This is a genomic window from Paracoccus sp. (in: a-proteobacteria) (genome assembly GCF_030538495.1).
In the GTDB taxonomy this organism is placed as follows: Bacteria; Pseudomonadota; Alphaproteobacteria; order Rhodobacterales; family Rhodobacteraceae; genus Paracoccus.
In genome coordinates this window covers 1-227,001 of record NZ_JAUNTW010000003.1, presented here as the reverse complement: position 1 = coordinate 227,001, position 227,001 = coordinate 1, and the positions used below count along the sequence as shown (strand labels likewise).

General features: G+C 63.8%; 216 protein-coding genes, 3 tRNA genes and 1 riboswitch. Of the genes, 125 read left to right on the top strand and 94 right to left on the bottom strand.

All coding sequences use genetic code 11. The features are described 5' to 3' along the window. Positions 1–25: 25 nt before the first annotated feature. On the bottom strand, positions 26–4,363 hold the full coding sequence (locus Q4G20_RS04250) for a YadA-like family protein (protein ID WP_303342114.1): 4,338 nt from the start codon (positions 4,361–4,363) through the stop codon (positions 26–28). Positions 4,364–4,540: 177 nt separating this feature from the next. On the opposite strand from Q4G20_RS04250, the gene Q4G20_RS04245 reads away from it, so the two are divergent. Then, entirely contained in the window at positions 4,541–4,804 is a 264-nt protein-coding gene (locus Q4G20_RS04245; RefSeq protein WP_303342113.1) for a DUF6522 family protein, read from the top strand. Here Q4G20_RS04245 and Q4G20_RS04240 read toward each other — a convergent pair. Genes Q4G20_RS04240 through Q4G20_RS04225 form a run of 4 tightly spaced genes read right to left on the bottom strand, consistent with a single transcriptional unit; the run spans position 4,794 to position 8,109 of the window. Continuing rightward, positions 4,794–5,558, bottom strand: coding sequence for a hypothetical protein (locus Q4G20_RS04240; protein WP_303342112.1), 765 nt, complete (start codon positions 5,556–5,558; stop codon positions 4,794–4,796). The two genes, Q4G20_RS04245 and Q4G20_RS04240, sit on opposite strands and share 11 nt — an antisense overlap. 44 nt (positions 5,559–5,602) lie before the next feature. Then, positions 5,603–6,379 carry a MetQ/NlpA family ABC transporter substrate-binding protein gene (locus Q4G20_RS04235; protein ID WP_303342111.1) on the bottom strand — a complete coding sequence of 259 codons (777 nt, stop codon included), beginning with the start codon at positions 6,377–6,379 and terminating at the stop codon, positions 5,603–5,605. 16 nt (positions 6,380–6,395) lie between these two features. Next, a complete protein-coding gene (locus Q4G20_RS04230) occupies positions 6,396–7,064 on the bottom strand; it encodes a methionine ABC transporter permease (RefSeq protein WP_303342110.1) in 669 nt (222 codons plus the stop codon). Then, on the bottom strand, positions 7,054–8,109 hold the full coding sequence (locus Q4G20_RS04225; protein WP_303342109.1) for a methionine ABC transporter ATP-binding protein: 1,056 nt from the start codon (positions 8,107–8,109) through the stop codon (positions 7,054–7,056). The genes Q4G20_RS04230 and Q4G20_RS04225 overlap by 11 nt, the downstream gene beginning before the upstream one ends. 169 nt (positions 8,110–8,278) lie before the next feature. Next, positions 8,279–8,377: riboswitch (TPP riboswitch) on the top strand. 58 nt (positions 8,378–8,435) lie between these two features. Here Q4G20_RS04225 and thiD point away from each other — a divergent pair. The 11 genes from thiD to Q4G20_RS04170 all read left to right on the top strand — a co-directional run bounded on the left by thiD (position 8,436) and on the right by Q4G20_RS04170 (position 16,674). Next, on the top strand, positions 8,436–9,239 hold the full coding sequence (gene thiD, locus Q4G20_RS04220; RefSeq protein ID WP_303342108.1) for a bifunctional hydroxymethylpyrimidine kinase/phosphomethylpyrimidine kinase: 804 nt from the start codon (positions 8,436–8,438) through the stop codon (positions 9,237–9,239). Next, positions 9,232–10,200, top strand: coding sequence for an FAD-dependent oxidoreductase (locus Q4G20_RS04215; RefSeq protein WP_303342107.1), 969 nt, complete (start codon positions 9,232–9,234; stop codon positions 10,198–10,200). The genes thiD and Q4G20_RS04215 overlap by 8 nt, the downstream gene beginning before the upstream one ends. Beyond that, the gene (gene thiS, locus Q4G20_RS04210; RefSeq protein ID WP_303342106.1) at positions 10,190–10,387 is read left to right on the top strand and encodes a sulfur carrier protein ThiS; all 198 of its coding nucleotides are present in this window, start codon (positions 10,190–10,192) and stop codon (positions 10,385–10,387) included. Before Q4G20_RS04215 ends, thiS begins: the two co-directional genes overlap by 11 nt. A 4-nt stretch (positions 10,388–10,391) precedes the next feature. After that, a complete protein-coding gene (locus tag Q4G20_RS04205; protein ID WP_303342105.1) occupies positions 10,392–11,153 on the top strand; it encodes a thiazole synthase in 762 nt (253 codons plus the stop codon). Then, entirely contained in the window at positions 11,150–11,737 is a 588-nt protein-coding gene (locus Q4G20_RS04200) for a thiamine phosphate synthase (protein WP_303342104.1), read from the top strand. Before Q4G20_RS04205 ends, Q4G20_RS04200 begins: the two co-directional genes overlap by 4 nt. After that, positions 11,716–12,699, top strand: a complete 984-nt coding sequence (locus Q4G20_RS04195) for a HesA/MoeB/ThiF family protein (protein ID WP_303342103.1) — start codon at positions 11,716–11,718, stop codon at positions 12,697–12,699. Before Q4G20_RS04200 ends, Q4G20_RS04195 begins: the two co-directional genes overlap by 22 nt. 11 nt (positions 12,700–12,710) lie before the next feature. Next, positions 12,711–13,643: an ABC transporter substrate-binding protein gene (locus tag Q4G20_RS04190; protein ID WP_303342102.1), complete on the top strand. Its 933-nt coding sequence runs from the start codon at positions 12,711–12,713 to the stop codon at positions 13,641–13,643. Further along, the gene (tenA, locus tag Q4G20_RS04185) at positions 13,640–14,317 is read left to right on the top strand and encodes a thiaminase II (RefSeq protein ID WP_303342101.1); all 678 of its coding nucleotides are present in this window, start codon (positions 13,640–13,642) and stop codon (positions 14,315–14,317) included. The genes Q4G20_RS04190 and tenA overlap by 4 nt, the downstream gene beginning before the upstream one ends. After that, positions 14,314–15,021: an ABC transporter ATP-binding protein gene (locus Q4G20_RS04180; RefSeq protein ID WP_303342100.1), complete on the top strand. Its 708-nt coding sequence runs from the start codon at positions 14,314–14,316 to the stop codon at positions 15,019–15,021. Before tenA ends, Q4G20_RS04180 begins: the two co-directional genes overlap by 4 nt. Further along, on the top strand, positions 15,018–15,752 hold the full coding sequence (locus tag Q4G20_RS04175) for an ABC transporter permease (protein WP_368660774.1): 735 nt from the start codon (positions 15,018–15,020) through the stop codon (positions 15,750–15,752). The genes Q4G20_RS04180 and Q4G20_RS04175 overlap by 4 nt, the downstream gene beginning before the upstream one ends. A 130-nt stretch (positions 15,753–15,882) precedes the next feature. Next, entirely contained in the window at positions 15,883–16,674 is a 792-nt protein-coding gene (locus Q4G20_RS04170; RefSeq protein WP_303342099.1) for an outer membrane protein, read from the top strand. Between the two features lie 30 nt (positions 16,675–16,704). On the opposite strand, the gene Q4G20_RS04165 is transcribed toward Q4G20_RS04170, so the two are convergent. Next, on the bottom strand, positions 16,705–17,196 hold the full coding sequence (locus Q4G20_RS04165; protein ID WP_303342150.1) for an Lrp/AsnC family transcriptional regulator: 492 nt from the start codon (positions 17,194–17,196) through the stop codon (positions 16,705–16,707). Between the two features lie 91 nt (positions 17,197–17,287). Here Q4G20_RS04165 and Q4G20_RS04160 point away from each other — a divergent pair, with 91 nt between their 5' ends. Beyond that, positions 17,288–18,682, top strand: coding sequence for an aminotransferase class V-fold PLP-dependent enzyme (locus Q4G20_RS04160; protein WP_303342098.1), 1,395 nt, complete (start codon positions 17,288–17,290; stop codon positions 18,680–18,682). A gap of 69 nt (positions 18,683–18,751) precedes the next feature. Continuing rightward, entirely contained in the window at positions 18,752–19,348 is a 597-nt protein-coding gene (locus tag Q4G20_RS04155) for a glutathione S-transferase family protein (protein ID WP_303342097.1), read from the top strand. Here the strand turns inward: Q4G20_RS04155 and Q4G20_RS04150 are convergent. From Q4G20_RS04150 to Q4G20_RS04140, 3 genes are all read right to left on the bottom strand, one after another. Beyond that, positions 19,332–20,222, bottom strand: coding sequence for a DMT family transporter (locus tag Q4G20_RS04150; protein WP_303342096.1), 891 nt, complete (start codon positions 20,220–20,222; stop codon positions 19,332–19,334). The two genes, Q4G20_RS04155 and Q4G20_RS04150, sit on opposite strands and share 17 nt — an antisense overlap. Positions 20,223–20,345: 123 nt before the next feature. Beyond that, positions 20,346–22,763, bottom strand: coding sequence for an ATP-dependent helicase HrpB (hrpB, locus tag Q4G20_RS04145; protein WP_303342095.1), 2,418 nt, complete (start codon positions 22,761–22,763; stop codon positions 20,346–20,348). 193 nt (positions 22,764–22,956) lie between these two features. Further along, complete coding sequence (locus tag Q4G20_RS04140; protein WP_303342094.1) at positions 22,957–23,568, bottom strand: SH3 domain-containing protein; 612 nt, start codon at positions 23,566–23,568, stop codon at positions 22,957–22,959. Between the two features lie 97 nt (positions 23,569–23,665). On the opposite strand from Q4G20_RS04140, the gene tsaE reads away from it, so the two are divergent. The 8 genes from tsaE (at position 23,666) to Q4G20_RS04100 (ending at position 37,151) form a co-directional block, all read left to right on the top strand. Continuing rightward, entirely contained in the window at positions 23,666–25,042 is a 1,377-nt protein-coding gene (tsaE, locus tag Q4G20_RS04135; RefSeq protein ID WP_303342093.1) for a tRNA (adenosine(37)-N6)-threonylcarbamoyltransferase complex ATPase subunit type 1 TsaE, read from the top strand. Continuing rightward, positions 25,030–25,701, top strand: coding sequence for a nucleotidyltransferase family protein (locus tag Q4G20_RS04130; protein WP_303342092.1), 672 nt, complete (start codon positions 25,030–25,032; stop codon positions 25,699–25,701). The genes tsaE and Q4G20_RS04130 overlap by 13 nt, the downstream gene beginning before the upstream one ends. Then, positions 25,694–28,639, top strand: coding sequence for a double-strand break repair protein AddB (addB, locus tag Q4G20_RS04125; RefSeq protein ID WP_303342091.1), 2,946 nt, complete (start codon positions 25,694–25,696; stop codon positions 28,637–28,639). The genes Q4G20_RS04130 and addB overlap by 8 nt, the downstream gene beginning before the upstream one ends. Next, the gene (addA, locus tag Q4G20_RS04120) at positions 28,632–31,997 is read left to right on the top strand and encodes a double-strand break repair helicase AddA (protein WP_303342090.1); all 3,366 of its coding nucleotides are present in this window, start codon (positions 28,632–28,634) and stop codon (positions 31,995–31,997) included. The genes addB and addA overlap by 8 nt, the downstream gene beginning before the upstream one ends. A 33-nt stretch (positions 31,998–32,030) precedes the next feature. After that, positions 32,031–32,351, top strand: a complete 321-nt coding sequence (gene trxA / locus Q4G20_RS04115; RefSeq protein ID WP_303342089.1) for a thioredoxin — start codon at positions 32,031–32,033, stop codon at positions 32,349–32,351. A gap of 327 nt (positions 32,352–32,678) precedes the next feature. After that, entirely contained in the window at positions 32,679–34,877 is a 2,199-nt protein-coding gene (locus Q4G20_RS04110; RefSeq protein ID WP_303342149.1) for a primosomal protein N', read from the top strand. A 10-nt stretch (positions 34,878–34,887) separates the two neighbouring features. After that, the gene (locus tag Q4G20_RS04105) at positions 34,888–35,292 is read left to right on the top strand and encodes a DUF6636 domain-containing protein (protein ID WP_303342088.1); all 405 of its coding nucleotides are present in this window, start codon (positions 34,888–34,890) and stop codon (positions 35,290–35,292) included. Between the two features lie 74 nt (positions 35,293–35,366). Then, complete coding sequence (locus Q4G20_RS04100) at positions 35,367–37,151, top strand: ABC transporter transmembrane domain-containing protein (protein ID WP_303342087.1); 1,785 nt, start codon at positions 35,367–35,369, stop codon at positions 37,149–37,151. Here the strand turns inward: Q4G20_RS04100 and Q4G20_RS04095 are convergent. Further along, entirely contained in the window at positions 37,148–38,278 is a 1,131-nt protein-coding gene (locus tag Q4G20_RS04095) for a cytochrome C (protein ID WP_303342086.1), read from the bottom strand. The two genes, Q4G20_RS04100 and Q4G20_RS04095, sit on opposite strands and share 4 nt — an antisense overlap. 120 nt (positions 38,279–38,398) lie before the next feature. On the opposite strand from Q4G20_RS04095, the gene Q4G20_RS04090 reads away from it, so the two are divergent. The 9 genes from Q4G20_RS04090 to Q4G20_RS04050 are packed head-to-tail and all read left to right on the top strand — an operon-like array spanning position 38,399 to position 45,183. After that, entirely contained in the window at positions 38,399–39,649 is a 1,251-nt protein-coding gene (locus tag Q4G20_RS04090; RefSeq protein WP_303342085.1) for a Na(+)-translocating NADH-quinone reductase subunit A, read from the top strand. A gap of 1 nt (position 39,650) precedes the next feature. After that, positions 39,651–40,427, top strand: coding sequence for an RnfABCDGE type electron transport complex subunit D (locus Q4G20_RS04085; RefSeq protein ID WP_303342084.1), 777 nt, complete (start codon positions 39,651–39,653; stop codon positions 40,425–40,427). Beyond that, positions 40,420–41,220 carry an FMN-binding protein gene (locus Q4G20_RS04080; protein ID WP_303342083.1) on the top strand — a complete coding sequence of 267 codons (801 nt, stop codon included), beginning with the start codon at positions 40,420–40,422 and terminating at the stop codon, positions 41,218–41,220. The genes Q4G20_RS04085 and Q4G20_RS04080 overlap by 8 nt, the downstream gene beginning before the upstream one ends. A 1-nt stretch (position 41,221) precedes the next feature. Continuing rightward, complete coding sequence (locus Q4G20_RS04075; protein WP_303342082.1) at positions 41,222–41,878, top strand: NADH:ubiquinone reductase (Na(+)-transporting) subunit D; 657 nt, start codon at positions 41,222–41,224, stop codon at positions 41,876–41,878. Continuing rightward, entirely contained in the window at positions 41,875–42,486 is a 612-nt protein-coding gene (locus Q4G20_RS04070; protein ID WP_303342081.1) for an NADH:ubiquinone reductase (Na(+)-transporting) subunit E, read from the top strand. Before Q4G20_RS04075 ends, Q4G20_RS04070 begins: the two co-directional genes overlap by 4 nt. Beyond that, positions 42,483–43,703, top strand: coding sequence for an NADH:ubiquinone reductase (Na(+)-transporting) subunit F (nqrF, locus tag Q4G20_RS04065; protein WP_303342080.1), 1,221 nt, complete (start codon positions 42,483–42,485; stop codon positions 43,701–43,703). Before Q4G20_RS04070 ends, nqrF begins: the two co-directional genes overlap by 4 nt. Positions 43,704–43,706: 3 nt before the next feature. Beyond that, on the top strand, positions 43,707–44,639 hold the full coding sequence (locus Q4G20_RS04060) for an FAD:protein FMN transferase (protein WP_303342079.1): 933 nt from the start codon (positions 43,707–43,709) through the stop codon (positions 44,637–44,639). Beyond that, positions 44,636–44,800: a hypothetical protein gene (locus tag Q4G20_RS04055; RefSeq protein ID WP_303342078.1), complete on the top strand. Its 165-nt coding sequence runs from the start codon at positions 44,636–44,638 to the stop codon at positions 44,798–44,800. Before Q4G20_RS04060 ends, Q4G20_RS04055 begins: the two co-directional genes overlap by 4 nt. Next, entirely contained in the window at positions 44,797–45,183 is a 387-nt protein-coding gene (locus Q4G20_RS04050) for a CBS domain-containing protein (protein WP_303342077.1), read from the top strand. Before Q4G20_RS04055 ends, Q4G20_RS04050 begins: the two co-directional genes overlap by 4 nt. Here Q4G20_RS04050 and Q4G20_RS04045 read toward each other — a convergent pair. From Q4G20_RS04045 to rimO, 4 genes are read right to left on the bottom strand one after another with little or no spacing between them, the layout of a single operon-like run. After that, a complete protein-coding gene (locus tag Q4G20_RS04045) occupies positions 45,180–46,418 on the bottom strand; it encodes a DUF2254 domain-containing protein (protein ID WP_303342076.1) in 1,239 nt (412 codons plus the stop codon). The two genes, Q4G20_RS04050 and Q4G20_RS04045, sit on opposite strands and share 4 nt — an antisense overlap. Before the next feature lie 56 nt (positions 46,419–46,474). Continuing rightward, positions 46,475–48,130, bottom strand: a complete 1,656-nt coding sequence (gene ettA, locus Q4G20_RS04040; RefSeq protein WP_303342075.1) for an energy-dependent translational throttle protein EttA — start codon at positions 48,128–48,130, stop codon at positions 46,475–46,477. Positions 48,131–48,186: 56 nt separating this feature from the next. Then, a complete protein-coding gene (locus Q4G20_RS04035) occupies positions 48,187–49,050 on the bottom strand; it encodes a sulfotransferase (protein WP_303342074.1) in 864 nt (287 codons plus the stop codon). Next, entirely contained in the window at positions 49,047–50,414 is a 1,368-nt protein-coding gene (gene rimO / locus Q4G20_RS04030) for a 30S ribosomal protein S12 methylthiotransferase RimO (RefSeq protein WP_303342073.1), read from the bottom strand. The genes Q4G20_RS04035 and rimO overlap by 4 nt, the downstream gene beginning before the upstream one ends. A gap of 96 nt (positions 50,415–50,510) precedes the next feature. Between rimO and Q4G20_RS04025 the strand changes: the two genes are divergently transcribed. After that, positions 50,511–50,831 carry a hypothetical protein gene (locus Q4G20_RS04025; RefSeq protein WP_303342072.1) on the top strand — a complete coding sequence of 107 codons (321 nt, stop codon included), beginning with the start codon at positions 50,511–50,513 and terminating at the stop codon, positions 50,829–50,831. Between the two features lie 309 nt (positions 50,832–51,140). On the opposite strand, the gene Q4G20_RS04020 is transcribed toward Q4G20_RS04025, so the two are convergent. Then, entirely contained in the window at positions 51,141–51,788 is a 648-nt protein-coding gene (locus Q4G20_RS04020; RefSeq protein ID WP_303342071.1) for a DsbA family protein, read from the bottom strand. Positions 51,789–51,847: 59 nt separating this feature from the next. Between Q4G20_RS04020 and Q4G20_RS04015 the strand changes: the two genes are divergently transcribed. The 10 genes from Q4G20_RS04015 to Q4G20_RS03970 all read left to right on the top strand — a co-directional run bounded on the left by Q4G20_RS04015 (position 51,848) and on the right by Q4G20_RS03970 (position 62,539). Then, a complete protein-coding gene (locus Q4G20_RS04015; protein ID WP_303342070.1) occupies positions 51,848–52,162 on the top strand; it encodes an HNH endonuclease in 315 nt (104 codons plus the stop codon). A 90-nt stretch (positions 52,163–52,252) separates the two neighbouring features. Further along, on the top strand, positions 52,253–53,839 hold the full coding sequence (locus Q4G20_RS04010; protein ID WP_303342069.1) for an ABC transporter substrate-binding protein: 1,587 nt from the start codon (positions 52,253–52,255) through the stop codon (positions 53,837–53,839). A gap of 132 nt (positions 53,840–53,971) precedes the next feature. Next, a complete protein-coding gene (locus Q4G20_RS04005; protein ID WP_303342068.1) occupies positions 53,972–55,552 on the top strand; it encodes an ABC transporter substrate-binding protein in 1,581 nt (526 codons plus the stop codon). Positions 55,553–55,604: 52 nt separating this feature from the next. Then, positions 55,605–56,588: an ABC transporter permease gene (locus Q4G20_RS04000; RefSeq protein WP_303342067.1), complete on the top strand. Its 984-nt coding sequence runs from the start codon at positions 55,605–55,607 to the stop codon at positions 56,586–56,588. Positions 56,589–56,599: 11 nt separating this feature from the next. Further along, a complete protein-coding gene (locus Q4G20_RS03995) occupies positions 56,600–57,523 on the top strand; it encodes an ABC transporter permease (protein ID WP_303342066.1) in 924 nt (307 codons plus the stop codon). Beyond that, entirely contained in the window at positions 57,523–58,503 is a 981-nt protein-coding gene (locus tag Q4G20_RS03990) for an ABC transporter ATP-binding protein (protein WP_303342065.1), read from the top strand. The genes Q4G20_RS03995 and Q4G20_RS03990 overlap by 1 nt, the downstream gene beginning before the upstream one ends. Continuing rightward, positions 58,496–59,488, top strand: coding sequence for an ABC transporter ATP-binding protein (locus Q4G20_RS03985; protein ID WP_303342064.1), 993 nt, complete (start codon positions 58,496–58,498; stop codon positions 59,486–59,488). Before Q4G20_RS03990 ends, Q4G20_RS03985 begins: the two co-directional genes overlap by 8 nt. A 186-nt stretch (positions 59,489–59,674) precedes the next feature. Further along, positions 59,675–60,154 carry a peptidoglycan-binding protein LysM gene (gene lysM, locus Q4G20_RS03980; protein WP_303342063.1) on the top strand — a complete coding sequence of 160 codons (480 nt, stop codon included), beginning with the start codon at positions 59,675–59,677 and terminating at the stop codon, positions 60,152–60,154. Positions 60,155–60,257: 103 nt separating this feature from the next. Next, complete coding sequence (locus Q4G20_RS03975) at positions 60,258–62,141, top strand: acyl-CoA synthetase (protein WP_303342062.1); 1,884 nt, start codon at positions 60,258–60,260, stop codon at positions 62,139–62,141. Continuing rightward, positions 62,138–62,539: a DUF1801 domain-containing protein gene (locus Q4G20_RS03970; protein ID WP_303342061.1), complete on the top strand. Its 402-nt coding sequence runs from the start codon at positions 62,138–62,140 to the stop codon at positions 62,537–62,539. The genes Q4G20_RS03975 and Q4G20_RS03970 overlap by 4 nt, the downstream gene beginning before the upstream one ends. A 31-nt stretch (positions 62,540–62,570) precedes the next feature. Here the strand turns inward: Q4G20_RS03970 and Q4G20_RS03965 are convergent, their stop codons facing one another. Next, complete coding sequence (locus Q4G20_RS03965) at positions 62,571–62,990, bottom strand: hypothetical protein (protein WP_303342060.1); 420 nt, start codon at positions 62,988–62,990, stop codon at positions 62,571–62,573. Positions 62,991–63,127: 137 nt separating this feature from the next. Here Q4G20_RS03965 and Q4G20_RS03960 point away from each other — a divergent pair, with 137 nt between their 5' ends. Both Q4G20_RS03960 and Q4G20_RS03955 read left to right on the top strand, forming a co-directional pair. After that, a complete protein-coding gene (locus tag Q4G20_RS03960; RefSeq protein WP_303342059.1) occupies positions 63,128–63,886 on the top strand; it encodes a L,D-transpeptidase in 759 nt (252 codons plus the stop codon). Next, the gene (locus Q4G20_RS03955) at positions 63,883–64,503 is read left to right on the top strand and encodes a DsbA family protein (RefSeq protein ID WP_303342058.1); all 621 of its coding nucleotides are present in this window, start codon (positions 63,883–63,885) and stop codon (positions 64,501–64,503) included. Before Q4G20_RS03960 ends, Q4G20_RS03955 begins: the two co-directional genes overlap by 4 nt. On the opposite strand, the gene Q4G20_RS03950 is transcribed toward Q4G20_RS03955, so the two are convergent. The 7 genes from Q4G20_RS03950 to cls all read right to left on the bottom strand — a co-directional run bounded on the left by Q4G20_RS03950 (position 64,504) and on the right by cls (position 71,317). Beyond that, the gene (locus Q4G20_RS03950) at positions 64,504–65,748 is read right to left on the bottom strand and encodes an AI-2E family transporter (protein ID WP_303342057.1); all 1,245 of its coding nucleotides are present in this window, start codon (positions 65,746–65,748) and stop codon (positions 64,504–64,506) included. 108 nt (positions 65,749–65,856) lie between these two features. Then, complete coding sequence (locus Q4G20_RS03945) at positions 65,857–67,083, bottom strand: saccharopine dehydrogenase family protein (protein ID WP_303342056.1); 1,227 nt, start codon at positions 67,081–67,083, stop codon at positions 65,857–65,859. 36 nt (positions 67,084–67,119) lie between these two features. Further along, positions 67,120–68,220, bottom strand: a complete 1,101-nt coding sequence (locus Q4G20_RS03940; RefSeq protein WP_303342055.1) for a carboxynorspermidine decarboxylase — start codon at positions 68,218–68,220, stop codon at positions 67,120–67,122. A 99-nt stretch (positions 68,221–68,319) separates the two neighbouring features. After that, a complete protein-coding gene (locus Q4G20_RS03935) occupies positions 68,320–68,700 on the bottom strand; it encodes a hypothetical protein (protein ID WP_303342054.1) in 381 nt (126 codons plus the stop codon). Between the two features lie 9 nt (positions 68,701–68,709). Then, entirely contained in the window at positions 68,710–69,489 is a 780-nt protein-coding gene (locus Q4G20_RS03930; RefSeq protein ID WP_303342053.1) for a DUF6478 family protein, read from the bottom strand. 75 nt (positions 69,490–69,564) lie between these two features. Further along, the gene (locus Q4G20_RS03925) at positions 69,565–69,852 is read right to left on the bottom strand and encodes a 4a-hydroxytetrahydrobiopterin dehydratase (RefSeq protein WP_303342052.1); all 288 of its coding nucleotides are present in this window, start codon (positions 69,850–69,852) and stop codon (positions 69,565–69,567) included. 10 nt (positions 69,853–69,862) lie between these two features. Next, positions 69,863–71,317 carry a cardiolipin synthase gene (cls, locus tag Q4G20_RS03920; protein ID WP_303342051.1) on the bottom strand — a complete coding sequence of 485 codons (1,455 nt, stop codon included), beginning with the start codon at positions 71,315–71,317 and terminating at the stop codon, positions 69,863–69,865. Between the two features lie 67 nt (positions 71,318–71,384). On the opposite strand from cls, the gene accD reads away from it, so the two are divergent. Further along, positions 71,385–72,317 carry an acetyl-CoA carboxylase, carboxyltransferase subunit beta gene (gene accD / locus Q4G20_RS03915; RefSeq protein WP_303342050.1) on the top strand — a complete coding sequence of 311 codons (933 nt, stop codon included), beginning with the start codon at positions 71,385–71,387 and terminating at the stop codon, positions 72,315–72,317. A gap of 44 nt (positions 72,318–72,361) precedes the next feature. Then, positions 72,362–73,633 (top strand): folylpolyglutamate synthase/dihydrofolate synthase family protein, encoded by a 1,272-nt coding sequence (locus tag Q4G20_RS03910; protein ID WP_303342049.1) that lies wholly within the window; start codon positions 72,362–72,364, stop codon positions 73,631–73,633. Here Q4G20_RS03910 and Q4G20_RS03905 read toward each other — a convergent pair. Further along, positions 73,630–74,310 carry a ceramidase domain-containing protein gene (locus tag Q4G20_RS03905; RefSeq protein ID WP_303342048.1) on the bottom strand — a complete coding sequence of 227 codons (681 nt, stop codon included), beginning with the start codon at positions 74,308–74,310 and terminating at the stop codon, positions 73,630–73,632. The two genes, Q4G20_RS03910 and Q4G20_RS03905, sit on opposite strands and share 4 nt — an antisense overlap. A 675-nt stretch (positions 74,311–74,985) precedes the next feature. Here Q4G20_RS03905 and Q4G20_RS03900 point away from each other — a divergent pair. The 17 genes from Q4G20_RS03900 to Q4G20_RS03820 all read left to right on the top strand — a co-directional run bounded on the left by Q4G20_RS03900 (position 74,986) and on the right by Q4G20_RS03820 (position 94,454). After that, positions 74,986–75,489 (top strand): cell division/cell wall cluster transcriptional repressor MraZ, encoded by a 504-nt coding sequence (locus Q4G20_RS03900; RefSeq protein WP_303342047.1) that lies wholly within the window; start codon positions 74,986–74,988, stop codon positions 75,487–75,489. A 3-nt stretch (positions 75,490–75,492) separates the two neighbouring features. Then, positions 75,493–76,464, top strand: coding sequence for a 16S rRNA (cytosine(1402)-N(4))-methyltransferase RsmH (gene rsmH, locus Q4G20_RS03895; protein WP_303342046.1), 972 nt, complete (start codon positions 75,493–75,495; stop codon positions 76,462–76,464). Then, entirely contained in the window at positions 76,464–76,781 is a 318-nt protein-coding gene (locus tag Q4G20_RS03890; protein ID WP_303342045.1) for a cell division protein FtsL, read from the top strand. Before rsmH ends, Q4G20_RS03890 begins: the two co-directional genes overlap by 1 nt. Then, a complete protein-coding gene (locus Q4G20_RS03885; protein WP_303342044.1) occupies positions 76,778–78,610 on the top strand; it encodes a penicillin-binding protein 2 in 1,833 nt (610 codons plus the stop codon). The genes Q4G20_RS03890 and Q4G20_RS03885 overlap by 4 nt, the downstream gene beginning before the upstream one ends. An 8-nt stretch (positions 78,611–78,618) precedes the next feature. Beyond that, positions 78,619–80,103 carry a UDP-N-acetylmuramoyl-L-alanyl-D-glutamate--2,6-diaminopimelate ligase gene (locus Q4G20_RS03880; RefSeq protein ID WP_303342043.1) on the top strand — a complete coding sequence of 495 codons (1,485 nt, stop codon included), beginning with the start codon at positions 78,619–78,621 and terminating at the stop codon, positions 80,101–80,103. Next, complete coding sequence (gene murF, locus Q4G20_RS03875; protein ID WP_303342042.1) at positions 80,100–81,464, top strand: UDP-N-acetylmuramoyl-tripeptide--D-alanyl-D-alanine ligase; 1,365 nt, start codon at positions 80,100–80,102, stop codon at positions 81,462–81,464. The genes Q4G20_RS03880 and murF overlap by 4 nt, the downstream gene beginning before the upstream one ends. Positions 81,465–81,468: 4 nt before the next feature. Continuing rightward, positions 81,469–82,551, top strand: a complete 1,083-nt coding sequence (mraY, locus tag Q4G20_RS03870; RefSeq protein WP_303342041.1) for a phospho-N-acetylmuramoyl-pentapeptide-transferase — start codon at positions 81,469–81,471, stop codon at positions 82,549–82,551. A gap of 134 nt (positions 82,552–82,685) precedes the next feature. Then, the gene (gene murD, locus Q4G20_RS03865) at positions 82,686–84,089 is read left to right on the top strand and encodes a UDP-N-acetylmuramoyl-L-alanine--D-glutamate ligase (protein WP_303342040.1); all 1,404 of its coding nucleotides are present in this window, start codon (positions 82,686–82,688) and stop codon (positions 84,087–84,089) included. 46 nt (positions 84,090–84,135) lie between these two features. Then, entirely contained in the window at positions 84,136–85,368 is a 1,233-nt protein-coding gene (locus Q4G20_RS03860) for a putative DNA modification/repair radical SAM protein (RefSeq protein WP_303342039.1), read from the top strand. Further along, positions 85,368–86,207, top strand: a complete 840-nt coding sequence (locus Q4G20_RS03855; protein ID WP_303342038.1) for a TIGR03915 family putative DNA repair protein — start codon at positions 85,368–85,370, stop codon at positions 86,205–86,207. The genes Q4G20_RS03860 and Q4G20_RS03855 overlap by 1 nt, the downstream gene beginning before the upstream one ends. 221 nt (positions 86,208–86,428) lie before the next feature. After that, complete coding sequence (gene fabI / locus Q4G20_RS03850) at positions 86,429–87,193, top strand: enoyl-ACP reductase FabI (RefSeq protein ID WP_303342037.1); 765 nt, start codon at positions 86,429–86,431, stop codon at positions 87,191–87,193. A gap of 19 nt (positions 87,194–87,212) precedes the next feature. Then, positions 87,213–89,693, top strand: coding sequence for a DUF3141 domain-containing protein (locus tag Q4G20_RS03845; RefSeq protein ID WP_303342036.1), 2,481 nt, complete (start codon positions 87,213–87,215; stop codon positions 89,691–89,693). Between the two features lie 2 nt (positions 89,694–89,695). Then, positions 89,696–91,081 carry a bifunctional enoyl-CoA hydratase/phosphate acetyltransferase gene (locus tag Q4G20_RS03840; RefSeq protein WP_303342148.1) on the top strand — a complete coding sequence of 462 codons (1,386 nt, stop codon included), beginning with the start codon at positions 89,696–89,698 and terminating at the stop codon, positions 91,079–91,081. After that, positions 91,078–92,247, top strand: a complete 1,170-nt coding sequence (locus Q4G20_RS03835) for an acetate/propionate family kinase (protein WP_303342035.1) — start codon at positions 91,078–91,080, stop codon at positions 92,245–92,247. Before Q4G20_RS03840 ends, Q4G20_RS03835 begins: the two co-directional genes overlap by 4 nt. Before the next feature lie 2 nt (positions 92,248–92,249). Further along, entirely contained in the window at positions 92,250–92,903 is a 654-nt protein-coding gene (locus tag Q4G20_RS03830) for a CoA transferase subunit A (protein WP_303342034.1), read from the top strand. A 12-nt stretch (positions 92,904–92,915) separates the two neighbouring features. Next, positions 92,916–93,596 carry a 3-oxoacid CoA-transferase subunit B gene (locus tag Q4G20_RS03825; protein ID WP_303342033.1) on the top strand — a complete coding sequence of 227 codons (681 nt, stop codon included), beginning with the start codon at positions 92,916–92,918 and terminating at the stop codon, positions 93,594–93,596. A 3-nt stretch (positions 93,597–93,599) separates the two neighbouring features. Further along, positions 93,600–94,454 carry an alpha/beta fold hydrolase gene (locus Q4G20_RS03820; protein ID WP_303342032.1) on the top strand — a complete coding sequence of 285 codons (855 nt, stop codon included), beginning with the start codon at positions 93,600–93,602 and terminating at the stop codon, positions 94,452–94,454. A gap of 73 nt (positions 94,455–94,527) precedes the next feature. Here Q4G20_RS03820 and Q4G20_RS03815 read toward each other — a convergent pair. Beyond that, positions 94,528–94,603 (bottom strand) — tRNA-Tyr (locus Q4G20_RS03815). A 281-nt stretch (positions 94,604–94,884) separates the two neighbouring features. Here Q4G20_RS03815 and phnD point away from each other — a divergent pair. The 4 genes from phnD (at position 94,885) to phnE (Q4G20_RS03795) (ending at position 98,314) form a co-directional block, all read left to right on the top strand. Continuing rightward, entirely contained in the window at positions 94,885–95,838 is a 954-nt protein-coding gene (gene phnD / locus Q4G20_RS03810; RefSeq protein WP_303342147.1) for a phosphate/phosphite/phosphonate ABC transporter substrate-binding protein, read from the top strand. A gap of 63 nt (positions 95,839–95,901) precedes the next feature. Beyond that, positions 95,902–96,726, top strand: coding sequence for a phosphonate ABC transporter ATP-binding protein (gene phnC, locus Q4G20_RS03805; RefSeq protein WP_303342031.1), 825 nt, complete (start codon positions 95,902–95,904; stop codon positions 96,724–96,726). Beyond that, positions 96,723–97,520 (top strand): phosphonate ABC transporter, permease protein PhnE, encoded by a 798-nt coding sequence (gene phnE / locus Q4G20_RS03800; protein ID WP_303342030.1) that lies wholly within the window; start codon positions 96,723–96,725, stop codon positions 97,518–97,520. Before phnC ends, phnE (Q4G20_RS03800) begins: the two co-directional genes overlap by 4 nt. Further along, positions 97,520–98,314 carry a phosphonate ABC transporter, permease protein PhnE gene (gene phnE / locus Q4G20_RS03795; RefSeq protein ID WP_303342029.1) on the top strand — a complete coding sequence of 265 codons (795 nt, stop codon included), beginning with the start codon at positions 97,520–97,522 and terminating at the stop codon, positions 98,312–98,314. Before phnE (Q4G20_RS03800) ends, phnE (Q4G20_RS03795) begins: the two co-directional genes overlap by 1 nt. Here phnE (Q4G20_RS03795) and Q4G20_RS03790 read toward each other — a convergent pair. From Q4G20_RS03790 to Q4G20_RS03775, 4 genes are all read right to left on the bottom strand, one after another. Next, positions 98,311–99,345, bottom strand: coding sequence for a tyrosine-type recombinase/integrase (locus Q4G20_RS03790; protein ID WP_303342028.1), 1,035 nt, complete (start codon positions 99,343–99,345; stop codon positions 98,311–98,313). The genes phnE (Q4G20_RS03795) and Q4G20_RS03790 overlap by 4 nt on opposite strands. A 1,299-nt stretch (positions 99,346–100,644) precedes the next feature. Continuing rightward, positions 100,645–101,427, bottom strand: coding sequence for a 3'(2'),5'-bisphosphate nucleotidase CysQ (locus Q4G20_RS03785; RefSeq protein ID WP_303342027.1), 783 nt, complete (start codon positions 101,425–101,427; stop codon positions 100,645–100,647). Next, positions 101,414–102,760: a TldD/PmbA family protein gene (locus tag Q4G20_RS03780; RefSeq protein WP_303342026.1), complete on the bottom strand. Its 1,347-nt coding sequence runs from the start codon at positions 102,758–102,760 to the stop codon at positions 101,414–101,416. The genes Q4G20_RS03785 and Q4G20_RS03780 overlap by 14 nt, the downstream gene beginning before the upstream one ends. Positions 102,761–102,879: 119 nt before the next feature. Continuing rightward, positions 102,880–104,382, bottom strand: a complete 1,503-nt coding sequence (locus Q4G20_RS03775) for a DUF2125 domain-containing protein (RefSeq protein WP_303342025.1) — start codon at positions 104,380–104,382, stop codon at positions 102,880–102,882. A gap of 75 nt (positions 104,383–104,457) precedes the next feature. On the opposite strand from Q4G20_RS03775, the gene Q4G20_RS03770 reads away from it, so the two are divergent. Next, on the top strand, positions 104,458–105,069 hold the full coding sequence (locus tag Q4G20_RS03770; protein ID WP_303342024.1) for an enoyl-CoA hydratase/isomerase family protein: 612 nt from the start codon (positions 104,458–104,460) through the stop codon (positions 105,067–105,069). On the opposite strand, the gene Q4G20_RS03765 is transcribed toward Q4G20_RS03770, so the two are convergent. Beyond that, positions 105,070–105,564, bottom strand: a complete 495-nt coding sequence (locus tag Q4G20_RS03765; protein ID WP_303342023.1) for a hypothetical protein — start codon at positions 105,562–105,564, stop codon at positions 105,070–105,072. It lies immediately after the preceding gene. Positions 105,565–105,665: 101 nt separating this feature from the next. Between Q4G20_RS03765 and Q4G20_RS03760 the strand changes: the two genes are divergently transcribed. The 4 genes from Q4G20_RS03760 to Q4G20_RS03745 all read left to right on the top strand — a co-directional run bounded on the left by Q4G20_RS03760 (position 105,666) and on the right by Q4G20_RS03745 (position 114,720). Beyond that, on the top strand, positions 105,666–106,595 hold the full coding sequence (locus Q4G20_RS03760) for a glucokinase (RefSeq protein WP_303342022.1): 930 nt from the start codon (positions 105,666–105,668) through the stop codon (positions 106,593–106,595). An 84-nt stretch (positions 106,596–106,679) separates the two neighbouring features. Next, positions 106,680–107,912: a helicase HerA-like domain-containing protein gene (locus tag Q4G20_RS03755; protein ID WP_303342021.1), complete on the top strand. Its 1,233-nt coding sequence runs from the start codon at positions 106,680–106,682 to the stop codon at positions 107,910–107,912. A 188-nt stretch (positions 107,913–108,100) separates the two neighbouring features. Further along, the gene (locus Q4G20_RS03750) at positions 108,101–109,960 is read left to right on the top strand and encodes an autotransporter assembly complex family protein (protein WP_303342020.1); all 1,860 of its coding nucleotides are present in this window, start codon (positions 108,101–108,103) and stop codon (positions 109,958–109,960) included. After that, entirely contained in the window at positions 109,960–114,720 is a 4,761-nt protein-coding gene (locus tag Q4G20_RS03745; protein WP_303342019.1) for a translocation/assembly module TamB domain-containing protein, read from the top strand. Before Q4G20_RS03750 ends, Q4G20_RS03745 begins: the two co-directional genes overlap by 1 nt. A 183-nt stretch (positions 114,721–114,903) precedes the next feature. On the opposite strand, the gene Q4G20_RS03740 is transcribed toward Q4G20_RS03745, so the two are convergent. Together Q4G20_RS03740 and Q4G20_RS03735 are read right to left on the bottom strand one after the other, a co-directional pair. After that, a complete protein-coding gene (locus Q4G20_RS03740) occupies positions 114,904–115,200 on the bottom strand; it encodes an HU family DNA-binding protein (RefSeq protein WP_303342018.1) in 297 nt (98 codons plus the stop codon). Positions 115,201–115,356: 156 nt separating this feature from the next. After that, positions 115,357–116,841 (bottom strand): AMP nucleosidase, encoded by a 1,485-nt coding sequence (locus Q4G20_RS03735; protein ID WP_303342017.1) that lies wholly within the window; start codon positions 116,839–116,841, stop codon positions 115,357–115,359. A gap of 92 nt (positions 116,842–116,933) precedes the next feature. Here Q4G20_RS03735 and Q4G20_RS03730 point away from each other — a divergent pair, with 92 nt between their 5' ends. The 10 genes from Q4G20_RS03730 to Q4G20_RS03685 all read left to right on the top strand — a co-directional run bounded on the left by Q4G20_RS03730 (position 116,934) and on the right by Q4G20_RS03685 (position 124,188). Further along, a complete protein-coding gene (locus tag Q4G20_RS03730; protein ID WP_303342146.1) occupies positions 116,934–117,785 on the top strand; it encodes an SDR family oxidoreductase in 852 nt (283 codons plus the stop codon). Positions 117,786–117,833: 48 nt separating this feature from the next. Next, positions 117,834–119,063, top strand: a complete 1,230-nt coding sequence (locus Q4G20_RS03725) for a UbiH/UbiF/VisC/COQ6 family ubiquinone biosynthesis hydroxylase (RefSeq protein WP_303342016.1) — start codon at positions 117,834–117,836, stop codon at positions 119,061–119,063. Positions 119,064–119,129: 66 nt separating this feature from the next. Then, positions 119,130–119,744 (top strand): ribonuclease D, encoded by a 615-nt coding sequence (locus Q4G20_RS03720; protein ID WP_303342015.1) that lies wholly within the window; start codon positions 119,130–119,132, stop codon positions 119,742–119,744. 147 nt (positions 119,745–119,891) lie between these two features. Continuing rightward, positions 119,892–120,836, top strand: coding sequence for an SIS domain-containing protein (locus Q4G20_RS03715; protein WP_303342014.1), 945 nt, complete (start codon positions 119,892–119,894; stop codon positions 120,834–120,836). Then, positions 120,836–121,402, top strand: coding sequence for a hypothetical protein (locus Q4G20_RS03710; protein ID WP_303342013.1), 567 nt, complete (start codon positions 120,836–120,838; stop codon positions 121,400–121,402). Before Q4G20_RS03715 ends, Q4G20_RS03710 begins: the two co-directional genes overlap by 1 nt. 16 nt (positions 121,403–121,418) lie before the next feature. Further along, a complete protein-coding gene (lptA, locus tag Q4G20_RS03705; protein WP_303342012.1) occupies positions 121,419–121,892 on the top strand; it encodes a lipopolysaccharide transport periplasmic protein LptA in 474 nt (157 codons plus the stop codon). Then, positions 121,892–122,650: an LPS export ABC transporter ATP-binding protein gene (lptB, locus tag Q4G20_RS03700; protein WP_303342011.1), complete on the top strand. Its 759-nt coding sequence runs from the start codon at positions 121,892–121,894 to the stop codon at positions 122,648–122,650. Before lptA ends, lptB begins: the two co-directional genes overlap by 1 nt. A gap of 177 nt (positions 122,651–122,827) precedes the next feature. Then, the gene (gene raiA / locus Q4G20_RS03695; RefSeq protein ID WP_303342010.1) at positions 122,828–123,403 is read left to right on the top strand and encodes a ribosome-associated translation inhibitor RaiA; all 576 of its coding nucleotides are present in this window, start codon (positions 122,828–122,830) and stop codon (positions 123,401–123,403) included. 81 nt (positions 123,404–123,484) lie between these two features. Further along, entirely contained in the window at positions 123,485–123,949 is a 465-nt protein-coding gene (locus Q4G20_RS03690; RefSeq protein ID WP_303342009.1) for a PTS sugar transporter subunit IIA, read from the top strand. Positions 123,950–124,008: 59 nt separating this feature from the next. After that, a complete protein-coding gene (locus Q4G20_RS03685; protein ID WP_303342008.1) occupies positions 124,009–124,188 on the top strand; it encodes a hypothetical protein in 180 nt (59 codons plus the stop codon). A gap of 28 nt (positions 124,189–124,216) precedes the next feature. On the opposite strand, the gene Q4G20_RS03680 is transcribed toward Q4G20_RS03685, so the two are convergent. Next, on the bottom strand, positions 124,217–124,384 hold the full coding sequence (locus Q4G20_RS03680) for a VPLPA-CTERM sorting domain-containing protein (RefSeq protein ID WP_303342007.1): 168 nt from the start codon (positions 124,382–124,384) through the stop codon (positions 124,217–124,219). A 29-nt stretch (positions 124,385–124,413) separates the two neighbouring features. Continuing rightward, the gene (locus Q4G20_RS03675; protein ID WP_303342006.1) at positions 124,414–125,283 is read right to left on the bottom strand and encodes a branched-chain amino acid aminotransferase; all 870 of its coding nucleotides are present in this window, start codon (positions 125,281–125,283) and stop codon (positions 124,414–124,416) included. A gap of 154 nt (positions 125,284–125,437) precedes the next feature. On the opposite strand from Q4G20_RS03675, the gene Q4G20_RS03670 reads away from it, so the two are divergent. The 5 genes from Q4G20_RS03670 to Q4G20_RS03650 are packed head-to-tail and all read left to right on the top strand — an operon-like array spanning position 125,438 to position 132,198. Beyond that, positions 125,438–125,956 carry a MarR family winged helix-turn-helix transcriptional regulator gene (locus tag Q4G20_RS03670; RefSeq protein ID WP_303342005.1) on the top strand — a complete coding sequence of 173 codons (519 nt, stop codon included), beginning with the start codon at positions 125,438–125,440 and terminating at the stop codon, positions 125,954–125,956. Positions 125,957–125,959: 3 nt separating this feature from the next. Further along, complete coding sequence (locus tag Q4G20_RS03665) at positions 125,960–126,661, top strand: response regulator (RefSeq protein WP_303342004.1); 702 nt, start codon at positions 125,960–125,962, stop codon at positions 126,659–126,661. Positions 126,662–126,685: 24 nt separating this feature from the next. Continuing rightward, positions 126,686–127,501: a uracil-DNA glycosylase gene (locus Q4G20_RS03660; RefSeq protein WP_303342003.1), complete on the top strand. Its 816-nt coding sequence runs from the start codon at positions 126,686–126,688 to the stop codon at positions 127,499–127,501. 49 nt (positions 127,502–127,550) lie between these two features. After that, the gene (locus Q4G20_RS03655) at positions 127,551–128,855 is read left to right on the top strand and encodes an efflux RND transporter periplasmic adaptor subunit (protein ID WP_303342002.1); all 1,305 of its coding nucleotides are present in this window, start codon (positions 127,551–127,553) and stop codon (positions 128,853–128,855) included. Next, positions 128,848–132,198 (top strand): efflux RND transporter permease subunit, encoded by a 3,351-nt coding sequence (locus Q4G20_RS03650; protein WP_303342001.1) that lies wholly within the window; start codon positions 128,848–128,850, stop codon positions 132,196–132,198. Before Q4G20_RS03655 ends, Q4G20_RS03650 begins: the two co-directional genes overlap by 8 nt. Here Q4G20_RS03650 and Q4G20_RS03645 read toward each other — a convergent pair. Next, on the bottom strand, positions 132,178–132,936 hold the full coding sequence (locus Q4G20_RS03645; protein WP_303342000.1) for a protein-disulfide reductase DsbD domain-containing protein: 759 nt from the start codon (positions 132,934–132,936) through the stop codon (positions 132,178–132,180). The two genes, Q4G20_RS03650 and Q4G20_RS03645, sit on opposite strands and share 21 nt — an antisense overlap. Positions 132,937–133,039: 103 nt before the next feature. Between Q4G20_RS03645 and Q4G20_RS03640 the strand changes: the two genes are divergently transcribed. The 3 genes from Q4G20_RS03640 to Q4G20_RS03630 all read left to right on the top strand — a co-directional run bounded on the left by Q4G20_RS03640 (position 133,040) and on the right by Q4G20_RS03630 (position 134,963). Further along, positions 133,040–133,606 (top strand): YqgE/AlgH family protein, encoded by a 567-nt coding sequence (locus tag Q4G20_RS03640; protein ID WP_303341999.1) that lies wholly within the window; start codon positions 133,040–133,042, stop codon positions 133,604–133,606. A 112-nt stretch (positions 133,607–133,718) separates the two neighbouring features. Next, complete coding sequence (locus Q4G20_RS03635) at positions 133,719–134,132, top strand: DUF2382 domain-containing protein (RefSeq protein ID WP_303341998.1); 414 nt, start codon at positions 133,719–133,721, stop codon at positions 134,130–134,132. 18 nt (positions 134,133–134,150) lie between these two features. Then, positions 134,151–134,963, top strand: a complete 813-nt coding sequence (locus Q4G20_RS03630) for a YsnF/AvaK domain-containing protein (RefSeq protein ID WP_303341997.1) — start codon at positions 134,151–134,153, stop codon at positions 134,961–134,963. Between the two features lie 53 nt (positions 134,964–135,016). On the opposite strand, the gene Q4G20_RS03625 is transcribed toward Q4G20_RS03630, so the two are convergent. The 4 genes from Q4G20_RS03625 to Q4G20_RS03610 are packed head-to-tail and all read right to left on the bottom strand — an operon-like array spanning position 135,017 to position 138,420. Continuing rightward, on the bottom strand, positions 135,017–135,358 hold the full coding sequence (locus Q4G20_RS03625) for a hypothetical protein (RefSeq protein ID WP_303341996.1): 342 nt from the start codon (positions 135,356–135,358) through the stop codon (positions 135,017–135,019). Continuing rightward, positions 135,355–136,281, bottom strand: a complete 927-nt coding sequence (locus tag Q4G20_RS03620) for a DnaJ C-terminal domain-containing protein (protein ID WP_303341995.1) — start codon at positions 136,279–136,281, stop codon at positions 135,355–135,357. Before Q4G20_RS03620 ends, Q4G20_RS03625 begins: the two co-directional genes overlap by 4 nt. Positions 136,282–136,326: 45 nt before the next feature. Next, positions 136,327–137,385, bottom strand: coding sequence for an aldo/keto reductase (locus Q4G20_RS03615; RefSeq protein WP_303341994.1), 1,059 nt, complete (start codon positions 137,383–137,385; stop codon positions 136,327–136,329). Positions 137,386–137,406: 21 nt separating this feature from the next. Beyond that, positions 137,407–138,420 carry a GDP-mannose 4,6-dehydratase gene (locus Q4G20_RS03610; protein WP_303341993.1) on the bottom strand — a complete coding sequence of 338 codons (1,014 nt, stop codon included), beginning with the start codon at positions 138,418–138,420 and terminating at the stop codon, positions 137,407–137,409. 120 nt (positions 138,421–138,540) lie between these two features. On the opposite strand from Q4G20_RS03610, the gene Q4G20_RS03605 reads away from it, so the two are divergent. From Q4G20_RS03605 to Q4G20_RS03580, 6 genes are read left to right on the top strand one after another with little or no spacing between them, the layout of a single operon-like run. Beyond that, positions 138,541–140,241, top strand: coding sequence for a glycosyltransferase family 39 protein (locus Q4G20_RS03605; RefSeq protein ID WP_303341992.1), 1,701 nt, complete (start codon positions 138,541–138,543; stop codon positions 140,239–140,241). Further along, positions 140,238–141,059, top strand: a complete 822-nt coding sequence (locus Q4G20_RS03600; protein WP_303341991.1) for a phosphatase PAP2 family protein — start codon at positions 140,238–140,240, stop codon at positions 141,057–141,059. The genes Q4G20_RS03605 and Q4G20_RS03600 overlap by 4 nt, the downstream gene beginning before the upstream one ends. Next, entirely contained in the window at positions 141,056–141,781 is a 726-nt protein-coding gene (locus Q4G20_RS03595; RefSeq protein ID WP_303341990.1) for a glycosyltransferase family 2 protein, read from the top strand. The genes Q4G20_RS03600 and Q4G20_RS03595 overlap by 4 nt, the downstream gene beginning before the upstream one ends. A gap of 4 nt (positions 141,782–141,785) precedes the next feature. Beyond that, complete coding sequence (locus Q4G20_RS03590) at positions 141,786–142,085, top strand: lipid-A-disaccharide synthase N-terminal domain-containing protein (RefSeq protein WP_303341989.1); 300 nt, start codon at positions 141,786–141,788, stop codon at positions 142,083–142,085. Beyond that, positions 142,066–143,475 carry a glycosyltransferase family 39 protein gene (locus tag Q4G20_RS03585; protein ID WP_303341988.1) on the top strand — a complete coding sequence of 470 codons (1,410 nt, stop codon included), beginning with the start codon at positions 142,066–142,068 and terminating at the stop codon, positions 143,473–143,475. The genes Q4G20_RS03590 and Q4G20_RS03585 overlap by 20 nt, the downstream gene beginning before the upstream one ends. Continuing rightward, a complete protein-coding gene (locus tag Q4G20_RS03580; RefSeq protein WP_303341987.1) occupies positions 143,472–144,236 on the top strand; it encodes a phosphatase PAP2 family protein in 765 nt (254 codons plus the stop codon). The genes Q4G20_RS03585 and Q4G20_RS03580 overlap by 4 nt, the downstream gene beginning before the upstream one ends. Here Q4G20_RS03580 and Q4G20_RS03575 read toward each other — a convergent pair. Genes Q4G20_RS03575 through Q4G20_RS03560 form a run of 4 tightly spaced genes read right to left on the bottom strand, consistent with a single transcriptional unit; the run spans position 144,127 to position 147,342 of the window. After that, on the bottom strand, positions 144,127–144,882 hold the full coding sequence (locus Q4G20_RS03575) for a glycosyltransferase family 2 protein (RefSeq protein WP_303341986.1): 756 nt from the start codon (positions 144,880–144,882) through the stop codon (positions 144,127–144,129). The genes Q4G20_RS03580 and Q4G20_RS03575 overlap by 110 nt on opposite strands. Further along, positions 144,879–145,451 (bottom strand): DedA family protein, encoded by a 573-nt coding sequence (locus Q4G20_RS03570; RefSeq protein ID WP_303341985.1) that lies wholly within the window; start codon positions 145,449–145,451, stop codon positions 144,879–144,881. Before Q4G20_RS03570 ends, Q4G20_RS03575 begins: the two co-directional genes overlap by 4 nt. Then, positions 145,451–146,521, bottom strand: a complete 1,071-nt coding sequence (locus tag Q4G20_RS03565; RefSeq protein ID WP_303341984.1) for a glycosyltransferase — start codon at positions 146,519–146,521, stop codon at positions 145,451–145,453. Before Q4G20_RS03565 ends, Q4G20_RS03570 begins: the two co-directional genes overlap by 1 nt. Further along, the gene (locus Q4G20_RS03560) at positions 146,518–147,342 is read right to left on the bottom strand and encodes a UDP-2,3-diacylglucosamine diphosphatase (RefSeq protein ID WP_303341983.1); all 825 of its coding nucleotides are present in this window, start codon (positions 147,340–147,342) and stop codon (positions 146,518–146,520) included. Before Q4G20_RS03560 ends, Q4G20_RS03565 begins: the two co-directional genes overlap by 4 nt. 253 nt (positions 147,343–147,595) lie before the next feature. Here Q4G20_RS03560 and Q4G20_RS03555 point away from each other — a divergent pair, with 253 nt between their 5' ends. Continuing rightward, positions 147,596–148,687, top strand: a complete 1,092-nt coding sequence (locus Q4G20_RS03555; RefSeq protein ID WP_303341982.1) for an N-acetylglucosamine-6-phosphate deacetylase — start codon at positions 147,596–147,598, stop codon at positions 148,685–148,687. Between the two features lie 75 nt (positions 148,688–148,762). Here Q4G20_RS03555 and lnt read toward each other — a convergent pair whose 3' ends face one another. Together lnt and Q4G20_RS03545 are read right to left on the bottom strand one after the other, a co-directional pair. Next, entirely contained in the window at positions 148,763–150,283 is a 1,521-nt protein-coding gene (lnt, locus tag Q4G20_RS03550; RefSeq protein WP_303341981.1) for an apolipoprotein N-acyltransferase, read from the bottom strand. Beyond that, entirely contained in the window at positions 150,283–152,385 is a 2,103-nt protein-coding gene (locus tag Q4G20_RS03545) for a DEAD/DEAH box helicase (RefSeq protein ID WP_303341980.1), read from the bottom strand. Before Q4G20_RS03545 ends, lnt begins: the two co-directional genes overlap by 1 nt. A gap of 254 nt (positions 152,386–152,639) precedes the next feature. Between Q4G20_RS03545 and argS the strand changes: the two genes are divergently transcribed. The 7 genes from argS to Q4G20_RS03510 all read left to right on the top strand — a co-directional run bounded on the left by argS (position 152,640) and on the right by Q4G20_RS03510 (position 159,307). Continuing rightward, a complete protein-coding gene (gene argS, locus Q4G20_RS03540) occupies positions 152,640–154,382 on the top strand; it encodes an arginine--tRNA ligase (RefSeq protein WP_303341979.1) in 1,743 nt (580 codons plus the stop codon). A gap of 61 nt (positions 154,383–154,443) precedes the next feature. After that, positions 154,444–155,559: an SPOR domain-containing protein gene (locus tag Q4G20_RS03535; RefSeq protein ID WP_303341978.1), complete on the top strand. Its 1,116-nt coding sequence runs from the start codon at positions 154,444–154,446 to the stop codon at positions 155,557–155,559. Next, complete coding sequence (gene nagZ, locus Q4G20_RS03530; protein ID WP_303341977.1) at positions 155,556–156,539, top strand: beta-N-acetylhexosaminidase; 984 nt, start codon at positions 155,556–155,558, stop codon at positions 156,537–156,539. The genes Q4G20_RS03535 and nagZ overlap by 4 nt, the downstream gene beginning before the upstream one ends. 3 nt (positions 156,540–156,542) lie before the next feature. Continuing rightward, positions 156,543–157,343: a ScpA family protein gene (locus tag Q4G20_RS03525; RefSeq protein ID WP_303341976.1), complete on the top strand. Its 801-nt coding sequence runs from the start codon at positions 156,543–156,545 to the stop codon at positions 157,341–157,343. Next, positions 157,333–157,968, top strand: coding sequence for an SMC-Scp complex subunit ScpB (gene scpB, locus Q4G20_RS03520; RefSeq protein WP_303341975.1), 636 nt, complete (start codon positions 157,333–157,335; stop codon positions 157,966–157,968). Before Q4G20_RS03525 ends, scpB begins: the two co-directional genes overlap by 11 nt. Positions 157,969–157,978: 10 nt before the next feature. Beyond that, on the top strand, positions 157,979–158,170 hold the full coding sequence (locus tag Q4G20_RS03515; RefSeq protein WP_303341974.1) for a hypothetical protein: 192 nt from the start codon (positions 157,979–157,981) through the stop codon (positions 158,168–158,170). 39 nt (positions 158,171–158,209) lie between these two features. Further along, entirely contained in the window at positions 158,210–159,307 is a 1,098-nt protein-coding gene (locus Q4G20_RS03510; RefSeq protein ID WP_303341973.1) for a class I SAM-dependent RNA methyltransferase, read from the top strand. Here Q4G20_RS03510 and Q4G20_RS03505 read toward each other — a convergent pair. From Q4G20_RS03505 to Q4G20_RS03420, 18 genes are all read right to left on the bottom strand, one after another. After that, positions 159,304–160,368, bottom strand: a complete 1,065-nt coding sequence (locus Q4G20_RS03505) for a 2'-deoxycytidine 5'-triphosphate deaminase (protein ID WP_303341972.1) — start codon at positions 160,366–160,368, stop codon at positions 159,304–159,306. The genes Q4G20_RS03510 and Q4G20_RS03505 overlap by 4 nt on opposite strands. 63 nt (positions 160,369–160,431) lie before the next feature. Then, positions 160,432–160,509 (bottom strand) — tRNA-Pro (locus Q4G20_RS03500). Between the two features lie 69 nt (positions 160,510–160,578). Further along, positions 160,579–161,094: a MerR family transcriptional regulator gene (locus tag Q4G20_RS03495; protein ID WP_303341971.1), complete on the bottom strand. Its 516-nt coding sequence runs from the start codon at positions 161,092–161,094 to the stop codon at positions 160,579–160,581. An 8-nt stretch (positions 161,095–161,102) separates the two neighbouring features. Then, on the bottom strand, positions 161,103–161,405 hold the full coding sequence (gene ihfA / locus Q4G20_RS03490; RefSeq protein ID WP_303341970.1) for an integration host factor subunit alpha: 303 nt from the start codon (positions 161,403–161,405) through the stop codon (positions 161,103–161,105). Positions 161,406–161,514: 109 nt separating this feature from the next. Further along, entirely contained in the window at positions 161,515–162,600 is a 1,086-nt protein-coding gene (gene dctP / locus Q4G20_RS03485; RefSeq protein ID WP_303341969.1) for a TRAP transporter substrate-binding protein DctP, read from the bottom strand. 31 nt (positions 162,601–162,631) lie between these two features. Further along, positions 162,632–163,957, bottom strand: a complete 1,326-nt coding sequence (locus tag Q4G20_RS03480) for a TRAP transporter large permease subunit (protein WP_303341968.1) — start codon at positions 163,955–163,957, stop codon at positions 162,632–162,634. Then, complete coding sequence (locus tag Q4G20_RS03475) at positions 163,947–164,465, bottom strand: TRAP transporter small permease subunit (RefSeq protein WP_303341967.1); 519 nt, start codon at positions 164,463–164,465, stop codon at positions 163,947–163,949. The genes Q4G20_RS03480 and Q4G20_RS03475 overlap by 11 nt, the downstream gene beginning before the upstream one ends. A gap of 549 nt (positions 164,466–165,014) precedes the next feature. Continuing rightward, complete coding sequence (rpmE, locus tag Q4G20_RS03470; RefSeq protein WP_303341966.1) at positions 165,015–165,236, bottom strand: 50S ribosomal protein L31; 222 nt, start codon at positions 165,234–165,236, stop codon at positions 165,015–165,017. A gap of 12 nt (positions 165,237–165,248) precedes the next feature. After that, positions 165,249–165,632, bottom strand: coding sequence for a 50S ribosomal protein L19 (gene rplS / locus Q4G20_RS03465; RefSeq protein ID WP_303341965.1), 384 nt, complete (start codon positions 165,630–165,632; stop codon positions 165,249–165,251). Between the two features lie 11 nt (positions 165,633–165,643). Continuing rightward, positions 165,644–166,489: a tRNA (guanosine(37)-N1)-methyltransferase TrmD gene (trmD, locus tag Q4G20_RS03460; RefSeq protein ID WP_303341964.1), complete on the bottom strand. Its 846-nt coding sequence runs from the start codon at positions 166,487–166,489 to the stop codon at positions 165,644–165,646. Further along, the gene (gene rimM, locus Q4G20_RS03455; protein WP_303341963.1) at positions 166,482–166,982 is read right to left on the bottom strand and encodes a ribosome maturation factor RimM; all 501 of its coding nucleotides are present in this window, start codon (positions 166,980–166,982) and stop codon (positions 166,482–166,484) included. Before rimM ends, trmD begins: the two co-directional genes overlap by 8 nt. Next, entirely contained in the window at positions 166,975–167,109 is a 135-nt protein-coding gene (locus Q4G20_RS03450; protein ID WP_303341962.1) for a hypothetical protein, read from the bottom strand. Before Q4G20_RS03450 ends, rimM begins: the two co-directional genes overlap by 8 nt. Positions 167,110–167,168: 59 nt before the next feature. Continuing rightward, entirely contained in the window at positions 167,169–167,531 is a 363-nt protein-coding gene (gene rpsP / locus Q4G20_RS03445) for a 30S ribosomal protein S16 (protein WP_303341961.1), read from the bottom strand. A 39-nt stretch (positions 167,532–167,570) separates the two neighbouring features. Further along, on the bottom strand, positions 167,571–167,867 hold the full coding sequence (locus tag Q4G20_RS03440; protein ID WP_303341960.1) for a chorismate mutase: 297 nt from the start codon (positions 167,865–167,867) through the stop codon (positions 167,571–167,573). Positions 167,868–167,958: 91 nt separating this feature from the next. Continuing rightward, positions 167,959–168,471 carry a GNAT family N-acetyltransferase gene (locus Q4G20_RS03435; RefSeq protein ID WP_303341959.1) on the bottom strand — a complete coding sequence of 171 codons (513 nt, stop codon included), beginning with the start codon at positions 168,469–168,471 and terminating at the stop codon, positions 167,959–167,961. Then, positions 168,468–168,989, bottom strand: a complete 522-nt coding sequence (locus Q4G20_RS03430) for a GNAT family N-acetyltransferase (protein ID WP_303341958.1) — start codon at positions 168,987–168,989, stop codon at positions 168,468–168,470. Before Q4G20_RS03430 ends, Q4G20_RS03435 begins: the two co-directional genes overlap by 4 nt. Further along, positions 168,986–170,482, bottom strand: coding sequence for a signal recognition particle protein (gene ffh, locus Q4G20_RS03425; RefSeq protein WP_303341957.1), 1,497 nt, complete (start codon positions 170,480–170,482; stop codon positions 168,986–168,988). Before ffh ends, Q4G20_RS03430 begins: the two co-directional genes overlap by 4 nt. A 163-nt stretch (positions 170,483–170,645) precedes the next feature. Further along, entirely contained in the window at positions 170,646–171,233 is a 588-nt protein-coding gene (locus Q4G20_RS03420; RefSeq protein ID WP_303341956.1) for an FMN-dependent NADH-azoreductase, read from the bottom strand. A gap of 98 nt (positions 171,234–171,331) precedes the next feature. On the opposite strand from Q4G20_RS03420, the gene Q4G20_RS03415 reads away from it, so the two are divergent. Beyond that, positions 171,332–172,162 (top strand): LysR family transcriptional regulator, encoded by an 831-nt coding sequence (locus Q4G20_RS03415; protein ID WP_368660772.1) that lies wholly within the window; start codon positions 171,332–171,334, stop codon positions 172,160–172,162. 1,248 nt (positions 172,163–173,410) lie between these two features. On the opposite strand, the gene Q4G20_RS03410 is transcribed toward Q4G20_RS03415, so the two are convergent. Further along, positions 173,411–175,567 (bottom strand): ComEC/Rec2 family competence protein, encoded by a 2,157-nt coding sequence (locus Q4G20_RS03410; protein WP_303341955.1) that lies wholly within the window; start codon positions 175,565–175,567, stop codon positions 173,411–173,413. A gap of 109 nt (positions 175,568–175,676) precedes the next feature. Here Q4G20_RS03410 and gltX point away from each other — a divergent pair, with 109 nt between their 5' ends. The 3 genes from gltX to Q4G20_RS03395 are packed head-to-tail and all read left to right on the top strand — an operon-like array spanning position 175,677 to position 179,096. Beyond that, entirely contained in the window at positions 175,677–177,071 is a 1,395-nt protein-coding gene (gene gltX, locus Q4G20_RS03405) for a glutamate--tRNA ligase (protein ID WP_303341954.1), read from the top strand. A gap of 25 nt (positions 177,072–177,096) precedes the next feature. After that, positions 177,097–178,389: a citrate synthase gene (locus Q4G20_RS03400; RefSeq protein WP_303341953.1), complete on the top strand. Its 1,293-nt coding sequence runs from the start codon at positions 177,097–177,099 to the stop codon at positions 178,387–178,389. 59 nt (positions 178,390–178,448) lie between these two features. Next, positions 178,449–179,096, top strand: coding sequence for an SDR family oxidoreductase (locus Q4G20_RS03395; RefSeq protein ID WP_303341952.1), 648 nt, complete (start codon positions 178,449–178,451; stop codon positions 179,094–179,096). Between the two features lie 745 nt (positions 179,097–179,841). On the opposite strand, the gene Q4G20_RS03390 is transcribed toward Q4G20_RS03395, so the two are convergent. The 4 genes from Q4G20_RS03390 to Q4G20_RS03375 all read right to left on the bottom strand — a co-directional run bounded on the left by Q4G20_RS03390 (position 179,842) and on the right by Q4G20_RS03375 (position 182,896). After that, positions 179,842–180,801, bottom strand: a complete 960-nt coding sequence (locus tag Q4G20_RS03390) for a beta-ketoacyl-ACP synthase III (protein ID WP_303341951.1) — start codon at positions 180,799–180,801, stop codon at positions 179,842–179,844. Continuing rightward, positions 180,798–181,904, bottom strand: coding sequence for a phosphate acyltransferase PlsX (gene plsX, locus Q4G20_RS03385; RefSeq protein WP_303341950.1), 1,107 nt, complete (start codon positions 181,902–181,904; stop codon positions 180,798–180,800). Before plsX ends, Q4G20_RS03390 begins: the two co-directional genes overlap by 4 nt. Positions 181,905–181,926: 22 nt before the next feature. Beyond that, positions 181,927–182,133 (bottom strand): 50S ribosomal protein L32, encoded by a 207-nt coding sequence (rpmF, locus tag Q4G20_RS03380; RefSeq protein WP_303341949.1) that lies wholly within the window; start codon positions 182,131–182,133, stop codon positions 181,927–181,929. 241 nt (positions 182,134–182,374) lie between these two features. Further along, positions 182,375–182,896, bottom strand: a complete 522-nt coding sequence (locus Q4G20_RS03375; RefSeq protein ID WP_303341948.1) for a DUF177 domain-containing protein — start codon at positions 182,894–182,896, stop codon at positions 182,375–182,377. Between the two features lie 110 nt (positions 182,897–183,006). Between Q4G20_RS03375 and Q4G20_RS03370 the strand changes: the two genes are divergently transcribed. The 3 genes from Q4G20_RS03370 to Q4G20_RS03360 are packed head-to-tail and all read left to right on the top strand — an operon-like array spanning position 183,007 to position 184,907. Next, a complete protein-coding gene (locus Q4G20_RS03370; protein WP_303341947.1) occupies positions 183,007–183,456 on the top strand; it encodes an outer membrane protein assembly factor BamE in 450 nt (149 codons plus the stop codon). Continuing rightward, complete coding sequence (locus tag Q4G20_RS03365; protein ID WP_303341946.1) at positions 183,453–184,178, top strand: SseB family protein; 726 nt, start codon at positions 183,453–183,455, stop codon at positions 184,176–184,178. The genes Q4G20_RS03370 and Q4G20_RS03365 overlap by 4 nt, the downstream gene beginning before the upstream one ends. A 36-nt stretch (positions 184,179–184,214) precedes the next feature. After that, positions 184,215–184,907 carry a phosphatidylcholine/phosphatidylserine synthase gene (locus tag Q4G20_RS03360; RefSeq protein WP_303341945.1) on the top strand — a complete coding sequence of 231 codons (693 nt, stop codon included), beginning with the start codon at positions 184,215–184,217 and terminating at the stop codon, positions 184,905–184,907. A 45-nt stretch (positions 184,908–184,952) separates the two neighbouring features. On the opposite strand, the gene Q4G20_RS03355 is transcribed toward Q4G20_RS03360, so the two are convergent. Further along, complete coding sequence (locus Q4G20_RS03355) at positions 184,953–186,497, bottom strand: sodium:alanine symporter family protein (protein ID WP_303341944.1); 1,545 nt, start codon at positions 186,495–186,497, stop codon at positions 184,953–184,955. A 23-nt stretch (positions 186,498–186,520) separates the two neighbouring features. Then, positions 186,521–186,955: a universal stress protein gene (locus Q4G20_RS03350; RefSeq protein WP_303341943.1), complete on the bottom strand. Its 435-nt coding sequence runs from the start codon at positions 186,953–186,955 to the stop codon at positions 186,521–186,523. Positions 186,956–187,290: 335 nt separating this feature from the next. On the opposite strand from Q4G20_RS03350, the gene Q4G20_RS03345 reads away from it, so the two are divergent. The 7 genes from Q4G20_RS03345 (at position 187,291) to Q4G20_RS03315 (ending at position 195,477) form a co-directional block, all read left to right on the top strand. Further along, on the top strand, positions 187,291–188,850 hold the full coding sequence (locus tag Q4G20_RS03345) for a 2-isopropylmalate synthase (RefSeq protein WP_303341942.1): 1,560 nt from the start codon (positions 187,291–187,293) through the stop codon (positions 188,848–188,850). A gap of 185 nt (positions 188,851–189,035) precedes the next feature. Then, the gene (locus tag Q4G20_RS03340) at positions 189,036–190,070 is read left to right on the top strand and encodes a rod shape-determining protein (RefSeq protein ID WP_303341941.1); all 1,035 of its coding nucleotides are present in this window, start codon (positions 189,036–189,038) and stop codon (positions 190,068–190,070) included. Positions 190,071–190,076: 6 nt separating this feature from the next. Further along, positions 190,077–190,964, top strand: coding sequence for a rod shape-determining protein MreC (mreC, locus tag Q4G20_RS03335; protein ID WP_303341940.1), 888 nt, complete (start codon positions 190,077–190,079; stop codon positions 190,962–190,964). Then, positions 190,961–191,485 carry a rod shape-determining protein MreD gene (locus Q4G20_RS03330; protein WP_303341939.1) on the top strand — a complete coding sequence of 175 codons (525 nt, stop codon included), beginning with the start codon at positions 190,961–190,963 and terminating at the stop codon, positions 191,483–191,485. The genes mreC and Q4G20_RS03330 overlap by 4 nt, the downstream gene beginning before the upstream one ends. A gap of 10 nt (positions 191,486–191,495) precedes the next feature. Beyond that, complete coding sequence (mrdA, locus tag Q4G20_RS03325) at positions 191,496–193,442, top strand: penicillin-binding protein 2 (protein ID WP_303341938.1); 1,947 nt, start codon at positions 191,496–191,498, stop codon at positions 193,440–193,442. Beyond that, positions 193,442–194,581 (top strand): rod shape-determining protein RodA, encoded by a 1,140-nt coding sequence (rodA, locus tag Q4G20_RS03320; RefSeq protein WP_303341937.1) that lies wholly within the window; start codon positions 193,442–193,444, stop codon positions 194,579–194,581. The genes mrdA and rodA overlap by 1 nt, the downstream gene beginning before the upstream one ends. After that, complete coding sequence (locus Q4G20_RS03315; protein ID WP_303341936.1) at positions 194,578–195,477, top strand: NAD(P)-dependent oxidoreductase; 900 nt, start codon at positions 194,578–194,580, stop codon at positions 195,475–195,477. Before rodA ends, Q4G20_RS03315 begins: the two co-directional genes overlap by 4 nt. Here Q4G20_RS03315 and Q4G20_RS03310 read toward each other — a convergent pair. The 4 genes from Q4G20_RS03310 to folK all read right to left on the bottom strand — a co-directional run bounded on the left by Q4G20_RS03310 (position 195,471) and on the right by folK (position 199,344). Beyond that, on the bottom strand, positions 195,471–196,151 hold the full coding sequence (locus Q4G20_RS03310; RefSeq protein WP_303341935.1) for a DUF2062 domain-containing protein: 681 nt from the start codon (positions 196,149–196,151) through the stop codon (positions 195,471–195,473). The genes Q4G20_RS03315 and Q4G20_RS03310 overlap by 7 nt on opposite strands. Positions 196,152–196,189: 38 nt before the next feature. Continuing rightward, the gene (locus tag Q4G20_RS03305) at positions 196,190–198,304 is read right to left on the bottom strand and encodes a bifunctional (p)ppGpp synthetase/guanosine-3',5'-bis(diphosphate) 3'-pyrophosphohydrolase (RefSeq protein WP_303341934.1); all 2,115 of its coding nucleotides are present in this window, start codon (positions 198,302–198,304) and stop codon (positions 196,190–196,192) included. A gap of 32 nt (positions 198,305–198,336) precedes the next feature. Then, a complete protein-coding gene (rpoZ, locus tag Q4G20_RS03300) occupies positions 198,337–198,690 on the bottom strand; it encodes a DNA-directed RNA polymerase subunit omega (protein ID WP_303341933.1) in 354 nt (117 codons plus the stop codon). Positions 198,691–198,759: 69 nt separating this feature from the next. After that, positions 198,760–199,344: a 2-amino-4-hydroxy-6-hydroxymethyldihydropteridine diphosphokinase gene (folK, locus tag Q4G20_RS03295; RefSeq protein ID WP_303341932.1), complete on the bottom strand. Its 585-nt coding sequence runs from the start codon at positions 199,342–199,344 to the stop codon at positions 198,760–198,762. A 95-nt stretch (positions 199,345–199,439) separates the two neighbouring features. On the opposite strand from folK, the gene Q4G20_RS03290 reads away from it, so the two are divergent. Then, positions 199,440–200,003: an NYN domain-containing protein gene (locus Q4G20_RS03290; RefSeq protein WP_303342144.1), complete on the top strand. Its 564-nt coding sequence runs from the start codon at positions 199,440–199,442 to the stop codon at positions 200,001–200,003. 68 nt (positions 200,004–200,071) lie between these two features. Here the strand turns inward: Q4G20_RS03290 and Q4G20_RS03285 are convergent. The 6 genes from Q4G20_RS03285 to Q4G20_RS03260 form a co-directional block, all read right to left on the bottom strand. Next, positions 200,072–200,143, bottom strand: a tRNA-Leu gene (locus Q4G20_RS03285). A 351-nt stretch (positions 200,144–200,494) separates the two neighbouring features. Then, positions 200,495–201,418 carry an arginase gene (gene rocF / locus Q4G20_RS03280; RefSeq protein ID WP_303341931.1) on the bottom strand — a complete coding sequence of 308 codons (924 nt, stop codon included), beginning with the start codon at positions 201,416–201,418 and terminating at the stop codon, positions 200,495–200,497. A gap of 93 nt (positions 201,419–201,511) precedes the next feature. After that, complete coding sequence (metG, locus tag Q4G20_RS03275) at positions 201,512–203,221, bottom strand: methionine--tRNA ligase (RefSeq protein ID WP_303341930.1); 1,710 nt, start codon at positions 203,219–203,221, stop codon at positions 201,512–201,514. A gap of 101 nt (positions 203,222–203,322) precedes the next feature. Further along, a complete protein-coding gene (locus tag Q4G20_RS03270) occupies positions 203,323–203,661 on the bottom strand; it encodes a carboxymuconolactone decarboxylase family protein (RefSeq protein ID WP_303341929.1) in 339 nt (112 codons plus the stop codon). Continuing rightward, complete coding sequence (locus Q4G20_RS03265) at positions 203,603–204,016, bottom strand: MerR family transcriptional regulator (RefSeq protein ID WP_303341928.1); 414 nt, start codon at positions 204,014–204,016, stop codon at positions 203,603–203,605. Before Q4G20_RS03265 ends, Q4G20_RS03270 begins: the two co-directional genes overlap by 59 nt. A 463-nt stretch (positions 204,017–204,479) precedes the next feature. Beyond that, on the bottom strand, positions 204,480–205,100 hold the full coding sequence (locus Q4G20_RS03260; RefSeq protein WP_303341927.1) for a GcrA family cell cycle regulator: 621 nt from the start codon (positions 205,098–205,100) through the stop codon (positions 204,480–204,482). A 117-nt stretch (positions 205,101–205,217) separates the two neighbouring features. On the opposite strand from Q4G20_RS03260, the gene Q4G20_RS03255 reads away from it, so the two are divergent. Continuing rightward, on the top strand, positions 205,218–206,036 hold the full coding sequence (locus Q4G20_RS03255; RefSeq protein ID WP_303341926.1) for an ABC transporter permease: 819 nt from the start codon (positions 205,218–205,220) through the stop codon (positions 206,034–206,036). Here Q4G20_RS03255 and Q4G20_RS03250 read toward each other — a convergent pair. Further along, on the bottom strand, positions 206,018–206,941 hold the full coding sequence (locus tag Q4G20_RS03250) for a DMT family transporter (RefSeq protein ID WP_303341925.1): 924 nt from the start codon (positions 206,939–206,941) through the stop codon (positions 206,018–206,020). The two genes, Q4G20_RS03255 and Q4G20_RS03250, sit on opposite strands and share 19 nt — an antisense overlap. Positions 206,942–207,057: 116 nt before the next feature. Between Q4G20_RS03250 and Q4G20_RS03245 the strand changes: the two genes are divergently transcribed. Beyond that, entirely contained in the window at positions 207,058–208,227 is a 1,170-nt protein-coding gene (locus Q4G20_RS03245) for an aspartate aminotransferase family protein (protein ID WP_303341924.1), read from the top strand. Positions 208,228–209,200: 973 nt separating this feature from the next. On the opposite strand, the gene gyrB is transcribed toward Q4G20_RS03245, so the two are convergent. From gyrB to rpsT, 5 genes are all read right to left on the bottom strand, one after another. Continuing rightward, positions 209,201–211,636, bottom strand: a complete 2,436-nt coding sequence (gene gyrB, locus Q4G20_RS03240) for a DNA topoisomerase (ATP-hydrolyzing) subunit B (RefSeq protein ID WP_303341923.1) — start codon at positions 211,634–211,636, stop codon at positions 209,201–209,203. Positions 211,637–211,711: 75 nt separating this feature from the next. Further along, on the bottom strand, positions 211,712–212,782 hold the full coding sequence (gene recF / locus Q4G20_RS03235; RefSeq protein ID WP_303341922.1) for a DNA replication/repair protein RecF: 1,071 nt from the start codon (positions 212,780–212,782) through the stop codon (positions 211,712–211,714). Next, on the bottom strand, positions 212,779–213,897 hold the full coding sequence (gene dnaN / locus Q4G20_RS03230) for a DNA polymerase III subunit beta (protein WP_303341921.1): 1,119 nt from the start codon (positions 213,895–213,897) through the stop codon (positions 212,779–212,781). Before dnaN ends, recF begins: the two co-directional genes overlap by 4 nt. A gap of 72 nt (positions 213,898–213,969) precedes the next feature. Then, the gene (gene dnaA, locus Q4G20_RS03225; RefSeq protein WP_303341920.1) at positions 213,970–215,313 is read right to left on the bottom strand and encodes a chromosomal replication initiator protein DnaA; all 1,344 of its coding nucleotides are present in this window, start codon (positions 215,311–215,313) and stop codon (positions 213,970–213,972) included. Positions 215,314–215,825: 512 nt separating this feature from the next. Further along, entirely contained in the window at positions 215,826–216,095 is a 270-nt protein-coding gene (rpsT, locus tag Q4G20_RS03220; protein ID WP_303341919.1) for a 30S ribosomal protein S20, read from the bottom strand. A gap of 209 nt (positions 216,096–216,304) precedes the next feature. On the opposite strand from rpsT, the gene Q4G20_RS03215 reads away from it, so the two are divergent. Continuing rightward, a complete protein-coding gene (locus tag Q4G20_RS03215) occupies positions 216,305–216,994 on the top strand; it encodes a carbonic anhydrase (protein WP_303341918.1) in 690 nt (229 codons plus the stop codon). Positions 216,995–217,024: 30 nt separating this feature from the next. Here the strand turns inward: Q4G20_RS03215 and Q4G20_RS03210 are convergent, their stop codons facing one another. Together Q4G20_RS03210 and mutM are read right to left on the bottom strand one after the other, a co-directional pair. Then, positions 217,025–217,801: an enoyl-CoA hydratase gene (locus Q4G20_RS03210; RefSeq protein WP_303341917.1), complete on the bottom strand. Its 777-nt coding sequence runs from the start codon at positions 217,799–217,801 to the stop codon at positions 217,025–217,027. Positions 217,802–217,869: 68 nt separating this feature from the next. Continuing rightward, the gene (mutM, locus tag Q4G20_RS03205; RefSeq protein ID WP_303341916.1) at positions 217,870–218,715 is read right to left on the bottom strand and encodes a bifunctional DNA-formamidopyrimidine glycosylase/DNA-(apurinic or apyrimidinic site) lyase; all 846 of its coding nucleotides are present in this window, start codon (positions 218,713–218,715) and stop codon (positions 217,870–217,872) included. Positions 218,716–218,791: 76 nt separating this feature from the next. Between mutM and ubiE the strand changes: the two genes are divergently transcribed. The 3 genes from ubiE (at position 218,792) to Q4G20_RS03190 (ending at position 221,752) form a co-directional block, all read left to right on the top strand. Next, entirely contained in the window at positions 218,792–219,538 is a 747-nt protein-coding gene (gene ubiE, locus Q4G20_RS03200; RefSeq protein ID WP_303341915.1) for a bifunctional demethylmenaquinone methyltransferase/2-methoxy-6-polyprenyl-1,4-benzoquinol methylase UbiE, read from the top strand. A gap of 3 nt (positions 219,539–219,541) precedes the next feature. Beyond that, entirely contained in the window at positions 219,542–221,074 is a 1,533-nt protein-coding gene (gene ubiB / locus Q4G20_RS03195; RefSeq protein ID WP_303341914.1) for a 2-polyprenylphenol 6-hydroxylase, read from the top strand. 96 nt (positions 221,075–221,170) lie between these two features. After that, positions 221,171–221,752: a hypothetical protein gene (locus Q4G20_RS03190; protein WP_303341913.1), complete on the top strand. Its 582-nt coding sequence runs from the start codon at positions 221,171–221,173 to the stop codon at positions 221,750–221,752. A 283-nt stretch (positions 221,753–222,035) separates the two neighbouring features. On the opposite strand, the gene Q4G20_RS03185 is transcribed toward Q4G20_RS03190, so the two are convergent. From Q4G20_RS03185 to Q4G20_RS03160, 6 genes are read right to left on the bottom strand one after another with little or no spacing between them, the layout of a single operon-like run. Then, positions 222,036–222,521: a cytochrome c family protein gene (locus Q4G20_RS03185; protein ID WP_303341912.1), complete on the bottom strand. Its 486-nt coding sequence runs from the start codon at positions 222,519–222,521 to the stop codon at positions 222,036–222,038. Between the two features lie 39 nt (positions 222,522–222,560). Further along, a complete protein-coding gene (locus Q4G20_RS03180; protein ID WP_303341911.1) occupies positions 222,561–223,442 on the bottom strand; it encodes an FAD:protein FMN transferase in 882 nt (293 codons plus the stop codon). Then, a complete protein-coding gene (locus Q4G20_RS03175; RefSeq protein WP_303341910.1) occupies positions 223,442–224,008 on the bottom strand; it encodes a nitrous oxide reductase accessory protein NosL in 567 nt (188 codons plus the stop codon). Before Q4G20_RS03175 ends, Q4G20_RS03180 begins: the two co-directional genes overlap by 1 nt. After that, positions 224,005–224,826: an ABC transporter permease gene (locus tag Q4G20_RS03170; protein WP_303341909.1), complete on the bottom strand. Its 822-nt coding sequence runs from the start codon at positions 224,824–224,826 to the stop codon at positions 224,005–224,007. Before Q4G20_RS03170 ends, Q4G20_RS03175 begins: the two co-directional genes overlap by 4 nt. Continuing rightward, positions 224,823–225,719, bottom strand: a complete 897-nt coding sequence (locus tag Q4G20_RS03165; protein WP_303341908.1) for an ABC transporter ATP-binding protein — start codon at positions 225,717–225,719, stop codon at positions 224,823–224,825. Before Q4G20_RS03165 ends, Q4G20_RS03170 begins: the two co-directional genes overlap by 4 nt. Then, the gene (locus tag Q4G20_RS03160; protein ID WP_303342143.1) at positions 225,685–226,995 is read right to left on the bottom strand and encodes a nitrous oxide reductase family maturation protein NosD; all 1,311 of its coding nucleotides are present in this window, start codon (positions 226,993–226,995) and stop codon (positions 225,685–225,687) included. The genes Q4G20_RS03165 and Q4G20_RS03160 overlap by 35 nt, the downstream gene beginning before the upstream one ends. Positions 226,996–227,001 lie beyond the last annotated feature (6 nt).

Below are 227,001 nucleotides of genomic sequence, written 5' to 3'. Positions count from 1 at the left end.
GACAGCCCCGCAAGACGAAACCGGCTCAGCGAAAGCTGTAAGTTGCGCTGATGGCGCCGCCTCGGTCGCGGCCTCCTTGGGTCGTTGTCGCGCCCGCCGAGATCCGCCAGCGGCTGTCGATGCTGGTATAGCTGGCCCCCACGGCCAGGCTGGTCTGGTCATGAAATCGCCCCAGCCCCAGACTGACCGACACCGTGTCGGGGTGGTCGTCAAAGCGCATCATTCCCATGGCCATGGCGGACGCGATGCCGCTGCGCGCTTCGCGTTGATTGGCGGTGATCCGGTCATCCTGACGCGCGATATGTTCGGTCAGCGCATAAAGCTGCGCGCCATTCACCGCATCAGTTGAATCGGGGGCGATCCGTCCCGGCGCGATATTGCGCAGTGACGTGGGGCGGTTGTCGATGGGGTCGCGTCGGATGATGTATCCTGTGCCATCCGCCGACCAGTCACCCGGGATTTGCTTTTGCGTTTCGGACAGGTCGCGGCCAAGATCGGCGACCTGTGCCGCGCTTTTGTCGGAAAAGCCCTGAACGTCGTGAAAGATGATGCGTTCATCCTGTGCGTTCAGGCGGTTGTTCAGGTCGGTGATGGCGGTTGCGCTTGCTTCAAGTTGGGCGGCCATGCGGTTCAGATCGGCGCGCGCCTGCGCCAGTTGGTCCTGCAGCATCGACAGATCGGGATGGGGCGCGGCTGTGATCGGCTGCGTCGGCGCGGTCTGATCCCCATTGGCGTCGATGCGAGTCTGCATCTGGGCGACATCATGTGCGGTCGTTGTTTGACGTTCGGCCAAGCCCGCGACTGCCCCGTTAAGCGTGGTCAGATGGGTGTCGCTGGCGTCCTGACGCGCGGTGACGGCGGCCAGCCCGGTGGTGGTTGCGGCGGTCAGGTCGGTGATCGCCGTTTCGGTCGCGGCGTTCGCGGTTTCCATGGCGGCGATCTTATTGCTTGCCGTCGCCAGATTGTTTTGCAGGCCGGCAATCGCTGTTTCGTTCGCTCCAATCTGATCGGTCGCCGTTGCGACATCCCCGCGCAGTCCGGTGATGGCGGTTGTGTTCGCCGCGATGTTGGTCTTCGCGGTCGTCAGGTCGGTGCGCAGCTCTGTGATCGCGGTTGCGGTCGCGGCTTGTGCGGTTTCCGTCGCTGCGATTTTGGTGTTCGCCGTGGCCAGTTCGTCGCGCAGGTCGACGATCACGGTCTCGGTCGCGGTGATTTTGTTCGTCGCCGTGTTAAGATCATCGCGCAGGTCGGCAATTGCCGTAGTGGTCGCGGTTTGGGCGGTCTCGGTCGCGGTGATTTTCGTGTTCGCCGTGTTCAGGTCGCTGCGCAGGCCCGTGATCGCGTTTGCGTTCGCGGTGATTTTCGCGTTTGCGCTGTTCAGATTGTCGCGCAAGTCACTGATGGCGGTCGTGGCTGTGGTTTGGGCCGCTTCGCTGGCAGTGATCTTGCTGTTCGCCGTGGTTAGGTTGTCGCTTAGGTCAGTGGTGGCCGTCGCGTTCGCCGCGATTTTGTCGTTTGCGGCGGCCAGATCGTCGCGCAGGCCGTTGACGGCGGTCGTGGTTGCGGTTTGGGCGGCTTTGGTTGCCGTAATTTTGTTGTTCGCGGTTGTCAGATCATCCCGCAGGTCCGTGATCGCGGTTGCGGTCGCGGTTTGCGCGTCTTCCACTGCGGTTATGCGGCCTGCCAGCGTGTTGATATGGGCGGAAAAGCGATCGGACAGCCGTTCGACCGCGCTGATGGTCGCGTGCAGCTGTGACCCGTTCACGGCATCGGTCGAGCTGTCCGACAGCTCCCCAGCGGCGACATGTTTGATCTGACGTTCGCCACCCGCGCGACCGATGGACAGGATCTGACCAACGGGCCTGACCGCTGCCGCGAAGTTATAATGACGGGTCGCAATCACATATGATCCGGGGGTGCTTTCCGTCCCTCCGGGATGGGCGGGGGCGGCGGCGGTCGCCGTCGAGCCCGACCCCAGCACGATCGCGCCCGACATGGTGTCGGCAATGGTGATCCCCTCGCCAAAGGCGAAGCTTTTGGTTGCCTGCACCTTGACCCCGTGACCGATGGCGATCGAATCGACGGGCATCGCCTCGGCCGAGGTTCCGATGGCAATGGAATCGTTTCCGCCCTTGCTGCGCATCCCGATCGAAATCGACCGCGTGCGTTCAACCCAGTCGTCGGTGCTGCCGGCCCCGGCATTCTGACCGATGGCGATGTTATAGTCGCCCTTGATATGGCGCCCGGCATAGACGCCCAGCCCCACATTGTTGCTGCCCGCCATGCCGCGGCCCGATTGGCGGCCCAGCGCAATGTTGTTGTCGCCGGTCAGACGGCCGCCTGCTTCAGCGCCAAAGGCGGTGTTATAGGCCCCCGCCACCAGCCGACCCGACAGATGACCCAGCGATGTGTTGTTGCTGCCGGTGACCTGATCGCCCGCCTGATGGCCGATGGCGGTGTTGTTGGCGCCCCGCAGGTTGCCGCCCGCAAGATAGCCAATGGCCGTATTCAGATTGCCGGTTACAATATTGCCGGTTTCAAACCCCAAGGCGATATTGCCGACCCCGGTCACGTCGTGGCCGGTCCGCGTTCCCATGGCAAGGTTCTGATATCCATTGACATTCTGCCCCGTGCGCCAGCCGATGCCGATATTCTGCGATCCCAGTGCATTCGCCCCGGCACCTGTGCCGATGGCCAGATTGGCGCGGCCGTTCAGGTTTGTGCCGGTGCCATCCGTGTTGCGGTAACACCAGCCGAACCAGACGCAGCTGACGCCCAGACGTTCGGCCTCGGCCCGGTCCAGTGCGCCGGTGTGTTGACCCGCGCCTTTGCCGATGGCGATGTGTTCGTTGCCGGTCGCCGACGCCCCCGCCTGATGGCCCAGCGATGTGTTGCTGCTGCCCGAGACCTGATCGCCCGCCCCATGGCCGATGGCGGTGTTGCTGGCACCGCTGGTATTGCCGCCCGCCATATAGCCGATGGCGGTGTTCAGATTTCCGGTCACGTTATAACCGGTCTCAAGCCCAAAGGCGATATTGCCGACGCCCGTCACGCTGTGGCCCGTGCGCGTCCCAATCGCAAGGTTCTGATAGCCCGCGACAGCAAGCCCCGTCTGGTAACCGATGCCGATATTCTGCGATCCGCGCGCGCCGTCCCCAGCCATAGAGCCGATGGCGATATTGTCGTGACCGTTCAAATCCGAGTCGGTGCCGTCTTCGTTCCGGTAACAATAGCCGAACCAGACGCAGGTGATGCCCAGAGCCTCGGCGTCGACCCGCTCCAGTGCCATGGTGTCGTGGCCCGCGCTGTGGCCGATGCCGATGTTCTGGCCGCCGGTGACCTGAGAGCCTGCACCGGGGCCAAGCGCGATGTTGCTATAACCCGTGACGAATGTACCGGCGTCGCTGCCCAGTGCGACGTTGCTGCCGCCCTCGACGTGATTACCGGCCTGTTGGCCCAGTGCGCTGTTGTTGTCGCCGGTGACGTTATGACCCGCCTGCAGGCCCGCGCCAAGGTTGTTTTCCCCTTCGACGTGATTACCGGCCTGTCCGCCAAGCGCAATGTTGTTATAGCCGTCAACCGTGTTGCCGGCTTGCGTGCCCAGGCTGATATTGTGCCCACCTGTCACTGTGGTGCCAGCTTCGCGGCCCATGGTGATGTTGTCGTCGCCCGTGACGGATTGCCCGGCCTGCCAGCCGATGGCGGTGTTAAAGTTGCCCGTTGCTGAGAGCCCGGCCTGATAGCCAATCGCAGTGTTGTCGTCGCCCGTGACGGATTGCCCGGCCTGAAAGCCAAGCGCGTTGTTGCGGATGCCCTTGGCATAGCCCCCTGCAAACTGCCCCAGTGCCATATTGCCGGACCCGGTCACATGCACGCCTGCGCTAAGCCCGAAACCGATATTCTGGAACCCCCGGACATGGCTGCCGGCCTGTTCGCCGATACCGAAATTGCCCGATCCTTTGGCCGACCTGCCCGCACCAGTCCCGAAATGGATGTTTTCGCGGCCATTATGAAACACAGAACCATTGGTGCTTTTGTAACACCACAGAATATTCACGCAGACGATGCCCAATTCTTCGGCCAAGGCGGGGTCGAGCGCGCCGACCCCCTGACCGGTCATGGCCCCGATGGCGATGTTGTTGGCGTCTGTGACGCCCGTGCCTGCGGAATGACCAATAGCGACCTGCCGGGCCGCACCGCTGACGGCGGACCCCGCCCTATACCCCAAAACGACCGAGGACGTCCCCGCCGCATTGCTGTCGTTTCCGTATTTAACGGCGTTTGCGCCATCCTGCGCGGCGGCGGGGGTCAGGGTGGTGGTAAGAATGGCGGCGGCAATTTTCGCCCGGTTGAAATATGCCATGGGAAACCTGAAAAAATAAAATAGCGATTCTGTGTTCCCAATATAAATAGCAGACAAATGCGAAAATTGCATTTTCTAAGAACCTAAACTTTTAATCAAAAACGATAAATTCGGGTGGCGCGCGGCGCTGTCCATGGCGCGGCGGCTGCGCTATAGTTCCGGTCAAAGGGGGCGGATATGGCTCAGATCGAACGCAGCGGTCGTGATTTTGTGGTGGATCCGGGGATTCTGGCGCGGGTCTTTGACCTGACGCCGGATCAGGTGCGCGCAAAAATGCAGGGCGGTGACATTACGTCGCGTTGCGAACAGGGGCAGGGCGATGATGCCGGTCGCTGGCGGCTGACCTTTTATTATGCCGGGCGGGCCTGCCGGGTTGTGGTCGATGATCAGGGCGCGGTGATTACGCAGTCCAGCTTTCCGGTGGGGGCGGCTAGGTCGTAAAAATGCTGCCCCGGTGGTTCGACCAATGCGCGGGGTCGGTCAGGCGCGCATCGTCGTGGGCCGGGCGGTCAATCACTCCGGCCAGATCACGAAAATCAACCGCGACCGCCGGGGTCAGGGCGCGCAGGTCGTGATCGGTGATGAACCGCGTCAGGATGTTCAGAAACCGCGCCTTGTCACGGGGCAGGGCGGCGCGCAGCGTCGGGATGGGGTCATCGGGCTGGCGGATCGCGTAATCCAATGCCGACAGCACGCCGATGCCGGTGACATAGGGGATTTGCGTATCCGCGCGCAGCCGCACCAGTTCGCGCACCAAGGCCGCCAAGGTCTGAACATATGGCGCGTCCGCAGGGGCGAACAGCACGTTGTTTAACAGCACCCGGCCCAGATGCTGACGCGCGGTCGCAATGTCGGGCGTCTGATCGACCGCCGGCACCGCCGCCGTCAGCGGACCTGTCACGTCCAGAACCCGCCGCAGCCGCGCCACATCGCCCAGCATCAGTTCGCTGTCCACATACAGCCCGCCCAGAACCGCAACCGCATGGTATCGGAAAAAATCGCTGGCCATGGCGGGAACGGCGCAATCGTCAAACAGCGCCGCGGTGTCTGCGCCGAAATGGCGGGTCAGGAAATGGCGGGCGTGATCCGCGTCAAACAGGATATGCCGCGCCCCAAATGCCGCGCGCCATCCGTTCTGGCGGTCGCGAATGTCGGGCGGGGGCGCGCCGTCGGGCCAGTATTGGATAACAAACATGCCGCCCCCGCGAATGGGCCGGGACCGCGCCCCGGCCCGGTGTTTTACCAGCTGGTGATCACCGCGCCGTCATATTTGCCGTCGATGAAGGCCTTGATTTCGGGGCTTTGATACGCCTCGACCAGTTGGGCGACCCAGGGTTCATCCTGATTGCCGTTTTTCACGACCAGAATGTTGACATAGGGGTTGTTGGCGTCCTCCATGGCGATCGAATCGTTGCGGGGGCTCAGACCCGCGGCCAGGGCGTAGTTGGTGTTGATGATCGCGACTTCGGCATCGGGCAGAGACCGCGGCAATTGCGCGGCGTCCAGTTCGATGAAGCGCAGGTTTTTGGGGTTCTTCACCACATCCAGCGGGCTGGGGACCAGACCCGTGCCATCGGCCAGTTCGATCAGGCCCAGCGATTCCAGCAGCAACAGCGCGCGTCCGCCATTGGTCGGATCGTTCGGCATCGCCACGCGCGCATCATCGGGCAGGTTGTCCAGCGACGTGATTTTGTCCGAATACATCCCCATCGGCGTGGTGATGGTGGTGCCGATTTCGACCAGATCAAAGCCGCGATCCTTGATCTGGTTTTCCAGATAGGGGCGGTGCTGGAAGCTGTTCACATCCAGATCGCCGTCAGCGGTCGCCTGATTGGGGATCACATAATCGGAAAACTCGATCACGCGGATGTTCAGGCCCTTATCGGCGGCCAGCTTGGCGACCTGTTCCATGATTTCGGCATGTTCGCCGGGGGTCACGCCCACGGTGATGTCGGTGGCGGCAGCCAGCCCCGCGCTTAGGGCCAGTGCCGAAACAAAAGAGGTCAAACGCAGCATTGCGGTTCCTTTCACGTTAACGAGATTTAGCGGCGCGTTTGTCCACCCGCGCGGCGATCCATTCGCCGGCCGATTGGACCAGTTGCACCATGACGATCAAAATAACGACAACGGCCAGCATCACATCGGGCATAAACCGTTGATAGCCATAGCGTATCCCCAGATCGCCCAGACCCTGCCCGCCGACCGCGCCCACCATGGCGGAATAACCGATCAGCGACACAACGGCCAATGTCATGCCCAGCGTGATGGCGGGCAGGGCCTCGCGCAGCAAAACCTTGACGATGATCTGGGCGGGGGTGGCGCCCATGGCGCGCGCGGCCTCGATCAACCCGCTGTCCACTTCGCGGATGGCGTTTTCGATCAGGCGCGCGATGAACGGCGCTGCGGCCAGCGTCAGCGGCACAATCGCGGCATTGGTGCCGATGGATGTGCCGACAATCGCGCGGGTAAAGGGGATGATTGCCACCACCAGAATGATGAACGGGATCGACCGCGTGGCGTTCACCACCAGCCCCAGCACCCGGTTCACCCATGGCGCGGCCAGCAACTCGCCCCGCTGCGATGTGGCCAGAAACACCCCCAGCGGCAGCCCGATCAGCGCGCCCAACACCGATGACAGCGCGACCATATAGACCGTCTGCCAGGTCGCGGTCATCAGCAGCGAAATCAGATTAGCGGACATAGCCCAACACCTCGGTCATGACGCCGTTATCGTTCAGGAACCGGCGCGCGGCATCGGCCTGCGCGGCGTCCACGGCGATCAGCAGATTGCCAAAGGGGTGCGGCCCGACCTGTTCGACCGCGCCCGCCAGAATATTGACCGCCACGCCCATTTGCGCGGTCAGCCGCGCCAGCATCGGGTCGGTCGCGTTTGACCCGGCAAAGGTCGCGCGCAGGATTTCCTGCGCCGCACCAATGCGCCCCGGCACCATGCGCGCGGCGATGAAATCGGGCAAACGGATGCCCGTGACGCCCGACAAAAACGACCGCGTGGTCGGGTGTTCGGGCTGCACAAACACGTCGAACGTCGCGCCCTGTTCCACGATCCGCCCGCCGTCGATCACCGCCACATGGCTGGCAATATCGCGCACAACGGCCATTTCATGCGTGATCAGCAGCACCGTCAGCCCCAGATCGCGGTTAATATCACGCAAGAGCGCCAGCACCGTCTGCGTGGTTTCGGGATCAAGCGCCGAGGTCGCTTCGTCCGACAACAGCACGCGCGGGCGCGTGGCCAAAGCGCGGGCAATGCCGACGCGCTGTTTCTGCCCGCCGGACAATTGCGCGGGGTAACGGTCGGCCAGCCCGTCCAGCCCCACCCGCCCGATCAGGTCGGTGACGCGGGGGGCAATGTCCGCGCGCGGAACGCCCGCGATTTCCAGCGGCAGCGCGATATTGCCGAATACTGTACGCGACGCCAGCAGGTTGAAATGCTGAAAAATCATCCCCACGTCGCGCCGGATCGCGCGCAGGGCGCCGCCGCGCGCCGCGCCGACATCGTGGCCGCCGACGGTGACGCGGCCGGTGGTCGGCACCTCAAGCCCGTTGACCATGCGCAGCAGCGTGGACTTGCCCGCGCCCGACCGCCCGATAATGCCGCAGATCGACCCCGCCGCCACGTCCAGCGTGGCATCGGTCAAGGCGGTTGCGCCACCGGGAAAGGTCTTGCCGACCCGGTCAAAGCTGATCGCGGCACCCGTTTCGGGCGTGGGGGAATGGGTCATCATGATGCGCGGCCCTTGCCCGATTTTGGGCGCAAACACAAGGTCGCGCGGCGGGATTGGATGAAACCCTCTGTCATAGTGGGGTGAAACAGAACAATCCATTCGCCGGGTGCGGCACCGGCAGCATAGGGTTACCACCTTGCGGATGGGGCGGGGCTGTCTTATCTGTGACATATGACCGTTGGGGTGCCGTGACCGGCTGAGAGGCGCAAGCCAACCCATCGAACCTGATCCGGGTCATTCCGGCGGAGGGAACGGCGACAGCGCGAGGCATCCCGCCCGCGCGCGTATCCCCGCACCGGCTGACCCCTAACGCAGACGGGGGGCGCATGACCGCCATTGCTTTGACGATTGCCGGGTCCGATTCCGGCGGGGGCGCGGGTATTCAGGCCGATCTTAAGACCTTTTCGGCGCTTGGGGTCTATGGCGCCAGCGTGATCACCGCCCTGACGGCGCAGAACACCCGCGCGGTGACGATGGTGGAACCCGCCAGCCCCGCGATGATTGCCGCGCAGATGGCGGCGGTTTTTGACGATCTGGCGGTGAGTGCGGTGAAACTGGGGATGCTGGGCGGGCCGGATGCGATCCGCACCGTCGCCGATGGTCTGGCGGGGCGCGCTGTTCCCGTGGTGCTGGACCCGGTGATGATCGCGAAATCGGGCGATGCGCTGTTGCCCGATGACGCGGTATCGACGCTGCGCGACGTGCTGGTGCCGCGCGCCACCCTGCTGACCCCGAACATCCCCGAGGCCGCGCGCCTGCTGGGTGCATCCGACGCGCAGGACGTGCCGCAGATGGCCGAACAGGGCCGCGCGCTGTTGGGTCTGGGCGCGGATGCGGTGCTGATGAAGGGCGGCCATGCCGACGGCCCCACATGCATTGACCTGTTGGTGACGGCGGATGGTGTGACTGAACTGACCGCGCCGCGTCTGGCGACGAAAAACACCCACGGCACCGGCTGCACCCTGTCGGCGGCGATTGCGGCGGGGCTGGCGCGGGGGCTGTCGCTGCCGGATGCCGTGACGCAGGCGCATCGTTATTTGCAGGGCGCGATTGCGGATGCTGACACTCTGACCATCGGGTCGGGCCATGGGCCGGTGCATCATTTCGCCGGGATGTGGCGGCATGACTGACGCAACCATCATCGGCGCGGGCATTGCGGGGCTGTGGGTGGCCCATGCGCTGACCGAACGCGGGCTGTCGGTGCGGCTGATCGACCAAAACGGCGCGCCCGGCCCGCATGGCTGTTCGTGGTGGGCCGGCGGGATGCTGGCCCCGTTCTGCGAAGGCGCAACCGCCGAACCCGTTATCACTCGGTTGGGGCAACAGGCGCTGACGCTGTGGCCGCAGGTGTCGCCGGTGACGGTGGCCGGATCGCTGGTCGTGGCACTGGATCGCGACCGGGCAGAGCTGGACCGGTTCGCGCGCCGCACCTCGGGTCATGAATGGCTGGACGCGGACCACATCGCCGGGTTGGAACCGCAACTGGCCCACAAACGCGCGCTGTTTTTCGCGGACGAAGGCCATGTGAACCCGCGTGAGGCCTTGGCCGATCTGGTGTGCGCCCTGTCCGATGCGGGGGTGCCGATCGAACGCGGCGCGGCCCAGCCCGATGATCTGACCGGCACCGTCATTGACGCGCGCGGCATGGCGTCCGCTGCGCCGGGTCTGCGCGGGGTGCGCGGCGAAATGGTGATCCTGAACGCGCCGGACATTGTGTTGTCGCGTCCCATCCGCCTGCTGCATCCGCGCCATCCGCTGTATATCGTGCCGCGCGGGGATGGGGTCTATATGCTGGGCGCCACCCAAATCGAAAGCGGCGCGCGCGGCCCGATCACCGCGCGGTCGATGCTGGAACTGCTGTCGGCGGCCTATGCTTTGGACCCGCGCTTTGCCGAAGGCGAGGTGATCGAAACCGGCACCGATCTGCGCCCGGCATTCGCCGACAACATCCCGCGCGTGATTGTGCGCGGGCGCGTTTTGCATGTGAACGGGTTGTTCCGGCACGGCTATCTGATGGCCCCCGTTCTGGCGCAGCAGGTCGCCGATTACCTGACCACCCGCAGCAAAGGGGAACTGATCCATGAAGATTGACGTGAACGGAGAGATCCGCGACACATCCGCCGCCACGGTCGCCGACGCTTTGGCCGAATGGGGCTGGGGGGATGCGCGCGTGGCCACGGCGCTGAACGGCGAATTTCTGCCCGCCTCGGCGCGCGCGGATCAGCCCTTGCGTGACGGCGACCGGCTGGAAGTGCTGGCTCCGATGCAGGGGGGCTGACCGGATGCGCGATTTTTATGGGGTCCGTCTGGACAATCCGCTGATGCTGGGGACGGCGCAATATCCGTCGCCCGCGATTTTGGAACAGGCGTTCCGGCAATCGGAGGCCTCGGTCGCCACCGTGTCGCTGCGCCGCGAACAGGGGCAGGGGCAGGCGTTCTGGGACATCATTCGCGGTCTGGGCGTGCATATCCTGCCCAACACCGCCGGGTGCTATACCGCGCGCGAGGCGGTGACGACCGCCCGCATGGCGCGCGAATTGTTCGAAACCAACTGGATCAAGCTTGAGGTGATCGGCCATGCCGACACGCTGCAACCCGACCCCTTCGGGCTGCTGGAGGCGGCGGAAACGCTGGCCGCGGACGGGTTTCAGGTGTTCCCCTATATGACCGAGGATCAGGTTCTGGCGCAGCGTCTGATCGACGCGGGCTGTCGCGTGCTGATGCCGTGGGGCGCGCCCATCGGGTCGGGTCTGGGGATCAACAACCGGTATGGGCTGCGGATGCTGCGCGCGGCGTTTCCCGACATTCCGATGGTGATTGACGCGGGGCTGGGGTTGCCCAGCCACGCCGCCGACGCCATGGAGATGGGCTTTGACGCCGTGTTGCTGAACACCGCCGTTGCGCAGGCGGGCGATCCGGTCGCCATGGCGCGCGCCTTCAGCATGGCGGCGCAGGCGGGGGCCTTGGCCGCGGGGGCCGATCCGATGCAGCCCCGCGATATGGCCGCCCCGTCAACCCCGGTGATTGGAAAGGCATGGCTGTGACATTTCCGCGTTTTTACCCGATTTTCGATCATGCCGACTGGCTGGAGCGCGCGCTGCCGCTGGGCGTCAAGCTGGTGCAGTTGCGGATCAAAGACCGCGACCCGATGGATGACCTGCGCCGGGGTCTGTCGCTGGCCCGTCAGCATGGCGCGATGCTGGTCATCAATGATTACTGGCAAACGGCGATTGATCTGGGTGCCGACTGGATCCATCTGGGGCAAGAGGATCTGGACGATGCCGACATCCCGGCCATTCGCCGCGCGGGGCTGCGTCTGGGGATTTCCACCCATGATCAGGCCGAACTGGATCGCGCGCTGTCTCTGTCACCGGATTACATAGCACTTGGCCCCGTCTGGCCCACGATCCTGAAACAGATGAAGTGGGATCAGCAGGGGCTGGACCGCGTGACCGAATGGAAACGGCTGATCGGTGATATTCCGTTATGCGCGATTGGGGGTGTGACGGTCGAACGCGCGCCCAGTGCCTTTGACGCGGGCGCCGATACCGTCGCGGCGGTGACCGACATCACGCTGAACCCCGACCCTGAATCGCGGATGCGGCAATGGCTGGCGGTGTGCGGATGATGAACCGTTACGCCCGCCAGATGGTGCTGCCCGAAATCGGTGCGCAGGGGCAGGAACGGCTGTCGGATGCGCATGTGCTGATCGTGGGGGCCGGGGGTCTGGGCGTGCCGGCGCTGCACTATCTGGCCGGGGCGGGCGTCGGGCGCATCACGCTGGTTGATGGCGATGTGGTGGACGAAACCAACCTTCATCGCCAACCGCTGTATCGGATGGACCAGACCGGCCGCCCCAAGGCGCAGGCGGCGACTGCCGCGCTGTCGGCGCTGAACCCCGATGTGACGGTGATCCCGCGCGTTGAATGGCTGGATGCGGGCAATGCGCCCGGTCTGGTGGCGGGGGCCGATCTGGCCATGGATTGCGCCGATACCTTCGCGGTCAGCCTGACCCTGTCGGATGCCTGCCGCGACGCGGGCAAACCGTTGATTGCTGGATCGGCCTTGGCGATGTCGGGCTATGCCGCCGGATGCTGTGGCACAGCGCCCAGCCTGCGCGCGATTTTCCCCGACCTGCCGCAGCGCGGCGCGACCTGCGCGACGGCGGGCGTGATGGGGCCGGTCGTGGCGATGATCGGCGCGTTGCAGGCGCAGATGGCGCTGTCGGTGCTGCTGGGGCTGGACCCGTCGCCGCTGGGCCGGTTGCTGTCATTCGACGCGGCGACCTGGCGGATGGGTGGGTTCCGGTTCGACCGCGCGCCTGAACCTGACGCGCCCTTGCCCTTTATCGCGCCGGGGCAGATCGCGCCGGGCGATGTTGTCGTGGACCTGCGCACCGAATCGCCTGCGCCGTTCCGCCCCGATGCGCGGCATCTGCCCGCCGATCAGATCACCCGCCTGAAGGCCGATCCCTCGGCGCGGGTTGTGCTGGCCTGTCGCACGGGGCTGCGCGCCCATAATGCCGGGCAGGCGCTGCAATCCATTCACCCCGGACCGATCGCCCTGATCGCCCTGCCTGATTCCCCCTGAAAGGACATCCGATGAAATACGCATCCTTTGCTGTGGCCGCGCTGCTGGCATTGCCCGCGCAGGCTGATGATAAACTGTCGATCATGCTGGACTGGTTCGTGAACCCCGACCACGCGCCCATCGTTCTGGCGCAGGAACTGGGATACTTCACCGATGCCGGTTTGCAGGTCGAGATGATCGCCCCGTCCGACCCCAACGATCCCCCGCGCATGGCGGCGGCGGGCCGGGTCGATCTGGCGGTCAGTTATCAGCCGCAGCTGCATCTGTCGCGCCATGCGGATTTGCCCATCCGCCGGGTCGGAACGCTGGTCGAAACGCCGCTGACCTGTCTGGTCGTGCTGGCCGACAGCGGCATCGAAAGCCCCGCCGATCTGCGCGGCAAAAAGGTGGGCTTTGCCGTCGCGGGCATCCAAGAGGCGGTTCTGAACGCCATGCTGGCCAACAGCGGTCTGGCCCCCGATGACGTAGAACAGATCAATATCGGCTGGTCCATTTCGCCCGCTCTGATGTCGGGGCAGGTCGATGGCGTCATCGGCGCCTATCGCAATTTCGAACTGAACCAGTTGCGGCTGGAAAATCACGAAGGCCGGTGCCTGTATCCCGAAGCCGAGGGCGTTCCCGTTTACGACGAACTGATCTATGTCGCCAATCCCGACCGCATGGACCGCGACCGGGTGGCGCGGTTTCTGGACGCCACGGCGCGGGCCACGACGTTTATTCTGAACTACCCCGATGAGGCATGGGAACGCTTTTCCGCGACCGCATCAGAACTGCAAACCCCGCTGAACGAAGCCGCGTGGCATGACACCTGGCCGCGTTTCTCGGCGCGTCCGGCGGCTCTGGATCACGGGCGTTATCAGCGGTTCGAAGCGTTTCTGGCCGATCAGGGCGCAACCCCCGGCGGGCTGTCGGTCGCGGATCTGGCCGTGGATGTGAACGAATGACCGCGCCCGATTATGGCCGCGCTTTCGCCCTGTGGCGCGACGCGGCGGGGTCGGATTGGCACGATTACACCGACCACGCCTTTGTGCGTGGTCTGGCCGATGGCACCCTGCCGCGCGCCAATTTCCTGCATTATCTGAAACAGGATTATGTGTTCCTGATCCATTTTTCGCGCGCTTGGGCCTTGGCCGCGGCGAAATCGGAACGGCTGTCGGAAATGCGCGCGGCGTCCGCCACGGTTCACGGGCTGTTGCATGTGGAAATGCCGCTGCATGTGGGCATCTGCGCGGATGCGGGCATTTCCGAACGCGATCTGGAAACAACGCCGGAATCGCCTGCGAACATGGCCTATACCCGGTTTGTGCTGGCATCGGGCTATTCCGGCGATTTTCTGGACCTGCTGGCGGCGCTTGCGCCCTGCGTGCTGGGCTATGGCGAAATTGGCGCGCGGCATCGCGATGCCGGCGGCCCCTATGCCGATTGGACCGCGACCTATGGCGGCGACGATTATCAGAGCCTGTGCCGCGATGTTGGCGCGCTGATCGACGACGCCTTGACCTATCGGCTGGGCGACGGCTGGGCCGACCTGCCCCGCATGGAGCAGTTGGCGCAGACCTTTGCCAAGGCCACCCGGCTGGAGGTCGGTTTTTGGCAGATGGGCATGGACCGCACATGATCCGCCTGACCGGCGATCTGTTGCTGGATGGTGCGGTTCTGACGCGCGATCTGGCCGTGGATTGCCCGGCGGGCGCATGGACCGGGTTTCTGGGGCCGTCCGGCGTGGGGAAATCCACGCTGGCGCGGCTGGTCGCCGGTCTGCCCACCCCCGCGCGCCTGACCGGAGGCGTGCAGTCCGACACCCCGCTGACCGGCCACGTCGCCATGATGGCGCAGGGCGATCAGTTGCTGCCATGGGCCGATGCGATTGGCAATGTCACCATCGGCGCGCGGCTGCGTGGGGAACGGCCCGATACCGACCGCGCGCGCGATCTGCTGGCGCAGGTCGGGCTGGCGGGGATGGAACGCCGCCGCCCCTCGGCCCTGTCCGGGGGGCAGCGTCAGCGGGTCGCACTGGCCCGCACGCTGATGGAAAACCGACCCATTGTGGTGCTGGATGAACCCTTTTCCGCGCTTGATGCGGCGACACGGGCGGCGATGCAGGATCTGGCCGCGCAGATGCTGGCCGGGCGCACCGTGTTGTTTATCACCCATGATCCGCTTGAGGCCGCGCGTCGGGCTGACCGCGCCTGGCTGATCCGCGCATCGGGGGCGGTCAGGCTGGACATGCCCGCCACCCCCATTCCGCGCGCCATCAGCGACGGCGCGGTTCTGTCCACCCAAGCCGCGCTGTTCCACGCGCTGTCGCAGGGGGCCGCATGATGGGGCGCGTCATCCGGGCCGCAGCGGCGGCGGTGTTTGGCATTACGTTGTGGCAGGTGATCGTCTGGGCCACGGGGCTGCCGCCTTTTATTCTGCCCGGACCGGGCCGGGTGGCGCAGGCGATGACGACGAACGCCGCGATGCTGGCCGAACATGCGCGATTCACCGCCGCCAATCTGGCCATGGGGCTGGCCGCCGGGATTGGCCTTGGCGTCCTGACCGCGCTGAATCTGGCGATGTCGCCCATGGCGCGCCTGTTATGGAGACCGGTTCTGGTGTTCGCGCAGGCCGTGCCGGTGTTCGCGCTTGCCCCCGTCATCACGCTGTGGCTGGGATATGGCGCGCCGTCCAAGGTGGTGATGGTGATGCTGGTCATCTATTTCCCCGTGGCGTCGGTGTTTTTCGACGGGCTGATGCGGGTGCCGGCGGGGCTGTCGGATCTGGCCGATAATCTGCGCGCCACGCCGATGCGGCTGCTGCTGCTGATCCAACTGCCGAACGCGCTGCCGTCGCTGGGATCGGGGCTGAGACTGGCCGCGGTTTACGCCCCCTTTGCCGTGGTGATCGGGGAATGGGTCGGATCGTCGCGGGGGCTGGGCTATCTGATGCTGATGGCGAATGGGCGCGGCCAAACCGACCTGATGTTCGCCGCGCTGATCGTGCTGGCCGTCATGGGGCTGTGCCTGTTTGGTCTGGCCAATCTGGCGCAACGCGGGATGGGACGCGATTAACCCTGTTGCAAATCTGTCGCGCCGGACGGTTTTCCGTGCAAGATGGATGAAAATTCATCGAAAATTTATTCCGCTGTGGTTAATGCACCCTCAAAACCCGCGCAGACGCGCCCTAATGAATGAGGTTTCCATGTCCCGGTTTACATCTCTGCTCGGTTCGGTTGTTGCCGCAGGTATCGCTCTGTCCGGTGCCGCTATGGCGGGTGAGCCGGTGATCATTCCGGTCATCGCCCCTGTTGTCGAACCCGTCCCCACGGTTGTGCCGCCGAAAGAAGACAACTGGGCCGGTGCCTATGCCGGTTGGATGATCGCGCGCGCCTGCTGTGGCGAAGACCGCGTCGGTTTCCACACCAACCCCAACGAAATCTACGAAGGTGACGTCAGCACCCTGCGCATTGCTGGCCCGCTGATGGGGGTCCGTCTGGGCTATCGCTGGCAGCGTGATGAATGGGTGTTTGGCCCGGAGCTGGGTTACGAACGGCTGCGGGTGAAAGATGCCGTTACGTATACCGGGTTTTTCGACAACAACGTGACCGGCATGCGCCGGATCGAGGGCAGCGGCTCGAACGATCTGAAAAGCCTGACGGCGCTGCGCTTCAAAACCGGTCGCCTGCTGAACCCCGAAACGCTGGTTTACGGCATTGCCGGCTATGGTTCGGCCAAAATGGACTATAGCGCCGATCTGACGCGCCGCCTGAGTGAAGGTGCCGAAGTCGCCCACTCTGCGACCTATCGCAACTTTAACATGAGCGGGTATATTCTGGGTCTGGGCATCGAACGCAAGCTGTCCAAGAACTTCACCGGCAGCTTTGAATATGAATATGTCAATCTGGGCCGCAAACGCCTGCCGGTGAACGAAGTGCATACCGTCGCCACGCCGAAATATCACGCGGTCAAGCTGGGCGTGAATTACCGCTTCTGACCCATCGGATCGTGACATAGGCCGGGGCGATCAGCCCCGGCTTTTTGCTGCGCGCAGATGCAGCGGGCGGGCGGACAGGATGGTTTCCATCGAAAACACCCCCGTCACCCGTTCCAGATCCATATCCGCAATCAACGCCTGATAGCAGCGGTCATACCCGGCCATCGACGTTGTGACCAATTTCGCCATGTAATCCCATTCCCCGCCAATGCGGTGAAAATCCACGATTTCCGGGATGGATTCGACCCGCGCGCGAAACCGGCGCGACCACGCATCGTCGTGATGGCGGGTGCGGATCATCACAAACACCGTCAGATGCAGCCCCGCCCGGTCCGCGTCGATTACCGCGCGGCTGCCCTGTAACACCCCCGTCTGCGTCAACCGCTGCAACCGCCGCCAACAGGCGTTCTGCGACAGACCCACGGCATCGGCCAATTCGCGCTGCGACAGGTTCCCGTCGCGCTGCAAAGCGGACAGGATCAGGTTGTCGATTTCATCCAATTGCACCGGATCGTCGTTCATTTGACCCAAGATCACCCCAATAGCGACGTTTAATTCAGTCATTCATCACGCCACCCTGTGTCATTCTGTCGCAAAGAACAAGGATGACCCGATGGATATTTTCACCCGCCTGCGCGCCAGCATCACCGACCTGAACAGCCTGCATCACGGCATTATCGGGCAGGACGCGGTGATTGAGGGGCCGTTTGGGCCGCGGCGGATGATCTATGCCGATTATGTCGCCAGCGGGCGGGCGCTGCGGCAGGTGGAAATGGCGGTGATGGACCACATCCTGCCATGGTATGCCAACAGCCATACCGAGGCCAGCCATTGCGGCGCCACCATGACCCGGATGCGCCGCGCCGCGCGTGACCAGATTTTGTCGTGCGTTCACGGCGACAAACAACATGCTGTGGTGTTTACCGGGTCGGGCGCAACGGCGGGCATCAACCGGCTGGTGCATCTGCTGGGCGTCGGGCCGGGCTGGACGGTGCTGATCGGGCCGTATGAACATCATTCGAACATCCTGCCCTGGCGCGAAAGCGGCGCGCACATCGTCACCATCCCCGAAGCCCGGACCGGAGGCCCCGATCTCGACGCCCTCCGCGCCGCCATGACCGCCGCCCATGACCGCCCCATTCTGGGCGCGTTTTCCGCCGCATCCAACGTCACCGGGCAGCTGACCGATGTGGCGGCGGTCACGGCGCTGCTGAAATCGGCGGGCGCGCGGGTGATCTGGGACTATGCCGGGGGGGCGCCCTATCTGCCGATTGATCTGCGGTTGGGGATGGATGCGGTCGTCACCTCGCCGCATAAATTCATCGGCGGGCCGGGGGCGTCGGGCGTGATGATCCTGCGCCGCGATGCCGTCACCGCGACCCGCCCAACCCTGCCCGGAGGCGGCACCGTGCGATTCGTCAACGACCGAAGCCATGACTATGCCACCAGCATCGAAGCGCGCGAAGAATCCGGCACCCCGAACGTCGTGGGCGACATCCGCGCGGCACTGGTCTTTGCGCTGAAAGACGCCATCGGTCAGGACCAGATCGACGCGGTTCACGCCCGCTGGCTGGCGAAATCCGCGCGCCTGCGCGACGTGCCGGGGATTCAGATGCTGGGCAACCCCGACGCGAAACGCCTGCCAATTCTGGCATTCCGCATTCGTGACGGGAAGGGCGGCTTTATCCATCAGCAACTGGCCACGCGGATGCTGTCGGACCTTTACGGCGTTCAGGCGCGCGGCGGTTGCGCCTGTGCCGGGCCATATGTGCATCACCTGCTGGGGATCGACGCCGCGCAATCGGACGCCATGCGCGCGGCCATTCTGCGCGGCGATGAAATTGAAAAGCCGGGCTTTGTGCGGCTGAACCTGTGCTGGGCCGCACCAGAATCCGATATTGACGCCGTGCTGGACGCCGTCACCGATCTGGCCACCCATGCGGCGGATCACCGGCATCGTTACCAGTGCGACCCGGCAACTGCGATTTTCAGCCATATTGCCGCATAGCGCACGCCGCCTGTCGCCTTTTGTCACAATCTTGCCCTAAACTGGCGCGACGCAGATCACGGAGGAATCATGCTGACGCTTTTTCACGCACCCGGCACTCGGTCCACCAGTATGGTGCAGTTGCTGCTGGAACTGGGGGCCGCCGATCAGGTGCAGATCGAATTGGTGACGATCCCGCGCCGGGACGGGTCGGGGGGCGCGGATGCCAAAAACCCGCATCCCGAAAAAAAGGTGCCGTTCCTGACCGATGGGCATGACAGCGTGCGCGAACGCTCGGCCATTACGCTGTATCTGACCGACCGCTTTCCGGCGCGCAATTTGGGCCGCGCGGTCGGCGATCCGCAGCGGGGCGAATATCTGTCATGGCTGTTCTGGTATCAGGGCGTGCTGGAGCCGCTGGCCATGCTGCGCTTTGCCGGGCTGGATCATCCGGTGCTGAAGGACACCTATCGCGATTACGACACCGCGATTGCGAAGCTGGATGACGTGCTGCGCGCGCAGCCCTATCTGCTGGGCGATGATTTCAGCGCGGCGGATCTGGTGATCTCGGGGCTGTTTGCGTGGATGGGCGATCACGCCGGCACCACCGACGCGATCAAGGCGTGGATCACACGCTGCACCGACCGCGACAGCTATCGCCGGGTGACGATCAGCGCGGCGGCGTAACGGCGGCTGGCGGTGCTTTGGACAATTGCACCGCCAGAATCCCCAACATGATGATGCCGACGCCGATCACATCGCCCATGCCGATGGATTCGTTCAGAAAAACGGCGGCAATGGCGACCCCGAAAAACGGCGTCAGGAAATGAAAGGTCGCGGCCTTGACCGCGCCGATCCGCCCGACCAGCAAAAACCACACCCAGGTCGCGGCCAGCCCCGGCACAATCACGGTATAGACAAACGCCCAGATCAGCCGCGCCGACAGATCGACCTGCGCGGTTTCCAAAAACGGCGCAATCAGGGTCAGCGCCGCCGATCCGACCAGCATTTGCAGGCCCACGATCATCATGATGTTGCCGCCCGAACTGGCCCCACGCACGGTCAGCGTGGCAATGGTCAGCGCCAAAGCCGCGCCGAAACACATGGCGATGCCCAACAGATGACTGCCGCCCTGCATCCGCGCGCCCATGATGATGGCGACGCCGATCACCCCCAGAATCAGCCCGCCAATGCCCAGCGGGCGGATGCGTTCGCCCAAAAACACCCAACCCAATGCCGCCACCATCAGCGGCATGGTGGCGGCGATGATGGACGCCAGCCCCGCCTCGATCCACTGCATCGCGATCCAGTTCAGGCCCAGATACAGCGCGTTCTGACACAGCCCCAAAATCACAATCGCCCGCCATTGGTTGCGGGTCAGGTTGCGCCATGTCTCGCCCAGGGCGCAGGCAATCGCGACGCCAATCACCCCCGACATGGCAAACCGCGCGGCCAGCGATAACAAAGGCGGCGCTTCGGTCACGATCATCCGGGCCGAGGTAAAGGCCGACGCCCACATCACCGCAAACACCAACCCCATCGCAATCGCGCGCAAATCCATCGAACGCCCCCCATTCCCTGCCCGATTGCTAACCGGTTCACGGATCGACGAAAAGCCCTTTCATCTTGGCGTAAATATCCCACGGGGGTCCGGGGGTGTGAAACCCCCGGTCCGACCGCGCCATCACGTCCCACGCGGTTTCGCCCGCATCGTCGGGTCCGCCTGCGTGGGGTCTTCGGGCCAAGGGTGACGCGGATAACGCCCCCGCATATCCTTGCGCACATCGGCATAGGATGACGCCCAGAACCCCGGCAAATCCATCGTGACCTGAACGGGTTTGCCGCCCGGCGACAGCAAGCTGATGCGCAAAGGCCGCCCGCCGACGGTGGGGTGACGGGTGACGCCGAACAGCTCTTGCAGGCGCAGTTCGATGGATGGGTCGTCATGGTCGTAATCAATCGGAACCTTGCGGCCCAGCGGAGTAACAAAATGCGCCGGTGCGGCGGCGTTCAGCCGTTGCTGCCCGTCCCAGCCGATGCGCGCCAGCAGCGCATCGGTCAGGTCCAGCCCGCGCAGATCGGACAGGGTGCGCACCCGGCCCAGCCACGGCAACAGCCAGTCGCCATCCTCCAACAGCGCCGCGTCATCGACCGGCCCCAGTTCCGGCAACAGCGCGATCCGCGCCCGCAGCCGCGCCGCCCCTCGCGTCATCGGCAACCCGTCCAGCCGCAACCCGTCCAAAGCCGCGCGGGCGATGTCACCTTCGGGCGCGTCGGTCCATGCGCGGTCGGTCAGGATCAGCGCGTCCAGCCGTTCCTGTATCCGCGCCATCACACGGCCCTCGCGTCGGGACCATTCCACGATCTGCACGGTGGCGATCTGATCGCCGAACCCGTCGCGCAATTCCGCATCCGAAATCGGCGCAGCCATGCGGATGCGCGATTCGCGGGTGTCGCCGTCCAGATCAATCGCCACGATCAGCCTTTGCGCGGCCAAGGGGTCGCCAGCGTCCAGCACCGCGCCTTTGCCACCCGACAGCACGAATCGCGGATCATCCCCCTTGCGCCGCAGCCCGATGCGGTCGGGATAGGCAAGCGCCGCCATCATCCCCACCGACAGACGCGCGCCATCCCCCCGTGCCATCCGCCGCAGCCGCCGGGATTCGTCGCGGATGCGCGCCAGTGCGGCAGGGTTCGCGTCCCACGGGTGGCGGTCGGCATAGGCGCGCGCGTCCCGCAGCGCCAGCAAACGCAAACCCACATCCGCAGGCGCGCCGCGCAGCGGGTCGCGATCCGCAATCAGCGCCGCCAAATCCGCCGCATCCGGCCCCGCCTGCATCAGCATATGCGCCAACCGGGGATGCAGCGGCACCCGCGCCAAAGCCTGCCCATGCGGCGTTATCCGCCCCGCCGCGTCCAAGGCGTATAGGTTGGTTAACAGCGCGCGGGCCTCGGCCATTTGGGCATCGGGGGGCGGGGTCAGAAAGGCCAGATCACCCGGCGCCGCCCCCCATGCCGCCAATTCCAGAGCCAGCCCGGCCAGATCCGCGACCGCGATTTCGGGCGGGGCGAATGCGGGCAGCGCGCCTTCTTCGGCCCGCGCCCACATGCGGTAACACACCCCCGGCGCGACACGACCGGCGCGGCCGCGACGTTGTTCGGCCTCGGCCCGGCTGACGCGTTCGGTGACCAGCCGCGACATGCCCGATGCCGGATCAAACCGCGCCCGCCGCGCGCGTCCCGCATCCACCACCACCCGCACCGACGGAATGGTCAGCGATGTTTCCGCAATCGCCGTCGCCAGCACGATCCGCCGACGCGGCCCCGGCGGGGACAGGGCGGCACGCTGGGCGCGCGCCTCCATTGCACCGAAGAGCGGCATCACCTCGCAATCGGTGCCGCCCAGCATCCCCGCTACGCGGCGGATTTCACCTTCGCCCGGCAGAAAGGCCAGAACGGTGCCGCCCATATCCTGCGTGTCCGCGACCGCCTGCGCAATCAGCCGCGCCGCCTGATCGGGCAGCCGCCCGCCCGTGGGCAAGGGCCGATCCAGCCAGCGGGTTTCGACCGGAAAGGCGCGGCCCAGCGACCGGATGATCGGCGCGTCATCCAACAGCGCCGCCACAGGTTCGGCGTCCAGCGTGGCCGACATCACCAGCACCGCCAGATCATCGCGCAGCGCGCCCCGCGATTCCCAGACCAGTGCCAGCCCCAGATCGGCGTTCAGGCTGCGTTCGTGAAATTCGTCAAAGATGACGCAGCCGATCCCGTCCAGTGACGGGTCGGATTGGATCATGCGGGTCAGGATGCCTTCGGTCACAACCTCGATCCGCGACCCCGGCACGGATTCGCCACGGATGCGGTATCCGACCCGCGCGCCCACGGTTTCGCCCAAACCATCCGCCAGACGTTCGGCGGCGGCACGAGCGGCCAGACGGCGCGGCTCCAGCATGACAATGCGGCCCGCGGTCTGATCCAACAGCGCCAGCGGCACCCGCGTGGTTTTCCCCGCACCCGGCGGCGCGACCAGCACCGCGCGCCCCGCATCCCGCAACGCGGCGCACAGTTCCGGGATCACATCATCAATCGGCAGATTTTCCATGCCGCCCGATACCGCGCCGGGGCGTGAACGAAAAGCCCAAGGTTTCGTGGCGAGGGGGCAGGGGGGCCAGCCCCCGTCCGGCAAAGCCGCTGGCCCGCCCCACGGGGGCGTGCGTTCGTCGGAAAAAAGGTCCACTGGACCTTTTTCTGATCCGCCTCACCCCCGGATATTTGGGCCAAGATGAAAGCGGCGGTTAGTCAAGCTGCGACAGGTCTTGGATCGTGCAGCAGCCGGTCATGATCGCGGGCTGAGGTCCGTGTTGGATCAGGGTTGCGCGCAGGGCCATGTCGCGGTCCGACATGCCGTCGCTGCATTGCCCCTGCGTGGATACCAGCGTGGCCCCATCGGCCAGCACGGCCCGCGTCAGGTCGTGATAGAGGTCGCCGCCCGCGATCGCCTGCACCGCGTGGCGGGTTTCGGGGATGTCGGGGGTGCTGATGACCAGATCGCCGCCATCGACCCGCGCCGACCAGAACGGTTCGGTGCCGTAACACGAAAACCCCGGCGGCACCGCATCCGGCTGCCAGACGCCGGTCTGATGCGTCATATAGCGCGCCGCGACCCAGCCCGACCGTTCGCGGCTGTTGATTTTCAGCCAGTTGCGGGTCTGGTCCACGACCTCGACAGTGCGGGCATCGGGGGGTAGGGTGCCGATGATATCCGCCCGCGCATCCGGTTCGGCGCGGATGTTCAGCACGTCATCCGCGGCCACGCCCGCCACATCCCAATGCGACGGAAAGACATATTCCGGCGTCGCCAGTGCCGGACTGGCCAGCAAAATCAGACCCACAGCAATGCGCAGCATATTGTTCTCCTTGGTTATCCTGCGTCAGATTAACCGAAACACCGATCACGCGCATCACACGCTTTCACGACCGCGCGCCACAGGGTAAGAGAGGGCCATGACGACGCTGATTGCTGATGAAACCCTGACCGCTGCTTTTGCGCGGATGCTGGCCGCTGTGGCGCATCCGCCGATGGTTCTGTTGCTGGACGGCCCTGTGGGTGCGGGGAAAACCCACTTTGCCCGCGCCTTTATCCGCGCCCGCCAAGGCGACGCGGCCGAAGATGTTCCCAGCCCGACATTCACGCTGGTTCAGACCTATGACGACCCGATGGGGTCCGAGATCTGGCACGCCGATCTGTATCGCCTGACCGACCCGTCGGAATTGGCGGAACTGGGGTTGGAACAGGCGTTTGAGGATTCAATTTGCCTGATCGAATGGCCCGACCGTCTGGACCCGGCCCCGCCGGGCGCGCAGCGGATCGCGATTGCGGGGCATGACGACCCCGATATGCGTGTGATCACGATTGACGGGATGGACCGGCTGGCGGATTGCGCGCGGTTTATCAGCGCCGCCGGTTGGGGCGATGCGCGGGTCGAGCCGCTGGCGGGGGATGCCTCCGCGCGGCGGTATTTTCGGCTGACGGGCGACGGTTCCGCGGTGCTGATGGACGACCCCGGCGGCAGCGTGGCTGATGTTGTCGCGATGACCGACTGGCTGCGCGCGCGGGGCTTTGGCGCGCCCGCGATTCTGGCCCGCGACATGCCAGTGGGGCTGCTGCTGATGCAGGATCTGGGCGATGATCTGGTCGCCCGCGTGATTGAACGTGACCCCGGCGTAGCGCCCGCGATCTATGCCCGGATCACGGATGTTCTGGTCGATCTGCACCGCCACGCGCCGCCCGCCCGCCGTGATCTGGACGGGCCGGAGCTGGCCGAACAGGTGGGGTTGTTTGCGCAGTGGTATCCCGGCGCGGCGGGGCGCACGGGGATCGCCGACACGATCGCGCGCCTGCATGCGGAACTGGCGGCCGATATTCCCCCGGTTCTGGCCCTGCGCGATTTTCATGCCGAAAACCTGATCTGGCGCGGGGATGATCCGCTGGGCCTGATTGATTATCAGGACGCGGTGCGGGCGCATCCGGCCTATGATCTGGTGTCGCTGTTGCAGGATGCCCGCCGCCATGTGGACCCCGCCACGGAAACCGCCTGCATCGCGCAGTATCTGGCCGCAACCGGGCTGGACGGCGACCGTTTCCGCGCCGCCTATGCCCTGATGGGGGCGCAGCGGGGGTTGCGGATCATGGGGATCTTTACCCGCCTGTGCCTGCGCGACGGCAAGCCGCGCTATCTGGATTTCATGCCCCGCGTCTGGGCGGCGATCCGGCGCAATCTGGACCACCCGGCTCTGTCGCCTTTGCGCGCGGAACTGGACGGCATCCCCGCCCCCGACGCATCCCTTATCGAAAGGTTACGCGACCAATGCGCCCGCTGATGATCTTTGCCGCCGGATTGGGAACGCGGATGCGCCCGCTGACCGATATGCGCCCGAAACCGCTGATTTCGGTGGCGGGGCAAACCCTGCTGGACCGTGCGTTAGCCATGGGCCGCGATGCCGGCGCAGGGCCGATTGTGGTGAACACGCATTATCTGGGCGCGCAAATCCGCAACCATCTGGCCGGGCAGGATGTGGCGATCAGTTCCGAGGCCGGACATCTGCTGGACACCGGCGGCGGGCTGCGCCGCGCGCTGCCGCTGTTGGGGGATGGGCCGGTGATGACGCTGAATCCCGATGTGGTGTGGACCGGGCCGAACCCTCTGGCTGCGTTAAACGACGCGTGGGATGACGCGCGGATGGATGCGTTGTTGATGCTGATTCCGCTGGACCGCGCGCAGGCGCGACAGGGCGGTGGAGATTTCGCGCGGGACGCCGACGGGCGGCTGACCCGGCGCGGCGATTACGTCTATGGCGGGGCGCAGATCGTGCGGCCCGACCGTCTGGCCGAGATCAGCGGCGCCAGTTTTTCCCTGAATAAACTATGGGATATGCAGATCGAACAGGGGCGCGTTTACGGGCTGATCCATCCCGGCGGCTGGTGCGATGTGGGCCGCCCCGACACCATCCCCGTGGCCGAGGCGTTGTTACATGCCTGACCTGCGCGGCCTTTACGCCCTGCCCCCCGGCGTTGATTTTGCCACCGAATTTGTCGCCGGGCTGCTGGACCGGATGGCGGGGCAACCGCCGGAATCGCTGGCTCGTGTCACGATTTTTGCCAATTCGGCGGCGACGCTGGCGGCGCTGAAAACCGCCTTTGACGCGCGGGGGCCGCTGTTGTTGCCGCAATTGCGCAGCGTCACCGGGCTGGACCTGCGGCCCGTGGCGGACCGGGTGCCGCCCGCGCCCCCCTTGCGGCGGCGGCTGGAACTGGGCCAGTTGATCGCGCGGCTGTTGGAAACGCGCCCCGATCTGGCGGCGGGTCATTCGGTGCCGGAATTGGCGCGGTCGCTGTCCAACCTGATGATGGACATGCAGACCGAAGGGCTGGACGCAACCGCCCTGGACCTGATCGACACCGGCGATCATGCGCGCCATTGGCAAAACGCGTTGCTGTTCCTGCGCATTGCGGCGGGGTTTCATTTGTCCGCGCCGGTGGCGGACCGGGCGGCGGTGCAACGCCTGTCGGCCGAAATCGCCGCCGGGGGCTGGCGCGACGGCGCGGCGCTGCCCCGTGGGCCGGTGATTGTCGCGGGTTCCACCGGATCGCAGGGGGCCACGCGGCTGTTTATGCAGGCGGTTGCGGAATTGCCGAATGGGGCGGTCGTGCTGCCGGGGTTTGACTTTGACCAGCCCGCCGACATCTGGAACCAGCTTGATCCGGGGGGCGAAGATCACCCGCAGTCCCGCTTTGCCCCGCTGATCCGGGCGGCGGGCACTCCGCAACGCTGGACCCGGACCGCGCCGCCGGTGCCGGACCGCAACCGGCTGGTGTCGCTGGCGCTGCGCCCCGCGCCCGTCACCGATCAATGGATCGCGGACGGCCCCGGCCTGCCGGACCTGATCGCGCCCACCACCGACCTGACCCTGATCGAGGCCGACCAACCGGGGGCCGAGGCCGATACCATCGCCCTGATCATGCGCGACGCCGTGGAACGGGGCGAGCCTGTGACCCTGATCGCCGCCGATGCGGGGCTGATCCGGCGCGTGGCCTCGGCCCTTGATCGGTGGCATCTGCGGCCGGATGACAGTTCGGGGCGTCCGCTGGTGCTGACCGCTGTGGGGCTGTTGCTGCGTCAGGTGGCGGAATTGTTCGGCCAGCCGCTGACCATCGACCGGCTGCTGATTTTGCTGAAACACCCGCTGATCGCGACCGGATCACCGACCATCAGCCGCGCGCAATCGCTGTTTTTTACGCGCGATCTGGAAATGCGGCTGCGGGCGCGCGGCCCGGCTTTCCCGGATGGCGCGATGCTGCGCGATTGGGGGGCGCAGGATGACGCCGCCCGCCGCGATTGGGCGGCATGGCTGGCCGATGTGATCGACCGGGCCAAGGCGTTTGAAACCGACCGCGCCGCGCGTCCTTTGGCGGATCGGCTGGCCGATCTGCTGGCGCTGACCGGCGATCTGGCGGCGGGGCCTGCGGGCGATGTGGCCGCGTCGGAATTGTGGCGGAACGCCGATGGGCAGATGGCGCGCGCGGTTCTGGATCATCTGGTGCTGCACGCGGATGCGGGGGCGGCGATGCGTCCGCGCGATCTCTATGCGTTGCTGATGGACGAAATGGGGGTGCTGGCCCTGCGCGACACCCGCGACACGCACCCGCTGTTGCGCATCCACGGCCCGCGCGAAGCCCGCGTGACCGCCCACGGCACCGTCATTCTGTCGGGCCTGAACGAAGGCGGCTGGCCGCGCCCGCTGACCCCCGATCCGTGGCTGTCGCGTCAGATGCGGTCGGCGGCGGGGCTGCCTTTGCCCGAACGGCAAATCGGGCTGGCGGCGCATGATTTTCAACAGGGGATTGCCGCCGAACGGGTGATTCTGACCCGCGCGAAACGTGATGCGGATGCTGAAACGATCCCGTCCCGCTGGCTGAACCGGCTGCTGAACCTGATGAAAGGCCTGCCCGACCGCAACGGCCCCGCAGCGATCAAGGCGATGCAGGCGCGCGGCGATCTGTGGCTGGATAGGGCGCGCGCGGTCAGCCTGCCCGACGCGCCCACGCCGCCCGCCGCACGGCCCGCGCCGATCCCGCCCGCTCCGGCCTTTACCGAACTGCCCGTCACCACGATTTCGGCCCTGATCCGCAACCCGTATGAGGTCTATGCCCGCCGCGTTCTGGGCCTGCGCGCGCTGAACCCGCTGCGCCCGGAACCCGATGCCGCGCTGCGCGGGCAGACGCTGCACAGCATTGTGGAATCGCTGCTGCGGTCAAATCCCGCGCCCGACACACCGCCGGATGAACTGCGCGACAGGTTCCTGCGATTGACGGCGGATGTGCTGGCCGAACAGGTGCCGTGGCCCACGGCGCGCGCGTTCTGGCAGGCGCGGATGGCGGGCATTGCCGATCAGATCGTGGCCGATGAACTGGCGCGGCGTCAGACCGGACGGCCTGCGGTGATTGAACATCAGGGGCGGCTGGCCGTGGCGGATTTGGGCTTTACCCTGACCGCGAAACCGGACCGGATCGACCTGCTGGATGACGGGCAGGCGGTGATCTATGACTATAAATCCGGGCCTCCGCCCAGCGACAAACAGATCGCGCATTTCGACAAACAACTGATGTTACAGGCCGCGATGACGCGCCTTGGTGCCTTTGACGCCATTGGGCCGGTGGATGTGGCGGGCATCCGCTATATCCAGTTGGGCGGCGGAGGGCAGACCCATCCCCGCGCCTATTCCGCGCAGGATGATGTGGATGCGTGGGCCGGGTTCATCCGGCTGATGCGCGCCTATCTGTCGGGGGATGTGGGGTTTGTCGCGCATCTGGCACCGGTCACAACGCAATGGGGCAGCGATTACGACCATCTGGCCCGTCTGGGCGAATGGTCGCGCGCCGATCCCGCAACGCCGCAAAAGGTGGGCGATCATGGATGACGCAACCCGCAATCAGATCATCGCCGCCGATCCGGGCCGCAGCACCTGGCTGACCGCAAATGCGGGGTCGGGTAAAACGCGGGTGCTGACGAACCGCGTGGCGCGGCTGTTGCTGGCGGGGGTCGCGCCGGAACGCATCCTGTGCCTGACCTATACCAAGGCCGCGGCCACCGAAATGCAGAACCGCCTGCTGAGTCTGCTGGGCGGCTGGGCCATGCTGCCGACGGACGCCCTGCGCGCGCAACTGGCCGATTTGGGCGAAACCGGCACGCCCGATCTGGCGCAGGCGCGGCGTCTGTTCGCCCGCGCGATTGAAACCCCCGGCGGGCTGAAGGTGCAGACGATTCACAGTTTCTGCGGCGCGCTGCTGCGGCGTTTCCCGATCGAAGCCGGCGTGCCGATGGGCTTTGCCGAACTGGATGACCGCAGCGCCCGCGCCCTGCGGGCCGAGGTCGTGGAACAGATGGCGCGCATGGGCGATCCGGCGATTGCGGATTTGACGCGGCTTCATTCCGGCGATGATCTGGACGGGTTTCTGGCGGGGCTGTCGGCGGCGGATTACGACGCCGCCCCCGATCCGGCGGCGATCTGGCGGGCCTTGGACCTGCCTGTGGGGCTGACCGCCGACGCGCTGCTGGCGCAGGTGTTTACGGGGTCGGAAACCGACCTGTTCGGCGCGCTGATCCCCGCCATGCGCGCGGGGTCGTCCAATGATGTGAAGCTGGCCGATAAGCTGGCATCGGTTCATCTGGCGGATCCGGGGCTGGAGGATCTGGCCATTCTGTGCGGCTGCCTGCTGTTTGGCAAAACCAAAGACCCCGCCAAATCCTTTACCGCCAAAATCGACACCATCCCGACCAAGGCAACGCAAAAAACCGTCGCCGGCTTCATGCCCGATTTCAACGACTTGATGGAACGGGTGCAGGACGCCCGCCCGCAAATGCTGGGGCTGGCTGTTGCGGAACAGACGCTGGCCCTGCGCCGGTTTGGTCACGCCTTTACGCAGCGTCTGGCGGCGGAAAAGGCCGCGCATGGCTGGCTGGATTTCGACGATCTGATCCTGCGCACCGGCGATTTGCTGACGGATTCCAGCATGGCGCAATGGGTGCTGTGGCGGCTGGATGGCGGCATCGACCACATTCTGGTGGACGAAGCCCAAGACACCAGCCCCGCCCAGTGGCGCGTAATCCGCAGCCTGACCGCCGAATTCACCAGCGGCGCGGGCGCGCAGGATCACCCGCGCACGCTGTTCGTGGTGGGCGATCCGAAACAGTCGATCTATTCGTTCCAAGGCGCAGATATTGCCGTATTCGACGCCATGCGCGACCGCTTTTCCCATGATTTTCAGGCGGTTCAGCAGCCGATGCAGGAACGCGGGCTGGCGCATAGTTTCCGATCCTCGCCCGCCGTGCTGGCCATGGTGGACGCGGTGTTTCAGGGCGATGCCGCAGCGGGCTTAGGCGCGCCCCCCCAACATATCGCGTTCAAATCCGACATGCCGGGGCGCGTGGACATCTGGCCCGCGATTGAGCCGCCCGAAAAAACCGATCCCCCCGACTGGACCGATCCGGTGGACGCGCCCGCGCCTGATGACGCCGATGTGGTGCTGGCCCGCGCGATTGCCGCGCAGATCGGCGCGATGCTGGGCGGGCCGATCTGGGACGCGCGGCACGGTCGCGCGCGGCCCATCACGCCGGGCGATTTTCAGATTCTGGTGCAGCGGCGCGGCACATTGTTCGCGGCGCTCATCCGGGAAATGAAGGCCGCTGATCTGCCCGTCGCGGGCGCCGACCGGCTGCGTCTGGCCGCCGAACTGGCGGTGCGCGACATCACCGCCACACTGTCGGTTCTGGCCACGCCGCAGGATGATCTGTCGCTGGCGGCGGCGCTGCGGTCGCCTCTGTTCGGGCTGTCGGAAGATGACCTGTTCCGCCTTGCCGCAGGGCGGGCGCGAAACGAAACCTTGTTTTCGCGGCTGGCTGCGTCACAACATCTTGACGCCGTGCGGGTGCTGGCCGATCTGGCGGGGCGCGCGGATTACGACCGCCCCTATGACCTGATGGCGCGGCTTTTGACCCGCCACGGGGGCCGCGCCGCCCTGCTGGCCCGTCTTGGCCCCGAGGCCGAAGACGGCATCGACGAACTGATGTCGCAGGCGATTGCCTATGAATCGGTGGAAACGCCGTCGCTGACCGGCTTTCTGGTCTGGCTGTCGGCGGGCGAGGTCGAGGTGAAACGCCAGCTTCCCGGCGGCGAAGGCGGGCTGATCCGCGTGATGACCGTCCACGGATCCAAGGGGTTGGAAAGCCCCATCGTCATTCTGCCCGAAACCCAAAAGCGCGGCCAGAACAACAGCGCCCGGACGATTGCCACCGATGACGGCCCGATGTGGCGCGGCACCGCCGATCTGCGCCCCGACGCCGTGGCGCAGGCCGTTGAGGACGCCCGCGAACGCGCCGAACAGGAACGCCGCCGGTTGCTGTATGTCGCGATGACCCGCGCTGAAAGCTGGCTGATCGTGGCGGCGGCGGGCGAGACCGGCAGCGGTCTGGACAGTTGGCACAGCATGATCGCGGCGGGCGGGGCCGGGGTCGATCTGACGCGCAGCACGGTGACGATTGACGGCGTGGGCGACGCGCTGCGGCTGTCCTTTGGCGATTGGCCCGACGCCGCGCCGCAGACGGACGACACCCCGACCGAACCCGTCACCGCACCCGATTGGGCGCGCAGCCTGCCGCCCGCCCCCACGCCCATGCCGCGCCCGGTGGCGGCCACCGGATTGGGCGGGGCCAAGGCCCTGCGCGGGGCGTCGGACACGGACCCGGCGGCGGCGATGCTGCGCGGCACGCGGCTGCATCTGCTCTTGGAACATCTGCCCGCGCATCCCCCCGCCGACTGGCCCGCCGTGGCGCGCAGCCTGTTCGCCGGGGCCGAAGGCGGCCTGCCCGACGACGCGGACACCGCCGATCTGCTGGACCACGCGGCGGCGGTCATCACCGCCCCCGATCTGGCCGATGTGATGCAGCCCGGCCCCCATGCGCAGATCCTGCACGAAGTCGCCCTGACCGCGCCCCTGCCCGGCATCGGCGTGCTGAACGGCGTGATCGACCGGCTGATCATCACCGACGACCGGATTCTGGCCGTCGATTACAAAAGCAACGCACAGGTGCCCATAACGCCTGACGCCACGCCTGTGGGGATTTTACGGCAAATGGCGGCCTATCGCGCGGCGCTGCGGCTGATCTGGCCGGGGCGGCGGGTGGATGCGGCGGTGCTGTGGACGGCCACGCGCCATCTGATGCCGCTGCCGGACGACGTTCTGGATCGCGCCCTTGACCCCGCGGGCCGCGCCACCTAGCTAACCCTCAACGCAGATAAAAAGGATCACCCCATGGCAACCGTCAAAGTGAACGACGCCGATTTCGACGCCCAGGTGCGTCAGGCCGACACCCCCGTTCTGGTCGATTTCTGGGCCGAATGGTGCGGCCCGTGCAAACAGATCGGCCCCTCGCTGGAGGAATTGGCCGCTGAATATGCCGGCCGCGTGAAAATCGTCAAAGTCAACGTGGACGAAGATTCCGAAAACGCCGCCCAACTGGGCGTGCGCGGCATCCCGGCCCTGTTCATGTTCAAAGACGGTCAGGTCGTGTCCAACCGCATGGGCGCCGCCCCGAAAGCCGCGCTGAAGGAATGGATCGAAGAAACGCTGTGATCGCAGCGCCCCCGGTCCAGCCGGGGGCATTCGCGGACAGGCCGGAATGAGTATTTAGACACAGAAGAAACAGAGGGCCGCGCCCGGGGTTTCTTCTGTGCAAAAATACTCACGGCGTGACGGTTTTTTGTGGTGCTTGGGTGAAGATGGGGTGCTGATGCCTCACGCGCCGGGGGTTTTGCACCCAGCCCGCCCCACGGGGGCGGGCGTTCGACGGGGAAAAGGTCCACCGGACCTTTTCATGATCCGTCTCACCCCGCAGGATATTTCCACACAGAAGATAAAGCGGGCTTGATTTTGGCCCATGCCGGCGGCTTTATCGCGGCGATGACCATGCCCGATTTTTTCCCGCCCCGCGCGCGTATTGCCGTGCTGACCTGCGAACCGGTGGGGGTGTTGGATTATCTTGCGCCCGATGATGGCGTGCGGCAGGGGGCCTTGGTTCTGGTGCCTTTGGGGCCGCGTCGGGTGATTGGCGTGGTCTGGGGGCCGGGGCAGGGCGATTTTGATCTGGCGCGGCTGCGTCCGGTGGTGCGTGTGCTGGACGCCGAACCGTTTTCCCCCGGCTTTATGGATTTCCTGACCCGAGCGGGGGATTACACCCTGACCCCGCCGCCCCTGATGCTGCGCATGGCCACGCGCGCGCCCGATCTGGATCAGCCGCCCGCCGCGCGGCGGGTGATTGTGCCGGGGGACGCCCCCCCGCAGCGTATGACCGAAGCGCGCGCCCGCGTCATGCAGGTTCTGGCCGATCATGGCGGTGCCAGTTTTGCGCCATCGGAATTGGCGCAGATGGCCGGGGTGGGTGTGTCTGTCGTGCGGGGGTTGGTCGCGCAGGGGGCCTTGGCTGAAATTCAGGCCCCACGCGATGCGCCCTATCCGCTGTTGGATGCGGCGATGCAGGGCAAGCCCTTGGCCCCCGATCAGCAGGCGGCGGCGGATGCGTTGCGCGGCGCGATCCGGGCGGGCGGATACGGCACCACCTTGCTGCGCGGCGTCACGGGGTCGGGCAAGACCGAAGTCTATCTGGAGGCCGTGGCCGAAACGCTGGCAGGGGGGCGGCAGGCGCTGATCCTGCTGCCTGAAATCGCGCTGTCGGCCGAGTTTCTGGACCGCGTGCAGGCGCGCTTTGGGGCGCGGCCCGGCGAATGGCACAGCGGCGTGACGCGCGGGGAACGGCGGCGGTTGTGGCATATGGCCGGGCGCGGTCAGGTGCAGATGGTCGTCGGCGCGCGATCGGCGTTGTTTTTGCCGTTCCGCGATCTGGGCCTGATCGTCGTCGATGAAGAACATGACAGCAGCTATAAACAAGAGGATGTCGTGTTCTACAGCGCCCGCGATATGGCGGTGCTGCGGGCGTCGATCTGTGGCGCTCAGGTCGTGTTGGCATCCGCTACGCCCAGTCTGGAATCTTGGGTCAACGCGGCCAGCGGGAAATACCGGCGGCTGGATTTGCGGGCGCGCTATGGTGCGGCGGAACTGCCCGATATGGCGGCGATTGATCTGCGAGGTCAGGACATGCCGGCGGGGCAGTGGATTTCCCCCGCTTTGGCGCAAGCCGTCACCGAGCGGCTGGGCCGGGGCGAACAATCGCTGTTGTTTCTGAACCGCCGAGGCTTTGCGCCGGTGACGGTGTGCCGCGCCTGTGGCGAACAGATCGGTTGTCATCAATGCGATGCGCGGATGGTGGAACATCGGTTTCAGAACCGGCTGGTCTGTCACCAATGCGGGGAAACTCGGGCTATTCCAACCGCTTGCCCCGCCTGCAAGGTCGAAGGCAAGCTGGCCCCCATCGGCCCGGGTGTCGAACGCATCGCGGATGAGGTGGCGGCCCGCTTCCCCGATGCCCGCGCCACGATCCTGTCATCGGATCTGTTCGGATCGGCCCGCGCGTTAAAGGAAACCATTGCCGCGATTGCGGATGGTGACACCGACATTATCATCGGCACGCAGATCGTGGCCAAGGGGCATAACTTTCCGCGTCTGACCTTGGTGGGCGTGATTGACGCCGATCTGGGGTTGCAGGGCGCGGATATGCGTGCGGCGGAACGGTCGTTCCAGCTGATGCGGCAGGTGGCGGGGCGCGCGGGGCGGCAATCGGGGGCCGCGCCGGGGGTGGCGCTGTTGCAGACCCATCAGCCCGATCATCCGGTCATCCGCGCCATCCTGTCTGGTCAGGATGAAGATTTCTGGAACGCCGAGGCCGCCGCGCGGCAGGCCACCGGGATGCCGCCCTTTGGTCGGTTGGCGGGGGTGATTTTGTCGCATCCCGATCTGGGCGTGGTCAGCGATTTCGCGCGGCATCTGGCCGCGCAGGCCGCGCCTCTGCATCAGGTGGGGGCGGAATTGTGGGGACCGGCCCCTGCGCCGATTGCGCGTGTGCGGGGGCGGCACCGGGTGCGGATGCTGGTTCACGCTCCGCGTCAGGCGCCCCTGCAAAACGCCATTGCGGATTGGCTGGCACCGCATAAACTGCCGTCAAATCTGCGGTTGTCGGTGGATATTGACCCGCAGAGCTTTCTGTAACGGGGTCGGTATGCGGTTTGTCGTGATTTTGGCAATGACGGTCAGCCCGGTGGTGGCCTGGGGGTTCGATTTCCGCAGCCCCAGCAACAACATCCACTGTTCGATCTGGGTCGAAGATGACACGACAACACAGGCCGAGGTTCGCTGCGACCGGATCGAATACACCACATCCCCGCCGCGTCCCGCCGATTGCGATCTGGATTGGGGTTCTGCGTTTTGGGTGGGTCACTCTGGCCGCGGTCAGGCGGTTTGCGCGGGCGACACCATCATCAATCCGCACAGTATGCGGCTGCAATATGGCGGCGTGATCGAACTGAACGGCATCCGCTGCATGTCCGAACGCACCGGCATGACCTGCCGCAATGCGCAAGGCGGCGGGTTTTCCATTGCGCGGGGGCGGGCTGATCTGTTCTGACGGCGCTTTGGTCGGGCGGCTTGCCCTTGGGCCGACTGCGGCCTAAACCCATGGCGCACAGCAAAGGGGCAGCCATGCGACGCGGAGCATCAACGACCGAGGATCGGCCAACCAGCAAACAGGTGGGCGCGCTGTCCGCGCTGTGGCCCTTTGTCCGGCCCTATCGGGCGCAGATGGTGCTGGCGCTGCTGGCCTTGGTTGCGACGTCGGCGGTCAGTTTGATCTTGCCGCTGGCCGTGCGGCGCGTGGTCGATAATTTCGACGATGGCGCGGGGCTGCTGGATGAATATTTCGGCGCGGCGCTGTTGATTGTCGCGTTGTTGGCGGTGGGAACAGCGGCGCGGTATTATTTCGTCACCCGTCTGGGGGAACGCGTCGTTGCCGATATTCGCAAGGCGGTGTTTGGCCGCGTTATCACCCTGTCGCCGGGGTTTTTTGAACGCATCATGACGGGCGAAATCCTGTCGCGGATCACCACCGACACGACGCTGATTCAATCCGTCATCGGGTCGTCGCTGTCGATTGCGTTGCGCAATATGCTGATTTTGGCGGGCGGCATGGCGATGCTGGCCTGGACATCACTCAAGCTGATGGGGCTGGTGCTGTTGATCGTGCCGGCGATTCTGATCCCGATTATCGTGCTGGGCCGGCGGTTGCGCCGCCTGTCGCGCGAGAATCAGGACTGGATCGCCAATTCATCCGGCGCTGCATCCGAAAGCCTGCTGGCCGCGCAAACCGTGCAGGCCTATACCCACGAAGCGCGCAGCGTCGCGCGGTTTGACGGCGTGACGGAACAATCGTTCTCGGTCGCGCTGAACCGCATTTCGGTGCGCGCGGTGATGACGGCGATTGTGATTTTCCTGATTTTCTCGGGCGTGATCGGCGTGTTGTGGATCGGCGCGCGGGATGTGCGCGAAGGCATCATGACGGCGGGCGAATTGGTGCAGTTCGTGATCTATGCCGTGCTGGTCGCGGGATCGACCGGCGCGCTGTCCGAGATTTGGGGCGAGTTGCAGCGCGCCGCAGGGGCGACCGAACGGCTGGGCGAATTGCTGGCGGCGCAGGATGCGCTGACCGATCCGGCGCATCCGGTCGCCCTGCCGCGCCCGGTGCAAGGGCGCATCACGTTGGAGGGTGTGACCTTTCATTACCCCACCCGGCCCGATCAATCCGCACTGGATGATGTCAGCCTGACCATCCAGCCGGGGGAAACCGTGGCACTTGTCGGCCCGTCGGGTGCGGGCAAAACGACCGTGATTCAGTTGATCGAACGGTTCTGGGACCCGGCGCGGGGGCGGGTGACGTTGGACGGGATCGACCTGCGTGACATGCGGCGCGATGATTTCCGCGCGGATATTGCGCTGGTGCCGCAGGATCCGGTGATCTTTGCCGCATCCGCCGCCGATAATATCCGGCTGGGCCAGCCCGACGCGACCGACGCGCAGGTCCAAGACGCCGCCCGCGCGGCCCATGCGCATGATTTTATCGCCGCACTGCCGCAGGGCTATGACACGCCGCTGGGTGAACGGGGGGTGATGCTGTCGGGCGGTCAGCGTCAGCGCATCGCGATTGCCCGCGCCATCCTGCGCGACGCCCCGGTTCTGCTGCTGGACGAGGCGACAAGCGCCTTGGATGCCGAATCGGAATCGCTGGTGCAGGTGGCGGTGAACCGGCTGGCGCAGGGGCGCACGACCGTGGTTGTCGCGCATCGTCTGGCCACGGTGAAACAGGCCGACCGCATCGTGGTGTTCGATCAGGGCCGCATCGTGGCGGTGGGGACGCATGATGAATTGGTCGCTGCGGGGGGATTGTATGCCCGTCTGGCGCGGATGCAGTTCACCGATGGTCCCACGGCCTAACGGCTGAGGTTCAGCGCGTCGAAATCGCCGCCCATGGCCGTGGTCAGGTCCTGAATGCTGTCATACAGCAATTGCAGCGCGTAATGCGGGTTGTGGACATGCGCGCCCGTGTCCGAGGTCACGAATTTCCAGTTATAGGCCCCCCGCAGCAGCCGCGGCGTCCACGCGTTATAGACCACGGATGTGCCATCGACCAAATCCACCCGCCCGTCATCATTGGCATCGGCAAAGAAATACGGATGCCGCCCGCTGTCATAGATCATGGGGACTCCGGCCACCTGCCGCGCATAATCATGCAGCGCGGATTTCAGCAGATCGGCGTTGTTGGCGATGTCGGCATGGATGCCTTGGGTCAGGTTGCCGCTGCCGTCATGGCTGGCCCGCGACATGCGGATCGCGCGCGGGTTGGTTTCGCCGCTGTGGCACATGGTGCAGCCATCGGTTGCAACCGTCAGGCGGTGCGGATCGTGGCAGTCGGTGCAGGTGGCGACCGGCGGCGCGTGATGAAACTGCCCGGCATAGGTTTTGCCGTCGTAATGATAACCCAAAGCGCCCGTGCCGCCCAGCCATGTTGCCGCCGCGACCGCGTAATGGGGGTTCATGAACCGCAAGTCGGGGTTGGGCTGGTCGGGGTCGCCCTCTGCCGTGGCGCGGGCAATCGCATCGCCCGATTGGCGGCCCTGATGGCAGGTCAGGCAGGTGGCCTGACTGCCCGTGACCGGGTGCATCTGCCCGTTGGGTAAGGCGATTTCGGTGATCTCGGACAGGCCGGGGCTGTGGCAGGTGGCGCAATCGACGACTCCGCCAACTGGAAAGGGGCGATCCGGCATCCCGCCCGTTCCGCCGTCCAGCCTGTGCAGCGCGCGAAAGCCCTGACCCGAATGACAGGTCGCGCAGACAGGGGGAATCTCGCCCGCGTCATTCCAGTTGGTAAACGACCGCGACCGGAAATTCGCGTGACCCGACCGCGCCCATGCGTCGATTTCAGCCGCGTTTGGCACGCTGATCTGATCGCTTTGCATCATGCGGGGCAGGGCATAGCCGGGCGCGTCCTGCGCCGTGGCGGGCAGCGCCAACAGCGCGGCAATGCTGGCCCAGATCGCGGATTTCAACGGGGTGGGGGACATGGCCTTGCCTCTGTTCAGTTGATGACGGGCTGGGGTTCTGATAGCCTCAGCTTAGCCAAAGGGACATGCGGCGACAAGATTTTCCGCCCCCACCCCCCGACCAACCCAAAGGAGGCCGGAGTGTTACAGCCAATCCAACGCGGGATTTCCCTGCGAATCGGCGGGCCGGATTTGCCCGATATTGGCGCGGCATCCGTTGATATTCCCGAACATATCACCGACGAAACCGCCATCGGCGGCGGCTTTGGTCCCGATTTCCGCGTCGATCCGCAGGTGGGCGTGGGTGACATAGTGTCGCAGGGCGCGGCCTTGCTGACCGACCGACGCGATCCGCGCATCACGGTGACGGCCCCGGTCGCGGGTCGCGTGGCGCGTCTGGATTTGGGACCGGGGCGGCGCTTGGAACAGGTGGTGTTGTTCCACGACCCCGACGGCGGGCGGCGGGTGTTTGACACGACCGGCGCGGGGACCGTGGAGGGTTTGCGCGATCTGTTGCTGGCCTCCGGGCTGTGGACGGCGATTCAGACGCGGCCCGGCGGGCGGCTGGCGGACCCGGACATTGCGCCATCCGCCATTTTCATCGCGGCGGCGGACACGCGACCGGGCGCGGTGTCGCCCATGGTCGGGCTGTCCGCCGATGACCTGACCACGGGCATCGCGGCCCTGCGCCGGATGGGGCCGGTTTATGTGATCCATGACGGGATGGCCGCGCAATCCGATGTGACGATGATCCGTGCGGGCGCGATCCATCCCGGCGGCTTGGCGGGCTGGCATATCCACGCCCAGCACCCGGCATCCGCGACCCGCCGCGTCTGGGTGATGGATGCGCCGGACGTGGCGGCATTGGGCGCGTTGATCCGCAGCGGGCATTTGCCGCAAACGCGGGTGGTCGCCGTCACCGGGCCGGGGCTGTCGCAGGCGCGGCTGCTGCGCACGCAGGCCGGGGCCGATCTGCGCGCATTGGTGCAGGGCGCGATGACGCCGGGGCCGAAACGCATCCTGTCGGGGTCCGTGCTGGACGGAGTCGAAACGCGCCACCTGCGCCACGGCGACCGCCAAGTGACCGTGACCCTGCGCGACACCGCCCCCACGCGCGGGCATTGGTTCCGGGCGGCGCTGTCGCGGGCCTCGCGCCCTGTGCCGGTGATCCCGTCGGCGGCGGTCGATCAGGCGCTGCCCGCGACGGTTCCCGCCGTGCCGTTTCTGCGCGCCTTGGGGTCGGGCAATGACGAAGCCGCCATAGCTTTGGGCGCGCTGTCGCTGTCTGAGCCGGATCTGGCTCTGGTCGATTACGTCACCGGCGCGCGTCCCCGCTTTGCCGATTTGCTGCGCGGGGTGTTGGACCGCACCGGCGCAGAACAGGGGTTTTGACATGCAAGGCATCTGGAGCCGCGAAACAAACGCCCTGCTGCTGATCGCCACGGCCCTGCCGATGGCGGCGATGTGGCTGAGCTATGGCGGGGCTGATGCCGTGGGGCGGCTGATCTTTGTGCTGATCGTGGCGGGGCTGTGGCATGTGGTGTTTATGCTGGCCCGCGCGCAACCGCCGTCATTCGCAGGCGCGCTGACGGCGCTGTATATCGCGATGCTGGCCCCGGTTGGGCTGGGACCGGTGGCGCTGATCCTGTCGGTCAGTTTCGGCGTCGTCATGGCGGAACTGGTGTTCGGCGGCTGGGGGCGCAACATTCTGAACCCCGCAACGGTGACGCTGGCCTTTGTGGGCTTTGGCTTTCCGGCGGCGCCGTGGCCCGAACTGGCGGTGCCGGTGGGCTGGGCGGTCTGGCCTGCGGCGGCGATCGGGCTGTGGTTTGGGGTCATCAACTGGCGGCTGATCGCGGGGGCCGGGGTCGCGTGGGCGGTGCTGGCCGCGCTTGGCGTCACCGCGCCGGTCGCGGTCACGGCGGCGGCGGGGGTGGTGCTGGTCGGGCTGGTCGCGGATCCCGTCGCATCGGCCGCCACGCAACTGGGCCGCTGGCTGAATGGCGCGGTCTATGCGCTGCTGGTGGGGCTGTTTGCAACGCAATGGGCCGACGCCGCGCCGGTGCAACTGGCCGTATCGGCGGCGCTGCTGGCGTCACTGGCCGCACCGTTATTCGACGAAATCGCATTGGCAATCTGGCACGCACGACGGAGGAAACGCCTTGGCTGACCTGAACCCTGTGGCCGCGTGGCGGCGGATGCTGGCAGCCCCGAATGACAGCCGGGGCAAGACGATTGCGATGGCCTTTGTCGTGGCGACGATCTGCGCGGTGATGGTGACGGGGGCGACGGTCGTTCTGCGCCCGATCCAGACCGCGAACCGCGCCGCCGAACAGAACGCGCGGCTGGAACAACTGATCGCCACCATCCCCGGCATGACCGAGCTGTTGGCCCAATCCCCCGATGGCGCGCTGTCCACCGTGGTGATCGAGATTCCGCAAGGCCGCGCGCATCCCGAGGTGACGCCCGAAGGTCTGGACTCTGCCCTGCAAGACAACAGCAACTGGACCGGGCTAACGCCCGCGCAGGACACGGCGGGCATCGGATCGCGCCCCGATCTGACGCAGATTTACCTGCTGCGCGAAAACGACCGGGTGTCGCTGGTGATCCTGCCGATGGTCGGGGCGGGCTATAACGGGCCGATTCAGGCGATGCTGGCGCTGCGCGGCGATATGGCGACGATTGCCGGGCTGGCGATCACGCAGCAAGGGGAAACGCCGGGACTGGGCGCGCGGATCGAAGAACCCGCCTGGCTGTCGCAATTCCCCGGCACCCGCGCTGTGGCCAGCGACGGCACGTTGCGGTTTGCCGTCGCGCGCGGCCCGGCGTCCAACGAATACGAAGTTGACGGCATCACCGGCGCGACCCGCACATCGAACGCGATCACGCAGATGGTGCGGTTCTGGCTGGGACCGGATGGATATGGCCCGTTGATGGCGGCGATTCAGCGGGGGGATTTCTGACATGGCCCGCCTGTGGCAGACGCTGACCGAACCGCTGATCCGGCAAAACCCGGTCACGCTGCAAATCCTGGGGATTTGTTCGGCGCTTGCCGTCACCACATCGCTGACGACGGCGCTGACCATGTCGGCATCGCTGACGGCGGTTGTCGTCATGGCAGCGGTGATCATCAGCACGATCCGCCGCCACGTTCCGTCCACGATCCGGCTGATTGTGCAGATCATGATCATCGCGTCGCTGGTCATCGTGATCGACCAGATGTTGCAGGCGTGGCTCTATGACATCAGCCAGAGGCTGTCGGTCTTTGTCGCGCTGATTGCCACGAATTGTCTGGTGCTGGGGCGCACGGAATCCTTCGCGTTGCACAACCCGCCGCTGCCCTCGGCTGTGGATGCATTGGGCAGCGGGCTGGGCTATTCCCTGATCCTGGTCATCATCGGCAGCATCCGGGAATTGTTCGGGTCGGGGCGGCTGCTGGGCTGGCAGGTCTGGGCGACCGTGGATCAGGGTGGCTGGTTCACGCCGCTGAACCTGATGCTGCTGGCGCCGTCGGGGTTTTTCCTGCTGGGCGGGCTGGTCTGGGCGATCCGCAGCATCCACCCCGAACAGGTCGAACCGCGCGAATTCCCCCTGCCGCAACAGGATGAGTCCCGGCCATGACGGATCTGTTTTCGCTGTTCATCCGTGCGGCCTTTGTTGAAAACATGCCGCTGTCGCTGTTTCTGGGGCTTTGCACCTTTATCGCGCTGTCGCGGCAACCGGCGACGGCGGTCGGGCTGGGCGCGGCGGTTGTGTTGGTCATGGGCATCACCGTGCCGCTGAATCAGTTGATTTTCAGCATCTTTCTGGCGCCCGGCGCGTGGGGGTGGATGGGGCGGCCCGATCTGGACCTGTCTTATCTGGCGCTGTTTGCCTTTATCGGCGTGATCGCCGCGACGGTGCAGTTGCTGGAAATGCTGCTGGACCGTTACCTGCCCGCGATTCATGCGGCCTTTGGCGTGTTTCTGCCGCTGCTGGCGGTGCATTGCGCCATTCTGGCGGGCAGCCTGTTCATGGTGGAACGCCGCATGACCTTGCCCGAAAGCGCGGCCTTTGGTCTGGGCGGAGGCGTGGGCTTTGCCGTCGTCGTCATCATGCTGGCCGCGATCCGCAACCGGCTGGCCTATGCCGATTTGCCGGGGGGGCTGCGCGGGCTGGGGATCGCGTTTTTCCTGACCGGGATGATGTCGCTGGGCTTTGCCTCATTCGCGCAGATGGTGGCACCATGATCGAGATTGTTCTGGGCTTTGCCGTTCTGGTCACATTGGTGATGGCGCTGACGCTGGGCCTGTTGGCCGCGCGCCGCCGCCTGATCCCGCAGGGCGCGGTGACCGTCACCGTCAACGGCAGCACCGAATTGCCCGCCGCGCGCGGGGATAAGCTGTTGTCCGTGCTGCATAATGGCGGGCTGCCGATCCCGGCGGCCTGTGGCGGGTCCGGCACCTGCGGGCTGTGCCGCGTCACCGCCAGCGGGCCGGGTGCGGGGCAGGCGCAGGCCACCGAAAAAGGCATCCTGTCCGCCGCCGAACGCCGCGCGGGCGTGCGTCTGGCCTGTCAGATGACCCTGCGCGGGCCGGTCGATGTGCAGGTCGCGGGCGATGTGCTGGCCGCCGACAGCTTTGCCTGCCGGGTGGTCTCGAACGATATGCTGGCGCCCCTGATCCGCGAACTGGTGTTAGAGCTGCCGCAAGGCCAGCGGTTTGATTTCCGCGCGGGCGGATTTGCGCAACTGACCGCCCCGGCCTATCGTCTGGATTTTGCCGATTTTGACATCCCGCCCGAATATCGCACGGCGTGGGACGAATCCGGCTGGGCCGCGATCCGTGCGCACAGCGCCGTGCCGGTCAGCCGCGCCTATTCCATTGCCAGCCGGCCACAGGATGCGGGGCGGATCGTGTTCAACATCCGTCTGGCCGTCCCCCCGGCGGGCGAAGAAACCACCATCCCCCCCGGTCTGGTGTCGTCCTGGCTGTTCAGCCTGACCCCCGGCGATCAGGTGCAGGTCGCCGGACCCTTTGGCGAATTCCACGTGCAGCCCACCGAACGCGAGATGATCTTTATCGGCGGAGGCGTCGGCATGGCCCCCCTGCGCGCGATGATTCACGAACAGATCGGGCAGGGAACCGGGCGGAGGATGCGTTATTTCTATGGCGCGCGGACGGCGGGGGATTTGTTTTACAACGACGAATTCGACGCAATCGCGGCAGAGCATCCCAATTTCGAATGGGTCGCGGCGCTGACCGATCCCGCGCCGGGGGATCGCTGGACCGGGCAAACCGGCTTTATCCACGAAACCGTGCGCGACGCGCTGCGCCGCCATCCCGCGCCTGAAGATTGCGAATATTACCTGTGCGGCCCGCCGGTGATGATCTCGGCGGTGCTGGCCACGCTGGCGCGGTTGGGGGTCGAACCCCAGTCCATCTTTAACGACGATTTCGGAGCCTGACCCATGACCCACCTGACCCGACGGCATGTTATTGCGCTGACCGGCGCGGCGGTTCTGGCCCCTGCGGTGCTGCGCGCGGCCCCGGCGACACAGGCGCTGACGGGCGCGGCCTTTGGCACCGAATGGCGGCTGGTGCTGGGGCGCGCGGATGACCGGCTGCGCGCGCCGATTGCGGCGGAACTAAGCGTTATTGACGCGCAAATGTCGCCATGGCGGGGCGACAGCGTGATCGGGCGCATCAATCGCGGCGGCGCGGGGGGCCATGCGGTGCCGGACCAAACCGCGGGCGTCATCGCGGCGGCGCTGCGTCTGGCGGGGGACAGCGGCGGGGCCTTTGACCCGTCCATCGGGCCGTTGGTGGCGCAATGGGGGTTCGGTCCCATCACCGGGCGCGCGGGGCTGGAGGGGCTGACCGCCCACGGCGACCATGTGACCAAGGCGCGCGCGGACCAGACCATCGACCTGTGCGGTATTGCCAAGGGTCACGCCTTGGACCGCATCGCCGACCTGCTGATCGCGCGCGGTCACGCCGATTTCCTGCTGGATATGGGGGGCGAGGTGACGGCCCATGGCGCGCATCCATCGGGTCGGGCGTGGCAGGTCGGCGTTGAACATCCCCGCGACGGCATGGCCGAGGTGCTGACCCTGAACGGCCTCACGGTCGCCACATCCGGCGACCGTGTGAACGGGTTCAATCTGGGCGGGCGGCGCGTCAGCCATATCATCGACCCGCGCAGCGGCCAACCCACGGCGGGCGTGGCGCAGGTCTCGGTGGTGGCGCAGGACGGGATGACGGCGGATGGCTGGGCCACGGCGCTGATGGCGGCGGGGGCGCAGGGACCGGAACTGGCCGCCGCGCGCGGTTTGGATGCGTTGTTCATCAACGCCGACGGCACCCGCCACGCCACCCCCGGATTCGCGCGGCATCTGGCATGACGCAGCTTCTGATCGCCATTGTCATCATGGTGCTGGCCTGTGGCGGGCTGGCCTTGGGCCTGATGTTCGGGCGCGGCCCGGTCAAGACATCCTGCGGCGGGATGGAGTGCCTGCCCGGCCCCCGCTGCCACGACTGCCCCAATCGAAAGGACCGGCCATGAACACCATTGCCACCGTCATGCGGCGCGATTTCCTGCAATTGTCGCCCGCAACGCCCATCCGGGACGCAGCGGCGCAGCTGGTCGCATCCGGCCTGTCGGGCGCGCCGGTGCTGGATGACAGCGGCGCCTTGATCGGGATGCTGACGCAAAAGGATTGCTTTGCCCCCGCGCTGAAGGCCAGCTATTACCGGCAGTGGAGCGGCACGGTCGCCGACCAAATGAGCGGCGCGCCCCAGACCCTGCCCATTGACACCGATCTGGCGACAGCCGCGCAGGCGTTTCTGGATCACCCGCACCGGCTGTTCCCCGTGACCGATGGCGACCGTCTGGTCGGATTGTTGCGGCGCAGCGATCTGTTGGCGGCGTTGTTGGAATTGGGTTAACGCAGCAGGTCCAGTTCCCAGCCCTGCGTCAGATGCTTTTCCGCGCGCATCCGCGCCTGTTGCGCCACATCGCGCGCGGCATCGCCGCCGCCCATGGGTTCCAATGCGTCCAGACAATCCAGCAAGGTTTGCATCACCTCGGCCAGATTGGCGCCGTCGCGGGCGACGGGGGCGAAGAATTCGCGATACACCGTGGCCATGTCCAGCTCAGGCGCCAACACATGCGCGAAACGCGGCAGAGCGGCGGCGGGCGCGTGGGTCGGATCATCGGCCCCGTGCAGCGCGGTCAGAATCCGCGTCCCCGACCGCAGAACGCTGATCACCGTGCCGGGGTCGTTCACCATCGGCGGCAGCGCGCGCGTGGCGATTTCCGACAGCACGATCAGGCCATAACGCACATCCTGTTCAAAATCGCGATCCGTGCCGATGGTGAAGGCATCGCGCATTTTGTCCGTCACATCGTGGCAGGGCGCGGACAGCCGCAACAGCGGTTCACCATAATGCGCGTAATTCCCCGGCATCCGGCGGATTTCGACCGTCACCCCGGCCTGTTCCGCCAGATTGTTCAGCGTTTCCACGTCGATATGCTGGACATAGCCCGCCTGTTCATTCGCCAGCGGGATCGCGTCATCGCCCAAGCCATCCCCCACCGGGCGCGCGCCCAGCGTCGGGTTGTCGCGCATATAGCGGGCGGCGGCCACGGCCTCGGTCTCGACGCGGGCGATGATGTCGCCGATGCGGCCATATTGGCTGAGGTGATGGACCCAACGCAGCAACGCCCAGGCGATCAGGATAATCACCCCCAGCGTGGCGATGAACAGGAAGGGGCGGCCCGCGTCTTCATACGCGCCGGCGGCCAGCCCGATAATGCCGACGATGGCGAACATGAACGCGCCGATAAACACCGCCACGGCGGTTTGCGCGGTCGGATCGGCGGCCAGCAGGCGCGTGGCGCGCGGCGTGGCACCCCCGGCGGCGGCGCCATAGGCCGTCACGATGATCGACACCGAAAACGTCGCGACCGGCAACATCGCCGTCGCCACCACATTCAACAGCGAATCCACCGACCCCGAGGCCGGTTGAATCGGCATATCCCATGGCAGCATCGGCGACAGCCACGCGGTCAGCAACGCCAAAGCCACCCCGCCGACGCTGAACAACGTGACCCGCACACCGATGGATTTCATCGGTTCACGCAGGCGATATGACCAGCGGTTTTGTTCCGTGCGGCGCATGGTGTGGCCCCCCTTACCCCTTAAAAAAACGGGCGCTTTATGCGCCCGTTCCAACATTACCGCGTAAATTTCTTATATTTCACGCGCTTGGGTTCCACGGCATCGGGGCCGAGGCGGCGGATTTTGTCGGCCTCATATGCCTCGAAGTTGCCTTCGAACCATTCGACATGGGCATCGCCTTCAAACGCCAGAATATGCGTGCAAAGACGGTCAAGGAAGAAACGGTCGTGCGAAATGATGACCGCGCAGCCGGCGAAATCTTCCAGTGCGGCTTCAAGCGCCTGCAAGGTTTCCACGTCCAGATCGTTGGTCGGTTCGTCCAGCAGCAGCACATTGCCGCCCGATTTCAACAACTTGGCCATGTGAACGCGGTTGCGTTCCCCGCCCGACAACTGGCCGACCTTTTTCTGCTGATCGCCGCCTTTGAAGTTAAACGCCGAACAATAGGCGCGGCTGTTCATCTGCGCATCGCCCAGAACGATCTGTTCCGCCCCGCCCGAGATTTCTTCCCACACCGTTTTATTCGCGTCCAAAGCGTCGCGCGACTGATCGACATAGGACAGTTGCACCGTATCCCCGAACGCGATGTCGCCGTCATCGGGGGTTTCGTTGCCGGTCAGCATCCGGAACAGCGTCGATTTGCCCGCGCCGTTGGGACCAATGACGCCGACAATGCCGCCGGGGGGCAGGGCGAAATCCAGCCCTTCGATCAACAGCTTATCGCCCATGGCTTTTTTCAGGCCCGTCACCTCGATCACGCGGTTGCCCAGACGTTCGCCGTTGGGAATGATGATCTGGGCGCGGGACAGCTTTTCACGTTCGGACTGGCTGGCCATTTCGTTATAGGCGTTGATCCGGGCCTTTTGTTTGGCCTGACGGGCCTTGGCACCGGCGCGGATCCATTCCAGTTCGCGTTCCAGCGTTTTCTGTTTCGCCTTATCTTCGCGGGCTTCCTGTTCCAGACGCTTGGCCTTTTGTTCCAGCCATGCGGAATAGTTGCCTTCGTAAGGGATGCCGCGGCCGCGATCCAATTCCAGAATCCAGCCGGTGATGTCGTCCAGGAAATAACGGTCGTGGGTGACGCACAGGATGGTGCCGGGATATTCGATCAGGTGCTTTTGCAGCCAGGCGATCGTTTCGGCGTCAAGGTGGTTGGTCGGTTCGTCCAACAGCAGCATATCCGGCGCTTCCAGCAGCAGCTTGCACAGGGCGACGCGGCGGCGTTCCCCGCCCGACAGGCTGTCAACATTGGCGTCGTCAGGCGGGCAGCGCAGCGCCTCCATAGCGATGTCGATCTGGCTGTCCAGATCCCACAGGTTTTGCGCGTCGATTTCGTCCTGCAACGCGGCCATTTCGTCAGCGGTTTCATCGCTGTAGTTCATGGCCAGTTCGTTGTAACGATCCAGTTTCGCCTTTTTCGCGGCCACGCCCAGCATGACATTGCCGCGCACATCCAGCGACGAATCCAGTTCGGGTTCCTGCGGCAGATAGCCGACGGTCGCGCCTTTGGCGGCCCATGCCTCGCCGGTGAAGTCCTTATCCCAGCCCGCCATGACGCGCAGCAGCGTGGATTTACCCGCACCGTTGACGCCCACAACGCCGATTTTGACGCCGGGCAGGAAATTCAGGCGGATGTTTTCAAACACCTTTTTCCCGCCGGGATAGGTTTTGGACACGCCGTCCATGTGATACACAAATTGATAGGCCGCCATCGGAATCTCCTGCAAAGTTGGCCGACATATAGGTGATGCGGGCGCGCGTTAAAAGGCTAACGGGTGGCGTCCGCAAAGGCCGCGCCAAATTCAGTGCGCAAAAAGTCATATTGCGGCGCCAGACGGGCGGCCAGTGCGGCGCGCGCCTGCGGCGGCGGCTCCAGCCCCGGCGGGGTCGCAAACACCCGCCGCCACAGCGCGTCATAGCGGGCGCGCCCGATGCCCAGATGCTGCTCGACCCGCTCCATCAGCGCGAAGGGATCCGACCGGATCTGACCATAGGGCAGGATCAACAACTGATCCGGCCCGAAAAACCGCCGCCAGCGGGGAACATAGGTCGCGTAATCGCCGCGTTCCTCCAGCACGGGATTTTCGACCTCGGCCAGCCAGTCGTCCAGCGTTTCGGGGTTGCGTTTTTCGCGCCGCAAATTCATCCGCAACTGCGACACCGCGCGATCGACAGGGTCGCGGATCAGATAGATCACCTTCACATTTGGCAGAAATTTCGACACAAATTCAACGCCTTCTTCGGGAAGGGTCGAATATTCGGGCGATATGTCCATCGGCTTGGCCTGCGCCGGGGCCGGGGCGAAGATTTTCTTATACCAGTGGTTCGTGCCGCGCTGTTTGGATGTGGATGTGGCGGTCAGATAGGCGTCCATGGCGGGCGGGATGATCTGTTTGCGGCGAACATAGCCCGCCCGGATTTCCCCCGGCTTGTTGCGGAAATGCCAGTCAATCCAATAGCGATGCCCGGGGATAAAGCGATAGTTAAAGAACTGAACCTCTTTATACGGCGGGTTCCAGATCTGCGGGTGGTCGTTCAGCACCTGCGCCAGCCACGAGGTGCCGGCCTTTTGCGCGCCAATGCACAGAACAGAGGGTTTGCGCGGCTGGCCCGCAATGTCCCACGCGGTCAAGCCAACTGCCCCCACAGATCGTATTCGCCGGCCTCGTCCACCGTCACGGTCACGATGTCGCCGGGGGTCAGGCCCTCGAACCCGTCGTCGATGAACAGGTTGCCGTCGATTTCGGGGGCGTCGGCCATGGTGCGGCAGGTCGCGCCCTGATCGTCCACCTGATCGACGATGACCTGTTGCGTGGTGCCGACCTTGGCCGCCAGTTTGGATTCGGAAATGGCCTGCGCTTTGGCCATAAAGCGGTCCCAGCGGTCTTGTTTCACGTCATCGGGGACGTGATCCGGCAGGTCATTGGCGCGCGCACCTGCGACGTTTTCGTATTGGAAACAGCCCACGCGGTCCAGTTGCGCCTCGTCCAGCCAATCCAGCAGAGTTTGGAATTCAGCTTCGGTTTCGCCCGGATAGCCGACGATAAAGGTCGACCGCAGCGTGATGTCCGGGCAGGCCGCGCGCCATGCCGCGATTTCATCCAGCGTTTTCGCCGCCGCCGCAGGCCGGGCCATCCGGCGCAGCGTGTCAGGATGCGCATGTTGGAACGGAATATCCAGATAAGGCAGGATCAGCCCGTCCGCCATCAGCGGGATCAGGTCGCGCACATGCGGATAGGGATAGACATAATGCAGCCGCACCCACGCACCCAATGACCCCAGATCGCGCGCCAGATCGGTGATATGCGCGCGGTGATCGCGTTCCGTCGCATGTTTCAGATCCACCCCATAGGCCGAGGTATCCTGCGAAATCACCAGCAATTCGCGGGTCCCGGCGGCGACCAGACGTTCGGCCTCGCGCACAACCGCATGGGCGGGGCGGCTGACCAGCTTTCCGCGCATATCAGGGATGATGCAGAATTTGCAGTGATGGTTGCAGCCTTCGGAAATCTTGAGATAGGCGTAATGGCGCGGCGTCAGGCGCACACCGGACGCGGGCAGCAGGTCGATAAACGGATCGGGCTGCGGCGGCACAGCGGCGTGAACCGCGTCCAGCACCTGTTCATATTGATGCGGCCCGGTGACGGCCAGAACGCGGGGATGCGCGCCGGTGATGTAATCGGGTTCCGCGCCCAGACAGCCGGTGACGATCACGCGGCCATTTTCAGTCAGGGCTTCGCCAATCGCTTCAAGGCTTTCGGCCTTGGCGCTGTCCAGAAATCCGCAGGTGTTGACAATCACCGCATCGGCTCCGGCATAATCGGGGCTGATGGCGTAGCCTTCGGCGCGAAGGCGCGTCAGGATGCGTTCGCTGTCCACCAAGGCTTTGGGGCAGCCAAGGCTGACCATGCCAATGGTGGGCTGTCCGGCGCGGCGGTCATCGGGAACGCTGGCGCGGGCAAGGTCGGGGCGGATCAGGGGCGGGTTCTGGGTCATGGCCTGCCTATACTGTGGCGTGAGGGCGTTGTTAAGCCTTGGCGTGCATTGTAGGTTGGGCGTGACCGGGTTCGGTTTCATGAAAAGGGGGCGCAGATGCGGCGGGTGATCGTTGCTTTATGTTCGATGGTCGCGCTGACGGGCTGCGACAGCCCCGCCGATGCGGATCAGGTGCAGGTGTTCCGCAGCTTGGGAACCCTGCAATGCGTGCCGGATGCGGGGGCCTTGGACCGGCTGCGTCATGACCTGACGGCGGCGGGCGTGACGGTTCTGGATGCGCGGCTGGATGATGACGGGATGATGCGCATCGCCCTGTGCGGGTCGCCGGACGGACGGATCGCGGTGTTCACCATTCCGGCAGCCCAGCTAAAGACAGCACAGGCCGCAGGGTTTCAGCCGCATCACGACGTGCGCTAGGGTTAGAACGCCGCGTTGAGGGCGAACCAATATGTCGCGATTGAGGCAACCGAGCAGGGGGGCTGTCTGCCCCCCGCCGCGTTCCGCGGCTCCCCCCGAGGATATTTTTGCACAGAAGATAAAGGTCGGCAGGTCCTTATCTTCTGTGCAAAAATATCCTCAGGGGGTGAATTGGCCGCAAGGCCAAGAGGGGGCGCGAGCGCCCCCTTGCGCCGCCCGTTGCCGCGAGACTGGGACGTGATTGTCCCATACGGGAGGATCCTCTTGCCGTGTCTGGCACCGGCTTTTCGTTAGTCAGGCTCGCCCCCGTCACCCCACCCCTAACGCCGCGCGCGCGCGTTTGACCAATTCGCGCATCTCATCCAGCGACAGCGCGCCGAACGCGGCTTCGTCGCCTGCGATAAAGGTGGGGGTGCCCATCAGGCCCATATGTTCCGCCAGCAGGTGACTGCTGGAGATGTGGCGTTCCACGGCGTCGGATTGCATGTCGGTGCGCAGTTTTGCCTCATCCAGCCCCACGGCGCGGGCGGTGCGCATGACGCTGGTTTCATCCGCGCGGCCTCGGGCGTTGAACAGGGCGGTGTGGAATTGCCAGTATTTCCCCTGTTGCAGCGATGCCAGCGATGCGCGGGCGGCGAAATCCGACCCCGGCCCAAACACCGGCCATTCGCGATAGACCACCCGCAGCGCCGGGTCCGACGAAATCAACTGCTGCATCACCGGCACCATGCGGCGGCAGAACGAACAGTTGTAATCGAAAAATTCGGTCAGGGTGATGTTGCCGTTCGGGTTGCCCAGAACCGGCGCGGTCGGGTCGCGTTCCAAGGCGCGGCGCAGATCGTCGGGCATCGGGTTGGCGCGCGGGGTCTGCGCGACGGCGGGCAGGGTGGTGGCGGGCAGGGCGGCAACCGCGCCAAGGGCGGCCGCGCGGGCCATTACGGAACGGCGATTCATCATGGCTTGTCCTTTCGGCGGGGTGGGGTCATATCACCCTGACCTAACCCACAGACGGACCGATGCGCAAACCGCGATATGACGATCCCCCGGTCACGATGCCGTCAGACCCGGTCTGTCCGCTCTGCCTGCGTCCGATCCCGCCCGATGTGCCGCAAAGCCGCCATCACCTGATCCCCAAACTGCGCGGCGGCAAAGGCGGGCCAACCGTGTTGCTGCACCATATTTGCCATAAAACCATCCATAAAACGATTCGCGAAACCGATCTGGCGCGGCATTTCAACACGCCCGAGGCGCTGCGCGCCCATCCCGATCTGGCGCGGTTTACCCAATGGATCGCGCGGCGTCCGGCGTCCTTTACGGGGCGGGTGCGTTAGGGTGTCGCGGCAATGGGGCAGCATTGCTGTCCTTTGTTGCATCCGGGCGCAAGGCGGGGTAGGGACAGCGTCGAATTAGGAAATGGGGATATGACCATGACGATGCACCGTTTGTTGAACCGCTCGGCCCTTGTTGGGGTGGCGCTGAGCCTGACCATTGGCGCGGCGCAGGCGGAAACGCTGCGCTGGGTGCGGTCGATGGATGTCACCACGCTGGACCCGCACGCCCAGAACGGCGGCGCGAATCTGCCGTTTCTGCAAAACGTCTATGACACGCTGGTCGGGCGCGATATTGACGGCAATATGACGCCGGAACTGGCGACCGAATGGGCGCTGCATCCCGAAGATGACTCGGTGTGGGTGTTCACTCTGCGTCAAGGCGTCAAATTCCATGACGGCGCGGAGCTGACCGCGGATGACGTGGTGTTTTCGCTGGATCGCGCCCGCTCTGAAGCGTCGGATTTCAAGGCCCTGCACGCCAATGTCGTCAGCGTCACCGCCGTGGATGATTACACCGTCCATGTTCAGATGGACGGGCCGGCGCCGCTTTATCCGCAGAACCTGACCAACACCTTTATCATGGATCGCGGCTGGGCCGAGGCCAACAACGCCCTGAATGTGCAGGATTATGTTGGTGGTCAGGACACGTTTGCATCGCGCAACACCAACGGCACCGGCCCGTTCCAGGTGACCGCCCGCGAACCCGAGGTGCGCACGACGCTGACCCGCTTTGACGGGTATTGGGGCGACCAGCCGCAAACCACGAATCTGGTGTTTATGCCGATCACCGAACCCGCCACCCGCATCGCGGCCCTGCTGTCGGGCGAGGTGGACTTTGTCCAGGACGTCCCCGTTCAGGACATTCAGCGCCTGCAACAGACCGACAGCGTGACCGTCACCACCGGCCCGGAAAACCGGACGATTTATTTCGGTTACGACATGGGTTCGGATAAACTGCGCAGCAGCGATGCCGCCGAAAACCCGTTCAAACAGCCGGGCGTTCGTCAGGCGCTGTCGCTGGTATTGGATCGTGACGCGATCAAACAGGTGGTGATGCGCGGCCAGTCCGACCCGACGGGCGCCGTCATCCCGCCTTTCGTCAACGGCTGGACGCCCGAGATGAACGCCTATGCCGCGCCCGATCTGGACCGCGCCAAGGAACTGATGGCCGAGGCGGGTTATGAAAGCGGCTTCAGCGTCGATCTGAATTGCCCCAGCGGCCGTTACCTGAACGACGAAGCGATCTGTCAGGCCTTCGCCGGGATGCTGGGCCGCATCGGCATCCGCGCCAATCTGGTGGCGCAGCCCACGGCGCTGCATTTCCCGCTGGTGCAGCAGGGCGCGGTTGATTTTTACATGATGGGCTGGGGTATCCCGACCTTTGACAGCCAATATGCGTTCGATTTCCTGTTCCACAGCCGCACGGAATCGCTGGGTGGCTGGAACGCGTCGCATTATTCCAATGCCGATGTGGATGCGAAAATTGAATCGCTGTCGTCAGATGTGGATGTGGATCACCGCAACGCCACCATTGCCGCCATCTGGGACGTGCTGAACGCCGATCATGTCGTGCTGCCGGTGCATAATCAGGTGCAGGCCTATGCCGCGCGGCGTGGCGTGAATGTGCAGGTTCACCCGGAAAACCAGCCGAAGATCAAAGACATCACCTTTGACTGATGGCTAACGGGGTCGCGGCTGCGCGGCCCCGTTTACTTTGTTGGCCCCGTTTACTTTGTTGGAATGCGCTGCTTGTGTGGTGGAACCGCCCTGCGTAAAGTGGCGGGATAATAATATTCCAAGGGAGGTTCCATGAAACACCAAACATTCCGCCGTCTGGGCCTGTCATCTGCGATGGCATTGGCGCTGTCGCTGGGTGCGGCGCAGGCCGAAACGCTGCGTTGGGCGCGCACCGCTGACGCGCTGACGCTGGACCCGCACGCCCAGAACGAAGGGCCGACCACCACGCTGTTGCACAACATCTATGAAACGCTGGTGCTGCGCGAACTGGACGGGTCGCTGTCGCCGCGTCTGGCGACCGAATGGCATGTTCACCCCGATGATCCGACCGTCTGGGTCATCAAACTGCGCGAAGGCGTCAAATTCCATGATGGCGCTGATCTGACCGCCGAAGATGTGGTGTTCTCGCTGGATCGCGTCCGGTCTGATGCATCGGATTTCAAGGCCCTGCACGCGGCCGTGACGGGTGCAACGGCGGTTGACGATTACACCGTCCATATCCAGATGAACGGGCCTGCGCCGCTGTATCCGCAGAACCTGACCAACTTTTTCATCGTGGACAAAGACTGGACCGAGGCGAACAACGTCGTCGCCGTGCAGAACTTTGCCGCGGGCGAAGATAACTTTGCCGCGCGCAACACCAACGGCACCGGCCCTTATAAGGTGGTCAGCCGCGACCCCGAGGTGCGCACCGTCCTGACCCATTTCGTCGATCACTGGGCCGATACGCCGCAGGTCACCGACATCATCTATACCCCGATTTCCGAAGCCGCGACCCGCGTTGCCGCCCTGCTGTCGGGTGAGGTGGACTTTGTCCAAGACGTGCCGGTTCAGGACATTCAGCGTCTGGAACAAACCGACAGCGTGACCGTCACCACCGGCCCGGAAAACCGGTCGATTTTCTTCAGCTATGACGTGGGTTCGGACAAGTTGCAGTCGGCCAGCACCGACGACAACCCGTTCAAAAAGCCCGAGGTTCGCGAAGCTTTTGCCCTCGCCTTGGATCGTGACGCCATCAAACAGGTGGTGATGCGCGGGCAGTCGGACCCGACCGGGGTTGCCGTGCCGCCCTTTGCCAATGGCTGGACCGAAGAACTGAACGCCTATGCCGCGCCCGATGTGGACCGCGCCAAGGAATTGCTGGCCGAAGCTGGTTACCCCAACGGCTTCAGTCTGGACCTGAACTGTCCGAACGACCGTTACCTGAACGACGAAGCGATCTGTCAGGCCTATGTCGGGATGCTGGGCCGCATTGGCGTGCGCGCCAATCTGGTTGCGCAATCGCGCAGCCTGCATTTCCCGGCGGTGCAAAACGGTGAAACCGATTTCTACCTGCTGGGTTGGGGCGTGCCGCCGTTTGACAGCCAGTATGTGTTTGATTTCCTGATCCACACCCGCACCGACAATCTGGGCGGCTGGAACGCGTCGAAATATTCGAACGCCGATGTGGACGCGAAAATCGAATCGCTGTCGTCGGATGTGGACGAATCGCATCGCAACGCAACCATCGCTGACATCTGGAAACAGGTGCAGGATGACCGGGTGATGCTGGCCGTTCACAATCAGGTTCTGGCCTATGCCACGCGCAAGGGCGTGAATATCGCCGTTCACCCCGAAAACCAGCCGGTGATCCCGGCGGTGACCTTCGACTAATCCACACACCCAACGGGGCCGCGTTCGCGTGGCCCCTGACAAGGTTCCGCAGATGCTTGCTTTTACCCTCCGGCGACTGGTGCAATCCGTTTTGGTGATGCTGGTCGTGGCGCTTGTCGCCTTTTCGCTGTTCCGATTCGTAGGCGATCCCGTCGCCACCATGCTGGGGCAAGAGGCGACCGTGGCCGACCGCGCTGCGCTGCGCGAACAGCTGGGCCTGAATGACCCCATTCTGGTGCAGTTCATGAATTTCATATCCCGCGCGCTGACCGGGGATTTCGGCATATCTTACCGCCTGCGCGAACCGGTGATGCCGCTGATCCTGTCGCGCCTGCCGGCCACGCTGGAACTGGCGCTGATTTCCGGCACGGTCGCGTTTCTGGGCGGCGTGGGTCTGGGCATCTATACGGCGTTGAACCGGCGCGGCGGGCTGTCCAGCGTCATCATGACCACCAGCCTGATCGGGGTGTCGCTGCCCACCTTTCTGATCGGCGTGCTGCTGATCTGGGTCTTTGCCGTGGAATTGCAGTGGCTGCCTAGTTTTGGACGCGGCGACACGGTGCGGCTGGGCTGGTGGACCACCGGCCTTTTGACGCCAACGGGGCGGCTGTCGCTGATCCTGCCCGCGATCACGCTGGGCCTGTATCAGATGACGCTGATCATGCGACTGGTCCGCGCCGAGATGTTAGAGGTTCTGCGCACCGATTACATCAAATTCGCCCGCGCGCGCGGGTTATCTCAGCGCGCGATCCATTTCGGCCATGCGCTGAAAAACACGCTGGTGCCGGTCATCACGATCACCGGCCTGCAATTGGGGTCGATCATTGCGTTTTCGATCATCACCGAAACCGTGTTCCAATGGCCGGGCGTGGGGGCGTTGTTCATCAATTCCGTTCAGTCGGTCGATGTGCCGGTGATGGCCGCCTATCTGATGATGATTGCGTTGGTCTTTGTCGTCATCAACCTGATCGTCGATATGCTGTATTACGCCGTTGATCCGCGCCTGCGCGTGGATCGCGCACAGGCCCGGCACTAAGGAGGGCCGACATGTCCAATCAATCCCGCCTTGCCCGTTTCTGGGACAGCGATGTGATGTATTCGTTCCGCACCTCGCCGGTGGCTGTGGTCGCGGCACTGGTGGCGCTGACGATCATTCTGTCGGCGCTGCTGGCCCCGTGGATCGCGCCGCATGACCCGTTCAACCCCGCCAGCCTGAACCTGATGGACGGCTTTTCCCGCCCGATGGAGCCGAACGCCTTTACCGGCAACATCTATCTGCTGGGCACCGACAATCAGGGCCGCGATATTCTGTCAACGATCCTTTATGGCGCGCGGATCTCGTTGTTTGTGGGCTTTGCGGCGGTGCTGTTTGCGATGGTGCTGGGCATTGGTCTGGGCCTGCTGGCTGGGTTCCGGGGCGGTTGGGTCGATAACCTGCTGATGCGGATTGCCGATGTGCAGCTGTCGTTCCCGTCGATCCTGATTGCGCTGTTGATTTTCGGGATTGCGCGCGGGTTTATCCCGCCTGCGATGCGCGACCAGATGGCGATCTGGGTGCTGATTATTTCGATCGGCCTGTCGGATTGGGTGGCCTTTGCCCGCGTGGTGCGCGGCGCGACCATGGTTGAAAAGAACAAAGAATACATTCAGGCCGCCCGCGTCATTGGCGTGCATCCGGCGCGGATCGCGGTCACGCATATTCTGCCCAATGTGATGGGGCCGGTGCTGGTGATCGCCACCATCGGTCTGGCCCTGGCCATTATTGCCGAGGCCACGTTGTCCTTCCTTGGCGTCGGTGTGCCGCCGACGCAGCCGTCGCTGGGAACGCTGATCCGCGTGGGGCAGCAATATCTGTTTTCGGGCGAATGGTGGATTTTGCTGTTCCCCGCGCTGACTCTGCTGGCGCTGTCGTTGTCGGTTAACCTGTTGGGTGACTGGCTGCGCGACGCCCTGAACCCAAGGCTACGCTGATGACCGAACCGCTTCTTTCTGTGCGCGATCTGGTGGTCGAGTTCCCGACCCGTCGCGGCGTTTTGCGCGCCATTGACCGGGTGTCGTTCGACATCCAACCGGGCGAGGTCTTGGGCGTGGTTGGCGAATCCGGCGCGGGAAAATCGCTGACCGGGGCCGCGATCATCGGATTGCTGGAGCCTCCGGGCCGCATCGCGGGCGGCGAAATCCGGTTGCGGGGCGACCGCATCGACAACCTGACCCCGGCGGCGATGCGCAAAATTCGCGGGCGCCGCATCGGCATGGTGTTCCAAGACCCGCTGACCAGCCTCAACCCGCTCTATACCGTCGCGCGGCAATTGACCGAAACCATCCGCACCCATCTGCCCGTTTCCGCGGCCGAGGCGCGCAGCCGCGCCATTGCCCTGTTGGATCGGGTGGGAATCCCGGCGGCGTCGCGACGGATCGACGATTACCCGCATCATTTCTCCGGCGGGATGCGGCAACGGGTGGTGATTGCTTTGGCTTTGGCCGCTGAACCCGAACTGGTCATTGCGGACGAACCCACAACTGCGCTTGATGTGTCGGTTCAGGCGCAAATCATTGATGTGTTGAAGGAAATGACCGCCGAACGCGGCGCGGCGGTGATGCTGATCACGCATGACATGGGCGTGATTGCCGAAACCGCCGACCGCGTGGCGGTGCTGTATGCGGGGCGGATGGCCGAAATCGGCGCGGTGCATGACGTGATCGAACGGCCCGAACACCCCTATACGCGCGGGCTGATGGGGTCCATTCCGACGCTGGCGCAGGACAGCGACCGTCTGGTGCAAATCCCCGGTGCGATGCCTCGGCTGAACGCGATCCCGGCGGGCTGCGCCTTTAACCCGCGCTGCGACCGCGTGTTCGACCGCTGCCATGCGGAACGACCGGGGGTGACGGATCGCGCGGATGGGCGACAGGTCGCCTGCCACCTGTATGATGGGGGCCATCATGGATAATCCTTTGTTGCGGGTCACGGGGCTGACGCGCCGTTTTGATGTGTCGAAACCGTGGCTGAACCGCGTGATCGAACGGCAGGACCGCGCCTTTCTGACCGCCGCCGCCGATGTCTCGTTCGAGATAAGCAAAGGCGAAACCTTTGCTCTGGTCGGCGAATCGGGGTCCGGGAAATCGACGATTGCGAAAATGCTGGTCGGGCTGGTCGCGGCCAGCGAAGGGCGGATCGAATTTGACGGCCACGACCTGACCACGGCCAGCCCCGCCCAGATGCGGCGGCTGCGGCGGCGGTTCCAGATGATTTTTCAAGACCCCTTCGCCAGCCTGAACCCCCGCTGGCGCGTGGGCCGGATCATCGCGGAACCGATGCGCACTTTTGGCACCGCCACTGGCGCGGATGTGGGGCGCGAGGTCGCGCGCCTGCTGGACACCGTGGGTCTGTCGGCGGCGGATGCGTCGAAATTCCCGCATGAATTTTCCGGCGGCCAGCGTCAGCGGATCGCGATTGCGCGCGCGTTGTCGTCGCGCCCCGAATTCATCGTGTGCGACGAACCGACCAGTGCGCTTGACGTGTCGGTGCAGGCGCAGATTCTGAACCTGATGCGGGATTTGCAGGACGAATTGGGCCTGACCTATCTGTTCATCAGCCACGATCTGTCGGTGGTGCGCCACATGGCCAGCCGCATCGGCGTGCTGTATCTGGGCCGTCTGGTCGAGGTGTCGGGCGGCAAGGAACTGTTTTCCAACCCGCAGCACCCCTATACCCGGATGCTGCTGGACGCGGTGCCGGATCTGGCGATGTCGGGGCGGCGGCGCACGCCGGTTCAGGGCGAAATCCCGAACCCGATTGACCCGCCCCCGGGTTGCGCGTTTCACCCGCGTTGCCCGCTGGTGCGCGACGACTGTCGCCGCAGCCAGCCGCCGCAGGTCGCCACGCCGGGCGGGATGGCCGCCTGTTTCGCGGTGAAACAGGGCGTCACGGCATAGCGCCAGAACCCAGAATATGACCCAAATTGCCCGCATAATGTCCCGAGTCGTTGCCGTAACGGGACACTTGCACAGAGGCGTTAAAATTTGGTTCATGGAAACATCTTTTGTCGCCCGGAACGATTGGTTCCGTGCGGCGTTCCCATCACGCGGCATCGTCCGCTGAAATTTATGGAAGGAAAATCCATGGCAATCTGGGACTTTGTGAAAAACGCCGGTAAATCCGTGATTGGCAAGGCCGAGGCCGCTCCGGCCCCCGAAGCCGCTGCGCCCGAACATGACGCCGATACGCAGCGCAAAGTTGATGCGCTGAACGCGGAACTGACCGCGCTTGGTCTGGGCGGGAATGACGTTCACCTGCGCCTGCGTGGCGATACCGTGGTGGTCGAAAGCCGTGGCGCCGACCGCGAAACCATGGAAAAGCTGATCCTGGCCGTCGGCAATATCGAAGGCATTGCCCAGGTCGAGGCCGACCTGCCCCCGGCTGAAGGTGGTGCGGAACCCGTGTTTCACACCGTGCAAAAGGGTGAAACCCTGTCCGCGATTGCGAAAAAACATCTGGGCGATGCGAATAAATACCGCCTGATTTTCGACGCCAACCGCCCGATGCTGTCGGACCCGGACAAAATCTATCCCGGTCAGGTGCTGCGCATCCCGGCAAATTGACGTCGCGTTCGCGTGAACCATCGGGGGCAAAAGGCTTGCCCCCGATGTCGTTTCTGGCCCATGCTGTCACGGAACAGACATGTGGGCTTTGGGGGGTAACAGAATGGCAGCCTTTGCGGGGATTGGTGACCGTCATCGCGTTGAACAGGAATCCCCCTATCAAGACCGCGATCTGCCGGTCACGATTTACGAACTTCTGACCCAGACGGCGGAAAAATTCCCCGAACGCCCGGCGGTCAGTTTTCAATTGCTGTCCGGGGCGCATGACCATGCCACCACGCTGACATGGCGGGACCTGCATCAGCGGGTGACGGAAACCGCCAATCTTTTCCGCAGCTTGGGCGTGGGGCCGGACGATGTTGTCGCCTATCTGCTGCCCAACAGTGTGGAAACGCCGGTTGTCCTGCTGGCGGGGGCCACGGCGGGGATCGTGAACCCGATCAACCCGCTGCTGGACGCCGAACAGATCGCCGGCATCCTGCGCGAAACCGGGGCTAAGGTGCTGGTCACGCTGAAACCCTTTCCCAAATCCGACGTGGCGCAAAAGGCGGCCGAGGCTGTGGCCATGGCCCCCAATGTCTCGCATATCTTGGAAATTGACCTGAACCGGCATTTGCGCGGGATCAAACGCTGGATCGTGCCGCTGATCCGCCCGCGCCGGGTCGCCAAACACAACGCCACCGTTCTGGATTTCGAGGCCGAGGCATCAGGCCGTCGCCATAACGCCTTGGAATTCGACGATATTCGTCAGGATCGGGTCGCGGCCTATTTTCACACCGGCGGCACAACCGGCACGCCCAAAGTCGCGCAGCACAAATATTCGGGGATGATTTACAACGGCTGGCTGGGGGCCACGCTGCTGTTTGACGAAACCGATGTGCTGATGTGTCCGCTGCCGATGTTCCACGTCTTTGCGGCCTATCCGATTTTGATGTCCTGCGTCGCGTCGGGGGCGCATGTGGTGATGCCGACGCCTGCGGGCTATCGTGGCGACGGGGTTCTGGACAATTTCTGGAAGCTGATCGAACGCTGGCATTGCACCTTCCTGATCACCGTGCCGACCGCGATTGCCGCGCTGATGCAACGGCCCGTGAACGCCGATGTGTCATCGCTGAAAACCGCGATTTCGGGGTCGGCGCCTTTGCCCATCGAATTGTATAACCGCTTCAAATCCGCAACCGGCGTTGAAATTGCCGAAGGCTATGGCCTGACCGAGGCCACCTGTCTGGTCAGCTGCAACCCCGTGGATGGGCTGAAAAAAGTGGGGTCGGTGGGGCTGCCGCTGCCTTACACTCAGGTGCGGATTTTGACCCATGACGATGACGGGCGCGTGCAGGAATGTGCCGCCGATGAGGTGGGCGAAATCTGCATCGCCAGCCCCGGCGTGTTTCCGGGATCCACCTATACCGAGGCCGACAAAAACCACGACCTGTTCACCGACGACCGGTATTTGCGCACGGGCGATTTGGGGCGGCTGGATGGCGACGGGTATTTGTGGATCACCGGGCGGGCCAAGGATCTGATTATCCGCGGCGGTCACAACATCGACCCCGCCGAGATCGAAGAAGGTCTGCTGTCGCATCCGTCGGTTGGGTTCGTGGGCGCGATTGGTCAGCCGGACCGGTTCGCGGGCGAACTGCCCTGCGCCTATGTCGAATTGATCGAGGGCGCGACGGTAACGGTGGGTGACCTGACCAAACACGCCGCCAGCCATATTCACGAACGCGCGGCGATCCCGAAACATATTGAAATCATTTCCGAATTGCCCAAAACCGCCGTGGGTAAGATTTTCAAACCCGATCTGCGCAAAATGGCGATCTCGCGGGTTCTGAACGACGCGCTGACCGGGACCGGCGCAAGCGTCGCCGACGTGGCCGAGGATAAGAAACGCGGTCTGGTCGCGCAGATCGTCTGTGATGACGGCGCGGATATGGCCGTGGTGCGGCAACGTCTTGGCGAATTTTCGGTGCCGTTCGACCTGCCATGACGGTGCTGTTGTCCGGCGGCAATCCGCAAATCGCCAAGGGGGACGGAGACGCGCCGGTGCGCGCCTATATCGCGGCGATGCCGGGGTGGAAACGCGCCATTGGGCAGGAACTGGATGACCTGATCGCGGCAGAAATCCCGGATGTGGCGCGCGCGGTTCGGTGGAATTCGCCCTTTTACGGCGTGACGCCGGGGGCGTGGTTCCTGTCGTTTCATTGCTTTACGCGCTATATCAAGGTCGCGTTTTTTCATGGCGCGTCTCTGATCCCGCCCCCGCCGGTGGGGTCGAAACAGCCGGATGTCCGTTATTTGCATATTGCGGAACATGAACCCGTCAACGCCGCGCAGTTCCGTGATTGGGTGGCGCAGGCCGCAAAATTGCCGGGGCAGAGGATGTGAAAAGGGGGCGCAGTCGGCGCCCCCCTTTGATTTACGATGCGTCGTTTTCGTCGGCTTCGCTGCGGCTGTCGGCGGGATCGTTGGAATGATCGCCGTGATCTTCGGGCAGGCGTTCGCCGTTTACGGAAATCAGGCGACCGTTCGCCGTGCTGTAAACCAGCTCAACCGGTTGGCCGTCGCGGGTGGCGGTCACGGTCATGATCGTGCCTTCGCGGTGAATGGCGATATTGGTAAAGCCTTGGGCGACCAGCGTTTCGGCGATCACCACATTGTTGTCGAACTGTTCCAGCATCGGCACATAATCGACAAAACCGGCCGGGGTGCCGGTGGCGCGTGCGTCTTCGGTCACGATGGCGACCGGGGCGTCGGGGGTGACAACCACGGCGGTTTGCGCCAAAGCGGGGCCGGCCATCAGCGCGACCACAGCGGCGGGAATGATTTTCGTGAACATCGTCGTTATCCTTTGTTCATTCATGCCGTGTTAACGTGAGATAAGGGCCTGCGTTCCCCCCGGACCCTTCACCAATCCGAGAGCGTCCTTGCAACGGCCCGTGATCTGCGCGATGCGGTCGCATAAAGGAGAACGCCATGAACCGTCCCGCCGCTGCGCTGAGCGCCACCTTCATTCTGACCGCCTGCGCGCCGGGCTTTGATCCGTTGGGACCGTTTATGTCGCGTGACCCCGGTGCTGTTTCCGCGCCCCCGCCGGTTGCGGTGCCGGTGGCAGAGGCTCGCCCGCCTGCCGCGCCGGAACGCCCGGCGGTGTCGGCGGCAACGCGCGCCATGTATGCGGCGGTCAATGATGGCGGCCATGCGATCCCGGCGATCCCCGACAACCTGCTGACGCCAAACCGCGTCCGGTCCGAGGTGGATTATTGGTCATCCGAACCCGTTGGCACCATCATCGTTGATCCCCATGCGCGGTATTTGTATCAAATCCGCCCGAACAACCGCGCGATGCGCTATGCCGTGGGTGTGGGCGCGGCGGGGTTCGGGTTCACGGGCGCGGCGCATATCCCCTATCAGCGGGAATGGCCCCGCTGGCAGCCGACCGATGGGATGCTGGAACGCCAGCCCGAACATTACGGCCCGATGCGCGACGGATTGCCGGGGGGATTGCGTAACCCTCTGGGCGCGCGCGCGCTGTATATCCACAACAGCGGCGGCGACACCTATTATCGGATTCACGGCACGAATGATCCGGCGTCGATCGGCACCGCGTCCAGTTCCGGCTGCATCCGCATGTTCAATCAGGATGCCATCCATCTGGCCGCGAACACGCCCAGCATGACCAATATCATCGTTCTGACCCGCGAACAGTCGGGGCAGGGGACACGTCGGCCATGACAACGCGGCGCACGGTTCTGGCCGGTCTGGCGGCGGCGAGCGTTTACGGGCTGGGAATGGCGGCAATCACATGGCGGCCCCGGCGCGGCGCGGCTGATCTGGACGCGATCATCAGCGAAACCGACGGGCCGATTCTGGGCAATCCGAACGGCGATGTGACCATTGTCGAGTTCTTTGATTACCAATGCAGTTTCTGCAAACGCGACTATGCGGCGCTGATGGATTTGGTGCAGCGCGACGGGAATATCCGCCTGTTGATGAAGGACTGGCCGATTCTGGGGCCTGCGTCGATGACGGCTTCGCAGGTGGTGCTGGGGGCGGCGTCCAGCGGGCAATATGCGGCGGCGCATGGCGCGTTGATGGCAACGCCGGGGCGGCTGTCGGACCCGCAAATCGCGCGCGCTTTGGCCGGGGCGGGGGTGGACACCACGGCGGCTATGGATGGCTGGCTGGACAATCGCGAACGGTGGGAGGGCTGGTTATCCCGCAACGCCCGTCAGGCCGCGTCATTGGGGATGCAAGGCACGCCGGGTTACATTGTGGGCGAACGCGTGTTCGCGGGCGCGGTGCCGATGAATGTGCTGCGCGACACCGTGGCACGGGCGCGCAGCAGCTGATTAATTGCGCGCGGCCTCGGCGTCGCCGACCAGCGGCGCGGTCGCGTCTCGGGCGGCGGGTTCGTCTTCGGCATCCGATCCGGTTTCCACGATGTCGCGGGCCTCGGCTTCGTCGTTATCTTCAAGCTGCGGAGGATCCTCGCCCGCAAGGAAGTTGCCGAATTTTTCCCAGCCGGGGATATGTTCGGCCAGAACGCGGATCACAACCAGCACCGGCACGGCGATAATCATGCCGATCACCGACCACAGCCACGCCCACAGCGCCACGGCCAGAAACACGACAACCGTGTTCATCTGCAACCGTTTGGACACGAAATAGGGGGTGATGATCTGCCCTTCAAGCGCGGTCAGGAACAGATAGGTGCCAGCCACCAGCATCGGCACGAACAGCCCCGGCATTTCCACCAAGGCCACAACCGCCGCCAGACTGACCCCGGCAATCGCGCCAAGATAGGGGATAAAGTTGAACACAAAGGCCGCAACCCCGAACAGCAGCGGCGCGGGCATCCCCCATGCCCACATCGCCAACCCGATGGCGACGCCCAGACAGGCGTTGATGATCGTGATTGCGCTGAGGTAATTGCCCAGCGAATCCTCGATCTCGCGCAGGGCCAGATAGGCGGATCGTTTGTCGCGCATCCGGTCGAAACTCTGCACGACTTTAAGATACAGCAGATCGCCCGACGCCATCATGAAAAACAGCAAGACCAGCGTCAGGATGATCTGGCTGAGAAGCAGCGGCGTGACCTTGGCCATGGTGCCGATGGTGGTTTCGGTTTCGGTTTCCACGCGCACCGTGGTGGCATTGGGATCGGTTGCCGGAGTGCGCTGCGCCTCGTCGATCTGGCGCGCGGCCTCTTCGATGCCGCGAAAGGAATCGCGGACGTTTTCGAATTTTGTTTCCAGCGTCTCGCTGATCCGGGGCATTTGCGACACGGCTTGCGACAACGGTCCGCTGGCGGCATAGGCCAGCACGGCCAGCGAAATCAGGATCCCCGCCGTCACGCCCAGAGCGGTCAACCCATCCGGCACCCCGCGACGTTCGGCAAAACGACGCAGCGGCGTGAACACGAAAAACAGCAAAATCGCCATGGTCACGGGCATCAGGAAATCGCGCCCGGCGGCCACGGCGGCAAAGGCCATGATCAGGAAAATGCCGACAATGGCCCAGTTGGCCGGGTTTTTAGGCGGGCGGTCGGGGTTTTCTTTGAAATCGGGGAAATAATGCCCGGACCGTTGCGCCATGTCGTCCATCCAACTGAAAAAATCGCTGCCCCTGAACGCAAAAGACGGGCCGGATGTTCCGGCCCGCCCCGTGCTTTGTGCTGCGGTTTGCGAAAAATCAATCGCGGATCAGATGGGGTTGTCGCCGCGACCGTCGATCACGCGGGTCGGCAGACCCATATCGCCCAGCAGTTCGAGGAACGGACGCGCGGGCAAATCTTCGACATTGGCCATTTTCTTGACGTCCCAGACGCCGCGCGCGACCAGAATCGCCGCCGCAACCGGGGGAACGCCAGCGGTATAGCTGATGCCTTGGGAACCGACTTCGTTAAACGCCTCTTTGTGGTCGGCGACGTTATAGATGAACACCTCGCCCTCTTTCCCGTTCAGGCGGCCTTTGACCAGATCGCCAATGCAGGTTTTGCCGGTGTAATCAGGCGCAAGGCTGGCGGGGTCGGGCAGCACGGCCTTGACCACCTTCAGCGGCACGACCTCGACCCCTTCGGCGGTCGTCACGGGCTGTTCCGACAACAGGCCCAGATTTTGCAGCACGGTGAACACGTTAATGTAGTGATCGCCAAAGCCCATCCAGAACCGCACATCGGCATCGCTGTAACGCGCGGACAGGCTGTGAACTTCGTCATGGCCGGACAGATAGGCTTTGCATTTGCCGACGACGGGCAAATCCCATTCGCGGCCCACCTCGAACATTTTGTTCGTGCGCCATTCGCCGCCCTGCCATGAATAGACCACGCCGGTGAATTCGCGGAAATTGATTTCGGGGTCGAAATTGGTGGCGAACCAGCGGCCATGCGACCCGGCGTTGATGTCCACGATGTCGATGCTGTCGATCTGGTCGAAATATTCATCTTCGGCCAGACGGGCATAGGCGTTCACCACGCCCGGATCAAAGCCCGCGCCCAAGATTGCGGTAATCCCGGCCTTGGCGACGTCTTGGCGGCGTTTCCATTCGTAATTGCCATACCACGGCGGCGTTTCGCAGATTTTGGTCGGGTCTTCGTGAATGGCGGTGTCGATATAGGCGGCACCGGCGCGGATGCAGCCTTCCAGCACGGTCATGTTGATAAAGGCGGTGCCAACATTGATCACGATGCCCGCATCCAGTTTGCGGATCAGCGATTCGACCGCATCGGGGTTCATCGCGTCCAATGCGTGGCTGGTAAAGGCCATGGTGTGGCCTTTGTCACGCAGGCTGTCGATGATGGCATCGGCCTTGGACTGGGTGCGGTTGGCGATGTGCAGATCGCCAAATTCGGCCGCATGTTGCGCGACTTTATGCGCGACAACCTGCGCCACGCCACCGGCGCCAATGATAAGCACGTTTTTCTGAGCCAAGTCTGTCTCCTTTCCAGAGGTGCAGAGGTGGATGCCTTAGGACAGGCTGCTTTTGTATTCGGAATAAGGGAACTGGCGCACGGTGCGGATGGTGCCGTCCAGATCGCGGATCGCGATGCTGGGCATGTTCACGCCGTTGAACCAGTTTTTCTTAACCATCGTATAACCGGCGGCATCCGCGATGCTGATGCGGTCATTGATGGACAGGGGGGCGTCAAAGCGCGCATCCCCGAAAATATCGCCCGCAAGGCAGGTTTTGCCCGCGATTTGGTAGTCGTATTCACCCGATTGCGGCAGTTTCGCGGTTTCGCGATAGATCAGCAGGTCCAGCATATGCGCTTCGGTGCTGCTATCGACGATGGCCACTTGTTTGCCGTTGTCGATGATGTCCAGCACGCTGACCTCCAGCGTGGTGGTGCCGGTGATGCTGGCTTCGCCGGGTTCCAGATAGGCTTGCACGCCGAACCGGTCCTGGAACGCGCGCAGACGTTCGGCCAGACGGTCCAGCGGGTAATCATCGCCGGTAAAGTGAATGCCGCCGCCCAGACTGACCCAATCCAGACGCTGCAAAATGCCGCCAAATTCGGTTTCAATCCGCGTCAGTTGCTGGTCGAACAGGTCAAAATCGCGGTTTTCGCAGTTATAGTGAATCATCACGCCGCTGATGCGGTCCAGTGCCTGTTCCAGACGCGGCAAATCCCATTCGCCCAGCCGGCTGAACGGACGCGCGGGGTCGGCCAGATCAAAACCGCTGGTCGAAAAGCGCGGATTGAGGCGCAGGCCAGTGGCAATCCCGCCAGTGCGATCCGCGAAACGGTCCAGCTGGGTCAGGCTGTTAAAGATGATCTTATCGGCGTAACCGACCGCCTCGTCGATTTCGTGATCGCCCCAAGCCACGGAATAGGCGTGGGTTTCCTTGCCAAATTCTTCGTGGCCCAGACGCAGTTCAAACAGCGATGACGACGTGGTGCCGTCCATGTAGTCGCGCATCTGGTCAAACACCGACCAGGTGGCAAAGCATTTCAGCGCCAGCAGCGCCTTGGCCCCGGACTGGTCCCGCAACCACGCGATCTTTTCCATATTGGCGCGCAGTTTCGCCGCGTCGATCAGGTAAAAGGGCGTTTGCGGTTGGTTCATCAGGGCCGTCCTTTAATGGGGAAAACAGAAAGACCGGATATAGCAATCCCGAACGCTTTTCGCAAGAAAAGGTAACACCTGCGTGAAACGCGCGTGACGTTATCCCTGTTCGCCATTCCGTTCGGCGGCAAAGCGGCGAAATTCGCGTTTCATCAGGTCCAGTTCCGCGCGCAGGCTGGCGATTTCGGCCAAGGCGTCCTGTTCCAGTGGTTGCCCGGCCAGAATGGCGAGATGGCCCAATTGCTGTGCATCCGCGCGCAAAGGTTCACCCGGCGCGCCATTATCCCCCATCAGCAGCAGCGTTTGCAGCCCCGACGACAGCGCCCGCGCCGGAACGGGCAGGGCAACCGTATCGCTGTCCGGCGCGATTTCGGCCACCACCTGCCCCAGATGAATGACTGCCAGACGCGCGGGCCGGTCCCCCGTCAGCGTTCCGCGCCACGCGCCGTCCTGCAAACCGTGATCGTCGAATTGGGTCATGGCGTTTCCTTAGATTTGCGCGCGGGCATGGCGTGACATAACGGCATCCGCCATCGTGACCGCGTTCATTCCGGGTCGTTCAAAGATCACGTCGATCCAGACATTTTCAATCGCACGGCTGGTCAGATCGGCAAAGCCCAGATCAAATTCAACCTCGCGCCGGGTGTTGGGGCCGCTGATCGGGTCGCCCAGCTGGCGCAGCATCGTGGCGGTGTTCGGCCCCTGCGCGATGTTCAGCCGGGCATAGGCCGTCACCTCGCGTTCCGCCGTCATCACCGTGTCCATCCGCAGGATATGATCCGGCCCCAGCCCCTGCACGGCGTCTTTGGGCAGGGTGATGGACAGCGACACATAGCTGCCGCCATGGCCCATGATTTCGGTCGTCAGGCCAAAGGCGCAAGGGGTGGTCAGGTCGCGGTTCAGAGCCTGACGCAGGATCAGCGCGCGATGCGGGCAATCGTGATACAGCTGCAATTCCGGCGTCAGCCAAACCCCGCTGTCGGGCGCCACATAGACCTGCTGCCGCGCCTCGCCGCGCAAGATAATGGGCCGCCATGTCCAGTCGGTGCCTGCGGGCAGGCCCTCGGGCTCGGGTGTTGCGGTGGGCGTGCTGGCCAAATCCGCCGCGTGATGCAGAAACTCGGTCAGTGCCTCGGACAGTTCCGACGCTGCGGCGCGCAGATCGGGCGATACGGGCCGTCGGCGGTCCCGCATCCGCGCCGTCAGAGCGTCCCATTCGGCGGGCGACCGGCGTTCACCGTTGATTGCGGATCTGATCCATCCGATCATCCTGAAGTCCTTTGTTCTGGTCGCGCCCCGTTGTCCGGCACGGGATTAGCCGCGACCGGCCCGCGCGGCAACCCTTTAGGCCACCAGATCATTCAACCGAGCCGCCGCGTCCAGATCCGCCGCCGTCACCCCGCCCGCGTCATGCGTGGTAAACGCCACCTCGCAATAGCCCCAGCCAAAGCGCACATCCGGGTGGTGGTTCAGTTTGTTGCCCAGCCACGCCGCCAGATTGGCCATTTCGACCGCGCGGGCAAAGCCTTTATAGTCAAACCGCCGGCTGATCTGATCGCCCGTATCCGACAGCGCCCAACCGTCCAATCCCGCCACCCCCTGCGCGATCTGGTCATGGGTCAGTTTTTGCATAGCGCGTCCCCTATAATAATGGTGAAGCCAGTGCCAACAGGTTGTTGCGCACGCGGCGGATGGCGGACCAGCCTTGGACTTCGGGCAGGTCAATCGGACGGGCGCGGGCGATGTAGCTGGCCTGCCTCTGGTCCAGCTCGGCCACAAAATCGCGGTCAACCACCAGCAAGTTCATTTCATAATTCAGGTCAAAGCTGCGCCGGTCCAGATTCGCGCTGCCGATCATCGCCATGGCCCCGTCCACGGTCATGATTTTCGAATGCAGCAACCCGCCCTGAAACAGCATCAGCCGCACCCCCGATTCGATCAGGCCGTGGTAAAACACCTGACTGCTGGCACCCACGAACAGCGAATCATTGCGTTCGGGCAAAATCATCGTGACCTGCACGCCCCGCCGCGCCGCCGACCGGATCGCGGCATCCAGTGCCTGATCCGGGATGTAATAGGGCGTCGTGATCGTCACCCGTTCGCGCGCGGCATATAACATCGTGGTCAGCGAATCCGCGATGCTGCCCAGATACCGGTCCGGCCCGGTGGCGACGGCCTGCACAACCGCGCCCGGATCATCGGCGGCGTCCACCATCTGCAACATATCGCCAAGGTCTGACCCGGTATAGCTCATCCAGTCGGCCAGAAACACGCCTTGCAACTGGCGCACGGCGGGGCCGCGCAGCTGCACGAAAATGTCGATCCACGGCCCAAACCGCGCTTTGACGGCAAAGGCCATATCGGCGCAATTCCGGCTGCCGGTAAAGGCGATGTCATTGTCGATCACCACCACCTTGCGGTGATTGCGCAGGTCCAGCCGCTGAAACAGCAGCGACACCAAGGGCATGCCAAAGGGTAACGCGGTCACACATTCCGCCCCCGCCTGCGTCATTTCCCCCCATAAATGCGACCGCACCAATCCGCGCGATCCCAAGGCGTCAACGATCACCCGAACCGTCACCCCCCGCGCCGCCGCCCGCGCCACGGCCCGCGCCACCCGCGCGCCGCTGTCATCGGGCAGCCAGATGTAAAACAGCACATGCACATGATCGCGCGCATCATCAATCGCCGCGACCAGATCATCAATCGCGCGGTCATCTTCGGGCAGCAGATGCAGGCGATTGCCGCCCACGGCATAAAACCCATCCAGTGCGATATTGGCCTGTACGACCGGGGCCACCTGAAACCCGGGATTATCCACGATCTGAGGGCTGATCTGCCACCGGCCGGTCAGATTGTCGCGGACATCGGCGCGTTTCTGAACCTCGGCCTGACGCATACGGACCTCTCCGAACAGGACGTAACCGATGATGCCAATGACGGGCAGCGCGATGATAAACAGAACCCAGGCCAGCCGGACAGGCGGCTCCATCCGCGGATGCAGCAGCACCCGAACGGCAATCGCAAAGGCAATCAGATAATGGGCGGAAACGATCAGGCTGGTCCACATGACGCCCATCAAACGCGGTTGCGTCACCGGCTGCAATTGCAATTTGACGCGCGCCGCCCTATTTCGGGGCCGAAACAACCGCAGGGAACCGGCGATGAACTGGATTACGAACTATGTGCGTCCGCGAATCAATTCGCTGTTTGCGCGGCGGGATGTGCCGGAAAACCTGTGGACGAAATGCCCCGAATGCGGGACGATGCTGTTTCACCGCGAACTGACCGACAACCTGAACGTCTGCACGAATTGCGATCACCATATGGCGATCACGCCGCGCGACCGCTTCGGCGCGCTGTTCGATGGCGGCGTGTTCGTCGAGGTAAAGGTTCCCGAACCCGTCGCCGATCCGCTGCATTTCCGCGATCAGAAAAAATACCCCGACCGGATGAAATCCGCGCAAAAAACCACCGGCGAAAAAGAAGCGATGCTGGTCGCCGAAGGCGAAATCGGCCGCACCCCGGTGATCTGCGCGGCGCAGGATTTCAGCTTTATGGGCGGGTCGATGGGGATGTATGTCGGCAACGCCATCATCGCCGCCGCCGAACGCGCGGTTGCGGTGCATAAACCGCTGGTGCTGTTTTCCGCCGCCGGAGGCGCCCGGATGCAAGAAGGCATCCTGTCCCTGATGCAAATGCCGCGCACGACGGTTGCGGTCGAAATGCTGAAAGAAGCGGGCCTGCCCTATATCGTGGTGCTGACCCATCCGACGACGGGCGGGGTGACGGCCAGCTATGCGATGCTGGGCGATATCCATATCGCGGAACCCAATGCGCTGATCTGCTTTGCCGGGCCGCGCGTGATCGAACAAACCATCCGCGAAAAACTGCCCGAAGGCTTTCAGCGCGCCGAATATCTGCTGGAACATGGGATGCTGGACCGGGTGACGCATCGCGGGAAACTGCGCGATGAACTGATCTCGATCCTGCGGATGCTGGGCGGCCTGCCCGCGCCGGTGGCGGGGGAACTGCCCGCACCGGAACCGCAGACCGCACCCGAAACCGATGCAGAACCCTCTGTATCTTCTGTGTAAAAATATCCTGGGGGTCCGGGGGTGAAACCCCCGGCGGGTGCGGTATGAACCAATCGGATGACATTCTGAACCGTCTGATGACGCTGCACCCCAAGGTGATTGACCTGTCACTGGACCGGATGCACCGGCTGTTGACCGCGCTTGGCAACCCCGAACAGCGCATCCCGCCCGCCATCCATATCGCTGGCACGAATGGCAAAGGCAGCACGCAGGCCATGATCCGGGCCGGTCTGGAACAGGGGGGCGCGCGGGTCCATGCCTATACCTCGCCGCATCTGGCGCGGTTTCATGAACGCATCCGGCTGGCGGGGGAACTGATCGCGGAACCCGAACTGGCGGCGATTCTGGCGGAAATCGAAACGGTGAATGCGGGCGATCCGATCACCTTTTTCGAAATCACGACCGCCGCCGCTTTTCTGGCGTTTTCGCGGACCCCGGCGGATTATACTTTGTTAGAGGTCGGCTTAGGCGGTCGTCTGGACGCCACGAATGTGATCACACACCCGCGCCTGACGGTGATCACGCCGGTCAGCATCGACCACACGCAATATCTGGGCGACACGCTGCCCCTGATCGCGGCGGAAAAGGCCGGTATTCTGAAACCCCGCACGCCCGTGATCATCGCGCCCCAGCAGGATGATGCCCTGCGCGTGATCGAAGATCGCGCCTCCGGCCTGACCGCGCCGATCTTCGCCTATGGCCAGCAGTGGACGATCGCGCGCGATCGCGACGGGATGGTGTATCAGGACGATCAAGGCCTGTGGGATCTGCCGCTGCCGAACCTGATCGGCGCGCATCAAATCCAGAACGCTGGCACCGCTTTGGCCGCGCTGCGTCAGTTGGGCGCGACGGAAGATATGGCGCGCGCCGCCGTGACGCGGGCGGAATGGCCCGCGCGGATGCAGCGGCTGCGGCGTGGTCCTCTGGTCGATCTGGCGGGGGCGGGGGCGGAACTGTGGCTGGATGGCGGGCATAACCCGGCGGGCGGTCAGGCGGTCGCGGCGACTTTGGCGGCGATGCCGCTGCGGCCCACGCATCTGGTTTGCGGGATGCTGAACACCAAAGACATCGCCGGGTATCTGGAACCCTTGGCGGCGCAGGCGGCCAGCCTGACCGCAATTGATATTCCGGGCGAACCGAACACGCTGCCTGCCACGGAAACGGCGGCGGTTGCCGCGCGTGTGGGCATCCCGACCGACACTGCGACGGATGCCGCGGCGGCGATTGCGGCGATTGTCGCGCGCGACCCGGCCGCACGCATTTTGATTTGTGGGTCGCTCTATCTGGCGGGCCGGGTGCTGCGCGATAACGGTTAAGCGGGGCGCGGGCTGCGCAGCAGCACCTGCAAAATCAGCGCGATCATCAGCCCGTTCAGAATATGCCAGAGGAAATGCGTTCCCAACGGAAACGCATCGCAGACCCGCACATCAATCGTCCGCGCCGTCAGAGACAGCACAAACACCCCGAACGCGCCCAAAATCCAGTGCCGCATCGGATGGCGGCGATATTGGGTCAGCACCACGAAACCGGCAAAGGCGATCACGGCGGGCAGATATTGCAGTGATCCGTTGAACGGATCGGGCTGCGTGGGTGCCGCGTCGCCGCCGCCGCCGTCGCCCATGGCCACCCAGATGGCGCCAATCCCGATCACCACGGCCAGCCCCATGACAATGCGCCCCGGACGCACGCCGCCCAGCCGGTTGATCGCGACCAGCACATAGAGCGCCACAAAGACCCAGATCGGCAGCACATCCGCCAGTGCCGACCAGCGATTCGCAAAGGTGTGGAACAGGAACGACCCGATCCCGATTATTCCCGCCAGCACGATCAGCACCCAGATCAGCGGGTTGGGCTCGGCACGGCGTTTCGCCTCGACCCAGCCCCAGATCGCGGCCAGAACAAAGGACAGGTTCGTGATGGCATTCACCGGTTCAGCCCAGAAATGCGGCCCCAACCGTTCGCAATAGATGTTGATGGGTGTGGTCCAGTCCATGTGATCCCCCATGCGTGGCTGGCGGCAGGTTACGCGCTGTGGGATCATCTGGGAAGCGCGATCTGGGAAAATCCGGGACGGTTGGGATTTTCAGGGACAGGGGCGATTCGCCGCTCTCATCTGCGTGATTCGCTGTGATGAGGTGACAAAAATTTATCTGCGCAAGGTCGTTTTATCTTGCTTTGTGGAAACTGTGGCATAATCGCACCACGCAACGCGTTGTGGTCGAAACTTTCGTTAACCAACATATTGTGGTTAATGCGGGGTCTTTCGCTAGAAATTGTCGCCCCTCTGCGCGTTCACGATTCGTCGTTCTGATTCGCGCATCCGGTCAGGCGGGCTTGGACCCAAACGCCCCGCGAATGGCGATTTTTACCGTTGCTTCCCGTAAAATCCCATGTCAGAACGGAGACATGAAAACGGGCAGCAAGGGGCGATAAGACCCCACCACGGCGAGGCAGGCTTTGTGCAGGCATCCGTTTTCCAATCAGAAGCCGCCATTGGCGCGCGGGCAGCACCCAACCCCACGGGTGGCGCGCAGGCGGACAGCGAACCCCGCAAAAGGGGCCCGGCACACGGGAACGAGGGCGGCGGATCGGGCAGTGGCAGCAGCCCGATCCGCCTTTTCCTTTTCCGGGTGCCGGAATGGGCAAGGACAGTAAGGGCGGACCAAAGGTGGCACGCAAACTACGAGGCAGCGTCACCGTCAAGGTGGACAGCAAGGGGCGCATGGCGATCCCCGCGCGGCTGCGGCGTGTCTTTGATCTGGGCGATCCCAGCTATGCCGAATCGACGACGGGACGCACCCAGTTGGTCGCCGTTCACGGCCCCGAAGAATGGAATTGGATCGAACTCTATTCCATTGATGCGATTGACGAAATCGACGACCAGATCAGCCAGATGCCGCGCGGTTCGCAAAAACGCCGCTGGCTGGAATTGCTGATGAATGGGCAATCCATGGATCTGGAAATCGACCGCGAAAACCGGCTGATTCTGCCCGCCAGGCTGCGCGAAAAGCTGGGCTTTGTGGATGGGGCGGAAACCATTTTCGAATCGCGCGGCGATTATATTCAGGTCTATCTGCCCGACAGCCGGCCCAAAGATGTGGTCGCGCTTGAGGAATTTGCTGCGGGCTATGGCCCCGGCTTTGACCCGCGCGAATTTCTGCAAGAGGGATAGGCCGTGTCCGATCCGCATATCCCCGTTTTGCTGAACCCCTTGCTGCGCGCGGTCGCGCCGGTGCGGGGTGTCTGGCTGGATGGCACATTCGGCGCGGGCGGTTACAGCCGTGGTCTGCTGGATGCGGGCGCGGATCGTGTGATTGGCGTGGACCGCGACCCGGCGGTGTTTGACATGGCCGATGCGTGGCGCGGGGCCTATGGCGACCGGCTGCGGCTGGTGCAGGGCGTGTTTGCCGATATGGACCGGCTGGCGGGCGAGCCTCTGGACGGGGTGGTGCTGGATCTGGGCGTCAGCTCCATGCAGCTGGATCAGGCGGATCGCGGCTTTTCGTTTCTGCGCGACGGCCCGCTGGATATGCGGATGGCGCAGGATGGGCCGTCGGCCGCCGATCTGTTGAACACCGCCGACGAGGCCGTGATCGCCGATGTGCTGTATCATTACGGCGAAGAACGCGCCGCCCGCCGGATTGCCCGCGCGATTGTCGCGGCGCGCCCGCTGCATCGTACGGCGGAACTGGCCGATGTGGTCGCGGGTTGCCTGCCGCGCCCGAAACCGGGGCAAAGCCACCCCGCAACCCGCAGCTTTCAGGCGATCCGCATCTGGGTGAATGACGAATTCCGGCAATTGGTGGACGGGCTGGCGGCGGCGGAACGCGCACTGCGTCCGGGCGGGCAGTTGGCGGTTGTCAGTTTCCATTCGCTGGAAGATCGGATCGTCAAACGGTTCATGCAGGCGCGCGCCGATCAGGGCGGCGGAGGCAACCGCTATGCCCCCGTCACGCAGGCGCTGAACCCGGCCTTTTCCCTGCCGTTTCGCCGCGCGATTGGCCCGGACCCCGACGAATTGGACGCCAACCCCCGCGCGCGGTCGGCGCTGTTGCGGGTGGCGGTGCGCACCGAGGCACCGGCGGGGCTGGCCGATGATGGCGCGCTTGCCATGCCGCGCCTGCCCGTCGCCAAAGGGGGGCGGTGATGCGCGCGTTATCCTATGTTGCGGCGGTGTTGGTGGTGATGGCCCTGGCGTTCTGGGCCTATCGCGAAAACTATGCCACGCAGGCGTCGATGGCCCAGATGGGGCAGGTGCAGCGCGACATAGCGGGCCTGCGCGAAGAACTGGGCGTGTTGCGCGCCGAATGGGCCTATCTGAACCGACCCGAACGCCTGCGCGAACTGGTTGATCTGAACTTTGACCGTCTGCAACTGGTCCCCGTCGAATCGGGACAGTTTATGGATTTGGGCAATATCGACTATCCCAAACCGCCGCCGCCTGAACAGGAGCATCAGCCATGATCCGCACCCCTCTGCGCCCCTTGGCCCGTATTCTGCGCGCACGCGAACGCGGCGAAAATCCCGACGATATCGAGGCCGAAAACCGCCGCCTGCGCCACGAACACAATCAGGACCGCGCCCGGCGGCGTGCCGAAAATCGGCTGGTGCTGATGGCGGGGCTGTTTGTGATGGCCTTTGCCGTGGTGGGCGTGCGGATGGCGGCCTTGGCCAATACCGACGCGGCGGAACCGCAATCGCGTGTTTTGTCGGCGCAAATTATGTCGCAGCGCGCGGATATCACCGACCGGCGCGGGCGCGTTCTGGCGACGAACCTGTTGACCCATTCCGTTTACGCGCATCCGCATCAGATGGTGGACCCCATCAACGCCGCGCGCGGTTTGGCGCGGGTGTTTCCTGACCTGAACGAAGACCGCCTGATCCGCGATTTCACCGGCGACCGCAAATTCCTGTGGATCAAACGCAAGATCAGCCCCGAACAGATGCAGGCGGTGCATGATATTGGCGAACCGGGCCTGTTGTTCGGCCCGCGCGAGATGCGCGTTTATCCCAATGGCGACGTGGCCAGCCATATTCTGGGCGGGTCCGGTTTCGGCAATGAAGGCGTCAGCAGCGCCGAGGTCATCGGCATCGCCGGCGTCGAAAAGGCGTTTGATGCGTGGCTGCGTGATCCGTCGAACGAAGGCGCGCCTCTGGCCCTGTCCATCGACCTGACCGTGCAGCAGGCCATGGAGGACGTGCTGGACAGCGGCATGAAGATCATGAACGCCAAAGGCGTGACCGGGATCTTGCTTGAGGTGAAAACCGGCGAAATCGTCGCCATGGCCAGCCTGCCCGATTTTGACCCCAACAACCGCCCGCGTCCGCTGTTGCAGGGCGATCCGTCCGACAGCCCGCTGTTTAACCGCGCGGTGCAGGGGCAGTATGAATTGGGCTCTACGTTCAAGATTTTCCCGGTCGCGCAGGCGCTTGATCTGGGGCTGGTGAACCCGTCCACCGGGATCAACGCCACGGCGCCGATGCGGATCGGCAAATTCCTGATCAACGATTTTCACAATTACGGTGGGCAGTTAAGCGTCACCGATGTGATCGTGAAATCGTCGAACGTCGCCACCGTCCGCATTGCGCAGATGATCGGCGTGGAACGGCAAAAGGCGTTTCTGGAAAAGCTGGGCCTGTTCGCGCCCACGCAGATTGAAATGGTCGAGGCCCCCACAGGGCAACCGCTGGTGCCGCAACGCTGGCCTGCGGTGACGTCGGCGACGGTCAGCTTTGGTCACGGTCTGGCGGCCAGCCCGCTGCATCTGGCGGCGGCTTATGCCACGATTGCGAATGGCGGCAAACAGGTGACGCCGACGCTGGTTCATGGCCGCGTCCGGCCCGAAGGCGAACAGGTCATCTCGCCCCGCGCGGCCGCGATGTCGGTGGATATGCTGCGTCAGGTCGTCACCCGCGGCACCGCCCGTCAGGCCGAGGTGCCGGGATACGAAGTCGCGGGAAAAACCGGCACCGCCGACAAGCCGCGCGCATCGGGGGGGTATCACAAAAATAAGGTGATTTCGACCTTTGCGTCGATTTTCCCGGCGTCTGACCCGCAATATGTGCTGATCGTCGCCTTGGATGAACCCGTGGTGCAAACCGCAGGCGGCGGCGAAATCCGCACCGCAGGCGTCACAGCCGTTCCCGTCGCCGCCGAGGTGATCCGCCGCGTCGCGCCTCTGCTGGGGTTGGAACCCAAAACCGACAAAAAACTGCCGACCATCCCGGCGCGGTTTCAGCCGCGTGTTGAACCCGGCCCCGGCTCTGCGATAAGCCTTGCGGCAAATCAATGACGGGGCGCATGGTGGATCATAAGGCGAAACTGTCCGGGCTGGGGCTGCGGGCGAAAGACGGGCGCGACCCGGACATCACCGGCCTGTCGCTGGACAGCCGCATGGTCAAACCCGGTCATCTGTTCGCGGCGCTGCCCGGTTCCGCCGTGCATGGCGGCGAATTTATTCAATACGCCCTGCGCATGGACGCCGCCGCCATTCTGACCGACCGTCAGGGCGCGCAGATCGCCGCCGATGTGCTGGACGGCTGGGACGGCGCGTTAGTCGTTGCCGAAGACCCGCGCGCCGCACTGGCCGGCGCCGCCGCGCTGTGGTTTCACACCCAGCCCGAACAGGTCGTCGCCGTCACCGGCACATCGGGCAAAACCAGCGTCGCCAGCTTTACCCGCCAGCTGTGGCAATTGCTGGGGCATCGCGCTATCAGTCTGGGGACCATGGGCGTTCAGGGCGATTTCGACGCCAAGCTGTCGCACACCACGCCCGACCCTCTGACCTTGCACCGTATTCTGGCCGATGCCGCCGCCTCTGGTGTCACCCGCGCCGCTATGGAGGCGTCCAGCCACGGTCTGGATCAGCGCCGTTTGGACGGGGTGCAGTTGCAGGCCGGGGCGTTCACGAATTTCAGTCAGGATCATCTGGATTACCACGCGGGCTTTGACGAATATTTCGCGGCCAAGGCGTTGTTGTTCAATCACATTCTGGACGACGGCGCGACGGCGGTTATCAATATCGACAGCGCGCGCGGCCGTCAGATGGCCGATATTGCCCAAGATCGCGGGCTGGCGCTGACCACCGTTGGCACGGGCGACAACGCGATGCTGCGGATTTTGGGGCAACGCTATGACGCGACGGGGCAGGATTTGCGGTTCTCGGTCATGGGGCAACCTTATATGGTGCGCCTGCCCCTGATCGGCGGGTTTCAGGCGGAAAACGTGCTGGCCGCTATGGGGCTGGCACTGGCCACGGGCGACAGCGCCGAATCCCTGATCCGCGCGCTGCCGGAACTGACCACGGTCCGGGGCCGGATGCAGTTGGCTGCACAGCGCGACAATGGCGCGGCGGTGTTTGTGGATTACGCGCATAAACCCGGCGCTTTGGTCGCGGCGCTGCAATCGCTGCGCCCGCATGTGCTGGGCCGCATCGTCGTGGTGATCGGCGCAGGCGGTGACCGCGACCGGGGCAAACGCCCCCTGATGGGCGAAGCCGCGCGCGAATTCGCCGATGTGGTGATCGTCACCGACGACAACCCCCGGACCGAAGACCCCGCGACCATCCGCGCCGCCGTGATGGGCGGAGCAGGCCCCGACGCAACCGAAGTCGCCGACCGGGCCGAGGCGATCCTGCGCGGCGTGGATGCCCTGCAACCGGGCGATGCGCTGTTGATCGCCGGTAAGGGCCATGAAACCGGCCAGATCGTCGGGTCGGATGTGTATCCCTTTGACGATGCGGAACAGGCGTCCGTCGCGGTTGCGGCACTGGATGGTAAGATATGACCTTGTGGACCGCAGCCGACGCCGCCGCCGCCACGGGCGGGCGGGCCATTGGTGACTGGGCCGCAACCGGCGTCAGCATCGACACCCGCACAATCCAGCCCGGCGATCTGTTTGTCGCGCTTCAGGCCGCGCGGGATGGGCATGATTTCGTGGCGCAGGCATTGGACCGGGGCGCGGCGGCGGCTTTGGTCAGTCGTGTGCCGGACGGGGTGCCGGATGGCGCGCCTCTGCTGATCGTGCCGGATGTTCTGGCGGGGCTGGAATCGCTGGGCCGCGCCGGTCGCGCCCGCATGACCGGCAAGGTCATTGCGATCACCGGTTCAGTCGGCAAAACCTCGACCAAGGATATGGCGCGCGCGGCGTTGCGCGGGCAGGGGCGCATCCACGCGGCCGAGGCGAGTTACAACAACCATTGGGGCGTGCCGCTGACTCTGGCGCGGATGCCCGCCCATACCGATTACGCGATCATCGAAATCGGGATGAGCAATCCGGGCGAAATCGCCCCTCTGTCGCGTCTGGCCCGCCCGCATGTCGCGCTGATTACCACCGTCGCCCCGGCGCATATGGCCGCGTTCGGCGCGATCGACGGCATCGCCCGCGAAAAGGGCGCGGTGTTTCAGGGCCTGCAATCCCCCGGCCACGCCATCATCCCCGAAGATTTGCCGGTCACGCAGATCCTGCGCGATTGCGCGGATGATGCGGGGGCCTTGGTTCTGGGGTTCGGGCGTGACGGCATGGCGCGGCTGATCTCGGCGCAGGTGACGGATGGCGCGCTGACCTGCCGTGCGCGTGTGGCGGGGCAGAGCTTGGATTTCACGCTGGCCACGACCGGCACGCATTTCGCGATGAACGCGGTCGGCGTGCTGGCGGCACTGGCCGCTGTTGGCGCCAACCCGCAGGACGCCGCAATTCGTCTGGGCGATTGGCTGCCCCCGCGCGGTCGCGGCGCGGTCGAAACCTTGGGCGGCATCGACCTGATCGACGATGCGTTCAACGCAAATCCGGCATCGCTGTCGGCGGGGCTGGCGACGCTGGCCGGTCTGACCGGCACCCGCCGGGTCGCGATTTTGGGCGATATGCTGGAATTGGGCGCGGATGAGGCTGCCCTTCACGCCGCCGTCGCGGGTGATGCGGCCATGGCGTCGGTCGATCTGGTGCATTGCGCCGGTCCGCTGATGCGGCATTTGTATGATGCGCTGCCCCCGGCCAAACGCGGGCAATGGACCGCGACCGCCGCGGAACTGGCCGCAATCGCCCCAGAACTGACCCAGACCGGCGATGTGGTGCTGGTCAAAGGGTCGAAATCGTCACAGATCTCGGGCGTGGTGGACGCCCTGCGCGCAGCCCAGCCGAAAGGATAACGCAATGCTTTATTGGCTCAGCAGCCTGTCCGAAGGCGGAGACGTCTTTAACCTGTTCCGCTATATCACCTTCCGGGCGGGGGCTGCGTTTTTCACGGCGCTGTTCTTTGGCTTTATCTTTGGCCGTCCGCTGATCAATTACCTGCGCCGCGTCCAGAAAAAGGGCCAGCCGATCCGCGATGACGGCCCCGAAGGCCATTTCGTCAAGGCCGGAACGCCGACCATGGGCGGGCTTCTGATCCTGTCGGCCTTGGTGTTTTCGACGCTGATGTGGGCGCGTCTGGACAATGGCTATGTCTGGGTGGTGCTGCTGGTGACGGTGGGCTTTGCCGCGATTGGCTTTGCCGATGACTATGCCAAGGTCACGAAACAAAACACGGCTGGCGTCAGTTCGCGCGTGCGGATGCTTTTGGGTCTGGTCATCGCCGCACTGGCCGCAATCGCCGCGTCATGGATGCATCCGGCGGGGCTGTCCAACCAATTGGCGCTGCCGGTGTTCAAGGATGTTCTGATCAATCTGGGCTGGTTCTTTGTCCCCTTTGCGATGATCGTGATTGTCGGCGCGGCTAATGCGGTGAACCTGACCGATGGGCTGGACGGGCTGGCGATCATGCCGGTGATGATCGCCGCCGCCACGCTGGGGGTGATCGCCTACACCGTGGGGCGCGTGGACTTTACCGACTATCTGGGCGTCCACCATGTGCCGGGCACGGGCGAGATTCTGATCTTCGTCGCCGCGTTGATCGGGGGCGGCTTGGGCTTTCTGTGGTATAACGCGCCGCCCGCGGCGGTGTTCATGGGCGACACCGGATCGCTGGCCCTGGGCGGCGCTTTGGGCGCAATCGCGGTTGTGACGAAGCACGAAATCGTGCTGGCCATCGTCGGCGGGTTGTTCGTGGTCGAGGCGCTGTCCGTCATCATCCAAGTCCTCTATTTCAAACGCACCGGCAAACGCGTGTTCCTGATGGCCCCGATCCACCACCATTTTGAGAAAAAAGGCTGGGCCGAACCGCAAATCGTCATTCGTTTTTGGATCATCGCGCTGATTTTGGCGCTGATTGGACTGGCGACGTTGAAGTTGCGCTAGGCTTTATCTTCTGTGTAAAAATATCCCGGGGTGAGACGGATCAGGAAAAGGTCCAGTGGACCTTTTCCCCCGGCGAACGCCCGCCCCGTGGGGCGGGCTGGGGGGCTGGCCCCCGGCGGTCAAAGGATAAAACAATGATCCCGGTTCAACACGTTGAAAACCAAACCATTGCCGTTCTGGGCCTTGGCCGTTCGGGGCGGGCGACGGCTGCGGCGCTGACGGCAGGGGGCGCGCATGTCATCGCGTGGGATGATGGCGTGGATACGCGGGCGCAGGCAGAACAGGACGGCATCGCGATTACCGATCTGACGCGGGATTCGGGCTGGGATGGGGTGCGGGCGCTGATTGTCAGCCCCGGGATTCCGCATCTCTATCCCCGCCCGCATCCGGTGATCGCGGCGGCTTATGCGCGCGGGGTGCCGGTTGATAACGACATCGGGCTGTTTTTCCGCAGCTGGGCGACGCGCGACTGGGACGGGTTCGATCAGACGCCGCGTGTGATTGCCGTCACGGGCAGTAACGGCAAATCCACCACAACCGCGCTGATCCATCACATCTTGCAGGAATCGGGTCGGCCCACGCAGATGGGTGGCAATATCGGGACCGGAGTCCTGTCGCTCGACCCCGCCTGTGATGGCGAGGTTGTCGTGCTGGAGCTGTCCAGCTATCAAACCGATCTGGCGCGGGCGCTGACGCCGGATGTGGCGGTGTTCACCAATCTGTCGCCCGACCATATGGACCGGCACGGGGGGCTTGGCGGCTATTTCGCGGCCAAACGGCGTCTGTTCGCCGAAGGCGGCCCCGACCGCGCCGTGATTGGCATTGACGAAGCCGAAGGGCTGTATCTCGCCGGTCAGATGGCCATGGGACCGGCGGATGATCGGGTGATCCGGGTGTCCTCGGGTCAGAAACTGGATGCGGCGGCGTGGTCGGTCTTTGCGCGCAAAGGCTTTCTGTCGGAATACCGCAAAGGGCGTCAGGCCGCATCCATCGACCTGCGCGGGATCGCGGGCCTGCCGGGGGCGCACAACCATCAAAACGCCTGTGCCGCCTATGCGGCCTGTCGCGCGGTCGGGCTGGCCCCGCGTCAGATTGAATCGGCGTTTCACACCTTCGCCGGGCTGCCGCATCGCAGCCAGATGGTCGCGGAATTGGACGGCGTGCGTTACGTCAACGATTCCAAGGCGACCAATACCGACGCCGCCGCCAAGGCGTTGCAGGCCTTTGGCCGCATCCGCTGGATCGCGGGGGGCTTGGGCAAAGACGGCGGGATCACCGCCCTGACCCCGCATCTGGGCAATGTGGTTAAGGCGTATTTGTTTGGCCATTCCGCGCGGGATTTCGCACTGGACATCGGCCAAACCCCGCACGAACTGTTCGACACGATGGATCAGGCCCTGGCCCGCGCCCATGCCGATGCGGAACCGGGTGACACCGTGCTGCTGGCCCCTGCGGCGGCCAGTTTCGACCAATACCCCAATTTCGAAAAACGCGGCGCGCATTTTGTGGAATTGGTGCGCGGGTTGACGGGCGATTAACCAAAGTCGTCTTGACGAACATATGCAGAACATTCATGTTCCGCATATGGCAAAGATGACGTTAGAAACCAAATTGGCGATTCTGTCGGATGCGGCGAAATACGACGCGTCCTGCGCGTCCAGCGGAGGGCAGCGCCGCGATTCGCGCAAAGGCGGCGTGGGATCGTCGGGCGGGTCGGGGATTTGTCACGCCTATACCCCCGACGGGCGGTGCATCAGTCTGCTGAAAATTCTGATGACGAATTTCTGCATCTTTGACTGCGCCTATTGCGTCAATCGCGTATCCAGCAATGTCGAACGCGCGCGGTTCAGCGTCGACGAAGTCGTGAACCTGACGCTGGAATTTTACCGCCGCAATTATATCGAAGGGCTGTTTCTGTCATCCGGCATCATCAAATCGCCCGATCAGACCATGGGTGATATGGTGCGCATCGCGCAGGCGCTGCGGCAGGATCATGGGTTTCGCGGCTATATCCACCTGAAAACCATCCCCGACGCGGACCCCGACCTGATCCGGCAGGCGGGGTTATGGGCGGATCGTCTGTCGATCAATGTCGAACTGCCTCAGGATGCGTCGGTGCGGCAACTGGCCCCGGAAAAGCGGCCCGAAACCATCCGCGCCGCCATGGCCCACACCCGCGCCCAGTCCGAGGCGTCCCGCGACACAACCCATACCGGACGCCGCCCGCCGCGTTTCGCGCCCGCGGGGCAAAGCACGCAGATGATCATCGGCGCGGATGCGTCCGATGATGTGGCGGTGCTGAACAGCGCGACGCGGCTCTATTCGGGCTATAAATTGCGTCGGGTCTATTATTCCGCGTTCAGCCCGATCCCGGATGCGTCAGCGGCGTTGCCATTGATCAAACCGCCTTTGATGCGGGAACATCGGCTGTATCAGGCCGATTGGCTGCTGCGGTTTTACGGCTTCAGCGCGGATGAAATCGCGACCGGAGCAACGGCTGGGCATCTGGATCTGGCGATTGATCCAAAGCTGGCCTGGGCGTTGCAGCATCGCGGATTGTTTCCGTTGGACATCAACACCGCGCCGCGCGATATGCTGCTGCGCGTGCCGGGGCTGGGGGTGCGCAGCGTGGACCGGATCATTGCCGCGCGCCGCCACCGAAGCCTGCGTTACGATGACCTGATCCGCATTGGTGCCTTGGTGCGCAAGGCGCAGCCGTTCATCACGCTGCCCGGATGGTCGCCCGGAGCGTTAACCGACAGCGCCAATCTGCGCGCGCGCTTTGCCCCGCCGCCCGAACAATTGGCGCTGTTCTGATGTATGCGGTGACGGTCCCGGATGCGGGGGCGTGGACGGTCTGGCGCGATGCCGCCCGCCGCGCGATCAGCCACCATATCCGGCCGCAGGACATCGACTGGACCGGCGGCACGGGTCTGTTTGCGGGCGATCCGCTGCCCGGTCGGATGGGGCCGCATCAGGCGCGGGTGCGGGCGGATTTTCTGAAACTGGCGGGGTCGGTGATCTGGCACCGCGACCCCGAACGGTTTGCGCTGCTGTATTCGGCGCTGTGGCGGCTGGACGCGGGGGATAACGCGATCCACGCCGCTGATCCCTTGGGCGCGCGGCTGGCCCAGATGGCGAAAGCAGTCCGGCGCGATATTCACAAAATGCACGCCTTTGTCCGGTTTCGCGAACTGCCGGGGGACGGCAACCGGCGGCGGTTCGGGGCGTGGTTTGAACCCGATCATCACACGCTGGAACCCGGCGCGCCGTTCTTTGCCCGCCGGTTCGGGGATATGGATTGGCTGATCGTCACGCCCAGCCAAAGCGCGCGGTTCGAAAACGGCGCGCTGAGCTTTGGCGCGGGCGGCGCGCGGCCCGATCTGCCTGATGATGCCGCCGAAGGTCTGTGGCACACCTATTACGCCAATATCTTTAACCCCGCGCGGGTCAAGCTGGGCGCGATGCGGGCGGAAATGCCGCGCAAATATTGGAAAAACCTGCCTGAAACGCGGCTGATCCCGGATATGCTGGCCGATGCGGAACAGCGCGTTGACCGGATGCACGCCGCAGGCGCCAGCACGCCGCGACCGGGGGCTGCGAAAATATCCACCCGGTATCGCGGCAAAATGACGCCGCCCGGTTCTGGCCCCTAAGCTGGCGTCGCGCGGGCGGATGGGACAGCGAAGTGAGTATTTATGCACAGAAGAAGCGCAACCGGGTTTCTTCTGTGCATAAATACTCAAATAGCAACCATGCGGCCTGGGCAAAGGGTGCGGATGGGGCGCGGCCCTGTCGCGCAAGCGCCGCGGAACTGTCACCGTGGCGTCGCTTTGGCGCGTTAATCAGCCGCTGACATAAGCCAAAAGGTGATGCGATGTTTTCACTGACCGGACAAAAGGCGCTGATTGTGGGCGTGGCCAACCGCGATTCGATCGCGTGGGGCTGTGCGCAGGCCTTGCGCGCGCAGGGTGCGGATCTGGCGATCACCTGGCTGAACGAAAAGGCCGAAAAGCATGTCCGCCCTCTGGCCGAAGAAATCGGGGCCGAAATCATGGCTCCGCTGGATGTGACGGAACCGGGCCAGATGCAGGCGGTCTTTGACCAGATCACCGACCAGTGGGGGCGTCTGGACACGCTGATTCATTCGATTGCCTTTGCCCCGCGCGATGATCTGCATGGCCGGGTGATTGATTGTTCCGCCGAAGGCTTCAGCACCGCCATGGATATTTCGGTGCATTCCTTCTTGCGCATGATCCGGCTGGCCGAACCGCTGATGCCGTCGGGCGGCACCTGCATGTCGGTGTCGTTCATGGGGTCGTTCCGCGTCGTGGAACATTACAACATGATGGGTCCGGTCAAGGCGGCACTGGAAAGCGCCGTGCGCTATGTCGCCGCCGAACTGGGACCGCAGGGCATTTCGGTTCACGCGCTGTCGCCCGGACCGCTGGCCACGCGCGCGTCATCGGGGATCGACCATTTCGACGAGCTGATGCAGCAGGCGACCGACCGCGCCCCGACGCATCAACTGGCCACGATTGCCGATGTGGGCGCCATGGCCGCGTTTCTGGCCTCGCCCGAGGCACGCAACATCACCGGCGGCGTTCATCAGATTGACGGCGGCTATTCCATCACGGCGTAACACGCAAAAGGAGCCTGCTATGGCAAACCTGTTTGACCTGATCGACCCGGCGCGCAACGCTGGCAACCCGGCGGGGGACATGGCGCATCTGATGGACCGCGCCATGACACAGGCGCGCGCTGAATTGGATGCCAGCCATGAAAGCCGTGGCATCATCGCGCAGGCATTCGGGCGTCAGATGCAACGGATCATGGACGAACATATCGCGCGCAGCCGTGCTTTGGCCGGGCGGGGGCGCGAATTGGCGCAGGCGATGCAGGATGCGGGCCGGGCGCAGGATCTGGCGCAGCTTTGGGCGGCCTATCTGCTGGATGCGGGCGAACGCGCGGTTTTGGCTTCGGACACGCTGCGCAAGCGCGGCGATATTTTTCTGGAACATGAAGCGGCGGGCTGTCCCCCGGTTCTGATCTATGATTACGAGGTGGTGATGGACGGCAAGGATCTGCCGTTTCCGTCAAACTATGTCCTGTTGCGGATTTTGCCGCCCGATGGGGTGACGGTGGATGACACGCGCCGCCCCTATATCATCATTGATCCGCGTGCGGGGCATGGTCCGGGCATTGGCGGGTTCAAATCCGACAGTCAGGTCGGCGTGGCCCTGCGCGAAGGGCATCCGGTTTATTTCGTGTCCTTTCACCGCGAACCGCAGCCGGGGCAATATCTGTCGCATGTCACCCGCAGCGAAGCGGCCTTTGTGCGCGAGGTGATGCGCCGCCATCCCGACGCATCCAACCCGGTGATTATCGGCAATTGTCAGGGCGGTTGGGCCACGCTGCTGTTGGCCGCGACCAATCCCGATCTGACCGGTCCCATCGTGATCAACGGCGCGCCGGTCGCGCCCTGGGCCGGGAAGGTGGGTGAAAACCCGATGCGTTACAATGGCGGCGTGTTGGGCGGGACATGGGTTCCGATGTTCTTTTCCGATCTGGGCGGCGGTATTTTTGACGGCGCGCATCTGGTGCAGAACTTTGAATTGCTGAACCCGTCGCGCACCTTGCTGCGCAAATACACCGATCTGTTCCGCAATATCGACGCAGGCGATGACGCATTTCTGGAGTTTGAAAAATGGTGGGGCGGGTTTTTCCTGCTGACTGAACCGGAAATCCGCTGGATCGTGGAACAGTTGTTTGTCGGCAACCGTCTGGTCAAAAACGAAGCGCGCATTGAACCGGGCCGCCCCGTTGACCTCAAGGCGATCCGCGCGCCGATCATCGCCTTTGCCAGCCACGGCGACAACATCACCCCGCCGCAACAGGCGCTGAACTGGATTGCCGAAACCTATGCCGATGTGCATGAAATCCGCATCCGCGGGCAGCGCATCGTTTACATGGTTCACGAACAGGTCGGGCATCTGGGCATTTTCGTGTCGTCGAAAATCGCGAAAAAAGAACATACGGAAATGGCCTCGACCCTGAAAACGATCGAGGCCCTGGCCCCCGGTTTGTATGAAATGAAGATCGAGGATGTGGACCACAAAGACGGCGGTGTTGAGTTTACCGTGGGTTTCGTGGAACGCACGCTGGACGATATTCGCGCATTGGATGACGGGTTTAACGACGAACGCCCCTTTGCCGCCGTGGCGCGCACATCGGAAATTCACGCACAGATCTATGAAACGCTGGTGCGTCCGTGGGTGCAGGCGATGATCACCCCGTCCATGGCCGAGGCCAGCCGCGCCTTTCATCCCCAGCGGGTGCAGCGCGCGGTTATGTCGTCGCGCAACCCGGTGATGGGGGCGGTCGCCAGCCGTGCCGACCAGATCCGCGCGGATCGTCACAAAACCGATGCCGCCAATCCGTTTCTGGCATGGGAAGATTACTGGGTGGCCGCTGCCGAACAGGGTTTGGATTTCTGGCGCGATTGCCGGGATATGGGCTATGAACTGGCGTTTCATTCGTTCTGGTCCACGCCCGCCGCGCGCGCCTTTGGCCGCAACCATCAGGCCCGCCGCACCCTGAAAAGCAGCGATGAACTGCGCGGCCTGCCCGAAGTGGCAACCGCCTTGGCCCAGATCGAACAGGGCGGCTTTGCCGAAGCCGTGATCCGTATGCTGATCCTGATGGCTGATAATCGCGGCAATGTGCGGCGTGATCGGTTAGAACGGTCGGGGCGGGTGCTGACCTGTGACGAACCCTTTGCCAGTCTGGGGGCGGAACGGCGCGCGATGATCATTCATCAGCAAACTCTGATCGCGACCTATGAACCCGATGCCGCGATTGAGACGTTGCCGAAATTGCTGCCCGACGCGGATGATCGCGAACGCGCGGCGGCTGTGGCGCAGTATATCCCCGGCGCCTTGGACGAAATGTCGCAGGAAACCCGCGCGCTGTTGGATCGTTTCCGTCAGGTGCTGGATCTTGACCCGATCACAGCGGACGTGACAGACGATCCTCTGGCCGATGCGCAGGATGGTGATTGCAAAGCCGATGACACAAATCGCAGCAAAACCGGGCGCATCATGCGCAAAAGCGCGGCCAAACCCAAGGAAAAGGCCGAATGAATATGCATCTTGTCAACCGCACCCTGTCGGAAATCAATGTCGGTGATTGCGCCGAACTGTGCCGGCTGATCACCGCCGACGATCTGTTCGTCTTTGCCAATTCATCGGGCAATTTCAACCCGATGCATCTGCCCGATCAGGACGGCGACGGAGACGGTGAAATTGACCAGATCGCGCCGGGGATGTTTATTGCCTCGCTGATTTCGGCGGTTCTGGGAACGAAACTGCCGGGGCCGGGAACGCTCTATCGTCAGCAAAGCCTGAACTTTTACGAACGCGCCCATGCGGGCGATGAAATCATCTGTCAGGTGACGGTCACCGCCAAACATGACGACGGGCGGGTGGAACTGGACACCATCGTGCGCCGGGTCAGCGATGATGCGTTGATTTTGGGCGGCTCGGCCATGGTGTCGGCGCCGGAAAACAAATTCGACCGCGCCGATATTCATGTGCCGGGGCTGATCGTCGAACGGCATCGCCATTTTGAAATGCTGGTCGAACAGGCGCGCGCTTTGCCCGCCATGCCGACCGCCGTTGTGGTGCCGGATGACGCCAATTCGCTGGGCGGCGCGCTAAAGGCCGCGGCCGAGGGCATCATTGTGCCGATCCTGATTGGCGATGCGGGCGATATTCGCGCCGCCGCCGATGATCTGGGCGCGTCGCTGGACGGGATTGAACTGATCGACGTTCCCGGCCATTCCGCCGCCGCCGCGCGGGCCTGCGCCTTGGTCCATGAAGGCCGCGCCAAAGCTGTGATGAAGGGGCATCTGCACACCGATGACCTGCTGCGCGCGATGCTGGATAAAACGAACGGCCTGCGCGCCGGTCGCCGGTTCACGCATGTGTTTGTGATGGATGTGCCGGGGCAGGCTGAACCCGTGGTCGTGACCGACGCCGCCATCAACATCACCCCCGATTTGGCCACGAAAATGGACATCGTGCAAAACGCCATCGACCTGACGGCGGCGATTGGGTTTGAACCGCGCGTCGGCGTGCTGTCGGCGGTCGAAACCGTGAACCCCGCGATTCAGTCGTCCATCGACGCGGCGCTGTTGTCGAAAATGGCCGAACGCGGCCAGATTCGCGGCGGTAAGGTCGATGGCCCGCTGGCCATGGACAACGCCGTTGATATGGGCGCGGCCCGGACCAAGGGCCTGCGCGGCGACGTGGCAGGTCGCGCGAATATTCTGGTCGTGCCGAATCTGGATGCGGGCAATATGCTGGCCAAGCAGCTGGCCTTTATCAGCCATGCCGAAGGCGCGGGGCTGGTGCTGGGTGCCAGCGTGCCGGTGATCCTCAATTCCCGTTCCGACAGCGCGATGTCGCGGCTGGCCTCTTGCGCCGTGGCCGCGCTGTTTGACGCCGCAGCCAAAGGAAAACGGGCATGAGCCGCGCGATCCTGACGCTGAATGCCGGGTCATCATCGTTAAAGGTCGCGGTTTATGCGGCGGATGATCTGGAGCCGCTGGCCTCGGGTCTGGTCGAACGCATCGGCGAATCCGCCCCGCAGATGAAGCTGAAATCCCCGGACGGCGCTGCGCTGCGCCTGTCGGACGGGGCGCTGTCGGATCACGCGCAGGCGATGCAAACCGTGCTGGACAGCCTGCGCCTGAACTTTCCCGATCTGGATGTGGTCGCGGTCGGGCATCGCGTCGTGCATGGCGGCACGGATTATTCCGCGCCGGTCGTGGTTGATGACGCGATGCTGGAGCGTCTGGATGCGCTGTCGCCCTTTGCGCCGCTGCATCAGCCGCACAATCTGGCGGGCGTGCGCGCGGCCATGGCGGCCTTTCCCGGCGTGCCGCAGGTCGCCTGTTTCGACACCGCGTTTCACCGCCATCAGCCTTGGGTCAACGACACCTTCGCCCTGCCGCGCGCGATGTATGACGAAGGCGTGCGGCGTTATGGGTTCCACGGGCTGAGCTATGACTACATCGCGGGCGAATTGCGCCGGGTTGCGCCGCTGATCGCGGATGGCCGCGTGGTGGTGGCGCATCTGGGCAATGGCGCGTCGATGTGCGCGATTCAGGGCGGGCGCTCGGTCGCGTCCACGATGGGGTTTTCGGCACTGGACGGGCTGCCCATGGGAACCCGCAGCGGGCAGGTCGATCCCGGCGTGCTGCTGTATCTGATGGATCAAAAGGGCATGGACGCCCGCCAGATTTCCGACCTGCTGTATAAACAATCCGGGCTGCTGGGCCTGTCGGGCGGGCTGTCGAACGACATGCGCGCGCTGATTGACGCGGACACGGCGGAATCGCGGCAGGCGATTGATTATTTTGTGTTCCGTATTCAGCGCGAACTGGGCGCCATGGCGGCGGCTATGGGCGGGATCGACGCTTTGGTGTTTTGCGGCGGGATTGGCGAAAACGCCGCCCTGATCCGCGCGCGGGTCTGCGAACGCACCGAATGGATGGGGCTGGAGATCGACCACGCCCGCAACGCCGATAACGCATTGATTATCAGCACCGAGATTTCGCGCGGTCATGTCATGGTCATCCCCACGGATGAAAGCATCGTCATCGCCCGCGCCTGTCGCGATATGGGGGGATAAGGATGAAGGGCGCCATCACCGCAAACGACGCCGCCGCGCTGATCCCGGACGGGGCCAGCGTCATGATCGGCGGCTTTATGGGGGTGGGATCGCCCCACCGTCTGATCGACGCCATGGTCGAACGCGGGGTGCGCGACCTGACCATCATCGCCAACGACACCGCGCGGCCCGGTGTGGGGATCGGCAAGCTGATTTCGGCGGGCGCGGCGGCGCGCGTCGTGACATCGCATATCGGGCTGAACCCGGAAACGCAGGCGGGCATGATCGACGGGTCGATTCAGGTGGACCTGATGCCGCAAGGAACCCTGGTCGAGGCGATCCGCGCCGCCGGTATGGGCCTGGGCGGCGTGCTGACCCCTACGGGTCTGGGAACCGAGGTCGAACAGGGCAAACAAACCGTGCAGGTCAACAACCGCACCTATCTGGTGGAACCGCCGATTCACGCCGATTTCGCGCTGATTTCCGCATTTCAGGCCGATTATGTCGGCAATCTGGCCTATTCGCTGACCTCGCACAATTTTAACCCGGTGATGGCTTTGGCGGGGGCAACCGTGATTGCCGAACCGGAAATGATCGTGCCTGTTGGCGTGATCGCGCCCGATGCGGTGAAAACGCCGGGCGTGCTGGTCGATCATCTGTTGCTGCGACCGATGTAAGGGGGACCGATCATGGACGCCAAAGAACGCATCGCGCGCCGCGTGGCGCAAGAGATTCAGCCGGGGATGCTGGTCAATCTGGGCATCGGCCTGCCCAGCATGGTGGCCAGTTTCGTGCCGTCCCATCGTGGCGTGTTCTTTCAGGCCGAAAACGGCGTCATCGGTCTGGGCGCCCGCCCGCCCGAAGGGATGGAGGATCCGCATCTGACCGATGCTGGCGGCGGCTTTGTGTCCGCCGTGCCGGGGGCTGCGTCGATTGACAGCGCCATGAGCTTTGGCCTGATCCGGGGCGGGCATCTGGATATGACCGTGCTGGGCGGGTTGCAGGTGGACGAAGCCGGGCATCTGGCCAATTGGAAGGTGCCGGGCAAGATGGTTCCCGGCATGGGCGGCGCCATGGATCTGGTCACCGGGGCCGCGCGCGTGGTGGTGGCCATGCAGCACGCCGCGCGCGGGCAGTCGAAAATCGTGCCGGTCTGCACGCTGCCGCTGACGGCGCTGCGGCGGGTGGATCTGGTCGTCACCGATCTGGCGGTGATCGAACCCAGCGGATCGGGGCTGATCCTGCGCGAACGCGCGCCGGGGGTCAGCGTCGATGACATCATTGCCGCGACCGATGCGACGCTGATCATCCCGGATGCGGTGCCGGAAATGGACCTGACCGACGACGCGGCGGGTGCCGCGCGCGGCTGAACCATGCCACGGTTTCAGACAGCCGATGGCGCGTGGCTGGCCTATCGCGATCAGGGGCAGGGCCTGCCGGTGCTGTGTCTGGCGGGGCTGACGCGGGACGGGCGCGACTTTGCCTATCTGGCGCGGCATCTGGGCGATTGCCGGGTGATCCGGCTGGACAGTCGCGGCCGAGGCGACAGCGACTGGACCGGCGCGGACACCTATACCGTCGGGCAAGAGGCAAAGGACGCGATCGCGCTCTTGGATCATCTGGACGTGGCCGCGGCGGCGATCATCGGATCATCGCGCGGCGGGCTGCTGGGTCTGGCGATTGCGGCCACGGCGCGGGATCGGCTGCTGGGGCTGTGCATGAATGATGTGGGGCCGGTGATTGAACGCGACGGGCTGCTGCGCATCGGGCAGTTCATCGGCGTGGCCCCCACCGTTAACACATTGCAGGAAATCGCCGACCGCCTGCCTGCCGCGATGCCGGGATTTGCGAATGTCCCGGCCAGCCGCTGGGCGGATGAAACCGTCCGCCACTATGTCCAGACGGATGACGGGGTGGGGCTGACCTATGATCCGGCGCTGCGCCAGTCATTCGACACCGCGATGCAGGCCAACCCGCTGCCCGATGCATGGCCACTGTTTGACGCCTTGGCGGGGCTGCCGATTGCGCTGATCCGGGGGGCAGGGTCGGATCTGCTCAGCCCGGACACCGCCCGCGAAATGCGCGCCCGCCGCCCCGATATGCTGTTTGCCGAAATCCCCGACCGGGGGCATATCCCGTTTCTGGACGAACCGCAGGCGGTCGCAGTGATCCGGGACTGGCTGCACCACATCCGACAGGTCAGCTCCGGCGGCACGGTTGCTATCTGAGTATTTATGCACAGAAGAAGCCCCGTCGCCTTAAATGCTGAATGTCGCGTGCGAGGATTGGGCGTCAAAATAGAAAGATGGGTGGGGCTCGAACCCACACAAATCGCCCATTATAGGACCATCACCCTTACCTGCCGGGCCACCATCTTTCCAATTTTAGGGTAGCCGTCGCCCATCTTGAAGTCAAACGCGGGGTTGGAAAAGTTGCTATCTGAGTATTTATGCACAGAAGAAACCCCGGTGCGTATCTTCTGTGCGCAAATATCCTGGGGTGAGGCCCCTTGGGGCCGAGGGGCAACGCCCCTTGCCCCGCCCTCAAACGGCGCAAAGGGGGCGGCGCAAAACGTCACGCGATTGTCACGCGATTTGCACATTCACGTCACAATCCCGCCCTAGTCTGACCGTCAAATTCATATCTCAGGAGACGATGATGACCACCCTGCGTCTGACCGCCGCCACTGCCTTGGCCACTTTGCTGGCGCTGCCCGCCGTTGCGGAATTCAAACTGGATCCGCGTTTCACCGATGCCGATGGCGATATGGTCGCCGATATTCCGACCGATCCCGCGCAGCAGGTGGACCCCGCCACGCTGATCTTTGCCTATACCCCGGTCGAAGATCCGGCGGTCTATGTCGATGTCTGGAAAGAGTTTCTGGACCACATGTCCGACGTCACCGGCAAACCGGTCGAGTTTTTCCCCGTCCAGAACAACGCCGCCCAGTATGAGGCCATGCGCGCCGGTCGTCTGCACATTGCGGGCGTGAACACCGGTGGCAACGCGATTGCGGTCGCGTGTTCGGGGTTCCGTCCGTTTGCGATGATGGCCAATGCCGACGGGTCCTATGGCTATGAAATGGAAATCATCACCTATCCCGACAGCGGCATTTCGGAACTGACCGATCTGAAGGGGCGGCAATTGGCCTTTACATCGGAAACGTCGAATTCGGGGTTCAAGGCCCCGCAGGCGCTGCTGGAAGCCGAATTTGATTTGCAGGTCGAACGCGACTACACCCCCGCCTTTTCGGGTGGCCACGACAATTCCATTCTGGGCGTCGCGAACAAAGATTACGACGCCGCCGCAATCGCCAATTCGGTTCTGACCCGCATGGCCGCGCGCGGTGTGGTGAACAAAGACGATCTGGTCACGGTCTATAAATCCGACACCTTCCCGACCACGGGTTACGGCGTTGTCTATAACCTGAAACCCGAATTGCAGGAAAAAATCCAAGAGGCGTTTTTCAGCTTTGACTGGGCCGGCACGGGGCTGGAAAAAGAATTCGGCCCGCAGGGCGAAACGCAGTTCATCCCGATTTCGTTCAAAGACCACTGGTCGGTCATCCGCCAGATCGACGAAGCCATGGGCGTGACCTATACCTGCAACTGACGATTGCCGCAGATCGGGGCGGGCGGGGGCAACCCTGCCTGCCCTTTGTTATTGGGGGCTGCAATGCTGACCGTAGAAAAGCTGACGAAAACCTATCGCACCGGCGATAAGGCGCTGTCGGATGCGTCATTTACCATTCCTGCGGGGCAGGTCGTGGGCCTGATCGGGCCATCGGGGGCGGGGAAATCCACGCTGATCCGCTGCATCAACCGGCTGGTGGAACCGACCAGCGGCGCGGTGCGGCTGAACGACACCGACATCACGCGGCTGCGGTCGGGCGATCTGCGCCGCGCCCGTCGGCGCATCGGCATGATTTTTCAGGAATATGCCTTGGTCGAACGGCTGACGGTGATGGAAAACGTGCTGTCGGGGCGGCTGGGCTATGTGTCGTTCTGGCGCAGCCTGCTGCGGCGGTTTCCGCCCGCCGATATTCAGAACGCCTTTCGCCTGCTGGATCGGGTGGGGCTGGCGGCGCATGTCGATAAACGCGCCGATGCGCTGTCGGGCGGCCAGCGTCAGCGCGTCGGCATTGCCCGCGCACTGGAACAGAACCCCGAATTGCTGCTGGTCGATGAACCGACCGCCAGTTTGGACCCGAAAACCAGCCGTCAGATCATGCGGCTGATCGTGGAAATCTGCCGCGAACGGGGCCTGCCCGCGATCATAAACATTCACGATGTGGTGCTGGCGCAGCAATTCACCGACCGCATCATCGGGTTGCGCGCGGGGCAGATCGTGTTTGACGGCGCGCCCGGCGATCTGACCGGCGAGGCCCTGACCCAGATTTACGGCGAAGAAGACTGGGCCGCCATGCGCAAATCCGCCGACGAAGACGCCGAGGCCGAGGCCCATGACCGCGAAGCCCACAGCATGTTAGAGGCGTTATGACCCATCCGACCACATGGAAACGCCCGCCGCAATTGATCAAGTCGCGGTTCTGGCGGGTGGCGCTGACCATGGGCGCGCTGATCTATCTGATTGCCGCCTTCGGCACGATCGAGGTGAACTGGACCCGCGTTGCCGCCGGTCTGGAACGCGGGCAGCGGTTTGTCACCGGCTTTCTGACGCCGGATTTCACCACCCGTTGGCGCGACATTTCAGCGGGGCTGATCGAAAGCCTGACCATGACGTTCACGTCAACCGTCATTGGCGTGCTGATTTCCATTCCCATCGGCATCGGGGCGGCGCGGAATCTGGCGCCTCGGTGGGTGTATCTGATCTGTCGCAGCATCATCGCCATCAGCCGCGCCTTGCAGGAAATCATCGTTGCGATTTTCTTTGTGGCGCTGTTCGGGTTCGGGGCCTTTGCCGGGTTCCTGACGCTGGCCTTTTCGACCATCGGCTTTATCGGCAAATTGCTGGCCGAGGACATCGAGGACATCGACGAAAAGCAGGCCGAGGCGATCCGCGCCACCGGCGCATCCTGGATGCAGCTGATCAATTACGGCATCCAGCCGCAGGTCATGCCACGCCTGATCGGGCTGTCGCTGTATCGGCTGGACATTAATTTCCGCGAATCCGCCGTCATCGGCATTGTCGGCGCGGGCGGCATCGGGGCCACGCTGAACACATCGCTGTCGCGCTATGAATACAGCAGCGCGGGCGCGGTTCTGTTGATTATCATCGCCATTGTGATGCTGTCGGAATACGCATCGGGGCATTTGCGCAAATGGGTGCAGTGATGGAAAAACTGTGGCACTACCGCAGCCCCCGCGCGCGTCTGGCGATCTGGTTTGGCTGGTTTCTGACCGTCGCGCTGTTTGTGTGGTGCTGGCAATTGATGACGGCGCGGACGAATTGGGGCTTTGTCTGGGACGCGCCGCAGGCCGCGGGCGATCTCTTGGGCCGGGCGGTGCCGCCGCGGTGGTCCTATATGGAACGGCTGTGGGCGCCGCTCTGGGACACGATCAACATCGCCACGCTGGGAACGCTGCTGGGCATCATCATCGCGGTGCCGCTGGCCTTTCTGGCGGCGCGGAACACGACGCCTTCGGTGCTGATCTTACGGCCCTTTGCGTTGTTTTGCATCGTCGCCTCGCGGTCGATCAATTCGCTGATCTGGGCGCTGTTGCTGGTGTCGATCCTTGGCCCCGGTATTCTGGCGGGCATCATTGCCATCGGGTTTCGGTCCGTCGGCTTCATCGGCAAATTGCTGTATGAAGCGATCGAGGAAACCGACATCAAACAGATCGAGGCGATCACCGCAACCGGCGCATCTCAGGGGCAGATCCTGACCTATGGCATCGTGCCGCAGGTGCTGCCGACCTTTTACGGCATCAGCGTGTTTCGGTGGGACATCAACATCCGCGAAAGCGCGATTTTGGGGCTGGTCGGCGCGGGCGGCATCGGGATGCAACTGCAATCCAGCCTGAATGTGCTGGCCTGGCCGCAGGTGTCGCTGATCATTCTGGTGGTGCTGGCCACCGTGGTCATCAGCGAATGGGTGTCGGCGCGGGTGCGCCATATGGTGATCTAACCCAGCAGATCGGTGGCGGGGTTATCGGCGATGTCAATATCGGCGTAATACCGCTGCGCCTGCGCGGCGCTGCGATGCAGGGACAGCTGCATCGCCGCAACCAAGGGTGCGCCATCCAGAGCCGCCTGCGTCAGAAACCCCGACCGCAGCCCGTGCGTGCTGGCAAAATCGGGCGGGTATCCGGCCAGAACCAGCCGGTTGCGCACAATGTCGCGCAGGCTGGCGGCGTCCAGACGGCGGGGCAACACGCGGTCGGTTTTGCTGATCGGGCGAAACACCGGGCCGTCGCTGATCCGCGCCGCACGCAGCCAGATCATCACCGCACGCGCCGCCCGCCCCTTCAGCGGCAGACGCGGCGCGTCCTGCGGGCCGGTGGTTTTCGTGACCAGCAACCGGATGCGCAACAGCCCCGAGCCGTCAAAGTCGCGGTCATCAATATCATCGCGGTTCAGCGCCACGATTTCCGACCGCCTGCGCCCGCCCGACGCCCAGCCCAGCATCAGCGCCGCGCGGTCGCGCATCCCCCGATGGCTGTGATCACAGGTCGCCAGCATCTGTTCCAGCACCGCCCGCGTGATGGGATTGTCCGATTTCGGCGCCACAGGCCGCGCCGCCGCCCGTCGCGCGCGCCCACGCGCCTGCCGGATCAGCGGCGCGTCAAAGGGGCTGGGCAGGTTCTTCATCCGGTGAAACGCCTGCCAACTGGCGATGCGACGGTCCAGCGTGGACGGTGCCGGACAGGCCAAACTGCGCCGCAACCCCGCCGCGATCAGCGCATCGGCCACCTGCCGCGCGGGGCCGGCGGCGTCGGTCACATCGACCGAGTGATCCAGCACAAACCGCAGCGCGACGTTTTCAGCCTCGGGCCACTCCAAGGGCGCGTTAAACGCCGCGGCCTTCCACGCGGTGATATAGACCAAATCCCGTTCCCACGCCCGCAAGGTATTTTGCGGCGTGCCGCGACGATAGAGTTCGGTCAGCGCGGCGTCGTCCGCAGGCGACAGATGGGCGGGTGTAACAGGCAGGGACATGCGCGGATGGTGACGCGATGTGGGGGCGGGGTCAAGATGGGGGAACGGTATGCGAATCGGTTAACGGCTGCGCGAGGGGGCGGGGCAGGGCGCGCAGGATGATGCCCAAGGGGTTTTGTGCAGCATTGTGGGGCGTATGGGGGCTGCCGACGACAGGGGCAGGTTGGTCGTGTAAGGTTCGGCGCGCGGGCCGATGGTGGGGCAATGCGCGATGCGTCGATGGTGATGATGTGCATGCCGTCGCCTGTCATACGCTCCGCGCTGTCTTATGGGGCCTGTGCTGGTGTCCTACTGCGCCGGCACACGGGCAGGGGGCTTGTGACACTGAACCCTTTTGGCTTGGCTGATTACCGGCGCAGGTTGGGCGATGTGGGTCCGGCACGCTTCGCCATGCGATCAAATTGGTTCCATTCAGGTGAGGTCCGGCCCGAATGTTCCGGCGGCGCAGGGGCTACGCTGCGATGTGAGGCAGGTGGGGCGGCTGACGCTTAGGGGCGATGCACGATGTGCCGGTGGCTAAGATGCGCCTATTGCTGGGTTGCCACGCGCTCGAATCGGTTTCCGATCCGCGCCCTGTGCTGGTGCCCTATCGCGGCGATGCGGTCATCCGTTTGTTGCGTCACTCTGATCGGCGCATTGGACATGAACCTCTTGGCGCGGGGCTGATTACCGGTGCAGGTTTGGCGATGTGGGTCCCGCGCGTTTCGCCATGCGATCAAACTGGTTCCATTCAGGTAAGGTCCGGCCCGCCTGTCCCGGCTGCACGGAAGTTGTGTCACGATGCGGGGCAGGTGGGGCGGCAGATGCTTGGGGGCGAGATGCGCTATGTGTGGATGGTCATGGCGTGAATGCTTGCAGTTAAGCCGCCGTGCGTTGTGCGATCATTGCTATCGGTTGTGTTGCGACGGTTCCAAAGAGCGGAAAGATGCTTACCCATGATTGGCACAAAGATACCGGCGAATAACGGCGCAAGGTGTCGACGGGGCGGTTGTTTCGAACGTCGGGGCTGCGGGTATCGGCCAAAAGAACCCGCGCGCATTTCGCGCCGGGTTTGATCCGATGCGCCTTAATCCGCACCGGCGTATGCCGACATATTCGGGGGCTAAGCCGGATCGGCGCGGTTGGCCCGCACCGATCCGCCCGCAGGCGATAACACTTAACCCGTCACTATGAACGCCCGCCTTGCGGGAACCGGCGGACCGGTCATGATCGTGTTACCACCGTCGCGCGGGTTTGTGTGCGTTATCAGGGTTAACGCGCGCATCAATTGGCGCGCATTTCCATCGAATTTGATTCGAATTATTCAACCGAGAGCTGCTCCATCAACTCGCCATGCAGTCGCGGCCCCGCAATGACCAGCCCGTCGATCATCGCCTGCGGGCTGTTAAACCGCATCCGTTCGCCGTGGCGGTCGCTGACCACGGCACCGGCGCGTTCGGCGATCAGGCTGCCCGCCGCGATGTCCCATTCCCACGCGCCGCGCAGCGACAGGGCGGCGTCGAACCGGCCTTCGGCGGCCAGACACAGCCTCCACGCCAGCGACGGGCGAAATTCGCGCCGAAACGGCGGCACGCGCCCGCCGCGCCAATGCCCCCCATCCGTCGCCGCGCGATAGGTCAGCACCCGCGCGCCGTCGATCCCCACATCGGACGGCGCAATCGGGCGTCCATTCAACAGCGCGGGGCCGTCCGCTGTGGCGGTATAGGCCAGATCGCGGACCGGCAGATAGACAATCGCCGCCACGATCCGGTCGCCGCGCGATATGGCCAGCGAATGGGAAAACCCGTCCTGCCCGTCGATAAAGGCGCGGGTGCCGTCGATGGGGTCGATGATGAAACACTGTTCCGCGTCCAGACGGGCGGCGTCGGATTCGCTTTCCTCGGACAGCCAGCCGTAATCGGGGCGCGCGGTTTGCAACAGATCGGCCAGGGCGTCGTTGACGGCCAGATCGGCCTCGGTCACGGGGCCTTGGTCGCCTTTGTCCCAGACCTTGGGCGATTTCTTCCAGAACCGCATAGAGATGCTGCCCGCCAGACGGGCGGCGCGGGTCAGCAGGCTCAGGTCGTCGTCAGGCGCCGGCAACGGTCATCCCCCCGATCAGCAGGCTGGGGACCGTGGCCCCCCGGAACGGCGGCGCGTCATTGGCCGCGCGCATCGTCATCAGCATATCGCGCAGATTGCCCGCAATGGTGCATTCATTCACCGGATAGGCGATGCGCCCGTTTTCCACCCAAAACCCCGCCGCGCCGCGCGAATAATCGCCGGTGGTGGCGTTGACCGACGCGCCCAGCATGGATGTGACGATCAGCCCGCGCCCCATGTCAGCGATCAGATCGTCGCGGCTGGCGGTGCCGGAGGTCAGGATGACATTGCCATTCGTCGGGCTGGGCGCGGATGCCATACCGCGCGCGGCTGATGCGGTGCTGGTCATGCCCAATTTGCGCGCCGTCCCCAAATCCAGCGTCCAGCCGGTCAGCACGCCATCCGCGATGATCTGGCGGGGACGGGTGGCCAGCCCTTCGGCGTCGAAGGGGCGCGACGAAGGGTAACGCGGGCGCAGCGGATCATCGGTCAGGTCAAAGCCCGCAGGCAGCACCTGCGCGCCCAGATCGCGGCGCAGCCAACTGGCCCCGCGCGCAATCGCCGCGCCATTCACCGCGGATAACAGATGCGCAATCAGGGACGACGCCACGCGGTGATCATACAAAATCGGGAACGCGCCGGTGGGCGGTTTGCGCGACCCGGCGCGTGCCAGCGTGCGGTCGGCGGCCAGATGCCCGATGCTTTCCGGGTCGGGCAAATCGCTGGCAAAGGCGCGCGCCTCTCCGGCATAGTCGCGTTCCATCCCCAAACCTTCGCCGGTGATCGCGACCGTGGACAGGCTGTGCGTGCTGCGCGTGTAACCGCCCGAAAACCCGTTCGTCGCCGCCAGCCACATCCGCCGCAGGCCATAACCCGCCGCCGCCGATTCGACCTGCGAAATGCCGGGGCGCGACAGGGCCGCCGCCTCGGCCCGCAGGGCCATGTCCTGCAACGCATCGGGGCTGGGTTCGGGGGCGTTGTCGGCCAATTCCAACCCATCCGCATCGCGCCGCGTCGATAATTCGCCCGCATCGGCCAGCCCCAGCGTGTCATCGACCGGCGCTTCGCGTGCCATGGCGACGGCGCGTTCGGCCATGGCGGCAATCGTCGCCGCATCGGTCAGCGACCCGGACACACAGCCCTGACGCCCCGCGATCAGCACGCGCAGGCCGATGTCCACCCCTTCGGCCCGTTCGGCCTGTTCCAGCTGGCCGGAGCGCACCTCGATGCTGAGGGAACGGCCATCGACGGCCAAGGCATCGGCCTGATCGGCCCCGGCGCGGCGGGCCGCGTCGATCAACTGATGGGCAAGGGATGACAGATCGGCCGACATGGGTTTCCTTTCACATTCCCCCTGTTGTGCCGCGCCGCGTGCGAAATGACAACCGCAGCAAAAAGGGGCCGGGACAAGCGCCCCGACCCCCAATCTCGCATCAAATCGTAAAGATCCGGTTACTGGATTTGCTGGCCATTGGCGAAAATGCTGCCATCGTCGCGGAATTCGAATTCCGTTGCCAGCACATCGGCCTGACCGTCCACGGGGCGGGCGAACATCGCAATCATCATCCGCGCGCCCATGGCCTGATCCTGCGGGATCAGCCCCATGGCGACCAGCGTGTTCACCAATTCGTTCACGCCGCTGAACTGACCGTTGATGGTGCCGGTGGGCGCGGTCAGGTCTTCGCCAAAGGTCAGGGCGCCGGTCACATTGGCGCTTGCGCCTGCGCCGTCCAGAGCGACTTTGTTCACGTCCAGGCTGTGCAGCGTGGCGGGAACGTCTTCGTGGTCGGCCAGATCGGTCAGGTCAGCCTTCATCGTGGCCTGACCCGACAGGTCGATCGTCAGGTTCAGCGGATCGCGCGGCAGTTTCGATTCGGCGTCGAACAGCGTCCAGACCCCTTGGCCCAGCTCGACGCCTTTCAGGGCATAGGTCAGGGCGAAATTCTGCGGCTGTTCGGCGGCCAGCATCGGCATGGTCAGGCCAAAGGCGGTTTCCGCAATGCGATAGTCGATGACCGGCATGTCGGGGACGTTCAGGGTCACGCGGCCGTCGCGGCCGGTGCTGCCGTAATACAGCCCGTCCGCCGACATTTTCAGGGTCAGCGCCATTTCGCCGCCCGAAAATTCGCCGTTTGCTGCGGTCGTTTCGCCGTCCTCATCGGTGCCGGTCATGTCAAAGCGGCCCGTCAGGCTGGCAAAGCCCAGCGTCGCGTCAACCGCCATGCCGTCGCGCAGCGCCTGACCGGGGGCTTCGTTGAAATCGGCACCTTCGGGCGTGGCGCCGGCGGTTGTGCCGGTCAGGCCGGTGATGGTCAGATTCGCGGTCAGGGTGTCGAGTTCGCCCTCGTGGCTTTCATCTTCATCCCGATCCATGGTCATGGCCATACGCAGGTCCAGCGAATCAGCGGCCATTTCAGATGTTTGTTCGGTCCCGGCTGCGGTTTTCGTCACATGATGCCAGCCGGTCAGGTTGGTCATGGTGCCGGTCACAGGGGTCGGGTTGGTCGTGTCCGTCATCCGCGCGGCCAGCGTTGTGGTCGGCACGGTAAAGTCGTGACGCATGTCGTCCGGCGTGCCGGATGACACGGTTTCATTGCCCGGCATGGTCAGAACCACGTCGATGCCGGTTTCCTGATCGTCGTCATCGGTCGCGCGCAGCGCCATCAGGATGTCACCTTCGGCGATGCTGCGGACGGTCGCGCCGTCCTGACGGAACACGATGCGCGGAATGGTGATGTCGGCGCGGCTGTGGTCTTCGGTCGGCAGGGCCAGCACGACGTTGTTCACCGTCAGCACGTCGCCTGCGATGTCCTGACCGCCGACCGTCACGGCATAGCCCTGATCGACATAAGCGCGTTGCATATTGTCCCAGACCTGCGCCGGGGTCACATCGGCAAACACAGCGCCTGCGCCAATGATCAGCGCCAGACCCGAGGTTGAAAGAGTGCGAAACATATCAGATACCTTTCTTCAAAGGATGGGTTGGCAGGGTTGTGACACAGCGTCAGCCCTAAGGAAAGGGAACAAGTTGTGATCAAATGTGACATTGATGACGGCGTGATGACATTGACCATTGCGCGCCCGGATAAGGCCAATTCTCTGACCGGTGACATGCTGTCGGATTTGATCGCGGCACTGGACCGGGTGGCGGATGCGGGCATCCGCGCGGTGATCCTGACGGGCGAGGGGTCGGTGTTTTCCGCAGGCGCCGATCTGGATCAGGCACGCGCGGGGCTGGCCACGTCGCCGCTGTGGGATCAGTTGTCGGGGCGCATCTCGGCGCTGCCCTGTCTGACAATCGCGGCGCTGAACGGCACGCTGGCGGGCGGCGCGTTCGGCATGGTGCTGGCTTGCGATCTGCGCGTGGCGGTGCCGGGGGCGCGGTTTTTCTATCCGGTGATGCGGCTGGGCTATCTGCCGCAGCCCGCCGATCCGGGGCGGCTGCGCGATCTGGTCGGACCCGCGCGGGCGAAAATGATCCTGATGGCGGGGATCAAGGCCTCGGCGGATCAGGCGCTGTTGTGGGGATTGGTGGATCATATCGTTTCGGGGGATGATCTGATGGCTACGGCGCGGGACTGGGCGGGCGATGTGCGCGCCGCCGATCCCGCCCATGTCGCGGCAATCAAGGCCATGATCTGATCACATCAGACCCGACACGACATAATAATCGGTGACGGCGCGTTCGTCCTGATACCCGATGCCGGATGCGATGATGCAACTGGTGTCGTTGTCACGCTCGGCCACCAGGGTCCACGTCCCCAGCACGTCGGACCCCCACAACTCGGCCCCCGCGACCTGCTGCGTATCAACGGGGTTTTCGGCAAAATCATGGCGCAGCGTCATGGCGATTTCCGCGTCGCTGGCGCAATAGGGCTGATCGTCAATCGCATCATCCGACAGCGGCATCGCCGGAGCCTGCGCCATCAGCGCGGCGGGCGTAGTGCCGGACATGGCCGACCATGCCTGAACCGGCTGGTCAATGCTGGCCATGGCAGGGGCAGCCAGCACCGCGGCCATGCCTGCGGCCAGCGTCATGCGGGCGGTGCGGATCAGGGTGCGGAACATGGCGGCCTCGGGGTTCGTAAATGCGTTCATCATGGCGGGGAAACGTGCAATCGCTGCGCGCGGTTCCATCCGGCCCGGTCACAGCCGGTTGAACGCCGCCCGTCATCCCCCCTTATACCCGGCGGCGTTATGCCCTATGCCTGCGGCGTGATTTCAGCAGAGGAACCGGCATGGTGATGGTTGTGGGCGATGTGGGCGGCACGAATGCGCGGCTGGCCTTGGTTCGGGATGGCGCGATTGACGCGGCCACGATCACCCGGTTCCGAGGCGATGATTTCGCCCGCTTTGACGATGTGGTGACGCGGTTTCTGGACGAACAGGGGCGGCCCTCGGTCGATGCGGTCTGTGTCGCCGTGGCGGGGCCGGTCGCGGGCGGGGCGGCGCGGCTGACCAATCGCGACTGGGATTTTACCGAAACCCGGTTGCGCGATCTGACAGGGGCGGGGCGCGCGGTGCTGATGAACGACCTGACCGCATTGGGCTTTGCGACCGCCGCGCTGTCGGGCGACGGCGTGGCGATGCTGCGCGCGGCCCCCGAGACCCGGGCGCAGAACGGACAGGCTTTGGTCGTGGGCTTTGGCACCGGGTTCAATGTCTGCGCCACGCGGACGCAGGCGGGCCAGACCGTCGCGCTTGAGGCCGAGGAAGGCCACACAACCTTGCCCGCCCCCATCTGGCGCGCGCTGTCGGATCGCATCGGCGCACAGGCCGACGCCTTCCCCACGACCGAGGATCTGTTTGCCGGCCGTGGCCTTGCCGCGCTGCACGCCGCCCTGACCGCCGCCGCGCCCTGCCGCGCCGAAGATGTCGTCACCGCCGCCGATGCCGGGGACGCCGCCGCCCGCGCGACCTGCGCGTTCTTTGCCGAACTGGCGGGGGTGCTGTGCCGCGATCTGGCGCTGCGGTTCATGCCACTGGCGGGGCTGTATCTGGCAGGCAGCGTCGGGCGCAGTCTGGCCGCGCGCATGGACGATTTCACCCGCGGTTTCCTGGGCAACCCGCTGATGGCGCATATCCCGCAAAACACCCCCATCCTGCTGATCCGCGACGATATGGCCGCGTTGCAGGGGTGTTTGGTGGCGGCGGGCGCGGCGCGTTAAGGACAACGCCGACAAAGATTTGCGACCGGGCGCAGAATATGCGTTTCTGGTGATGGCTGACGGTTTTTCTGGAAAGGGTGTTTTATGCCGATGATCCACATTGCCCCCGGCGTGGGTATCCCGGCCCGGTTTGCCAACCGTCATACGGTCATCACCGGCCCCGCCGGCATGGGCAAAACCGTCACCATGATGAAGCTGATGGAATCTTTTGCCGACAGGGGGGCCGCGGTCATCGCGCCGGATATGAAAGGTGATCTGATGGCGCTGACCCGATCCTGTAATGTCAGCGTGTTGCAGCCTCTGACCGGCCCCGGCGTGGCTATGCGGCTTGAGATGTGGCGGCTGGGCGCGGATTTGATGGCCCGCGCATTGGAACTGCCCGATGCGCAGGCGGGGGCCGTGGAAATTGCGTTTGCGTTCGCAAAAGAACGAGATTACTATCTGAATACATTGAAAGACTTTCGGAATCTCTTGGCGCTGATGGCAGCTGATCCGCAACAGGTCGCGCATTTGGGTTACGTCACCCCTGCAAGCATCGGCACGGTTCAACGCGCGCTGCTGCGGATCGAAACGCAGGGCTTCGGCGATCTGTTCGGTTCCCCTGATTATGATATTGCGGATTCGGTGCCTGACGGAAAGGTCAGCATTATTGATGTTTCCCGACTCATCCATTCGCCTGCTCTTTACGGCGCCATGATGCTGTATCTGTTGCGCGAATACGCCACCCGCCTGCGCGAATGTGGGGATCTGCCCCGCCCTAACGTGGCAATCGTGATTGACCAGGCGCATTCCCTGTTCGATGGGGCCACCCCCGCCCTGATGCGTTCGGTGGATGCAACCCTGCGTCAAATGCAGTCAAAAGGCGTCGCGCTGATTTTCGCCAGCCAATCGGCCCGCGACATTCCGACGATTGTGCGCAGCCAATGCGCGTCGACAATTGAGTTCGCGCGCGAATTTGGTGTCGGGCATTGTCGGTTCACGACTCTGGATCGCAGCGGCCAAACACGGCCCGCGCGCATGATCCGCACCAGCCCGCCCCAAGCGCGTTTGGGCGCTTTGACGCCTGACGAGGTCGCAGCCCTGCCCGTGACTGCGCGCGGGTCAGATCAACCCGCCCCCGTCGCGCCCAGCTTGGCAATGACGCCACAGGATTGGCGTTTTTTGCGGCTGGGGATTACCTGTGTCGCAATCGCGCATTTTGTGATCTACGCCGCGGGGGGCGCGTGGTATCTGCACGCCCTGCCATGGATCGCATTTGCGCAATTGGATAACCTGCTAGCACGTTTGGCTCAACCGCCAGACAACCCCCGCCGATAACAGGCGGGGGGCATTCCTTTCGGTCAGATCATGACGGCGATTTGACGCGTGATTCCAAAATATCCAGACGCACTCCGCCGCCTTTTTACAAAGGTTAAGTGACGCTGACCCATTTCTGTGAACGAAGTGCTGGATTTCCCGCCCATTTTTCTGTTTTTATGTGGCAAAGCACGGACAGGGGCAGACAAATGCGGGCATATCTTTGGGCGGTTGCTGTGGCGACCACGGCTTTGGGTTGTGCGGGGGGGGCGGTTGCGCAGTCCTCGAACCCGTTTTCGGGCTGGTTTAGCCGCGACACCGCCAGCACCAGTGCGGTTGCCTTGGACCTGAACGTGGCGGGCGATGATGGCGGGCTGGAACGCGCCATTCGCAACGCTTCTCTGATCCGCAGCGCCTTGGACGAAGACCGCAGCACCGGACCCGATCTGATCGCCGCCGCCCGCGCCGATTATGCCCGCATCCTTGGCGTGCTGTATGACGAAGGCTATTATTCCGGCGTCATCAACATCAAACTGGACGGGCGCGAGGCCGCCGACATCGCCCCCTTGGACGGCCCGCGCGTGGTGAACCGCGTCACCGTGCAGGTCGAACCGGGGCCTCGTTTCCGGTTCAGCCGCGCCGATATTGCCCCCGTCGCGCCGGGAACCGATCTGCCGTCGGGCTATGCCGTGGGCGAAACCGCAGGCACCGGCACCATGCGTCGCGCGGCCATGGCGGGCGTGGATGGCTGGCGCGATCACGGCCATGCCAAGGCTGATCTGGCTGATCAGGCCATCGTGGCCGATCACACCAACAACCGCGTGGACAGCCGCATCGCGCTGAATCCCGGCCCGCTGGTGACCTTCGGGCACATGCATGTCAGCGGGCTGGAGCGTATGAACGAACGCCGTCTGCGCAAAATCGCCGGGTTCCCCGAAGGCGAACGCTTTGACCCCGCCGATCTGGACACGGTGCGCAAACGCCTGCGCCGCAGCGGGGTGTTTTCCGCCATGACGCTGACGGAATCGGACAACTTGCGCCCCGGCAATGTCATGGATGTTGACCTGACCGTGGTGGAAAACAAAAAACGCCGCATCGGTGCCGGGGTCGAGGTTTCGAACACCGACGGCGTGATGGTGTCGGGGTTCTGGATGCACCGCAACCTGCTTGGCGGCGGCGAACGGTTCCGGGTCGAAGGCCGCGTCAGCGACATCGGATCAAAACTCAGCGAACGCGACGAACAGTTCAGCATCCGCATCGACCGCCCCGCCACGATCACACCCGACACGACCGCCTATCTGGAAACCAAACTGGCCCGGATGCGCGAAGAAGATTACAGCGAAGATTCCGGCAGCGTCGCTCTGGGATTTAGCCATATCGTCAGCGATGAACTGACCGCGAACACCGCGATTCAATACCGCTTTGCCCGCGTTTACGAAGACGATATCCGCACCGATTTCCGGGTGCTGGCGCTGCCGTCGGATGTGGTGCTGGACCGGCGCGACCCGCAAAACAACGCCAAGCGCGGCTATTACCTGCGCGGCGATGTGACGCCCTTTGTTGGCTTTGGCGATACCGATTCGGGCGCGCAGGTCATTGGTGAGGGGCGCGGCTATGTCTCGTTCGGGGCGGATGACGCGATCACGCTGGCCGGGCGGGCGCGCATCGGGTCGGTGCTGGGCGCCGATATTCGCAAAACCCCGCGCAGTTATCTGTTCTATTCCGGGGGCGGCGGGACCGTGCGCGGCCAGCCCTATCAATCGCTGGGCGTGAATGTGATCCAAGGTGCCAGCGGCACGATCAAAACCGGCGGGATGAGCATTGCGACCGCAACCGCCGAAATCCGGTATCAGGTCCGCGAACGCATCGGCGTGGTGGCCTTTGCCGATTACGGGCGCGTCTGGACGGATGGCGGCTTTGGCGGCGATTTCGGATCGCATGCCGGGGCGGGGCTGGGCGTGCGCTATGACACGCCGATCGGGCCGCTGCGGTTTGACGTGGCCGGGCCGGTCAGCGGCAACACGGGCAGCGGCGTGCAATTGTATCTGGGACTGGGGCAGGCATTCTGATGCGGAACATCTGGATTTATCTGTTTGCGCTGTTTCTGCCCATGGCGGCTATCGCGCAGACCGCGGCGGAATTGTCGGAACAAATCTCGGACGATCGGGGCTTTATCACCGGGCTGTTGGAACGCAACCTGTCGGGCGCGGGGCGAACGGTGGTGATCGACGGGTTCGAAGGCGCGCTGTCATCGCGCGCCACGTTCCGCGAAATCCGCATTGCCGATAACGAAGGGGTCTGGCTGACCCTGCGCGACGGCGCGATTCAGTGGAACCGGTCGGCCCTGCTGCGCCGTCGGATTGAAATTGCCGAATTGTCGGCGGCGGAAATCCTGATCCCGCGCACGCCGGTATCCGAAGGGTCAGCCACGCCGTCCGTATCCGTCGATGCGCCGGTCTTTGCGCTGCCGGAACTGCCGGTTGCGCTGAATATTGACCAGATCATCGCGCAGCGGGTTGAACTGGGCGAGCCGCTGATCGGCGTCGCCGCCGCGATTTCGGTTGATGGCAAAATGAGCCTTGCCGGAGGCGAGGGCGAGGCCAAACTGACCATCAACCGTCTGGACGCCGCGCGCGGGGAATTTGTGCTGGATGCGGGTTATGCCAATGACACGCAAATCCTGCGCCTGAACCTGAAGCTGGACGAAGACGCCGACGGTCTGCTGGTTAATCTGGCCAATATCTATGACAAACCCGCCATTCAGGCCGACATCAGCGGCGAAGGTGAAATCCGCGATTTCAGCGCCGATATTTCGCTGGCAACCGATGGTCAGCCGCGCGTTACCGGCACGGTCATGGCCGCCGAACAAACCGGTCCCGATGGCAGCCCCGGCACCGGGTTCCGCGCCCAGATCGGCGGCGATATTGCCGCGCTGATGGCGCCCGAAAACCGCGCGTTTTTCGGCAACCGTGCCGATCTGTCGGCGCAGGGCTGGCGGGCCGAAGATGGCCGCTTGCAAATCCCCGAACTGCGCATCGCGACCGACGCCTTGGGCATTGACGGATCGCTGTATCTGAACGCGCAATCCGCGCCGGAACGGGCGCAACTGAACATCGCATTGGGGCGCGACGCAAACGCCGCCGTGGTGCCGGTCGCGCTGCCCTTTGCGGGCGACGGGACGACGGTTGAATCGGGGCGTCTGAACCTGAATTACGACGCCGCAGAGGGGCAGGGCTGGACGCTGGACGGCATCATCGGCCAGCTTGATCTGGGCGAAACGCGCATCGGCGAATTGCGGCTGGACGGTCAGGGCGTTGTCGTGCTGGACGGCGGCGCATTGTCGGAAATCACCGGTCTGCTGGGCTTTGGCGCGACGGGGATCGGCTTTGACGATCCGGCCATGGCGCAGGCCGTGGGCGACGCGATTGGCGGATCGGCCGATTTCAGCTTTGCCCCCGGCAGCACCGTGGACATCGAAAATCTGGAACTGGCGGGAACGGATTACGACCTGACCGGCGATCTGCTGATTTCGGGCCTGTCCAGCGGCATCACGCTGGCCCTTGCCACGCAGGCGGAATATGCCGATCTGTCGCGCCTGTCGGGCGTGGCGGGGCGGCCCCTGTCCGGCGCGGCTGAATTGCAGGCGCAGGGCTATTACATCGTTCTGAACCGCAGCTTTGACATTGACGCCCAGATCACCGGCACCGACATCACCGTCGATCACCCGCAGGGCGACCGGCTGCTGTCGGGCGAATCCAGCATCGTGTTGCTGGCGCGCCGCGACGAAACCGGGACCGAGATTTCCGAATTCAGCATCAACGCCCAGCGGATGACCGCGCAGGCGCAGGGGATGCTGACGAAGCTGTCGTCGGATGTGCAGGCGGTGATTTCGGTCCCGTCGCTGTCCGATATTGACCCGGATTTCAACGGATCATTGCAGGCGACGGCCAATCTGAACGGCCCATCCGGCGCGCGGCGTCTGTCGGTCAGCGGCGAGGCGGATGATCTGCGCATCGGCATCACCGAACTGGATGGCGCGTTGCAGGGGCGCACGAATCTGACCATTCTGGCGGGCGAAACCGATGCGGGCTATCAGTTGCAGAATTTCCGCATCGCCAATCCGCAACTGAACGCCAGCGGTCAGGGCAGCTTTATCGGCGGCGCCATTGATGCATTGGCGCAGGTTCAGGTGGTGGACCTGTCCGCCATCCGCCGCGAATGGTCCGGCACGTTTTCCACCGATGCGACGATCCGCGAACAGGACGGCACCCGGTTTCTGGACCTGACCGGGCAGGGCGAGGATTTGGACTTTGGCCAAGCTCAGGCGCAAGGCGCGCTGACCGGCACCACGAATCTGCGCGCGCAGGTCGAAGAACGTGACGGCACCATCACCCTGCGCGATCTGAAACTGACGAATAATCAGATGGATGTGCAGGCGGCGGGAACCTGGGGCGACGGGATCACCGATCTGTCGGGCGATGTGGATATCCGGTCGCTTGCGCCCTTTGGGCCGGGCTTTGGCGGGGCGCTGACCGCGCGCGGCACGCTGCGCGACACCGGCGACGGGCTGCGCGTGCTGGACCTGACCGGCACGGGCCGCAATCTGGCCGTGGGTCAGCCGCAGGCGGATGCCGCACTGGCCGGGGTCACGCAACTGGTCGTGCAGGGGTCCGAACAAAACGGCACGTTCCGCATCGACGCGGCGCGGATCGAAAACCCGCAACTGCGTGCGACCGCATCGGGCAGCATCGGCGGCGGCGAAACCGACCTGATGGCCGAAGCCGAAGTGCCGACTCTGGCCACCTTTGGCCCCGGCTGGCGCGGGTCGCTGTCGGCCCAAGGCACATTGCGCGAAGCGGGCGACGGGCTGCGCCGTCTGGACATCTCGGGTCTGGGTCGCAATCTGTCCTTTGGTCAGGCGCAGGTGGATGGCGCGCTTGCCGGCGATACGCGCCTGTCGGTGACCGGCACCGAACAGGGCGGCGTGCTGACAATTGACCGCGCGCAGATCGACAACCCCCGCCTGCGCGCCAATGCCTCTGGCACCGTTGGCGGCGGGGCAACGGATGTGACCGCTCAGCTCAACGCCAGCGATCTGCGGTTTCTGGGCAACGGCATCCGCGGCGCGCTGACCAGCGATCTGCGCCTGACGGAACAGGGCAACACCCGCCGCATCACGGCATCCGGCACCGCAAACGGGCTGGCCGTGGGGCAGGAACAGGCCGATGCGGTTCTGCGCGGGCAAACGCGGTTTGATCTGGCGGCCAGCCAGTCGCCGGGCGGGATTTCCGTTCAGCGCCTGAACGTCACCAACCCGCAACTGACCGTGACCGCGGACGGAGACCCCGCGCGCGGCATCAATCTGAACGCGCGTCTGGCCAATCTGGGCCTGCTGATCCCCGAATTTCAGGGCGCGGTGACCACGACCGGCACGATCCGCGAACAGGGCAACAGCTTTGCCCTGGACCTGAACGCGACCGCGCCGGGGAATACCAATCTGCGCGTCAACGGCACCGCCGCGCGGGACGGATCGCGCGCCGATCTGACCATTGCGGGGCGCGCGGATGCCGCACTGGCCAATCCGTTTCTGGACGGCCGCGCGGTGACCGGACCGCTGGCGATCAATCTGCGTCTGGCCGGGCCGCCCGAACTGCAATCGCTGACCGGGCGGGTGGCGCTGACGGGCGGGCAATTGGCCGACCCCGATCTGGGCGCGCGACTGGACGGCATCAACCTGACCGCCGATTTTCAGGGCGCGCGGATCATGGTTGACGGCGGCGCGGCGCTGTCCGCAGGTGGCGGGCTGCGCGTCAGCGGGCCGGTCGATCTGAACGCAAACCGTCTGGACATCGCGATTGCGCTGAACGGCGCGGTTCTGCGCGACCCCAACCTGTATGAGGCCACGGCCTCTGGCAATATCCGCGTCACCGGCCCGATGGCCGCGCCGCTGATCCAGGGCCGCGTGGACGTGTCCGAGGCAGAACTGCGTATCCCCTCAACCGGCCTCGGCGGCGCGCGGGCGATCCCGAACATCACCCATATTGGCGATCAGCGCCCGCCGGTGCGGGCCACGCGGGCGCGCGCGAACCTGTCCGCGACGTCGGGCCCGTCGCGCCCGGCCAGCACCGGCCCCGCGCCGCAGCTTGATCTGGTCATCAACGCCCCGAACCGCGTCTTCGTGCGCGGGCGCGGCGTGGACGCCGAACTGGGCGGACGCTTTCAGGTCGGCGGCACGACGCGCAATGTCGTGCCAACCGGCAGCCTGCAACTGATCCGGGGGCGGGTTGACCTGCTGGGCAACCGCTTTGTCCTGACCGAAGGGCTGATCGAACTGCAAGGCAGCTTTGACCCGGTGATCCGTCTGGTGGCCGAAACCGAACGCGACGGCATCACCACCCGCATCATCATCGATGGCCCGGTGTCCGAACCCGACATTCGGTTCGAATCCAACCCCGAACTGCCACAGGAAGAAGTCCTGTCCCAGATGCTGTTCGGGCGCGGATTGGACAATATCAGCGCGATTCAAGCCGCGCAGCTGGCCAATTCCATTGCGGTTCTGGCCGGAACCGGCGGCGAAGGCATCATCGGCAATCTGCGCGATCAATTGGGGCTGGACGATCTGGACCTGACGACCAGCGATGACGGCGATGTGCAACTGCGCGCGGGCCGGTATCTGTCGGAAAACGTCTATACCGATGTGTCCATCGACGAAAGCGGGCGCAGCACGATCAACCTGAATCTGGACGTCACCAAAAGCCTGCGCGCCCGCGGAACCGTCGGCAGCGACGGCGCCAGCAGTCTGGGCCTGTTCTACGAACGCGACTACTAACCGACGGCGGCGGCCCCAACCGCCGCCGCCATCACCCCCCCCCTCGCGCTTTCATCTTGGCACAAATATCCCGCGGGGGTCCGGGGGCGCGAAGCCCCCGGCGCCATCCCCGAAAACAACGCCCGAAACAACGCAAAAAGGCCGCACCAACCGGCGCGGCCTTTAAAGTCATGCCAGCAAAGATCAGCTGTTCACGCTGTCTTTCAGCGCCTTGGCGACGGTGACTTTCACCTGTTTGTCGGCGGGCTTCGGCATCATTTCCTGGGTCTGCGGGTTGCGGACCATACGCTCGGGGCGGGCGCGGCAGGCGATTTTGCCGATGCCCGGCAGGGTGACCGAACCGCCTGCGGCGACTTCGCGGGTCACGATGGCGGTGATTGCATCCAGTGCCGCCGTTGCGGTTTTTTTGTCCGAACCGATTTCCTCGGCCAGAGCGGCCACCAGTTGCGTCTTGGTCATCGGTTTAGCAGAAGCCGTCATATTCCTGTCTCCATCTTGCCCATTCGGGCGATTTTTCCGCGCCGGTTTCGGCATCTTGCTTGCTACACACGGTTTTCTTGTGATTTTCAAGCCTTTTTCGTGTTCATTTTGTCTATTCGGGCGTCATCCTGCCGCGACGTAAGGTCATCTTGGCGATCACAGAAACGCGGTTTCGCTGAAGGATCGCAATTTCCGCGAATGGATGCGTTCCAACGGCATCTGGCGCAGCTTTTCCATGGCGCGAATCCCGATCAGCAGATGGCTGGCGACCTGAGTGCGGTAAAAATCCGTCGCCATCCCCGGCAATTTCAATTCGCCATGCAGCGGTTTGTCGCTGACACACAAAAGCGTGCCATAGGGGACGCGGAACCGGTATCCATTGGCCGCGATCGTGGCGCTTTCCATGTCCAAGGCAACCGCGCGCGACAGCGACAGCCGATGCACCGGGCCGGATTGATCGCGCAGTTCCCAGTTGCGGTTGTCGATGGTGGCGACGGTGCCGGTGCGCATGATGCGTTTCAGTTCGTAGCCGTCCAGCTGCGTGACCTCGGCCACGGCTTCTTGCAGGGCGACCTGAACCTCGGCCAGGGCGGGGATCGGCACCCAGACGGGCAGGTCATCGTCCAGAACATGATCTTCGCGCAGATAAGCATGGGCCAGCACGAAATCGCCCAGACTTTGCGAATTGCGCAAGCCCGCGCAATGGCCGACCATCAGCCACGCATGGGGACGCAGCACCGCGATATGGTCGGTTGCGGTTTTCGCATTCGACGGCCCGACGCCGATATTGACCAGCGTAATGCCCTGCCCATCCGCGCGTTTCAGGTGATAGGCGGGCATTTGCGGCATTTTCGACAGCGTGTCGATGCGGCCATCGGGGGCGGTGATGACCTGATCCCCCGGCGCGACAAAGCTGGTATAGCCCAGCTCTGGCTGGCCCAGAACGCGGCGGGCATAGGCTTCGAATTCATCGACATAGAACTGGTAATTCGTGAACAGGACAAAGTTCTGGAAATGCTGCGCGCCGGTGGCGGTGTAATGCTGCAACCGGGCCAGCGAATAATCCACCCGCTGCGCTGTGAAGGCCGCCAGATGCAGGCTGCCATCGGGCATCGGCCCCGCCACGCCGTTCACGATGTCATCATTCATCGTCGCCAGATCCGGCACGTCGAACACATCGCGCAGGGAAAAATCCAACACGCCTTCCTGCGGGACGGCCAGATCGCTGACGGCGGCCACGGCGAAATGCACGGGCATGGGGGTGTCGCTGTAACCGACCTGCACCGGCACGCCGTGGTTTTTGATCAACAGCCGCACCTGTTCGGTCAGATAGGTGTCGAACAGATCGGGCCGGGTGATCGTGGCGGCATAGACTCCGGGCGCGACCACATGGCCAAAGGACAGGCGCGAATCAATTTTCGCGTGAACCGGCACAACCAGCCGCAATTCCGGGTAAAAGGCGCGATAGCGCGCTGCGGGTTGCCCTCCATCCAGCAGCCGCGTGAAATGACCGGCCAGAAAATCGGTGGCTTTGCCATACAGTTCCTGCAACGCGGCGATTGCGGCGGCGGCATCGGTGTAATGCTGCGGATCGCAGCAATCGGGGGTGTCAACGGGCAGAAAACGGGAATCCGGGGTCATTATGCAATCCTTTTGCTTGCGACAAAATGCCAGCCACCCGCGCCGGGGGCAAGCATCTGGCGCATCGCGGGCGGGGGCGTTACGCTGGCGTCATGAAAATGCTGATCTTTGGACATGGGTATTCGGCGGGCTATCTGACGCCGGAATTGATTGCGGCGGGCTGGGATGTGACCGGCACGACGCGCAGCGATGCGGACCGCGTGGCGGCGGCGGGTGCGCGCGCGCTGATCTGGCCGGGTCAGGATGATGATGTGCGCGCGGCCCTGCGCGAGGCCGACGCCGTGCTGGTCAGCGCCGCCCCTATGGCGGCGGGCGATCCGGTGCTGGCGGCGTTCCGCGATGATCTGGCACAGGCCCCGCTGAAATGGGTGGGCTATCTGTCCACCACCGGCGTTTATGGCGACCGTCAGGGCGGTTGGGTCGATGAAACCAGCGTGCTGGATGGCCAAGGTCCACGCGGTCAGGCCCGCATCCGCGCCGAAGATGACTGGCGCGCGCTGTCGGTATCTGCGGGCTGGCCGCTGCATGTGTTCCGGCTGGCGGGGATTTACGGCCCCGGTCGCGGCCCCTTTGCCAAGCTGCGCGACGGCAGCGCGCGGCGGATCATCAAGCCCGGTCAGGTCTTTTCCCGCATCCATGTGACCGATATTGCGCAGGTGCTGATGGCGTCGCTGGCGCGCATGGGGCCGGGGGGCGCGTATAATGTCTGCGATGACGACCCCGCCCCGCCTCAGGACGTGATCGCCCATGCCGCCGAACTGCTGGGCCTGCCCGTCCCGCCCGCGATTCCGTTCGATCAGGCGGATATGTCGCCGATGGCGCGGTCGTTCTATGGCGACAGCAAACGGGTGCGGAATGACAAAATCAAACGCGACTTGGGCGTCACGCTGCGGTATCCTGATTATCACAGCGGTTTGGCCGATTTGCTGGCGTCCGGGGGCTGACACCACGCCGCATTGCAATCGCGCCGCCTTATGTGCATTGATCGCGCCATGACACAGGTTGATGTTCTGATTGCCGGGGGCGGGCTGAATGGCCCGATGCTGGCACTGGCGCTTGCCGATGCGGGGCTGTCGGTCGCGGTTGTCGATCCGCGCCCGGCTGATGCGCGGGCGGGCGATGATTTCGACGGGCGCGCCTATGCCTTGGCCGTCGCGTCGCAGCGGTTGCTGCGCGCTTTGGGGTTGTGGGACGGGCTGGCCGCGCAGTCCCAGCCCATCCGTCAGGTCAAAGCGTCCCAAGGCCGCGCCGGAGACGGCGCCGCCCCGTTTTTCCTGCATTTCAACAGCGCCGAGATCGAAGAAGGTCCGGTCGGTTACATGCTGGAAGATCGGTTCCTGTATCGCGCCCTGCTGGCGGCGATTGGCGAACGGGCGGGGCGCATCACGCATCTGCCGGGGCGCGCGGTCACGGGGCATCAAACCAACCCCGCCGGCGTCACCGCCACGCTGTCGGATGGACAAAGCCTGACCGCGCGCCTGCTGGTCGGTGCCGATGGGCGCGGATCGGGCGTGGCGAAACGCGCAAGCGTCCCACGGCGCGGCTGGGATTACGGGCAAACCGCCCTGGTCGCGGCGATTGACCATGACAAACCCCATGACGGCATCGCGCATCAGTATTTCATGACCACCGGCCCGCTGGCGATTTTGCCGCTGCCGGGGAACCGGTCCAGTGTGGTGTGGTCGGAAACCCACGCCAATGCGCGCGCGATTGCGGCATTGGATGACGCCGCGTTTCTGGACGTGCTGCGCCCGCGATTCGGGGATTTTCTGGGCAAGATCGGGCTGGCGGGGGTGCGGTTCAGTTACCCGCTGTCGCTGTCTCTGGCCGATCGTTACGTCGCGGATCGGGTGGCTTTGGTGGGCGACGCCGCGCATGGCGTGCATCCGATTGCGGGGCAAGGGCTGAATCTGGGCCTGCGCGATGTCGCCGCATTGGCCGAAACGCTGGTCGATGCCGCGCGGCGCGGCGAAGATATTGGCGCGGCCTTGGTTCTGGAACGCTATCAGGGGTGGCGGCGGTTTGATGGGACCGCGCTTGCCTTGGGGATGGACAGCGTGAACCGGCTGTTTGCGTCAGAAAACCCGCTGATCGCGGCGGCGCGCGGGGTTGGCATGGGGCTGGTCAGCGCGGTGCCGGGGCTGCGGCGCGGGTTTATGCGTCAGGCGGCGGGGCTGTCGATTGACCCCATGCCGCGCCTGCTGACTGGCCGCAGGCTCTAGGTTTTTTGCTGGATTATCGCCCCCTTTTTGACGATAGAGGGCAGCAGCCTGACAGACGGAACCGCCATGAGCATACATCTTTATCAAAACGACCTGCCCGATGATCTGAATCTGGGTCCGGTCGTGGCCATCGACACCGAAACCATGGGGCTGGACCCGCGCCGCGACCGGCTGTGTCTGGTGCAAATGTCGTCGGGCAATGGCGAAGCGCATCTGGTGCAGATCGCCATCGGCCAGACCGAGGCTCCGAACCTGACCCGCATGTTGACCGACGCCAAGGTGCAAAAGCTGTTCCATTTCGGGCGCTTTGACATCGCGGCACTGGAAAACGCGTTCGGGGTGGTAACCTCGCCCGTGTGGTGCACGAAGATCGCGTCGAAATTGGTGCGGACCTATACTGACCGGCACGGGCTGAAATATCTGCTGAACGAACTGGTCGGCGTCGATGTCAGCAAACAGCAGCAAACCAGCGATTGGGGCGCCGAGGATCTGAGCGATGCGCAACTGGAATATGCCGCATCCGATGTTCTGCATCTGCACAAACTGAAAGACGCGCTTGAGGATCGCCTGCGCCGCGAAAACCGGCTGGGGCTGGCGCAGGCGTGTTTTGATTTCCTGCCCGCGCGCGCCCATCTGGATTTGCTGGGCTGGGGCGATGACAAGGATATTTTCCACCACTGACCGGGGCGGACGTGGATAGCGCCGGGGGTTTTGCACCCCCCAGCCCGCCCAAGGGACGGGCGTTCGACGGTGAAAAGGTCCACTGGACCTTTTCATTTCCCGTCTCACCCCGCAGGATATTTTGACACAGAAGATAGGACGGGCGCTTTGGCTGATTATCTGGACACCGCGCGGCGTGTGATCGCGACCGAAATCGACGGGCTGGCGGCGTTGTCGGCGGGCTTGGGTGATGCGTTTACGCGGGCCGTTGAAGTGGTGTTGGCTGCGCGCGGGCGCGTGGTTGTGTCGGGCATGGGCAAATCCGGCCATATCGGGCGCAAGATTGCCGCGACGTTGGCATCAACCGGCACGCCCGCGCAATTCGTTCACCCCGCCGAGGCCAGCCATGGCGATCTGGGCATGGTGACGCAGGGCGATGTGGTCATCATGCTGTCCAACAGCGGCGAAACGCCGGAGTTGGCCGATATGATCGCCCACACCCGGCGGTTTCAGATCCCGTTGATTGGCGTTGCCTCGCGCCCCGAATCGACCTTGCTGCGTCAGGCGGATGTGGCGCTGATCCTGCCCCGCGCGCCCGAAGCCTGCGGCAATGGCATCGTCCCGACCACATCCACCACCATGACGCTGGCTTTGGGCGATGCCCTGGCCGTGGCGTTGATGGAGCATCGGCGATTCACGCCGGAACATTTCCGCACCTTTCATCCCGGCGGCAAGCTGGGCGCGTTGCTGGCCAAGGTGGGCGATCTGATGCAATCCGACCTGCCGCTGGTGGCCGAGGATACGCCGATGACCGATGCCCTGCTGGTCATCAGCCAGAAAGGTTACGGTGTCACCGGTGTGACAGATGCATCGGGGCGGTTGGTTGGCATCATCACCGATGGCGATTTGCGGCGGCATATGGATGGATTGCTGGACCGGCGCGCGGGCGATGTCATGACGCGCGCGCCGCGTGTGATTGCGCCCGATGCTTTGGCCGCCACGGCACTGGCCGAAATGCAGGCGCGCAAGATCACCTGTTTGTTTGCGGTCGATGACGGCACGCCGCGCGGGATTTTGCACATCCATGACTGTTTGCGCGCGGGTATGGTGTGATGGTCAACCGCACCCGGATTGTCCGCTGGCTGCGGGTGCTGTTGCCGTTGATCGCGCTTGCGTTGCTGTCCACGATGTTTTTGTTTTCGCGCGGATCGGACAGCGAATCGCGCATCCCTTACGCTCAGATCGATGCCGAGGCCGTTGTGCGCGAAGGCCGCATCACCGCGCCCGAATATGCCGGTGTGACCGGGGACGGGGCGCAGATTGCGTTGCGCGCAGCCAGTGCGGTGCCGCAATCGGGGGGCGGTGCGGCGCGCGATCTGCGGCTGGATTGGGTGCGCGACGGGCTGCGTGCCGATGTCACCGCACCGACGGGCGGGGTCGATGGCGACCGCATCCATCTGGATGGCGGCGTGGTGATGGAAACATCCGCCGGTTGGACGATCAACGCCCCGCGTCTGGATGCGGCCACCGATCAGTCGCTGTTGACCGCCGATCAGGGGATTGACGCGCGCGCCCCATTCGGCACCGTGACCGCCGGACAGATGCAGATGACCGCGCCGGCGGGCGATGACGCGATCTTGCACTTTTCCGGCGGGGTTCGTCTGCTATACCAGCCCTAACGAAAGAGAGGTGCCGATGTTTCGCGTAATGCTGATTGCCCTGATGATGGCGGCCCCTGCGGCGGCGCAGAACGTCACCTTTGGCGGGATGCGGGCCGACACCTCGGCCCCGGTCGAGGTGACCGCTGACAACCTGACCGTGACCCAATCCGACAACAACGCCCTGTTTTCCGGCAATGTCGTGATTGGGCAGGGGGATATGCGGCTGTCGGCGGATCAGGTGACGGTGCAATATGGCGCGGGCGGGCAGAACCGCATCGCTTCGCTGACGGCGCGCGGGAATGTCGTGCTGGTGTCAGGCGACGACGCGGCCGAGGCGCAGCAGGCCGATTACGACGTGGACGGCGGCACGGTGACGCTGATCGGGGATGTCACGCTGGTTCAGGGGCAAAATGTGCTGGCGGGCGACCGGATGGTGGTTGATCTGGCCACAGGTGCCGCGCAGGTTCAGGGGCGGGTGCGGTCGATCCTGCAACCGGGCGGCAACTGATGGCGGGTGCTGCCGACATGACGGGCGACGGGCTGCGGGTGCGCAATCTGCGCAAATCCTATCGCAACCGGCTGGTGATCCGCGATGTGTCCATGGACCTGTCGCGGGGCGAGGTGGTGGCTCTGCTGGGGCCGAACGGATCGGGCAAAACCACCTGTTTTTATTGCATCGCGGGGCTGGTGGCACCCGATGGCGGGCAGGTCACCATCAACGGGCGCGACGCCACGGCCCTGCCGATGTTTCGCCGCGCGCGTCTGGGCATCGGATATTTGCCGCAAGAAATGTCGGTGTTTCGCGGCCTGACGGTCGAACAAAACATCATGGCCGTGTTAGAGGTCGCCATCCGCGACCCGCATCGCCGCCGCGACCGGTTAGAGGAATTGCTGGCCGATTTTTCCATCACCCATCTGCGAAACGCGCAGGCTTTGGCCTTGTCCGGGGGCGAACGGCGGCGCACGGAAATCGCGCGCTGTCTGGCATCGGACCCCGCGTTTTTGTTGCTGGACGAACCCTTTGCCGGGGTGGATCCGATTGCGGTCGCGGAAATTCGCGGGCTGGTGCATGACCTGAAATCGCGCGGCATTGGCGTGCTGATCACCGATCACAATGTCCGCGAAACGCTGGGCATCGTGGACCGGGCCTATATCCTGCATGACGGGCATGTGCTGATGTCGGGAACGACCGCCGACATCATCGCCGATCAGCGCGTGCGCGAAGTGTATCTGGGCGATACCTTTGCGACCAGTGATTCGCGCTAAATCCTGAACGCGCGGCGATATTTTTTTCAACAGCCCGTGCAGGGCGTTGACAGTTGCCCGGATGTGTCACCAAATTGAAACATACGGGGGCGCGAAACAGGCGGCCTCGTCATCCCGCCTGACCCGTGCAGGCACAACCGGACGGGTCGCAGCGCGGGCAACCGTGAAGGAGACATGATGCGTTACACCATCAGCGGGAAACATATCGACGTGGGCGATGCCCTGACGTCGCATGTCAAAACCGAATTGGGCGAAACCATTGAAAAATATTCGCAACGCCCGACCGATGCCACCATCACCTTTTCCAAGGACGCACATCAATTCACCTGTGACGCCGTGGTTCACCTGTCCACCGGCCTGAATGTGCAGGCGCGCGGTGCCGCCACCGAAGTCTATGCCGCGTTCGAAGCGTGCCGCGAAAAGATGGACAAACAGCTGCGCCGTTACAAACGCCGGCTTAAGGACCATCACAAAGATCGTGCAGAACCTGTTGTATTCGGGCAGGCAGGCAGTTATGTGCTGGCCGCTGACGAAGATGAATGGGAATCGCAGGACGGCGGTATCGAACCCATCATCATCGCCGAAATGGAAACGCGCGTTCCCACCCTGTCGGTCGGTGACGCCGTGATGCAGATGGAGCTGTCGGGGGCACCGCTTTTGGTGTTCCGCAACGAAAAACATGGGGGCGTGAACGTGGTTCACCGGCGCGACGACGGCAATGTCGGCTGGATCGACCCGCGCAATATGGGGTAATCCCGGCGCATCACGCTTGACATCTGGCTTCGCCCCCGGCAGCGATGTGCGGGGGCGGATCATTCAGAAAGACTGGATCTGATGCAGTTTACCGAAATTCTTAAACCCGGCGCTGTGCGCACCTTGGGCCAAGTCACATCAAAGAAACGTCTGTTTCAGGAACTGGCCGAATTGGCGAACACCCAATACGCCCTGAACCCGACCGAGGTGTTGGACGCCCTGCAAGAACGCGAATCGCTGGGGCCGACCGGGGTTGGTCACGGGGTGGCGCTGCCTCATGCGCGGTTGCATGGGCTGGACACGGTGGTGGGCATGTTCCTGCGGCTGGAAAAGCCTTTGGATTTTGACGCCGTGGATCGCCAGCCGGTGGATCTGGTCTTTGCGTTGCTGGCACCTGAAACCGGGGGGGTGGACCACCTCAAGGCTTTGGCTTTGGTGTCGCGGACGCTGCGGGACGCGGATTTGCGCAACAAATTGCGCGCCAATGATGACCCGACCGCGCTGCACGCGGTTCTGTCCACGGCGCAGGGGATCAAGGCGGTTTAATCGCTTTGTCCCGTTCTGATTCGGCCCTATCCTGCCGCCATGGCAGGGGGGCCGTTCACATGACCAGACACATCACCGATCATCCGCGCGACCGAGGCGATGCCCGGCTGCGCGAATATCTGCGCGCGGAACGCGAATCCGGGCGGCATCCGGCAGTTATCGCGCTGCATACCCGCCCGCAAACCCGCGATGACGGGCGCAAAACGGCGCAATATCTGCGGATCGAACGCGGGAAATAGGGGCCGCCACTTGGGCAGCCCCGGATCGTCAGGCGCGGCGGCGTTTGGCGGCAAGCGCCAACAGCCCGGTCCCCAACAGCAGCACGCCCGCGGGCAGCGGCACCGGCGCGGGTTGCGGCAATGGCTCAACCGGGTTCAGCGGCGTTGACGCGCCTTGCGAGAAACCGCCCCCCCCGAAACGCAAAAGACCCCGCAAATGCGGGGCCTTTCGTTCATGTCACCCGATCAGGCGCGGACCAGTTTTTCGTAATCCTCGGCCACCTGACGGGTCAGGTCGCCCACGGTAAAGGTCCAGTCGCCGATCTGCCCGACCGGAGTCACCTCGGCGGCGGTGCCGGTCAGCCAGCATTGTTCGAACCCGTCCAGTTCGTCCGGCGTGATGCGGCGTTCGTGAACGGTGATGCCTTTGTCTTGCAGCATCTGAATCACGGTGCGCCGGGTGATGCCGTTCAGGATGCGGTCGGCCAGTGGGGTGTGAACCTCACCATCCTTGACGAAGAAAATGTTCGCGCCGGTCGCCTCGGCCACATAGCCTTCGAAATCCATGAACAGCGCGTCGGAACAGCCTTTTTCCTCGGCCGCGTGTTTGGACATGGTGCAGATCATATACAGACCCGCCGCCTTGGCTGCGGTCGGGATGGTTTCGGGGCTGGGGCGTTTCCATTTGGCCACGTCCAGTTTGGCGCCCTGCATTTTCGCATCGCCGTAGTAATTGCCCCATTCCCACGCCGTTACGGCGACATGAACCGGGTTGCGGCGCGCCGACACGCCCATATCCAACCCTGACCCGCGCCACGCCACCACGCGGATATAGGCGTTGTCGAACCCGTTGGCCTGCAACACGGCTTCCTTGGCGGCGTCCAGTTCGTCGGCCGAATAGGGGATCGGCATGTCCAGCAACCGGCCCGATTCAATCAGACGCAGCGAATGTTCGTGGCCTTTGAAGATTTTGCCGTTGTAGCAGCGTTCCCCCTCGAACACAGAGCTGGCGTAATGCAGGGCATGGGACAGGACGTGAACCTTGGCATCGCGCCAGTCGATCAGTTCGCCGTCCATCCAGATTTTGCCGTCACGATCATCATAGGCCGCTGTCATTTATTCCTCCTGTCGCCGGGTTTTTTGCCGAATCTTGCGCGTCAAAGGTCGCAATTGACACAAAAAATTCGCAATCCGCTTGACGGCTAACAATCCTTGCGTAGAAAGTCAACAACGCTGCCGTATTGACAAGACGATGATAAGGACGTGACGGATGCAGGAAAAGGCCCGGATTCACCCCATGATGGGCGAAAACTTACTGTTCCTGACCGATGACCAGTTGCGCAGCGGGATCGAGGCGATGTTTTTCGCCTATCGCGCGTTTACATCCGACGCCGACATCATTCTGGCCGATATGGATTATGGCCGCGCCCATCACCGCGCGCTGCATTTCATCGGGCGCGAACCGGGGCTGACGGTTACGGCGCTGCTGGCGGTGCTGGGCGTGACCAAACAATCGCTGAACCGGGTGCTGCGCACGCTGATTGATGACGGGCTGGTCGAAAGCCGCGTCGGACGCCGCGACCGGCGCGAACGGCTGTTGTTTCTGACCCCCGCCGGGGCCGCACTGGAACGCCGCGTGTCCGAGGCACAGCGCGCCCGGATGCGCGCCGCCTATCGCAGCGTCGGCCCGCAGGCCGTGGCGGGGTTCCGTCAGGTGTTGGAGGCGATGATGGACCCCGACACCCGCACACAGTATCAATCCCTGAAAGAAGCCGCGGACAGCCGATAAACCATGACCACCCCCGACGCCCATTTGCTGATCGTTGATGACGACGAACGCATCCGTTCGCTGTTGGGGAAATTCCTGCGCAAAAGCGGGTATATGGTCACGACCGCCCGCGACGCGGCACAGGCGCGGCGGCTGCTCGGGGGCTTGGAATTTGACCTGATCGTGCTGGATGTGATGATGCCGGGCGAAGATGGCCTGTCGCTGACCCGCGATCTGCGCCGCCGCATGGACACCCCGATCATGCTGCTGACCGCGCGCGGCGAAACCGAAGACCGCATCAGCGGGCTGGAATCGGGCGCCGATGATTACCTGCCCAAACCGTTCGAGCCGCGCGAATTGCTGTTGCGCATCGCCGCGATTTTGCGCCGCGCGCCCGCGCCGGAAATCGCGCAGCCGAAATATCTGACGCTGGGGCTGCTGCGGTATGACACCGATAAGGGCGAATTGTGGCAGGGCGACACCCCCCTGCGTCTGACGGGCAGCGAACAGGCGCTGATGCGCCGGCTGGCCGCGACCCCCGGAACCCCCGTCAGCCGCGCCGATCTGTCCGAGGATCTGGGCCGCAGCGGCGACGACCCCGACAGCGGCGACCGCGCCATTGACGTGCAGATGACGCGGCTGCGGCGCAAAATCGAACCCGATCCGCGCGACCCGCGCTATCTGCAAACCGTGCGGGGGACGGGCTATATGCTGGTTGTGGACTAGGGCGGGCTGGCCTAATTTGGCGCGATGAACAGCGCGCTGACATATCAGGGAATCACACTGGACGGGGCCACGGCCTTGGCGCTGTTGGAATGGCAGGCGGAACTGGGCGCGGATGTCGCGATGCGCGACAACCCGCTGGATCGGTTCGACCTGCCCGCGCGGGTGGAGCCGCCCGCTGTCGCCGCGCCTGCGCCCGTGGCGGCAAAACCCACCCCCGACAGCGATCAGGCCGATCTGCTGGCACAGGCGCAGGCACTGGCTGCGGGGGCCGCCACGCTGGACGCCTTGGCCGATGCGCAGCGCAGCTTTGACGGGATCGAGCTGAAAAAGGGCGCGCGCAATTTCGTGTTTTCCGACGGCAACCCCGCCGCCCGCGTCCTGATTCTGGGCGAGGCTCCGGGCGATGCCGAAGATCGTCAGGGGCGCCCCTTTGTCGGCGCGGCGGGGCAGTTGCTGGATCAGATGTTCGCCGCCATCGGGCTGTCGCGCGGATCGCCTGATGCGGAAAACGCGCTCTATATCATCAATGTGCTGACATGGCGCCCGCCCGGCAATCGCGACCCGCGCCCGGATGAGATTGACCTGAGCCTGCCATTCCTGCGCCGCCATATCGAACTGGCCACGCCCGATGTGATCGTGCTGATGGGCAACATCCCTTGTCAGGCGGCGCTGAACAAACGCGGGATTTTGAAACTGCGCGGGCAATGGGATACGGCCTTTGGCGTGCCCGCGCTGCCGATGACGCATCCGGCCTATCTGCTGCGCAACGCGGCGGCGAAAGCGGACGCATGGGCGGATGTGCTGTCGCTGGCCGCGCGGCTGGATTTGCCGCCCGTTTAGGTTTTATTTGGGTTTATGCGGTAAAACGGCGCGGATACGGGGACGACCAATGACCTTTTTGATTCGCAGCCTGACCGGGTTGTTCATCACGCTGCTGACGCTGGGCCTGCTGTTTCTGGCGGGGGTGCAGCTATGGCAGGCGCTGACGCCCGCAGGCGACGGACGGCCCGCGCGCGTGGCGGCGGAACAGGTCTATGCCGTGCATCTGCTGACGGTCGAACCCGCCACCATCCACCCGGTCATGCAGGTGTATGGCACCGTGCAATCGCGGCGGCGGTTGGAATTGCGCGCAGGCGTGGCGGGGCGGATCGTCGAATTATCCCCCGACCTGCACGAAGGCGGGCGGGTCAGCGCCGGACAGGTTCTGGCGCGTCTGGACCCATCCGCGGCGCAGGCGGCACTGGACAGCCAACGGGCCGCGCGCGACGACGCCACGGGCGCGTTGCAGGACGCGCGGCGCAGCGTGGATATTGCGGCGCAGGATTTGGCCGCCGCCGAACGTCAGGCCGAATTGCGACAGGCGGCGGTTCAGCGGCAATCCGATCTGGCGCGGCGGGGCTTGGGGACCACCACCGAACGCGAGGCGGTTGAACTGGCCGCATCAACCGCTGCGCAGGCCGTGATCACCCGTCGCGCGGCCTTGGCCAATGCCGACAGCGCGGTGACAACGGCGGAAAACGCCCTGCGCCGCGCAGATATCGCGCTGTCGGAATCGCGCCGCGCCTTGGCCGATACGGACATCCGCGCAGGCTTTGACGGACAGGTGACGGCGGTGTCCGTGGTCGAAGGCGGGCTGGTCAGCATGAATGAACAACTGGCGCAACTGATCGACCCCTTGGCGCTTGAGGTGCAGATCCCCCTGTCGCTGGACCAATTCGGGCGCTTGCTGGCGGGGGGCGCGACCTTGGCCGGGACGCCCGCGCGGGTGGTTCTGGACAGCCGCGCGGGCGGGCTGACGGCGGATGCCGAACTGGACCGCGCGGCGGCATCCGTGGCCGAAGGGCAGGCCGGTCGCATCGTATTCGCCCGCGTCACCACCGGCGCCGAGGCGCTGCGTCCGGGGGATTTTGTGCGCGTGGACATCACGGAACCCGCGACCCATGGCGCGGCGGTGATCCCGGCGGCGGCGGTCGGACCCGATGGCGCGGTTCTGGTTCTGGACGACGGCGACCGTCTGCGCGCGGCCCCCGTCACCATCCTGCGCCGTCAGGGCGATGATGTGGTGATCGCCGTGCCGCCCGATCTGGCACAGGCCCGGATCGTCACCGAACGCGCCCCGCAACTGGGCGTGGGGATTCGCGTGCGGGATGCCTCGGACCCCACACCGGAACGTCAGGGCCGCCCTAATGGTTAGGCCGCGCGGGTTTCTGTCGCTGTTCGTGCGTCATGCGACGCTGGCCAATCTGATCTTTGCGGTGATGATTGTGGCGGGGCTTTATGCCGCGCCGCGCCTGCGGGCGCAGTATTTCCCCGACACCGTGGTGCAACAGATCGACGTGACGACCCGCTGGGACGGCGCCGGGGCCGAAGATGCGGACCAGTCCATCATCGCCGTTCTGGAACCCGCCCTGATGGGGGTCGAAGGGGTGACCACCACATCCGCCCAATCCAGCCCCGGTTCGGCGCGGCTGCGTCTGGAATTTGAACCCGGCTGGGATATGGCGCGCGCCGTGGCGGATGTGGAAACCGCGATTGCGGGCGCAGGCAACCTGCCCGAAGGCGCGGAGGATCCCGAAATCACCCGCCGCGCCTGGCGTGACCGCGTGGCCGATGTGGTGATTGCGGGGCCTCTGGGTCTGGATCAGTTGGGGCGGATTGCGGATGATTTGACGAACCGATTGTATGCCCAAGGGGTGACTCGGGTGTCGATCACCGGCCTGTCGCCCGCCGAAACGCGGGTCGAGTTGCGCATGAATGATCTGGTGCGCCACGATCTGACGCTGGAACAGGTGGCAGCGGTGATCGGCGGCGCGACATCGGTCAGCCCGGCGGGGGATGTGGCGTCGGGGGCGGCGCGCGTGCGCACCGGCGCGGAACGGCGCGACCCGGCGGCGGTCGCGGCTTTGGTCATTCGCGCCCAGCCCGACGGCACGCAACTGACCATCGGCGACGTGGCCGATGTGCGCGCCAGCGGCATTGATCGCGGCATGGCCTATTACGTTGGCGGCCACCCGGCGGTGATCGTGGCGGTTGAACGCAGTGCTGCGGGCGATGCCATCGGGCTGCAACGCGATGTCGAACGGGTCGTCGCGCAAATGACGCCGACCCTGCCCCAAGGCGTCACAATCGAACTGGTCCGCGCGCGCGCCGAACAGATCAGCGCGCGTCTGACGCTGTTGTTGGACAATGCCGTGGTGGGGCTGGCTCTGGTGCTGGCGCTGTTGTTTTTGTTCCTGAATGTGCGCACGGCGATCTGGGTCGCGGCGGGGATTCCGGCGGCGTTACTGGCGGCCATGGCGTTGATGTATGTCACCGGCATGACGCTGAACATGATTTCGCTGTTCGCGCTGATCCTGACGCTGGGCATCATCGTGGATGACGCCATTGTGGTGGGCGAACATGCCGATTACCGCGCCCGCCATCTGGGCGAAGAACCCGTCATCGCCGCCGAACGCGCGGCGCAACGCATGGCCGCGCCGGTGGTGTCGTCAACGCTGACCACGATCATTGCATTTGCCGGGCTGGTCATGATCGGCGGGCGCTTCGGCACGATGATCGCGGATATTCCGTGGACGGTTATTCTGGTGCTGGCCGCGTCGCTGGTCGAATGTTTTCTGGTGCTGCCCAATCACATGGCGCACGCTTTGGCAGGGGCGGCGCGGGAACGGTGGTATGATCTGCCGTCGAAACACGTCAATCGCGGCATGGATTGGGTCATCGCCCGCATCCTGCGCCCCGGCACCGAATGGGTGATCCGGCTGCGTTATCCGGTGATGGCGGGGGTGATTGCGGTCTTGGCCTGGGCATCGGGGATGTTGATGACGGGAGCGGTGCCGTGGCGATTTTTTGATGCCCCCGAACAGGGCAGCGTGGCAGGGAATTTCGCGATGCTGCCCGGCGCCACGCGCGACGACACGCTGCGCGTGATGGGGATGGTGCAGGATGCGGTCGATCAGGTCGGCGCGGATTACGCCGACCGTTACGGCGTCAACCCCATCACCCACGCCATGACGATGATCGGCGGCAATTCCGGGCGTCCGCTGCCCGGCGCGGAAACCAAAGACGCCGATCTGCTGGGCGCGGTGCAGATTGAACTGATTGACCCGGATTTTCGGCCCTATTCCAGCTTTGACTTTGTGGCGGCGTTGCAGGCGGCGATGCCGTCTGATCCGCGACTGGAAACGATCAGCTTTCGCGGGTTCCGGTCGGGTCCGGGCGGCGACGCCATATCGGTGCGTCTGACCGGCGCGGATGCGGGCGTGCTAAAAGCTGCGTCCAAGGATGTGCAGGCCCAACTGTCCGAATATCCCGAGGTGTCCGCGCTTGAAGACAGTATGCCCTATGACAAAGAGGAACTGGCCCTGCACCTGACCCCGCGCGGCGAGGCGTTGGGTTTCACCACCCCGTCGCTGGCGCGCGACTTGCGTCAGCGGCTGAACGGGATACAGGCCGCGACCTTCCCCGATGGCACGCGCACCGGCGCGATCCGGGTCGAACTGGCCCCCGACGAACGGCGCGGCGATTTTCTGGACCGGATGCTGATGCGCACGCAGGCGGGCCAATGGGTGCCGCTGGCCGATATTGTCACGGTCGGGTCGGATGCGGGTTTCTCGGTCGTGCGGCGCGAAAACGGGCAGCGGATGATTTCGGTGACCGGCGATATTTCCGGCGATGACCCGGTGCGCGCGGCTCAGATCACGCAGGCGCTGCACACCCAGATCCTGCCCGATATTGCGTCGCGTTACGGCGTCAGCTTTGACGTCACCGGGCTGGCCGAACAGGAACAAAGCTTTCTGCAACAGGCCGCGATTGGGTTCGCCATTGCCCTGACCGGCATTTATATGGTGCTGGCGTGGATTTTTGCCAGCTGGACCCGGCCTTTGGTGGTGATGTCGGTGATCCCCTTTGGCCTGATCGGCGCGGTCTGGGGGCATCACATCTGGCACTTGCCGATGACGCTGTTTTCCATCGTCGGCCTGATCGGCATGTCGGGCATTATCATCAACGATTCTATCGTGTTGGTGTCCACCATCGACGAATTTTCCCGCCGCCGGGGTCTGCGCCCCGCCATTATCGACGCCGTGTGCCAGCGGTTCCGGCCAGTGTTTCTGACCACGGCGACCACGGTGTTTGGCCTTGCGCCGCTGCTGTATGAACGCTCATCCCAGGCGCTGTTTTTGAAACCGACGGTCGTGACGATGGCCTATGGTCTGGGGTTCGGCATGATCTTGGTGCTGCTGGTGGTCCCGGCGATTATGGTGATCGGCCATGATCTGGACCGCGCGCGCCGGGGGTTCCGCCGCGCCATCCGCGCGCCGCATCTGCGTGGGGCGATGAGCGCGGGGTTGGCTCTGGGCGGGCTGGCCTTTGCCGCGACATTGGCGCCGGTGGGGCTGGCGATGCTGGGCGTGGCACCGGCATGGATGCCGGTTCTGTCGCCGGGGGCCGCGTTTGCCGCCTATGCCGTGGCGTTGCTGGCGGCGGTTGGGGGGATCGGCGCGGTGACGGCGTGGCGTCTAACCCGCGCAACCCCATGATTCCACGGCGGTGCCATCATCCGACAGCACCGTGACCCGCACCTGTTCGCGCGGCAGGTCAAAGGGCGCGGCGGTCGGGCCGACCATATCCACCACGGCGCGGCCATCGTCCAATTCCGCGCCGGACACCCAGACATCGGGGTGGCCGTCCAGCTCGACCGCGGCCAGAATCGCAGGCCCCGGCAGCGCCACCGACAGGCGCAGCCCGTCGGACAGGTCGGTGACGGCGCAATCGGGCGCGTCATCCAACCGCTGCGGCACCGCGTCCATGGCGGCCTGAATCACTGGGTCATGCCCCCCCGGCGCGGGGGCGGTCAGGGTCAAAAACGCCGGAACGCAGATGTTTTCGCACAGCCCCAGATCAATCTGCGCCGCGATCTGCACCGGCTGACCGGGATCGGCAGGCGTCACCGTCATCGGCAAGACCAGCCGGTCATGATAGCCGGGTTCGACCGCTCCGCCCGATTCGATGGCCTGCGGCGCGGGCCAGTGCAGCGCGACCGCGCCCAGATTTTCGGACCCCTCCCAGTCGAAATGCGGCGGCAAGCCGGTATCGCCCGGACTGCGCCAATAGGTTTTCCACCCCGGTTCCAAATCCAGTTGCAGCGCCGTGATCCGGTTGCCCGCCGCGTCCACCCAGCCCGGCAACAGGCGCGCGCCCGCCAGACCGGGCGGCAGTTCCTGCGCGGCGACCGACAGCGGCATCATCAAAGCGGGGATCAGGGCAAAGTATCGCATAGCCGCATCGTTAGGGCCGCGCGCCGCAAAAGCAAAGTCACTTTCCCGCGCGGGGCTTGCATCGCGCGCCAGAACCGCCATCTTGAACCGGGAAGGAGCCGCCATGACCCCACAACAGCACGACAACCTGACCGGTAAAATCCTGATCGCCATGCCCGGCATGTCCGACCCACGCTTTGAACGGGCGGTTGTGCTGATCTGTTCCCATTCGGACGACGGCGCCATGGGGCTGGTGCTGAACCAGCCCGCGCCGGATGTGGATTTCGGCGATCTGATGCAGCAATTGGGCATCGACACCACCCAAACCGCCCGCAATATCGAGGTGCGCTTTGGCGGGCCGGTCGAACCGGGGCGGGGGTTCGTGCTGCACAACGTCCCGGCGCATGGCGATGATCCCGACGGGCGGCTGCGCATCAACCGCGATCTGGCGATGACGACCACGCGCGACATTCTGGAGGATCTGGCCCAAGGTGCCGGTCCCGACAGCGCGGTTCTGACGCTGGGTTATTCCGGTTGGGGTCCGGGCCAGTTGGAATCGGAAATGCTGCAAAACGGCTGGCTGACGGGCGATCTGATTTTCAGCGCGTCACATGCCGACAAATGGGGCCTTGCCCTGCGCAGCCAAGGCATTGATCCGTCGATGTTATCGGGCGCGGCGGGGCGGGCCTGAACCCGTCGGACGCCCTCGGTCAACTGACGATTAACTGACAAAAATTAATGGACCCATCCTGTCGCTGACGTGTTCCCTTGCCGGATGTGCAACGCAGATGATCGAGGCGACGATGACCCCACAGGACGGGATGCCCCCGGCAAGGATGCGCGACATTATCGAGATTGCCGAGGAAAGCGCCCGGATTGAACGCCATGTTCGTGACCGTGGCGGGGTTCGGATCGAAACCCGCACGACCGAGGTGAACGAGCTGATCCCCGTTGATCTCCGGTCGCGCAATGTCGATGTGGTTCGGGTTCCTGTGAATAAACTGGTCAGCGAAGTCCCCGGCATCCGCGAAGAAAACGGCGTAACGATCATCCCCGTTTTGGAAGAACGCGTTGTTGTGCGCACCGATCTGGTTCTGGTCGAAGAAATCCATGTTATTCAGACCGATACCACCGAACGGTTCGATATTCCGGTAACGCGTCACGTGCAGCAGGCGTTTGAAACGCCTTTGCCTCCATCAGACGACAATCCAGTCTGACACAGATTGAAGGAAAAGATGATGACCTATGAAACCGACGCCCATTTGGGTCACGCCGGCCACGGCCGCACGCTGACCGCCATGTTCGACAGCCGCGATCAGGCCGACCGCGCGGTGCAGGAACTGCGCCAGTTGGGTGTAACCGATGTGCAACTGCATGGTCAGGACAACCCCGGCTATGGCCAGATGCGCCATCAGGAACACGAACAGCGCGGTTTTTTTGACGCTCTGGGGGATTTCTTTTTCCCCGATGAGGACCGCGCCGCCTATGCCGAAGGTCTGTCGCGTGGCGGCTATCTGGTGACGGCGCGTGATGTTCCCGATCATCTGATCGGTCAGGCATCCGATATTCTGGACCGCGACGGTTCGGTTGATCTGGAGACGCGCGAAACCGAATGGCGCGATTCGGGCTGGGACCGCGCCGCCTATCACGGCGATGCGCCGGTGCGTGACGGCACCGTCGAGGTGGTCGAAGAACAGGTGCGTATCGGAAAACGCGATGTCGATCACGGCACGGTCCGCGTGCGGTCCTATGTCCGTGAAACGCCGGTGCGCGAAGATGTCGAACTGACCCATCAGCGCGTGCAGGTGGAACGTCGCCCCGTTGATCGCCCCGCCGGTCAGGGCGCGTTCACCGATCAGGTGATCGAGGCGCGCGCCTATGGCGAAGAAGCGGTCGTTCAGAAAGAGGCCCGCGTGGTCGAAGAAATCGAACTGAACACCGTGACCGAAACCCACACCGAAACGGTCGAGGACACGGTTCGCAAAACCGAAGTCGAAATCGAAGAAGACGCGGCCCGTCGTCACCCGGACGGTAAGCCGTTGGTTTAATGTGACTTTGTGAAAACAGCAGGGCGGCCTGATCGGGCCGCCCTTTTTCGGTCCTATTCCACCACCCGCACCCGCTGCACATGGCTGCGCAGGCGTTGACGCACCTCGGGCGGTTCGCTGGCCAATGCCGCCATCAGGGCGCGCATGTCGCCGCGCAGGCCCGACAATTGGTCGATCAGGGACAGAACCAGCGTCAGCCCGTCGGGGCGCATGTCGTAATCGGTGGTCAGGTCGGTGATCAGTTGCAGCCGCGCCAGATCAATGTCGCGAAATTGCGGGCCGGTTTCGGATTGCAGCGGCTGCACCATGCGCGCGGTCAGGATCACGTCCAGTTGCGTGTCGGTCAGGTCGTCGATCAGCGTCACGACTTCGGTTCGGGAATAGGTGCGGGTCATATCGCCATTCCTTTGCGCGGGTCATAGGGGTGGGTGTCGCGCCATCTCCGCATGAAATCCGCCAGATCGTCGTCAATCTGTGGCGGAGTCATCACGCGCAATTCCACATGCTGATCGCCGCCATTGATCCCGCGACCGCGCAGGCGCAGACGTTGGCCGCTGGTGGCGCCAGAGGGGATGGTCAGGTTCACCGTGCCGTCGATGGTGGGGGTGGCGACTTTGCCGCCCAGAATCGCTTCGTCCAGCGTGATGGGCAGGGTGATATGCACATCGTCGCCCTCGCGCCGGAAGGTGGGGTGATCGCTGACCGATATTTCCAGCAACGCATCGCCCGGTTGCCCCTGACCGATGCCGGGGCCGCCTTTGCCGCGCAGGCGGATGGCCTGACCGTCGCGGAGGCCGCGCGGGATGGTGACGGACAGGGTGCCGCCTTCGGGCAGGGTGATTTGCGTGGTGCCGCCGCGCGCGGCAGTCAGGAAATCCACGGTCAGCGCGAATCGGTAATCCGGGCCGTCCCTGTCGCGCGCCTGCCCGCCGTAACCGCCGTAACCGCCCCCATACCCACCACGCCGGGCGCGCGCGCCGAACAGATCGTCAAACACGCCCGACAGGTCGGGGTCGCTGTCAAACCCGTGCGACTGGGCATAGGGGTTGCTGGCCTGTTCCGCATGGGGCCGGTAATATCGCTGCTGTGGGCGTTCCTGCCCCTGCGCGTCGATTTCGCCCGCGTCAAAGCGGCGGCGTTGTTCCGCGTCTTTCAGCAGGTCATAGGCCGCCGACGCGGCCTTGAACCGCGTCGTTGCCGCCGGATCGGGGTTCAGATCCGGGTGATCGGCCTTGGCGATGCGCCGATAGGCCTTTTTGATGTCGTCCGCCGTGGCCGTTTTTGTCAGGCCCAGCGCCTGATACGGGTCGCCCGCCATTGGCTGTCCTTTTATCTGTGTTACCCCCCAAGATAGGGGCGCAGATCAATAGGGCAAGGGGTGCAGCCGGTGCAGTTTGTTGATCGCGCGGATCAGGTCATCGGGCAGCGGTTTGCCGAACCCGTCGATCATGTGCCGCAGCTGCGCCAGCGAGGTGACTCCGATGATTGGCACGTTTTTGAAGGGCCGCGTCAATTGCCACGCAATCGCCATATGCACCACGTCCACGCCGTGATCCGCCGCCAACCGGGCATAGGCATCGGCGGCCTTGATCCCGCGCGGCGTGCGCCGCCCGCCCAGATTGCCGGGGCCGCCCGTGGCGCGATCCACAGCGGCGCGGCTGCCCTCGGGGATGGCCTTGCCGGTGTATTTCCCGGTCAGCAACCCGGCGGCCAAGGGGCTGTAGGCCAACAGCGTGACGTCTTCGTTCACCGCCACCTCGGCCAGATCGGTGTCATACAGGCGATAGAGCAGCGAATATTCGTTTTGAATCGCCGCCATACGCGGGCCGCCGGTCTGTTCGGCCATGTCACACCAGCGGGTCAGACCCCATGCGCTTTCGTTTGACAACCCCACGCCGCGCAGCTTGCCCGCCGCCACGGCCTCTGACAGCGCGCCCAGCACATCGGCCATATGGTCCAGCGTTTGCTGGCGGTTCTGGCCGCTGGGGTCATAGTCCCAATTCTGGCGAAAGCCATACGACCCCCGCACCGGCCAGTGCAGTTGATACAGGTCGATCCGGTCGGTTTGCAGGCGGCGCAGCGATGCGTCGATGGTGTCGCGGATCACCGCCCCGTCAAAGGGCGCGTTGTCGCGGACCATGCCGCTGGGACCGGTGACTTTGGTGGCGATTTCCACGCGGTCACGGTTGCCGGTCTGCGCCAGCCAGCGGCCGATGATCTCTTCGGTCCGGCCGATGGTATCGCGCCGCACGGGGTTCACGGGATACATTTCGGCGGTGTCGAAAAACGTCATCCCGCAATCCAGTGCCGCATCCATCTGCGCGAATGCATCCGCCGGGTCGGTCTGATTGCCAAAGGTCATGGTGCCAAGGCAAATCTGGCTGACCTCAATATCGCTGCGGCCCAATGTTACGCGCTGCATGGCGGTTCCTTTCGGTTTGGTTCAGGCGGGGATGTGGTGATAGTCGCGGAACCAGTCAACAAAGCTGATGATCCCGTCGCGCAATTTGGTGTCGGGGCGATAGCCGGTCAGCGCGTGCAGCAATTCGGCATCGGCCCAGGTTGCCGGCACATCGCCGGGCTGCATCGGCATCAGATTGCGCGTGGCTGGCACAGCCAAAGCGGTTTCCAAGGCGTCGATGAAATCGGTCAGGCGCACTTTGTTGGAATTGCCGATATTGATGGCGCGCCACGGGGCAACGGGCGACAGGGAATCCCCGTCGATCCGCGCCGCGCCGGGGGCAGGCGGGGGGCAGTCGATCAGCAATTCAACCGCCCGCACCAGATCGCCGACAAAGGTAAAGTCGCGATACATATCGCCGTGGTTATACACGTCGATCGGCTGGCCCGACAGGATCGCGCGGGCGAATTTGAACGGCGCCAGATCGGGGCGCGACCAGCTGCCGTAAACGGTAAAGAACCGGAAACAGGTCACCGGCAGATTATACAGATGGGCATAGGCGTGGCCCAGATCCTCGGTCGCGGCTTTGGTCGCGGCATAGATCGACAGCGGCAATTGCGTTTGATCGGTTTCGCGAAACGGCAGGCGGGTGTTGCCGCCGTAAACGGAACTGCTGGACGCCATCAGCAGATGCGCAACCCCGGCGCGCTGCGCGGCCTCGATCACGTTCAGGGTGCCGGTGACGTTGCTGTCGATATAGGATCGCGGCGCTTCCAGCGAATAACGCACGCCCGCCTGTGCGGCCAGATGCACGACCGCTTCGGGGGCGGCGTCGGTCAAGGCGCGGGCGACGGCATGGGCATCTTCAAGCTGCGCTGTGGTGGTGCTGAAATTCGGATGCGCCAGCAGGATATTCTGGCGGCTGTGCTTCAACGCGACGTCGTAATAATCCGTCATCCCGTCGAAACCATACACCCGCCAGCCAGCGTCCAGCAACTGACGCGCAAGGTGAAAGCCGATGAACCCAGCCGTTCCGGTGATAAAGACCCGACGCATCAGCCCCCCTGACGTAAACACAATGCTCACCTGCCACAGGGCCGATTTATTCGCAATCTTGTTCATTGAAGTGTCGTAAAACTTTGATAATCCGGCGGAGAACTGATTTGGACTTATGCTTTGGATAATTCGCCCCGCATTTCACGCGCCCTGTCTTGGCTGGACGATCTGGCGCGCGTCTGGGCGGGCTTAGCTGCGGTGCCGCGTCTGGCGGTTCTGGCCGTGGTGGCGGTTCTGGTTTTTCTGCCTGCATACAGCACGTTACCGGCAATGGATCGGGACGAATCGCGCTTTGTTCAGTCCAGCCGTCAGATGGTCACGACGGGTGATCTGATCGACATTCGGTTTCAGGACGAACCCCGCCATAAAAAGCCCATCGGCATTTACTGGGCGCAATCGCTGGCGGCTGTGGTGTCCGGGCAGGGGGCGGATGCGCCGCTGGCGGTGTGGCGTCTGCCGTCGCTGATCGGGGCGGTTTTGGCCGTGGTTCTGACCGCCGCGCTGACGGCGCCTCTGGTCGGCGCGGGGCCTGCGCTGATGGGCGGGTTGCTGCTGGCCGCCACGCTGGTTCTGGGGGCCGAGGCGCGCATCGCCAAAACCGACGCGCTGTTGCTGGCGCTGATCGTGGCGGGGCAGGGGGTGCTGGCGCGGCTCCATGCGGGCGCAACCGGGCTGGCCCCGGCGGCTAAGGGGCGCAGCTGGGCATGGGCGTTCTGGCTGAGCGTCGGCGCGGCGGTGCTGGTCAAAGGGCCGATTGCGCCACTGGTCATCGGCATGACGGCGGGTGTGGTCAGCCTGTGGCGGCGGCGCGTGGATTGGCTGGCCCCTCTGGCGCATTGGCCCAGCCTGCTGGCCGGTCTGGCGGTGTTTCTGCCATGGCTGACCGCCATCAGCATCATCAGCGGCGGCGATTTCTGGCGCGCCTCGCTGGGCGACGACATGCTGGCGAAAGCCGCGTCGGGCGTCGAAGGCAAAGGCGCGCCCCCCGGCACCTATCTGGGGATGATGTGGCTGACGCTGTTTCCGGCCACGCTGATTGTGGTGCCTGCCATGGCGGGGCTGTGGCGGAAGAGGGCGCATCCGGCGGTCATGTTTCTGATCGCGTGGATCGTGCCGACCTGGGTCATGTTTGAATTGGTCCCCACGAAGCTGGTGCATTACACGATGCCGACCTATCCCGCGCTTGCCGTGCTGGCGGCGTGGCTGTGGCTGGGGCGCGACCGCGCGCCGGGGCTGGGCCTGCGCCTCGGGTCGGGGGGGACGCTGATCGTGGCGCTGCTGCTGCACGTGGCGGTGTGGGTGTTCGCGCGCGACCTTGGCACGCCCATTGCCGCGCTGTGGCCGATGCTGCTGGGCGCGGTGCTGGCCGCCGTGGCGGGGGCTGCGGCGCTGATCGCCATGCGCACGGATTTTCGGTGGTCGGCGGCGCTGATGGCGGCACTTGCGGGGGCGGTGCTGCATGGCGCAGCGTTCACCACGCTGGCGCGCATCCCGGCGATCTGGCCGACCGAACAGATCATGACGCACGCCATCCCTGCGGCCCTTGCCCGAGGATGTGCCGCGCCGCATCTGACGGGCTGGGGCTATAACGAACCGTCGCTGGTCGTGCGTGCGGGACGGGATACGCGCCTGTTGTCCGGGGAACAGGCGCTGCCGGATGATGTGCTGGCCGACCCCTGCGCGGTGATTGCACTTGATAATCAGCGTGTTATCGTTGATATCCCGCAGGGGCTGACCCAGATCGCAACCTTTGACGCCTTTTCACTGGGCGCAGGGCGGCGGGTCGCGATACGCCTTTACCAACCCGCAGGTGCGCCATGACCCTGATGTCCCCCGAAAAACCGCGCAAACGGGCGTGTTTGTGGAGCTGGTGGCGCGCGCAGCCGGTCGCGCAGCGGGGCGTTCTGATCGCGTCCGCCCTGTTGGCCATGGCGGTGTTGCTGGATGCGCCCGTCAACCAACTGGCCCGAGGAATGGACGCAAGCACCCTGTCCGCCCTGCGTCTGGTCACGGAAATCGGGGACAGTTTCTGGTCACTTTTGGGCAGTCTGATCCTGATTGCGCTGTTCTGGGGCGCGTCACGGTTCGCGGGCTGGCGCGACCGGGCGGTGCTGCGATTTGCGAAATCACAGGCGCTGTTTGTGTTTACGGTGGTGGCGGTGACGGGGGTGACGGCGTCGCTGATCAAAAACACCATCGGGCGGGCGCGGCCCTATACGTTAGAGCCTGCGCAGGTCATGGCCTTTGATCTGGGGGCGTTCAATGCCCGCTGGGCCAGCTTTCCATCGGGCCATTCCACCACGGCACTGGCACTGGCGGTTGCGCTGTCGCTGTTATGGCCGCGTTACCGGGTGGCGTTTCTGTGTCTGGGCGCCTGGGGCGCGGCCAGCCGGATGCTGATTGGCGTGCATTGGCTGTCGGATGTGTTCGCGGGCGCGATGCTGGGGGCGTTCGGCGCGGTGCTGATCTATCGCCGCATGTCCGCGCGTGGGATCGGGTTTCGCCGGCCACAGTCGCGCGCCTCGTTTGCCCCTCTGCGCCGAAAACGATTGCCCCCGACCGCCGCCCGGATATACGCGGCACTCAGCCACGCCACCCGTCGCGGGGTCGCCCGCATCCGACATAAGGATCCCGCATGACTGCCTTTTCCATCGTCATTCCCGCCAAGAACGAAGCCGAGAATATTACCGAATTGCTGACCGGCATCGCGTCCGCCTGCGACCCGTTGGGCGCGTATGAAATTATTGTTGTCGATGACGCATCCGATGACGGGATGGCGGGCGTTTTGGCCAGCCTGCGCCCGCAGATGCCGCAATTGCGGGTGCTGCGGCATGACCGTTCGGGCGGGCAATCGGCGGCGGTTCATTCGGGCGTGCGCGCATCCGTCGCGCCCCTGATCGCCACGCTGGACGGAGACGGTCAGAACCCGCCGCATGAATTGCCGAACCTGCTGGCTCCGCTGCTGAACGACACGACCGGGCGGCTGGGGCTGGTCGCAGGGCAGCGCGTGGGCCGTCAGGATACGGCATCCAAACGCTGGGCGTCGAAATTCGCCAACGGCTTGCGCGCGCGCATCCTGCGCGACGGCACGCGCGACACCGGTTGCGGGCTCAAGGCGTTTCGCCGCGACGGGTTTCTGAACCTGCCCTATTTCGACCATATGCACCGTTATTTGCCCGCGCTGTTCAAACGCGACGGCTGGGACATTGCGCATATCGACGTGACGCACCGCGCCCGAGGCGGCGGCCGGTCCCATTATTCCAACCTGCAACGCGGGCTGGTCAGCATTGCTGATCTGGCGGGCGTGGCGTGGCTGTTGCGCCGCCGCAAAAAGGCGCAACCGACCGAAGTAAAGGGCTAAGCCGATGGATTGGCTGATGAATTTCTTTGCCGTTCAGTCCCGCGCCGAATTGTGGTGGGTGGTGTTCGGCTTTGCCGCGCAGTTGATGTTTACCGCGCGTTTTCTGGTGCAATGGATCGCGTCGGAACGGGCGCGCGCGTCGATCATGCCGGTGGCGTTCTGGTATTTTTCGCTGCTGGGCGGGATCATGCTGCTGGCATATGCCATTCATCGGCGCGACCCGGTGTTCATCATGGGGCAGGCTTTGGGCGTGCTGATCTATTCCCGCAACCTGTGGCTGATCCATGCGCCCCGGCGGGACTGACCGCTGGTTGCCCGTCGCGGCGGGCATCGTCGCGGTTGCCGTGGCGCTGCGTCTGCTGTCGCTGGCGCTGTCGCCCACGGATGTGTTCGTTGATGAATCGCAGTATTGGTTATGGGGCCAGCGGTTCGATTTCGGCTATTATTCCAAACCGCCCGCGATTGCGTGGCTGATTGGGGCGGTCACGACTCTGGCAGGGTCGGATGCGGCGTTCTGGCTGCGCGCGCCTGCGCCGGTGCTGCATGGGATCACCGCGCTGATTCTGGCGGGTTTGGCGGCGCAGATAGCGGGGGCGCGCGCGGCGATCTGGACGGCGGCGGTGTATGTCACGCTGCCCTTTGTTGCGGTCGGCTCGGCGTTGATTTCGACCGATACCGTCATGGCGCCGTTCTGGGCCGGGGCGCTGCTGTTTGGCTGGCGCGCCGCACAAGGCGGTCGCGCGCGTGATGCCCTGATCGCCGGGCTGTGCGGAGGTGCCGCGTTTTTGGGCAAATATGCAGCGATGTATCTGATCCCCGGATTGGCACTGGCCGCGCTGTTCAGCCCGGTTTGGCGGCCCGGCTGGCGCAATGCCGCGCTGATGGGGCTGGGCTTTGCCGCTGTGGCTGCGCCGAACCTGATCTGGAACATGGCGCATGATCTGACCACCTTTGAACACACGGCGGATAATATCGGCTGGGTCCGGCATGGCGCGGGGCTGAACCTGTCATCTATGGCCGAATTTGCCGCCAGCCAGTTTGCGGTGTTCGGGCCGGTGACCATGGCCGCGCTGCTGGTGGCGATGATCCGGGCGCGCGGCGCGCAGGTGGGGTTGGTGATGCTGACCCTGCCGCCGCTGGTCGCGGTTCTGACGCAGGCGCTGTTGGACAAAGCCTATGCCAATTGGGCGATTGCGGCCTATTTCGCGGGAACGGTGCTGGTGGTGACGGCGCTGTCCGCACGGTGGTTGCGGGTGGCGGTTGCGGTCAATCTGATCCCCTCGGTTCTGCTGCCGGTGCTGATCGCGGTTGCGCCGTGGCCGGTGGTGAACGGGCAGCCGGTGCTGGTGCGCTATCTGGGTCGTGCGGATCTGAGCCAGCAGATCATCGCGGCGGCGCAGACGCAGCGGGCGGCGGTTCTGGCCGTTCACCGCGATATTCTGGCCGATCTGTTCTATACCGGCCGCGATGCGGGCGTGGCGTTTTACGCGCCCCAGCCGCAAGGGCGGGCGCGGAATTATTACGAACAAACCTTTGCCATCCCCGACGCGCTGACCGGGCCGGTGCTGGTGGTGGCGGGTGCGGCCCCCTGTCCGGGGGCGCAGCCGATCCCGCTGACCGGGCGCGGCGTATGGCAAGGCCGCGCCTTGTCCGCGTGGCTGACCGACGCCGATTGCGCGCGGGGGGTGCGGTGAAGCTGCCTCTGATCCCGCGCGACCCGGAAACGGGGCGCATGATGGCCCGGCTGAGCGGGCGGATCATGCGCGCCAGCCTGCTGGGGTTGTTGCTGGCGGCGGTCCTGTTCACGCTGTGGCCCGGGCTGGACCTGATCATCAGCGGGCAATTCGGATCACGAAGCGACGCCTTTCCCGTGGCGCGCAGCATCGTGGGGCAGGGCTGGAGGCAGTTCTTCATCGCCAGCACCAGCGGCGTGATGGTGCTGGTGCTGATCCTGCTGATCGCTGTTATGATTGCGCGCCGCCGGAGGGTGGCACGGTGGTGCGATTGCCGTGCCATGGGGTTCGCGATTGCGGCCTATGCCATCGGGCCGGGGCTGTTGATCAATGTGCTGCTCAAGGATCACTGGGGCCGCGCGCGTCCCGTGCAGATCACCGATTTCGGCGGATGGGCGCAGTTCACTCCGCCATTGTCGCTCACGGATCAATGCCTGCGCAATTGCAGCTTTGCCAGCGGCGAAGGCAGCGCCTTGGCCGCCATGGCACTGATCGTGCTGTTGCTGATCTGGCCGCGACTGACGGCGCGGGGGCGGATGGTCGCGGGGGGCGTGGCGGCCACCTATGTCGTGGCCGGGTCGATGCTGCGCGTCGCCTTTGGCGGGCATTTTGTCAGTGATGTGGTGTTTGCGGCGCTGTTGATGGGCGTGGTCGTGCCAGCAATTTATAGGATGTTCCTGCCGCGTCCGGCAGCGTCACCCGCAAGGCCCGCATTGCACTGATCTGCCGCATCAGGGTGATCGGCCCATGGACGTGGAACATATCCGCCAGCATCCCGACATCGCCGCGCAGGCCCCGCCAGAACCCGTATTTGCGCCGCTTCAGCGGGCTGGACACGCCCGGCCATGGCACCACGGCCAGCGGCAGGCGGCCATCGGTTAACAGGTGGTTCAGAAACACCTCGAACCCGAAAGGCGGCAGGCCGGGCAGCGCATCCAGATAGGGCAGCAACAATGCGCGCGGCACCACCCGTTCGCCGGAAATGTAATCCAGCCCGATGCGTTTCCACAGCGCGGGCGCATTGCCGCGCAGGCTGATCGTCACCGCCGCCTGCCCCGACAAAGCGGGCGCGATCAGCGCGGAAATATCCTCGGCGCGCAAGCCGATCAGGTCGGCGTCCAGCAACAGCACGAAATCGCCCCGCGCACAGGCCAGACCCCGCGCAAGCGCCGCCGTTTTGCCGCCGTTTTTCGCCTGACGAATGACGCGCACCCCCGGCACGGCGGCGGCTTGTATCGCGGTATCATCGGCGGAACCGTCATCGACGACGATCACCTCGGCCAAGGCCGGATGGCGGGCGGCGATGCCGGCGACGGTGGCGATGCGTGGCCCTTCGTTAAAGGCGGGGATGATGCAGGTCACAGTCACGGCGTTTGGTCCCCCAGTAATTTGCGGCGCGCGACCCACAGGCCCGCCCCCGCGACAATCAGCGCCAGCATCAGCAACGATCCGCGCGCGATCCAGCTTTCGACCTGATCGGACACGCCGCCAAAGCTGTAGCCGATAATGACAAAGAACAGCGTTTTCGGCATGGTGGCAATGGTGTTCCACAAAATGAACCGCCCAAAACCAAAACGTGAAGCCCCCGCCGCGACCAGCACCGCCAGACCCGCCGAATGGGTCAGTTTGCCCAGCACCAGAATACGCGCGCCGTTGCGCCGGAACTGGTTTTTCAGCACGCGGCGGCGGGCGGGTGTCAGGCCCAGCCGTTTCTGCCAGCGGGGCGACAGCCCGTGACGGCCCAGCCAGTAAAAGCCCGCATCCCCGACCACATCGGCCACGACGCAGACGATATACACGCCGATGATGTTCATCAGCCCCTGCCGCGCGAACCACGACGCCACGACCGTGACAATCGGACCTTCCAGAATCGAGATCGGAAACAGAACCAGCAGGCCCCAATCCTGAATAATCCGTTCGATCGTGGTCAGGTCCATTATGCGTCCTTTGCGTCCGTAACGGCGTTTCCGCGCCATGTCAGCGCGCCGCCCTGACGCCAGCCCGCGGCCCAAATGGGCCACAGCAACGCATCGCGCGTCACCCATGCCGCCAGATCAACCGCGCCCGCAGGCCAGCCCGCGCGCCGCGCCAACAACCATTCCGCGCCATACCACAGCGCCAGAAATGCCGGGATTGCGGCGGGCCACGCCCCGGCCAGCAGCAACAGGGGCAGGGCGGGGGTGGTCAGAGCCTCGGACGCGAAAATCATTGGAAAGCCTGCACGCCGCAGCCGCGCCCAGCGGATTTGCCGCCCCAGAACCTGCGCCCGGCTGCGCGGTCCCAGAGGTTGCGCAAAGGGGCGCGGCGTCAGCCTCACCCGTCCGCCATCTGCGCGGGTCAGTTTGGTGGATGCCACATCCTCGGCCAGGTCATGCCCCAAAGCGGGCAGCCCGCCCTGCGCGTTCAGCCAGTCCAGCGGATAGGCCAGCGTTTTGCCCTGCGCGAAACCATTGCCCAGACTGTCGCCCGCCAATTGCCAGCGGGCCTGATAGGTGTTCAGAAACCCCGCTTCGACCCGCGCCCAGAACGTTGCGGGGTTGGTGCCGCAGGCGGGCGATGACACCATGCCGCGCCCCCGCCGCGCCATCACCACGCGCAGATAATCCGGTGGCAACAACAGGTTGCTGTCGGCCATGACCACCCATTCGCCCGCCACCAAAGGCCACCCGCTGGCCAGATTGTTCAGCTTCGGATTGCCGGTGATGACCTGTTCCGGCCCGGTCAGATGCGCGTCAACGCCCGGATGCGCCGCCATCAAACGCCGCAGCAGCGGCAGCGCCGGGTCATCGTCGCGCTGCACGCAATGGATCAGGCGATAGCCCGGCGCGTCCTGCGCAAACCCCGATGCCAGCGTCTGTTCGATCCCATAATCCAGCCCGCAGACCGGACGAATCAGCGTCACCTGCGGCATATCGGTTTCCCGGCGCACAGGCCGCGACATCCGCCACAGAACAATCGCAATCGTGACCAGATGCACCGCCAAAAGAACACCGGCCAGCAGGATCATCCCGCAACCAGTTCCGAGCGCATCTCGGTGGTGGCCTCGGGCGTGTCGGCCCAGCGGATCAGCCGCAGCGCCCCCTGCGGCGTTTCCATCACGACGGTGCAATGTTCGACCCAATCGCCGCAATTCACATACAGAACGCCGTGATCGGTATGCAGCGCCGGTTGGTGGAAATGCCCGCAGACAATGCCGTCAAAGCCGCGCCCGCGCGCCTTATCCGTCAGGCGCACGGTGAACCGATCCCGCGCCCGCATCATCCGGTTGAACCGCGCAAGGGCCGTTTCCAGCCCGTCCCAGCCGTCGCGCCCGACCCGCTGACGGATCAGGTTAATGCCCAGACCCAGCCGGCGGATGCCGCTTTCCAGCCAGCTGCCCGCCTTGGACAACATCGACAGGCGTTCGGAAAAAATATCGCAGCTGTCGCCATGCGTGACCAGCAGCCGCCGCCCATCCGGCAGACGATGGGCCGCATCGCGGCGGATGTCAAAGCCGAACAGCTCGGTCCCGATATGGTGGCGGAAAAAGGCGTCGTGGTTGCCGGGGATAAAGATCACCCGCGCTCCCATACGCGCCCGCGCCGTCAGCAATTGCAGCACCGCATGATGGCTGTCGGGCCAGTTGCTGCCCAAAGGCCGCCATGTGTCGATAATATCGCCCACCAGATAAATGGTTTCGGCGTCGTGCTGTTCCAGAAAGCTCAGCAGCAGCCGCGCTTTGCACCCCATGGCGCCCAGATGCAGGTCGGACAGAAAAATCGCCCGCATCCGTTCGTTCGGCGGATGCTGAACCGCATCGGTCAAAAAGGGCAGCCTGCCGTCATCCATCCTGTTGCCCGCCTGTGGCCCTGCGTCGCTTTTCCAATACGGTCCCTGTGTGACGGGAATGTGTAATTTCCCCGCACAAAGCCCCAAAGCCCGCGAAAATCAACCCATGCTGTTCAGAAAGTGACTGATTTTGACGGGCTGCGGCGCGGTGTCGCTTGCGGCGGTTGCATGTGCCGGGCAATGTGTTAGGCGCGCCGGTGGTGCAGCGGTCCCGCGCGTGGGTGGATCGCAGGATAACAGGGCAGAGGGTAACATGCTGATTTCGGCTGACTATATTTACGCAGATGGCGCGCTGCGTCCCGATATGGCGATTGAAACCGACGGTCTGACGATCACCGCGCTGCGCCCGTTGGGTCGTGATACCGCCGACCAGCACCATCACCTGATCATGCCCGCCTGCACCGATCTACAGGTGAATGGCGGCGGGGGCGTGATGCTGAACAGCACGCCCACCCCCGACGGCATCCGCGCGATCCGCGACGCCCATGCGCGTTTGGGAACCGGGGCGATCCTGCCCACCGTGATCACCGACACGCCCGACATCATGGAATCCGCCGCCGATGCCATCATCGCCTGCATGGGCGAAGCCGGTATTCTGGGCATCCATATCGAAGGCCCGCATATCAACCCGGTGCGCAAAGGCACCCATAACGCCGATTACATCCGCCCGCTGGACGACCGCACCATGGCGGTGCTGCGCCGGTTGCGCGCGGCAGATGTGCCGGTTTTGCTGACCCTCGCGCCCGAAGAAACCGATCTTGCCCTGATCCGCGCGGCGGCCGATCTGGGGGTGGTGGTGTCCGCCGGTCACACCATGGCCACGGCCGATCAGGCGCGGCAGGGGATGGCGAACGGCGTCACCATGTTCACCCATTTGTTCAACGCCATGCCGCAAATGAGTTCCCGCGACCCCGGCGTGATTGCCGCCGCGATCCTGTCGGATGCGTGGTGCGGGATCATCGCGGACGGCATCCATGTGGATTGGGACATGCTGCGGATTGCTTTGGCCGCGCGGCCTCGGGACGACCGGACCTTCATCGTGTCGGACGCCATGGCGACGGTGGGCGGGCCGGATCATTTTAACCTCTATGGTGCCGATATTTATGTGCGCGACGGGCGGTTGGTAAACGCCGCCGGTTCATTGGCGGGGGCGCATATCGACATGGTGACCAGCCTTGCCAATCTGCACCGCCATGCGGGCGTGCCGTTGGATCGCGCGATTTTCATGGCGACGGATGCGCCGCGCGCGGCCATGGGGCTGCCGGGGCTGAGCGTCGCGGCGGGCACGGCTTTGCGTGATGTGATTGGGTTGGATGGGGATTTGCGTTTGGTGTCGGTTGTGTGAGGGTGGCGCTGTTCTGGTGAGGGGGCAGGGGGGCCAGCCCCCCATCCGCGTGCCGCGGATTCCCCCCGGGATATTTTAGCCAAGATGAAAGCGGCGGCGGGTTGTGGCCGCGAGCGTGAGCGCCAGCAGGATCAGCAGCGGCGTGTTGCCCCAGCGGGTCCATACCGTTTCGGGCAGCGCGCCGGGCAGGGGGGCGTCGATGATGCCGCTTTCGTTCAGGGGCAGCGTGGCGCGGAGCGTGCCGCGCGCGTCAATCACCGCGCTGACGCCGGTATTGGCGCTGCGGATCAGCGGTAAGCCGGTTTCGATGCTGCGCAACTGCGCCTGTGCCAGATGCTGATACGGTCCCGAAAACTGGCCGAACCACGCGTCATTTGTGGCCTGTAACAGCCAGCCGGGGCGGGTGGGCAGGGCGCGCAGATGGTGGGGAAAGATCGCTTCGTAACAGATCAGGGGTTGAAAATCGGGGGCGCTGTGGCCGTGCATAATCGCCGGGCCGGGGCCGGGGCTGTAGCCGTTGCCTTGTTGCGCGGCGAATGCGGTGATGCCGATGCGCGCCATCTGATCGCCCCATGGGATGTATTCCCCAAACGGCACAAGGTGGAATTTGTCATAGGTTTCTGTGACCTGGCCGCCCGGTGCGATTGTGGCCAGGCTGTTGTAGAACCGCGTTCCCTGCCGTCTCTGGATGCCAAGGATCAGCGGCGCATCGGCGGCCTGTGACATGATCGGCAGCAGATCACCCGCTTGATCCAGCAGGAAATTGACCGCCGTTTCCGGCCAGATGACCAGATCGCGGTCGCCCGGTGTGGCCGACAGGTCCAGCAGGCGCTGAAAAAACACGCGCGCCCATTCGGGATCCCATTTCAGGGCTTGGGTCGCATTGGGCTGCACGATGCGAATCTGGGTGGTCGTGTCAGGTGGCAGGGGCGCGGCGAGGCGGGCCAGACCACCCGCCCAGATGGCCGCGATCAGCAGGGTGGCCGTGGCTGCGCCCGTGGCCGCGCCCGGCACCAGACCCGCGCGGGGCCGCCACAGGGCCGTGGGCAGCGCGGCGGCGGTCAGCGTCAGCGCCGACAGGCCCAGTGCGCCGGTCAAGGCGGCGGTTTGCGCAACCGGCGTGTTCACCCAAACCTGCCCGATTTGCGCCCATGGAAAGCCGGTAAAGATCCAGCCCCGCAGCCAATCCGACAGCGCCAGCATCGCCGCAATCGCCACGGCCTGCGCGCGCCATTGGGCGGTGAGGCGCGCGGCGATCCATGCGGGGATGGCCCAGAATAACCCTCCGCCAAGCGCCATCAGGATCAGGGCAAAGGGCGCCATCCAGCCGTAAATGTCAGGTTCGACCAGAAACGGTTCGACAATCCATGACAGCGACAGGGCGAACCAGCCCATGCCCGCCGCCATAGCGTGCCAGAACACCGCCGCCGGGCGTGCGCGGGCCAGCCGCCAGATCAGCGCGGCCAGTGCGACCGGCGTTGCCGTCCAGATCCCGAAGGGCGCAAGGCCCAGTGCCGCGACCGCGCCCAGCACCAGATCGGGCCAAAGCTGCCGCAGGGCGGGGCGGTCCCGGCGGGGCAGGCGCGGGGGGCGCATCAACTGGCCGAGGCGTCCCCGTCAGCGGGGGCCGCGTCGGTGGTTTCGGCTGCTGGTTCGACCTTTTTCCGGCGGGTGCGTTTGGGCTTTTCCGCCGGTTCTGCGGGGGTTTCGCCGTCAGCGGTTTCCGCCGGGGCTTCGGCCTTTTTACGGCGCGTCCGTTTGGGTTTTTCGGCGGGTTCAGCCGGGGTTTCGGCCTCGGTGGTTTCCGCCGTCGGTTCGGCTTTTTTGCGCCGGGTGCGTTTGGGTTTTTCCGCCGGTTCGGCGGGTGCGGGCGCGGGCGCGTCGCCGTCAGCGGTTTCCGCCGCCGGTTCGGCCTTTTTCCGGCGGGTGCGTTTGGGTTTTTCGGGCGCAGCCTCGGCGGGTTCCGCTGCGGGTTCAGCCGGGGTTTCGGTGGTAGTTTCGACCGGCGTTTCGACAGCCGGAGCCGTCTCGACCGTGTCAGCGGGGGCTTCGGTCACCTGAGTTTCGGGCGTGTCGGCAGCATCGGGCGCGGATTTGCGGCGGCTGCGCGAACGGCGCGATTTCGTCGGCTTGTCGGTTTTTTCCGGCGCAGCCTCAACGGTGTCGGGGGTGTCCTCAACCTCGGGCTGGGAGGCGGCGCGTTGAATCGCCTCGAAGCTGGGGCGCAGATCGACCAGCATAAATTCGGGGACGTGATCGCCCATGCCGGTGACCTGATGGCCATTGTCACGACCGCGACGGTCGCGGCGGTCGTTTTGACGGTCGCCACGCTGATCGTTCCGCTGATCGTCGCGGCGTTCGTTCCGCTGATCATTCCGCTGATCCGCACGCGGTTCGTCGCGGCGTTCAACAGGTTTTTCCTCGGCCCGGTCGGCGCGATCGTCGCGGCGGTCACCTTTGCGGCGGCGGTCGCCCCGGCCATTGTCGCGGCCGTTTTTGCGGTCATCGCGTTCGCGGGGTGCCGATTGCGCGGCTGATGACAGCGCAAAACCTTCGGGTGCGTCGGCGCGGGGCAGGGTCTGTTTGACCAGCTGTTCAATCGCCGTCAGGTATTTTTCATCCGCCGGGGTGGCCAGACTGACCGCGGTTCCCAGACGACCGGCGCGGCCCGTGCGGCCGATGCGGTGAACGTAATCTTCGGCATGGCTGGGCAGGTCATAGTTGAACACATGGCTGACCGCCGGAATGTCCAGACCGCGCGCCGCCACATCCGAGGCAATCAGCAATTTTAGCCCGCCGTCGCGGAAGGCGTCCAGCGTGCGCATCCGCTGGCTCTGGTCCAGATCGCCATGGATGGGTGCCGCGTCATAGCCGTGTTTCGACAGCGATTTCGCAACAATATCCACATCGGTTTTGCGGTTGCAGAAGATGATGGCATTGGTCAGGCCCTCGCCCTCGGCGTCGATCAGGGCGCGCAGCAATTCGCGTTTTTGTTTCGCGCTTTGGTCGCGGCGGGTGGGGGTCAGTTCGACCAGCCGCTGCGTGATGGTTTCGCTGGTCGTGGCCTGACGCGCGACTTCGATCCGTTCGGGGGCGTGCAGGAAGGTGTTGGTGATGCGTTCGATTTCCGGCGCCATGGTCGCGCTGAAAAACAGGGTCTGGCGCGTGAACGGCGTCAGTTGGAAAATACGCTCAATATCGGGGATAAAGCCCATATCCAGCATCCGGTCGGCTTCGTCCACGACCATGATCTGAACGCCGGTCAGCAGCAATTTGCCGCGTTCAAAATGATCCAGCAACCGGCCCGGCGTCGCGATCAGCACATCCACGCCGCGATCAATCAGCTTGTCCTGTTCGCCAAAGCTGACCCCGCCGATCAACAGCGCCTTGGTCAGTTTCGTATGCTTGGCGTAAATGTCAAAGTTTTCAGCCACCTGCGCGGCCAATTCGCGCGTCGGACACAAAACCAAAGACCGAGGCATCCGCGCGCGGGCGCGCCCACGCCCCAACAGCGTGATCATCGGCAGGGTGAAACTGGCGGTTTTGCCGGTCCCGGTCTGGGCGATGCCCAGAACGTCGCGCCCATCCAATGCGGGCGGAATCGCGCCCTGTTGAATGGGGGTCGGGGATTCATAGCCAGCTTCGGTGATGGCTTGCAGAACTTTGGGGTCCAGTTTCAGGTCCGAAAATTTGGTCATTCAGCTTTCCAAATATGCCCGCTGTCATCGCGGGCGCGTTCCATGGCCGCAGGCGTGCCAGCCTGTTTCGGCGGTGATGGGACGCAATACCGGACGCCCCGCCTGTTGCCCGCCGGATGCAGGCCCCGCACCCCCTAGACGAAACCCCGCCCCGCGTCAAGATTTGGCCTTAAAAACGCGCGGTTTCGGGCGCGGGGCGTTGACGCGGGGCGGGCTGTGGCGTTAACCCGCAGGGATAGATCAGGATGCCCGATATGAACCTTTTTACCGATCTGCGCGGCGTTGTCGTCGATGCACTGGACCAGATGACCGCCGCGGGCGAATTGCCCGCCGGTCTGGATTTTTCCAATGTCGCGGTCGAGCCTCCGCGCGATCCGGCGCATGGCGATATGGCCACGAATGCCGCCATGGTGCTGGCCAAACCCGCCGGGATGAAGCCGCGCGACATCGCCGACAAACTGGCCGCGCGCCTGACCGATCCCCGGATTGCGGGGGCCGAGGTCGCGGGACCGGGGTTCCTGAACATCCGCCTGTCGCCGGGCGTCTGGCATGACGTGATCCGGTCGGCCATTCAGGCGGGCGATGATTTCGGGCGGTCCGATATGGGCGCGGGTCAGCGCGTGAATGTGGAATTTGTCAGCGCCAACCCGACCGGCCCGATGCATGTGGGCCATGTGCGCGGCGCGGTCTTTGGCGATGCTTTGGCGCGGCTGTTGGATTTCGCGGGCCATGATGTGACGCGCGAATATTACATCAATGATGGCGGCGCGCAGGTGGATGTTCTGGCTCGGTCCGCGTTTGAACGGTATCGCGAGGCGAACGGTCTGGAACCCGAAATCCGCGAAGGTCTGTATCCCGGCGATTACCTGATCCCGGTTGGGCAGGCTTTGGCGGAAAAATACGGCGACAGCCTGCTGGACAAACCCGAATCGGATTGGCTGGCCGAGATTCGCGAATGTGCGACCGCCGCGATGATGGACATGATCCGGCAGGATCTGGCCGCGTTAGGCGTGACGATGGATGTGTATTCATCCGAAAAGGCGCTGTATGGCACCGGCAAAATCGAAGCCGCCATCGGGCGTCTGGAAAGCATGGGCCTGATCTATCGCGGCGTGCTGGAACCGCCCAAAGGCAAACTGCCCGAAGATTGGGAAGCCCGCGAACAATTGCTGTTCCGCGCAACCGCGCATGGCGATGATGTGGACCGCCCGATTCAGAAATCGGACGGGGCGTGGACCTATTTCGCGCCGGATATTGCGTATCACTGGGATAAGGTCGAACGGGGTTTTGATCAGTTGATCAACGTCTTTGGCGCGGATCATGGCGGTTACGTCAAACGCCTGACCGCCGTGGTCAAGGCGCTGTCCGATGGCCGCGTGCCGCTGGACATTAAACTGATCCAGCTTGTTAAGCTGTATAAGAATGGCGAACCGTTCAAGATGTCCAAACGCGCCGGCACCTTCGTGACCCTGCGCGACGTGGTGGACGAAGCGGGCGCCGACGTGACCCGGTTCATCATGCTGACGCGCAAAAACGACGCGGCACTGGATTTCGACTTCGCCAAGGTGTTGGAACAGTCCAAAGACAACCCGGTCTGGTATGTGCAATACGCATCAGCCCGCGTTCATTCCGTTCTGCGCCGCGCGACCGATGCGGGAATCGACGTGACCGATTCGGCGCTGTCATCCGCGAATCTGTCCGCGATCAGCCATCCGGCGGAATTGGAACTGGCCCGCAAGGTGGCAGAATGGCCACGCTTGGTCGAACATGCCGCGCGCGCGCATGAACCCCACCGGGTCGCATTTTTCCTGTATGACATCGCGTCGGACCTGCATTCGCTGTGGAATCGTGGCAATGACGATCTGTCGCTGCGGTTTGTGCAGGATGGCGATTCCGCAACGTCTCAGGCAAAAATTGCACTGTTGCGGTCGGTTGGCGTTGTTATTTCAAGCGGTCTGGGTATCCTTGGCGTAACTCCGGCGACAGAAATGCGTTAACGCAGCCCGCCGGACCACCAAGGCAGACACAAACCCGGATCAACCGGCAGGCAGGCAGGCTATGGCAGTGATGGATTTCCGCGAAGGCGGGTATGTTTTCGCGCGGCACAAAGTGCAGCGTCAGTTTTCCTATGACCAACAGGGATGGGACGATGCCACAGGCGCGCCGGGGGCGTCGGCCTCGGCTGGGCTGATGGGGCGCGTCGGGCGGTTTACCCAATATATGGGCGCGTTCGCGTCCGTTGGTTTGGTGATCGTGATGGGCGTGTGGGGCTGGCAATTGGTGTCGCGCGACGTGTCCGGCGTGCCGGTCATCCGCGCGATCGAAGGCGCGGCCCGCACCACCCCCGACGATCCGGGCGGGCAATTGACCGCGCGCACCGGCATGGCGGTAAACAATGTCGCGGGCGGCACGGCGGCTGCGCCGACGACCGAGGTTGCGATTGCGCCCGCGCCCGTCGATCTGACCGACGAAGATGTGGCCATGGGCGCCTTGGGTGCAACCGCGCATGAACCCGCGCAGATGTCGGAAACGGCGCTGAATTTCGACGGCGCGCCCATCGTGCCGATGTCGGACGCCGAAGCCCGCGAATTGGCTCAGGCCGAGGCTGACCGCGCCGCCGCCGATCAGGCCGTGGCGCAGGCCGAAATCATCGACGCCCCCGCCGCGGATGGCGCGATCACCGATGTTGTGACCGACGAATCCGGCGCGTCGCAGGCGGATGCGATTGCGCAGGGTCTGGCGCAGGCTCAGGCCGAGGCGAACCCCGGCGTTCTGACCGCATCGGCCCGCCCCGCGCCGCGTCCGCGCACGGTGCGCGTGGCACAGGCGGCGACGGTTGCGACCGATGCGCGCCCGGCGGCTGCGGCTGCGGCAACCCCGGCGGCGACCCCGGCACCGACGCCCGCGCCGGTTGCGGCGACGACCGCCAGCGGTCCCGTGGTTCAGGTCGGCGCGTTCGACAGCAAAGCCATTGCCGAATCGCAATGGGGCCGGTTGTCGGGGCGCAATGCCTCGCTGTTTTCGGGTAAATCGCCGGTGATCCAACAGCATCAGGCGAATGGCCGCACCTTCTGGCGGCTGCGGGTCGCGGGCTTTGGGTCGTTGTCCGAAGCGCGGCAGTTCTGTTCCGCCCTGCAATCGGGCGGCACGGATTGCCTTGCCCTGAACCCGTGACGCATAACGCAACCATTCTGGGCGGCATCGCCGGGGTCAGCCTGTCCCCCGACGAGGCCGCCTTTTTCCGTGACGCCGACCCGTGGGGGTTCATCCTGTTCGGGCGCAATGTCGAAAGCCCCGACCAACTGCGCCGCCTGACCGGCGATCTGCGCGCCTGTCTGGGCCGCGATGCGGTCATCACCGTGGACCAGGAAGGCGGCCGCGTGCAGCGTCTGCGCGGTCCCGACTGGACCGAATGGCCCGCGCCGCTGGATCAGGCGGGGGCGGGCGCGCGGGCGATGTGGCTGCGATACAATCTGATTGGTCAGGAACTGCGCGCGGTCGGAATTGACAGCAATTGCGCGCCGACGCTGGACGTGGCGCAGGACGACACCCACCCCTTTTTGCGCAACCGTTGTTTCGGCACCGACCCGGCGACGGTGGCGGAACTGGGCCGCGCGGCGGCGGATGGGATGCTGGCGGCAGGGGTGCTGCCGGTGATGAAGCACATGCCCGGTCATGGTCGCGCGATTGCCGACAGCCACCACGATCTGCCCGTGGTGACAGCGGGCGCGGATGATCTGGAGGCACTGGATTTCGCGCCCTTCCGCGCCTTGGCCGATCTGCCGATGGGGATGACCGCGCATATCCGATTCACCGATCTGGACGATGCGCCCGCCACGGCATCCGCGCGGATGATCGGGCTGATCCGCGACCGGATCGGGTTTGACGGGCTGCTAATGACGGATGACATCACCATGAACGCGCTGTCGGGGACGCAGGCCGACCGCGCCGCCGCGTCCATTGCCGCCGGTTGCGATCTGGTGCTGCATTGCAACGGCTCGATTTCCGATATGGAACCCGTAGTCGCCGCTGCTGGTGCGATGACGCCGGATGCGCAGCGCCGCGCCGATGCCGCCCTGTCGCGCCGTCATGTTCCGGTCCCGGCGGATTTCGATGCGCTGATGGCGGAATGGCGCGCCCTGACGGGGCTGTGACCCGTGGCGCGCCCGCCTGAACCGCGTCTGGATTTCGACGCCGAATCGGTCGCGCAGCGCCGCGCCGATGAATCGCTGATCGTGGATGTGGACGGCTACGAAGGCCCTCTGGACCTGCTGCTGACGCTGGCGCGCACGCAAAAGGTGGACCTGATGCGGATTTCCGTTCTGCATCTGGCCGAACAATATCTGGCCTTTGTCGAACAGGCCCGCGCGCTGCGCATTGAACTGGCCGCCGATTATCTGGTCATGGCGGCGTGGCTGGCATTCCTGAAATCGCGCCTGCTCTTGCCCCCCGATCCGCAGGCCGAAGGCCCATCGGCGCAGGACATGGCCGCGCATCTGGCGTTTCAACTGGAACGGCTGGCCGCAATGCGTCAGGCGGCAGAACGGCTGATGGGCCGCGACCGGCTGGGCTTGGCGCGGTTTCAGCGTGGCGCGCCGGAAACCGTCGCCCGACAGCGCCGAACCGAATGGCAGGCGGGGCTGATTGACCTGATGCGCGCCTATGCCCGGTTGAAAACGCGGGACGAATTCCGGCCCTATGCCTTTGACCGCAAAGATGTTTTCACGATGGAACAGGCATTGGACCGGATGCGCCGCCTGATCGGCTTTGCGGGCGAATGGACCGATCTGTCGGTGTTCCTGCCCGAAGGCTGGGAATCGGACGGCAAACGCCGCCGCAGCGCGACCGCCGCGACCTTTGCCGCCGCGTTAGAGCTTGCCCGACAGGGGCGGCTTCAGATACGGCAGGCCGATACCTTTGCCCCGATCAGTTACCGCCAAAAGCCCGATGACCGCTGATTTCCCCATTCCCCTTTACGAACAGGAACGCATGGTCGAGGCGATCCTGTTCGCCGCCGCCACCCCCCTGACCATGCGCGACCTGACCGCGCGCCTGCCCGCCGGTTGCGACGCCCCCGAGGCCGTGGCATCCCTGCGTCGCGCCTATGCCGGGCGTGGGGTGGTGCTGGAACGGGTGGGGGATGGCTATGCCTTTCGCACGGCGGCCGATCTGTCATTTCTGATGCAGACCGAAACCGTGGATCAGCGCCGCCTGTCGCGCGCGGCCACGGAAACGCTGGCCATCATCGCCTATCACCAGCCCGTCACCCGCGCCGAGATCGAGGAAATCCGCGGCGTCGCCGTCAGCCGTGGCACGCTGGATCAGTTGATCGAAATGGAATGGGTGCGCATGGGGCGGCGGCGGATGACGCCGGGGCGTCCGGCAACCTTTGTCGTCACCGATGCGTTTCTGGATCATTTCGGGCTGGAATCGGCGCGCGATCTGCCGGGGCTGGCGGAACTGCGCGCCGCCGGTTTGCTGGAATCACGGCCCGCGCAGGGGATGCCCCCCCTTGTGCCGCGCGATGCCGATGACGATATACAGCCCACCGACCCCGACGATGATCTGTTCGCCGACGAATAAGGAACCGCCAATGAATATGAACCAAATCATCAATATGTTCACCCGGCTGGTCATGCGCCGCGCTATGAATTGGGGCATCACGAAGGGCCTGCAAACCATGTCGCGCGGCAAATCGGATCAGCCGCAAACGCCCGCGCAGAAAAAACAAACGCGCGAAATGGCCCAGCGGATGCGCAACCTGAACCGTATGAACCGGCGCTGACCTCTTACCTTTGGCGCGCGGGCGGGATAGGGTCCGCCGATGGATAGCATCTTCGACATTTTTCTGGTGGCGACGCCGGGGCTGGAATCCCCTTTGGCGGCCGAGGCCACCGAACTGGGATGGCAGCCCGTCATTCAACCCGGCGGCGTGACCATTCGCGGCGGCTGGCCCGATGTGTGGCGCGCCAATCTGCATCTGCGCGGAGCCACGCGGGTTCTGGCCCGCATCGGCGGGTTTCGCGCCATGCATCTGGCGCAGTTGGACAAACGCGCGCGCAAATTCCCCTGGGCCGATCTGCTGCGCGCTGATCTGCCGGTGCGGGTGGAAACCGTCTGCCGCGCGTCGAAAATCTATCACGCGGGTGCGGCGACACAGCGCATCGAACGCGCGATCACCGAAGAATTGGGCGCGCCCATCACCCCCGACGCGCCCATCGTGATCAAGGCCCGGATCGAAGATGATCTGGTCACCTTCAGCGTCGATACCACCGGCGAATCGTTGCACAAACGCGGGCATAAACTGGCCGTCGCCAAGGCCCCGATGCGCGAAACCATGGCCGCGATGTTCCTGCGCGAGGTGGGGTTTGACGGCTCGCAACCCGTGCTGGACCCGATGTGCGGGTCAGGAACCTTTGTGATCGAGGCCGCCGAAATCGCCGCCGGTCTGCCCGCCGGACGCAGCCGCAGCTTTGCCTTTGAAGAATTGGGCAGCTTTGACGCGCAGGCGTGGGCCGCGTTGCGCGCGCCGGTCACGCCGCGCGATACCGGGCTGCGGTTTTACGGCAGCGACCGCGACGCGGGCGCGATCCGGGGCAGCATCCAGAACGCCGAACGCGCCGGGGTGGCGGGGCTGACGCAGTTCACCTGCGCCCCGGTCAGCGACCTGCAACGCCCCGACGGCCCGCCGGGCATCATCATGATCAACCCGCCCTATGGCGCGCGGATCGGCAACAAAGGCCCGCTGTTCGGCCTGCACGCCGCCATGGGCGAGGTGTTTCGCACTCGGTTTTCGGGGTGGCGCGTGGGGATTGTGACATCGGAACAAAGCCTTGCCCGCGCCACCGGGCTGAACCTGACCGGCGGGCCGGTCGTGGCGCATGGCGGGCTGAAGGTGCGGCTGTGGCAGGGGGTGGCTTAGCGGAACTGTTTGGCCAGCTTCAGCCCCTGACCCTGATAATTCGACGCAATATCCTGACCATACAGACGTTCAGGCCGCGCGGCCATGCGTTCATAGACCAGCCGCCCGACCACCTGCCCATGTTCCAGAACAAAGGGCGCTTCGTGGCACCGCACCTCTAACACGCCGCGCGCGCCGCGCCCGGTGCCGATGCCGAAACCGGGGTCAAAAAACCCGGCGTAATGCACCCGAAATTCGCCGACCATGGCCAGATAGGGGGCCATTTCCGCGGCGTAATCCGCCGGGATCGCCACCGATTCGCGGCTGACCAGAATATAAAACGCCCCCGGATCCAGAATCAGGCGGCCATCCTGACTGTGCAATTCATCCCAAAAATCGCGCGCGTCATAGGCGCCGATGCGGTCCAGATCAATCACGCCGCTATGCGGGCGGGCGCGGTATCCGACCAGATCGCCCGCATCGGGGCGCAGATCGACCGAAAAGCCCAGACCCTGATCAATCAGCGCCGGTCCCGCAACCAGCGGTTCGCGCGCGTTCAAATCCGCCAGTTCGGCATCCGACAGCACCGCCTGACCGCGCCGCAGCCGCAACTGGTTCAGCCGCATCCCCGGACGCACCAGCACGGAAAAACTGCGCGGGCAGATTTCGGCATAAAGGGGTCCGTCATAGCCTTCGGGCAGGCGGTCAAATTCGGTCCCGTCATCGGTGACCAGCCGGGTCAGCAAATCCAGCCGCCCGGTTGATGATTTTGCGTTCGCGACCGCCGTTAACCCAGCGGGCAGGCGCAAGCGTTCAATCAGCGGGATCAGGTAAACGCAGCCGCGTTCCAGAACCGCGCCGCCGGACAGGTCCATCTGATGCATCTGAAAATCGGCCAGCCGGTCGGTGATCCGCTGCCCGCGCCCGGCCAGAAAACTGGCCCGCAGGCGATAGGCCGTGGTCCCCAGCCGCAAATCCAGACTGGCCGGTTGCACCTGTTCGGGAATGATCGCCGGGTCTGCGGTAATCGTGCCGCCCGCGATCAAGTCGCGGATTTCGCTGTCGGAAAGAACGCCGTTCATCACATCACCCCAAGCCGGAAAAGGGAAACGCCTGCCCCCATGCAGGGACAGGCGTTTTCGGAATGGTCGGGCCGGCGAGATTCGAACTCGCGGCCTTCCGCCCCCCAGACGGACGCGCTAACCAGGCTGCGCCACGGCCCGACCCGCACCGTATAGGGCCAAGTTGCCCCCCAGCACAAGGGCCGCATGTCGGAAATTTTCGTCAAATTGTCACGAAGCCGCCGAGGACGTCGCCGTGATCGCGCGCCGCAGTTTCAGCGCCAGCGGGCGGGCGTGCTGCCACCGGGCGTCCTGCGCGGTCATGCGGTCCAATTGCCGCGCCAAACGGGTCAGGCGGGGCAGCCACGCGGATGCGGGCGGGGCCGGAAACAACGGCAGCGGCGCAGGCCCGCGCGGCGCGCGGCGGGGCAGGGGGGCGGGCTTGGCGCGCGGTTCAACCGGCCCTTGCGCCAGCCGCGCATCGCCCAAATCCCGCAATGCCGCGCCGCGATCCGCCGCAATCATCTTTTTCGCGCCGCGAATCGTCATGCCATCATCGCGCAGCACCTGACACAGCCCCGCGGCCAGCCGCACATCATCGGGGCGGTAATAACGCCGCCCATCGCTGCGCTTCATCGGGCGCAGGGCAGAAAACTGCGTTTCCCAATAACGCAAAACATGCGGCGCAACACCAATCAGCTGCGCCACCTCACCGATGGAACGGAATGCCCCTGCGCCTTTCGACATCGCGTCGATCAGCGTTTATTGCCGGCCGCCACGCGGTCCTTCATCAGATGCGACGGACGGAACGACAGCACGCGGCGCGGCGTGATCGGCACCTCTTCCCCGGTTTTGGGGTTGCGGCCAATGCGTTCGTTTTTGTCACGCACGCTGAAGGTTCCAAAGGACGAAATCTTCACCTGTTCGCCCTGCACCAACGCGTCGGAAATATGGTTCAGCACACTTTCGACCAGTTGTGCGGATTCGTGGCGGGATAATCCCACCTCACGAAAGACCGCTTCGGCCAGATCCATGCGGGTCAGTGTCTTTTCGCCCATTATCTTTCCCCATTGCTGCCCGAAAGGATGGTTCGGTTTCATCGGGCTGTCAATGTAAAGGGCGGAGAAATCGTTCCCCGCCCGTCACTTATCTGTGCATATCATGCAATTATTGCACACATGCGTCAATGGCGGCCACATCCGGGCCTTGCGCATCACGGCCCAGATTGAACGGAGCCGAGGCATTGCGCCAATCGGCATAGTCCGCCAGATAATGCAGCTGGCTGGAATAGATCTTGGCCGCAGTCGGATTCGCACAGGCGATTTCCGTGATGGTTTCGTTCGCCATTTCCTGAATCCGGGCCAGCGATTCGTCATCCATGCGGGTGATCTGGGTGCCAGCCGCCTTGAATTTCGCGAAGGCGTCGGCGGCGTGTTTTTCGGTGAAGGACAGGCTCCACAGCATGGTGGCGTCGGCAGCGATTTTCAGGCGGTCCTGCGTGTCGGCGTCCAGACGATCCCACGCCGCCTTGTTAATCATGACGCCAAAGACCGACGCCGATTGGTGCCAGCCCGGCGTTGACCAGTATTTCGTCACCTGATGGAAACCGCCCGAATAATCGACATTGGGGGTCGAAAATTCCGCACCGTCAATCACGCCGCGTTCCAGCGATTGATAGATTTCGCCGCCCGCCATGCTGACTTGGTTACCGCCCAGCTTTTCCAACAACTTACCCTGTTCCAGACCGGACAGACGCAGGCGCAGGCCGCGCAAATCCTCGACCGTGTTGATGGCTTTGTTGGTGGTGCGGAACCCCGATTCGTTATTGGTCACGGCATAGGGCAGATACACCATGCCAAAGCGGCCATACACTTCGTTATACAGGTCCGCGCCGCCCCATTCCTGAATCCAGTTCACATAATCAACGGCGTTGAACAGGCTGGCCGTGGTGGCCAGCGGCGAAAACGCCGCGTCGCGACCGGCCCAATACCCCGGCCAGTCCGCGCCCGCCTGAATGGTGCCGGATTGCACGGCGCCAAACACCTCACCCGCGGGAACCAGACTGCCGCCGTCGTAGAAATCAATCGACAATGTGGACGAATCAACCAGCTTGCCAACCAGTTCGACCCATTTCTTGTCCATCTCGATCAGTTCCAGACTGGACGGCCAAGTGGTCGTCATGGTCCAGGTTTCGGCCAATGCCGGGCCAGACATCGCGGTTGCCAAGGCCACCGAAGCGATCAGTTTTTTCATGTTTTCCTCCTTGTTTATCAATGCGCTGCCGTTATCCGGCATAGATCGTAGCCGGCAGCCATGTGACCAGCGGCGGGAACAGAATGACCAGCAGACACATCAGCAGCACCAGACCGATGAACGGCACAACGCCGATGATGATGTCGCCGGTTTTCACCTCGGGCGGGGCAATGGCGCGCATATAGAACAGCGCATATCCAAAGGGCGGCGACATAAAGCTGGTTTGCAGCACGACGGCCATCAGGATCACGAACCACAGCGGGTCGATGCCCATTTCGTTGACCAGCGGCAAAAAGATCGGGAAGGACAGCAGCACAATCCCGGTCCAATCCAGGAACATGCCCAGAATGAACACCGCAATCAGCATCACCGCAACCAAGGTATAGGGGTCGCTGGCCAGCCCGCGCATCACATCCTGACTGGCGCGCAGGCCGCCGGTGATGTTGAACACGCCGGTAAAGGCGGTTGCGCCCACCACGATGAACAGAATCATCGCCGATGTGCGGCCGGTTTCCAGCAGCGCGGAATAAAAGGTGCGCCATTCAAACCGCCCGCGGGCAATCACGATCAGCAGCGACAGCACGGCGCCGATGGCGCTTGCCTCGGTCGCGGTCGCGATCCCGGCCAAGAGCGAGCCCAGAATCCCCAGGATCAGAATCAGCGGCGGCACGGCTTCGACCAGCAGCATTTTCCACATTTCGGCCTTGCTGATGCGGTCGGTTTCCTGCATCGCGGGCGCCCATTCGGGTTTCAGCCACGCGATCAGCGCGACATACACCGCATAGAGAACGCCCAGCAAAACACCGGGAATCATTGCGCCGGCAAACAACTGCCCCACCGACAGGCCGGGGGCATAGGACGACATCAGAATCAGCATGATCGACGGCGGAATCAGGATGCCCAAACAGCCCGAGGCCCCGATCAGACCCGTCGCCAGCCGTTTGTCATAGCCGTATTGCAGCATCGGGCGCAGGGCCATCATGCCCATCACCGTGATCGACGCGCCGATAATCCCGGTCGTCGCGGCCAGCAGGATGGAAATGAACACCACGGCCAGACCCAGACCACCTTTGACATTGGCCAACAGGTGTCGCAGCGCCTCGAACATTCGGTCGGTCACGCCGCTGTCGGACAGAAACCGCGCCATCAACACGAAGAGCGGAATGGCGATAAGGACATAGTTATCAAGCACATCACCGAAAATTCGGTTCGTCACGATGCCCAAGACCTGCGGACGGCCCGCGATGAAGGCGCCCAGAATCGCCGTGCCGCCCAGAACCATGGCCAGCGGGTGGCCCATGAACAGGCCCAGCACCAGCAGGCCCGACATAATCAACGCAATTGCTTCACCGGACATCCATCGGCTCCATCGGGTCGGGGGTATTTTCGACGTTCAGGATCAGCTTTAACACTTCGCTGATGCCTTGGATCAGCAACAGACAGGCCGCCACAAACATCGCCATTTTCAACGGATAAACAGGCAGTTGCACCGCGCCATAGGTCAGTTCACCCTGATTCCACGACGTGATCGCAAAGTCCCAGCTGCGCCGCGCAAAAATCCACGCAAACGGAAAGAAAAAGATGACATAGCCCGCCAGATCCACCCAGCGGCGCAGCCCCGGCCCCATGCGGGATGTCAGCAAATCCACCCGCACATGCGATTGATGGCGCAGGGCATAACCGCCCAGCATGATGAAATAAAACCCATAAAGCTGTTTCGTCACGTCAAAGGCCCAGCGTGTCGGCTGGCCCATGTAACGCATGATGACATCATAGATGATGATGAAGGCAAAAATAATCGCGACGATCGACACGATGCGTCCCACGATTTCATTGATGCCGTCAATCAGACGGATAATTGGCAATCTCTGTCCCTCCCTCGGGTGGTGTGCGTTCTGCACCTTTGGTTGTGGCAGTCTTTTCCAAAGCCCCCGCGCCTGTCAACAGCGCCCCGTGCGTTGTGTTGCATTTGATCTATTATGCCACGCGCGCATTAAGAAATTATGAACGCGCCCCGAGGGTTAGGCGGCGCAGCACAGCCGGCCCGGCCCCAGCCGCCAGGATCAGCGCCTCATCCGCCGGTTGCGTGATCGGCGCGGCGGTTTCAGGTCGGGCATTTGGCGGAATTGCACAAAAAGACAGGTGAAAAAATTTACCAGAACGGCATGAATTAACACATTCTTAGGATCAGGAGGACCGCCAGAATGCGTTTTATCACACTTGCTGCGGCGTTTGCGGCCGCAATCGCGTTTTCACCCGTTCCTGCCGATGCCCATGGCGGCGGGTGCCGCAAATCATCGCCGCCGGGACAATGCTGTCACATGGACAACCGGGCGGGCAAAGTGCATTGCCATTAACCCCAACGAAAAACGCCGCCCCACGGGGCGGCGTTTCGCAAAACAATGGGGCAGGGATCAGAAACCCAGACCCGCATATTTCGATTTGAATTTCGACACGCGGCCGCCGGTGTCCATCAGCTTGGTCGAGCCGCCGGTCCAGGCCGGGTGCGACGTCGGGTCGATGTCCAGCGACATGGTGTCGCCTTCTTTGCCCCAGGTCGAACGGGTCTGATAGACCGTGCCGTCCGTCATTTTGATTTCGATCATGTGATAATCGGGGTGGATGTCTTTTTTCATCGTCAGACGTCCTTATGCTTTGGTGTCGGCTTTGGGGCGATAGTTGGTTTTTTCGGCGATACGGGCCGATTTACCACGACGATCGCGCAGGTAATACAGTTTGGCGCGGCGGACGCGGCCACGGCGCACAACCTCGATCGATTCGACATTGGTCGAATACAGCGGGAACACACGTTCCACGCCTTCGCCAAAGCTGATTTTGCGGACGGTGAACGACGCGGCGATGCCGTCGCCGCCTTTGCGGCTGATGCACACGCCTTCGTAATTCTGGACGCGGGTGCGCGTGCCTTCGGTCACTTTATAGCCGACGCGCACGGTGTCACCGGCTTTAAAGTCGGGGATGGTCTTGCCAAGCGCGGCGATTTGCTCGGCTTCCAGTTGGGCGATCAGGTTCATCGCTGTTCCTTTCATGGCTCGCGGTGATTCCGCGATTGGTCTGATGCGCCCGAGAGCTGTCGGTCCTTTGCCGGGTCCATACTGTCGTATGCCCGCCACAGATCGGGGCGGCGTTCCTTGGTCAGCCTTTCGGCCTGTTCGGCCCGCCAACGGGCAATGGCCGCGTGATTGCCGGATAACAAAACATCCGGGATCGCACGGTTGTCCCATTCAGCGGGTTTCGTATACTGCGGATGTTCCAGCAGACCCCGATTGCCGATGGAAAAGGATTCCTCGGCCAGCGAATCCTGATTCCCCAGCACGCGCGGTATAAGCCGAACCGTCGCGTCAATCAAGACCTGAGCCGCGATTTCACCTCCCGTCAGGACATAATCGCCGATGCTGATTTCCTGCACGTTATGGGCGTCCAACACGCGCTGATCCACGCCTTCGAAGCGGCCACAGATCAGCGTGACCCCCGGCCCCTGCGCCAGTTCGCGCGCGCGGGCCTGCGTCAGCGGACGCCCGCGCGGAGACATATACACCACCGGCAGCCCGCCCCCGGCATGGCGCAGGGCGGCGTCCATCACATCGGCGCGGATCACCATGCCCGCCCCGCCACCCGCCGGGGTGTCATCGACATTGCGGTGACGGCCCACGCCGAAATCGCGCAGCGGGATGGTTTCCAGATTCCACAACCCCTGAGACAGCGCGCGCCCGGTCAGCGACAGGCCCAGAATGCCGGGGAACGCCTCGGGGAACAGGGTGATGATGCGGGCGGTCCACGCGCCCATGACCTGAGGTTCCGCGCCCAATTCGCGGGGGCGCAGGCTGGGGCGAATGGTCAACCGGCCATGCGATTTCGGGGTGTCAGTCATCGTCACTGCCGGGCGGATCGGCAACGATGCGGCGCGCGGTCAGGTCGACGGTTGGCACCGCCGCGCGGGTAAAGGGCAGCAGCACCACCTGCGAGCCGCCCACAATTTCCAGAATATCGCCCGCGCCGTGATCGAAAATCGCGCGCACGCGGCCAAGGATAACGCCGCCGGTGTCCACGACCTCTAACCCGATCAGGTCGGCGTGGTAAAATTCATCGTCAGGCAGCGACGGCAGCGCCGAACGCGGCGCCCACAGGGTCACGCCCTTTAACGCCTCGGCGTCTTCGCGGGTGGCCACGCCCGACAGGCGCGCGCCAAGCCCGCCCGTCACAGGCCGGGTCAGGGTGACGGCAAAGCTGCGTTTGCCGTCTTCGGACAGCAGCGGGCCATAGGTCGCGATGTCGTCCGGGGTGGCGCAAAAGCTTTTCAGCCGCACTTCGCCCTTGACGCCGAACGCGCCCGCAATGGCACCGACGCAAATCTTATCAGACATTGACCCCGCGGCAGATGCCGCCCTGCATTGTGCCGCCCAGATCCAGACAGGCATCTTTGGCCAGATAGCGTTCGCCCGCCACGCCCAGAATCAGGCCAACGGCAAAAATCGCAATCAAACGGATCATGTGGTCATTCCTTATCAGATCAGATGTGGGGCAGGGTGTCCCCCGCCCCACAGATGGGATCAGCCTTCGGCCGATTCCGCAGCGGCTGCGGCTTTTTCAGCCTTTTCGGCGGCGCGCTGTTGGGCGGCTTTGCCGGGTTCGCCTTTTTTCAGGTTCTGACGGTTCGCCTTTTCGCGCACGCCAGCAGCTTCCAGAAAACGCGCCACGCGGTCGGTCGGCTGTGCGCCTTGGGCCAGCCAGTGCTGCACGCGCTCCAGATCCATTTTCACGCGATCTTCGCTGTCTTTGGGCAGCAGCGGGTTATAGGTGCCCAGCTTTTCGATAAAGCGGCCGTCACGCGGCATACGCGAATCGGATGCGACGATGGCATAGTGGGGACGTTTTTTGCTGCCGCCACGGGCCAGACGGATTTTCATTGCCATTGGTGTTCTCCTTATAAATGGCGGTTGGGGCCTTGCCCCTTAGGATTGATAGCTTTCGTGATGGCGGATCACCTCGGCGATCACGAAGTTCAGGAATTTGCGCGCGAATTCCGGGTCGAGGTCGGCCTCGCGCGCGAGGCGTTCCAGCCGTTCGATTTGCGCGGATTCGCGCAAGGGATCAGACGGCGGAAGATCATGTTCAGCCTTAAGCAGGCCGACATTTTGGGTATGTTTGAACCGTTCGGCCAGCGTGAACACCAAAATGGCGTCCAGCCGGTCAATGCTGGCGCGATGTCCGGCCAAGAGGCTGGCGGCGCGGGTGGCGGCGTCGGTCATGGGCGGTTCCCACTGGTAAAGTGCGGCTTGGCACGGCGAGGCTGGGGGTTTTGCACCCCCAGACCCCCGCAGGATATTTGCGCACAGAAGATCATGCGTTCCCCTTGGGGTGCAGCCAGACGGTCATCGGGCCAAACGGGCTGTCGCCTTCGCCCATCTGCATCGCGTCCAGTTTCGCAGCCAGTGCCAGTGACCGGGTGTTGTCCGGTGCGATGAACGAAATCAGTTGGTCCATGCCCTGCGCTGCGGCCCAGTCGCGGGCGGCAATCGCGGCTTCGCGGGCATAGCCATGGCCTTCGCAGCCGTTGAACAGCTGCCAGCCCAGTTCCGGCGCGGGCCAGCCGTCATGTTTGATGATCCCGCAGGTGCCAAGCAGGCGCCCCGAGGCGGTTTCTTCGATCATCCAATAGCCATAGCCGCGCATCGCCCAATGGCCCGGATTGGCGATGAACAAGATCCAGCTTTCGAACCGGTCGCGCGGGCCGCCGACAAAGCTGCTGCGGTCGTCGGCCATGAATTCGGCAAAGATATCAAAGTCATCCTCGCGCACGGCGCGCAGGGTCAGGCGTTCGCTGTGGATCGTGGGGGCGTTTGTGTGGGTCATGATGCGGTTTCCTGCGGGTGGCGATAGATCAGGCACGGTTCGTTGCGCAGGGTCGTTTCGCGTTCAACCGTCGCGCCCATCCGTTCGGCCAAACGGCGCGAGCGGGTGTTATCCGGATGGATGTTCGACACCAGCGGTCCCAGCCCGAAATGACGCGCGGCATAGTCGCGCGCGGCCATGGCGCCTTCGAAGGCAAGGCCCTGACCCTGAAACCCGTCAAAGACGGTCCAGCCCAGTTCGGGTTCCGGCCAGTCCAGATGATGCACAATGCCGATGCGCCCCGCGATGTCGCCCGCCCGCGTGGTCACGGTCCACACCCCGTAACCGCGGATCGCCCAATAGCCGATATGCGCAGCGATTTTTTCGTAAACCTGCCAGTCCTGATGCGGGCCGCCCACGAAATGCGACCGGTCCGACGCGCCAAAGCGCACGGACGCTGGCAGGTCGTCCAGCGACGGCCCGCGCAGGATCAGGCGTTCGGTTTCGATCACCGGGATATGGACGGCGGGCAGGGTCATTTTTTGCCAAACAGCCCGGACAGCCCGCCCGGCAGGCCCGCTTTGCCCAATTGACCGCCCAGACCGCGCGGATCTTGCAGCATTTTCTGCGCCTCGGCCATTTTTGCGGGGTCGAGGTTTTCCATATCGGGCAGGCCGCCGCCTTTGCCGGTCATGGCGCGCATGGCCTGTTTCATCATGCCGCCTTTGCCCATTTTGCCCAGCTTTTTCATGGTGTCGGCCATCTGTTTCTGCATTTTCAGCAGACGGTTCAGATCGGCCACATCCAGCCCCGCACCGGCGGCGATGCGTTTTTTGCGGCTGGCCTGCAACAGATCAGGATTGGCCCTTTCCTTTTTCGTCATCGAGTTAATCAACCCGATCTGGCGGCGGATCGCGCTGTCGTCATAGCCCGCAGCCTCGGCCTGTTTGGCCATTTTCTGCATACCGGGCATCATCGACATGACCGACTGCATCCCGCCCATTTTTTGCATCTGTTCCAGTTGGCCTTTCAGGTCGTTCATGTTGAACAACCCTTTCTGGAACCGCTTCATCATGCGTTCGGCCTGTTCGACCTCCAGCACTTGTTGCGCTTTTTCGACAAGCGCCACGATGTCGCCCATGCCCAAGATGCGGCCTGCGACACGCTGGGCGTCGAACGCTTCGATCGCGTCCATTTTTTCGCCCAAGCCGACGAAGCGGATCGGTTTGCCCGTCACCGCGCGCATCGACAGCGCCGCACCGCCGCGCCCGTCGCCGTCCATCCGCGTCAGAACCACGCCGGACACGCCGACCTTGGCGTCAAATTCGGTGGCGACATTCACCGCGTCCTGACCCGTCAGACCATCGACGACCAACAGCGTTTCGCGCGGCTGGGCGATGTCGCGGACGGCCTGCACTTCGTCCATCAGCACCTGATCAATATGCAGACGGCCTGCGGTATCCAGCAGGTAAACGTCATAACCACCCAAACTGGCCTGCGTTTTCGCGCGTTTCGCGATCTGCACCGCCGATTCGCCCGCCACGATGGGCAGGGTATCAACGCCAATCTGCTGGCCCAGAATCGCAAGCTGTTCCATAGCGGCGGGGCGGTTGGTGTCCAGCGACGCCATCAGCACACGTTTCTTTTCGCGGTCCTTCAGGCGCAGGGCCAGCTTGGCGGTCGTGGTGGTTTTCCCCGAGCCTTGCAACCCGACCATCAGGATCGGCGCGGGCGGGTTGTCGATGCGCAGGGCGTCGGGTTCACCGTCGCCTTGCAGCACCTTAATCAGTTCATCATGAACGATTTTAACGACTTGCTGGCCCGGCGTGATGGATTTCGTGACCGATGCGCCCGTCGCCTTGGCCGTCACCGATTTCACAAATGACCGCGCCACGGGCAGGGACACGTCAGCCTCTAACAACGCAACCCGCACTTCGCGCATGGCGGCGGTGACGTCATCTTCGGTCAGCGCGCCTTGTTTGGTCAGCCGGTCAAAAACGCCGCCCAAACGGTCGGAAAGGTTTTCAAACATCGGCGGGCCTCCTGTCGGTCCAAACACGGTTGCCCCCGTGGGCGCAACGCGCTGACGGGGGGCGATCCCCGCATCTGACGGGGACCGGAAGGCACATCCTTCCGGGAATCTGGGGTTTCATACGAAAAAGCGGCGGTCGAGTCAACCGCCGCCCCGTCGCGCGTTACGCCGCGATCTGATCCAGTGCCGTTTGCGCCCGGGCCATGCCAGCATCGCGGTCCAGGGCCAGACCGTCGGCGGGGATAAAGGTCACATCGGTGATCCCCAGAAAGCCCAGCATATGCCGCAGATAGCCCGACGCGAAATCTATATCCGATCCCATCGGCGTGCCAGCGGCGGTATAGGCGATAAAGGCGCGCTTGCCGGTCAGCAGACCTTCGGGACCGGCTTCGGTGTAGCGGAAACTGATGCCCGCGCGCGCGATCTGATCCAGCCAGTTTTTCAACTGCGCGGTGATGGTGAAATTGTAAACCGGCGCGCCGATGACCAGCACATCGGCATCCTGCACCTGCTTCAGCAGCGCGTCCGATGTGGCAATCAGGGCTTGTTGGTCGGCGCTTGGCTGGTCGGGCGTCATGCGCACGGCGTGGAACCAATCGGTATCAATCGCCGGAACGCCCGCGTTCAGGTCGCGATAGGTGACGGTTGCGTCGGGGTTCGTCGCGCGCAGGCGGGCGACCGCATCCGCGGTCAGTTTGCGCGAAACGGATGCGTCGCCGGTAATGGCGCTGTCGATGTGCAGAATATGCATGGCGTTAACCCTTGTTTTGCTTGTCTGAGGGGTGATCTGGGGCTAGTCGTGGGAAAAGAAAACGGGAACAAGCGCGCAGGTTCTGTGCATGGCTGCACATGATGGATGAATGGGACGATGTCCGTGTGGCCTTGGCGGTCGCGCGCGCGGGAACGATCAGCGGTGCCGCCGATGTTCTGGGCGTTCATCACGCCACCGTGATCCGCCGGATCGACGCGTTAGAGGCGCGGTTAAATCAACGCCTGTTCCTGCGCGGGGCGCGCGGTTACAGCCTGACCGATGCGGGCGAAACGCTGCGCGATACCGCCGAATCGGTCGAAGATCATCTGGCGCAGATGGCCAGCCGGATTGCGGGCGGCTCCAGCATCAGCGGACGTCTGACGGTGACCTGTCTGCCCGATCTGCATTGGATCATCACGCCGCGTCTGGTGCCGTTATTGGCGCAGCACCCGGAATTGAGGCTGGACTATCAGACCGGTTCGCGGCTGTTCCGGCTGGACACGGGCGAAGCGCATATCGCCATCCGCGCCGCCGAAACCCCGCCGCAAAACCCCGATTATGTGGTTCAGCCGTTTTTGCGGCTGCGGGTCGCGTTGTATGCGGCGCCCGATTATGCGGCGCTGCCGGACTGGGCGGCGAATAACTTTGTCTGCCCCGGTGCGGATGAGGCGGGCGCGCCCTGGTCCGCCTGGCTGCGCAACAATGTCCCGGCGGAACGCTGGATTGCGCAGGCGAATGAACCCGCGGCGCAGCGTGCGCTGATCGGGTCGGGCGTCGGGGTGGGGTTTGTGCGGTCCGATCTGGCGGTTGGGCTGCGCGAAATCGGGCATCTGCCCGATTGGGACACGCAGCTGTGGCTGGTCACGCATATGGATTTGCACCGCACGCCCAAGGTGCAAGCCGCGATTGCGGCGTTGCGGCAGGGGTGAGTGGGGGCTTAACGCATTAACCTTAATGCGGGGATGCGGCGGGCCGTCGGGCGTGCGGTTCGATTTGGCGGTTTTGGCGCGAAAAATAGGGCAAATGCCGCAGCTGCTCTGCGCGACCAAGATGCAGGCCGCGATTTCGGCGTTGCGATAAGAGTGTTTCAGGGACGCGTTAACCTTAATGGCGAATGCGCGGCGGATCGCTGGGCGTCGGGTTGGTTTGCCGCGATCCTGCGGCGGGTCTGCGAAAGATCGGATGAATGCGGCATCTACACGATATGCCGAATCTGCAAGCCGCGACTGGCGCGTTGCGTCAGGGGTGATTGGGGCTTAACGCATTAACCTTAACCGGGGATGCGCGGGGGATTGCTGTACTGCGGGTGTGTGCGGTTCGGTCTGGGGGGCGATTAGCCTCACCGCGTTAACGTTAACCGGCGACGCGCTGCGCGTTTGTGTGTGTCGGTGCGAGTTGTCGCGACGCGCTGCGGCGTCGGGGTTACGTGAAATCGTGAGTATTCCGAACTGGGACACGCCACTGTGGCTGGTGACGCATATGGATTTGCACCGCACGCCCAAGGCGCAAGCTGCGATTGCGGCGTTGCGATAAGAGTGTTTCAGGGACGCATTAACCTTAATGGCGAATGCGCTGCGGATCGCTGGGCGTCGGGTTCGTGCGGTTCGATTTGGCAGGTTATCTGCCTGATCGGGACACGCCACTGTGGCTGGTGACGCATATGGATTTGCACCGAACGCCCAAAATGCAGGCCGCCATTTCGGCGTTGCGGCAGGAGTCTTTCAGGGACGCATTAACCTTAATGGCGAATGCGCGGCGGATCGCTGGGCGTCGGGTTCGTGCGGTTCGATTTGGCAGGTTATCTGCCTGATCGGGACACGCCACTGTGGCTGGTGACGCATATGGATTTGCACCGAACGCCCAAGGTGCAAGCCGCGATTGCGGCGTTGCGGCAGGGGGAGTTGGGGCTTAACGCATTAACCTTAATGCGGGGATGCGCTACGGATCGCCGAGTGTCGGGCTTATTCGCTTCGATTTGGCGGTCGGGCCGCGAAAGATCGGGCAAATATCTCACCTGACTCTAACGCCAAGGGTGCAGGTGGCGATTGCCGCGTTGCGGTATCGAAGCTTACGATGCATTAACCTTAACCGTGGTTGGGCGTGCATATGGCCCGTGCCGCAGGCGCAAGGTTCACGCTGCGATTGCCGTTTTGCTGACGCGCATGCCCGCCTTACCCTCACCGCGTTAACCTTAACCGCGGATGCACCTCAGCCGCGCTGCGGATGACCGGGCCGTCGGGTGTCATATCCACGGCCAAGGCGCCCGCATCGCGCAGCCGCACCGGGTCAAAGGCCCTACAGGCCGCGTCATCGGGCAGGGGGATGGCCTCGGTCGCGACCAGAATACGGCGGGGCTGACATTCGGCGGCGGCGCGGTCGCCCGATCCTTTGCCGGTAAAATGGCCGATGTCCCAGCCATGCGGCAGGGCGGCCCAGCGGTCGCGGCGGTCGCCGTCCCAGGCGGGGCGGGCGGCGGATTGGGATTGGCTGGCGATGTCGCCGTCTTCCAACAGCCATGTGCTGATGGCGAAGCCTCCGCCCGATGGTTTGGACACCGCGCGGCCGGTGGGGGTCATCAGGCCGACGGCCTCGCCCTCGGCCGCGATCAGGATCAGGGGGCGGGTGGTCGTTAACCACAACGCGCCCGCCAGAATCAGCATGACCGCGCCGGACCAGAACCCCGCCATCAGCGGTCCCGCCCGCGTCAGCCGCAGATCGCGCCGCCAGCACAGAATCATCAGCGACGATCCAAACCCCATCAGCGGCACGACCGACGCCGGCGGCAGGGGAATCGCCGTGACTGCGCCGCCGATGCTTGCTACCCATTCCGCCACCCACAGCATCCACAGCGTCCCCATGCCCATCACCCACAGGGCCGGGCCTTCCAACCCCAGCGGGGCCAGCAGCGCGCCGATCACGCCCGCGGGCATCACGAACACGCCCATCACCGGCACCGCCAGCAGGTTCGCCAGCATCCCATATTGCGCCATCCGGTTGAAATGCGCCGCTGCAATGGGCGAGGTCGCGATCCCCGCCACAAAGGACGACACCAGCAGCATCGCCACGGGGCGTATGACCCAATGCAGGCGCGGCGCGATGCGCGCCCATGGTCCCGCCGACAGGATCAACGCGACGGTGGCGGCAAAGCTCATCTGAAAGCCCGGCGTTGTCACCGATTCGGGGGAATAGATCAGCACCACGACCGCCGCCACGGCAATGGTGCGCAGGGAAATCGCGCGCCGGTCCACCAGAATCGCGGCCAGCATCACCGCGACCATGATAAACGACCGTTCCGTCGCCACGCCGCCCCCCGACAGCCACAGATAACAGGCCGAGGCAAACAGCGCGCCCCCCGCCGCGATCTTATGCACAGCGATGCGGGGCGCGGCGCCCAAGCCCTGCGCCAGCACCAGAACCAGCCGCAGGGCGGTATAGACGAAACCGGCTAACATGCTCATATGCAAGCCGGAAATCGAGATAATGTGATACAGGTTCGACGCGCGCATGACGTCGTTTGTCGCCTCGGCAATGCCGGAACGGTCGCCGGTCATCAGCGCGGCGGCAACCGCGCCCTGTTGGCCGCCGATACGGTCCTGCATCGCGGCGCTGATCGACATGCGGGCGCGGTGCATCCACCACATCCCGCCCTGAGGCGGCGCGACCGTCATAATCGGGGTGCGGCTGTAACCCACCGCGCCCAGCCCCATGAACCACGCATGTTGCCTGAAATCGAAACTGCCCGGTGCGGCGGGGCCGGGGGGCGGTCCCAGATGGCCGGTCAGCATCACCCGTTGCCCCAGCTGTGGCAGTTCGTCATCCGGGGTATCCATCAGCGACAGGCGCACCCGGTTGGGGGTGCGGTCGGGGCCGTGATCGCGCAGCACCACCTGATCCAGCAGCAGGCGTTTGCGGTCGCGGGCCGATCGGTCAATGTCGATCACGCGCCCTTCGACCGGGCCGTAATACCGCCAATCTATCACCGGGGCGGCGACCATCTGCGCGCGCATCCCGGCCAGCCCATAACCGCCGACGATCATCACTCCGGCCAGTGCCAGCAGCCGCGCCCAATCGGCGGCGGGCCAGCTGATCCGCCCGCGTTCCGCCCAGAGCGGCGCGCCAAAGGCCACCACAGCGCACAGAATCAGCGCCGCCAGAACCGCGCCCCATTGCGTCCACGCCAACAGAAACGGGTGCAGAAACCACGCGCCAATCCCCACCGACAGGCACACCGGCACCCACAAAAACAGCCCGCCCCGCACGGCCGCTGTGGCGCGCAGGCGTGGGGGCGCTGCGTGTTTTGACAGGCGGGGCGCAGATGTGGGGCCGGGGTTCATCCTTGTTCTTTCACGGTCGCTTGACTATCACATGGAACCAGAATGGCACGGTGGGTCTTACTAAATCGTTAAGATCGCTGCGCCGGCATATACTTTTCCAAAGGCTCCGATGACCCAATCCCCTGTTGTGACCCGCTTTGCCCCTTCGCCCACTGGTTATTTGCATATTGGGGGCGCGCGGACGGCGTTGTTCAACTGGCTGTATGCGCGGGGCCGGGGCGGCAAATTCCTGCTGCGGATCGAGGATACCGACCGCGCCCGTTCCACCTCTGACGCGACCGAGGCGATCCTCAAGGGTCTGACATGGTTGGGTTTGGATTGGGACGGTGAACCCGTCAGCCAATTCGCGCAAAAGGACCGCCACGCCGAGATTGCCCAGCAATTGCTGGCGCGCGGCGCGGCGTATAAATGTTTTTCCACGCCGGAAGAAATCGCTCAGTGGCGCGACAACAACCCCCGTCAGCCGTTTCAAAGCCCGTGGCGCGACGCGACGGACCATCCCGACGCGCCCTATGCCCTGCGTCTGCGCGCGCCGCGTGATGGGGAAACGGTGATTGACGATCAGGTGCAGGGGCAGGTGCGTGTCGGCAACGATCAGCTGGACGATATGATCATCCTGCGCAGCGACGGCACGCCGACCTATATGCTGGCCGTGGTGGTGGATGATCACGACATGGGCGTGACGCATGTCATCCGCGGCGATGACCACCTGACCAACACCGCGCGTCAGGTCCAGATCATCGACGCCATGGGCTGGCCGCGCCCGACCTATGCCCATATCCCGCTGATCCATGGCGAAGATGGGAAAAAGCTGTCGAAACGTCACGGCGCGGTTGGCCTGCATGAATTTGCAGCGCTTGGTTATCCTCCGGCCGCGATGCGCAATTATCTGGCCCGTCTGGGGTGGAGCCATGGCGACGACGAATTGTTCAGCGACGCGCAGGCATTGGAATGGTTCGATCTGTCGGGAATCGGTCGCGCGCCCGCTCGGTTGGATTTCAAGAAACTGGAACATGTCAGCAGCCACCATATCGGCACGATGTCCGACGCCGCCGTTCTGGCCGGGATCGAGGATTTCCGCGCCGAAATCGGCCAGCCTCCTTTGTCGGATGCGCAATCCGAACGCCTGATCCCCGCGCTGAGTGCGCTGAAAGAAAAGGCGAAAACACTGCCCGCGCTGTTGGATCAGGCGCATTTTGCGCTGATCGACCGCCCCGTGGAATTGGAACAAAAAGCATCAAATGCTTTGGATTCGGTATCCCGTGGTATGCTGAAAACATTGACTTCTGCACTGCAGCATGTTAGCTGGAACCGAAGCGATCTGGAGGAGGCCGCTAAGGCCATGGCAGAGGATGCGGGCGTGGGCTTGGGTAAAATCGCGGCCCCTGTCCGGGCTGCCTTGGCCGGTCGCGCATCCACCCCCAGCATTTTTGATATGATGATTGCGCTTGGCCGCGATGAAACCATCGCGCGGCTGACCGACCAATTCGAACAGGCGGATTGACGCCACAGAGAGAGGAAGCCGTAACATGGCAGATCTGAACCCGGCCAAGCTGACGATTGACGGACAAGATTACGAATTGCCCGTGCTAAAGCCCACGGCAGGCCCGAATGTGTTGGACATTCGCAAACTGTATGGTCAGGCGGATGTGTTCACCTATGACCCCGGCTTTACCTCGACCGCCAGCTGTGATTCGACGATCACCTATATCGACGGCGATAAGGGCGAATTGTGGTATCGCGGCTATCCCATTGAACAATTGGCCGAAAAATCGCACTATCTTGAGGTGTGTTACCTGCTGCTGCACGGCGAACTGCCCAGCAAGGAACAGATGGTTGATTTCGAAAACCGCATCACGCGGCACACGATGGTGCATGAACAGATGCACTATTTCTTCCGCGGGTTCCGTCGCGACAGCCATCCGATGGCGACCATGGTTGGCGTGGTCGGCGCCATGTCGGCGTTTTACCACGATTCGACCGATATTTCCGACGAATGGCAACGCGAAGTTGCGGCCATGCGCCTGATCGCGAAACTGCCGACGATTGCGGCCATGGCCTATAAATACTCGATCGGGCAACCGTTCGTGTATCCGCGCAATGATCTGGATTATGCGGCGAATTTCTTGCATATGTGCTTTGCCGTCCCGGCCGAAGACTATGTGGTCAAGCCCGAACTGGCCCGTGCCATGGATCGGATTTTCACCCTGCACGCCGATCACGAACAGAACGCATCCACGTCCACCGTGCGTCTGGCGGGCTCGTCCGGGGCGAACCCGTTCGCCTGTATCGCGGCGGGCATCGCCTGCCTGTGGGGGCCGGCGCATGGCGGTGCGAACCAGGCCTGTCTGGAAATGCTGAAAGAAATCGGCACCGTGGACCGCATCCCCGAATACATCGCCAAGGCCAAGGATAAGAACGACCCGTTCCGCCTGATGGGCTTTGGTCACCGGGTTTACAAAAACTTTGACCCCCGCGCCAAAGTGATGAAGGAATCCGCAGATGAGGTTCTGGACCTGCTGGGCATCGAAAACAACGAAACCCTGAAGGTCGCCAAGGAACTGGAACGCATCGCGCTTGAGGATGAATATTTCGTCAGCAAAAAGCTGTATCCGAACGTCGATTTCTATTCGGGCATCATCCTGTCGGCCATGGGCTTCCCGACCTCGATGTTCACGCCGATCTTTGCGATGTCGCGGACGGTTGGCTGGATCAGCCAGTGGAAAGAAATGATCGGCGATCCGCAAAACAAAATCGGTCGGCCGCGTCAGCTCTATGTCGGTTCCGACCGCCGCGATTATGTGGATGTCAGCAGCCGCTAATCGGTGCTGCGCCGGGTTTGGGGGCCGTTGCGGCCCCCTTTTCCGTTAAGGGTAAAGACATGGAAAAACAAAAACTTGCTCTGGTGACGGGTGCGTCGCGTGGTCTGGGTGCGGCATTGGCACAGGGGCTGGCCGCGCGCGGATATCACGTTCTGGCCGTCGCCCGCACCGTTGGCGCGCTTGAGGAATTGGACGACCGCATCCGCGCGGCGGGCGGGCAGGCCACGCTGGCCCCCATGGATGTGGCCGAGGCTCCGGCGATGCAGCAGATGACCAAGGCGATTGCCGACCGTTGGGGCGGGCTGGACCTGTGGGCGCATACCGCGATCCACACCGCGCCCTTGGCCCCCGCCCCGCATATCGAGGGGAAAGATTGGGCGAAATCGGTGCTGGTCAACGTCGATGTCACGCGCGGGCTGATTGCATTGCTGGAACCTCTGTTGCGGATGCGGAACGGCACGGCGCTGTTTTTCGACGACGCGCGGGGCGGGCAAAAGTTCTTCGGCGCCTATGGCGCGACCAAGGCGGCGCAGATCGCCCTTGCCCGCAGTTGGCAGGCCGAGGCCGCGCAGCACGGCCCCCGCGTCGTGATCGACGAACCCGCGCCGATGCCAACCGCCGTTCGCGGGCGTTTCTTCCCCGGCGAAGACCGCAGCACCCTGACCCCCTGTCAGGCCGAGGCGGACCGTATCCTGAACGCGTTGTAACGGCGGGTTTTTTGGTGTCGTGGGGCCGATCTGGCCCTGCGAGGGTTTGCAATCACGGCGGCTAAAGCCATGCGGCAGTTGGTTTGTGTCGCGCGCGGAGATTGACGGGAAACCGTGGGGTGACCGGATATGGCCTGCGTCGCAGCTGGTAAGCGGACGGGCATCCGTCCAGCCCGGCGCAGATTATTCCGCTGCGCGTCGTGGTCATCTGTGAACGCTGGTTAACCTTAACCGCTAACGGGCGTGATGCACTGGCCCCGTTGGGAACGGGGCGATCATCGGTCGGTCTGTCCAAATCATCCCGTCGTGCATCGTGGTGATCTGGAAAAGTTCTGTGATCCTCGTGGGTTGGACGGCGTGGCTGATTGCTGCGGTCCACGTGCAGCGGGTAAGCGGACGGGTATCCGTCAGACGACGCCCCGCCGGTCATGGCGATCGGCGAAAGCGCGGGATCATATCGGATGTTAAGGGGCGGGGTCGCAGGGTTCTGCCCGTCTTGCGGCGGGGATGGGTGGCGTCTGTCTCGTTATGTGCATTTTTTGCACGCCGATTGTCTCGATCTGCGAAAATTCTGTCAGTTTCGCGGATATTAAAGCGGCGGGCCGGCAAGCCTTGGGGTTCATGCGTTAGGTGACGTGTGAACCATCATGCGATTCGCTGGTATTCTTTGGCCGGCTGTATGGGTCAAAAGCAAGAGTACTATTCAGAATCAAACGGTTGCTAGGGCGCGCCCGCGCCCCCAGCCTCACCACCGCAGAACCACCGAACCCCAGCTGAGGCCGCCGCCAATCGCCTCGGTCACGACGATCTGGCCGGGTTTCAGCAGCCCTTTGCCGTCGGCAACCGACAGGGCCAGCGGGATCGACGCGGCAGATGTGTTGCCGTGATCCGCGACGGTCAGCACGACCTTATCCATGGGCAGGCCCATTTTCTGCGCGGTCGCGGTGATGATGCGCATATTCGCCTGATGCGGGACCAGCCAATCCACGTCAGCGGGCGTCAGCCCCGCTTTATCCAGTGCCGTATGCGCGGTTTGTGCCAGTTTTTCAACGGCATGGCGGAACACCAGATTGCCCTGCATCCGCAGATGACCCGCCGTGCCGGTCGTGGACACGCCGCCATCGACATACAGCAATTCGCGCAAACTGCCGTCGCTGTTCAGATCGGTGGCCAGCACGCCCCGGTCGCCGTCTTGCGCCTGCAAGATCACCGCCCCGGCGCCGTCCCCGAACAACACGCAGGTGCCGCGATCGGTCCAGTCCATGATCCGGGAAAAGGTTTCCGCGCCAATCACCAGCACCCGTTCGGCCAGACCCGCGCGGATCATCGCATCGGCATTGCCCAAGGCGAACACAAACCCCGCGCACACCGCCTGAATATCATAGGCAAAGCCGCGTTTGACGCCCAAGCCCGCCTGAATCATCGTCGCAACGGCGGGAAAGGTAAAATCGGGGGTCGAGGTCGCAACGACGATCCCGTCCAGATCATCGGCGGTCAGCCCCGCGCGTTCCAGTGCCGCGCGCCCGGCGCGGATGCCCAGATCGCTGGTGGTCTGGCCTTCAGCCGCGAAATGGCGGCGTTCGATGCCCGACCGGCTGCGAATCCATTCGTCGGTGGTGTCGATTTTGTCTTCGAACCACGCATTTTCGACCACCCGTTCGGGCAGATAATGGCCGGTGCCGATGATAACCGAACGGCGCGTCACGATACCGACCCCGCTTCGTCTGTGGTGGCGGCGGCGGCGGCGCCTTGGGCCACGCGGGCGGCCAGTTTGTCCTGAAAGCCCGATTTCGCCAGCGTAAAGGCCAGCTTAATCGCCGCCGACACGCCGGTTGCGTCCGCCGAGCCGTGCGATTTCACGACCGTGCCGTTCAGGCCCAGAAAAATGCCGCCATTCACCCGGCGCGGGTCGATCCGCTTTTGCAGGCGTTTCAGCGATGTCATGGCCAGAAGGGCGGCGAATTTGGACATAATGGAATTGGCAAACGCCTCTTTCATGAATTGTCCGACCAGTTTGGCGGTCCCTTCGCCGGTCTTCAAGGCGATGTTGCCGGTAAATCCGTCCGTCACGATCACATCAACGCGCGCGGATGGCAGATCCCCGCCTTCGACAAAGCCGACATAATCGAACTGGCCAGCATCGGCGGCGGCCTCGATCAATTCATGGGCTTGTTTCAGCTCGGGGCGGCCTTTGTGTTCTTCGGTCCCGACATTCAACAGGCCGACGCGCGGGCGATCCAGCCCCAGCCCGTTGCGGGCATAGGACGTTCCCATCAGCGCATATTGCAGCAAATCGGGCGCGTCGGCGCGAATATCGGCGCCCACATCCAGCATGATGTTGAAGCCCTGAGGGTTCCGCGACGGCCACAAACACGCAATCGCCGGGCGGTTCACTCCCGGCAATTTGCGCAAACGCAGCATCGACAACGCCATCAGCGCGCCGGTATTTCCGCAGGATACGGCGACCTGCGCTTCGCCCTGTTTGACCGATTCGATGGTGGACCACATCGAACTGCCCGCGCCTTTGCGGACGACCTGACTGGGCTTATCCTCCATCGTGACGATGCCGTCGGTGTGGCGGATGTCGCAGCGCCCGGCCAAGACCTTACGCCGCGCGATCAGGCGCGTCAGTTCGGTTTCGTCGCCATGCACAATAAACCGGATTTCCGGGTTTTTCGCGGCGCTTTCGGCCATGCCGGCAACCACGACGCTGGGGCCGCGATCGCCGCCCATGGCGTCAACCGAAATCACCACGCTGCCCCCGTTTTGGGGGGCGCGTGGCGCGATGTTGGGCGTCGTCTGGGTCATGTGGCGGCGCAGTCAGCCGAAATCAGGCCGCGTCGTCGTCCAGATCAACTTCGTTCGCCTGTGCGATCACTTCGCGATCTGCGTAGTGGCCGCAGGACGGGCAAACGTGGTGCGGACGCTTCAATTCGCCGCAATTGGTGCATTCGTTCGGGTTACCCGCAACCAGAGCATCATGCGAACGGCGCATGTTACGACGCGAGCGGGTTACGCGATTCTGAGGGACAGCCATGTCACAACCTCGGGGTTAGACGGTGCGCGGCAGAGACCAAGCGCCCGTAGGTGAATTCCAAATGAACCGCGCTGATACGACAAAATCACCCTTACCGCAAGTCCCAACAGGGTTGCGGCGGCGCGATTCTGGTTCGTCTTTGCGCGTCTGCCCCTGCGATACGGCGGCAAACGCGAGCTGACAAGCAAAATATACCGAAAATTGCGCCAGTTTTATGACAGCCGCCCTGTGAACCGGCGCGTCAGCTGTCGCGGTTCAGCAATTTGTCCAGACCCGCAAAGGGGCGGCGGGTGTCGCCTGATTCGGGTTCCGGGTCGGGCTGGTCCAGCTCGGCACCATCCACGCGCGGATATTGGGGCAGGGACAGGGCCAGCGATTCCGTCATAATGGCGGTCAGGTCGATGAACGAACCCAGCGGTTCCAGCGTTTCGTCGCCCATTTCGACCTCATCCCCGTCGGGCGTGGTGGCGTGGGGCGAAAAATGCAGGTCCACGGCGTCGTCAATGTCGGATTTTACCGGGCGCAGGGTCACAACGCAGGCTTGCGTCACGCGGGCGCGCAGGGTGGCGCGCAGATGCCAGCCGTCGCGACCTTCGGCCCGGATATCGCCGGTAAAGTCCAGCCGCGTGACCGCATCAATGCCCAGATCCTGTGCGATTTCAGCGCGCAGCGCGCCATCGGGGCGCAGGGCAAACGGGGTCGGCGCGTTCGGGTTCAGATGCGCCACGCGCAGGCGGACGGGATGCTGTTCAGATGCGGTCATGGGGCCATTATCATTCAGGTGGGGCGCAGGTGATTGATATTCTTGAGCGCGCGCCCCGATTTTGCTAGGCAAGGTCAGCCGCGTCAACCGCCCGAATGAAAGAGGCCCCGATGAATCCCCTTCGCCACCTGATGATTCTGGCCCTGCTTGCCGTTTTCGGCGTTGCCGCCTGCGCGCCGGTGTTTCGCAATCACGGCTATGTCCCGCCCGATATTGATCTGGCGCAGGTCGTTCCGGGGCAAACCACGGCGGACCAACTGCCTGAATTGATTGGGCGACCTTCGGCGCAAGGGCTGTTGACCGGGTCGGGCTGGTATTATGTCGGGTCTCGCTGGCGGCATTATGGCGCGCAGCAGCCGCAGGAAATTGACCGCCAGGTCGTGGCGATTTCGTTTGCCGAAAATGGCGTTGTGACGAATGTCGAACGCTTTGGGTTGGAACGCGGCCGCGTGATTACTCTGTCGCGCCGCGTGACCGAAGGCGGCGTGCAGCAGATTTCGCTGATCGCGCAACTGATGCGCAATGTCGGCAATGTCACCGCCGGTCAGATCATTGAATGAGCGCGCTTGACGATCTGGCCGTTCAGCCGTTCCACGATGCCGATGCGCCGCAGCGCGCGCGGATGCTGTCGCGGCTGGCGGATACCGAATTATTTGTCGCGCTGACGGCGGAGCCGGTGGATGACCGGATGACGCTGCGCATGTTCCCGCTGGACACCGGCGCGGTCGCGCTTGCCTGTGACGGCGAAGATCGTCTGGCCGATTTCTTTGGCGCGGCGGTTGCCTATGTCGCGATGCCGGGGCGGGCCGTGGCGGCGTTGCTGCGCGATCAGGGGGCGGGGTTGTTGGTTAATCCCGGCCTGCCGTCCGAAATGCTGCTGGATGCGGGGATGCTGGACTGGCTGACCGGCGTGTTAGCGGCGGCACCGCAGGCGGATCAGGCGCGGCTGGCGCTGACCGCGCCGCGTGATGGGACGGTTGACGATCTGGCGCAGCCTTTGGCCGAACGGCTGGGCGATATGCGCGGGCTGATTTCCGGCGCGGCCTTGGCGGGCGTGCAGGGGGGCGGGCATGTGCTGATCCTGACCGGCGCGGAACCTGACCACCAGCCCACAATCGCCAAAGCACTGGCCGAGGCTTTGGCCTTTCTGCCCGATCAGCCCGGCGGCGTGGATGTCAGTTTTGCCGACGCACTGCCCGGCAACGCGCTGCAATTCGATCTGACGCCGCCCGAACGCCCCGCGCCGCCGCCGCGCGTCAAGGGGCCGCCCATTCTGCGATAGGTTGCGAAACCGCCCGTAACCTGCCAAAACGCGGCGATGCAAATTCGTCATAAAGCCCTGTCCGTCCATCTGCTGACCGCCACTGGCGCGGTTCTGTCCATGCTGTCCATGCTGGCCGCTGTCGAAGAACAATGGTCGCTGATGTTCCTGTGGCTGGTCGTTGCGTTCGTCGTGGACGGCATCGACGGCCCGCTGGCCCGCCGGTATGAGGTGACCAAGAACTGGCCATCCTATGACGGCGTTCTGATGGATTTGATCATTGATTACCTGACCTATGTGTTCATCCCGGCCTTTGCGCTGTTCAAATCGGGGCTGTTGACCGGCTGGACGGGGTGGTTCGCGATCATCGCTATCGTGTTCGGCAGCGTGGTGTATTTCGCCGATACCCGCATGAAAACCAAAGATAATTCCTTTGCGGGCTTTCCGGCCTGCTGGAATATGGTGGTGCTGGTGCTGTTCGCGGTGCAACCGCATTGGGCGGTGTCGCTGGTCATCGTCACTGCGCTGAGCGTCGCGATGTTCACGAATATCAAATTCATTCACCCGGTCCGCACGGAACGCTGGCGTCTGGTGTCTCTGCCCATGGCCGTGGCGTGGGTGTTGTTCGCGGGCTGGGCCGCATGGGTGGATTTCCACCCCGGCAGTTGGGCGATCTGGGGCTTGATCGTCACGTCCGCATGGCTGTTGCTGGCCGGGGCCGCGCAGCAACTGATCCCACAGCGGACATAAAAAAGGGGCGGTTGCCCGCCCCCTGAAACCCCGATCCGGTTGGGATCAGTGTTTGTATGTCTTGATCTCACCCGATTTCAGACGGGCGAGGAAGCTGTTCATTTCCGCCCGCACCACCGGCATCAGCAGATACAGACCGATGATGTTCACCACAGCCATCGAGAAAATGGCCGAGTCGGTGAAGTCCAGCACCGCGCCCAGACTGGCCGCGCCGCCGATGACGCAGAAGAAACAGAACACGACCTTAAAGATGTTTTCTTTGGCCTGACCTTCGCCCACCAGATAGGTGAAGGATTTCAGGCCGTAATAGCTCCACGCAAGGGTTGTCGAAAACCCGAACAGGATCACGGCGACCGTCAGCACATAGGGGAACCACGGCGACACGGTGGCATAGGCATCCGAGGTCAGCGCCACGCCCTGATTGCCGGTCACGGTCTGAATGTGACGGCCCGATTCGTTCAGCAGGAACAGCCCGGTTTCGGGATCCGTCACCAACTGGCCGGTGATGATGATGACCAAAGCGGTCATGGTGCAGATGATCACGGTGTCGATGAACGGTTCCAGCAGCGACACGAAACCTTCGGTCACGGGTTCCTTGGTGCGCACGGCCGAATGGGCGATTGCCGCCGAACCGACGCCCGCTTCGTTCGAAAAGGCCGCGCGGCGGAAACCTTGGATCAGCGCGCCGATGGCCCCGCCGACCGCGCCGTCAACGGTAAAGGCGCCGGTGATGATCTGGTTAAACGCGGTGCCGACCATGTTCCAGTTCATGAAAATAATCGTCAGCGCGCCGCCGACATACAGAACCGCCATGAACGGCACGACCTTTTCGGTCACGCTGGCGATAGATTTGATCCCGCCGACGATGACCAGCCCAATGGCGATTGCGGTAATCGCGCCGGTGATCCAGCCGGGGAAGTCACCCATGACGTTGATCAACTGGCCATGCGTCTGGTTGGTGCCAAACATCGCCACGCCGAAACAGCCCAAGATGCAAAACACGGCAAAGGCTGCGGCCAGCACTCTGCCGCCCGGAATCCCGCGTTCGGCAAAGCCTTTGCTGATGTAATACATCGGGCCGCCCGACACGGTGCCATCGGCATATTCGTTGCGGTATTTCACGCCCAGCGTGCATTCGGTGAATTTCGCGGCCATGCCCAGCAGGCCCGCAACAATCATCCAGAACGTCGCGCCCGGTCCGCCGATGCCGATGGCCACGGCGACGCCCGCGATGTTGCCCAGGCCCACGGTCCCCGACAGCGCGGTGGCAAGGGCTTGAAAATGGCTGACCTCACCCGCGTCTTTGGGGTTGGAATAATCGCCGCGCACCAGACGGATGGCCAGACCGAATGCGCGGAACTGGACAAAGCCGAAATACAGCGTGAACACGGTCGCGCCGATCACCAGCCACGCCACGATCCACGGAAAGTTGGTGCCGGGAAAGTCCGAAAAGATCAGCCCGACATAGGGGCCGGTGACCTTCGCAAAGAATGTGTCGATTTTCTGATCCAGCCCCTGCGCCGCGGCGTGTGACGCGGTTATGACGGCTGTAACCGCTGCCAACAGCAGCGATTGCATCATGCGGTTCATGGTGTTTCCCCCCTCAGGAAAAATTACGGAACGATAACAACGGGGACGGGCGCAACCTGCGCCAGCGTGCCAGCCACCGATCCGAAGAAACGGTTCGCAAAGGCGGAATGACCCGTGCGCCCGATAAAGATCATGGATGCGTTTTCCTCGGTCGCGATGTCGACCAGGGTTTCCGCGATATTGCCGTATTTCAGCACGGTTGTGACCGGCACACCGGCGGCGCGGATTTTTTCAACCATCGGGTCCAGAACGGCGGTCTTTGCGCGCTCCAGTTCCTGCGCGCGGCGGGCATGGCGTTCGGCCAGTTCGCTCTGCGTCAGAAAGCTGTAGGGCGACCATTCCAGCACATGCGCAATCAGGATGCTGTCGCCCTGCGCCTTGGCGCGTTCGATGGCAAAATCCAACGTCCGTTGCGCGCTTTCGCTGCCGTCAAAGCCGACCAGAAATTTCCGGGGCATGTTTTCCTCCATCCCAGTAGTAAAATATTAATACGTCTGTCTTATAGAATCCGCCTAGCACGAAACATCGCGCGAAATTGAAAAGCATGATTCATCCGACTTTTGCGCGGCTTTGGTCATTTTTGTGCTTTTCAACCGCGCCCCAAGACGGCATATTTCGCGACATGACACGGATGCACGCCCTTGCCACAGCTTTTGACGCGCGGATTTGCGCGAATCGCGCTGTGATTCTTCGTGGTCTGCCCCTGCTTACGCTGGGCTGAGCGGGCTTCCGGGCTGCCGCTCAGTCAGGACAGCGCCCGGACCCCCTGACATTTCAGACGAAAGCAACGGACATGACCGATAAGAACCGCGTTATTATTTTTGACACCACCTTGCGCGACGGCGAACAATCCCCCGGCGCCACCATGAGCCATGACGAAAAGCTGGAAATCGCATCCATGCTGGACGAAATGGGCGTTGACGTGATCGAGGCTGGCTTTCCCATTGCGTCCGAAGGCGACTTTGCCGCCGTATCCGACATTGCCCGCCAGTCGCAAAACGCCGTCATCTGCGGCCTTGCCCGCGCGCAACTGCCCGATATCGACCGCTGCTGGGAGGCGGTAAAGCACGCCCGCCGCCCCCGCATCCACACCTTCATCGGCACCTCGCCGCTGCATCGCGCGATTCCCAATCTGGACATGGACCAGATGGCCGAACGCATCCACCAGACCGTCACCCATGCCCGCAATCTGTGCGACAATGTGCAATGGTCGCCCATGGACGCCACGCGGACCGAACATGATTATCTGTGCCGCGTCGTGGACATCGCGATCAAGGCGGGCGCGACCACGATCAACATTCCCGACACCGTGGGTTACACCGCGCCGAACGAATCGGCGGAACTGATCCAGATGTTGCTGGAACGGGTGCCGGGCGCGGATGACATTATCTTTGCCACGCATTGCCATAACGATCTGGGGCTGGCGACGGCGAACGCCTTGGCCGCGGTGCAGGCGGGCGCGCGTCAGGTGGAATGCACCATCAACGGTCTGGGCGAACGCGCCGGGAATACGGCCTTGGAAGAGGTCGTGATGGCGATGCGCACCCGCAACGACATCATGCCGTTTTCGACCGGAATTGACACGACGAAGATCATCGGCATCAGCCGCCGCGTGGCGCAGGTGTCGGGTTTCCCGGTGCAATTCAACAAGGCGATTGTCGGCAAAAACGCGTTCCTGCATGAATCCGGCATCCATCAGGACGGCGTGCTGAAAAACGTCGAAACCTTTGAAATCATGCGCCCCGCCGATATTGGCCTCACGGACAACAACATCGCGATGGGCAAACATTCGGGCCGCGCGGCGCTGCGGGCCAAATTGGCCGAGCTGGGCTTTGACGACATCGGCGACAACCAGTTGAAGGATATCTTTGTCCGCTTCAAAGCCCTTGCCGACCGCAAGAAAGAGGTGTTCGACGACGACATTCTGGCGCTGATGCAGGATCAGGCCGCCAACACCGATCACGATCATTTGCAGGTGAAGGCTCTGCGCGTCATCTGCGGCACGGGTGAAGTGTCCTGCGACCTGACCATGATCGTGGACGGTGTGGAAAAATCAGCCACGACCACGGGCGACGGGCCGGTGGATGCGTGCTTCAGCGCGGTGAAGGAAATTTTCCCGCACAATGCGCGGCTGAAGGTGTATCAGGTGGGCGCCGTCACCGCCGGCACCGACGCGCAGGCCACCGTTTCGGTCCGGATGGAGGAAGACGGCCGCATCGTCACCGGCCAATCCGCCGACACCGACACCATTCTGGCCAGCGTCAAAGCCTATGTCGGCGCGCTGAACCGTCTGATCCTGCGCCGCGACCGCGTGGGCAAGGACAGCAAGGAAATCAGCATGTATTCCGCCTGAACCATCTGGGGCCGGGCAACCGGCCCCGCCGCGCAAAAACCCGCCCGCCTGTAAAACTTAACGTAACGGGGCTTTTCCGGCGGGGGCAGGGCTTTTATACGGTGCCAGCCCGACAGGCGATTCGGGCGGTCCTGCGGGATATATGATAAACGGGCAGCCGGGCGAACCGGCGAAAGGACAGTGGTATGGCATTCTTTGGTTTGTTTTCGACCGATATCGCAATCGACCTGGGGACGGCCAACACCCTGATCTATGTCAAGGGCAAAGGCATCATCCTGAACGAACCGTCGGTCGTGGCGTATCACGTCAAAGACGGCAAACGTCAGGTGCTGGCCGTGGGCGAAGACGCGAAACTGATGCTGGGTCGCACCCCCGGCAGCATCGAGGCGATCCGCCCCATGCGCGAAGGCGTCATTGCCGATTTCGACAGCGCCGAACAGATGATCAAACACTTCATCAAAAAAGTGTTCAAACGCACGACCTTTTCCAAACCGAAAATCATTGTCTGCGTTCCGCATGGCGCGACTCCGGTTGAAAAACGCGCGATCCGTCAGTCGGTTCTGTCGGCAGGCGCGCGCAAGGCGGGCCTGATTGCCGAACCCATCGCCGCCGCGATTGGCGCAGGTATGCCCATCACCGAACCCACCGGCAGCATGGTGGTGGACATCGGCGGCGGCACGACCGAGGTTGCGGTTCTGTCGCTGGGCGACGTGGTTTATGCGCGTTCGGTTCGCATCGGCGGCGACCGCATGGACGAAGCGATCATCAACTATCTTCGGCGCAATCAGAACCTGTTGATCGGGGAATCGACCGCCGAACGCATCAAAACCAGCATCGGCACTGCGCGGATGCCCGATGACGGGCGCGGCGCCACGCTGATGGTGCGCGGGCGCGACCTGCTGAACGGCGTGCCGAAGGAAATCGAAATCAGTCAGGCCATGGTGGCCGAGGCGCTGCACGAACCCATGCAGGCCATTTGCGAAGCCGTGATGGTCGCGCTTGAGGCGACACCGCCCGATCTGGCCGCCGACATTGTGGATCGCGGCGTCATGCTGACCGGGGGCGGTGCGATGCTGGGCGAATTGGATCTGGCGCTGCGTGAACAGACCGGGCTGTCGATCAGTCTGGCCGATCAGCCGATGAACTGCGTGGCGCTTGGCACCGGCAAGGCTCTGGAATTTGAAAAGCAATTGCGCCACGTCATCGACTACGAAAGCTAAGGCCCGATGGCACGCAAGGGGCCAGATTTCGCAACCCCCATCCGTCGGGTTCTGATTGCATTAATGGCGCTGGCTCTGCTGGCGCTGTTTCTGTTCTGGCGCATTGACAGCCCGCGCGCGGAACAGATGCGCATGGCGATCATCGACCGCATCGTGCCGCGTTTTGAATGGGCATTAGTCCCGGTCACGAAAACGGTCGAAATGGTGGCGGGTTTTCAAAGCTATGCCCGGATTTACGAACAGAATCAGGAACTTCGCCGCGAATTGCAACGGATGAGCGCCTGGAAAGAGGCCGCCGTGCAGTTGGAACAGGAAAATTCCAAACTGCTGGCGCAAAATCAGGTGCGCATTGATCCGGCGCTTACCAGCGTGACCGGGGTGGTGATGGTGGACAGCGGTTCGGCCTTTCGCCAATCGGTGCTGCTGAATGTCGGCGCGCAGGACGGCATTATCGAGGGCTGGGCCACCATGGACGGGCTGGGGCTGGTCGGGCGCATTTCCGGCGTGGGGCAACGGACCAGCCGGGTGGTGCTGCTGACCGATCCGTCATCGCGGATTCCGGTGGCGGTGCAGCCCTCGGGCGAACGCGCGCTGCTGACCGGTGACAACACCGCGCTGCCGCTGCTGGATTTCATCGAAATGCCCGACAATGTGCGTCCGGGCGACCGGGTGGTGACGTCGGGGGATGGCGGGCTGTTTCCGCCGGGGATGCTGGTCGGGCAGGTCGCGCAGGCCACCGATGGCCGGATGCGTCTGCGCATGGCCGCCGATTACGACCGGCTGGAGTTTCTGCGCGTCCTGCGGTCCCACCCCGCCGAGGCCGTTGTGGACAGCGACGCGATCATTCTGGACAGCCGCGCCTTTGGTCCGCAATTGCCGGTCGCCGCGCCATGAACGGGACGCCGACCCGCACGGTTCTGATCGGATCGGCGCTGTTTCTGGCCTGTTATGGCGTGATCCTGTTTCTGCGGCTGCTGCCTTTGTCGGGCGGGCCGGTGATCTGGCCCGGACCCGATACCGGGCTGGCGCTGATCTTTGCCTGGGTGCTGCGCCGCCCCGATCAACTGCCCGCCGCCGTCATCGTGCTGGCCGTGGTGATTGAAGATATTCTGCTGCTGCGTCCCTTGGGCATTTGGGCGTTGTTCACCCTGCTGGCGGCGGAATCCGCACGTCTGCGTGAACATCGTTGGCGCGATCAGTCATTCATGATTGAATGGCTGCGGGTTGCGATTTTGATGGCCGGTATGGTCGTCGGTTATCGCGTGGTGTTGTTCGTGTTCATGGTGCCGCTGCCCGCATTGGGGCCGGTTTTGCTGAATTATCTGGCGACGGTCGCCGCCTATCCGGTGGTGGTGTTCGTGGCCCGTTGGCTGATTGGTCTGCGTCGCGCATCGCAGGCCGAATCGGGATGGTAAGGGTCGGGCGATGAAAAAATCCGAACGCGAGGTGTTGGACAGCAACCGCCAGATCACTCGGCGCGGGTTGATGCTGATTGGCGTGCAATTGACCGTGGTGGGCGCGCTGTCGATGAAAATGCGGTCGATGCAATTGGATCAGGCCGAACAATACCGGATGCTGTCGGACGGCAATTCGATCAAAATTCGCCTGCTGCCCCCGGCGCGCGGCCTGATTCTGGACCGCAACGGCATCATCATCGCCAGCAATGAACAGAACTATCGCGTGACCCTGACCCGCGAAGAAGCCGGCGGCGATGTCGAGGCGGTGCTGCGCCGCCTGTCCCAGATCGTGCCGATGTCGGACGCCCGCATCGACGAATTGCTGCATGAATTCAAAATCCGCAGCGCGATCACGCCGATCATTCTGGCCGACCGCCTGTCATGGGATGATTTCAGCGCGATTGCCGTGAACAGCCCGTCGCTGCCCGGCGTCACCCCGGAATCGGGGCTGTCGCGCGTCTATCCGCGCCGGGGCGATTTTGCGCATGTCATGGGCTATGTCGGGCCGGTCAGCGATTACGACCTGTCGCGCATCGACGAACCCGACCCCGTGCTGATGCTGCCCGATTTCCAACTGGGCAAAGTCGGGGTCGAGGCGCGGATGGAACAAACCCTGCGCGGCAAAGCGGGCGCCCGCCGGGTCGAGGTGAACAGCACCGGCCGCGAAATGCGCGAACTGTCCCGGCAAGAGGGCGAACAGGGGTCATCCGTGCAACTGACCGTGGATGCGGGGTTGCAAAACTATGCCGAACAGCGGCTGGGCGACGAAAGCGCCGCCGCTGTTGTGATGGATTGCGTCACCGGCGAACTGACCGCGATTTGTTCATCGCCCACCTTTGACCCGAATATGTTTGTGCGCGGCATTTCCGTGGCGAATTATCGCGCGCTGATGGATCACGACCACCGGCCTCTGGCCGACAAAACGGTGCAGGGGGTGTATCCGCCGGGGTCTACGTTCAAAATGGTGACGCTGATGGCGGGGCTTGAGGCGGGTGTCATCAACGCCGGAACCCGCTATTTCTGCCCCGGCTATACCGAACTGGGCGGGCGACGTTTCCATTGTTGGAGCCGCGGCGGGCATGGGTCCGTGGACGCGATCAAGTCATTGGAAGAAAGCTGCGACGTTTATTATTACGAACTGGCGCAGCGGGTGGGCATTGACCGCATCGCCGCCATGGCGCGCAAGCTGGGGCTGGGCGTGCGCCACGACCTGCCCATGTCCGCCGTCGCCGAAGGCATTGCCCCCGACCGCGATTGGAAAATGAACCGCCACGGCACCGCGTGGCAAATCGGCGACAGTCTGAACGCGTCCATTGGGCAGGGCTATGTTCTGGCCTCGCCGCTGCAATTGGCGGTGATGACGGCGCGGATTGCGTCGGGCCGCGCGGTTGAACCGCAACTGGTGCGCGCCGTGGACGGAGTGCGGCGCGATTTTCCCGAATATGCGCCCCTGGACATCAGCGCGTCCACCCTGCGCATCGCGCGTCAGGGGATGGACGCCGTCATGAACGCCGCGCGCGGCACCGCCCGCCGGTCCCGCATCATCCGCGATGATTGGCGCATGGCGGGCAAAACCGGCACCAGTCAGGTGCGCAACATCACCGCCGCCGAACGCGCGCGCGGCGTGATTTCAAACGCGCAACTGCCGTGGAACCGGCGCGATCACGCGTTGTTCGTGTGTTACGCCCCCTATGACAAGCCGCGCTATGCCGTGTCGTTGGTGGTGGAACATGGCGGGGGCGGATCGACCGCCGCCGCGCCGCTGGCGCGCGATATTTTGCTGTATGCGCTGAACAATGGCCTGCCGCCGCTGGACGCGGTGCCGTCCGATCAACGCGCCGCCATGCAGGAACGCCACGACGCGATGCAGTTTTACGCCCCCGAACAGCCCCGCACAGGACGGACGCGCGTGTAATGTCCTATCTTGATTACAAAGTGTCGCAGGTGCCAACCGGCATCCGCAAGATCCTGTATCTGAACTGGCCGCTGGTGTTTCTGATTACGGCGGTGTCCTGCATCGGGTTTTTGATGCTGACATCGGTTGCCGGTGGCCGGGTCGAGACATGGGCGCAACCCCAGATGTATCGCTTTGCCGTGGGCATGGTGATCATGATGCTGCTGGCCTTTGTGCCGATGTGGTTCTGGCGCGGAATCTCGGTCGCGGCCTATGTGGTGTGTTTCCTGATGCTGGTGGGGGTCGAACTGTTCGGCACCATCGGTATGGGCGCGCAACGCTGGATCGACATTGGCCCGCTGCGGTTGCAACCCTCGGAATTGATGAAGATTTCGCTGGTCCTGCTGCTGGCCGCTTATTACGACTGGCTGGATATTGGCAAGGTGTCGCGGCCTCTATGGGTGATTGTGCCGGTGGTGCTGATCCTGCTGCCGACGGGGTTGGTGCTGATCCAGCCTGATCTGGGAACCTCGATCATGCTGGTGGCCGGGGGGGCGATTGTGATGTTCGCCGCCGGGGTGTCGCTGTGGTATTTCGGCGCGGTGATCGGCATGGGGGTGGGGCTGGTTGCAGCGGTGATGAACAGCCGTGGCACCGATTGGCAACTGCTGAAGGATTACCAATTCCGCCGCATCGACACCTTTCTGGACCCGACCGCCGACCCTCTGGGTGCGGGATACAACATCATTCAAAGCCAGATTGCCCTGGGTTCCGGCGGCTGGTCCGGGCGCGGCTTTATGCAGGGGACGCAATCGCGGCTGAACTTTCTGCCCGAAAAGCACACCGATTTTATCTTTACCGTCTTGGCCGAAGAATTTGGCTTTGTCGGCGCATCGTCCCTGTTGATCCTGTATATGCTGATCGTGGGCTTCTGCCTCTATTCGGCGTTAACCAATCGTGACCGCTTCGCCAGCCTGATCACCATTGGCATCAGCGGCACGTTTTTCTTGTATTTCGCGATCAATATGGCAACGGTGATGGGGATGCTGCCGGCCAAAGGGTCACCGCTGCCGCTGGTCAGCTATGGGGGGACGTCGCTGATGATCTTGCTGTTGGGGTTTGGGCTGGTGCAGTCCGCGCATGTCCACAGGCCACGATGAAGGTCCGGTTCAGCGCAGCCGGATGGGACGACTGGGCGCCGCATCTGCGCGCGGCCTGCCCGGAAATGGACCTGCACCAAACCGGCGATCCGGCCAGCTTCGACGCGATCATCTATGCCCCCAGCGGCGATATTACGGATTTCGCGCCCTATACCCGCGCGCGTCTGGTTCAAAACCTGTGGGCGGGCGTGGAACGCATCGTCACGAATCCTACGCTGACGCAACCGCTGGCGCGCATGGTCGATCCGGGGCTGGCGCAGGGGATGGCGGAATATTGCACCGGCTGGGCGCTGCGCGCGCATCTGGGGATGGACAGCTACCCGCAGGATGGGGTGTGGCGCGACCACACGCCGCCTTTGGCCGCCGCGCGCCGGGTGGTGGTGCTGGGCATGGGCGAATTGGGGCAGGCGACGGCGCGGATGCTGGCGGGGGTGGGCTTTGACGTTGTCGGAGCCAACCGCTCGGGCCACCCCGTCCCCGGTTTTCCTACACACCCGTTAACCGATCTGAACGACCTGCTGCCCCGCACCGATCTTCTGATCACCCTGCTGCCCGCCACGCCGGACACGGAAAACCTGTTGGACGCGGCGCGTCTGGCCCTGCTTCCGGCAGGCGCGTGGATCATTAATCCCGGGCGCGGCACGCTGATGGATGAGGCCGCGTTAACCACGATGCTGGCGCAAAACCCAACCGCCCGCGCGGTGCTGGACGTGTTTCGGACCGAACCGCTGCCCGCCGATCATCCGTTCTGGACGCATCCGCAGATCACCGTCACACCCCATATCGCCGCCGCGACCCGCCCCGAAACGGCGGCGCTGACCGTCGCCGACAACCTGCGCCGCGCGATGTCAGGCCAGCCGATCCGTCACCTCGTGGACCGCGAACGGGGTTACTGATCCCCGGGCTTCTTCTGTGCCGAAATACTCCGGGGGTCCGGGGGCTGGCCCCCGGTCTTGCCCCCAGCCGCTACGCGTTTAATCCGATCCGCCATAATTTTCTGACGCCGCCGCTGATACGCCTTGAACGCCGGAACCGTCATATAATGAAACGCGACCGAGACCGGGATCCCGACGATCAACCCGCCAACCAAATACGGCAAAAACAGGTTCTGGAAAAACACCGCCAGCCGGTCCCATTGCGCGGTTTCCGGGCCGAACAGCGATGTTGCATTGTGCCACAGCTGCGCCGTCGCCCCTGAAAATTCATAGAAAATCATTTGCGGCGACAGATCGCCCGGCACGCCCAGCAGATACCGCCCCAGCCCGATCGACACGACCGCGATCAGCGGAAATGTCAGCGGGTTGCCCACGAATGTCCCTAATGCGGATGCGATGATGTTGCCGCGGATCACCCATGCCATCAACGCGCCCAGCAGAAAATGCAGTCCGAACAACGGGGTAAAGGACACATACACCCCGCAGGCAAAGCCGCGCGCGATGCGGTGCGGCTGATCCGGCAGGCGGCGCATGCGGTGCATCACATAGGTGCTGGCGCGGCCCCAGCCGCCTTTTGGATAAATCAGCGCCCCGGCCACCTGGCCCAGACTGCGGCGATTGCGACGTTTAAACACGGGTCCGTCCGTTGTGTCGCGGACCTCAGGCCCGCCGGTTAAGGTTTCAGCGCCGGGTCGCGGACCCGCGCCACTTGGGCGACATCGCCGTCAGCCTCTAACGCGGTCAACAGCTTATGCAAATGTTCGTAATCGCGCAATTCGACTTCGACCTCGATTCGGTAAAAGTCGGGCTTGCGGTCAATAAACTCGAGATTCGAGATATTCGCCCCCTGCGCCCCGATCAAGCCGCATATACGCCCCAACACCCCCGGATCGTGCCGGATCGTCATATTTAACACGGTGTTATAGGCGGGCGGGTGGCGCCCCTCGCGCCAGCGGAGGTCCACCCAGCGATCCAGATTGTCTTCGTATTCGGCCAGAACCGGGCAGTCGATGGCGTGGATCACCACCCCGCTGCCGCGATAGGTGATGCCCAATATCCGTTCTCCCGGCAGAGGGTTACAACACGGCGCGCGTTTGAAATTGGCATCCGCCTCAAGCCCGGCAAAGGGGCGGCGCATGTCGATTTCGTCGTGATGGTCACCCGCCTCGGGATAGAGCAGTTCCAGCACCTCTTTCGCAGAGTTTTCCGCGCTGCCGATGCGGGCCAGCAGATCGTCAGCATCCGCCATGCCCATTTGCCGCGCGGCGGTGCGCAGGGCGGCATCGCTGACCTTATGGCCCAGATGTTCGAAACTGACGCGCACCAATTCGCGGCCCAGACGGATAAAGCCGTCGCGGTCGGCCTCGCGCAGGCTGCGACGGATGGCGGATTTGGCGCGACCGGTGACGACGATATCCAGCCAGGTCGATTGCGGTTTCTGCCCCGATGCTGCAATGATTTCAACGGATTGCCCGTTTTTCAGCCGCGTCCATAACGGCACGCGGATGCCGTCCACCTTGGCGCCGACGCATGAATTGCCCAGCCGCGTATGAATGGCAAAGGCGAAATCCAACGGCGTGCCGCCTTTGGGCAGGGCGATCACCTCACCCTTGGGGGTGAAGCAGAACACCTGATCCTGATACATCTCAAGTTTGACATGTTCCAGAAAATCATTGTGATCTTCGCCGTCCAGCCGGTCGGTCAGGGACGCGATCCATTCCGCCGGGTCAATCGCAAAGGGGTTTTTCGCCAGCACCCCTTCGCGGTAAGCCCAATGCGCGGCGACGCCGGCTTCGTTCACTTCGTGCATCTGGCGGGTGCGGATTTGCACCTCAACCCGTTTGCCGTCGCGGCCCGAAACGGTGGTGTGGATCGACCGGTAACCGTTTGATTTTGGCTGGCTAATGTAATCTTTGAACCGCCCCGGCACGGCGCGCCAGCGTTGATGGATGACACCCAAAGCGCGGTAACAATCCGATTCCGACCGGGTGATGATGCGGAACCCGTAAATGTCGGACAGGCGGGAAAAGGCCAGTTGCTTTTCCTGCATTTTCCGCCAAACGGAAAAAGGTTTCTTGGCGCGGCCAAATACATCGGCCTCGATCCCGGCTTTTTCCAATTCGATGCGGATGTCGGCGGTGATTTTGCCAATAATATCACCACCATCCCGCTGCAAGTTCACAAACCGGCGGATGATCGAATTGCGCGCTTCGTGGTTCATGACCTTAAAGGCCAGATCCTCAAGTTCCTCACGCATCCACTGCATCCCCATGCGACCGGCAAGGGGGGCATAGATATCCATGGTTTCGCGGGCCTTTTTGACCTGCTTTTCCGGGCGCATGGACCGGATCGTGCGCATATTGTGCAGCCGGTCGGCCAGTTTGACCAAAATCACCCGCAAATCGCGCGACATGGCCATGAACAATTTGCGAAAGTTCTCGGCCTGTTTCGACTGGGTGCTGGACAGTTCCAGATTGGTTAATTTCGTGACGCCATCCACCAAATCCGCGATTTCCGCGCCGAACAGGTCCGCGATTTCGGATTTGGTCGATCCCGTATCTTCGACCGTGTCATGCAGCAGGGCGGTGATGATCGTGGCATCATCCAGCTGCATTTCGGTCAGAATCGCGGCAACGGCAATCGGATGGGTGAAATAGGGTTCGCCCGAATGGCGGGTTTGCCCCGCATGGGCCTGCATCCCGTAATCATAGGCGGCGCGGATCAGCCCCGCATTGCAGTGCGGGTTATAGTTCTTGACCAGCGCGATCAGGTCTTCGACGTCAATCATGTTATGCCGAAGACCCCTTGTTTATCTGTAACTTACCGCTGGCCAGCTTCCAGCATCATGCGCAGCATCCGTTCTTCGGATTCTTCGTCGGCCGGTTTCGGACGGTCGATTTCGGCACCCAACAGCAACGCCATTGCGTCATCTTCGGGTTCGTCCACCTCAATCTGGGTTTGGTTGTTTTCGATCATCCGTTCGCGCAGATCGTCAACGGCCTGCGTTTCCTCAGCGATTTCGCGCAGGGCAACGACGGCGTTTTTATCGTTGTCACGATCAACGGTCAGCGGGCTGCCCGACGCAATTTCGCGGGCACGGTGGGATGCAAGCATCACCAGATCAAAACGGTTCGGAACCTTATCTACGCAGTCTTCGACCGTGACGCGGGCCATGAATCACCTGTGTTATTGCGAATCGGTATTCGGGCGAAGGCAAATCATTGAACGCATCCGCCCGATTTGTCAAGAACAATCCCGCAGCGGCTCTATCCCGTCCAGCGAACCCGGCGGCAGATCGGCCAGCATCTGCGCCACGCTGCGCCCGGTGACCGGATGACGCCAATCGGGCGCAATATCGGCCAGAGGCGCCAGAACAAAGCCGCGATCCTGCATCCGCGGATGGGGCAGGATCAGGCGGTCGGGCGCGATCTGCGCCTGCTGGGCGGCGGGCAGGTTGACCCAATCGCGCTGTGTCGCCGCGTCTGGCAAGACCACATCATCAAAGGCAATCAAATCCAGATCCAGAACCCTTGACGCCCACCGGCCCGCGCTGCGATCGCGGCCCGCATCGGATTCGATCCCATGCAGCCGTGCTAAAAAATCGTCGGCGGAAAGCTGTGTTTTCAGAGCTATGGCGGCATTCACAAAATCAGGCCCGGCCCCCGCAGGATAGGCGGGTGTCCGCCAAAACCGGCTGATTGCGGTGATCGTCACGTCATTCGGGTCTTGCATGACGTGCAATGCTTGGCGCAGGGTTGCGGACAAGCTGGTCGCGCCAGATGCAAGGTTGCACCCCAGCGCAACAAGACCAAAAGACAGGTTACGCATGGTGCGATCCCTAAGATACAAAAAAAGCCAGATTGCGGCGTGCCGGTGTGGCTGCTGTCTCTGGTTGGATGATCCTTTCTGCAAAGGCAATAATGATGTTCTATAAAGACGATCGGCTTGCCATCTTTATTGATGGGGCCAATCTACATGCAGCGGCACGAGCGTTAGGCTTTGATATTGATTACAAGCTGTTGCGGCAGGAATTTGACCGTCGGGGCAAGCTGATGCGCGCCTATTATTATACCGCACTGATCGAGGGCGAAGACTATTCCCCCATCCGTCCGCTGGTCGACTGGCTGCATTATAACGGTTATTGCGTGGTGACCAAGGCCGCGCGCGAATACACCGATGCCATGGGCCGGCGTAAGGTCAAAGGCAATATGGACATCGAACTGGCCGTCACGGCCATGGAATTGGCGCCGCGTCTGGATCATGTCGTGTTGTTTTCCGGCGACGGCGATTTCCGCCCTCTGATCGAGGCGTTGCAGCGCCAGGGCGTGCGCGTGTCGGTGGTGTCCACCATCCGCAGCCAGCCGCCGATGATTTCGGACGATCTGCGCCGTCAGGCCGATAACTTCATCGAACTGGACGCGCTGCGTGACATTATCGGGCGCCCCCCGCGCGACCATCACGACCATCACGGTCACGACGACGAATAATCGCGGCGTGACGAAGCATGGCGAGAATGAAAAAATCCCCGGCCCGTGTGAACGGTGCCGGGTTTTTTTGGTGCGGACGGCGGGACTTGAACCCGCACTTCCATACGGAAAACAGATTTTCATACCACTTCGGCTTTCGCCGCCGCCGGATGGCGTTCGTGGTCTGGACTATCCCTTCGCCCTAGCCTTGGCCTTAGGCGCCGCCCGTCTAGTCTCTACACCTTCCCGTTTCCGGGCTTGGCTCGGGATTGGCACGGGTTCCCCCAGAGCTTTCCCCGAATTTGAGCGGTTCTGCATCGCCGGTTTCCCGGCAAGCACTCAACAATCTAAGTCTGCTGCGTCTACCGATTTCGCCACGTCCGCATTGCCGCGTGTTCTGCCACATTGTTTCCGGGGATGCGACAAGAAAATGACGTTGCGCGGGGGGTGAGGCCGGGGGCGCTTCGCACCCCGGACCCCCAGAGGATATTTAGGCACAGAAGATCGTGCGATCAGTTAAAGCTGCGGGTCGGGCGGTCAAACACTTTGCGGCCCATCAGGCTGCCGACCAGATCGACCATCAGTTTCGCCGTGCGGCCGCGTTCGTCCAGAAACGGGTTCAGTTCCACCAGATCAAGGCTGGTGACCAATTCTGATTCGTGCAGCAATTCCATGACCAGATGCGCTTCGCGGAACGTCGCGCCGCCGGGAACCGTGGTGCCAACGGCGGGGGCGATTGAGGGGTCGAGAAAGTCCACATCCAGCGACACATGCAGCATTCCGTTCGCCGCGCGCACCCGGTCAAGGAAATCGCGCAGGGGGGCGACGATGCCCTGTTCGTCCAGCACGCGCATGTCGTTGACGGTAATGTCGGTTTCTTGCATTGCGGCATGTTCCGCCGGGTCCACGCTGCGAATCCCGAACATGCAGATGTTTTCGCCGGGGATCGGCGCGGGGAAGGGCGGGAACGGGTCAAAGCCCGCGCGGCCATTGGCATAGGCCATCGGCGTGCCGTGCAGATTGCCCGATGTGGTCGTTTCGACCGTGTGGAAATCGCTGTGCGCGTCCAGCCAGATCACGAATTGCGGCCGGCCGATGCGCGCGGCATGGGCAGCAACGCCCGACAGCGTTCCCATGGCCATGGAATGATCGCCGCCCATGATGATGGGCATTCCGTCCGGCAGGGCTGATTCGGTCGCCGCGTGCAGGGCGCGGGTCCATTGGATCGTTTCGGGCAGGTGATGCACCGCCGGATTGGCGCAGGTTTCCTGGCCGGGCGCGTCGGGCGTGACATCGCCGCGATCATCGACCGAATGGCCCAATGCCGCCAGCGTTCCCGCCAGCCCCGCCGTGCGATAGGCCGCTGGTCCCATCAGACAGCCGGGGCGACGTTGGCCTTCGTCCACGGGGGCGCCGATCAGGATGCAGTGGGTCATGTCGTTCCTCTGGGTTGTGATGCGCCCATAAGGCCCCATCACGCGGCAAAGGTCCAGTGCCGCGCGGGTCGTTTTGCGTCAGGGCGTAGGGCGTCAGGTCCGCACACCCTTGAACCGTTCCGCCCAGTCATCGCGCTGTTCGTCGGTGATTTTCGCAAACAGCACATCCGGCACGGTAAAGGCGTGGCCTGCGGGCAGGGCGGTCAGCGCCTGCGACACGTCACCCGGCCATGCGTCATCCGTGGTCTGCATCGCATCCAGCATCGCGCGCGATGTGAAGGGGATGAACGGGGCCGACAGCACCGCATAAACCCGGATCAGGTTCAGCCCCAGCCGCACCTGCATCGCCGCCGTTTCCGGGTCGGTTTTGAACACCGTCCACGGCGCCGCGCTTTGCAGATATTCGTTGCCCAAGACCCAGATGGCGCGCAATTCGGATGCGGCTTTGCGCACCTCGATCGCGGACATATGGGTTTCATAGGCGCGGATGCGGGCGGTCAGCGCGTCGATCAGCGCGGTTTCCGCGGGGCCATAGCTGCCGCCTTCGGGGATCACCTCGCCGAATTTCGACCGGCAGAATTTCGTGATCCGGCTGACAAAGTTCCCCAGCACATCGGCCAGATCCTTGTTCACGGATTGCTGGAAATTGTCCCAGGTAAATTCGCTGTCGCCCGATTCGGGGGCATGGGACAGCAGCCACCACCGCCAGTAATCGGCGGGCAGAATGTCCAATGCGTGATCCATGAACACGCCGCGCCCCTGCGAGGTGCTGAATTGCCCGCCGTCATAGGTCAGGTAATTGAACGATTTGATGTAATCGACCAGCTTCCACGGCTCGCCCGACCCGATGATCGTGGCCGGAAAGGACAGCGTGTGGAACGGCACGTTATCTTTGCCCATGAACTGCGTATAGGTCACGTCATCCGCGCCCTTATCCGTGCGCCACCAGCGTTCCCAATCGCCGCCATTCGCGTCGGCCCATTCGGCGGTTCCGGCGATGTATTCGATGGGGGCGTCGAACCAGACGTAAAAGACCTTGCCCTCCATCCCCGGCCAGTCCTGGTCGCCGCGTTTCACCGGGATGCCCCAATCCAGATCGCGGGTGATGCCGCGATCCTGCAAGCCGTCGCCGTCATTCAGCCATTTCTTTGCAATGGATGTCGTCAGAATCGGCCAGTCGGTTTTGCTGTCGATCCATTCGGCCAGTTGGTCGCGCAGGGCGGATTGACGCAGATACAGATGTTTGGTGTCGCGCACCTCAAGATCGGTGCTGCCGCTGATCGCGCTGCGGGGGTTGATCAGATCGGTGGGGTCCAACTGTTTCGTGCAGTTTTCGCATTGATCGCCGCGCGCTTTGTCGTAACCGCAATTGGGGCAGGTGCCTTCGATATAGCGGTCGGGCAGGAAACGGTTGTCGGCGTGGGAATACACCTGTTGTTCCGCGACCTCTCGGATCAGGCCGGCATCCGCCAGACGGCCCGCGAAATGCTGGGTCAGACGGTGGTTTTGCGGGCTTGACGACCGCCCGTAATGGTCAAAGGACAGCCCAAACCCCTGCGCCAGCTCCGCCTGCGTGGCGTGCATCCGGGCGCAGTAATCGGCCACAGCCTCGCCCGTCTTGGCCGCCGCCAATTCAGCCGGAGTGCCGTGTTCGTCGGTGGCGCAGATAAACATCACTTCATCGCCGCGCGCGCGCAGGTAACGGGCATACAGATCGGCGGGCAGTTGGCTGCCCACCAGATTGCCCAAATGTTTGATGCCATTGATATAGGGGATCGCCGAGGTAATCAGATGCCGGGCCATGTCGCGTCCTTTTGGTGTTGGCGTTTCCTTACGCCCGATGACGCGCAAAGAAAAGTGTCACCCGTTGCCGTCAAACACCTGCTTTGCGGTAAACAGCCCGTTCAGCGCCGCCGGAAACCGGCATAGACGGCCATCTGGATCATCACCTCGGTGATTTCATCGCGGGTCAGGCCGACATTCAGCCCCGCCTGAATATGCACGCGCAGTTGCGGCGTGGCGGTTCCCATGGCGGTCAGCGCGGCAATGGTGGCGATTTGGCGGTCGCGCAGGGACAGGCCGGGGCGAGCGTAAATATCGCCGAACGTGAATTCGTGGATATAGCGCGCCATATCGGGCGCGATGTCCGACAGCGCGTCGATGACGTTTTGCCCGGCGCTGCCGTCAATGGTGTTCAGCAGCCGCGCGCCGCGCTGCATCCGGGTTTCGGTGTCGGTGGTCATGGGGCGTTCCTTCTGTGTCATAGCCAGCGATTTTGCTGTCCAAAACGTCCAGAACCCCCTGCAATTCCGCGATGCGCGCGGCCACGGTGTCGCGTCTCTGTCGCAACATGGCGGCGCGTTCGGGGCCGGTCGTTTCGCCCCGAACGCGCAGCGCGGCATAGCGCAGCATGTCCGAGATCGACATTCCCGCAGATTTCATGTGACCGATGAACGTCACCCATCGCAGCGCGTCGGGGCCGTAATCCCGATGCCCCGCCCCGTCTCGGTTCGCAATCGGCATTAAGCCGATGCGTTCGTAATACCGGATCGTGTAAGGCGTCAGGCCGCTGCGTCGGGCCAGTTCGGCGATCTTCATGGCGTCCCTTTCGTATCAGACGCCCGGTATGATGGGGGTTCGAGCGCGCTCTAAGTCAAGGGGTGTTTCGGATGGTCCAGAAGGGGGCGGGGCATTTCGGGGTCCACATGATGCGATAAAACTATGCGCATATGAGGCGTTCCCGCCCCTCTGCCGCGCTGCGCCCTTTATCTGATTCGTCCGTGTGGTGGCGGGGGCCGACATTCGCGGCGTGATCGTTCGTGACACCTGAATATCGCCGTGTCATCAGATCACGCTTTGGCCCCGCGGCGGGCGACGCTTATCGCGCGGTGCTTGGATTCCGGCAGGGGGTGCGGCGTGGTGACGTTGGATATTTCGCGTCGTGATACCCACGCAGAGATGCTCCGCATATAAGGGCTGGCCGAGGTTTGCGCGTGACGCTGGCACGTTTGCCGCTCAGCCCGCGCCTGAGCAAGTCAGCGCAGGCGCGGCAGAACATGCCTCACCGGCGACGGTCGCGGCGGCTGCTCATGGGTTGGAACGCCACGCTGACATGCGTTTCGCAATAAGGTTTGCCGGGCTGGCTGGGCAGACCGCAGAACCAGAATTTATCGGTAGCGGGGTCGCCGATGGGCCATTTGCAGGTGCGTTCCGTCAGCTCCATCAGCGACAGCTTGCGGGACCGTTTTTCAACTTCGCGCGCGGTCGCCAGCGTTTCGGGGCTGATTTCGTTGGCGGATGGCTGCGGCGGCAAGGGCTGGCCCGCCGGAACAATCGGGCGGCGCAGCGCGGGGGTAAAGACCGGCTGGGGCGCGGGTTCCTCTTCGGGTTCGGGGTCCGCCTGCGGTTCCGGCTGGGGTTGGGGCTCCGGTTCTGGCACAGGCTGGGGCGCGGGTTTTTTTTCCGCCTTTTTTTCCGGCGCGGGGGCCGGTGCGGGCGCGGGTTCGGGTGCCGCAGGCGCAGGCGCCGCGTCGTCGTTGCGGTTCGACAGGCCCAGACGATGCACCTTGCCGATCACGGCATTGCGCGTCACGCCGCCCAATTCCTTGGCAATGGCACTGGCCGATTGTCCTTCGGCCCACATGCGTTTCAGCGTCTCGACCCGTTCATCCGTCCACGACATGGCAGCCTTTCCGGGCAGGTCGCCCTGCCGTCCATCTTGAAACCTGTGATTTCACCCGTCACATACGGGATACCCGGATTTACCCGTCGCCGCATCATAATTCAAGGACCGCCAGCTATGCGTCAGCCGAATTTGACCACCTCGCCGCAACCGGGCGTTCGCCGATTTGGCCGCGTCAACTGGCTGGGCCTGCAAACGCTGGCGGGGCGCGAGGTGATGCGCTTTATGGCCGTGTGGCAGCAAACAATCTTTGCGCCGCTGATGACGGCGGGGCTGTTTGTGCTGATCTTTGCCCTGGCTTTGGGGCAGGGGCGGGGGCAGGTGATGGGCCTGCCTTATCTGGTGTTTCTGGGGCCGGGGATCCTGATGATGACGGTCATTCAGAACGCATTCGCGAACACATCATCCAGCATCGTGGCCGCCAAGGTGCAGGGCAATATCGTGGACACGCTGATGCCGCCTTTGTCGGCGGGTGAGCTGTTGGCCGGCTATCTGACCGGCGCGGTCGCGCGTGCCGGGCTGGTCGCGGTCGTGATCGGCGTGGGCATGGTGATCGTGACCGGGCGCGGGATTGCGCATCCGGTCTGGGCGCTGACATTCATTCTGTTGGCGGCGCTTATGATGGGGGCTTTGGGGATTTTGGCCGGGATCATGGCGCAGAAATTCGACCAGATGGCGGCGATCACCAATTTCATCGTCACGCCGCTGTCGTTCCTGTCCGGCACCTTTTATTCGGTGCAGGCCCTGCCGGAGCCGTTCAACACGCTGTCGCATTGGAACCCGATCTTCTATCTGATCGACGGCGCGCGTTATGGCGTGACCGGCGTCAGCGACAGCCCCCCCGAACGCGGGCTGATCGTGTCGGTCTTGGTCGTGGCCGCGGTTTTGCTGTTGGCGTGGCGGTGGCTGCGGTCGGGTTACCGCCTGAAACCCTGATCCCCCCGCTGGGTCGAGGGCATGACCCCCGCGCCGCCCCGCCGCCGGTCGCGCAGCACCAAGAGCAGCGCGCCCGCGATAATCACCGCCGCGCCGATCAGGCTGATGCCGTCGGGCAGAACCTCGAACCACCACAGATCGAACAGCGCCGCCCAGATCAGCGTCAGATAGAAAAACGGCACCACGAAGCTGGCGTCATCGCGCCGCATCGCCAACAGGTTCAGCGCCTGCCCGCAGGCGATCAGCCCGCCAATCGCCATCAGCGCGCCCCATTGCGCGGGCGTCGCGCGGGACAGCACCGCCATCACCGCGACAGATGCAATCACCGCGCCGATCCCGTTATTGATAAACAGCACCTGCAAGGGCTGTTCGCGCACGGCCAAGCGTTTGATAAAGATGGATTCCGTCCCCATGGCGACCGCCGCGCCCAAGGCAAAAAACGCGGCCATCTGAATATCCCCCGCCGGACGCAGCAAAATCACCGCGCCCAACAGCGCAATCCCCGCCGCTGACCAGCGGACCGGACCGACCCGTTCCCCCAACAGCGGAATGGCCAGCAGCATGGTGAACACGGGGCTGAGAAACGAAATCGCCGTCGCATCAGGCAGCGGCATCTGCGCCACGGCGGCAAACATCAGCGAAATGCCCACCCAGCCGCAGATCGTGCGCGTGATGTGCGTGCGCCAATCGGGCCGCGTCAGACGCGGGCGGATCGCGGCAACAACCGTCGCCACGGCGATAAAGGCAAACACAAACCGCCCCGCGCTGACCATCAGCGGATGCAGCGCCGGACCCAATGCGCCGCTGCCCACCGCTTTGGCCAGAAGGCTGGTGGATGCAAACAGCGCCGTTGCCGCGACCATCAGCGCCACGGTCACGCGCCGGTCAGATGGGGGCGTGGTCATGTCCCACTCCTGCGCGCCGGGCGCGCGGCGGTCAAGACCTTTCCGCGCATCGACGGGGCTTGGCTTGGGCGCGCATTTTTGCTTTGACTGGTCTCATCATATTGCACGAGGTTCCAATGATCCCGCATGTTCTGCCGACCTATAACCGCGCGCCGATTGCCTTTGACCGGGGGCAGGGGGCTTGGGCGATTGCCACGGATGGCACCCGATATCTGGATCTGGGCGCGGGAATCGCGGTGAATGTGCTGGGCCACGCCAACCCCGATCTGGTCGCGGCGCTGACGCAGCAGGCGGGCAAGATCTGGCATGTGTCGAACCTGTATCAGATCCCCGAACAGGAAAAGCTGGCCGATCTGCTGGTCGAACACAGCTTTGCCGATACGGTGTTTTTCACCAATTCCGGGACCGAGGCGGCGGAACTGGCCATCAAAATGGTGCGCAAATACTGGCATGATCAGGGCCAGCCGGACCGCACCGAAATCATCACGATCGAAGGCGCGTTTCACGGCCGTTCCACCGGCGCAATCGCCGCCGCCGGGTCGGAAAAGATGGTTAAGGGCTTTGGCCCGCTGATGCCCGGTTTCCGCCAAATCCCGTGGGGCGATCACGACGCCCTGCGCGCCGCGATCACCGACAAAACCGCCGCCGTCATGTTGGAGCCCGTGCAGGGCGAAGGCGGCATCCGCGCGCTGCCCGATGTCTGCCTGCGCGGGGTGCGCGCGGCCTGTGACGACACCGGCGCGCTGATGGTTCTGGACGAAGTGCAATGCGGCATCGCCCGCACGGGCCGCCTGTTCGCGCATGAATATGCGGGCATCACCCCCGACATTATGATGGTGGCCAAGGGCATCGGCGGCGGCTTTCCCTTGGGCGCGGTGCTGGCGACGGAAAACGCGGCGTCGGGGATGGTCGCAGGAACGCATGGGTCCACCTATGGCGGCAACCCGCTGGCCTGCGCGGTCGGCGCGCGGGTGATGCAGATCGTCACCGACCCCGGTTTTCTGGCCGAGGTGAACCGCAAAGCCGCCCTGTTCCGCCAGCGGCTGGAAGGTCTGGTCGCCGCTCATCCCGACCTGTTCGAATCGGTGCGCGGGGTCGGGCTGATGCTGGGCCTGAAATGCAAAATCGCGCCGGGTGAATTGGTGCAGGCCGCCTATGCCGAACATCTGCTGACGGTTCCGGCGGCGGATAGCACGCTGCGCCTGCTGCCGCCGCTGAACATCACGGCTGAGGAAATCGCGCAGGCCGTTGACCGTCTGGACGCGGCGGCGCGGCGGTTGGCGTAATGCCGAATGGGGCCGCATCGGCCCCATGTCACCGCCGGGAAGGCCGAGATTTTCGGCTGACCGGGGATAACCTTGCGCTAATATTCCAGCATGTCGCCTGTCGGTATGGTTAGCGATCCGTCGCCCACGGCGTCGATGCTGCTGCGTCCCGTCCGGCATTAGGCGAAATAGAGCCGCATCCCTCTGTGCCAAACACCCAGATGCTCCACCGACCGGGGGAATAATCCCGTGCCGATGCTCGACGACGTCGCGCGCCCGGTTGGCGAATGGATCATCGGCCAGTGCCTGAATGTTGCCAGGTTCAGGCTTGGGCAACGTAAAATCGGGCAATATTGGCCCTGTTTCGCGGCGTGCAAGGTCCAGTTCGTCGATTGGCAGCGCGGTTTTCCGGGCAAAATTGCGCCTAAGCCGGATCAGTTTGATGAACCGCACCAGCCACGGCATCACCCATGCGGCGCAGATCATCACAATGGCAAGGTATCGGATCACGCGCGGCCCCTGAAACGGCGCCGGGAACATCCCCCGGCCCCGCTGTCTTAGGGGCAAAGGATAAAGATTTCCCTAACTCGCGCCTTAAATGTCCAGATTTTCGGCCGAAAAGGGGGTATTTAAGGCGGGTTTGCCCATCTCATCCGTCGGGTTTCTTGGATGCTGCGTCGTCGCGTCTGGCATAAGGCAGAGTGGGGCCGATGCGCCCCCATGTCCCGCCTGCGCTTTGCCGGATGACATAACCACGTCGCAGGGCAGTTTGGTTGACGGATGACCGCCCTTGTTTGGGGGGCTGCTGCCGGGGCGGGCCGCAGCGGACCCACCTGCCGGCGTATCGTTCGCACGTTCCCGCGCCTGTTTAGTTAACGAATCGTCCGCGAGGTTTTGGAGGCCGCCATTGACGTTTGCCGACCGCGCCGTCGCACAGGCGGCATCCCGTCAGGCACAACACAGAATGGGGCCGTGTCGGCCCCATTCCCCAGCGTCAGATGTCCAGATTTTCCACCGACAGCGCGTTTTGTTGGATAAATTCGCGCCGGGGTTCGACGACATCGCCCATCAGCTTGGTGAACAGATCCTCGGCCTCGGTCACGTCCTCGATGCGGACTTGCAGCATGGTGCGGGCGGCGGGGTCCAGCGTGGTTTCCCACAGCTGACCGGGGTTCATTTCGCCCAAGCCCTTGTATCGTTGCAGCGACAGGCCCTTTTCCCCTTCCAGAAGCACCGCGCCCAACAGGCCCAGCGGGCCGTTGATCTGCACATCGCGGTCTTTGCGCACCAGCATGGCCGGGCGGGCATACACATCCTGCAAGGCCTGCGTCATATCGGCCAAACGGCGGCTTTCGGCGCTGCGCAGCATCTGACCGTCCAGGGTGCGGCCTTCTTCGACGCCGCGCAGGGTGCGCGACAGACGGATGCCGTGATCCTGTGTCGGGCGGCCGGTCCAGCCGCGTTCGTATTCCTCGGCGATCAGGTTCAGGCGGGCGGCGACGGCGTCGGCCACGCCCTGCGCGTCGGCGTCCACGCGACCGGGCAGCAAGGCGCCCGCAATCGCAGCCTGTTCGGTGATGTGGGGCGGGTAATGCGTGGGATAGGCGCGCAGGATGCGGCGGGCCACGCGCGCCTCTTCGACGACGCGGGCCAGATCATTGCCGCTGATCTCTTCGCCCGATGCAAGGCGCAGGGTCGCGCCCTCAACCCCTTGTTGGATCAGGTAATCTTCCAATGCGGCTTCGTTTTTCAGATAGACTTCGGACCGGCCACGCCCCACCTTATACAGCGGCGGCTGCGCGATATAGAGATGCCCCGCCTCGATCAGTTGCGGCATCTGGCGGAAGAAAAACGTCAACAGCAGCGTGCGGATATGCGCGCCGTCCACGTCAGCATCGGTCATGATGACGATTTTGTGGTAACGCAGCTTTTTCAGGTCAAACTCATCCCGGCCAATGCCGGTCCCCAAAGCGGTGATCAGCGTGCCGATCTGGTCCGAGGACAGCATCCGGTCAAACCGCGCGCGTTCCACGTTCAGGATTTTCCCGCGCAAGGGCAGCACGGCCTGATTTTTCCGGTCGCGGCCCTGTTTGGCCGATCCGCCGGCGCTGTCCCCCTCGACGATGAACATTTCGGCCAGCGAGGGGTCTTTTTCCTGACAATCGGCCAGTTTGCCGGGCAGGGATGCCACATCCATGGCGGTTTTGCGGCGCGTCAATTCGCGGGCCTTGCGCGCGGCTTCGCGGGCCAAGGCGGCTTCGATGATTTTGCCGACGATGGTTTTGGCCTGTGCCGGGTTTTCTTCAAACCATTCGGTCAGCTTTTCGTTCACCAGATTTTCGACGGCGGGGCGGACTTCGGAACTGACCAGTTTGTCCTTGGTCTGGCTGGAAAATTTCGGGTCCGGCACCTTGACCGACAACACGCAGGTCAGACCTTCGCGGGCGTCGTCGCCGGTGAAATCGACCTTTTCTTTTTTCGCGATGCCGCTGGACTGGGCATAGTTGTTGATGACCCGCGTCAGCGCCCCGCGAAAGCCCGCCAAATGCGTGCCGCCGTCGCGTTGCGGGATGTTGTTGGTAAAGGGCAACACGGTTTCGTGATAGCTGTCATTCCACCACATCGCGACCTCGACCCCGATTCCGCCGCGTTCGCCGGAAATAAAGATCGGGCTTTCCATCACCGGGGTTTTGCTGCGGTCCAGAAATTTGACAAATTCGCGCACGCCGCCGTCATAGAACAATTCGGTGCGCTGCACTTCGGCATGGCGTTCATCTTCCAGAATAATCCGCACGCCGCTGTTCAGAAAAGCCAGTTCCCGCAACCGGTTTTCCAGCGTTTTAAAGCTGTAGTCCAGATTGCTGAAGGTGCCGTTGTCGCGCGTCGTTTTGGCGGATGCCATAAACCGAACCTCGGTCCCGCTTTCGCCGGGGGCGTCAGCCACAACGCGCAGATGTTCGACCGTTTCGCCGTTTTCAAACCGGGCGTAATGTTCGCGGCCATTGCGCCACACGCGCAGTTCCAGCCAATCCGACAGCGCGTTCACCACCGACACGCCCACCCCGTGCAGGCCGCCTGACACCTTATAGGAATTGCTGTCGAATTTGCCGCCGGCGTGCAGTTGGGTCATGATGACTTCGGCGGCGGATACGCCTTCGGTGGGGTGCATGTCCACGGGGATGCCGCGGCCATTGTCGCGCACGCTGACGCTGCTGTCGGCGTGGATTTTCACCATGACATAATCGGCGTGACCGGCCAAAGCCTCATCAATGCCGTTATCGACCACCTCATAGACCATGTGATGCAGGCCCGACCCGTCATCGGTGTCACCGATATACATGCCGGGGCGTTTTCGCACCGCCTCTAACCCTTTCAGAACCTTGATGGAATCGGCGCCGTATTCGGTATTTTGGGGGGTGCTGTCGGTCATGGGTGGGTTCGTCCTGTCATTATCGCACCGATATAGCGTCACGGCGGGGCAAAGTCACGCAAAAGCCTTGGTTTTTTACGGATATGCGGCGATCTGTGACGCGCCACCCGCCTTGGCCACGGACAGCATCCGGGCGGCGGGGAAATCGGCGAATAATTCCGCGCCGGTCCCGGTCAGCAGACTGCGCGCGGGAAGGGTGGTGATCTGGTGATACAGCGCGGCGCGGCGGTCGGCGTCCAGATGGGCCGCGACCTCATCCAGCAGCAACAGCACCGGCTGATCCGACAGCGCGCGGGCATTGGCCAAGATCAACGACAACAGCAGCGCCTTTTGTTCGCCGGTCGATGACAGGGCGGCGGGCATGTTCTGCGGCCCCCACTGCGCGCCCAGATCGGCGCGGTGCGGGCCGGACAGGCTGCGCCCGGCGGCCAGATCGCGCGGGCGCATCGCCGCCAGACGCGCGGCGATGCTGGCGGGGTCGGGGTCATCGGCGTGACCTTCACCGGGCAGCAGGGACAGGGTGGCGGCGGGAAAATCGCCCCCCGTCTGGGCCGTCATAATCGCAGTCAGCGCCGCCTGACGGTTGCGCGTCAGCGCCGCGCCCGCATCCGCCATCTGCGATTCCAAGGCGCGATACCAGCCCGGATCGCGCACCTCATCGCGCAGCAGGCGGTTGCGTTCCCGCATCGCCCGGTCATAGGTCAGCGCATGATCGGCATGATCGGGCATCAGCGACAGCGTGATCCGATCCAGAAAGCGGCGTCGGCCTTCGGGCGCGTCCGACCACAGCCGGTCCATGGCCGGGACCAGCCACACCACCCGCACCAGCCGCGCAAGCGCGGTTTGCGGCACCGCCTTGTCATTCACGGCCACGCTGCGCGACCCGCCCGGCGGCGCGGTGATCGCCACATCGTCATCGCCCAGACCCGCGCGGATGCGCCAGCCCGCGTCCGGTCCCTGCCGCGCCTGATCGGGGGCGGGAACGCCGCGCAGACCACGACCGGGGGCCAGCATCGACACCGCTTCCAGAATGTTGGTTTTGCCCGACCCGTTCGGGCCATAGATCGCCAGCGGCCGCGCGTCCAGGTCCAGTTCCAGACGCGGCCAAGACCGGAATTGCGCCAGCGTCAGCCGGTGCAGCGTCACACGCGCATCGGCATGACGACATAGACCGCCGTCTGATCGCTGCCTTCGCGGATCAGCGCGGCATCGCCCGAGCCGTTGAACAGAAACACCGCATTGTCACGATCCACCTGCGCGGCGATTTCTTGCAAGTATTTGGCGTTAAAGCCAATTTCCAGCGGTTCATCGGCATAGGCGACGATCAGTTCTTCGTCCGCCGCCCCGGCATCGGGGGCGTTCACCGACAGCACCAGACGGTCGGCATCCAGCGACAGTTTCACCGCGCGCGACCGTTCGGACGACACGGTGGCCACGCGGTCCACGGCGCGGGCGAAATCGGCGGCGTCAACCTCTAACTGGCGGGTGTTGCCGGTGGGGATCACGCGGCCATAATCGGGGAAGGTGCCGTCGATCACCTTGGACGACAGGGTGATGGTGGGGGTGGCAAAGCGCACCTTGGTTTCGCTGACCGACACGGCGATGTCGGCGTCTTCGTCATCCAGCAGCTTGCGCAATTCAGCCACCGTTTTGCGCGGCACGATTACGCCCGGCATATCCGCCGCGCCGTTCGGCAGGGGCGCATCAATCCGCGCCAGACGGTGACCATCGGTCGCCACGCAGCGCAGGCCGGGACCGTCTTCGGTCTGGGCGACATGCATGTAAACGCCGTTCAGATAATACCGCGTTTCCTCGGTCGAGATGGCGAATTTCGCCTTATCGAACAACCGGCGCAGCACGCCCGCCTTGGCGGTGAAATTGGCGCTGTATTCGCTGGTTGCCATCACCGGGAAATCCTGACGCGGCAGGGTCGCGAGGCTGAAATTCGACCGCCCCGCCTGCACCGTCAAACGCCCCGTGGCGTCATCGGCGCTGATCTGGACCAGAGCGCCATCGGGCAGTTTGCGCGCGATTTCGTTCAGCAGCGCGGCGTTGACGGTGGTGGCGCCGGGGCGTTCGATCTGCGCCATGGCGCGGTCCACAACCTCGGTGTCCAGATCGGTGGCGCGGAAGCTGACGGCATCGTCTTTGGCCTCGATCAGGACGTTGGCCAGAATCGGAATGGTGTTGCGGCGTTCGACCACGGATTGCGCCTGTGCCACGGCCTTGACCAGAACCGCACGTTCGATCGAGAATTTCATCCGTTTCCCCTGTTCCGAAAGGCCATGCCCGAACCCGCTGTGTAACCGCAGCCGCGCCCGGTCACAAGATGGTTATGCCTCAAGCAGGCGGCGCAGCATGGTCAGATCTTCGGCCAGTGCGGTGTCGTCGCTGGCCAATTCCTCGATCTTGCGGACGCCGTGCATGATGGTGGTGTGGTCGCGGCCCCCAAAACGCCGCCCGATTTCGGGCAAAGACCGGCTGGTCAGCTGTTTCGACAGATACATCGCGATCTGGCGCGGGCGGGCGACGTTGCGGGCGCGTTTCGGCCCCATCATATCGGCCAGACGGATGTTGTAATGTTCCGCGACCTTGCGCTGAATGTCATCAATGCTGATTTTGCGGTCATTGGTGCGCAGAATATCGGTCAGACATTCCTGCGCGACCTCTAACGTGATTTCGCGGCGCAACAGGCTGGCATGGGCGAACAGGCGTTGCAGCGCGCCTTCCAGCACGCGGACGTTGGTGGTGATGCGATGCGCCAGAAACTCCAGCACGCCCGTGCCGATTTGCAGATCGGGGTGCTGCGCGCGGAAGGCGTCGGTTTTCGACTGCAAAATCCCCAGCCGCAATTCATAGGTGGTCGGGTGCAAATCCACGATCAGACCACAGGACAGGCGCGATTTGATCCGTTCTTCCAGCCCCTTGATTTCGGCGGGGGCGCGGTCGGCGGAAATCACGATCTGTTTGCCCTGATCAACCAAAGCGTTGAACGTGTGGAAAAATTCCTCTTGCGTGCTGTCTTTGCCGGCGATGAACTGCACGTCATCGACCATCAGCATATTCACGTTGCGAAACAGGCCCTTGAAGTCCATGATCGCCCGTTCGCGCAGGGCCTGAACGAACCGATACATGAATTGTTCGGCCGACAGATACATCACCTGCGACGCCGGGTGGCGGGTTTGGTAATCATGCGCAATCGCGTGCATCAGGTGGGTTTTGCCCAACCCCACCCCGCCATAGAGAAACAGCGGGTTGAACCCCACCGGCCCGCCTTGGGCCACGCGGCGGGCGGCGGCATGGGCCAGCTCGTTCGGCTTGCCGACAACGAAATTGTCGAATGTGAAGCGCGCATCCAGCGGCGCGCCCAGATCGCCGCGCGGGGCCGTGCGGGTCGGGGCCGGGGTGTCGGTGTCGGTCGCGGCCGGGCGCGCGGGCTGAGCGATCACGTCAAAACGCAGCCGTTCGGCGGGCAGGCCCAGACCGCCCAGAACGGCCAGAATCTGCGCGGTGAAATGGCGGCTGACCCAATCGGAAATAAACCGGGTCGGGCTGGTGAAGAGGGCGGCGCCATCATCAATCCCGGTCAGGCGCAACGGTTTGATCCAGTGGTTAAAATTGTTTTGCCCGATGCTGTTTTCCAGCTCGGCGCAGGCTTGACCCCAGATCTGTTCCATTTTTTGCCCCACAACGGTTATGCCCCCGCATCAGCCCATCTGATGCGGCCCGATCCGGCATTGCATGGCGGCAACAGGCAAAAACCCACCCAACGGCCCCGGCGGGGTCGCATGAATGGGCGCAGGCCCGTTATCCTGTCAGACACAAGATCCGGCGGCGGCCAGTGGCAGCCAGTCACCGCGGATCTTTGGACAGGACGTTTGCCCTGTCCGCCCCCGACCGTCAGGCTGTTGTCCTGATTCTGTCGGTGGCCCGTCCCCATGCGACCCGTGAATCGCAGGGGCCAAGTTATCCCCAAGCGTCCACGCTGCGCAACTGAACAACGCGCTTGACAGCGATTGATGCGCCGCGAATCTGCGAATGGGTTGAGTCTGTTACAGATTTTTTCAGCGCCTTGTTTCCCAACACTTTTCCGAATGATGGCGCTGCATCGGCAAAAAAGGCGCAGGAATAAACCGGCGCCTTTGAAAAAATATTCGATATTGCGATTCGGCCCGCAGGCCGGGGGCGATTATGCGGTCGCCACGGCTTTCACGCGGGCCGACAGGCGCGACATTTTGCGCGATGCGGTGTTTTTGTGGATGATGCCTTTGCTGACGCCGCGCATCAGTTCCGACTGCGCCTGTTGCAGCGCGGTGCGGGCGGTGTCAGCATTGCCGCCGGCGATTGCTTCTTCGACTTTGCGCAGGAAGGTGCGGATGCGCGAACGGCGGGCTTTGTTCACTTCGGTGCGACGCTCGATCTGGCGGGCGCGTTTTTTCGACTGGGGCGTATTGGCCATGTTTTTTGGTCCTTATCGGGTCATTTGCGTTTCGTTTGCGCAAAAGACCCACGGCCCCGAACCCCGCAGGGAACGGTCATGATTCTTGCCTAAGCGGGCCCACGCGCATGTAAGCCGCAGCCATTACGGCATTTGCACCGAAAAGAAAAGCCCCTTTGTCGCGGAACGCCCCCGCCACCACCGGGTTATCCCCAAAACAGGAGAACGCGATGAGCGATGACATCTTTCATGACGCCAAAGACGCCGCCGACAAGCTGATGAAAGACAGCGATAAATCCGGGTCGGTTCTGGACAAAGACCGCGCGGGGCTGACCCCGGATCAGGCCCTGGTGCGGCTGCGGGACGGGAACGCGCGTTACGTCGCGGGCGAGATACCGGCGCGCGATCATGCGGCGGGGCGGGTGGAACGCGCGGCGTCGCAGGCGCCCTTTGCGGCGATTCTGGGCTGCGCTGACAGCCGCGTGGCCCCCGAACTGGCCTTTGATCTGAAGCCGGGCGACCTGTTCGTGTGCCGTCTGGCGGGCAATGTCGTGAATGCCGATGTGCTGGCCAGTCTGGAATATGCGGTCGCGTTTTTGGGAACATCGCTGGTCGTTGTGCTGGGCCATTCGGGCTGTGGCGCGGTCGATGCGGCGATTAAGGTCGCGGATAAGAACGAGATTCTGCCCGGCAATCTGGATCAACTGGCGGTGTCGATCCTGCCCGCCGTGGCGCGGGCGCAGGCCGAAGACGGCGGGGCGTTGCTGGATCGCGCGATTGCGCAGAATGCGCGGCTGTCGGCCCTGCGGCTGGCGTCGCGATCGGCGGCACTGTCGGATGCGATCAAGGACGGTCAACTGCGCATCGTTGCCGCCGTTTACGACATTGCCACCGGGCAGGTGCAGTTTCTGGACGATTAACGAAAGGGGGGCAAACGCCCCCCGTTCAGATCAGCGGTCGCGGAATTGCGGTTCGCGTTTTTCGGTAAATGCGGCCATGCCTTCTTTCTGGTCCTCGGTCGCGAACAGGGCGTGGAACACGCGGCGTTCAAACAGCAGACCTTCGCGCAGGGTGGTTTCATAGCTGCGATTGACCGCCTCTTTCACGGTTTTCACCGCGATTTGCGATTTGGCGGCGATTTTCTTGGCGGCGGCCATGGCTTCGGGCAGCAATTGCGCGTTCGGAACCACGCGGCTGACCAGACCGGACCGTTCAGCTTCGGCTGCGTCCATGAAACGGCCGGTCAGGTTCATGTCCATGGCCTTGGATTTGCCGACAAAGCGGGTCAGACGCTGCGATCCGCCGATGCCGGCAACCACGCCCAGATTGATTTCCGGCTGGCCGAACTTGGCCGATTCGGATGCGATGATGAAATCGCACATCATCGCCAATTCACAGCCGCCGCCCAAAGCGTAACCGCTGACCGCGGCGATGATCGGTTTGCGCACGCGGTTGATCGTCTCGATCTTGTCGCCAAACAGATCCTCTTGATACACGTCCACAAAGGATTTCGTGGACATTTCTTTGATGTCGGCACCGGCGGCGAACGCCTTTTCGCTGCCGGTCAGAACGATGCAGCGCACCTTGTCGTTGCGGTCGGCATCAGCCAGGGCCGTGGACAATTCGGTCAGCAACTGCCCGTTCAGCGCGTTCAGCGCCTGCGGACGGTTCAGACGGATCAAGGCAACGTCGTCGTCGATTTCAACAAGAATGGTGTCAAAGGCCATGGCTTCCCCCCTTTGGGTTTCGTGACATTGCCACGTTCCTAACAGGCGGGGGGCGGCAAAGCCAAGCCTTAGGACTGACAGACCGGACAGTAAAAGCTGGACCGCGCCGATTGCACGATCCGCGCCACCGTCCCGGTGCAGCCGTCGCGCAGACAGGGCGCGCCTTCGCGGCCATAGACGCGGAAACTGTGCTGGAAATAGCCCAATTCGCCATTCGTCTGCCGGTGATCGCGCAGCGACGACCCGCCCGCCGCAATCGCATCGGTTAACACGTCGCGGATATGGCCATGCAGCGCGCCCAGATCGGCGGCGCGGATCTGACCCGCCGCGCGGCGCGGATCAATCCCCGCCCGAAACAGCGATTCGCTGACATAGATATTGCCCAAGCCCGCCACGATGCGTTGATCCAGCAGCGCCTGTTTCACCGGCGCGCGTTTGCCCGCAAAACAGCGCGCCAGATAATCGGGGGTGAAATCGGCATCGAACGGCTCTGGTCCCAGCTGATCCAGCAGCGGATGCCCCGCTCCGTCGCGGATCAGGTCAACCATGCCGAACCGGCGGGCGTCGTTGAAGGTGATCGTGACGCCCGATTCCATCACCAGCACCACATGATCGTGGCGCACGTGAATACCGGGATCGCGTTGAAAACCGCCCAACACCCCGCCCGACAGCAGCATCCGCCCCGACATGCCCAAATGCCACAGCACCGTGCCGCCCCGGTCCAGATCCGCCAGCAGATATTTCGACCGCCGCCGCAATGCGGTGATCGTCGCGCCCGTCATCACCTGCACCAGATCCGGCGGCAGGGGCCAGCGCAGATCGGGGCGGTTCACCTGCGCGCGGGCAATCCGGTGGCCGGTCATATGGGGGTCCAGTCCTCGGCGGACGGTTTCGACTTCGGGCAGTTCTGGCAATTCGTTCCCTTTCGTCGCATTGTGCGCGGGGCAATCCCGTTCTATCTGGCGGGCAGAGACAGAAACGGCAAGCGTGATGAACGACAAAAGAACCACCCATTTCGGTTTTCAAACCGTGGACGAGGACGCCAAGGCCAGCATGGTTCACGGCGTATTTTCCAGCGTCGCATCGCGTTACGACCTGATGAACGACCTGATGAGCGCGGGCATTCACCGCGTCTGGAAAAACGCGATGATGGACTGGCTGGCACCGCGCGCGGGTCAGCATTTGCTGGATGTGGCAGGCGGCACCGGCGATATTGCGTTCCGGTTTCTGGACCGCGCACCGGGCGCGCGCGTCACCGTCTGCGACATGACCGAATCCATGCTGGTCGAGGGGCGCAAACGCGCCGATGCCGTCGATAAGGCCGACCGGCTGGCCTGGGTCACGGGCGACGCTATGGCGCTGCCTTTTGCCGATAACAGCTTTGACCGCTATACGATCAGCTTTGGCATCCGCAACGTCACCCGCATCCCCGACGCGCTGTCCGAGGCGTTTCGCGTTCTGCGCCCCGGCGGTCGTCTGATGGTGCTGGAGTTTAACCAGATCCCGGTTCCGGCGATGCAATGGGCTTATGACCGTTACAGTTTCAACGTCATTCCGGCCATGGGGCAGGCGGTGACGGGGGATCGCGACAGTTATCAATATCTGGTCGAATCCATCCGCAAATTCCCCGATCAGGATACCTTTGCCGATATGATCCGCGCGGCGGGGTTTGAACGGGTGGATTGGCGCAATCTGTCGATGGGCATTGCCGCGCTGCATTCGGGTTGGAAACTGTAAACGATGCGCGGACCTCATAACATCCTGCGGCTGATCCGCACGGGCGCCACATTCGAACGCACCGGCGCGATGGAGGCGGTTCTGAACGCCGTCGATGCCCCCGTGCGCCTGCGCGTGGCCGCGCGCGTGCTGGGCTGGCCGTTTCGCTGGCTGGGATATAAAGGCGATCCGAACCTGCCGCCGATCACGCGGGCGATTACGGCTTTGGGTCCGGCCTATATCAAATTCGGGCAAATCCTGTCCACGCGGGCCGATGTCGTCGGGCCGGAACTGGCGGGGCAGTTGCGGATGTTGCAGGACCGCCTGCCGCCCTTTCCGACCGACATTGCGCGTCAGGTCATTGCGTCCGAACTGCGCGAACCGGTCGAGGTGCTGTTTTCCGAATTTTCCGAACCCGTGGCGGCGGCGTCCATTGCGCAGGTGCATCGCGCGCGGCTGCGGTCCTCGGGCGCGCAGGTTGCGGTCAAGGTCGTGCGCCCCGGCATCGGCCCCGCATTCCGCCGCGACATCGACGCGTTTCATTTCGGCGCGCGGATGATCGAATGGCTGTCCCCCGGCACGCGGCGGCTGCGTCCGCGCGATGTGGTCAGCCATTTCGAATCGGTGGTGATGGGGGAACTGGATTTGCGGCTGGAAGCGGCGGCGGCGTCGCTGTTTGCCGAAAACACCGCCAAAGACGCCGATTTTCAGGTGCCGCGCCCCGATTGGGGCCATTCCGCGCGCAGCGTGCTGACCGCTGAATGGGCCGAGGGGTTGCCCATGGGCGACCGTGACGCGCTGATCGCCGCCGGTCACGACACCGCCAAAATCGCCCGGCGCGTGCTGCAACTGTTTCTGTCGCACGCGCTGCGCGACGGGTTTTTCCACGCCGATATGCATCACGGCAATCTGAAGGTGGCGGCGAATGGCGACATTATCGCCTATGATTTCGGGATCATGGGTGAAATCGACGAATACACCCGCCGCGTCTATGCCGAGATTCTGATGGGCTTTATTCAGCGCGATTACAACCGCGTGGCCCGCGTCCATTTCGAGGCGGGCTATGTCCCCCGTGACCGCGATCAGGCGGCCTTTGCCCGCGCGCTGCGTGCCGTGGGGGAACCGATTTTCGGCGCCGATGCCAGCCGCATTTCCATGGCCAATCTGCTGTCCTATCTGTTCGAGGTGACGGAGCGATTCGGGATGCAGACCCGCACCGAACTGATTTTGTTGCAACGCACCATGGTGGTGGTCGAAGGCGTGGCCCGGTCCATCGACCCGCAACTGAACATCTGGGACGCGGCGAAACCCGTAGTGTCGGATTACATCAAAGACAGCATCGGCCCCCGCGCCATGGTCCGCGACGCCACCAATGTCGTGCAGACGCTGGGCCGCTATGGCCCATTGCTGCCGCGGATGGTGGAACAAATGCTGTGGGAACGCGCCCATCCCGAAGAAACCCGGCCCGTCGTCGTCATCCCCCGCCGCGCACCGCTGTGGCTGGTCGCCATGGCGTCCGGTCTGGCGGGGGCGTTGATTGCGGTGATGTTAATGTAGCCGGTTGAGGCACGTATAATAAAGGATGACAGCAACGATAAGAGTGGCTTACTTTGTCAATTTTCAGTTAATTTTTCCTGGAAATGGAGGGGAAAATTGAATTTGATCTCAGTTTTATCCGCGATTGCATTGGGTGGCCTTTCGTGGATGCAGGTAGGCACTGCATTTGCGGATGTATGCCAGCCAAAACCTGAAAATGCTTTCTCTCGGGGGTCGTTCTATCAACTTTCGGGGGGTGAAGACATGACACTGGTAATTTGCTCGGATTCCTCTGAATTTTCGGTTGAGCGTATTAAAAAATACCGAGATGAAATTTCCTGCGGCAAGTCTGGCAAAACTATAGATGGCGAGAAACTCACTAAAGGCGTACCGTCCAATTATGCCGTGGTTTTTATTGGCTCCGGCTCAGGCGTCAGCAATAATATGCGCCACTGCATCCATAAGGTAAGCGATGCCTCTGATATTCAGGAGGACGTCGTTATTGATCACCTTCGAAATCCGATCCAGCATCGCGACACAATAGACATGCCAACGATTCCGGGCGTATCTCGATATGTGCCCTCAGTCCGCACACGATATTTTTACGACAATCAGGTTCCATTCGCCGTTATTCATGCTTACCGCGACTACGTTCCGGCTGATGTCATAAGCGCCGCCATATTCGGGATAAAGGAATAAGGTGATGGAAACAGGTCCGCTGCTGGCAACCTTTCCCGATGGCGAAAATTATATCAAAAAGCGATTTTAAGTGGCGGCGCTTATTTTAAGTCAATGTCAGGGTATATAATTTCTCATCAAACTTTAATCCTGACACGGGCTTATGGTGACCGGGGGGGGAACGGCTGACGCTGGCGCGGGTTGCGGGGGCGGGTGCCTCCGGCGGGGATATTTGGGCCAAGATGAAAGGATGGCGCTGTGCTGTGGACGGCGGCCCACCTGTGGGGCGGGCCGCGTCGGTGGGTTATTCCGCAGCGGGCGGCGCCAGCGGTGCGCCGTCGCTGTCGGTCGGCTGTTCCGGTGCGTCCGGCGACACCGACACCAGATAGGCGATCAGATTGTCCTGCGCTGCGCCTTTGGGCATACGGAAGGTCATCAGCGACCGCGCCGTGGCGTTGCCCGAATGGGCGCGCACATAATCGGTCGGGTTCACCAGATATTCCGACAGCGACGCGACATCCCAGACGGCGTCGGGATGGGTCTCGGCCACGGCGGGCAGGCCATTGCCGTATTTGAAGCCCTCTTCGGCGGCGAATTTGCTGCCGACGATGTTGAACAGGTTCGGGCCGGTCTTGCCGCCCTGAACGATCATATTGCCGTCAGTGTCCTGAATCATGTGGCAGGACCGGCATTTGTTGTATTCACGCGCGCCTGCCTCGGCGTCGCCCTGCGCAAATGCGGGCGCGGCCATTGACAGCATGGTCAGCGTCACGATCAGCGTGCTTTTCATGGTCTTCCTCTTGCGTTGTGGCCGCCGGTTGGGGGCCGGTTATGCGATTCGGGTCAGTATAACCCGAGTGTCGCGGAAAGGGTCACAGGCTGCGTCCATCTGTCGCCGGTCGGGCATCAGACAGAACGCCGTTGACAGTGCATCGGCCACCGCAGCCGACGGCGCGGTGACGGAAATCTGCGCCCATTTGTGCGGGCTGGGGGTGCGGGTCAGGGGGTTCAGGATGTGGCTGACCGGGCCGTGTGCCGTGGGCAGCATCATGCCCGAGGGGGATGAGCTGGCCAGTGCCGCGCCCGCCAGCCCGGTGCCGCCGCCCGATGGCCAGCGGATGGGCCAAGGCTGGCCGTTCGGGGCCGGGCCAAGGGCGACCATTTCGCCGGTGTCGATCAGCACGTTATTCAGCCCCGCCGCGCGGATCAGCGCGGCCACGCGGTCCGCGATAAATCCCTGCGCGATGCCGTTCAGCGTCAGCGCCATGCCGGGGCGCAGCGTGATGCGCGAGGTCGTGATGGTCACGCCGTCCCAGCCCACGGGCGCGGTCGCCGGATCACCGCCCTGCGCTATGGCCTGCCACAGCGGTTGCACGGTCGGATCGAACAGCCCAGCCGTTGCGTCATGCACGCGCCCGGCCAGCATCAGACATTCGACCAACTCTGGCGGGGCGGCGTCCAGTTCGCCCCGGTTCAGCCGCATCAGCGCCGAATCGGGGTGATAGAGGGTAAAGATACGTTCCAGCCGGTCGATTTCGGCCCGGACGGCGCGCATCAGGGCGGGATCGTCGCGGCCCAGCGTGATCGTGGTGCGCGCGCCCAAGGCAACGCCGCGCCATTGCACAACGTCGCCCGGCATGGTGTCGGCGCGCGCGGGCAGCCCGGCCAGTGCGGCGCAGGCGGTGATGGTCAGAAAACGGCGGCGCTGCATCAGTTGCCCCCCTGTTGGTTCAGTTGACGCAGGCGGTCGGCATAGCCTGCGTTGTCGTCCTGTGGGCTGGTGTCGTCGGTGATCGGTTCGGGGGCCAGAATGTCGGCTGTGGGGATGTCGTCCAGACGCCGCATGTCGCCGCCATGCGCGGCGATGAACGAACGCGCCGCGGATTCGGTGCCAAAGGGGATCAGCTCGGCCGCGCCCATGCCGCCCTGTTGCGCCGATCCGGTGACGAACACCGCCCCCGTCGCGTCGATCCAGTTATCCGCGCCGGGGTTTTCCCAATCCGCGCCGTCCATATCGCTGACATAGATCGCCAGAATATCGTAATCGCGTTCCGGCATCCGCTGATAGGCGATTGCGTCGCGCACCTGGCTGAAAAACAGCGGGCCGATCACGCCGTTCAGATGGATTTGCGCCTTGGGGCCGGGATGTTCCAACAGGTTCATCTGGCAGAAATGCCCGATCGAACCGGCGGTCATCGGCACCGGGTCGGGGGTCGCCACGGTTTCGGTGCGACAGGCCGACAGCGCCAGAATGGTGAACAGGATCAGGTGCTTCATGGCGTCACCCGGCGAAAGGCCAGCGTGGCCAGCCCCAGCATCAGCGCGGGCCAGATCAGCAGCGATGCCAGTGCGGCCATGGGCGGGATGGTGTTTGCCGCACCGCCCAGACCCGCCGCTGCCGCCGTGACGTCGGATGCCGCCAGATTGAACAGGCGGAACGCATCCGCCGGATTGCTCAGCAGCAGTGCGGGCAGGGCCGTGGCGAATATGCCTTCTCCGCCCGATGCGACAAGCGCGGCCAGCAGCCCCAGATCATACAGAACCACGGCGACCAGCCACAGCCCGATGGCCAGCCCCGCCGCGCCAGAGGGACGCCGCGACAGCGCCGAAATCACATAGCCCGCGCCCAGAAAGCTGGCCCCCAGCAGAAGCGATGTCCAGAACAGCCGCCACAGCGACGGCAGCCCCGCCATGGCCGCGCGGTCGGTCGCAATCGCGGCAATCGCCGCCAAGGCGTAACCCACCCCGACCGCCAGGGCCAAAATCGCCAGATGCGCCAGCAACCGCCCGGCCAGAATCTCGGCCCGCGCAATGGGATAGGTAAGCAGCAGGGGCAGGGTGCCGCGTTCGACTTCGCCCGCCACAGCATCGAAGGACATCAGCAGCGCCAACAGCGGCACCAGATACACCGCAAGGCTGGTCAGCGACGCCACCACCACCGACAGCCGATCCGCGCCCAAAGCCCCCGTAGGCGCCGATCCCGCCGCCGATAACACAAGCGCAAACACCGCCATCATCGCGACCGCAATTGCCACCCAACGGTTGCGCAGCGCGATCCGCAATTCCGCGCCCGCTGTTGCAAAAATCCGCATCATGACGCGCCCCCTTGGCCGAAATGGCTGTAAATATCTTCCAGACTGGGCGGAGTAATCTCGACATCCGCGACCAGATCCGACCGCGCGGTGATCCGCGCCAGCATCGCCATTTTATCCCCCTGCGCGCCGGTCAGCGCCCAGCCGCCCGGCACCGCGCGCCCATCGGGCAGCGCCGCCGCCAGTGCCGCATCCGCGCCGGGCTGTGGCGTCAACAGATAGGTCACGGGCAGCGCCGCCTGTTTGCGCAGATCGTTCAGCGTGCCTTCCGCGACGCGGCGGCCATGGGACAGGATGGTGATGCGGTCGGTGCGGGCCTCGACCTCGGTCAGGGCGTGGGATGACAGCAGGATGCCCGCGCCATCGGCGGCCAGATCATCCAACAGCGCGTAAAATGACCGCCGCGACACCGGATCCAACCCCGAGGTCGGTTCATCCAGCACCAACAGCCCCGGCCGCCCGATCAGCGCCTGTGCCAGCCCGACCCGCTGGCGCATCCCCTTGGAATAGGTGCCGATGCGGCGGTCCATGGCGTGACCCAGGCCCACGCGTTCCAGCAAATCCCCCGCCTGCGTGCGCGGCTGACCCCGCAGGCGCAGGTAATAATGCAGCATCTCGCGCCCGGTCAGGGCCGGGTGAAAGGCCACGTTTTCCGGCAGATAGGCCACCTGCGTGCGTGCCGCCCCGCTGCCCGGTGCCGCGCCCATCACCGACACATCCCCGCCATCATGGGGGATCAGGCCCAGAACAATCTTCATCAGCGTGGATTTGCCCGCACCGTTATGCCCCAGCAGCGCCACCCGCTGCCCCGGCGCAACGGTCAGCGACACATCCTTCAGCGCGGTGAAATCGCCAAACCGCTTAGTGAGGTGCGAAAGCGTCAGCGCCATCATCATCTGTCCTTTGTGTGGCCCAAATCGGCGGCTGGGTGGCCATGCGCCGAATATCGTCGGGAATGTCGATTGTGACCGGGCGCGTCAGCGGAAAGCTGTCCACGACGCCGCCGGGCAGGGTTGCGGGGAAATTGGCCTGAGACCAGCGGATCAGCTGCACCGCCGGCGATCCGGTCAACAGCGCCGCCGCCGGTTGCGACCAGAGGATGTGATCCATCAGATCATTGGGGCGAAACCGGCTGTCCGCGATGCCGTCGCCATTCAGATCAAAGACCGCATGATCGGACCAGAAATTGCCGCGCCCCTCAAGGCTCCATTCAATGTCGCGGGTGCCGACATATTTCACCTGCGTGCGGTTGCCGATAAAGGCGTTTCCGGTCAGCCCGTTGCGTTCTGACCCGGCGGTGAAATGAATCCCGATGTCACAGGATTCAAACCGGTTATTCGCGATCAGATTGCGATGCGCGTTGTAAATAAACGTGCATTTATCCGGCCCGCCCGCGACCAGATTTCCGGCCACATCCGCGCTGTTGGCGTAATTCAGCATCAGGCCGTGATCGCGGTCATTCACCGACAGATTATCGGTGATGGTCAGGCGGTCGGAAAACATGATCGCAAAGCCGATATGATTGCCGACGGATATATTGCCGCTGATCTGGCTGTCATTGGTATACATATAATGCACGGCGAAACGCAGATCGTGCATCCTATTATCGGCAAAGATATTGCGCCGCGATGAATTGGTGAAAATCCCGTCGCGTCCATAGTGGATCGTGTTGCCGATGACCTGCGTTCCCGGCGCGTTCCAGATGTAAATGCCGTTGCCACGGCTGTTCATCCGATGGCCACGCCCGCCGATCACGGTATTGCCGCGCACCATGGTATTGTTCGCGCCATGCACATCAACGCCATACAGGTTTTGTTCAAACCGGTTGTTTTCAATCACGCCGCCATGGGCGGTCCGTGATAATTGCACGCCGGAATCAATATTCTGATGCGAATTGCCCGATCCGGTAATCAGCAAATCGCGGATGGTGACGTTTTCGGCGTTGATCAACACCACGCTGCCCATGCCGCCGCCGTCGATCTGCGCGCCGGGCTGGCCGCGCAGGGTCAGCGGGTGGTTGATGGTGACGGGGCCGTGATGCAGCCCCGGTTCCAGCATCAGGACATCGCCGGGCGCTGACCCGGCGATGGCGGTTTTCAACGCGTCCCCGCCCGCAGGCACGCTGATCGGACCAGCCCAGACCGGAGTGGCCCAGACCGGCCTGGCCAGCAGCGCACA

Coding starts and splice junctions, on each gene's coding strand:
- Q4G20_RS04250 (WP_303342114.1), bottom strand. CDS start 4,363: ATGGCATATTTCAACCGGGCGAAAATTGCCGCCGCCATTCTTACCACC.
- Q4G20_RS04245 (WP_303342113.1), top strand. CDS start 4,541: ATGGCTCAGATCGAACGCAGCGGTCGTGATTTTGTGGTGGATCCGGGG.
- Q4G20_RS04240 (WP_303342112.1), bottom strand. CDS start 5,558: ATGTTTGTTATCCAATACTGGCCCGACGGCGCGCCCCCGCCCGACATT.
- Q4G20_RS04235 (WP_303342111.1), bottom strand. CDS start 6,379: ATGCTGCGTTTGACCTCTTTTGTTTCGGCACTGGCCCTAAGCGCGGGG.
- Q4G20_RS04230 (WP_303342110.1), bottom strand. CDS start 7,064: ATGTCCGCTAATCTGATTTCGCTGCTGATGACCGCGACCTGGCAGACG.
- Q4G20_RS04225 (WP_303342109.1), bottom strand. CDS start 8,109: ATGATGACCCATTCCCCCACGCCCGAAACGGGTGCCGCGATCAGCTTT.
- thiD (WP_303342108.1), top strand. CDS start 8,436: ATGACCGCCATTGCTTTGACGATTGCCGGGTCCGATTCCGGCGGGGGC.
- Q4G20_RS04215 (WP_303342107.1), top strand. CDS start 9,232: ATGACTGACGCAACCATCATCGGCGCGGGCATTGCGGGGCTGTGGGTG.
- thiS (WP_303342106.1), top strand. CDS start 10,190: ATGAAGATTGACGTGAACGGAGAGATCCGCGACACATCCGCCGCCACG.
- Q4G20_RS04205 (WP_303342105.1), top strand. CDS start 10,392: ATGCGCGATTTTTATGGGGTCCGTCTGGACAATCCGCTGATGCTGGGG.
- Q4G20_RS04195 (WP_303342103.1), top strand. CDS start 11,716: ATGGCTGGCGGTGTGCGGATGATGAACCGTTACGCCCGCCAGATGGTG.
- Q4G20_RS04190 (WP_303342102.1), top strand. CDS start 12,711: ATGAAATACGCATCCTTTGCTGTGGCCGCGCTGCTGGCATTGCCCGCG.
- tenA (WP_303342101.1), top strand. CDS start 13,640: ATGACCGCGCCCGATTATGGCCGCGCTTTCGCCCTGTGGCGCGACGCG.
- Q4G20_RS04180 (WP_303342100.1), top strand. CDS start 14,314: ATGATCCGCCTGACCGGCGATCTGTTGCTGGATGGTGCGGTTCTGACG.
- Q4G20_RS04175 (WP_368660774.1), top strand. CDS start 15,018: ATGATGGGGCGCGTCATCCGGGCCGCAGCGGCGGCGGTGTTTGGCATT.
- Q4G20_RS04170 (WP_303342099.1), top strand. CDS start 15,883: ATGTCCCGGTTTACATCTCTGCTCGGTTCGGTTGTTGCCGCAGGTATC.
- Q4G20_RS04165 (WP_303342150.1), bottom strand. CDS start 17,196: ATGAACGACGATCCGGTGCAATTGGATGAAATCGACAACCTGATCCTG.
- Q4G20_RS04160 (WP_303342098.1), top strand. CDS start 17,288: ATGGATATTTTCACCCGCCTGCGCGCCAGCATCACCGACCTGAACAGC.
- Q4G20_RS04155 (WP_303342097.1), top strand. CDS start 18,752: ATGCTGACGCTTTTTCACGCACCCGGCACTCGGTCCACCAGTATGGTG.
- Q4G20_RS04150 (WP_303342096.1), bottom strand. CDS start 20,222: ATGGATTTGCGCGCGATTGCGATGGGGTTGGTGTTTGCGGTGATGTGG.
- hrpB (WP_303342095.1), bottom strand. CDS start 22,763: ATGGAAAATCTGCCGATTGATGATGTGATCCCGGAACTGTGCGCCGCG.
- Q4G20_RS04140 (WP_303342094.1), bottom strand. CDS start 23,568: ATGCTGCGCATTGCTGTGGGTCTGATTTTGCTGGCCAGTCCGGCACTG.
- tsaE (WP_303342093.1), top strand. CDS start 23,666: ATGACGACGCTGATTGCTGATGAAACCCTGACCGCTGCTTTTGCGCGG.
- Q4G20_RS04130 (WP_303342092.1), top strand. CDS start 25,030: ATGCGCCCGCTGATGATCTTTGCCGCCGGATTGGGAACGCGGATGCGC.
- addB (WP_303342091.1), top strand. CDS start 25,694: ATGCCTGACCTGCGCGGCCTTTACGCCCTGCCCCCCGGCGTTGATTTT.
- addA (WP_303342090.1), top strand. CDS start 28,632: ATGGATGACGCAACCCGCAATCAGATCATCGCCGCCGATCCGGGCCGC.
- trxA (WP_303342089.1), top strand. CDS start 32,031: ATGGCAACCGTCAAAGTGAACGACGCCGATTTCGACGCCCAGGTGCGT.
- Q4G20_RS04110 (WP_303342149.1), top strand. CDS start 32,679: ATGACCATGCCCGATTTTTTCCCGCCCCGCGCGCGTATTGCCGTGCTG.
- Q4G20_RS04105 (WP_303342088.1), top strand. CDS start 34,888: ATGCGGTTTGTCGTGATTTTGGCAATGACGGTCAGCCCGGTGGTGGCC.
- Q4G20_RS04100 (WP_303342087.1), top strand. CDS start 35,367: ATGCGACGCGGAGCATCAACGACCGAGGATCGGCCAACCAGCAAACAG.
- Q4G20_RS04095 (WP_303342086.1), bottom strand. CDS start 38,278: ATGTCCCCCACCCCGTTGAAATCCGCGATCTGGGCCAGCATTGCCGCG.
- Q4G20_RS04085 (WP_303342084.1), top strand. CDS start 39,651: ATGCAAGGCATCTGGAGCCGCGAAACAAACGCCCTGCTGCTGATCGCC.
- Q4G20_RS04075 (WP_303342082.1), top strand. CDS start 41,222: ATGGCCCGCCTGTGGCAGACGCTGACCGAACCGCTGATCCGGCAAAAC.
- Q4G20_RS04070 (WP_303342081.1), top strand. CDS start 41,875: ATGACGGATCTGTTTTCGCTGTTCATCCGTGCGGCCTTTGTTGAAAAC.
- nqrF (WP_303342080.1), top strand. CDS start 42,483: ATGATCGAGATTGTTCTGGGCTTTGCCGTTCTGGTCACATTGGTGATG.
- Q4G20_RS04060 (WP_303342079.1), top strand. CDS start 43,707: ATGACCCACCTGACCCGACGGCATGTTATTGCGCTGACCGGCGCGGCG.
- Q4G20_RS04055 (WP_303342078.1), top strand. CDS start 44,636: ATGACGCAGCTTCTGATCGCCATTGTCATCATGGTGCTGGCCTGTGGC.
- Q4G20_RS04050 (WP_303342077.1), top strand. CDS start 44,797: ATGAACACCATTGCCACCGTCATGCGGCGCGATTTCCTGCAATTGTCG.
- Q4G20_RS04045 (WP_303342076.1), bottom strand. CDS start 46,418: ATGCGCCGCACGGAACAAAACCGCTGGTCATATCGCCTGCGTGAACCG.
- ettA (WP_303342075.1), bottom strand. CDS start 48,130: ATGGCGGCCTATCAATTTGTGTATCACATGGACGGCGTGTCCAAAACC.
- rimO (WP_303342073.1), bottom strand. CDS start 50,414: ATGACCCAGAACCCGCCCCTGATCCGCCCCGACCTTGCCCGCGCCAGC.
- Q4G20_RS04025 (WP_303342072.1), top strand. CDS start 50,511: ATGCGGCGGGTGATCGTTGCTTTATGTTCGATGGTCGCGCTGACGGGC.
- Q4G20_RS04020 (WP_303342071.1), bottom strand. CDS start 51,788: ATGATGAATCGCCGTTCCGTAATGGCCCGCGCGGCCGCCCTTGGCGCG.
- Q4G20_RS04015 (WP_303342070.1), top strand. CDS start 51,848: ATGCGCAAACCGCGATATGACGATCCCCCGGTCACGATGCCGTCAGAC.
- Q4G20_RS04010 (WP_303342069.1), top strand. CDS start 52,253: ATGACCATGACGATGCACCGTTTGTTGAACCGCTCGGCCCTTGTTGGG.
- Q4G20_RS04005 (WP_303342068.1), top strand. CDS start 53,972: ATGAAACACCAAACATTCCGCCGTCTGGGCCTGTCATCTGCGATGGCA.
- Q4G20_RS04000 (WP_303342067.1), top strand. CDS start 55,605: ATGCTTGCTTTTACCCTCCGGCGACTGGTGCAATCCGTTTTGGTGATG.
- Q4G20_RS03995 (WP_303342066.1), top strand. CDS start 56,600: ATGTCCAATCAATCCCGCCTTGCCCGTTTCTGGGACAGCGATGTGATG.
- Q4G20_RS03990 (WP_303342065.1), top strand. CDS start 57,523: ATGACCGAACCGCTTCTTTCTGTGCGCGATCTGGTGGTCGAGTTCCCG.
- Q4G20_RS03985 (WP_303342064.1), top strand. CDS start 58,496: ATGGATAATCCTTTGTTGCGGGTCACGGGGCTGACGCGCCGTTTTGAT.
- lysM (WP_303342063.1), top strand. CDS start 59,675: ATGGCAATCTGGGACTTTGTGAAAAACGCCGGTAAATCCGTGATTGGC.
- Q4G20_RS03975 (WP_303342062.1), top strand. CDS start 60,258: ATGGCAGCCTTTGCGGGGATTGGTGACCGTCATCGCGTTGAACAGGAA.
- Q4G20_RS03970 (WP_303342061.1), top strand. CDS start 62,138: ATGACGGTGCTGTTGTCCGGCGGCAATCCGCAAATCGCCAAGGGGGAC.
- Q4G20_RS03965 (WP_303342060.1), bottom strand. CDS start 62,990: ATGTTCACGAAAATCATTCCCGCCGCTGTGGTCGCGCTGATGGCCGGC.
- Q4G20_RS03960 (WP_303342059.1), top strand. CDS start 63,128: ATGAACCGTCCCGCCGCTGCGCTGAGCGCCACCTTCATTCTGACCGCC.
- Q4G20_RS03955 (WP_303342058.1), top strand. CDS start 63,883: ATGACAACGCGGCGCACGGTTCTGGCCGGTCTGGCGGCGGCGAGCGTT.
- Q4G20_RS03950 (WP_303342057.1), bottom strand. CDS start 65,748: ATGGCGCAACGGTCCGGGCATTATTTCCCCGATTTCAAAGAAAACCCC.
- Q4G20_RS03940 (WP_303342055.1), bottom strand. CDS start 68,220: ATGAACCAACCGCAAACGCCCTTTTACCTGATCGACGCGGCGAAACTG.
- Q4G20_RS03935 (WP_303342054.1), bottom strand. CDS start 68,700: ATGACCCAATTCGACGATCACGGTTTGCAGGACGGCGCGTGGCGCGGA.
- Q4G20_RS03930 (WP_303342053.1), bottom strand. CDS start 69,489: ATGATCGGATGGATCAGATCCGCAATCAACGGTGAACGCCGGTCGCCC.
- Q4G20_RS03925 (WP_303342052.1), bottom strand. CDS start 69,852: ATGCAAAAACTGACCCATGACCAGATCGCGCAGGGGGTGGCGGGATTG.
- accD (WP_303342050.1), top strand. CDS start 71,385: ATGAACTGGATTACGAACTATGTGCGTCCGCGAATCAATTCGCTGTTT.
- Q4G20_RS03910 (WP_303342049.1), top strand. CDS start 72,362: ATGAACCAATCGGATGACATTCTGAACCGTCTGATGACGCTGCACCCC.
- Q4G20_RS03905 (WP_303342048.1), bottom strand. CDS start 74,310: ATGGACTGGACCACACCCATCAACATCTATTGCGAACGGTTGGGGCCG.
- Q4G20_RS03890 (WP_303342045.1), top strand. CDS start 76,464: ATGCGCGCGTTATCCTATGTTGCGGCGGTGTTGGTGGTGATGGCCCTG.
- Q4G20_RS03885 (WP_303342044.1), top strand. CDS start 76,778: ATGATCCGCACCCCTCTGCGCCCCTTGGCCCGTATTCTGCGCGCACGC.
- Q4G20_RS03880 (WP_303342043.1), top strand. CDS start 78,619: ATGGTGGATCATAAGGCGAAACTGTCCGGGCTGGGGCTGCGGGCGAAA.
- murF (WP_303342042.1), top strand. CDS start 80,100: ATGACCTTGTGGACCGCAGCCGACGCCGCCGCCGCCACGGGCGGGCGG.
- mraY (WP_303342041.1), top strand. CDS start 81,469: ATGCTTTATTGGCTCAGCAGCCTGTCCGAAGGCGGAGACGTCTTTAAC.
- murD (WP_303342040.1), top strand. CDS start 82,686: ATGATCCCGGTTCAACACGTTGAAAACCAAACCATTGCCGTTCTGGGC.
- Q4G20_RS03860 (WP_303342039.1), top strand. CDS start 84,136: ATGGCAAAGATGACGTTAGAAACCAAATTGGCGATTCTGTCGGATGCG.
- Q4G20_RS03855 (WP_303342038.1), top strand. CDS start 85,368: ATGTATGCGGTGACGGTCCCGGATGCGGGGGCGTGGACGGTCTGGCGC.
- fabI (WP_303342037.1), top strand. CDS start 86,429: ATGTTTTCACTGACCGGACAAAAGGCGCTGATTGTGGGCGTGGCCAAC.
- Q4G20_RS03845 (WP_303342036.1), top strand. CDS start 87,213: ATGGCAAACCTGTTTGACCTGATCGACCCGGCGCGCAACGCTGGCAAC.
- Q4G20_RS03840 (WP_303342148.1), top strand. CDS start 89,696: ATGCATCTTGTCAACCGCACCCTGTCGGAAATCAATGTCGGTGATTGC.
- Q4G20_RS03835 (WP_303342035.1), top strand. CDS start 91,078: ATGAGCCGCGCGATCCTGACGCTGAATGCCGGGTCATCATCGTTAAAG.
- Q4G20_RS03830 (WP_303342034.1), top strand. CDS start 92,250: ATGAAGGGCGCCATCACCGCAAACGACGCCGCCGCGCTGATCCCGGAC.
- Q4G20_RS03825 (WP_303342033.1), top strand. CDS start 92,916: ATGGACGCCAAAGAACGCATCGCGCGCCGCGTGGCGCAAGAGATTCAG.
- Q4G20_RS03820 (WP_303342032.1), top strand. CDS start 93,600: ATGCCACGGTTTCAGACAGCCGATGGCGCGTGGCTGGCCTATCGCGAT.
- phnD (WP_303342147.1), top strand. CDS start 94,885: ATGACCACCCTGCGTCTGACCGCCGCCACTGCCTTGGCCACTTTGCTG.
- phnC (WP_303342031.1), top strand. CDS start 95,902: ATGCTGACCGTAGAAAAGCTGACGAAAACCTATCGCACCGGCGATAAG.
- phnE (WP_303342030.1), top strand. CDS start 96,723: ATGACCCATCCGACCACATGGAAACGCCCGCCGCAATTGATCAAGTCG.
- phnE (WP_303342029.1), top strand. CDS start 97,520: ATGGAAAAACTGTGGCACTACCGCAGCCCCCGCGCGCGTCTGGCGATC.
- Q4G20_RS03790 (WP_303342028.1), bottom strand. CDS start 99,345: ATGTCCCTGCCTGTTACACCCGCCCATCTGTCGCCTGCGGACGACGCC.
- Q4G20_RS03780 (WP_303342026.1), bottom strand. CDS start 102,760: ATGTCGGCCGATCTGTCATCCCTTGCCCATCAGTTGATCGACGCGGCC.
- Q4G20_RS03775 (WP_303342025.1), bottom strand. CDS start 104,382: ATGTTTCGCACTCTTTCAACCTCGGGTCTGGCGCTGATCATTGGCGCA.
- Q4G20_RS03765 (WP_303342023.1), bottom strand. CDS start 105,564: ATGGAACCGCGCGCAGCGATTGCACGTTTCCCCGCCATGATGAACGCA.
- Q4G20_RS03760 (WP_303342022.1), top strand. CDS start 105,666: ATGGTGATGGTTGTGGGCGATGTGGGCGGCACGAATGCGCGGCTGGCC.
- Q4G20_RS03755 (WP_303342021.1), top strand. CDS start 106,680: ATGCCGATGATCCACATTGCCCCCGGCGTGGGTATCCCGGCCCGGTTT.
- Q4G20_RS03750 (WP_303342020.1), top strand. CDS start 108,101: ATGCGGGCATATCTTTGGGCGGTTGCTGTGGCGACCACGGCTTTGGGT.
- Q4G20_RS03745 (WP_303342019.1), top strand. CDS start 109,960: ATGCGGAACATCTGGATTTATCTGTTTGCGCTGTTTCTGCCCATGGCG.
- Q4G20_RS03740 (WP_303342018.1), bottom strand. CDS start 115,200: ATGACGGCTTCTGCTAAACCGATGACCAAGACGCAACTGGTGGCCGCT.
- Q4G20_RS03735 (WP_303342017.1), bottom strand. CDS start 116,841: ATGACCCCGGATTCCCGTTTTCTGCCCGTTGACACCCCCGATTGCTGC.
- Q4G20_RS03730 (WP_303342146.1), top strand. CDS start 116,934: ATGAAAATGCTGATCTTTGGACATGGGTATTCGGCGGGCTATCTGACG.
- Q4G20_RS03725 (WP_303342016.1), top strand. CDS start 117,834: ATGACACAGGTTGATGTTCTGATTGCCGGGGGCGGGCTGAATGGCCCG.
- Q4G20_RS03720 (WP_303342015.1), top strand. CDS start 119,130: ATGAGCATACATCTTTATCAAAACGACCTGCCCGATGATCTGAATCTG.
- Q4G20_RS03710 (WP_303342013.1), top strand. CDS start 120,836: ATGGTCAACCGCACCCGGATTGTCCGCTGGCTGCGGGTGCTGTTGCCG.
- lptA (WP_303342012.1), top strand. CDS start 121,419: ATGTTTCGCGTAATGCTGATTGCCCTGATGATGGCGGCCCCTGCGGCG.
- lptB (WP_303342011.1), top strand. CDS start 121,892: ATGGCGGGTGCTGCCGACATGACGGGCGACGGGCTGCGGGTGCGCAAT.
- raiA (WP_303342010.1), top strand. CDS start 122,828: ATGCGTTACACCATCAGCGGGAAACATATCGACGTGGGCGATGCCCTG.
- Q4G20_RS03690 (WP_303342009.1), top strand. CDS start 123,485: ATGCAGTTTACCGAAATTCTTAAACCCGGCGCTGTGCGCACCTTGGGC.
- Q4G20_RS03685 (WP_303342008.1), top strand. CDS start 124,009: ATGACCAGACACATCACCGATCATCCGCGCGACCGAGGCGATGCCCGG.
- Q4G20_RS03675 (WP_303342006.1), bottom strand. CDS start 125,283: ATGACAGCGGCCTATGATGATCGTGACGGCAAAATCTGGATGGACGGC.
- Q4G20_RS03670 (WP_303342005.1), top strand. CDS start 125,438: ATGCAGGAAAAGGCCCGGATTCACCCCATGATGGGCGAAAACTTACTG.
- Q4G20_RS03665 (WP_303342004.1), top strand. CDS start 125,960: ATGACCACCCCCGACGCCCATTTGCTGATCGTTGATGACGACGAACGC.
- Q4G20_RS03660 (WP_303342003.1), top strand. CDS start 126,686: ATGAACAGCGCGCTGACATATCAGGGAATCACACTGGACGGGGCCACG.
- Q4G20_RS03655 (WP_303342002.1), top strand. CDS start 127,551: ATGACCTTTTTGATTCGCAGCCTGACCGGGTTGTTCATCACGCTGCTG.
- Q4G20_RS03650 (WP_303342001.1), top strand. CDS start 128,848: ATGGTTAGGCCGCGCGGGTTTCTGTCGCTGTTCGTGCGTCATGCGACG.
- Q4G20_RS03645 (WP_303342000.1), bottom strand. CDS start 132,936: ATGCGATACTTTGCCCTGATCCCCGCTTTGATGATGCCGCTGTCGGTC.
- Q4G20_RS03640 (WP_303341999.1), top strand. CDS start 133,040: ATGACCCCACAACAGCACGACAACCTGACCGGTAAAATCCTGATCGCC.
- Q4G20_RS03635 (WP_303341998.1), top strand. CDS start 133,719: ATGACCCCACAGGACGGGATGCCCCCGGCAAGGATGCGCGACATTATC.
- Q4G20_RS03630 (WP_303341997.1), top strand. CDS start 134,151: ATGATGACCTATGAAACCGACGCCCATTTGGGTCACGCCGGCCACGGC.
- Q4G20_RS03625 (WP_303341996.1), bottom strand. CDS start 135,358: ATGACCCGCACCTATTCCCGAACCGAAGTCGTGACGCTGATCGACGAC.
- Q4G20_RS03620 (WP_303341995.1), bottom strand. CDS start 136,281: ATGGCGGGCGACCCGTATCAGGCGCTGGGCCTGACAAAAACGGCCACG.
- Q4G20_RS03615 (WP_303341994.1), bottom strand. CDS start 137,385: ATGCAGCGCGTAACATTGGGCCGCAGCGATATTGAGGTCAGCCAGATT.
- Q4G20_RS03610 (WP_303341993.1), bottom strand. CDS start 138,420: ATGCGTCGGGTCTTTATCACCGGAACGGCTGGGTTCATCGGCTTTCAC.
- Q4G20_RS03600 (WP_303341991.1), top strand. CDS start 140,238: ATGACCCTGATGTCCCCCGAAAAACCGCGCAAACGGGCGTGTTTGTGG.
- Q4G20_RS03595 (WP_303341990.1), top strand. CDS start 141,056: ATGACTGCCTTTTCCATCGTCATTCCCGCCAAGAACGAAGCCGAGAAT.
- Q4G20_RS03590 (WP_303341989.1), top strand. CDS start 141,786: ATGGATTGGCTGATGAATTTCTTTGCCGTTCAGTCCCGCGCCGAATTG.
- Q4G20_RS03585 (WP_303341988.1), top strand. CDS start 142,066: ATGCGCCCCGGCGGGACTGACCGCTGGTTGCCCGTCGCGGCGGGCATC.
- Q4G20_RS03570 (WP_303341985.1), bottom strand. CDS start 145,451: ATGGACCTGACCACGATCGAACGGATTATTCAGGATTGGGGCCTGCTG.
- Q4G20_RS03565 (WP_303341984.1), bottom strand. CDS start 146,521: ATGATCCTGCTGGCCGGTGTTCTTTTGGCGGTGCATCTGGTCACGATT.
- Q4G20_RS03560 (WP_303341983.1), bottom strand. CDS start 147,342: ATGGATGACGGCAGGCTGCCCTTTTTGACCGATGCGGTTCAGCATCCG.
- Q4G20_RS03555 (WP_303341982.1), top strand. CDS start 147,596: ATGCTGATTTCGGCTGACTATATTTACGCAGATGGCGCGCTGCGTCCC.
- lnt (WP_303341981.1), bottom strand. CDS start 150,283: ATGCGCCCCCCGCGCCTGCCCCGCCGGGACCGCCCCGCCCTGCGGCAG.
- Q4G20_RS03545 (WP_303341980.1), bottom strand. CDS start 152,385: ATGACCAAATTTTCGGACCTGAAACTGGACCCCAAAGTTCTGCAAGCC.
- argS (WP_303341979.1), top strand. CDS start 152,640: ATGAACCTTTTTACCGATCTGCGCGGCGTTGTCGTCGATGCACTGGAC.
- Q4G20_RS03535 (WP_303341978.1), top strand. CDS start 154,444: ATGGCAGTGATGGATTTCCGCGAAGGCGGGTATGTTTTCGCGCGGCAC.
- scpB (WP_303341975.1), top strand. CDS start 157,333: ATGACCGCTGATTTCCCCATTCCCCTTTACGAACAGGAACGCATGGTC.
- Q4G20_RS03515 (WP_303341974.1), top strand. CDS start 157,979: ATGAATATGAACCAAATCATCAATATGTTCACCCGGCTGGTCATGCGC.
- Q4G20_RS03510 (WP_303341973.1), top strand. CDS start 158,210: ATGGATAGCATCTTCGACATTTTTCTGGTGGCGACGCCGGGGCTGGAA.
- Q4G20_RS03505 (WP_303341972.1), bottom strand. CDS start 160,368: ATGAACGGCGTTCTTTCCGACAGCGAAATCCGCGACTTGATCGCGGGC.
- Q4G20_RS03495 (WP_303341971.1), bottom strand. CDS start 161,094: ATGTCGAAAGGCGCAGGGGCATTCCGTTCCATCGGTGAGGTGGCGCAG.
- ihfA (WP_303341970.1), bottom strand. CDS start 161,405: ATGGGCGAAAAGACACTGACCCGCATGGATCTGGCCGAAGCGGTCTTT.
- dctP (WP_303341969.1), bottom strand. CDS start 162,600: ATGAAAAAACTGATCGCTTCGGTGGCCTTGGCAACCGCGATGTCTGGC.
- Q4G20_RS03480 (WP_303341968.1), bottom strand. CDS start 163,957: ATGTCCGGTGAAGCAATTGCGTTGATTATGTCGGGCCTGCTGGTGCTG.
- rpmE (WP_303341966.1), bottom strand. CDS start 165,236: ATGAAAAAAGACATCCACCCCGATTATCACATGATCGAAATCAAAATG.
- rplS (WP_303341965.1), bottom strand. CDS start 165,632: ATGAACCTGATCGCCCAACTGGAAGCCGAGCAAATCGCCGCGCTTGGC.
- trmD (WP_303341964.1), bottom strand. CDS start 166,489: ATGACTGACACCCCGAAATCGCATGGCCGGTTGACCATTCGCCCCAGC.
- rimM (WP_303341963.1), bottom strand. CDS start 166,982: ATGTCTGATAAGATTTGCGTCGGTGCCATTGCGGGCGCGTTCGGCGTC.
- Q4G20_RS03450 (WP_303341962.1), bottom strand. CDS start 167,109: ATGATCCGTTTGATTGCGATTTTTGCCGTTGGCCTGATTCTGGGCGTG.
- rpsP (WP_303341961.1), bottom strand. CDS start 167,531: ATGGCAATGAAAATCCGTCTGGCCCGTGGCGGCAGCAAAAAACGTCCC.
- Q4G20_RS03440 (WP_303341960.1), bottom strand. CDS start 167,867: ATGACCGACGCCGCCACCCGCGCCGCCAGCCTCTTGGCCGGACATCGC.
- Q4G20_RS03435 (WP_303341959.1), bottom strand. CDS start 168,471: ATGACCCACACAAACGCCCCCACGATCCACAGCGAACGCCTGACCCTG.
- Q4G20_RS03430 (WP_303341958.1), bottom strand. CDS start 168,989: ATGACCCTGCCCGCCGTCCATATCCCGGTGATCGAAACCGAACGCCTG.
- ffh (WP_303341957.1), bottom strand. CDS start 170,482: ATGTTTGAAAACCTTTCCGACCGTTTGGGCGGCGTTTTTGACCGGCTG.
- Q4G20_RS03420 (WP_303341956.1), bottom strand. CDS start 171,233: ATGCATATTCTGCACATCGACAGCGCCATTACCGGCGACGCATCCGTT.
- Q4G20_RS03415 (WP_368660772.1), top strand. CDS start 171,332: ATGATGGATGAATGGGACGATGTCCGTGTGGCCTTGGCGGTCGCGCGC.
- Q4G20_RS03410 (WP_303341955.1), bottom strand. CDS start 175,567: ATGAACCCCGGCCCCACATCTGCGCCCCGCCTGTCAAAACACGCAGCG.
- gltX (WP_303341954.1), top strand. CDS start 175,677: ATGACCCAATCCCCTGTTGTGACCCGCTTTGCCCCTTCGCCCACTGGT.
- Q4G20_RS03400 (WP_303341953.1), top strand. CDS start 177,097: ATGGCAGATCTGAACCCGGCCAAGCTGACGATTGACGGACAAGATTAC.
- Q4G20_RS03395 (WP_303341952.1), top strand. CDS start 178,449: ATGGAAAAACAAAAACTTGCTCTGGTGACGGGTGCGTCGCGTGGTCTG.
- plsX (WP_303341950.1), bottom strand. CDS start 181,904: ATGACCCAGACGACGCCCAACATCGCGCCACGCGCCCCCCAAAACGGG.
- rpmF (WP_303341949.1), bottom strand. CDS start 182,133: ATGGCTGTCCCTCAGAATCGCGTAACCCGCTCGCGTCGTAACATGCGC.
- Q4G20_RS03375 (WP_303341948.1), bottom strand. CDS start 182,896: ATGACCGCATCTGAACAGCATCCCGTCCGCCTGCGCGTGGCGCATCTG.
- Q4G20_RS03370 (WP_303341947.1), top strand. CDS start 183,007: ATGAATCCCCTTCGCCACCTGATGATTCTGGCCCTGCTTGCCGTTTTC.
- Q4G20_RS03365 (WP_303341946.1), top strand. CDS start 183,453: ATGAGCGCGCTTGACGATCTGGCCGTTCAGCCGTTCCACGATGCCGAT.
- Q4G20_RS03360 (WP_303341945.1), top strand. CDS start 184,215: ATGCAAATTCGTCATAAAGCCCTGTCCGTCCATCTGCTGACCGCCACT.
- Q4G20_RS03355 (WP_303341944.1), bottom strand. CDS start 186,497: ATGAACCGCATGATGCAATCGCTGCTGTTGGCAGCGGTTACAGCCGTC.
- Q4G20_RS03350 (WP_303341943.1), bottom strand. CDS start 186,955: ATGCCCCGGAAATTTCTGGTCGGCTTTGACGGCAGCGAAAGCGCGCAA.
- Q4G20_RS03345 (WP_303341942.1), top strand. CDS start 187,291: ATGACCGATAAGAACCGCGTTATTATTTTTGACACCACCTTGCGCGAC.
- Q4G20_RS03340 (WP_303341941.1), top strand. CDS start 189,036: ATGGCATTCTTTGGTTTGTTTTCGACCGATATCGCAATCGACCTGGGG.
- mreC (WP_303341940.1), top strand. CDS start 190,077: ATGGCACGCAAGGGGCCAGATTTCGCAACCCCCATCCGTCGGGTTCTG.
- Q4G20_RS03330 (WP_303341939.1), top strand. CDS start 190,961: ATGAACGGGACGCCGACCCGCACGGTTCTGATCGGATCGGCGCTGTTT.
- mrdA (WP_303341938.1), top strand. CDS start 191,496: ATGAAAAAATCCGAACGCGAGGTGTTGGACAGCAACCGCCAGATCACT.
- rodA (WP_303341937.1), top strand. CDS start 193,442: ATGTCCTATCTTGATTACAAAGTGTCGCAGGTGCCAACCGGCATCCGC.
- Q4G20_RS03315 (WP_303341936.1), top strand. CDS start 194,578: ATGAAGGTCCGGTTCAGCGCAGCCGGATGGGACGACTGGGCGCCGCAT.
- Q4G20_RS03305 (WP_303341934.1), bottom strand. CDS start 198,304: ATGATTGACGTCGAAGACCTGATCGCGCTGGTCAAGAACTATAACCCG.
- rpoZ (WP_303341933.1), bottom strand. CDS start 198,690: ATGGCCCGCGTCACGGTCGAAGACTGCGTAGATAAGGTTCCGAACCGT.
- folK (WP_303341932.1), bottom strand. CDS start 199,344: ATGCGTAACCTGTCTTTTGGTCTTGTTGCGCTGGGGTGCAACCTTGCA.
- Q4G20_RS03290 (WP_303342144.1), top strand. CDS start 199,440: ATGTTCTATAAAGACGATCGGCTTGCCATCTTTATTGATGGGGCCAAT.
- rocF (WP_303341931.1), bottom strand. CDS start 201,418: ATGACCCACTGCATCCTGATCGGCGCCCCCGTGGACGAAGGCCAACGT.
- metG (WP_303341930.1), bottom strand. CDS start 203,221: ATGGCCCGGCATCTGATTACCTCGGCGATCCCCTATATCAATGGCATC.
- Q4G20_RS03270 (WP_303341929.1), bottom strand. CDS start 203,661: ATGACCACCGACACCGAAACCCGGATGCAGCGCGGCGCGCGGCTGCTG.
- Q4G20_RS03265 (WP_303341928.1), bottom strand. CDS start 204,016: ATGAAGATCGCCGAACTGGCCCGACGCAGCGGCCTGACGCCTTACACG.
- Q4G20_RS03260 (WP_303341927.1), bottom strand. CDS start 205,100: ATGTCGTGGACGGATGAACGGGTCGAGACGCTGAAACGCATGTGGGCC.
- Q4G20_RS03255 (WP_303341926.1), top strand. CDS start 205,218: ATGCGTCAGCCGAATTTGACCACCTCGCCGCAACCGGGCGTTCGCCGA.
- Q4G20_RS03250 (WP_303341925.1), bottom strand. CDS start 206,941: ATGACCACGCCCCCATCTGACCGGCGCGTGACCGTGGCGCTGATGGTC.
- Q4G20_RS03245 (WP_303341924.1), top strand. CDS start 207,058: ATGATCCCGCATGTTCTGCCGACCTATAACCGCGCGCCGATTGCCTTT.
- gyrB (WP_303341923.1), bottom strand. CDS start 211,636: ATGACCGACAGCACCCCCCAAAATACCGAATACGGCGCCGATTCCATC.
- dnaN (WP_303341921.1), bottom strand. CDS start 213,897: ATGAAATTCTCGATCGAACGTGCGGTTCTGGTCAAGGCCGTGGCACAG.
- dnaA (WP_303341920.1), bottom strand. CDS start 215,313: ATGGAACAGATCTGGGGTCAAGCCTGCGCCGAGCTGGAAAACAGCATC.
- rpsT (WP_303341919.1), bottom strand. CDS start 216,095: ATGGCCAATACGCCCCAGTCGAAAAAACGCGCCCGCCAGATCGAGCGT.
- Q4G20_RS03215 (WP_303341918.1), top strand. CDS start 216,305: ATGAGCGATGACATCTTTCATGACGCCAAAGACGCCGCCGACAAGCTG.
- Q4G20_RS03210 (WP_303341917.1), bottom strand. CDS start 217,801: ATGGCCTTTGACACCATTCTTGTTGAAATCGACGACGACGTTGCCTTG.
- ubiE (WP_303341915.1), top strand. CDS start 218,792: ATGAACGACAAAAGAACCACCCATTTCGGTTTTCAAACCGTGGACGAG.
- ubiB (WP_303341914.1), top strand. CDS start 219,542: ATGCGCGGACCTCATAACATCCTGCGGCTGATCCGCACGGGCGCCACA.
- Q4G20_RS03185 (WP_303341912.1), bottom strand. CDS start 222,521: ATGAAAAGCACGCTGATCGTGACGCTGACCATGCTGTCAATGGCCGCG.
- Q4G20_RS03180 (WP_303341911.1), bottom strand. CDS start 223,442: ATGCAGCGCCGCCGTTTTCTGACCATCACCGCCTGCGCCGCACTGGCC.
- Q4G20_RS03175 (WP_303341910.1), bottom strand. CDS start 224,008: ATGAAGCACCTGATCCTGTTCACCATTCTGGCGCTGTCGGCCTGTCGC.
- Q4G20_RS03170 (WP_303341909.1), bottom strand. CDS start 224,826: ATGATGCGGATTTTTGCAACAGCGGGCGCGGAATTGCGGATCGCGCTG.
- Q4G20_RS03165 (WP_303341908.1), bottom strand. CDS start 225,719: ATGATGATGGCGCTGACGCTTTCGCACCTCACTAAGCGGTTTGGCGAT.